Raw genomic sequence first — 230,686 nt, 5'->3', positions numbered from 1 at the left:
TACCCGTTCACCACCCTGATCCCCAACCTGGGCGTGGTCACCGCGGGCGACAACGTGTTCACCGTGGCCGACGTGCCCGGCCTGATCCCCGGCGCGTCCGAGGGCAAGGGGCTCGGCCACGAGTTCCTGCGCCACGTCGAGCGGTGCGACATGCTCGTGCACGTCATCGACTGCGCCACCATGGAGCCGGGCCGCGACCCTGTCACCGACTACGAGGTGATCGAGGCGGAGCTGCACGCCTACGGCAAGCTGGAGGACCGGCCGCGCATGGTCGTGCTCAACAAGGCCGACGTGCCCGACGCCCGTGACCTGGCCGACCTCGTACGGCCCGAGTTCGAGGAGCGCGGGCTGCGGGTGTTCACCGTGTCGGCGGCGGCCCACGAAGGGCTGCGCGAGCTCACGTACGCGATGGGCGAGTGGGTGGCCGCAGCCCGCGCCGCCAAGCCCGTCGAGGAGCCGACCAGGCTCGTCATCAGGCCCAAGCAGCTCGGCGAGGCCGGGTTCAAGGTGCGCAAGGTCAATGACGACCTGTTCCAGGTGACCGGCGAGAAGCCGGAGCGGTGGATCAGGCAGACCGACTTCAGCAACGACGAGGCCGTCGGCTACCTGGCCGACCGGCTGGAGCGGCTCGGCGTCGAGGAGGAGCTCGCCAAGGCCGGCGCCACCGCCGGGGTCGAGGTGGTGATCGGGCCGATGGAGGGCGGTTACATCTTCGACTGGCAGCCGACGCTCAACGCCGAGGCGGTCCGCCAGGGGCCGCGCGGCACCGACAGCCGCCTCGGATAAACCGTTTGGCGGGCTCGGATAGGGTTTGGACGTGCGGGAACAGATCGGTTCAGCGTCGAAGGTCGTCGTCAAGATCGGCTCATCGTCGCTCACGACCCCCCAGGGCATGATCGACGTCGACCGGGTCGACGCCCTCGTCGACGTGCTCGCCGCGCGCCGCCGGGCCGGCACCCAGCTCGTGCTGGTGTCGTCGGGCGCCATCGCGGCGGGCCTGGGCCCGCTCGGGCTGCCCGCGCGACCGCGCGACCTGGCCACGCAGCAGGCGGCGGCGTCCGTCGGGCAGGGCGTGCTGGTCGCCCGCTACACCTCCTCCTTCGCCCGGTACGGGCTGCGCGTCGGCCAGGTGCTGCTGACCGCCGACGACATGATGCGGCGCACCCACCACGTCAACGCCCAGCGCACCCTCGACCGGCTGCTGGAGCTCGACATCGTGCCCATCGTCAACGAGAACGACACCGTCGCCACCGACGAGATCCGCTTCGGCGACAACGACCGGCTGGCCGCGCTGGTCAGCCATCTCATCCGGGCCGACGCGCTGATCCTGCTGTCCGACGTCGACGCGCTCTACGACGGCCCGCCGAGCCGGCCGGGCGCGCGGCGGCTGGCGGAGATCCGCGGGCCCGAGGACCTGGTCGGCGTCCAGCTCGGCAAGGGCGGCGCCGTCGGCACCGGCGGCATGATCACCAAGGTGCAGGCGGCCAGGATCGCCACCGGCGCGGGCGTGCCGGTCGTGCTGACCGCCGCCGCCCACGCCGCGCACGCGCTGGCCGGAGACGACGTCGGCACCTTCTTCCATCCCCAGGGCCGCCATCCGGGCACGCGCCTGCTGTGGCTGGCCCACGCCACCACCGGGCGCGGCCGGCTCCACCTCGACGCCGGCGCGGTCGAGGCCGTCGTCACCCGGCGCAAGTCCCTGCTGCCGGCCGGGGTGACCTCCGTCGAGGGCGAGTTCGCCGCCGGCGACCCGGTCGACCTGTGCGGACCGCGCGGCCGCGTGGTGGCACGCGGCCTGGTCAACTTCGACGCGATGGAGATCCCAGGCCTCCTCGGCCGCTCCACCCGCGACCTGGCCACCGAACTCGGCCCAGAGTACGAACGCGAACTGATCCACCGAGACGACATCGTCATACTGGAACCCCAAAGCTGACCGGAATACTGGAGTCCCAAGGCCGACCGAGACACAAAGTCCCAAGGCTGACTGGATAACAGATTCCCACGGCTGACGCACCAAGGGGCACGTCGTTTTGCGAAGGGCTCGCCTCGCTCTGGACTGAGGAACGCAGGGAGCGAAGCGACCGGAGTGACGAGGGAAGAGCGAGGCTTGAGGAGCCCTTCGCCGCGGAGCGCAGCGGAGCAATCAAACGGAGAGCAATCAAACATGAACACAGAGTTCCTGAAGGTCGCCCACGCGGCACGAGAGGCCGCCGCCGAGCTGGCCCCGCTGCCGCGGGCGCCCAAGGACCGGGCCCTGCGCGCCGTCGCCGACGCCCTGGTGGCGCATGCCGCCGAGATCGTCGAGGCCAACGCCGCGGACGTGGAGCAGGCCAGGGCGCAGGGCACCGCCGAGGCCATGATCGACCGGCTGCGGCTCGACGAGGGCCGGGTGGCCGCCATCGCCGAGGCCGTGCGCCAGGTGGCCGACCTGCCCGACCCGGTGGGCGAGGTGGTGCGCGGCTCCACCCTGCCCAACGGGCTGGAGCTGCGTCAGCTCAGGGTGCCGCTCGGTGTCATCGGCATCATCTACGAGGGCCGCCCCAACGTCACCGTCGACGCCGCCGCGCTCTGCCTCAAGAGCGGCAACGCGGTGCTGCTGCGCGGCTCCTCCAGCGCCTACAGCTCCAACACCGCCCTGGTGAAGGTGATGCAGGAGGCGCTGGCCGCCACCGAGGTGCCGTCCGGGGCCGTACAGCTCGTGCCGGGCCTCACCCGCGACTCGGTCAAGACGCTGATGCGCGCCCGCGGGCTGGTCGACGTGCTCATCCCGCGCGGCGGCGCGTCGCTGATCAACTCGGTCGTGGAGGAGTCCACCGTCCCGGTCATCGAGACCGGCACGGGCAACTGCCACGTGTACGTCGACGCCGGCGCCGACCTCGACCTGGCCGTGGAGATCCTGGTCAACGCCAAGGCGCAGCGGCCGTCGGTGTGCAACGCGGCCGAGACGTTCCTGGTGCACGCCGGCGCGGCCGACGCGTTCGTGCCCCGGGCGCTGGAAGCGCTGAAGGCGGCCGGGGTGACCGTCCACGGCGACGCGCGCGTGGCCCGCTACGGCGACGACGTGGTGCCGGCCACCGAGGACGACTTCACCGCCGAGTACCTCTCGCTCGACATCGCGGCGGCGGTCGTCGACTCGCTGGAGGACGCGGTGGCCCACATCCGGCGTTACGGGTCCGGCCACACCGACGCCATCGTCACCCGGTCCCAGCAGGCGGCCCGGCGGTTCGTGTCGCTGGTCGACTCGGCAGCGGTGGCGGTCAACGCCTCGACCCGGTTCACCGACGGCGGCGAGTTCGGGTTCGGCGCCGAGATCGGCATCTCCACGCAGAAACTGCACGCGCGCGGGCCGATGGGCCTGCCCGAGCTGACCTCCACCAAGTGGGTCTACACCGGCGAGGGCCAGCTGCGCACCGCCGAGGGCACGGTCATCGCCAAGTCAGGACAGTGACGTGATCGGGTCGCGGGCGGCGTGTCGGCGCCCGCGGCCCCGCGCGCGCCTCCTTGACTGGGCGCATGGAGATCGTCATCGCCCTCGCGTCCGCGGCCGCCGTGCTGTTCGGCGCCGACCGGCTGATGCTCTGGCTGGAGAGCCACGGTCACGTCAACTGGCGCAGGAAGGGGCGCAGGGATCTCGGGCGCGAGCCCAGGGCCGAGCTCGACAAGCTGCTGTCGTGATCGGAGTCGGCAGATAGAAGTTTCGGCGTGCCTCAGGCGTCCACACCTTTCACAGCGCTAGGGTTGTGTCCCTTATGGGCGCGCCGAGCGGGGAGGGACGGTGAGCAAGCTCGGCAAGGTCGGGCCGTACACCCTGCTCGAGAGGCTCGGCCGGGGTGGCATGGGCGAGGTCTACCTCGCCAGCGCCCGCCGTGGCGAGCGCGTCGCGGTCAAGGTCCTGCACGACCTGACCGAGAACGACGCCGCACGCATCCGGCTCGAACGCGAGGTCCGGGCACTGCGCCGGGTCGAGAGCCCCTATGTCGCGCGCGTGCTCGACGCCGACCTGTCCTGCGACCGCCCCTACCTGGTGATGGAGCACATCGAGGGTGTCACCCTGCTGGAGCGGGTGCGCCAGGACGGGGCCCTCGACCTGGCGGAGCTGGTACGGCTCGCGCAGGGCATCGCCGCGGCCCTGGCCATCATCCACGCCGCCGGGGTGGTGCACCGCGACCTCAAGCCGGCCAACATCATCATGGGCGCCGGCGGGCCGGTGCTCATCGACTTCGGCATCGCCCAGGTGCACGACGCCACCCGGCTCACCCTGACCGGCACCTTCCTCGGCACCCCCGGCTACACCGCCCCGGAGATCTTCGCCGACGAGCAGGTGGACTCGCCCGCCGACGTGCACGCGTGGGCGGCGACGGTGGCGTTCGCGGCGACCGGGCGGCCCGCGTTCGGGCGGGGGACCGCCGAGGCGCAGATGTACGCGGTGCTCAACGGGCAGGCCGACCTCAAGGGCGTGCCGGTGGAGCTGCTGCCGCTGGTGCGGGCGGCGCTCAACCGCGAGCCGCGCAAGCGGCCCACCGCCGCGTTGCTGGCCGACCGGCTGGCCCGGCTGGTCAAGGCGAGCGGTCTCGACGACCCGGACGCCGGCGCCGGTGAGCCGGGGGACGCCTCGCGCCCCGGGGGCAACGTCCCGTCGCCACGCGGCCGTGGCTCCGAGCCGGCGGCTCGGGGGCGTTCCGGAGAGGTGCCCGCGCCGCGTGGGCGTTCAGGCGACAGCGTGCCGCCTCGGTCCCGCACAGGTGAAGGGGCGGCGTCGCGCGCTGAGGGAGGACGCGGGCGTTCGGGAGACAGCGTGCCGCCGCGGTCCCGTGCGGGTGAGGTGGCCGCGCGTGCGGAGGGGGTGCGCGGGCGTTCGGCTGACAGTGCGCCGTCGCGGTCTCGTACGGGTGAGGCGGCTGCGCGTGCCGACGGGGCGCGGGGGCGTGCCGGAGAGGTGCCCGCGCCGCGCGGGCGCGCCACGGACGAGGGGACGGGCCGGGGCCGGGCCGACGGGACCGCCGGACGTGGGCGGGCTGACGGCGCCGCAGGACGGGGGAAGAGCGACGGGGCCGCCGGGCGCGGGCGGGCCGACGGCGCTGTGGGGCATGGGAAGACCGACGGGGCCACCGGGCGCGGGCGGGCTGACGGGGCCCCGGGGCGCGGCAAGAGCGACGGGACGACCGGGCGCGGGCGGGGTGAGGCTGTCGCCGCGACGGGGGCCGCGGCCGCCGGGACCGGGGGGCGGGGCAGGGCCGGTGACGGCGCCGGGCGGCGGGCCGTGGAGACGGCCGCGGGGCGCGGGCGGAGCGGCGAGGGCGCCGTGCGGGCCAGGGCGCAGACGGCGGCGCGGACCCGCACGAGGACGCAGAGCGTGGCCAAGGGCGTCAAGAGCAGGGCCGAAGGGGCCACCACGCTGCCTGCCGGGAACACGGCGCTGCTGCTGCTCGCCATCCTGGCCGTGCCGTGCGTGGTGGCGTCGGTGATGTGGCCGATCGCCTCCATCGGCATCACGGCCGTGTTCGTGGTGCTGACCAGGGCGCTGTGGATGAGCCACTGGATGGTGCGCAACCACGCCGAAGGGTGGCTGCGGGCCACCATGAGGGCGGTGACGCTCCCGTTCGCGCTGTCCGGAGCGCTGGCCAGCGCCGCCGTCTGGCCGGGGGCGCCCGTGGCCGTCGCGGCCGGCGGAGCGCTGTGGATCACCGGCGGCGGTCACATCGACTCGACCTGGTGGCAGCAGCCCGCTCCGGTCACCGCCGCCGCCGTGGTGTTCGGCATGCTGTGCGGCGGCATCACCGGGCGCGAGATCGAGCGGGTCGGCGCCCGGCTGCCCGAGCTGCGCAGGGAAGGGCTGCGCGCACTGGCCGTGCTGGGCGGGTTCGTCGCCCTGTGCGCGGCTGCCGTGCGCGCGATCGCCCTGCTGCTGTGACGGTCAGCCGTCGCGGCGCGCGAACCGGTTGAAGATCCGCTCGCCGGCGTTGACCGCGCCCTCGGCCACGTCGCGGAGCACGCCGATGAACGGGTCCTGGGACTCCGACCAGGACCTGCGGTAGGACTCGGCGGCGGCCTTCACCTCTTCGCTGACGCGGGCGTTGGGGTCGTCCTCGCGGCGCGGGTAGTCGCCGCCGATGATGCGGTCGTACTCGCCGCTGCGCTGCCACTTGTCGAGCTCGGCCACGCGGACCACGGCGAACGGGTGGGTGGTGCCGAGCAGGTTGAGCACCTTGAGGAAGCCGTCGCGCAGGTCGCCGGCGGTGTCGTACTCGGCGTACTGCTCCAGGAACGCCTCGATGTTCATCTCGTGCGTGTAGTCGCCGCCGGCGAGCTTCATCAGCGCGCGCTTGGCGGCCTCCGGGTCCTGGCCGGTGAGCAGGCCGCCGCGGTCGGAGGACAGCTCCGACTTCCGGTACCACTCCTCCAGGCCGGCCACGATCGCGCGCAGGCCGATGTAGCCGAGCGGGATCCAGGCGACGCGGGCCGCGAGGCGGGTGAGGATGTCGAGCATCGTCCGGTAGACGGCGTGGCCCGACAGGATGTGGGACGTCTCGTGGCCGATGACGAAGCGCTGCTCCTCCTCGTTCATGAGGTTGAGCAGGCCGGTGGTCACGACGATGAACGGGTCGTCGAAGCCGATGGCCTTGGCCTGGACCTGCGGGTCCTGCTGGACGTAGATCTCCGGGATCCGGTGCAGGTCGAGGACGTAGGCGGCGTCGCGGCCCATGTCGTAGAGGGAGCGGAACTGGGTCTCGCTCACCCGCACGGCAGAGGCGAGGTACATGAGGCGAAGGCGCCGCTCGCTGACTAGGCCGGACATCTGCTTGAGAACCGTGTCGAACCCGCTCAACTTGCGCAGAGCGACCAGAGCCGACCGGTCTGCGGGGTGTTCGTAGGCACGGGACGAGATGCCGGGCAGTTGGACGCGGCTGCGGTCCGGGGTGGTCGTCATGCCCGGCATGCTACGTCCGCGACGGGAGGTATGCGCGGCCATCGTGAAGGGGGGTGCCGTGATGTCTTGTGGAGGCTTCCGCGTAAGGTCCGTTTCATGATGAACGCGCCTGGTATGCAGGGGAAGCGACGCGTGGGAGTCATGGGCGGCACGTTCGACCCGATCCACCACGGGCACCTGGTCGCCGCCAGCGAGGCGGCCCATCATTTCGAGCTCGACGAGGTCGTGTTCGTGCCCACCGGCAGGCCGTACCAGAAGTCGGAGCGCGAGGTGTCCGCGCCCGAGGACCGTTACCTGATGACCGTCATCGCGACCGCGTCGAACCCGCGCTTCTCCGTCAGCAGGGTGGACATCGACCGCCCCGGGCCCACGTTCACCATCGACACCCTGCGCGACATCTCGGAGATCTACGGGCCGCAGGTTGAGCTGTTCTTCATCACCGGCGCCGACGCGCTCGGCGCCATCCTCGACTGGCAGAACGCCGACGAGCTCTTCCAGCTGGCCCACTTCGTCGGCTGCACCAGGCCGGGGCACCACCTGCACGACCCCGGGCTGCCCGAGGGCAGGGTGACGCTGCTGGAGATCCCGGCGCTGGCCATCTCGTCGTCGGAGTGCAGGCAGCGCGTGGCCAAAGGGGAGCCGATCTGGTATCTCGTGCCCGACGGGATCGTCCAGTACATCAACAAGCGCGACCTCTACCGCTCGCACGAGTGAAGTAGTGCCGTACGTGGGGCAGGACGGCCGTAACGGGTACCCTCCATATAGGGCATGTTGCCGACTCAGGAGGTCCGACCCGCACCGTGACAGCATCTGACACCGCCGTCCAGCTCGTGCGCATCGCCGCCGAGGCCGCCGCCGACAAGCTGGCCGAAGACATCCTCGCCTACGACGTCAGCGAGCAGCTCGTCATCACCGACGCCTTCCTGCTCTGCTCCGCCACCAACGACCGCCAGGTCCGCGCCATCGTCGACGAGATCGAGGAGAGGCTGCGCACCGAGGCCGACGCCAAACCGGTGCGCCGCGAGGGCGAGCGCGAGGGCCGCTGGGTCCTCCTCGACTACATGGACATCGTCGTGCACGTCCAGCACGAGGAAGACCGCACCTTCTACGCCCTGGAGCGGCTGTGGAAGGACTGCCCGGCCATTTCCCTGCCGGAGAGCGTCATGCAGGCCAACATCCAAAGGGCCCGCACTTGAGCAGACGCATCGTCTGCCTCCGTCATGGGCAGACCCTGTGGAACGTCGAACACCGTTTCCAGGGCCATTCCGACATCCCGCTCGACGAGACCGGCCAGGCCCAGGCGGCCAGGGCGGCGTCCCTGCTCGCCTCGCTGCGGCCGACTCTCATCGTGTCCTCCGACCTCCAGCGGGCCAACGACACCGCCCTCGCCCTCGGCCGCGTCACCGGCATCGAGGTGGCCGTCGACAAGGACTTCCGCGAGCGGGGCGGCGGTGAGTGGGAGGGCCTGACCCGCCAGGAGATCGCCGAACGCTGGCCGCGCGAGTACGTCGCCTGGGAGGCCCCCGGCGGCGAGGCCGTGACCGACGTCGCCGTCCGGGTCGCCGCCGCCATGCGGCGCTGGGCGGCCAAGCTCGACGACGACGGGCTGCTCGTCGTGGCCTCCCACGGCGCGGCGCTGCGGCTCGGCATCTGCGAGCTGCTCAGGCTGCCGCTGGAGCTGTGGTCCGCCATCGGCGGGCTGGGCAACTGCTCGTGGTCCGTGCTCCACGAGGGGCGCAGCGGATGGCGCCTGCTGGAGCACAACGCCGGCACCCTCCCCGAGCCGATCAGCAGCGACGACAGCCCCGACGCCGAGGGGCGCCAACCGGCGTGAGCGGCCGCTCGCGTCACGCGGGCGGCCGTCTCTTTCGCCGTTCCTGGTACGGGCGTGCGATTAGGCGAATCGGCGGGATGGCTATATGCTCTCGGAGGCCCGCTCGCGAGCGGTGATCAGGGGCTATGGCGCAGTTGGTAGCGCGCCTCCATGGCATGGAGGAGGTCTGGGGTTCGAATCCCCATAGCTCCACAGACGATGCCCCGCCCTCACGGCGGGGCATTTTCGTGTCTCCGGCCTCAGTGGGCGAACGCGAATCCCGCCGCCCGGAGCTTGGCCGAGCTCACCGGTACGGTCGGCGTCCTGATCTCGCCGCGGAAGGTCAGCGGCGGCCACCCTCCGGCGGCGCAGATCTCGCCGAACACCTCCGCGTTCGTCCGGGGCGCGACGGCATCGGGGACGGCGTTGTAGATCCCCGTCAGGCCCTCGCCGACGACGAAGCCGAGGGCGGACGCCGCGTCCCTGTAGTCGATCCGGTAGAGCAGCGCCTCGGCGGAGAAGGGGACGCTCCCGCCCAGCATCTCGTGGGCGAGCTTCACCCGCGCCGGGTAGTCCATGTCACGCGGATGCCCGTACACGTCGGGGATGCGGACGACCGCCCCGCCGGCCGTGGCGAGCACGGCGGCCTCGGCGGCGGCGAAGTTGCGCGGGGAGGCGTCGGGGTCGCCGGTCACGGGCGTGTCCTCGTCCACCACGGCTCCCGTGCCGGCGCCGTAGACGGACACGGAGCTGGTGAAGACCACGCGGGGATGCGCCTCGACGGCGGTGCGGGCGCTGGCGGTCAGCGTGTCCGCGTACTCGGCGACCCGCTGGGCGGCGTCGAAGGAACGGGTCAGGCGCGGGCTCACGGTCAGGACGACCGCGTCGGCCTCCTCGACCACCCGCTGGACGGCCGCCCGGTCGCTGCCCCGCAGGACCGCCACGTCCGAGCACACCTCCCGGAGCTCGCCGACGCGGCCGGGCGTGGTGGTGGTGCCGGTCACCCGGTGGCCGGCGGCGGTCCAGCGGCGGGCCAGCTCCATGCCGACGTTGCCGCAACCGATGATCACATAACGCACGTCACGACCTCCTGAGGGAAACGCTGTTTCACTTTGCCTCATGGACCGCCCCGTACGCCAGCGAAACCGCGGCGGGCGGGGGAGTATGAGGGAGGGCTTTCGGCAGGAGGAGACATGGGCGAGCCGGTCGCGGAGGCGCGGTTGCGCCAGGTCGTGGACGGGGTGTTCGCGTGGGTGCAGCCGGACGGGACCTGGTGGGTGAACAACGCGGGCGCCGTCGCCGGTGACGGGGCCGTCCTCGTGGTCGACACGTGCGCCACCGAGCAGCGGACCAGGCGGTTCCTGGGGGCGCTGGACGAGGCCACCGGGGGCGTGCCGGTGCGGATGGCGGTCAACACCCATCAGCACGGCGATCACGCGTACGGCAACAGCCTGCTTCCCGAGGCCGCCGTGCTGTTCGGGCACGAGGCCATGCGGGAGGCGCTGCTGGCGGACTTCGTCATCGACGGGTGCCCGCCGTTCTGGACGCCGGTGCCCGACTGGGGGAACGTCACGCGGCGGGTGCCCGACGTGGCGATCCGCGGCGAGGTGACCGTGTTCGCGGGCGGGCGGCGGGTCGAGTTGCGGCACCCCGGGTACGCGGCGCACACGCCGGGCGACGTGGTGGCGTGGCTGCCCGAGGAGCGGGTGCTGTTCACCGGCGACCTGATCTTCAACGGGCTGACGCCGCTGGTGATGACGGGGTCCGTACGGGGTGCGCTGGAGTCGCTGGAGTGGCTGGCGGCGTTCGGGGCCGAGCACGTGGTGCCGGGGCACGGGCCCCTGGCGGACGCGGCGTCGCTGCCGGGGATCCTGGCGGCGCACGAGCGCTACTACCGGCTCGTGCTCGACGTCGCGCGGAAGGGGCGCGAGCACGGGCTCACTCCCCTGGCGGCGGCGCGGGGGGCCGACCTGGGCGAGTTCGCCGCGTGGGACGACGCCGAGCGGCTGGTGCTCAACCTGCACCGGGCCTACGCGGACGCCGAGGGGGGCGAGGTGGATCTGCTCACCGCCTTCGGCGACGCGATGACCTACCACGGCGGCCCGCTGCCGACCCGGGTCTGACGGCGGCCCGCCTTCTGGCAGCATGGCCGGGTGATCAATCCGACGACCACGGTCCGGGGGTTCGCCGCGGGGGATGAGGGGCCGCTCGTGGCGGCCTGGAACCGCGGGATGCCCGCCGACCCCACGACGTCCGGCTGGCTGCGTGACTGCGTGCTGCTCGATCCCAACTTCGACCCCGTGGGGCTGCGGGTGGCCGTGGTCGGCGGGGAATTCGCCGGGTGCGCGTACGGGGTGCGCAGGCTGGTTCCGCTCGCCCCGTCGACCGATCTGGAGCCGGGCATCGGGTGGATCCCGTTCTTCTTCGTGGCGCCGGAGCATCGGGGGCGCGGGCTGGGGCGGCGGCTGGTGGAGGAGGCGCTGGCGTTCCTGGCGCGGCATGGGCGCACGACGGTGGAGTTCGCCCCGTACACGCCCAACTACGTGCTGCCCGGGGTGGACGCGGCGGTCTATCCGGACGCGTACCGGCTGCTTGAGAGGCTGGGCTTCCGGACGTTGTACACGCCGGTGGCCATGGACCGCACGCTCGTCGGCTACACGATGCCGGACGAGGTGCGGGAGCTGCGGGCGGCGCGGGAGCGGGAGGGGTACGCGTTCCGGGCGCCGGCCGATGGGGAGCTGCCGGAGCTGATCAGGTTCGCGGCCGGGGTGTTCAATCCCGACTGGGGCGAGGCGATCAGGAGGATGGGCGACCGGGGGCGGCTGCTCGTCGCGGTGAGGGAGCGCATCGTGGGGTTCGCGGCGTACGGGGCGTACCGGGAGATCCCCGAGCGGTTCGGGCCGTTCGGTGTGGACCCCGCCGAACGCGGCACCGGGCTCGGCAAGATCCTGCTCCACGCGGCCATGACCGGGATGCGGGCCGAGGGGCTGCACGGGTCGTGGTTCCTGTGGACCGGCGAGACCGGCCCGGCGGGGAACCTCTACACGAGAGCCGGGTACGAGGTCACCCGGCGGTTCCACGTGATGCGGCTGGTTCAGCCGCGGTAGCGGCGGACGATCCGCTCGGCGGTGTCGGCGACCCGCTCGCGCAGCTCCGGAGGGGAGACCACCTCGGCGTCGGCGCCCAGCCTCAGGAACTCGGCCACCGCGTGCCCGACGGACTCGATGGGCAGCGTCACCGTGATCCAGCCCTCCTCGTCCGGCGGCTGGGCCGTCTCCTTCGCCGCCGCGACCACGCCGGGCGTCATCAGGTCGCGCAGCCGCTCCAGGCCGGACGGCGACAGCCGCACCACCGCCTCGCCCCGGCGCAGCCTGGCCTCGAACTCCGCCAGGTAGCCCTGCCAGTGGGCGGCCAGGTCGAAGCCCGCCGGGCGGGTGATCCGGCCCGGCAGCGGGTGGAGCTCCAGGATCTGCGACACGCGGTAGGTGCGCACGCCGTCGCCGCAGCGGGCCACCAGATACCACCGCCCGGCCTTGACTACCAGCCCGTACGGCTCCAGCCGGCGTTCCACCTCCTGGGGCGCCCGCCAGCGGCGGTAGCGGACCCGCAGCGGGTGCTCGTTCCACACGGCCTCGGCCACGGCCGGCAGGTGGGTGACCGGCTCCGGATCCCGATACCAAGCCGGGGCGTCCAGCAGGAAGCGCTCCTGGATGCGGCCGGCCCGGTCGCGCAGCTCCACCGGCAGCGCCGCCATCAGCTTGAGCTGGGCGGCCGCCACGACCGCGCCCAGCCCCAGCTCGGCCGCCGGGCCCGGCAGCCCGGCCAGGAACAGCGACTCGGCCTCGTCGGCGGTCAGCCCGGTCAACCTGGTGCGGTAGCCGTCGAGCAACTGGTAGCCGCCGCTCGGCCCGGCGTCGCCGTAGAGCGGGATGCCGGCGGCGTGCAGCGAGTCCACGTCGCGGTAGATCGTGCGGACCGACACCTCCAGCCGCTCGGCGAGCTCCCTGGCCGTCATCCGGCCCCGCGTCTGCAGGAGCAGCAGGATCGAGACGAGGCGGGAGGCGCGCACATCACTGACACTACATGTCAGCGACCCGCCCTTACCGTCTCCGCATGAACGACTTCGACTTCCTCGCCGGCACCTGGAACGTGGCCAACCGCCGCCTGGTCAAGCGTCTGGCCGGCAGCGACGACTGGGAGGAGTTCCCGGGCGTCTCCACCAGCACCCGCCACTTCGGCGGCGCCGCCAACTTCGACGAGATCCACTTCCCGACCCTCGGCTACAGCGGGCTGACGCTGCGGCTGTACGAGCCGGCCACGCGGCTGTGGTCCATCTACTGGTCCAGCAGCCGCACCGGCACGCTCGACCTGCCGCCCATGGTGGGCGGCTTCGACGGCGACCGCGGCCGGTTCTACGCCGACGAACTGCATGAGGGGACGCCGGTGCGCTCCCGGTTCCTCTGGACCGTGCTCGGGCCGGACGCCTGCCGGTGGGAGCAGGCGCTCTCGGCCGACGGCGAGCGGACCTGGGAGACCAACTGGACGATGGACTTCACCAGGGCCTAGGAGTTCGCCGACAGCAGCACGGCCGCGGCCAGGGCCACCACCAGCAGCAGGACGCCGCCCACCGCGAACAGCCACCACCAGCCCGACCGGGACTTCCTGGTCTCGTAGGCGACGTCGGGCAGCAGGTCCGGCGTGTAGTCGAGCCGCTGCGTCCGGTTGTCCTCCAGAGGCGGCATGCGCGGAGGCTGGGGGAACAGGGGCGCCGCGTTCGCGGGCGGCGGGAGGGGGTGCGGGGGCGTCGCCTGCCGCCGCGGCGGGGGCGGGGCCGGGCCGTCCCAGCGACGCCTGATCGTCATGTCCCCTTCGGGACCGCCGGGCTGCTCTGGATTCATGATGCCCTTCGGAGGCGGGGTGTGCTCCAAGATTGTCACATCTGCCGCCTTCGTCCCATCCGGATCGGTCAGGTCGGGGGCTGCTGCCAGCCCTGCGGGTTCTGGTAGGGCCCGGGGTTCGGGTTCTGGTACGGGCCCGCCTGCGGGTTCTGGTGCGGGCCGGCCGGGGGCTGCTGCTGGGGCGGGCCGGGCTGCTGCCAGCCCTGCTGGGGGCCGGGCTGCGGCTGCTGCCAACCCGGGGCGGCGGGCTGCGGGGTGCGGCGGGCTACCACGGCCCAGATCAGGAGGCCGACGCCCGTCGTCGCCAGCACGAACGAGACCAGCCCCAGCAACGCCAGCACGCCGCCCGCCTCGCGGAGGCCGACGGTCTCCACGATGGTCCGCAGGAAGATCGTCTGGCCGAGCCGGAGCAGGCCCTCCAGCAGCAGCGCGACGCAGCCCAGCAGGCCGATGACCGCCGCGCGTCCGTGGGTCCGCCGGCCCATGGCCGTGACCACGACGCCGATGCCCGGCACCGCGCAGGACAGGATCGCGAGCAGCACGTTGAGGAGGTTCGAAGAGGCCATGCCGGAGATCTCCATCCGTCAGGGGGTCTTTTTCCCGGGGGCGGCGGCGGGGCGTGCCTTCTCCACCGCTTCGATGATCGGTGCGAGGTCCAGCCTGCCTCGGTAGCGTACGCCGTTGATGAACAGGGTCGGGGTGCCTCGTACCCCGCTTTCCCGGCCTGATCGCTCGTCGCGCTCGATCCTGGCGGCGCGGGCGGCGATCGGAGCCGACAGGTCGACCTTCAGCTCGGCCGCGTAACGCGCGAGGTCGGCGTCGGCGAGTGCGCGCTGGGCGGCGTAGAGCTTGTCGTGCATCTCCCAGAACCGGCCGTCGCGGGCGGCCGCCTCGGCCACCAGCGCGGCGGCCAGCGCGCGCGGGTGCATGTCGCGGAGCGGGTAGTGGCGGAACACGAACCGCACGTCGGGGCGGCGGCGCCGCAGCTCCTCCAGGATCGGGTGCAGCCGCCCGCAGTAGGGGCACTCGAAGTCGCCGTACTCGACCACGGTGACGGCGGCGTCCGCCGGGCCGCGCACGTGGTCGTCGGGGCCGACCGGCGTGCTGAGCAGCTCCGGCCGCTCCTCCTCCGGCTCGGCGGCGGCGTCCGGAGGGGCGCACACGCCGCCCCGGTTCCACGCCAGTTTGAAGATGATCCAGCCGAGCAGCGCCGAGGCGATCGACCCGGCGAGGATGCCGATCTTGGCCTCGCTGATCAGCAGCGGGTCCTCGAAGGCCAGCTCCACGATGAACAGCGAGACCGTGAACCCGATGCCGGACACCGCCGCGCCGCCCAGCAGCTGGCCCCACACCAGGTTGCCCGGCAGGATGCCCCAGTTGAGCCGGAGCGGCAGCCAGGTGCCGAGGGTGATGCCGAGGAGCTTGCCGGCGAGCAGGCCCAGCGCCACGCCGATGGAGATCGGCGAGGTCATCGCCGCGCTCAGGGTCTCGCTGTCGAGCCGGATGCCGGCGTTGGCCAGCGCGAAGATCGGCACGATCACGTAGCTGCTCCACGGGTGGAGCAGCAGCTGCAGCCGTTCGTTCACGGAGACCGACATGCGCACCAGCCGCGTCGCCTCCACGGCCGCCCGCGGGTTGGGCGCGTAGGTCAGCTCCTGCACGGCCTCGCCGGCCCTGATCAGCTTCCGGTCGCTGGGCGCGTACACGAAAACCAGCACGCCGAGCGCGATGCCGACCAGCGTCGGGTGCACGCCGCTCTCCAGCGTCGCCACCCACAGCGCGAAGCCGAGCACGATGTACGCGGGCGCGCGCCAGATCCGCAGCCACCGCAGCAGCATGATCGCGGCGAGCAGCAGCACCGCGGTGACGAGCGCGGGGACGGACAGGCTCGCCGTGTAGAAGATGGCGATGATCATGATGGCGAGCACGTCGTCCACGATCGCCAGCGTGAGCAGGAAGGCCCGCAGCGGGTCGGGGCAGCGCGCCCCCACCACGGCGAGCAGGCCCAGCACGAACGCGGTGTCGGTGGCGATCGGCACGCCCCAGCCGACGGCGCCGGGCCCGCCCGCGTTGAGCATCAGGTAGATGCCCGCGGGGACGACCAGCCCGCCGAGCGCGGCGAGGGCCGGCACGGCGACCAGCCGGCGGTCGCGCATCTGCCCGAGGCGCATCTCGTAGGAGATCTCCAGGCCGATGACGAAGAAGAAGATCGCCATCAGCCCGTCGTTCACCCAGTGGCGCAGATCGAGGGAGAACGTGGCGTCGCCGAACGTGAGCCCGACCGGGATGTGCCAGAACGCCTCGTAGGTGTCGCCCCACGGCGAGTTGGCCCAGAGCATGGCCACGATCGTGGCGGCGAGCAGCAGCGTGGTGCTGCCTGCCTCGGTCTTGAATATCGCCCGGAGCATCGGCGGCTCACCCCCTGCGCTCGATCTTAAGGTTCCGCGGGGAGTGCACGGGTGACCCTTTCGACTTAGGTAAGCCTAAGCTAATATGCGGACCACGAATCGGTAAAGCCGGAGGAGTCCCCATGCCCACTGTCCCGCGTAGGGGACTCGTCGCCCTCGCCGTCGCCGCTCTGCTGGGAACCGCTGCGTGCGGCGGGACGGAGGCGCCGCCCGCGTCCGCGCCGTCCGCCTCCGCGCAGGAAGCCTGGAGCTGGACGGACGATCGCGGCAAGAAGATCTCCCTGCCGGCGCGGCCGGAGCGGGTGGTGGCCCAGTCCGCCTCCGCGGCGGCGCTGTGGGACTTCGGCGTGCGCCCGGTCGCCGTGTTCGGCCCGCACCGGCTCAAGGACGGCGGGCGCGACCCCGAGGTGGGCGAGGTCGACATCGCCGCCGTCGAGTCGATCGGCAACACGTGGGGCGAGTTCAACGTCGAGAAGTTCATCTCGGTCCGGCCCGACCTGCTCGTCTCGGGCATGTACCTGAAGGACTCGCTCTGGTACGTGCCCGAGGAGTCGGCGGACGCCATCGAGCAGGTCGCCCCGACGCTCGGCGTCCTGCTCGGCGGCAAGAAGCTCACCGAGGTCATCGAGCGCTACGCCGGCCTGGCCGCCGCGCTGGGCGCCGACCTGAACGCCGCGCCGGTCGCCGAGGCCAAGTCCCGCTTCGAGGCCGCGAGTGCCCAGCTCAGGGAGTCCGCCGCCGCGAGGCCGGGGCTGAAGGTCATGGTCGTCACGGCCACCCCCGACAACCTGTACGTCGCGTACCTGCCCGACCACCCCGACCTGGCCTACTTCAAGGAGCTGGGCCTCGACGTCGTCTCCCCGGCCAGTCCGACGGAGAGCGAGGGCGGTTTCTGGGAGGTGCTGAGCTGGGAGAACGCCGACAAGTACGAGGCCGACGTGATCCTGGTGGACGCCCGGGCCCAGTCCATGAAGGCCGGCGAGATGGCGAAGAAGCCGACCTGGAGCGAGCTGCCCGCGGTCAAGGCCGGTCAGGTCTACCCGTGGCGTGCGGCCGAACGGTACAGCTACCTGGGGTACGCCAAGGTGCTGGAGGAGCTGAAGACCAACGTGGATTCAGCCAAGGACGACGTAGTGGGCTGAAAATCGCATATCTGGGTCTTTTCAGGGTGCCTTGCTCTGGTTAACGTTCCAGCGCGACTTGAATCGGGGGAGACAGTCCCAACCAGATTCCTTGCGGAGGAGCCGAATGCGCTTCCACCTCCCCAAGGGCGTGGCCCGAGCCGGCACCCTGGCAGTGGCCCTCGCCCTTCCTCTCGCCTTCGTCACCCCGGCACAGGCGGATCCCGATCCGACGGCCTTGGCCAGATCGGTCAAGGCCAAGCCTGTCGTCCGGCACCTGGAGGCGTTCCAGCGGATCGCCGACGCCAACGGGGGCACCCGCGCCTCGGGCACGCCCGGCTACGACGCCTCGCGCGACTACGTGGCGGGCAAGCTGCGCCAGGCGGGTTACAAGGTCACGATCCAGCCGTTCGAGTTCCCGTTCTTCATGCAGAACTCCACGGCCACCATGCAACGGATCTCGCCCGATCCGCGCACGTACACCCCGACCCCGCCGGACGGCAGCGTGGTCGGCGAGTTCGCGACCATGACGTACTCCGGCGCCGGGGACGTGACCGCGACCGTGCAGAACGTGGACCTGCAGATCCCCCCGCCCGCCCAGCCGGGCTCGACCTCCGGCTGCGAGCCGGCGGACTTCGCCGGCTTCACGCCCGGCAACATCGCCCTGATCCAGCGCGGCAGCTGCGACTTCCGCGTCAAGGCGGAGAACGCCCAGGCCGCGGGCGCCGCCGGTGTGATCATCTTCAACGAGGGCCAGGAAGGCCGCACCGCGACCCTGCAGGGCACCCTCGGCGTGCCCACGGTCACGATCCCCGTGGTCGGCACCGGCTTCGAGATCGGCGCCGAACTGGCCGCCACGACCAGCGTGGTGCGCCTGGCCACCGACACCGAGAGCGAGACCCGCACCACCTACAACGTGATCGCCGACTCCCGGAGCGGCAACCCGGGCAACGTCGTCATGTTCGGCGCGCACCTCGACAGCGTCACCGCCGGCCCCGGCATCAACGACAACGGCACCGGCAGCGCGGGCATCCTGGAGACCGCCCTGCTCATGGCCAAGCTGCCGACGGTCAACAAGCTGCGCTTCGCCTGGTGGGGCGCGGAAGAGCTGAACCTGATCGGCTCCGAGTACTACGTGGCGAACCTGCCGGCCGCGGAGCGCGCGAAGATCAAGCTGTACCTGAACTTCGACATGATCGGCTCGCCGAACTACGCGTACAAGATCTACGACGGCGACGACTCCGACGCGACCGGCGCGCCCGCGGGCCCGCCCGGCTCCGACGAGATCGAGGCGACGTTCGAGCGGTTCTTCGACGCGCTGCGCCTGCCGCACGGCGGCACCGACTTCGACGGCCGCTCCGACTACGGGCCGTTCATCGAGGCCGGCATCCCGTCCGGCGGCCTGTTCACCGGCGCCGAGGGCGTGAAGACCGAGGAGGAGGCCGCGAAGTACGGCGGCACGGCGGGAGTCGCCTACGACCCGTGCTACCACCGGGCCTGCGACACGATCGACAACGTCAGCACCGAGGCGCTGCTGGTCAACACGGGAGCCATCGTGCACTCCGCGGTGACCTACGCCTACGACCGCAGCCTGCCGGGCGGCACGACCGCCCGCACGGACGCCGGTGCGCCGCTCCAGATGCGCGACGTGCCGTACCACGGGCACAACCACCAGGTCAGCCGGTAACCGTCACCGGCCGACACCCCGGCGGGGGAGCGGCGCACCACGCCGCTCCCCCTCTCACCCCCCACGGAGGACCCCGTGAAGTTACTCCCGGCGCTCTGCGCCGCCGTGCTCGCCGTCCCACTGGCCCTGACCGCGCCCGCCGCGGCGGCGGCCGCCGCTCCCGACATCCCCCTGTCGAACGTGAAGGCCCACCTGAGCCAGTTGCAGTCCATCGCCACCGCCAACGGCGGCAACCGGGCGCACGGCAGGCCCGGCTACCTGGCCTCCGCCAACTACGTCAGGAACCTGCTCAACGCCGCCGGCTACGCCACCACCCTCCAGTCGTTCACCTACAACGGCGCCACCGGCTACAACGTCATCGCCGACTGGCCCGGCGGCGACATGGACGACGTGCTCATGGTCGGCGCCCACCTCGACAGCGTGACCGCCGGCCCCGGCATCAACGACAACGGCTCGGGCTCGGCCGCCATCCTCGAAGTCGCGCTGGAGGTGGCCCGCCAGGGGCTGCAGCCGAACCGGCACCTGCGCTTCGCCTGGTGGGGCGCCGAGGAGCTGGGGCTGCGCGGCTCCCGCTACTACGTGAACAACCTGCCCGCCGCCGAGCGCGCCAGGATCGGCGGCTACCTGAACTTCGACATGGTCGGCTCGCCCAACGCCGGCTACTTCATCTACGACGGCGACGACTCCGACGGCACCGGGGCGGGGCCTGGACCCGCCGGGTCGGCCGAGCTGGAGCAGGTCCTGCAGAGCTACTTCGCGGGCATCGGCGTGCCCACCCGGGGCACCGACTTCGACGGCCGCTCCGACTACGGGCCGTTCATCAGCGCCGGGATCCCGGCGGGGGGCACGTTCACCGGCGCCGAGGGCATCAAGTCCAGCGCCCAGGCGCAGCTGTGGGGCGGCACCGCCGGGCAGGCGTTCGACCCCTGCTACCACCGCTCCTGCGACACCACCGCGAACATCAGCGACACCGCGCTCGACCGCAACACGGACGCCGTCGCGCACGCCGTCTGGACCCTCGCGACCGCCGAGCAGCCGCAGCCCGTCTGGTCCGACACCTTCGAGACCGCCACCGGCTGGACGGTGAACCCCGGCGGCACCGACACCGCCACCACCGGCGTGTGGGAGCGCGGTGACCCGCAGGCCACCGACTCCAGCGGCCCCAAGCAGCTCGGGACCACCACGAGCGGCGTCAACGCCCTGGTCACCGGCCCGCTCGCGGGTTCGAGCGCCGGCGCGTACGACATCGACGGCGGCGTGACCACCGTCAGGTCGCCGGCGATCACGCTCCCGACAAGCGGCCAGCTCCGGCTGTCGCTGTCGTGGTACCTGGCCCACGGCAGCAACGCCACCAGCGCCGACTTCTTCCGGGTACGGGTCGTCGGCACGACCACGGCGACCGTGGTGGAGCGGCTCGGCGCGGCCGTCGACCGCGACGCGGCCTGGGCCACCGCCACCGCCGACGTCTCCGCCTTCGCCGGGCAGACCGTGCGCGTCGTCGTCGAGGCGGCCGACGCGGGCACCGCGAGCCTCGTCGAGGCGGCGGTGGACGACGTGGTGATCACCCGGCAGTGAACCGGAGGGCCGGGCGGGACGCACTCCGCCCGGCCCGTCACCCAGGACGCGGAGAGGAGGAGCCCGCCTCGCCGGAGGACTCCAGGGCGTCCAGGCAGGCCGCCGCCTCCTCGACGTGGTCCTCGCCGAACACCCGGATGCCGTGGCGCTCCAGCAGGGCCGTGGTCACGCCCCGGCCCGCGGCGCGACGGCCGGTGAACGTCCCGTCGTACACGGCCAGCGTGCCGCACGACGGGCTGCCCTCCTTCAGCACCGCCAGCCGGGCCCCGGCGTCGCGGGCGGCGGCCAGCGCGGCCCGCGCCCCCGCCAGGAACTCGGCCGTCACGTCGGACCCGTCGGCGGCCAGCACGCGGGCCCGCCCGTCCAGCACCGCCGCCCCGCCCGCGCCGCCCTCGATCTCGGCGGCCGGCCGCGGCACGGGCAGCCCGCCCTGCACCTCAGGGCAGAACGCCACCAGCCGCCCCTCGCGCCGCCAAGCCGCCAGCCGCTCGTCGGAGCTGGTCTTGGCGCCGCCGTCGTAGCGGACCCGGCGGCCCATCAGGCACGCGCTGACGAGGATCCTCTCCATACCTCCGATCCTAGGCAGCGGCCCGAGGGCGCCGGACGGGATCGGGAACCGGCCCGGGCGGGCGATAACCTGTGCTGCGATGAACACCACCGTTGCCACGATCGTCATCGTCGGCGCGCTGCTGCTGGCGCTGGCGAGCCTGATCACCGCCATCCGCGACCGGCCCATGGGCGTGGTCCTGCTGGCCGGGTTCGTCCTGCTCGAAGTGGCGGTCCTGGTGCAGGCGGGGTTCGTGATCGCCGCGCTGGCCGGCGGCGAGGGGCCGTCGGGCGAGGCGGTCACGATCTACGGCTACCTGATCGCCGAGGCGCTCATCCCGCCCGCCGGGGTGTTCCTCGGGCTCGCCGAGCGCAGCCGCTGGGGCCCGGCCATCCTGGTCGTGGCCGGGTTCGCGATCGCGGTGATGACCGGGCGGCTGCTGCAGATCTGGCAGGGCGTGGCGTGACCACCACCGGCATCGGCTCCGGCCCCGGCCGGGCGCTGCTCGCCCTCTACGGGCTGTTCGCGCTGGCCGCCGGCGCCCGCGCCGCCGTGCAGATCGCCACCAGGTTCGGCGAGGCGCCGGTGGCCTACTCGCTGTCGGCCTTCGCCGCGCTGGTCTACCTGCTGCTCACCGTCGCGCTCGCACGCGGCGCGAGACGGCTCGCGCTGGCGGCGCTCCTCATCGAGCTGGCCGGGGTGCTCGTCATCGGCACCGTGAGTCTGCTCGACCCGGCCGCCTTCCCCGACGAGACCGTCTGGTCGGGCTACGGCAGGGGCTACCTGTACATTCCGCTCGTACTGCCGCTCGTGGGCCTCTACTGGCTGTGGCGCCGACGTTAGGCGCGCGCGTGCCCGGGCAGCAACGAGTCCCATGAGTACGATCGAGCACGCCGTAGAGGTCAACGTTCCGATCAGGGTCGCGTACAACCAGTGGACCCAGTTCGAGAGCTTCCCCGAGTTCATGGAGGGCGTGGAGTCCATCAAGCAGGTCACGGACACGCGTACCCACTGGATCACCGAGATCGCCGGCGTCAAGCGGGAGTTCGACGCCGAGATCACCGAGCAGCACCCCGACGAGCGCGTCGCCTGGCGGTCGGTCGAGAGGCCGCACCAGGCCGGCGTCGTCACCTTCCACCGGCTCGGCCCGGAGACCGCGAGGGTCCAGCTCCAGATGGAGTACGACCCCGAGGGGTTCGTGGAGAAGGCCGGCGACTGGCTCAACATCGTCCAGGCGCGCGTCAAGGGCGACATGCAGCGCTTCAAGGAGTACATCGAGGGGCGCGGCGGCGAGACCGGCGCGTGGCGGGGCGACGTCCCCGGACCGCACCAGCACGGCTCCGCGCTCGGCGGCGGCGATCGCCCGGTCCCGCCCGGCACGGTCGGCGGCGACACCGGCTTCCCCCAGGACCCCGGCACGCTCCCGCCTCCCGGCCCCGTCCCGCCGCGCAACGAGCCGCCCCAGGGCCCCCGGCCGGTTCTGTAACGTCCCCGTTCCCCCGCAAGCCCCCGATGTTTCGGGGGCTTTGCCATGCCCGTGGAATAGATGTCTCATTTGTAACTGTTATCCTGTCGATTCATCCCATGACTTGATGAGTGGAGGATTCCGTCCGGCATGAGCGTGCTCACTCAGGAGGCCCGGCCCAGAACCGGCCCTCTCGCCTGGCTCCTCGTGCTGGGGATCGTCCTGGCCGCGCTGAACCTGCGCACCGCCGTCACCAGCGTCGGCCCGCTGCTCGACCAGCTCGCCGCCGCGCTCGGCATGTCCAGCGTCGGCACCGGCCTGCTCACCACGCTGCCGGTGCTGGCCTTCGCCACCGTCGGCGCGGTCACGCCCACGCTGGCCCGCCGCGTCGGCGAGCACAGGCTGCTCCTGCTCGCCCTGGTCACGCTGGGCACGGGCATGCTGGTGCGGGTCCTGGTCGACTCCGCGCCGGTGTTCCTGGCCAGCAGCGCCGTCGCCCTGTCGGGCGGGGCCGTCGGCAACGTGCTCATCCCGACGCTGATCAAGCGACACTTCCCGGCCCGTACCGGGGTCATGACCACCGTCTACACCACCTCGCTGGCCGTCGGCACCATGCTCGCCGCCGCGGCCACCGTGCCGATCGAGCAGGCCTCGGGCGACTGGCACGTGGCGCTGGGGGTGTGGGCGGCGCTGGCCGCGGTCTCCGCCATCCCGTGGCTCGCGCTCCTGCGCAGTGAGCCGGAGCGGGGCGACGGCCGTCCGGGTGGCGGCCTGCGCCGGATGGCGCGGAGCAGGCTGGCGTGGGCGATCGCCGTCTACTTCGGCACCCAGTCGATGATCGCGTACATCATGTTCGGCTGGCTCGCCACCATCCTCACCGACGGCGGTTACACGGTGAGCCAGGCGGGCGTGATCCTCGGCGTCTTCACCGCGCTGAACATCCCCGTCTCGCTCCTCGTCCCTCTCGTCGCCGCCCGCTTCCGCGACCAGCGGCCGGTGGTGGTCGGCCTGGTGGTCGCGTACACGGCCGGGTTCCTCGGGCTGTGGCTGGCGCCCGCCTCCACCGCGCCGGTGTGGGTGGTGCTGGTGGCGGCCGGCATGGGCTCGTTCCCGCTGGCGCTCACCATGCTCGCCGTGCGCACCCGCACGCCGGAGACCACGTCGTCGCTGTCGGCGTTCGGGCAGAGCGCCGGCTACCTCATCGCCGGCGCCGGCCCGCTGCTCGTCGGCGTGCTGCGCGAGGTGGGCGGCGGGTGGACGCTCCCGTACCTGCTGATCTTCGCCGTGCTGGTCGCGCAGCTGTTCACGGGCCTGTACGCGGGCCGTGACCGGTATGTGGAGGACGAGCGGCGGGTGTCTCTGCCAGGATGACGTCCGTGAATTCGACAGTCGTCACCTTTCCCTACGGTCATGTCAGTGGCCGTTCCACGATCGTCGAGGCCGTGCCGGTGGGGGAGCGGCACGGCCTCGTCGTCACCGAGACCCCGTTCCACCCCCTCGACCACACCTGGCCGGACCAGCCCGCCGACCGGGGCACCATCGGCGGGCTGCCGGTGCTCGACTGCGTGACCGGCGCCCGCCCGGCCGGGGGCGACATCGTCCTGGGCGGCGACATCCCGGTACGGCGCGGCGCCGACGGCTGGGACTGGCTGGTCGTGCACGTCACCGAGACCCCGCTGGACGTGGGCGCCGAGGTCGGCCTGGAGGTCGACGCGGCGCACCGGGCCGCGCTCTCGGCCGGGCACACCGCCTGCCATCTCGCCGCGCTCGCCCTCAACGCCGCCCTGGCCGGCCGCTGGCGCAAGGAGCCCGCGCGCGACCGGCTCGGCAACCCCGACTTCGACCAGAGCGCCATCACCACCTCGCGGATCTCCCCGTACGGGAGCGTCGACGAGTACCGGCTGGGCAAGTCGCTGCGCAAGAAGGGGTTCACCGCCGAAGGGCTGGACCCCGAGGAGACGGCGCGCGAGGTCGCCGCCCGGCTGAAGGCGTGGGTGGCGGCCGACGCGCCGGTCCGGATCGACGTGCCGGGCCCCGGGCTCACCGCCCGCCGCACCTGGCACTGCGCCCTGCCCGGCGGCGAGGCGTCGATCCCGTGCGGCGGCACCCACGTGCGGAGCACGGGAGAGCTGGGCGAGGTCACGGTCACGCTGGAGACCGGCGAGCAGTCGCTCACCATGCGCACCACCGTCACCTCGCCCTGACACATGACACGGGCGGCCCCGGATTCGGATACACTTGGCGACGCATCCGCAAGGGGCTATGGCGCAGTTGGTAGCGCGCTTCCATGGCATGGAAGAGGTCTGGGGTTCGAATCCCCATAGCTCCACCCCTGTCGGGCAGCCGATCCCCCCGGAGGCCGTCCTCGTGGAGCTCATTCCCGTCGATTTCGAGGCGTTCGACAAGCGCATCGCGGCTGTCCGCGGCGACAGAAACCTCGAACGCCTCCACCGTGGGACCCGCTGGGCGGAAGGGCCGGTCTACTTCCCGGCGGGCCGCTTCCTGGTGTGGAGCGACATCCCCAACGACCGGATGCTCCGCTGGGACGAGCAGACCGGCGCGATCGGGCCGTTCCGTCAGCCGTCCGGCTACGTCAACGGCAACACCCTCGACCGTGAGGGCCGGCTCATCTCCTGCGAGCACGGCGCGCGCCGGGTGACCAGGACCGAGCACGACGGCTCGGTCACCACCCTGGCCGACAGCTGGCGGGGCAGGCGGCTCAACAGCCCCAACGACGTCGTGGTCCGCTCCGACGGGTCGATCTGGTTCACCGACCCGCCGTACGGCATCCTGGGCGACTACGAGGGACACCGGGCCGAGCAGGAGATCGACGGCTGCCACGTCTACCGCATCGACCCCGGCACCGGCGCGACCGAGATGGTCGCCGGCGACTTCGCCAGGCCCAACGGCCTCGCCTTCGACCTCGACGAGAGCAGGCTCTTCGTCGCCGACACCCAGGAGCGCCACCTGCGGGTCTTCGACGTGCGCGACGACGGCACGCTCACCGGCGGCCGGGTGTTCGCCGCGCACGACGGCAAGGAGGGCTTCGACGGCCTGCGCCTGGACGACGGCGGCCGCGTGTGGGCCGCCGTCGGATCCTCGGTGCACTGCTACGACCCGGACGGCACGCTCCTCGGCAGGCTCAACCTGCCGGAGAGCGTCTCCAACCTGGTCTTCGGCGGGCCCAAGCGCAACCGGGTCTTCATCACCGCGACCACGTCGCTGTACTCGGTCATGCTCAACATCCGCGGCGCCCGCCCGGTCTGGGCCTGACCCGTCACTTGAACGCCCAGGCGAAGAGGTGCAGCTCGCCGTCCTCCGCCGGGGCGAAGGTCAGGCTGGCCACCTTCTTGGCCGGGTCCAGCGCGATCGGCTGAGCCGCGAACACGTGCGCGCCGATGGGCTGGAACGCCCATGAGCCCCAGAAGAGCCTGAGCGGCGTGCTGGCTACGGGCTCGTTGCCGAACGCCGGCGGCTCGCCGCCGAAGTCCAGGATCCACTCGCTGAGGCCGAGCTTGCCGGTGCTCGTCGAGCCGTCGGTGTAGGTGACCGTCACCTTCGACTCGGGCCAGCCGTTCACGCCCGACCCGAGGAACGCCAGCTCGCTCGCCCCGTCGGGCGCCGCCACCTCGATCGGCGCGGTGCCCGGCCGCAGGTTGTCCCACTCGCCGGGCTTGCGGTCGGGCCAGGTGAAGTCGAAGCCCTTCCAGGAGACGGTGCCGCCCGGCTCGATGCCCTCGTCGGCCAGGGCCTGCGCCGAGTAGCTGAACCCGGGCCCGTCGATGTTGGCCTCGTCAGGGACCGTGGCGTCGCCGATGCCGGCGTTGTTGTGGTGCCACGCCAGCGTGCCGCGCTCGGCCACGTTCAGCCGCACGCCGCCGGTCGCCTCGCCCGCGACGATCGGCACGGTGTGGAAGCCGAGCGCCACGCCGGGGTCCACGGTGATGCTGATCTTGCGGGTGGTGGCGCGCCCGGCTGGCACGAGCAGGCGTCCGCTCGACGGCGTCACCGTGATCCCCGGCGGCGGCGTGGCCTGCCACGCGACCGTGGCCGTCCGCTCCATGGACCGGATCGTGAGGTCGGCCTCGAAGGTCCCGCCGGGCGCCACCGGCCCGCTTCCCGGGTTGAGCCCCAGCAGGTACGGCTCGGTGCCCTCGCCGAACGACGGCGGCGCGTCCGCCGGACGGGCCCCGAAGGCGAGGTTCGGAGAACTGCTCACCGTGAAGTCCAGCCGCCCGCCCCGCGTGGCGAACGTCTCCGGCAGCCACGCCTGCGAGACGGGGACGCCGTTCACGCGCAGCGCCCGGATGTAGCCGCCCGCGGCGCCGGGCGCGTTGACCTGGATGTCGCCGCCGGGCCTGTCGATCGTGATCCGGTCGAACAGCGGCGTGTTCACCAGCAGCTCGGCCCGGCCGGGGATGGCCGGGAACAGGCCCATGGCCGACCACACGTACCAGGCGCCCATCGTGCCCAGGTCGTCGTTGCCGACGAGCCCGTCGGGGCCGGGGCGGAACAGCTCCTTCTGCGTTTTCCGGACGACCTCCTGCGTCCTGTACGGCCGGCCCGCCCACGCGTACAGCCACGGCGACTGCAGCGCGACCTCGTTGCCGAGGTAGGCGTACGGCCGGTGCGGGCCGGCGTTCAGCTCCTTGAAGTAGTCGTCCAGCCTGGTCACCGCTTCCTGGGCGCCGCCCATCGCGGTGATCAGCCCCTGCGGGTTGTGCGGCACCATCCAGTGGTACTGCGCCCCGTTGCCCTCCATGTAGACGTCAGCGGCGGCCGGGTCGAACGGCGACTTGAACGCGCCGTCCCCCATCTTGGGCTGGACCCAGCCATTGGCCGGGTTGAACAGGTGCTGCCACGCCTGCGCGCGCTTCATGAACTCCGCCCGCGTGGCCTGGTCGCCGAGCCGGGAGGCCAGCTGGGCGATGCCGAAGTCGGCCACGCCGTACTCCAGCGTCGCGGACGGGTCCGACGGCACGTACCCCTTGTCCATGTACGCGGCGTTGCCCGGCCGCTCGTCGTAGTCCAGCAGCGGGTGACCGATGTCCATCGGGCCGCTGCGCCGGGCGGCCTCGGCCATCGCCTTCAGGGCTGCGGCGGCCTCGAAGTCGCGCGCACCGAAGGCGTGCACCGTGGAGAGGATCACGTGGAACGGGTCGCCCACCATGACGCCGGTGACCGCGTTCTGGTGCGACCAGCGGTCCCACACGTTGCCGAGCGCCTGGGCGTTGACGTACATCGACTGCGCGATGTCGCTCGCCACGTCCGGCGCGAGCAGGGCCAGCAACTGGACCTGGCTGCGGTAGACGTCCCAGCCGGAGAAGGTCGCGTAGTGGTGGTGGCCCGGCTTCACCCGGTGGATCTCGTAGTCGGAGCCGACGTAGGTGCCGTCGGCGTCGTCGAACACGTACGGCTGGAGCAGCGCGTGGTAGAGGCTGCTGTAGAAGGTGCGCCGCTGGGCGTCGGTGCCGCCCTCGATCCGCACCTGGCCGAGACGGGCGTTCCAGACGGCCTCCGCCTCGCTCGCCACCTGCTCCAGGTTCTTGGCGCCGATCTCCGTCCGCAGGTTGTTCCTGGCGCCCTCGACGCTCACGTACGACAGGCCCACCCGCATCTGCACCGGCGTGGCGGGGTCGAATTCCAGGTACGCGCCGGACCCCGGCCCGTTCACCACCACGTCGTCGGAGGTGACGACATGACCCTTCACCTTGCCTTCGGAGGCGTTGGCGACGACCCGCGCGCCGGGCAGCACCTGGTCGTCCTTCCAGGTGCCGAAGCCGGTGACCGGCCGGTCGAAGGTGGCGTGGAAGTAGACCTTGTAGCGCGTCGGAGGGCCGCAGAACCCGCCGGTCAGCACCCAGCCCTCGACGGTGTTCCCGCTGATCCGGGTCTCGCCGTCGTCCACGCCGTTGATCGAGCCGCTGGTGTTCAGCAGCAGCGTGGCCGGCTTGCCCTCAGGGAAGGTGAAGCGGCCGACGCCCGCCCGCGTGCTGACCGACAGCTCGGTCTTGACGCCGGTGTCCAGGGTGACGCCGTAGAAGCCGGGCGAGGCCTTCTCGGCGGTGTGCTTGAAGGTCTGGACGTAGTCCATCCCGTGCGTCGCGGGGGAGCGGCCGATCCGGCCGGAGAAGGGCATCACCGGGAAGTCCTGGGCGCCGGTGCAGCCCGGCCCGGAGATGTGGGTCATGGAGAAGCCGCGCAGGCGGTCGTCCTCCCAGCGGTAACCGCCGCCGGCGTCCTCCACCGTGTCGGGGCTCCACTGCATCATCCCGAACGGCAGCACGGCGCCGGGGAAGGTCATCCCCCCGCCGCCGCCGTGCCCGAAGTCGGCCGCCGCCTCCTTCGTACCGTGGAAGACGTTGACCAGCGAGGCCGGGTCGCGCACGGCGGCGGATCCCGGATCGGGGGTCGTGACGGCCCCGGCGGGGAACACCGCCGTGGCCAGCAACGTGGTGACAATCGGTAACGACCACAAGGACATGTCGCACGCCTTTCGAGGGTGAGATCGAATCATCGAAACCCGCCCCCACACCCCGGTCAACGAGCGAAAACGGCGCGCACAAGTTGCCATCCGCGCAGGCGTGAATAGGGGTTGGCCGGCACCCCGGCCGTTGACACATTCGATGGGTGCCACGGGTCCACGGACCCGTGAGAGACCGTCGAGCACAGGGGATCAGGGATGACCGTCTTGCCCACGCTGCCGGACGAGCTGCCGGACGAGCTGCCGGTGAGCCGCGCGCCGGCCGAGCGCGGGGCGGAGCCCGCCGCCGACCCGCGCGCCCCTTCGGTCAGGCTGGCCCGGCTGCTGGACCCGGGCACGCCCGTCGCGCTGCACGCGGACGACGACAGCGGCGTGAGCGCGGTGCGGGGCCGGGTGGACGGGCGGCCCGTCATCGCCTTCTGCACCGACGCCAGGAAGATGGGCGGCGCGCTCGGCGCGGCCGGGGCCCGGCACATCGTGGCCGCCACCGACGCCGCCGTGGCCGAGGGCTGCCCGGTGATCGGCCTGTGGCACTCCGGAGGCGCCAGGCTCGCCGACGGCGTCGAGTCCATGGACGGCGTGGGCCGCATGTTCGCCGCGATGACCAGGGCCTCCGGCGTGGTGCCGCAGATCTCGGTCGTCCTCGGCCCGGCCGCGGGGGCCGCCGCCTACGGTCCTGCCCTGACCGACGTCATTGTCATGACCGGCTCCGGGCGTGTCTTCGTGACCGGCCCCGACATCGTGCGGAGCGTCACCGGCGAGAAGATCGACATGGCGGCGCTCGGCGGCCCCGACGCGCACGGCCCGAGGTCGGGGGTGGTGCACGTGCAGGCCGCCGACGAGGACGACGCCTGCTTCCGCGCCCGCCGCCTCGCCGGGCTGCTCCGCGGCGGGCAGGGCCGGTTCGAGCTGGCCCCGCTGCGCGAGCCGAGGGACCTGCGCGCGCTGCTGCCCGAGTCGCCGCGGCGCGCCTACGACGTGCGGCCGCTGGTGCGCGCCCTCGTGGACGGTGACGCGCGCGGGCCGGTCTTCGAGGAGCTGCAGCCCCGCTGGGCGGCCAACGTCCTGGTCGGCCTCGGCCGGCTCGGCGGCCGTCCGATCGGCGTCCTGGCCAACAACCCGATCCGCAAGGGCGGCTGCCTGGACTCGCTGTCGGCGGAGAAGAGCGCGCGGTTCGTGCGCATGTGCGACTCCCTGGGAGTTCCCCTGGTCGTGCTGGTCGACGTCCCCGGCTTCCTGCCCGGGGTGGACCAGGAATGGGGCGGCGTCGTCCGGCGGGGCGCCAAGCTCCTGCACGCCTTCGCCGAGTCCGTGGTGCCGCGCGTCACGCTGATCACCCGCAAGGCCTACGGCGGGGCCTACATCGCGATGAACTCCCGCTCGCTCGGCGCCACCGCGACCTTCGCCTGGCCGGACGCCGAGGTGGCGGTCATGGGCGCGGAGAGCGCCGTACGCGTCCTGCACCGCAAGACCCTGGCCGCCGCCCCCGACGACGAGCGCGACGAGCTGAGCGCCCGGCTGGCAGAGGAGCAGCGCCGGACCGCCGGCGGGGTGGCCCGCGCGATCGCGCTCGGCGTGGTCGACGAGGTGATCGCGCCGGAGACGACCCGGCTCAGGCTGGCCCAGGCGCTGGACCGGGCGCCCCGGGCGCGCGGACGCCACTCCAGCATCCCGCTGTGAACACCTCTCACCAAGAGGAGGCACCATGAAGGAGATCAGAGCCGTCCTGGTCGGCGGACCGGAGGCGGTTCCGGCCGAGCGGCGGGTGCAGCGCGTGAGCCCCGGCACCGAGGTGTTCAAGCTCCCGCACGGCGCCGGGTACGAGCACTTCAGGCGCGGCGGCGAGAGCGCCACCGTCGACGGCGAGCGCGCCGTCGTCTTCGAGTGGGTCATGCGCACGGCCGTCGCCGAGTGAGATCGCTACAGTGACCTGCCGGCCAGACCGGCCGGCAGGTCACGGCGGCGCGAGACGTTGAGCTTGCGGTAGATCCGCGTCAGGTGCTGCTCCACGGTGCTCACGGTGATGAAGAGCTTGCCGGAGATCTCCCGGTTGGAGTACCCGTCCGCGGCCAGCGCCGCCACGCGCTGCTCGGCCTCGCTGAGCGCCGCTTCCGGGCTCTGCCCGCCGGCGTGCCCGTTGAGCCGGCCGTTCACCTGACCGTTGACCTGTCCGTTCACCTGTCCGTTCGCCTGGCCGTTCCTGCGGGCGCGGGCCGGATCGCGGATCAGCGCGCCGGCGTGGCATTCCTGGGCCAGCGCGCCGGCCCGGCCGCTCAGCATCCCGGCCCTGCGGTGCTCGCCGATCGCGTGGTACGCCTCGGTGAGGTCGAACAGCGCCCTGGCGTGCTCGTACCGGTCTCCGCCCGCCCGCAGCAGGTCGGCGGCGCGGCGCAGGAGCATGACGCGGTGCCGCACCTCGCTCGCCGCGGCGAGCAGGCGCAACGCCATCCCGTGCACCCGCTTCGACCGCTTGCCGCAGCCGGCGAGCTGGGTCTCGATCAGCCCGCGCGCCTCGTCCACCTCGCCGAGGCGGATCAGCGCCTCGGCCGCGTCCAGCCGCCACGGGACGAACTCCGGCACGTCCAGCCCCCACGCGCACGTCAGCTCACCGCACAGGCGCAGGTCGCGCAGCGCCTGCCTGGGCTGGCCCGACATCAGCGCGAAGCGGCCCTTGCCGTAGAGGTACTGGGCGGCGAACCGGGTCTCCAGCATGGCCTCAGGCACCGGCTGGGCGGCCTGGCGCAGGTAGTCCAGATGGCGGCCCATGCCGGCCCCGGCCATCAGCAGGATGCCCAGCGGCGCGCCGACGGCGACCCCCCAGCTCTCCGGCGAGACGAGTTCCAGGGCCCGCTGGGAGTCGCGCGCCGCCGCGGCCAGGTCGCCCCGGCGCAGCGAGATCTCCGCCCGGATCGCCGACAGCCTCGCCTGGCGGCTGGGCGCGTGCCGGTCGGCCGCCTCGGACACGAAGACGTCGCACCAGGGCGCGGCCCGGTCGGCCCGGTCGCTGTAGATCAGGGTCAGCAGCGCGCACTCCACCGCGTCCATGGACATCTCGTCCAGGCGGGAGCCGCGCAGGATGCGCTCGGCCACGGTCACGAGCTCCTCCTGCGGGCCCTCGCTCAGCGTGGAGGCCAGCGCGTCGGCCGACACCAGCCGGCGGTCGGCGCCGAGCGAGCGGGCCGCGCCGCCCGCCTGCTCGGCGGGCGGCTCAGGAAGATGCGGCAGGAAGGCGGGCCAGCTGCTGCGGAGCCAGGCACGGGTCGCGCCCAGCTCCGCCACCGCCTCGCGGTCCAGCTCCCCGCCGTCGCCCAGGCAGCCCAGCACGTCCTTGGCGTCGGCGACGTGGCCGTGCCACAGCAGCGCCCTGGCCAGCACGATGGCGTCGCCGCCGCCCAGATGGCCCTGGTGCAGCGCCTCGGTCAGCTCGGCCAGCTGGCCGGTCTGCGTCCCCGGGTCGATCCGCCACCTGGCCCGCACCAGCGTGGTGGTGATCCGCGCCCTGCGCCGCTCGTCGTCGCACGCCTGCCAGGCCAGCTTGAGGTACTCGATGGCCGACTCGACCCCGTCGTCGCGCAGCGCCTGCTTGGCGGCCTCCTCCAGCACCGACAGCGCCCACGGGTCTCCCGCGTGGGTGGCCCGCAGGAGGTGGCCGGCCACGACGGCGGCGGGCGCGCCCTCCTGGTAGGTCAGCTCCGCCGCCCGGCGGTGGAGGTCGATCAGCTCCGAGGTGTCCAGCCCGGCCAGCACGGCGGACGCGGCGGCCTCGTGCCGGAACCGGCCGCCGGTGAGCAGCCCGGCCCCGGCCAGTGCCTGGACCGCCCTGGCCGTGGCCGCCTCGCCCCGGCCGAGCAGCCGTCCGGCGGCGCCGGGCTCGCCCATCACGGCCAGCGCGCGGGCCACGGGGAGCAGGTCGGGATCGGCGCGCTGCAGGCAGGCCAGCACCGCGTCGGCGTACCTCTCGCCGGGCTCGCCGGTGGCCCGCAGGTCCTCCAGCGCCGCGTCCGCCAGCAGCCGGTTGCCGCCGCTCAGCTCGTGGCACCGGGCGGCGAAGCGGTCGGCCGCCTGCGCCCCCTCCCGCTGCCGCACCCGCTCGGCCACGCCCTCCTCCGCCAGGTGCGCCAGCCGCACCGGGCGGCAGTGCGGCTGGCGCTCCACCTCGGTGCGCAGGAGCGGGTGCGGGTGGGCGTGGTGGTCAGGGCCGCTGAGTACGAGCACGACCCGGGCGTACCTCACCCGGCGCGCGAGGTAGGACAGGCACAGCTGCGAGGCGCGATCGGCGTGCTGCACGTCGTCCACGACGATCGCCAGAGGGCGGCGCTCCGACAGTTTCAGCAGCACTGTGCACAGGGCGTCCACGATCTGCGCGTCCACGTGCGCGAAGGACTCCGCGCCCGGCGCGCGTGACAGGTGCGCGCGGGCGCCCTCGCGCAGCAGGTCCAGCGTGGCCGCGCGGTGCTCGTCGGCCGGTGTGTTCCGCACGAGCTGCGAGAGCACGCCGAGTGGCAGGTCGCGCTCGGCGAGGGAGCCTGTCGCGGACAGCGGGAGCGCGCCGTGCCGGAGCGCCTGCTCGGCGAAGTCGTGCAGCAGCTCGCTCTTGCCGGTGGCGACGGCGCCCGTCACCATCGCGATCCGGCCCCTGCCGGCCTTCGCCTCCTCCAGCAGCTCCATCAGGAGAGCCGCGTCCTGCCGCCGATCGTCCGGTGCCATGATCCTCCTCTTGCGCGGGTTCAGTAGGGCAGCTTGCGTCCGGAGGGCGTCCGCAGGTCGAGCGCGTCCTGGCCGGATCGCCTGGGCCTGGGGCGTCTGGTCCTGATCCGTGACATGACGGGCTACTCTCCGGCGGCCATCAGGTGGGGGCGGTCGGCGGCCGGGCGCGCGCGGTCCTGCGCCTGGGCCGGCCGGTCGGCCCTGCGGGCCAGCCTGCGGCCCGCCGCCCGCACGGCCGACAGCGCCGCGGCCGTCACGTCCGCGCCGATGCCGGCACCCCACGCCACGCCCGTGCCCGCGCCGGTGCCCGTGCCGCACTCGGCGTAGACCACGACGTCATCGGGGGAGTGGCCGGCGAGCGCGGGCTGCTCCGGGGTCAGGTCCGCGTCCAGTGGCGGTGCGGTGCGGTGCACGGCGCGGAGCCGGACGCCCCACGGGGCGAGCGCGGCGCCGAGCGCGCGGACCGCGTCGGCGCGCGGCCCGCTCATCTCCATGCGGCCGTCGACGTGCAGCGTGACCACGAGCGGTGTCCTGCCGATCGCCAGCGGCGCGGCGGGGTCGCCCCGGTACAGGTACTCCTCGCGGAACACCGCCCCGATCCCGCTCGGCGACAGCTCGCCCTCCAGCGTCTCGGCCCGCTCCTGGACCCGGGCGGCCAGCTCGGCCTGGAGCCCGCGCGGCAGGTTGAGCCCGTGCCAGGCGCTCATCACGTACGCGACGCCGCCCTTGCCCGACTGGCTGTTGACCCGTACCACCGCCTCGTAGGTGCGGCCCACGTCCTTGGGGTCCACCGGCAGGTACGGCATGCGCCACGGCAGGCGGGACGGGTCCGCGCCGGTGGCCGCGGCCTCACGCTCCCGCTCGTCGAAGCCCTTCTTGATGGCGTCCTGGTGGGACCCGGAGAAGGCGGTGTAGACCAGGTCGCCGCCGTAGGGGTGCCGGGGGTGCACCGGCAGCTGGTTGCACAGCTCGACGGTGCGGCGCACGGCGTTGATGTCGGAGAAGTCGATGCCGGGGTCGATGCCGTGGGAGAACAGGTTCATGCCCAGGGTGACCAGGCAGACGTTGCCGGCGCGCTCGCCGTTGCCGAACAGGCAGCCCTCGATCCGCTCGGCGCCCGCCAGCAGCGCCAGCTCCGCGGAGGCCACGCCGGTGCCGCGGTCGTTGTGAGGGTGGACGGACAGGCACACGTGCTCGCGGTGCGGCAGGTTGCGGTCCAGCCACTCGATCTGGTCGGCGAAGACGTTGGGCAGCGAGCGCTCGACGGTGGTCGGGAAGTTCAGGATGATGCCCCGGCCCGCCTCCGGCTGCCAGACGTCCATGACGGCCGAGCAGACTTCGAGGGAGAAGTCGGGCTCGGTCTCGTTGAACAGCTCGGGGGAGTACTGGTAGCCCAGGTCGCAGTCGCCCAGCACGCGCTCGGCGTGGTCCATCATCACCTGCGTGCCGCGGACCGCGAGCTGCCTGCAGCCGGCGCGGTCGAGGTCGAAGACCAGCCGGCGGAACAGCGGGGACGTGGCGTTGTAGATGTGGACCATGGCCCGGTCCGCGCCCTTGAGCGAGTCCAGGGTGGCCCTGATCAGCTCCTCGCGCGCCTGGGTCAGCACGGTGATCCGCACGTCGTCGGGGATCAGGTCCCGCTCGATGAGCAGCCGTACGAAGTCGTGGTCGTCGCGGCTGGCGACCGGGAAGCCGACCTCGATCTCCTTGTAGCCCATGGAGACCAGGAGGTCGAACATCATGAGCTTGCGCTCGGGGGTCATCGGGCGCGCCAGGGACTGGTTGCCGTCACGCAGGTCGGTCGAGAGCCAGCGCGGGGCCGAGCGCAGGCGCCTGCTGGGCCAGGTCCGGTCGGGGAGGTCGAGGGGGGTGAAACCGGTATAGCGTTCGGCGCCCTGCATGGTCTGATTTCCTTCCTGATGACGTCCTGTTCTGGGATATGCGGCGGATGGGAACCGGCCGTGGCGGAGGCGGATTCCGGCAGCGTGCCGGGGTTCTCGAATATCGCGGGATTCATCACGGAAATCGTCCCCGGAGCCTTCTCCGGAGGGCGACTTTGCGCGCCGGTCTCGAAAGTCGACGGATCTCTGGGTACGAGGGCGAAACTATAGGGGTCGCCAAGGCGGGACAAGCGGGTGCACCATGAGTTCGGGACCGGTATCCAAGGAGGCAACCTGGGGTATCGAAAGGCGTAGACCCACTACAACTTCCGTGCGCCCCTCTTATCAGGCGGGTCACCCCTGGTCACAATCCCGAATATGTCAGCCAATTGGACACTGTTGGCCCCTTTCCCCGCCCGCGTCATCACGCTGTGCCTCGCCGAATCCCGCCCGTCCGTGCTGGCCGTCTCGTCGCTCCGCTACCTGACCGGGGTCGCCCTGGCCCTGCCGATCACCTCGCTCGCCGATCCCCTCATGGTCTTCCAGGGAGGCGTCGCCTGGGTGGCCTCGATCTTCGCGATCTACCTCTACAACGGCGTCACCGACATCGCCGAGGACCGGATCAACGGCTCCGGCCGGCCGATCGCCAGGGGCGAGCTGCGCCCCCGCACCGCCGCGGCCGTGGCGGCGGTGGCCGCCGTGCTGTCGCTCGTCGCCACGGTGGGCCTGCCCGGCCCGATGACCTGGATCATCGCGGTCAACCTCGCACTCGGCTATCTCTACTCGGGACCGCCCGCTCCGCTGAAGGCCAGTTCGAGCGGCACGGTGATCGTGCTCATGCTGTCGGGGCTGCTCTCCTACCTCGCCGGGTTCACCGTCGCGACGGCCGGGACCGGCGAGGTCGCGCCGACCGGGCTGATCGTGTTCGCCGCCGCCGCGGTCTGCTGGATGGTGCTGGTCGGCGTGCCGGCGAAGGACCTGTCCGACATCCCGGGTGACGCGGCGGCGGGCCGGCGCACGCTCGGCGTCCTGATCGGCGAGAGCGCCGCGCGCCGGATGATGATCGTGGCGGCGCCCGGACTGCTCGCCGCCTTCTGCGTGGCGGTCGTCGTGTGGGACGTGCCGCTGGTCGGCGTGCTGGCGGTGATGGCGGCCGGCGTCGTGGCCGTGGTCGTCGCGGGGACGCGCGCCGTCGGCCGGGAGCAGGGCCGCGCCGCGCGGCGCAGGCCTTACGAGACGTTTATGGCGACGCAACAGCTCGTTCATGTTACGGCTGTCCTGTCGAACATATGACGATAAATGTTGCGCACATCACTCGGATGATCGATAGTGGAAGGCGTGCTTGTACTCGGCCCACGGGCGGAGGGGACGTCAGTGGAGGGGGAATACAAGGCGGCCGATGATCCGGCGAGATGCGTGGAGGCCTGTCGGGACGAAATCCTGGCCGAATTCGAGTCGGCCCTGCTGACCGCCGGAAACGCGGCCTTCACTGCCTCTCAGGCCCGGCATCAGGCCCTATTGACCGCGCAGTACATCCTGGAGGACGTGGCCGCTACGCTACGCGCCGGAAAGGTTCAGGTAAGTAACCTCTACAAACATCACGCGCGGGAAGTCGGGAACGCGCGCGCGGCGGGAGGGGTTCATCCCGCCGCTTCTCTTGAGGCTGGCTCACTTTTCTTCGGCACCGCGGTCGCTCATCTCGCCCGGCGAATAGCCGCCGACTTCGATTCGCCCGCCGAGGTGCTGGCGCTGGCGGTCACCGGCATGGAGGAGAGCCTGTCGCGGCGCGTCCGCGAGGCCTCGGAGAGCTACCACGGCTTCCTGCTCAACCAGGTGCACCAGGCCCAGGAGGACGAGCGCCGGCGCATAGCGCGCGAGCTGCACGACCGGATCGGGCACGGCATCAGCGTCGCCCACCAGCAGCTGGCCCTGTCGGAGGTCTACCACGCCACCGACCCGGCGCGGGCCCTGGCCAAGATCGCGATCGTGCAGCAGGCCGTACAGGAGATCATGGAGAACCTGCGGCAGATCACCTCCGAGCTGCACCCCGCCGCCTCCGTGGGAAGCCTGGAGAAGTCGCTGCTGGCCTTCCTGGAGACCGTCGACGAAGACCGGATCTGCATCGGGCTCGACGTCAACGGCGACGAGTCGTGGGCCGAGCCGAGGTGCATCGACGAGGCGTTCCTCATCATCCGCGAGGCCGCGCGCAACGCGCTCACCCACGCCGAGGCGGCGGCCCTGTTCATCCGGGTGGACATCGCCCCCCACGCGCTGATCGCCTCGGTGCAGGACGACGGGCGGGGCTTCGACCCGGCGAGCGCCCGCGAGCACGGCGGTGTGGGACTGGCCTCGATGCGGGAGCGGGCCACGCTGCTCGGCGGCCGGGTCGCGATCTCCAGCGAGCCGCGCGGCGGATGCCTGGTCGAGCTGTTCATCCCGCTCAAGAGGCAGAGCGACGGCCCCGATGGTGGCTGACGACCTCATCATCACCATCGCCCTGGTGGACGACCACGCCCTGTTCAGGGAAGGGCTGCGGGAGATCCTGGAGTCCGTCGGCGACATGCGGATCGTCGGCGAGGCGGGCGACTCCATGTCCGCGGTGACCATGATCGCCGACACCTGCCCGGACATCGTGCTGCTGGACGTGGAGATCCCCGGCGACGAGGTCACCGAGACCGTGTCGCGGATCCGTACCCTGTCGCCGGACACCAGGATCATCATCCTCAGCATGTACGACGGACCCCAGCTGCTCAGCCGGCTGCTGGGCGCGGGCATCCGCGGCTACCTGCTCAAGAGCGTGCACCGGCACGAGCTGATCGCGGCGGTGCGCAGCGTGCACGAGGAGCCCACGAGGATCGTGCTCGCCGTCTCGCGCAACAGCGTCGCGCAGGTGGAGGCGACGGCCGCGCCCACGCTGACGGACAAGGAGCTGGAGGTGCTCCAGCTCGCGGCGCACGCGCTGAGCAACAGCCAGATCGCCCGCAAGCTCGGCCTGGCCGAGGCGACGGTGAAGCGCCACATGCGCAACATCTTCGTCAAGCTCAACGCGGTCTCGCGGATCGACGCGGTCAACAAGGCACTCGCCGCCTCCCTGATCGCGCCGCGCACCCGGGGCGACCTCGACTGAGGCGCCCGGCGCGCCTCAGAGCAGGGGAGCGGGCGACCGGCCGCCGGTGTCAGGGGGGAAGCCCTGGGGAGACAGCCCCGTCAGCCACTCGCGGGACTCGGGAGGCAGCTCGACCGCCGAGGCGGCGATGTTCATCTCCAGGTGCACCTGGTCGCGCGTGCTGGGGACCGGCACGATGTGCTCCTCGCGCGACAGCAGCCAGGCCAGCGCCAGCCGTCCCGAGCCCAGGTCGAGCCGCGCCGCCACGGCTTCGAGCCGCTGCAGCGGCCCGGCGTGCGACCGGAGCCGCTCGGGCCGGAACCTGGGGTCGGCGCGCCGCCAGTCGCCCGGGTCCAGGCGGTCGTCGGACCTGATGCGGCCGGTGAGGAAGCCGCGGCCGAGCGGGCGGGCGGCCACGACGGACACGCCCAGCTCGCGCGCCGTGGCGAGCAGCGCGGAGTCGACGCAGGTGCCCCAGAGGGAGTACTCGATGGCGAGCGCCGTGACCGGATGCACGGCGTGCGCCCGCCGGAGCTGGTCGGGAGTGCCGTTGGACAGCCCGATGTAGCGGATCTTGCCGGCCCGCACCAGGGCGGCCAGGCGGGTCATGCTGTGCTCGATCGGGACGCGGGAGTCCTGGCAGTAGAGGTAGTAGATCCCGACGTGGTCGGCGCCGAGGCGCTTGAGCGAGGACTCGCAGGCCTGTTCGAGATAGTCGGGCCTGCCGTCGAACTCCACCGGCTCCTCCGGCCCGCGCACGCGGGCCCCGCCGCGGGTGGCCACCACGACGTCGTCGGACCGCCCGGCGACGGCCCGGCCGATCAGGCGCTCCACCTCGCCGGCGGCGTAGAAGTCGGCCGTGTCGAGGAGGGTCACACCGGCGTCGAGCGCCCGGCGGACCACCCGTTCGGCCTCGGCGGGGTCGACGCTGCCGTAGGCGCCGCTCAGAGCCAGCGAGCCGAGCCCGATGTTCGAGATGAGAGGCCCCATCCGGCCTAGCCTCGTGTAACGCACCGAATTCCCTTCATGCGTCCATTATCGGGAACAGTTCCCGGTGAATCGCCGGTATTTTACGACCACTCGGGTGGAGCAGGTGCCGTGATTTGCCCGAGATGTGTTAAGCCACAGACTCCCCCTGCGGCAGTAGGGGTTTCAAGGGCGGGCCCGGCAGAGACCCCCCTATCAGCCCCCTAATTCTGGTGACAGAGGCGGAGGTCCTTCTTTCGGGGCCGCAGGAAATCGTGGTATTTCGTTACTGTGCGGGGGTTTCCCGCGGCGACGGGCGCGAGGAGGGAGATGCGGGTGATCGAAGCGATTCTGCCCGCGACGATCCACTCCTACGACGCCTTCGGCGACCCGCCCGACGCCGTGCTCCTGCCCGCCGAGGAAGAACTCGTCCGCCAGGTGGCCGACAAACGGCGCCAGGAGTTCACCACGGCCCGCCACTGCGTGCGCAAGGCCATGGAACGACTGAACCTGCCGCCGGTGCCCGTCCTCACCGGCACCTACGGCGAGCCCCGCTGGCCGGCCGGCCTCATCGGCAGCATCACCCACTGCGACGGCTACCGCGCCGCGGCCGTCGGCGCCGTCGGCGGGACCGTCGGCATCGACGCCGAGCCCGACGCCCCGCTGCCGTCCGGCGTGGAGGAGGCGGTGACCCTGCCCAGGGAGCGCGAGATGCTGCGCCGCCTGGCCGCCGAGCACCCGGGCCTCAACTGGGACCGCCTGCTGTTCAGCACCAAGGAGTCGGTCTACAAGGCGTGGTTCCCGCTGGCCAGGCGCTGGCTGGACTTCCAGGACGCGGCGATCGTGCTGGACCCGGAGCGCGGCACGTTCCACGCGCGCCTGATGGTGCCGGGGCCGCGCTGGCAGGGCCGGCCGCTGACCGGTTTCCACGGCCGGTGGACGGCCGGGCGCGGTCTCCTCCTCACCGCCATCGCCATGATCGAGCCCCGGGCCGCCGCCGTGCCCCGGCAGGCCCGCCGCTCCGAAGGAGCCGCCCGATGACCCCTCTGCGGTTCGGCGTCGTCCTGATCACCGAGGACTGCTCGGGGGCCGGATGGGCGGCCAAGTGCCGGCGCGCCGAGGCGCTGGGCTACGACGTCATCGCGGTGCCCGACCACCTGAACCTGCTCTCGCCCTTCCCCAGCGCGACGCTGGCCGCCGAGGCCACCGAACGGGCGGTCATCGGGACGTACGTGCTCAACGCCGCGTTCCACCACCCCGTCCTGCTGGCCAGGGATGTCACCACCACCGACCGGCTCATCGGCGGACGGCTGGAGCTGGGGGTCGGCACCGGCTACGTCAGGTCCGAGTTCGCGGCCCTGGGCCTGCCCGACGACCCGGCCTCGCGCGTCCGCCGCCTGGAAGAGCTGGTCGGCACGCTCGACACGCTGCTGCGGCACAAGGGGCCGCCGCTGATGATCGGCGGCCACGGCGACCGGGTGCTGCGGCTGGCCGCCCGCAGGGCCGAGATCGTCAGCTTCACCGGCGCCCCCTACCGGGCGGAGTACGGCAGGACGGCGCTGGTCGACGCGGAGACGCTGCGGCGGCGGGTCGAGTTCGTCCTGGCCGAGGCGGGGGCGCGCGCCCCGCGGATCGAGCTGAACGTGCTGTCCAAGGCCACGGTGCTGACCCGCGACCGGCGGGCCGGCGCGGAGACCGTCCGCCGCTACGCCCCGGACCTGCCGCCCGAGCGGCTGCTGGAGCTGCCGACGCTGTTCGTGGGGACGCCCGCGCAGATCGCGGAGCAGGTGCGCGAGCACCGGGAGAGGTTCCGCCTGTCCTACTTCACCGTGATGGAGCCGGCCATGGAGGACTTCGGCAAGGTCATCGAGCTGCTGCGGTGAGCCGCTCGTCGCGCGTCAGGCCGTGCAGGCAGGCGACGAGGGTGCGGGCCTCCACGTTGAGGTAGTAGCTGTGCCGCAGCAGCTCGTCCAGCTGGTGCAGGGCCAGCCAGCGGAAGTCCGGGTGGCCGGGCAGCGGGTCCTCGTCGGTCTCCACCACGAGGTAGCGGTTGCGCGCCCGGTAGAAGCGGCCGCCCTCCTCCGACAGCACCGTGTCGAAGCGCACGCTGTCCGGCCGGGCCGCCAGCACCTCCGTCAGCAGCGGCGGCCGGGCGCGCGGCGGCAGGTGGTCGTAGTTGCCGGGGGTGCACTGCACGGTCGGGGCCAGTTCCACCACGTCGGTGTAGCCGGGGTCGGCGCGCGCGTGCGCGAGAGCGTGCAGCACCCCGCCGATCCGCATGACCAGGAACGCGACGACCCCGGTGCCGACGGGCGCGATCATCGGCTGGTCCCAGCCGCCGACCTCGCGCCCGTGCGCCCGCACGCGCACCCCGATGACCTCGAAGAACCTGCCGGTGTCGTGCGCGATGCGGCCGCCGGCCCGCCGCCACCCGCGCAGCCGCCCGAGCGCCAGCGGCCTGGCCTGGATGTCGGTCGTGGAACGCAGGCCGCTCAGCCAGCTCAGGATCTCGCCCATGCCGTGCGCGGCCCGCCGCCCCGGCACGCGGGAGCGCGCCACGAGCGCGCCGAAGCCCTCGTCCCCGTCCCGCGCGCCGCCCTGGGGCGGCAGGCAGGCCAGGACCGTACGGGCGTCCATGTTCACCAGGTCGGGCACGGCCAGCAGCTCGTGCACGTGCCGCAGCGGCATCCAGCGGAAGCCCTCGGCCGCCGGCACGTGCGCGGCGACCTCGACCACCATGTTGCGGTTGCGCTTGCGGTAGAACCACGCGCCCTGTTCGGACTGGCGCACGTCGACGAGCACCCGGCCGCGCGGCTCGCGGAAGAAGCCGAGGTACGGCACCCGCCGCCCCTCGTGCACCCGCGTGTAGTTGCTCCTGGTGGCCTGCACGGTGGGCGAGAGCTGCGGTCCGCCCACGTTCCCCGGCTCGTTCTTGGCCTGCATCAGCAGGTGCGGCACCCCGTCCACGCGCTTGAGCAGGATGCCGAGTATGCCCGCCTCGGGCTGGTTGATGATCGGCTGCGTCCAGGAGGTCACCGGCCCCGCGGGATGCCGGACGTCGAGGCCCTCCACGGTGAAGAACCGCCCGCTCCGGTGGCGGATGTCGCCCGTCTCCGGGTCCTCCCGCCAGCCGGTCAGCTCGTCCAGGGGCACCCGCGTCGCCTGCATGAAGGTGTGACCGGCGATCTCCGCCAGCCAGCCGCGAACGTCGATGATGGCAGCCTCCTCACCCCTGGCCCCCGTCACGGCCGAACCTGTCACGGCGCGGCGACGCCGCTCAACCCCTACCGGCCCGGCCTCGGTCCCCTGTCGGGTCGGCCTCGGGGAAATAGGGGTTATGCGCCGGTGAGACCCTTCATAGCCTTCTAGGGTGGACGCCATGACCGAGCAGCCGGACATGCGAGCAAGCGACCAGGATCGCGAGAGAGTGGCCGAGATGCTCCGCGTCGCGGTCGGCGAGGGACGCATCACCCTCGAAGAGCTCAACGAGCGGGTCGACCGCGCCTACACCGCCATCACCCGTGGACAGCTGGAAGCGCTGGTGGCGGACCTGCCGCAGATCGGCCTGCCGGTCCCGGTCAGTCCCACGATGCCGCTGTCCGTCCCCACCACGGGCGGGCTGGAGTTGCACACCCGCAGCGGCAAGGTCGTGCGCCACGGACGCTGGTCGGTGCCCCCGTACATCAGCGCCAAGGCGGGCCGCTTCGGCACCGTGAAGATCGACTTCACCATGGCCGACTGCCCGCACCGGGAGATCGTGCTCGACGTGGAGATCACCTCCTGGTTCGGCGACGTGGTCGTCATCCTGCCGCGCGGCTGGCTGGTCCGTGAGGAAGGAGTCGTACGGCGCTGGATGGGCGCGGTCTTCAACCGCCCGCCCGTGCCGCTCGCCCACGACGGTGTCCTGATCCGGCTCACCGGATACGTGCAGACCGGGGACGTGTGGGTGCGCTACCGCCATCCCGAGGGCTGAACGATCATGGAGGAGCGCATGGAGTGCCGCGTCTGTTCAGGAAAGCTGCACGGGTTCGCCGACTTCGGGAGGCAGCCGCTCTCCGACCACTTCGTCCTCCCCGGCGACCCGGCGCCCGAGTTCTTCTTCCACCTGGCCGTCGGGGTCTGTGAGGACTGCTCGATGGCCCAGCTCCTCGAAGAGGTGCCGAGGGAACGGATGTTCCACGAGAGCTATCCGTACCTCTCCTCGGGGTCGGCGGTGATGCGCGAGCACTTCGAGGGCGTGGCGAAGCGGCTGCTCGCCACCGAGCTGACCGGTCCTGACCCGTTCGTGGTCGAGCTGGGCTGCAACGACGGGACCATGCTCAAGACCGTCGCCGACGCCGGGGTCCGGCATCTCGGCGTCGAGCCGTCCGGCGGGGTGGCCGACCTGGCGGCGGCCCGGGGCGTGCGCGTGCGCAAGGACTTCTTCGAGGCCGGCGTCGCCGCCGCCGTCCGCGCCGCGGACGGGCCCGCCGACGTGATCTACGCGGCCAACACGCTCTGCCACATCCCGTACGTGGACTCCATTCTGAGCGGGGCCGACGCGCTGCTGCGCCCCGGGGGCGTGCTGGTCTTCGAGGACCCCTACCTCGGCGACATCGTGACGCGCCGCTCCTTCGACCAGATCTACGACGAGCACTTCTACTTCTTCTGCGCCGCCTCCGTCCGCGCCATGGCCCGCCGCCACGGGTTCGAGCTGGTGGACGTGGAACGGCTGCCGGTGCACGGCGGCGAGGTCCGGTACACGCTGGCCAGACGCGGCGCGCGGACCCCCACCCCGGCGGTGGCCGCCCTGCTGGCGGAGGAGGAGGCCCGGGGGCTGACCGAACTCGCGACGCTGCGCGACTTCGCGGCCCGGGTCGCCGCCAACCGCGACGACCTGGTCGCGCTGCTGACGGGCCTGCGCGATCAGGGCGCCCGCGTCTACGGGTACGGCGCGACCGCCAAGAGCGCCACCGTGCTCAACTACTGCGGCATCGGCCCGGACCTGGTGGCGTTCGTCTGCGACACGACGCCCGCGAAGCAGGGCAGGCTCACGCCCGGCTCCCACATCCCGGTGCGCGGGCCCGAGGCGTTCGCCGACCCGTACCCCGACTACGCGCTGCTGCTCGCCTGGAACCACGCGGAGGAGATCATGGCGAAGGAGACCGCCTTCCGGGAGGCGGGCGGCCGCTGGATCCTGTACGTCCCCGAGGTCCACCTCGTGGGGGCCTGACCGTGGGTCCCGGCCGTGCGCGGCGGGCCGGAGGGCGCCCGTGAGGCACCGTGAGCTCGCCGTGACCGGCGCGTACGCGTTCGATCCGGACGTCTTCCGCGACGAGCGGGGCGACTTCGCCTCGCCTTACCAGGAGAGGGCTTTCGTGGCCGCGGTCGGGCGGCCGCTGTTCCCCGTCGCGCAGGCCAGCAGGAACGTCTCCCGGCGCGGCGTGGTGCGCGGCATCCACTACACGCTCACGCCGCCCGGCACCGCCAAGTACGTCTACTGCGCGGGAGGGCGGGTCCTCGACCTGGTGGTGGACCTGCGGGTCGGGTCGCCGACCTTCGCCCGGTGGGACCAGGTGGAACTGACCGCCGGCAACGGCCGCGCCGTCTACTTCCCGCCCGGCGTCGGCCACGCCTTCGTCGCGCTGGAGGACGACACCGTGGTGAGCTACCTGCTCTCGGCGGAGTACCGCGCGGAGAACGAGCTGACGCTCTCGGTGTTCGACGAGGAGATCGGGCTGCGGCTGCCCGCCGGCCCGCCGGCGATCCTCTCGGAACGCGACAGGACCGCGCGCACCCTGGGCGAGGCCGCGGCGGCCGGCCTGCTGCCGGAGTACACCTCCTGAGCTGTCACAGGACGTCGCGGAGCGCGGAGATGACCTTCTCCTGGAGGCCGGGCGGCAGCGACGGGTACATCGGCAGCGAGAAGATCTCCCCGGCCAGCGCCTCGGTGACCGGTAGGCTGCCCGGCGCGTGACCCAGGTGCGCGAAGCCCTTCATGGTGTGGACCGGCCACGGGTAGCTGATGTTGAGGTGGATGTCGTACCCGCGCAGCGCCTCGATGATCTCGTCGCGCCGCGGATGGCGCACCACGTACAGGTAGTAGGCGTGCTCGTTGCCCTCGGCGGTCTCGGGCAGCACCAGGCCGGTGCCGGCCAGGCCGTCGGCGTAGCGGGCGGCCACCGCCCTCCGGCCGGCGACGTAGCGGTCGAGCCGGGTCAGCTTGCGGCGCAGGATCTCCGCCTGCACCTCGTCCAGGCGGGCGTTGTGGCCGGGCGTCTCGACGACGTAGTAGGTCTCCTCCATGCCGTAGTAGCGCAGCCGCCGCAGCGCGCGGTCGATCTCGCCGTCGGAGGTGATCGTCGCGCCGCCGTCGCCGTAGGCGCCCAGCACCTTGGTCGGGTAGAAGGAGAACGCCGCCGCGTGGCCGATCGACCCCGCCGGCCGGCCGTGGTGGCGGGCGCCGTGGGCCTGCGCGCAGTCTTCGAGTATCACCAGGTCGTGGCGGGCCGCCAGCCGCTCCAGCGGCGCCATGTCGACGCACTGGCCGTAGAGGTGGACGGGCAGCAGGCACCGTGTCCGCGGCGTGAGGGCCGCCTCCACCTGGCCGACGTCCATCAGGTACGTCCGAGGGTCGACGTCGACGAAGACCGGGACCGCCCCCACCGCGTCGACGGCGACCACGGTCGGCGCGGCGGTGTTGGCCACGGTGACGACCTCGTCGCCCCTGCCCACGCCCAGCGCCTGCAGGGCCAGCTTGATGGCGTTGGTGCCGTTGTCGACGCTCACGCAGTGGCGCACCCCGTGGTAGGCGGCGAACTCCGCCTCGAAGGAGCGCACGCTCTCGCCCAGAATGAGCTGACCGGAGCGGAACACGGTCTCGACGGCGTCGATGATGTCGGCTCGCTCGGATTCGTATTCCGGTAGATAGTCCCAGACCCGCGTGGGCATCGTCGTCCTCCTCGCAATTGCGGCCAGGGTAAACAGCGCCGCGGGCCGCGCGGAACCCCTAGGAATGGGGGTGGAATCAGGGGGAGGCGAACCGCGGTGAGGGGGAGTTTAGGGGTGCTGCCTTCCGGCGGCCGATCATTAGCTTGAGTGAGCGACCGATACGCTGAACCAGCGGGAGAGTTGACATGACGCGGCACTTTCTTTTCATGTGTCAGCCCGATCACGGTCATGTGATTCCCCACCTTGCCGTGGTCGCCGAATTGGTCCGCCAGGGAAACCGGGTCACTTATTTGACCGCGCGCGCGATGGCGCCTCAGATCGAGAGCGCGGGCGCCACGGTGCTCTGCTACGACTCGGCCTACCAGTCGGTGGATCTGCGCAAGCTGGAGGACGACCCGCTGGGCCTGCTCTCCCTTTTCCTGGACGAGAGCGCGGCGATGCTGCGGGCGGCCGAACGGCTGCGCGACCGGCCCGACCTGATCGTCTACGACATCTCGATCCTGCACGCCGGCCGCGTCCTGGCCAGGAAGTGGAAGCTCCCGGCCACGCAGCTGATCCCGGTGTTCGCGTCCAACGCCCACTTCTCCTACCTCTCGTCCATCTACGGCGGGCAGGAAGCGGAGCGGGAGCTGCCCGGCTGGGTCGACGACATGCTCGGCAGGACGCGGGACCTGGCGCTCGCGCACGGCGTCGAGGCGGACCCGGCCGAGCTGTGGTGGGAGGTCCAGGACTCCAACCTGGTCACCCTGCCGCGCTCGTTCCAGTTCGCCGGCGAGACCTTCGACGAGCGGTTCGCGTTCGTCGGACCGTGCCTCGGAGAGCGCGCCTTCCTGTCCGGATGGGAGCCGCCGGGCGACGGGCTGCCGGTCGCGCTGCTGTCCTTCGGCACCGTCGCCAGCGGGCGCCCCGACCTGGTGCGCACCTGCGTGCGCGCCTTCGCCGAGCTGCCCTGGCACGGCGTGGTGACGCTCGGCGACGGCATGGACCCGGCCGAGCTCGGCCCGCTGCCGCCCACGATCGAGGTGCGCCGGTGGGTCTCCCACCTGCGCGTGCTCGAACACGCCTCGGTGGCGGTCACCCACGGCGGCATGGGCACGGCCATGGAGGCCCTCTACTGGGGCTGCCCGATGGTCGTGGTGCCGGCCACGGCCGTCGACCGGCCGGCCGCGCGGCGGATCGGCGAGCTGGGGCTCGGCCGGGTCGTCGAGCCGGCCGAGCTGACCCCGGAGAGCCTGGTCGACGCGGTCCTCGCGGTGGCGGCTGACCCGGAGTCGCGCCGCAACGCCGAGGCGATGTGCCGCGACATCAGGTCCGCCGGCGGCACCTCACGGGCCGCCGACGTGCTCCGGCGCCGCGCGGCCGGGGCCGCCTGATGGGCGCGCCGCTGTCCGGGCCCGCGCCGGGGCCCGCCTTCGAGTTCCGCGTGCTGGGGCCGCTCAGGGTGTTCAAGGACGGCGACGAGCTGCCGATGAGCGCCAACAGGGAGCTGGCCATCCTCGCCTGCCTGCTCCTCAACGCCAACCGGGTGATCAGCGTGGACCGGCTGGTCGAGGCGGTGTGGGCCGGCTCCGCGCCGCGCAGCGCCTGGCGGCAGGTCGCGATCTGCGTGTCACGGCTGCGCCGCAGGCTCGGCGCGGGCGTGATCGAGACCTCCAGCCCCGGCTATCTCCTGCGGGCGCCCGACGACAGCATCGACTGGCTCAGGTTCACCGCCATGGTGGCGCGGGCGCGCGAACAGGCCGCCCGCGACCAGCAGGGCGCCGTCACGCTGCTGCGCGAGGCGCTCGCGCTGTGGAGCGGCAGCCCGTTCGAGGACCTCAGAGGGCTGCGGTACGACGTCGCGCGGATGGCCGAGTGGCGGCTGGAGGCGCTGGAGACCTGCCTGGAGCTGGAGATCGAGCTGGGCAGGCACCATCAGGTGATCCCCGAGCTGCTCGCCCTGGTCGCCGAGTCGCCGTTCCGCGAGCGGGTGCGCGCCCAGCTGATGCTGGCCCAGTACCGCGCCGGGCGCCGGGCCGAGGCGCTGCGCACGTACCAGGAGACGCGGCGCTTCCTGCTGGAGCAGATCGGCCTGGAGCCGGGGCCCGCGCTGCGGCGGCTGCACGAGCAGATCCTGCGCGACGAGACCGCGCTGATGCGCCCGCCCGCGCAGCGGCCCGCCCCGGTCGTGCCCAGCCAGCTGCCGCCGCAGGTGCTGCCGTTCGTGGGCAGGGACGGGGAGCTGGCCGGGCTCGACGCCGCGCTGCGGCCCGGGCGGGAGGCGCCCGGCGCTCTTGTGGTCACGGGTCCGCCGGGGGTGGGCAAGACCACGCTGGTGCTGCGGTGGGCGCACGCCAGGATCGACTGGTTCCCCGACGGCCAGCTCTTCGCCGACCTCGCGGGCATCGAGGGCCACGCCGTGCTGGACCGGTTCCTGCGGGCGCTCGGCGAGCGTGACCTTCCCGCCGACCATGCCGAGAAGGTGGCCCTGTACCGCAGCCGGACCGCCCGCCGAAGGATGCTGGTGGTGCTGGACAACGCCGGCGACGGCGACGAGGTGGCGTCCCTGTTGCCGGGCGGGGCGGGCTGCCGGGTCGTGGTGACCAGCGCCGATCCGCTGGACGACCTGGTCGCCAGGCAGGGCGCGCACCGCGTGTTCCTCGCGCCGCTGGGGGAGGAGGCGGCGCGTGAGCTGGCGGACATGCTCGTGGGGGCGGCGGGCACGGCGCTCGGCCCCGAGGCGGTGACCGACCTCGTCGCCACCTCCTGCGGCAACCCGCTCTCCCTCCGCCTCGGCGCCGCCCGCCTCCGCACCCGCGTCGCCCGCGTCTGACCCGCGCGGCCGCTCCCTGCACCCGCGTCGCCCGCGTCTGACCCGCGCGGCGCTCCCTGCGTCCGCGTCGCCCGCGTGCGCCGCGCCCATGCTCTGCGCGCCCGCGTTCGGGGCGGCGCTGATCTGCGCGCCCGGGTCCGAGGAGCGCCTGATTTGCGCGCCCGCGTGCGCCGCGCCCGCGTCCGAGGAGCGCCTGATCTGCGCGCCCGCCTGCGCCGCACCCGCGTTCGGGGTGCCTTTGACCTGCGCGCTCGCGGTTGGGGCGGGTGTCAGTTTCGGGCGAGGATGGCCGAGAGCGCTGTGGACAGCTCTTGCGCCGCGTCGTGCGGAGGGGACGTGGTTCGCCAGGCGACGTGGCCGTCCGGGCGGATGAGAACCGCGCCGGTCTCGCCGACGCCGTACTCCTCTGTCCAGGTCGCCGAGTCGTACGCGCCGGTGGGGGAGATTTGGACCGTGGCCAGGTCGGCGCCGGTCTGGGCGGAGGCGCGCGCCCACGCGGGGGCCGCCGTCATCAGGGTGAAGCGGGGGCCGAGCAGGTCCAGGGTCGAGACCTGCCCGCCGGGGCCGGTCAGCCACACGTGGGGGGCGCGGTGGCCGGGCCGGGCCGAGGGGACGTAGGTGCGGTAGGGGTCGGCGGGCGCGGGCGCGGGGGTGCCGTCCGGGACCACGGCCGCGGACTCGTACGCGAAGCCGAGCACCAGCCCTTCGCAGCTGCGCCGGCCCGCCTGCTGGTCGACGGCCTCCCGCATGGACAGCCGCCCCTCCATCATGTTGAAGGTGATCAGGGCGTTGTTCAGGCTCTCGTCCACGGTCCACACGGCCACCGGACGCCGTTCGGCCGTGTAGGTGTCCAGCAGCGCCGGGCCCGCCGCGCCGCGCAGCACGGCGGCCAGCTTCCAGGCCAGGTTGTGGGCGTCCTGGATGCCGCAGTTCATGCCGAACCCGCCCTGGGGCGTCGCCACGTGCGCGGCGTCCCCGGCCAGGAAGACCCGGCCGGACTGGAAGCCGTCGGCGACCTTGGCCTGCTGCAGCCAGGGCATCACGCCGAGGATGGTGACCGGCAGGCCGGGCACCCCGACGGCGGTGCGCACGGCGGCCAGGCAAGCCTCCTCGGTGAAGTCGGCCGGGCTGCCGCCCTCCTCGGGCTCGTACCCGGTCTGCACCATCCACCGCCGCCCGCTGTCGACCGCCTCCACGGCGCACGGCGGGTCGCGCAGGAAGGACAGCGCGGCCCGCCGGTCGCGGGGCAGGAAGCCCAGGTCGGCCTCGAACATGATGCTGATCATGTGGCCGAGCACCGGCGGCCCTTCGGCCTTGATGCCGAGCGAGTCGCGCACCCCGCTGCGGCTGCCGTCGGCGGCGACCACGTACCGGCAGCGCACCAGGGTCTCCTCGCCGCCGCCCGAGACGACCGCCTCGACGCCGCCCGCGACCTCGCGCATCGAGGTCATGGTGGTGCCGAACCTGACCTCCGTCGCCGGCCCCGACTCGGCGGTGCGGCGCAGGATGACCTCCAGCAGGTCCTGGGAGCAGAGGAAGGTGTAGGTGGGGCTGTGCGGGGCGTCGCGCCGCAGCGCCGCCGCCGACCGTACGAAGTCGTCCGCGGTCAGCGAGCTGCCGACGCCCACGGCGAGGAACTCCTCGCGCGGCATTCCCGCGGCTTCCACCTCGTCCTGAATTCCCCACGAACGGAAAATCTCCATCGTGCGGGTGGTGATGAGCCGGGCCTTGGGGAAATGCGACGTCCCCTCGTGTTTTTCGACCAGCAAGGTGGATATTCCGTGGCGGGAAAGCTCGATGGCCGCGGACAATCCGACGGGCCCGCCCCCGACCACCAATACATCGGCCTCGCGCTGATCCATGGCGTCAGCATCGAATATGTCGATTACCTCAGTCAATGCGGGGATATCCGCATGATACAGGCGTGATATCCCCAGTTAGTAGCTTACATGGGGTAGATCCAGACAAGTCATTCTGCGATTGCCGAATTCCTGGAGACGCCGATGCTGTTCACCCAAGGCTCCGTGGCCCTGGTCACAGGGGGGTCGCGCGGGATCGGCCGGGCCGTCGCGCTCGACCTGGCCAGGGAGGGCGCCCACGTCATCGTCAACTACGCCAGGTCGGAACAGGACGCCAAGGAGGTCGTCGCCCTCATCGAGGAGGAAGGCGGCAGCGCGACGAGCGCGCGGGCGGACGTCACCGACGAGGAGTCGGTACGTCGCGTGTTCCGGGAGATCCGGGCCGACCACGGCCGCCTCGACGTGCTGGTGACCAGCGCCGGCATCACCCAGGACCGCTTCCTCATCGCCATGAGCCTGGAGCAGTTCCGCGGCCCGGTGGACACCAACCTCATCGGCACGTTCCTGACCTGCCGGGAGGCGCTGAAGCTGATGCAGCACCAGCGCAGCGGCTCGATCGTGACCCTGTCCTCCTCCAGCGGGCTGGACGGCGGCTTCCCCGGCCAGACGAACTACGTGGCCTCCAAGGGCGCCATCATCGCCTTCACGCACGCGCTGTCCAACGAAGCGGCCCCGCACGGCGTGCGGGCCAACGTCGTCGCGCCCGGGTTCGTCGCCACGGACATGACCCGCAAGGTCCCCGTCGCCATCAGGAAGCAGTACGAGTCGCGCATCCGCCTCGGCCGGATGGGCCGGCCCGAGGAGATCGCCTCGATCGTCAGCTTCCTGGCCTCCGACAAGGCGTCGTACATGTCCGGCTCGGTGGTCGTCGCCCACGGCGGCGGCCTCGGGTGAGCCGGCCCTCCCGACCCAAGGCACTAGGCCGTGTTCTTAGGAGAAATCATGACCATCGACGAACTGCGCGCGAAGGCCGCCGAACGCCAGCAGACCTGCGACCAGATCAAGAAGATGATCGTCTCGCGGCTCGACCTGGAGATCGAGCCGGGCTGGATCACCGACGACCAGCCGCTGTTCGGCCGGGGCCTGGAGCTGGACAGCCTCGACGTGCTCGAACTCTACGTCGCCATCGAGGCGGAGTTCGGGGTCGCGCTCTACGACAGCGAGATGGCCGTCTTCGGCTCGGTGTCGCGGCTGGCCGACGAGATCAACCCGGCGCTGCGGGCCCGGGGATGACGGTTACCGAGGCGAAGCCCGCCGGCCTGCGGCCGGTGAACGGGCTGACCCACGACCAGATCCGCGCGGTGCTGCCGCACCGCTGGCCGATGCTGCTGCTGGACCGGGTCGGCAAGGTGGAGCCGGGGGTCAAGGGCACGGCCACCAAGAACGTCGCCGGCACGGAGCTGTGGTTCCAGGGCCACTTCCCGAACGAGGCGGTGCTGCCCGGGATCGTGATCGTCGAGGCGCTGGCCCAGCTCGCCGGCGTGGTCTTCGCCCTGGCCGGAGCCAGCGAGATCAGCTACCTGGCGGGCGTCAGGTCGATGCGCTTCCGGCGCCCGGTCGTCCCCGGCGACCAGCTCGCCCTGACGGCCGAGCGGACTGGAGGCGGCGGCGGATTCGCGGAGTTCCGCGTGTCGGCCCGGGTAGCGGGCCAGGTGGCCGCCGAAGGAATTCTCACGATCGCCGATCCGGCGGGTCAACGTTCTGTGCGAAAGGTGTGAACCATGACCAACGTCCTCGCGGCCACGCATCCTGAGGGCACCGTCTACGGCGAGATCGGCGACGCGACCGTGCCGCTGCGTTTCTCGGCCTCGCCCGAGGCGCTGTCGGAGGAGTACACGGCGCTGAGGGAACGCGCCGCGGTCATCGACCTCGGCGGGCACCGGCTCATCGAGATCACCGGCCCCGCCGCGGTCGAGTTCGCCCAGCGGGTGCTGGCCCGCGACGTGGAGTACCTCACCTCCGACCGCTGCATGATGAGCCTCGTCCTCGACGAGGACGGGCGGATCGTGGACCAGGTGATCGCCTTCGGCCGGGAGGACGGGATCCTCCTGGAGAGCTCCTGCGGCGCGGGCGCCCGCCTGCTGGAGCACCTGCGGGCGCGGAACGACGAGGGCGCCGAGATCGCCGACCGCTCGGAGGACCTGGCGATCGTCGGGCTGGAGGGCCCGTACGCCTGGGGCGTCGTCGGCCGGTTGATCGACGCCGAGCTGGCCTCGCTGCCGTTCGAGTCCGTGGCGGAGGCCACCTGGGACGGCGTGGACGTCGTCTTCGCCAGGACGGGCTTCACCGGCGAGTACGGATACCAGATGATCGTGCCCCGGGAGTCGGCCCCGGGCCTGTGGAGCCTGTCGGTCGAGCACGCCCGCCCCGCCGGGCAGGAGGCCCTGGAACTGGCGATGCTCGAGGTCCGCCAGCCGATGCCGCGCCACGAGGCCACCCCGGGCGCCTCGGTGATCGAGATCGGCGCCAACTGGCTGGTCGACATCACCAAGGAGTCGTTCGTGGGCCGCGAGGCCGTGCTGGAGGCGTTCGAGTCGGGCGCCGGGCGCTCCACCGTCGGCTTCACCTGCGCGGTCGGCGTGCCCGCACCGGGCACCCGGCTCATGGCGGGCGACCAGGTCATCGGCGAGGTCGTGCACGCCGTGCACAGCGTCGGGCTGAACGCCACCCTCGGCCTGGCCCGCGTGGACCGCGACCTGGCCGCGGCCGGGCTCGAACTGTCGGCCGGCGGCGTCGGCGTCACCACGCTCACCAGTCCCTACATCGTCCCCAAGAGCTGGAGCGTGCCGATCATCTGATCGGCCGGCCCGCTTCTCGTGAAGGAGACATCCATGGCGCTGCGGCCCGTCGTCGTCACCGGCCTGGGCATCATCTGCGCGGCCGGTCGCGACCCCGCGGACTTCTGGCTCCGGCTGACCAGCGGCAGCGGTGGCCTCACCCCCGTGCGGGACGAGGCGTACGCGGTGTTCGAGGCCAGGCACGCGGGTCAGGTGCCCGACGAGTGGATCACGTCGCAGCTGCCGGACGCCGACGCCTCTCTCGACCGTACCGCCCAGCTGGCGCTCGTCGCCGCGCGCCAGGCGATGGCGGGGCTGACGGCCGCCGACCCCGGGCGGTTCGGGATCATCCTCGGCAAGTGCCAGGCGACACCGGACCAGGCGGGGCGCTACCAGCCGATGCACCGCACCGGCGACGTGGTCGCCGAACGGCTGGGCCTGCGCGGGCCCCGCATCCTGGTCTCGACCGCCTGCGCGGCCGGCGGGAACGCGGTCGGCCTCGCCAAGGACAAGATCCTGGCCGGCGAGGCGGACGCCGTCCTGGCCGGCGGCGTGGACCCGCTGCTGTTCGGCACGTACGCGGGCTTCGCCGGGCTGCAGGCGCTCAGCACCGGCCCGTGCCGCCCCTACAGCCGCTCCGACGGGCTCAACCTGGGCGAGGGGGCGGCCTTCCTGCTGCTGGAGCCGCTGGACCTGGCCCTGGCCCGGGGGGCGGTCCCGCTCGCCGAGGTCGCGGGCTACGGCCTGTCGGCCGACGCCTACCACGCGACGGCGCCCGACCCGACCGGCAGGGGAGGGGCCGCGGCCATGCGCCGCGCGCTCGCCGACGCGGGCCTGTCGCCCGGCGACGTGCACTACGTCAGCGGTCACGGCACCGGCACCCCGGCCAACGACGCCATGGAGGCCAAGGTGATGCGCCTGGTGTTCGGCGAGCGCGCCGGGCAGGTGCCCACCAGCAGCATCAAGTCCTTCCTCGGTCACACGCTCGGCGCGGCGGGCGCGGTCGAGGCGGTCGCCGCGGTGCTGGCGCTGCGCCACGGAGTAGCCCCGCCCACCATCGGCTTCGACGGGGAGCCCGCGGCCACCGACCTGGACTTCGTGCCGAACGTGGCCCGGCCCATGGACATCGAGACGGTCGTGTCCAACAACTACGCGTTCGGCGGCAACAACGTCTCCCTCGTGCTGACGCGGCCACGCGGGCCGCGCGCGTACGAGGACCCGCCCCGCAGGGAGGCGGTGATCACCGGGCTGGGGCCGGTCACCGGCGCGGGCACGGGCATCGCCGAGGTGAGCGCCGCCATCTCGGCCGGGCTCCGCGCGGCGGGCCGCCCGCCGTCGCTGGACGGGCGGACGTACGCGCCGCGCTCGCTGTGGCGGCACATGAACCGGCTGTCCCGGATGGCGATCGCGGCCTCGCGCCTGGCGTGGGAGGACGCGGGGCTGAAGCTGCCCAGGAAGGCGCTGGACGACGTCGGGCTCATCTTCGCCACCGGCGCGGGGTCGGCCGAGAGCACCGGCGGCTTCGACGAGAGCATCGCGCTCAACCCGAACAAGCCGGCGGTCCTGAGCTTCTCCAACGTCGTGCTGAACGCCACCGGCGGAGCCGTCTGCCAGACGCTTGGCCTGCGCGGGCCGACCACCACCATCTGCAACGGCGGCGCGTCGGCCTCGATCGCGCTCGACTGCGCCCTTGAGCTGATCAGCGCGGGCAAGGCCGAGGTGGTCCTGGTGGTCGCGGCCGACGAGCGGCCCGGCGAGGCGTTCGGTGACCCCTCCGACCCGCCGACCCCGTACGAGACAGGCGCTGCGGAGCCGGTGCCGGGGTCGGCGGCGGTGGCCTTCGTCGTCGAGTCCGCCGACCACTGCGCGGGCCGCGGCGGCCGGGCCTACGCCCGGGTACTCGCCACCACCCACGCCACCCACGACCCCACGGACGCCCATGTCCCGGCGGGCGCGCGAACCGCTGAATCTCTCAGTTCGCCTACAGAAGCGGTCGGTGCGGGAGGGGCGACGTCCGTGGCCACGGCGGAACTCGCGGTCTCCGCGAAGTCGCCGGACTCCGGGACCTCCCCCATCTCCTCGACCTCCGCAATGGGCGGGGTGGCGCGAGGGCTGGGGTTGCGGGCGGGGGTGGTGGTCGGGGTGGGTGCTGGTTCGTCGCGGGACGGCGAGGAGGCGGCGGCGGTGCTGGGGACGGCGGGCGGGGTGCTGACCTCGTCGGCCGCGCTGATCGGCGACTGCCAGGCGGCGAGCGGGGCGATGAACATCGCCATGGCCGCGCTGGCCGTCCGCGACGGGATCGCGCCCGCGCTCACCGGGCTCGCCCGGCCGGTCGCCGGTGACCTCGGCCGGTATCTGACCGATCCCGTGCTGCCGGGGCCGGTGGAGCAGGCGCTCGCGCTCACCGCCGCCCCCGGGTCGGTGTCGGGCGCCGTTCTGCTGGGGGCGGTATGAGCACACCGCCCTTCGACGTGGCCGAGACCGACCGGCTGCTGACGACGACGCGGTCCGTGCGCCGCCGGCTCGACCTGGACCGGCCGGTGCCGCCCGAGATCGTACGGGAGGCGCTGGAGGTCGCGGTGCAGGCGCCGACGGCCAACAACCACCAGAACTGGCGCTGGCTGGTGATCACCGAACCGGCGGTGAAGGCGAAGCTGGCGGAGATGATCCGCTCGTCCTGGACCTTCCACCGCAACGACATCTGGACCAACGCCGGCCGCCGCCGCAACGACGCCCGCGCCAAGCGCAACTACGCCTCCGCGCTCGCGCTCACCGAGACGCTCGAAGCGGTGCCGGTCCTCGTCATCCCGTGCGTGCTCGGCCGACCGCCGGACATCGCGGCCATCAACGAGGCGTGGCGGGTGCGGATGGCGGACAAGGTCGCGGAGGACCCCGGCCACCTGGTGCGGCACGGCGAGACCAGGGCCAGCATCTTCTACGGCTCCATCTTCCCGGCCATCTGGTCCTTCCAGCTCGCGCTGCGCAGCAGGGGCCTCGGCAGCACCATCACCTGCCTGCACGTCCCCCACGAACGGGAGGTCGGGCGCCTGCTCGGCATCCCGTCGGGGGTCACGCAGGTGTGCATGATCCCGGTCGCCTACACCCTGGGAACCGACTTTCGCCCGGCTGAGCGCTACAGCGCGGAGGAACGCACCTACTGGGAGAGGTGGGGGAGTTGACACACGTGTCCGAGCAGCCCGACGTCGTCATCGTGGGCGGCGGCATCGCCGGAGCGTCCGCGGCCTGCAAGCTGGCGGCGGGCGGCCTGTCCGTGGTGGTGCTGGAGAAGCAGGAGGCCTACAAGGACCTGGTGCGCGGCGAGTGGCTGGCGCCGTGGGGTATCAGGGAGGCCCGCCGCCTGGGAGTGGAGGACTGCTTCTGGGACGGCGGCGGCTGGGAGATCCGCGAGTGGATGACCTGGGACGAGGCGGTCGCCGACGACGAGGTCGAGGCCGTGGACATGACCGGTTTCATCCCCGGCTTCGGCGGCCCGATGGCCTTCCCGCACCACGCCGTGTGCGAGCTGATGTCGGAGCAGGCCGTGGCCGCCGGCGCCCGGCTGGAGATGGCGGCCGCCAAGATCACGGTCACGCCGGGGCCGCGCCCGGTCGTCTCGTACGGCACGCCGCTGGGCCCGCGCGAGCTGCGCCCCCGGATCGTGCTCGGCGCGACCGGCCGGGGCTGCACGGTCGGCCGCCAGGTGGGCATCACGATGCGCAACTCCATGCACCACTGGGGCGGCGGCATGATGGTCGAGGGCATGGACGGCTGGCCGCCCGACGTGCAGGCCATGGGCACCGAGGGCGACGTCATGTTCATGGTCTTCCCGCAGGGTTACGGCCGGGCCCGCCTCTATCTCAACTTCCCCACCGTGAACAAGCACCGCTACCGGGGGCCCGGCGGCGTGGACCGGTTCCTGGCCGCGTACGAGCTCAAGTGCCTGCCCGACCACGGCAAGGCGGTCACCGCGGCCACGCCCGCCGGGCCGCTGTCGGTGTGGCCGTCGGTGTCCAGCGTCCCCGAGGGGCCGCCGCTGACCGAGGGCGTGGTGCTGATCGGCGACGAGGCCGGCAACGCCGACACCGTGCTCGGCACCGGCCTGTCCTGCGCGCTGCGCGACTCCAGGACCGTCTGCGACATCCTGCTCGGCTCGGCCGACTGGTCGCCTGCCGCCTTCGCGCCGTACGTCGAGGAGCGGGAGTTCCGCCTGGAGCGGCTGGACTTCGGCGCCTCCATCATCAGCAGGCTGCACGTCGAGTTCGGGCCCGCCGCCGTCGAGCGCAGGCGCCGGGTGCGCCGGCTGATGGCCAGGAACTTCGCCGCGCAGGTGACGGGACTGCTCAACATGGTCGCCCCCGAAGAGGTGCCCGAGTTCGGCTTCAGCGAGTTCTTCGCTGAGCGGTTGTTCAGGGAGACGGCATGATGGAGAAGAAGACGGTCCACGTCAACGGCGTCGACCTCGCCTACGTCGACGAGGGCGAGGGCCCTCCTGTCGTGCTGCTGCACGGCTTCCCCGATTCCTCCTACCTGTGGCGCAACCAGATCCCCGCGCTGGTCGAAGGCGGCTTCCGGGTCATCGCGCCCGACCTGCGCGGCTTCGGCGACTCCGGCAAGCCGCAGGAGGTCGAGGCGTACGGGATGCAGACCATCGTCAACGACGTCGTGGCGCTGACGATGGAGCTCGGCGTGAGACGGCCGCACCTCGTCGGCCACGACTGGGGCGCGGCCATCGCCTGGATGTACGCCTTCCTCATGCCGCGCAGGATCGACCACCTGGTGGCCCTGTCGGTCGGTCACCCCGGCGTCTTCGCCACGCCGTCGATCGAGCAGCGGGCGGCCTCCTGGTACATGCTCTTCTACCAGTTCCCCGGCGTGAGCGAGGAGCTGCTGCGCCGCAACGGCTGGCGGCTGTTCAAGGAGATCATGGGCAGGGACGGCGACCACGACCGCTACCTGCGCGACCTGGCCAGGCCGGGCGCGCTGACCGCCGGGCTCAACTGGTACCGCGCCAACCGCTCGCCCGCCTCCGAGCTGCGGATCACCCGCCGCTTCCCGCCGGTGCTCGCGCCGGCCCTGGGCATCTGGGGCGCGGGCGACAAGGCGCTGCTGGAGGAGGGCATGGCCGCCTCCGGCAAGTTCGTCAAGGGGCCCTGGCGCTACGAACGGATCGAGGACGCCGGGCACTGGCTGCCCCTCGACGCCCCCGACCAGGTCAACAAGCTGCTGCTCGGCTTCCTCGGTACCGAGCGGCCGGCCCACGAGGAGCGCCGGCCGCGCCGCCGCCTGTGAATGGAGCTCACTTCATGTTCGGCTATCTCTTCCCTGGCCAGGGCACCGTACGGGTCGGCATGGGGGCGTGGCTGCGCCGCAGGCCGGTGGCCCGCGACCGGCTGGACGAGGTCGACGCGCTGCTGTCGCGGCCGATCTCGCCGCTGTGCGCGCGCGGCCCGCTCGACCGGCTGGTGTCGACCGAGCACGCCCAGGTGGCGGTGACCGCCTGCAACCTCGCCGCCCTGGCCGTGCTGACGGAAGAGGGGTACGAGCCCGCGGTCGTGGCCGGGCACAGCGTGGGCGAGCTGACCGCTCTGCACGCGGCGGGCGTGCTCGACCTGGCCGGGACCGTACGCCTGGTGGAGACGCGCGCCCGGCTCATGGCCGGTGCCGGGCGGATCGCGGGCGGTATGCGCGCGGTGATGGGGCTGTCCGCGGAGCGGGTGGAGGAGCTGGCGTCGGCGGCCGCGGCGCCGGGGGAGCCCGTCGTGGTGGGACTGGAGAACGCGCCCGGTCATGTGGTCGTCTCCGGTGCGGTCCCGGCTCTGGACCGGCTGGAGAAGCTCGCCACCGACGCCACCAAGATCGTGCCGCTCAAGGTGGGGGGCGCCTACCACTCCCCGCTCATGGCCGGCGCGGTGCCCGGCTGGGCGGCGGCGGTGGACGCGGCCCCGATGCGGGAGCCCCGCGTCCCCGTCGTGCCGAACGTCACCGGCGAGCCCACCACGGACCTCGGCGCGCTCCGCCGGGCGCTGGTGGCGCAGCTCACCGGCAGGGTCTTGTGGACCCGTACGGTCGGCGCGGTCGACGCGGTCGCGCCCGGGGTGGAGGTCGGCGACAGCAAGGTCCTGGCCGGGCTGTCCCGCCGGGCAGGGGCGCGCTGCCTGAGCATGGCCGATCCCGGCACCCTGCGCCGCCTGGCCAGGGAGGTGGCGGCGTGAAGCGCTGGGGCGGCGCGGCGGTCGGCTACGCCGGGCTCAGGCGGCCGGTGGAGCTGCTCGACGGGATGCGGGTCGAGGACGTCTTCACCTCCGCCGAGCGGGTGCGGTCGTCGGGGCGCACCCTGGACCACTGGGCCGGGCGGCTGGCCGGCAAGCGGGCGGTGCTGCGGCTCCTCGGCCTGCCGCCGACCGCGACCCACCTCGGCCAGGTCGAGATCCTGCCCCTGCCCACCCCGGCCTGCCAGGCCGGCGCGACCTGCCTGGACGGCCACCCCCCGGCCGTCCACCTGCACGCCGACCTTGCCCGGCGGACCGACCCCCGCGGCATCCGCGTCTCCATCAGCCACACCGGCAGCCACGCCCTGGCCGTCGCCCTCTCCTCCCCCCACCTCCCGGAGGACGACCGCCGCGTGGTGCGCGGCTCGACGGAGCGGGGTGGAGCGGAGGAGGACCGCCGGGGTGGGGTGGTGGAGGGCGTCGTGCCTTTCTCCTCCCGCCTTCTGGAGTGGGGAGGGGCGCGTGGGTGACGTGGAGGTGCGGAAGGTCGTGGAGGCGCAGCTGGCGGCCTGGAGCGCGGGGGATCCGGCGGCGGTGGCGGCCACGGTGGCGTCCTATGCCGATCCCGACTCGGGGGGCGTGCTGAGCGGTGACGGGCTGGCCGGGTACGCGGCGCGGGTGCTGGGGCGGTTCGCCGGTCAGCGGTTCCTCGTGGAGCGGATGGTGGGCGGGGAGGACGAGGTCGCCGTCTTCTGGACGTTGCGGGCCGATCATCGCGGGGCGTACCTGGGGATGCCGGCGACGAACGGGACCGTCACGGTGTCCGGCACCGACCTGGTGACGCTCGACCACGACGGCGCGCACGTCCGCAGGAGCTACGACAGGCTCGCGCTCGCCGAGGCGCTCGGTTACGCGGCGCGATTCGTACCGGCCGCTGACGAGACCCGCCAGTACGGCATGAGCGCCAGGGTTCCCACGGGCCGCACCGAGCGCCCCGGCGCGCTGGTGCTGACCTGGCTGGAGATCCGCGACGACGCGGAGGCCGCCGACGTGGACCTGCTCAGCGTGGAGATCGTCAAGTCGCTGCGGGCGTCGCGCGGCTTCCTCGGGGCGGCCACCTTCGACGCCGGCGACCGCAAGTTCACGCTGAGCGCCTTCGACCGGCCGGAGTCGCTGCGCGCGGTGCACGCCCGGCCGCACCAGCGGGCCATGCGCCGCTTCTTCAGGAGCGGCCTGTGCACCCGCGTGCACACCAGCGTCTGGTACCCCGCCTCCGCGCGGGACTACGCCCGCTGCCCAAGCTGCGCCGCCGTCGTCGCGACCCGCGAAGGCGCGGCGTGCGCGTGCGGGTGGACCCCGGAGGACGCCGCCACGCTGTGATGCCCGAGCCCCCTGCGAACCATGTGGAGACGGAAGTGACCGGAGCCTCGATGATGGACTTCACCGCCGAGCACCGGCTCGGCGACAGCCCCAGGCCCGCCGTGGTGTTCATGTCCGCGCTGTTCGCGGGAGGCTGGATCTGGGAGCACCCCTACCGCCACCTGGAGCGGGCCGGCCTGCCGGTGCTGCGTACGAACGAGGCTATCTGCGCGCTCGACCGCCGGGTCGCCGGCTCGATCGAGCGGCTCGGCGACGCACTGCTGCGCGCCTGCGACGAGGCGGGGGCCGGCGAGATCATCCTGTGCGCCAACTCGCTGGGCGGCCTGGTCGCCATCGACCTGGCGGGCCGCCGCCCCGACCGGGTGCTCGGCATCGTGGTCAGCGGCGCGCCCGGCCTCACCGCCGACCCTGACGTCGGCCTCAGCTTCGACCGGCGGGGGAGCGTGCGGCCGTTCGGCGACGAGTTCGGCGAGCGCATGGTGGCCGCGCTGTTCCACGGCGGGCGCAGCCTGTTCTCCGACGACCGCATGGCGGAGGTCGGCGACATGCTGCGGCGGCCCGAGTCCATGGTGAGCATGGCCCGCAGCCTCAAGGCCACCCGCGGGTACCGGGTGCGGGCGGCGCTGGACCGCGTGTCCTGCCCGGCCATGTACCTCTGGGGCAGGCACGACAGGATGACGCCCGTGGATCCGTGGCTGGAGGTGCTGGCCGGCTACCCGGGCAACGAGATCCTGCTCGTGGAGGACTGCGGGCACATCCCGATGGTCGAGCGCGCCGACGAGTACACCGCCGCGCTGATGCCCTTCGCGGACCGCTGTTCCGGGGCGTTGGCGTGAGCGCCGGCGCCGCCCTCATGGGCGTGGACATCGTGGAGGTCGACCGGATCGCCCGCGCGGCCCGCCGGGGCGGGGACGTGTTCGCCCGCCGGCTCACCACCGCCGCCGAGCGCGCGCTGGGGCCCGGACCGGCCGCGTTCTCCGTCAAGGAGAGCCTCATCAAGGCCGTGGGCAGCCGGCCTCCCGGGTTCACCTGGCACGACTTCGAGGCCGAGGCCCGCCCGCCGTCCGGCTGGAGCGCCTCCCTGCTGGAGGAGGCGGCCGGCGAACTGGCCGCCTCGACCGGGCTGCGGCTGACCGGAGGCGCGGCGTACACGGTCCGGGGCGCGAGCGGCCGGGCCGCCCTGGCGCGGCTGCGCCCAGCCCCGGACGGCGCGGGCCGAACCCTCGCCGGGACCGCGGCGGGTGCGGCCCGACGGCGGAGCGGCGACGGCGGGATCGTGGCCGGGGCCGCCCGCTGGGGGAGCGGCGACGGCCTGTTCGTATCGCTGGCGATCGTGTTCGTGGACGGGAGCGTGGGATGACGCGGACGATGACGGTACGGCCCGGGGAGTCGATCCAGCGGGCGCTGGACGAGGCGGGCCCGGGGGCGCGGATCTCGCTGGCGGAGGGCGTCCACCGGCAGCACGTGTGGATCAGGCACCCGGGGGTGACCCTGACCGGGGCCGGGGCCGGCCGGACCGTGCTGGCGCCCGGCGAGGGCGGGCCGGTCGGCGTGCCCAGGTTGCACGACGCGGGCGACGACGTGGTCAGCGGCGTGACCGTGCACGGCGAGGGCGTCGCCGACGTGCGGGTGGAGAAGCTGTCCGTGCGCGGCTTCTCCGGGGCGGGGATCTACGCCCACACCGTCTCCGGCGTGACCGTCCACGAGGTGACCGCCGAGGACAACGCCGTGTGGGGCGTCTACCTGCGCGAGTCGAGCGGCTGCGCGGTGACCGGCTGCCGGGCCTCGGGCAGCCAGTACGGCGGCGTCGCCCTCAGCTTCTGCCCCCGCTCCGGCGCGCTGCTCGACGGCAACGAGACCTTCGCCAACGCCTTCGGCATCTTCGTCGACAACTCCTCCGGCGCGCGGGTGGTGCGCAACTCCTGCCACGGCAACGCGATCGGCGTGCTGCTGCTCAACCAGGTCTACGAGGGCGAGCCGGAGGGAGGCGTGCGCGACTGCCTGGTCGCCGGCAACGACCTGTACGGCAACGACCTGGCCGCCGGCGTGGAGCCGGACGGCCTCGGCGCGGCGGGGCCGCCGATCTCCGGCGTCGGCCTGGCGCTGATCGGCACCCACCGGGTCAGCGTCGTCGACAACCACATCCACGACAACCACCCCAGCGGGGAGTCCGTGATGGGGGCGGGGTTCGTGATGGGCTCCTCCAAGGAGTGGGGCGGCGACGACGCCCTGGACAACCACATGCTGTGGAACCGGATCACCGGCAACAGCCCGCTCGATTTCCAGCTCGGCACCGACCTGGCGCGGCAGGTGTTCGCCGGGAACGTCGCCGACAAGGGCGAGCCGCCCGGGCTGACCGCCGCCGAGGGCTGGGGCCCGCGGTGACGGCCACGCTGGCCTGCGAGGGCCTGCGCAAGAGGTACGGGGACGTGACGGCGGTCGAGGACGTCGGCTTCTCGATAGCGCCGGGCCAGGCCTACGGCCTGCTCGGGCCGAACGGCGCCGGCAAGACCACGACGATCTCCATGCTCGTCGGCCTGCTGCGCCCCGACGCCGGCACCGTCCTGGTCGGCGGCACGGACCTGGCGGCCGACCCGAGGCGCGCCAAGGCGAGGATCGGCTACGTCCCGCAGGAGATCGCCCTGTACCCGGAGTTGACCGGCCGCGAGAACCTGCGCTTCTTCGGCAGGCTGTTCGGCCTGCCCCGGCGCGGGCTCGCCGCCCGGATCGAGGAGGTGCTCGACCTGATCGGGCTGTCCGACCGGGCCGACGGCAGGCTGGACACCTACTCCGGCGGGATGCGGCGGCGGATCAACATCGGCGCCGCCCTCCTGCACCGCCCCGACGTGCTGATCCTGGACGAGCCCACCGTGGGGGTGGACCCGCAGAGCCGCAAGGCGATCCTCGACGGCCTGGAGCTCCTGGTCGGCGACGGCATGTCGCTGCTCTACACCTCCCACTACATGGAGGAGGTCGAGCGGGTCTGCGACCGGGTGGCGATCATCGACCACGGCCGGATCATCGCCGAGGGCACCAGGCGCGAGCTGATCGCCATGGTCGGCAGCGCCGACAAGATCGAGCTGGTGCTCGACGGGGACGTGGAGGCGGCCTACGCCAAGCTCCGCACCGTCGAAGGCGTCATCGAGGCGGCCAGGACCGGCGCCGAGTCCGTACGGCTGATCGCCGAGGGCGGCAGATACCTGCTGCCCGCGCTGATCTCCGCCGTGGAGGGCAGCGCCACCGTCACCGCCACCCAGGTCATCGAGCCCGACCTCGAGGCGACCTTCCTGCACCTCACCGGCACCTCCTTACGGGACTGACCATGTGGCGGGCGATGCTCACGGTGAGCGCACTCGAACTGCGCACCCGGCTGCGCGACGGCACCGCGATCGTCATCGCGGTGATCGTGCCGGTGACGCTGGCCACCCTGTTCGGCCTGGCGCTCGGCGGCGACGATCCGCCGCTGCGCGCCACGGTCGGCTTCGTGGACCTGGACCACGGCGAGTTCCCCGCCTCGGTGCGCCGCGAGGTGCTGGCCTCGGAGGAGCTGGAGGGGGCGGTGACCCTGCGCGACCTGCCCGGCGAGGAGCAGGCGCGGCGGGCGCTGGACGCCGGGGAGATCGGCTCGGCCATCGTGTTCCCCGCCGGGTTCAGCCAGAGCGTGGGGGCCGGGCGCGGTGGCGACGTCGCGGTGCTCACCTCGCCGGAGTCGCCGCTGGCCGGGGTGGTCGCGGGCGCCGTCGTGGACCGGATCTCGGCGGTGGTGGACGCCAGGACCCTCGCCGTGCACGCGGTCCTGCTCGCCGGAGTGCCCGGCGAGCGGGTCAAGGAGCTGGTGGAGCGGAACGGGGCCGCGGGTCCCGCGCTCACCCTGGCCGAGGACCCGCTCTCCGGCGGCAAGGTGGACCTGTCGGTCTACTACGGCTCCGGCATGGCGGCGCTGTTCGCCTTCTTCGTGGTGGGCGCCTCGTTCCGCGGCCTGCTGACCGAGCGCAAGCTCGGCACCCTGGACCGGATACGGGCCGGTCCGGTCGCGGCGTGGGTGCCGGTCGCCGGCAAGGGAGTCGTCGGGTTCGGGCTGGGCGTGGTCAGCGTCTGCGTCTGCTGGGCCTCCTCCACGCTCATCTTCGGCACCACCTGGGGGGATCCGGTCGCGGTGTTCGCGGTGCTGGTCGCGCACGTGCTGGCCACCGCCGCGATCACCATGCTGGTGGCCAGCCGGGTGCGGACCGACGCGCAGGCCGACGGGGTGATCATGGTCGTCTCGTTCGTGGCGGCGTTCTTCGGCGGCAGCCTGGTCCCGCTCTACGACCTTCCCGAGCCGCTGCGCGCGGTGGCGCTGCTCACCCCGAACGGCTGGACCTCCACGGCGCTGACCGAGCTGGCGGGCGCGGGCGCGGCGGGTTCCGTCGGCGCGGTGGCCGGCCCGATCGGCGTGCTGTGCACCATCGCGCTGGCGGCGGGCGGGACGGCCGTCGCCGGCTTCAGGAAGGGACTGCTGCTATGAGCGGACGCCCGCGGCCGGTGGCGGCGCTCGTGGCCGCCAACCTGCGACGCCTCACGCGCGACCGGGTCGGCCTGTTCTTCATGGTGATCATGCCGTTCGTGTCCATCGCGTTCGTCGGGATGGCGCTCGGCGGTGGCACCGCCGGCTCCGACCGGCTGCCCGTCGGCGTCGTCGCCGAGGGCTCGGACCCGGTCACCACCGCCGTGCTGGCCGAGCTGCGCCGCCATCCGGACCTGACGGTGATCCCCATGGACGACGCCGCCGACCTGCGCTCCGGCGTACGGGAGGGATCGCTGGCGGCGGGCCTGGTCGTCCCCTCCGGCTCGACCCGGCTGGAGCTGGTCATGACCGGGACCAACGGCAGCGGGATGGCCGCGCGCGGCGCGGTGGACGTCTCGGTGAGCCGGGTGGCCGCCGTGCTGGAGGCCACCAGGGCGGCGACCGCCGCGGGCGCCACCGAGACCGAGGCCGCCGAGTACGTGCGGCAGGCCCAGGCCGAGGCCGGCCGGGTCTCGGTGAACGACTCCGCCACGACCGGCGGCGACCCGCGCGGCTTCGCCTACACCGCCCCGGCCAACCTGCTGCTGTTCACCTTCATCAACTCCATGGCGGTCGCCGCGGCGCTGGTGGAGAGCCGCAGGCTGGGCATGCTGCAGCGGGCGCTCACCGCCCCCGTGCGGCAGCGGTCGGTGCTGTTCGGCGAGGCGGTGAGCAGGTTCCTGGTGGCCGCCGCCCAGGCCGTGCTGATCATGGTGGTGAGCTCGCTGGCGTTCGGCGTCTCGTGGGGCGACCCGCTCGCCGTGGCCGTCGTCGTGGGCGTGTTCGCGCTGGTCGCCACCGGCGCCGCGATCCTGGTGGGCACGCTGCTGCGCTCGCCCGACCAGGCGCCCGCGATCGGCCCGCCGCTCGGCGTCGTGCTGGGCATGCTGGGCGGCTGCCTGTGGCCGCGCGAGGCCTCGGGCGAGGTCATCAACGCCATCGGCCACGCCTTCCCGCACGCCTGGGGCATGGACGCGCTGCTCACGCTCACCCGGCCGGGCACCGGGCTCGGCGCGGTCCTGACCGAGGTGGCCGTGCTCGCCGGGATGGCCGTCCTGCTGCTGGGCGGCTCCCTGGTCCTGTTCGACCGGCGCACCCGGGTCACCTGAACGCCGGGAGGGGATGGTTCGCATGAAGGGGATACTGCTCGCCGGGGGGCGCGGCACGCGGCTGCTGCCCGCGACGCTGGCGGTCTCCAAGCAGCTCCTGCCCGTCAACGACAAGCCGCTGATCTACTTCCCGCTGTCGGTGCTGATGCTGGCCGGGATCCGCGACATCCTGCTGATCTCCACGCCGCAGGACCTGCCGCAGGTCCGCCGGCTCCTCGGCGACGGCTCCCGGCTCGGCCTCCGCCTCACCTACGCCGAGCAGGCGGAGCCCAACGGGATCGCCGAGGCGCTCGTGCTCGGCGCCGACCACCTGGGCGGCGAGCCGGTCGCGCTCATCCTCGGCGACAACGTCTTCCACGGCTACAACTTCCAGGAGCTGCTGCGCGAGGAGTGCCGCGCCGTCGACGGCTGCGTGCTGTTCGGCTACCCGGTACACGACCCGCACCGGTACGGGATCGCCGAGACCGACGCCGGCGGCCGGCTGCTGTCCATCGAGGAGAAGCCGGAGCGGCCCAGGTCCAACCGGGCGATCGTCGGCCTCTACCTCTATGACGGCGATGTCGTGGACATCGCCAAGAACCTCACCCCGTCGGCGCGCGGCGAGCTGGAGATCACCGACGTCAACCGCGCCTACCTGGAACAGGGGAGGGCGAAGCTGGTCGACCTCGGCCGCGGCTTCGCCTGGCTCGACGCCGGGACCCCCGACTCGCTGCTGCAGGCGGGCCAGTACGTCCAGCTACTGGAACGCCGGCAGGGAGTGCGCATCGCGTGCCTGGAGGAGATCGCTCTCCGTATGGGCTACATCGACGCCGAGGCCTGTCATCGGCTCGGCGTCGAACTCGAGAAGTCCACCTACGGCCAGTACGTCATCTCGGTGGCCGAGCAGTTCATGAACAGGTGAGAGGAAGACCGATCGATGAGTGTGACGACATTGTTCCCGGGCAGATCGCCCGCCTTCGGCGATCTGGTGACCGACGTGTACCGCTACGCCTCCCGCAAGGGCGTGATCGAGGCCGTCGAGGTGGCCGCGGAAGATCTCGGCTTGACCGTCCGCGACGTGCGCGAGGCGGTGGCGAACCTGGTGGAGAGCCGGCTGCTCAGGGTCGACGACAGCGAGGGCGTACGGTTCGTGCCGGTGGACCCCGAGCTGGCCGCCGCCTCCCTGGTTTCCTCGGTGGAGCGGGAGATCTACCAGCGCCGCGAGCTGATCGACCAGATCCGCGAGCGGATGGGGGCGTTGCAGTCGGAGTACGCCGGCGCCGGCCGAGGTTCGGCGGCCGGCGCGGTGGAGTATCTCGTGGGGGCCATGGAGGTGCGCGGCTTCCTGAAGACGGCCGGCGACGCCTGCCGCGACGAGGTGCTGGCGATGCAGGCCGGTGGCGGCGACGTCGAGGACCTGTCACAGATGTATCTGACGCTGCTGGCCAGAGGGGTGACGGTGCGCCTCATCTGCCAGCACCGCAACCGGGCCGACGTGTCCACCCGGATGCTCCTGAAGCGGCTGACGGACGCCGGCGCGGCGGTCTTCACCGTCAGCCACGTCCCCAGGTCGGCGGTCGTCTTCGACCGGGCGCTGGTCGTCATGTTCGGCGTGGAGGACGACGGGGAGGCGAGCGTCGCCCGGGTGCACAACCACGGCATCGCGCAGTTCCTGCTGGACCTCTTCAACCACCTGTGGGAGACCGCCACCCCGCTGGAGGGCGTCGAGGTCGGCTACGCCAACGTGGCCGACGACCTGCAGCAGGCCATCGCGGCGCTGATGGCCAAGGGCTACACCGACGAGGTCGTGGCCAGGAAGCTCGGCATGTCGGTGCGCAGCTGCCGCAGGCACATCGCCTCGCTGATGCGCGACCTGGACGCGACCAGCAGGTTCCAGGCCGGGGTGCAGGCCGCCAGGAGATACCTCGGGGCCGCCGGTTGACGTCCCGTCCGCCGCGTTCCCGGGAACGCGGCGGACGGACGGTCTCTTCCTATCTGCGGGGCCCGTCCAGTGCCACGACCACGTCGGCGAGCGCGCGGGCCCGCTCCAGGACCAGTTCGAGGCCCCGTACGAGGTCCTCGGCGGGCAGCCGGGAATCCAGGCAGATCCGCACGGAGCTGTTGGCGTTTTCCGCGTCCAGGCCGATGGCCGTCAGGACGTGGGACGGCTCCTGGGAGCCGGAGTTGCACGCCGAACCGGTCGACAGCGCCACCGAGCGCAGGCTCGACACCAGGCTCTCGCCGCGCACGCCGGGCAGCACGACGTTCAGCACGTGGGGGACGCCGCCGTCCGGGTCGCCGTTCACGCGGACGCAGGGGAAGCCGGTCATGAGCATCTCCAGCGCCGTCGCGCGCAGCTCGCGCACCCGCCGCGTCCCGGCGGCCATCCCGGCCGACGCCAGCTCGCACGCCTTGCCCATGCCCACCACGAGGTGGGTCGGGATCGTGCCGCTGCGCAGCGCGTACTGCCCGCCGCCGAACAGCACGGGCCGCAGCCGGTGCCGGATCTCCGGGCGCACGTACAGCGCGCCGACGCCCTTGGGACCGCGGATCTTGTGCCCCGACATCGACATGGTGTCGATCCCGGCCTCCCGGACGTCGACCGGGATCCGGCCCGCCGCCTGGGCGCCGTCCACGTGCAGCATGGCGCCGGCCTCGTGGCAGAGCGCGGCCATCGAACGGACGGGCTGGACGGTGCCGATCTCGCTGTTGACCCAGGAGGCGGTGGCCACCCGGGAGAACGGGTCGAGCAGGCCCGCCAGGTGGCCGAGGTCGACCCGGCCGTCCGGGCGCACCCGCATCGTCCTGACGTCCAGGCCGCGCCCGGCCAGCGCGCGGCCGATCGACAGCGAGGACTTGTGGTCGGTGGGGCAGACGGCGGCGTTGACCGGGGCGCGGTCCTCGTGGCCGAACATGCCGAGCAGCGCGAGGTTGTTGCTCTCGGTCGCGCCGGAGGTGAACACGAGGTCCGCGGGGTCCGCGCCGATGAGCCGGGCGACCGACTCGGTGGCGCCGTCCACGGCCCGCCGGGCGCGCTTGCCCAGCAGGTGCGGGGACGACGGGTTGCCGAAGTCCTCCCGCAGGAAGGGCAGCATCGCGTCGACCACCTCGTCGTCGACACGGGTCGTGGCGCAGTTGTCCAGGTAGATGACCTTCATGATGATCAGCTCCTGAAGGTGCTGACCGAGACGAGGTTGCCGTAGATCTCGTCCTCGGACATCTCACCGCTGCCGCCGGGGTCGGCGATGACCACCCGCATGCCGCGCAGGCCGTACAGGCTCAGCGCGATCTCCACGCCGGTCTGCACCGGCATCAGGCACTCACCCGGCGCGAAGATCAGGATCGTGCGGTGGCCGGCCCGGTGCACCTCGGCGATCATCTCGGTGATCTCGCCGGCGCAGCCGGTCACGCCGCAGCTGATCAGCGTGCGGTAGTTGCCGTCGGCGTCGACGAACGCCACCTCGGTGTCCCGGACGCCCTCCTCCGGCTCGTCGGCGCCGAGGAACCGCTTCTCCAGCAGGCCCTGCTTGACGAACTTGTCGGCCGCCTTCTGGAAGCGGTACTTCAGCCAGGTCTCGGGGAAGGCGAGCGGGTGCTTGCGGCTGGGCAGGACGAGGTCCTCGGACAGGCCCGCGGCGGCCAGGTCGTCGCGGTATCCGGCGGGCAGCCCGGTGAACCCCTCGAAGAACTCCGCGCGCAGCTCGGAGGCCGGACGGCCCGTCCTGGGCACGTACTGCCAGTCGTTGATCAGCAGCAGCAGCCGGGCTCCGACGCCGGACTCGACGTAGGGCCTGGCCAGGTCCGCCGCGAGGCGCCAGGTGTAGCCGGGGAAGATCCCCACGCGGCCGGCGACGCGGCGGCGCATGGTCTCGTCGTGCTGCTCCTCGATGACGCCGGGGACGAGGCGGCCGGTGGCGTCGTCCTCGAAGAGCATGAAGTGGCCGCCCATGATGACCGGCTCGCCGAGGTCCTGGCCGGCCAGTTCGTGGCCGATCGCCTCGCGGAGCTCCTGTTCTGATGCCACGAGCCGGTGAGTCTTGGTCACCCGGTCGCTGAGAACGTTACCCATGATCTTTACACTCCGAGTTTCTGGTGGGTCGGGAGTAAGGGCTCGGCGGGGCGTACCGGGGCCAGCAGGCCGGCCAGAGTCGCCAGGGGCGTGGGCTCGGCCAGCGCGCGCGGCGTCAGGCCCGCCCAGCCGTGTTCGCGGAGGCGGGCCAGCACCTCGGGCGCTCGCAGGACTCGGCCCCCGGCGAGGACGTAGCTGTCCGACGGGTCGACGCGGCCGAGCCCGTGCACCTCGGACACCGCCCGCACCAGCTCCGCCACTGCCTCAGGAGAGACCTCGGTGGCCGGCCCGGTCGCGTACGGTGACGCGCTGGGCGGGGTGAAGCCGGCCAGCGCGGCCACCTCGCTGACGCGCAGGTCGGTGGACGGGTCGTCGTGGGCGAGCACCAGGGCCTCGTGGCCGCGCAGGAACGCCTCCACGGCGGCCGCGTCCATGATCGAGGATGCCGCCTGGAGCGCGAGCACGACCGCGTCGCGCCACTCGTCGATCCGCATGTACGTGTCCGCGCCGTAGTGCGACCACGCCTCCGGCGCCCGGTTCCAGGTGAACGTGGTGCGCCTGCCCTTGTAGACCAGGGTGCGCTGGTTGAGGAAGTTGACCTCCGAGCCCAGCCGTACCGGCACGCCGCGCCGGGAGCCCTCGCGGGACACCAGCTCGACGACCTCGTCATAGGGCACGTACGCGTGACGGGCGGCCTGCTCGCTCTCGGCGGCCACCCGCCGCACCAGCTCGCTGAACGGCGGGTCGTCGGAGCAGTCCACCCGCATCAGCATCGGGGAGAACATGCAGGTCAGCACGTCCTGGTAGGCGTGCGACCCGCGGTTGCCCGCGAAGGCGAGCTGCCCGACCGCGCCCTGGCCGGTGTAGGCGGCCAGCAGGGCGGTGTGAGCGGCCAGGTGCACCGCCGACGGCCACACCTTGTGCCGGATGGCGATCCGCCGCCCGGCCTCCAACAGCGACGGCGACGTCAACGTCGCGTGCCGAGCCTCCTGCGGCGCGTGCCGGGCGGCCGAAGGCGAAGTCGGCGTCGCGTAGCGGGCCTCTTCTGGCGGCTCCGGCGTGCGGCGGGTGGCGAACGGGTCGGCGGGGAGCAGCGCTACCTGCTTCTCCCAGTACGCCAGCGCCTCGGCGGCCAGGGCGGCGGCCTCGGCCGACGCCTCCCAGCGGGCCAGGTCCGCGGGCTGGTGCCGCACCGGCGGCAGGGAGGCGGGGCGGCGGGAGGCGATGCCCTGCGCCTGCGCCCACAGCTCCTGCTCGATCCTCTCCAGCGTCCACATGTCGACGGCCAGGTGGTTGAAGACCACGACGACCTGCTTGGGAGCACCCCCGGAGGTGATGACGCAGGCGCGGATCGGCCACTCGGCGGCCAGGTCGAACGGCCTGCCCGTCAGGTCCTCGACCACCTCGGCCGGGCTGGGCGTGCCGTCCCGCTCCACGCTCGCCTGGACGATGGGCCAGGGGCCGGGGGCGTGCACCCGCTGCCGCGGGCCGCCGTCGGCGTGGAAGGTGGTGCGCAGCGCCTCGTGCCGGCGGGTCAGGGAGGTGAGCATCGCCCGGCAGTGGGCCACCGTGAGGCTCGGCGGTATGGAGAAGCGCAGCAGGATGTGCGACTCGGGCTGGTGCCGGGGCGGCAGCTGGTGAATCCTCAGCCACATGTAGCGATGCCCCCAGCAGAGGTTCGCGGACTTGACAGCGGACAATTGGGACCTCCACCGCCGCGCATGTGAGGGACAGGCCGACATGATTGAGAATTCGCCGCCGGGACGCGTATGACAACCCGTCGCCACTGGCCGGAACAGACCGCCACTACCTGCCAGTGGCGGGCCGGCCCGCCGCCTTGACCGGTGCCGCGTGAGACGTCGAGAATCGATACGAGCAGACTTTATTTGTGAGGTCCCGATGGCGATTTTTGAAATACCTCACGATTTCCAGAATATTCTGCGGTCGCATTTGCCCTTCGCCGACTCGGGGGCGCTGTCGGGCTTCGACGACCTGGCCGGCCTCGGTCTCGACTCGATGGGCGTGGTGCGGCTGATCGTGGACATCGAGGACGCCTACGGCGTCCAGGTGCCCGACGAGATCCTGGACGAGAGGACGTTCGCCACCGTGGGCTCGCTGTGGGAGGCCCTGTCGCCGCTGGTGACCCGCGGCCCGTGAGGCCTCCCTTCAGCCGCGCAGGGCGCCCGCCACCGCACGCCGATCCACCTTGCCGTTCGCGTTGAGCGGGAGTTCCCCCAGTACGGTGACCGAGCGCGGCACCATGTACCCGGGCAGCACCGCGGCGACCCCCTTGGCCAGGGCCACCGCGTCCAGCCCGTGACCGGTGCAGGCCGCCTCCAGTTCGAGCTCCCCGTCCGCCCCCGGCAACGCGACGACGACGGCCTCGTGCACGCCCGGCAGGCCGCGCAGCGTCGCCTCGATCTCGCCCAGCTCCACCCGGTGGCCGGAGATCTTCACCTGCTGGTCCAGCCGGCCGAGGTGCACCAGCAGGCCGTCCCGCCAGGCGACCCGGTCGCCGGTCCGGTACCAGGACTCCCCGGTCACCGGCTCGCCGTCGCGGGCGCGTACCCCGTCGAACGAGGTGAACCGGCCGGCGTCGTCGGCCGGGTCGGCGTAGCCGGGGAAGCGCTGCACCCCGCGCAGGCACAGCTCGCCCTCCGCCGCGGGCCGCCCGTCGCCGTCGAGCAGCACGTGCTCGACCCCCGGGTACGGCAGGCCGATGGGCACGGTGCCGTTGGCCGTGCGCGGCCAGCCGGCCGGGTCGGCGGGCAGCCGGTACTGGGTGCAGCTGATGGTCAGCTCGGTCGGGCCGTACAGGTTCTCCAGCACGCTCTCCGGCGCCGCCGCCTGCCACGCGGCGGCCTGCCGCAGCGACAGCGGCTCCCCGCAGAACAGGCTCCAGCGCAGCGACGGCATGGCGGCCGGCGTCAGGCGGCGCAGCCGCATGGCCAGCGACACCACCGAGGGCACCGAGAACCAGTGGGTCAGCCGTTCCCTGTTCACGAACGCGACCGGCTTGAGCAGGTCGTACCTGCCGGGGACGACCAGCGTCGCGCCGCCGCCCCAGGTGGCGAACATGTCGAAGACGGACAGGTCGAAGGTCAGGTCGAAGGTCTGGGAGACCCGGCAACCGGGACCCAGCCCGTACCGCGGGACGACGTGCGAGAGATAGGCGTCGACGCTCCGGTGCCGCACCGGCACGCCTTTGGGCGTGCCGGTCGAGCCCGAGGTGAACAGCACGTACGCGAGACCGTCCGGATCGGCCGCACCCGCGGCCGTCAGGGGAGCGGCCAGGCCGTCGGTGTCCAGCGACAGCACGGGGGCGGGCAGCTCCGGCGGCGGGTGCGCCGTCGCGTCGGCCAGCACCACGTCGAGCCCGGCGGTGGCGGCCACGGTGCGGTTGCGCGCGCCGGGCACGGCCGGGTTCAGCGGCACCGTGGTGGCGCCGAGCCGCTGGATCGCCAGGTAGCCGGCGAAGGCGAGCGGGGTGCGCGCCGCGTACAGGCCGGCCCTGGCAGGAGGGCCGTCGCAGGCGCGGACCAGCTCCGCCGCCAGGCGCGCGGACAGCGCGTCCAGCTCGGCGTAGGTGAGACGGACGCCGCCGGTCTCCAGCGCGATCCGGTCGCCGTACCGCGCCGCGGAACCGGCGAACCACTGGTACAGGGTGCGTGCCACGGGTGTCTCCGATCGTCGGTCAGCTCGCGCGCGCCGCCCGCTCGGGCAGCTCGCGGGGGAACAGCGCCTCCGGGAGGTCCCAGCCGTGCCCGCTCCACAGGTCCTTCAGCACCCGGGCGGGGTCGGTCACCGCGAGCTGCAGGCCGAGCGCCAGCGTCCGCATGATGTCGACCATCGCCTCCGGGGGCAGGACGTCGGGGTCGGCCAGCATCAGCACGCGGGTCTCGCCGTCGTCCACCTCGACGCGGACCCGGAACGCCTGCCCGTAGCTCTGGGCCAGCGGCGTCCACCGCAGCGTCGCGGGCGTCTGGTCGGCGGGGTCGGCGGGGCGCCGGTCCACCTGGACGTAGTTGAACCAGGCACGGAACAGGTGGTTGACCCAGCAGTCGTGACCGGGGTCCTCCCCGGCCCGCGCGGCCATCGCCGTGACCTGGTCGAAGTCGTAGCAGGAGTGGCGGTAGGCCTTGGCGCCGGCCCAGTGCAGGCGCTTGATGTGCTCGGCGAGCGTGGCGCCGCGGTCCACGGCGGTGACGAAGGGGATGAGCTGGTTCATCGTGCCGATGTTGTGCTGGTCCTCCTGGGCGAACCGGTTGGACGACATCAGGCTCATCGTGACCCGGTCGGTGTCGAGATGGCGGGCCAGGCCCGCGGCCACGAAGGCCATGATCACGGCCGGCGGGGTGACGCCGTGCGTCCTGCCCGCCTGCGCGGCCAGCCCGCCCAGGCGGCGGGAGGTCAGCGTCAGCTCCAGCCGCTCCTTCTCGGTACGCGCCGGCAGCGTCGGCAGCCGGTCCGTGAGGCCGCCGGCCAGCACGTCGCGCCAGTAGCGCTCGGAGGCGGCCTGCCTGGGCCGCCACGACTCCTCCCGCTGCCTGCGCGCCAGCTCGCGCGGGGTGAAGCCGGTCTCGACGGCGGCGCCGGAGCCCGCCACCAGGGCCTTGAACTGGTCCTGAAGGTGATGGATCGACCACACGTCGACGATCAGGTGCGAGAAGGTCAGGCTGAGGTACATCGGCGCGCCCCGGTAGGTGACCATCAGCGCGCGCCAGTTCAGGTCGCCGGTCATCGGGAACGGGATCGCCAGCCGCTCCAGCTTGACCCGCTCGTGCTCGGTGGGGTCGGCGACCTGGCGGTCCACCCGCTCGACGGGCAGCCGCACCTCCTCGTGGACGCGCTGCACCGGCAGGCCGTCGCGCAGGTGGTAGGTGGTGCGCAGCGTCTCGTGCCGCCGGACGAGGCGTTCGAGTGCCCGGTCCACCAGCGCGGGGGACAGGCCGCGCAGGTCCCACGTCGACGGCAGGTTCGCCTCGTGACCCCAGCCCGGCGGGTAGCGCTCGATCTCGCGCCAGCTGAAGAGCTGGCCGTGACTCAGGGGTGCCTCGACCGACATGTGCTCTCCTCGAACCGGCTTTCTCCGCTCGTTATTCATCGCGGACGGGAAGCGCCCCGGTCAAGGCCTCGCGCGATGGCAAGTAATGGCGGCAACAATGTGCCAGCAGCGGGCCATGGGCCGGACGAGAAGTCGCCCCGTAAAGTCGCAATAACTAAGCGAAAGCCCGCGACCGGATCAATTGACGGGCGGTTCCGCACAGTCGTTCCTGATAAAGCGGCGGCGTCGAGAAGCCAGAGGCTTGGGGTGGCGAATTGATGGGTGACGAGTCGATTCGGCCGGTGGTCACCGGCGGTCCGGACGCGATCGCCGTCGTCGGCATGGCCTGCCGCCTGCCCGGAGCCGCCGATCCCGGGGCGTTCTGGAAGCTGCTCCGCGAAGGCGTGGACGCGGTCACCGAGGCGCCGGAGGACCGGTGGCCGGAGGCGACGGAGTACCGCCGCGGCGGCTTCCTCCAGGACGTCCACGGCTTCGACGCGGCGTTCTTCGGCATCTCCCCGAACGAGGCCGCGGCGATGGACCCGCACCAGCGGCTGGTGCTCGAACTCGCCTGGGAGTCCCTGGAAAGCTCCCGCACCGCCCCCGGCGGGCTGCGCGGCAGCGCGGCCGGGGTGTTCCTGGGCGCCATCTCGAACGACCACGCCGCGTTGCTGGCGCGGGCCGGCGCCCAGCCGGGCAGGCATGCCTACACCGGGGCGAACCGCGCCATGATCGCCAACCGGGTCTCCTACTTCCTCGGCCTGCGCGGCCCCAGCCTCACCCTCGACGCGGGGCAGTCGTCCTCGCTGGTCGCGGTGCACCTGGCGTGCGAGAGCCTGCGCCGCGGCGAGACCGCGCTCGCCCTGGCCGGCGGCGTCAACCTCAACCTGAGCGGCGAGACCACCGACGCCATCGGCAGCTTCGGCGCGCTGTCGCCGGACGGCCGCTGCCACGTCTTCGACAGCCGCGCCAACGGGTACGTGCGCGGCGAGGGCGGGGCCGTGGTCGTGCTGAAGCGGCTGGCCGACGCGCTGGCCGAAGGCGACACCGTACACGCCGTGATCCTCGGCGGGGCCGTCAACAACGACGGCGGCGGCGAGGGGCTGACCGTGCCCAGCCGGCGGGCGCAGGAGGAGGCCATCAGGCTGGCCTGCGCGCACGCCGGCGTGGCGCCGGGCGACGTGGGCTACGTCGAGCTGCACGGCACCGGCACCAGGGTGGGCGACCCGGTGGAGGCCGCGGCTCTCGGGGCGGCGTACGGGTCGGCCCGGCAGGACGGCGACCCGCTGCCCGTCGGCTCGGTCAAGACCAACATCGGCCACCTGGAGGGCGCGGCGGGCATCGCCGGGCTGCTCAAGGTGGTGCTCGCCATCAAGCACCGCGAGCTGCCCGCCAGCCTGCACTTCGCGTCGCCGCCGCCGGAGATCCCGCTGACGGATCTGCGCCTGCGCGTGGTACGCGAGACCGTCCCCTGGGCCGCGGGCGGGCGGCTGGTGGCGGGCGTCAGCTCCTTCGGCATGGGCGGCACCAACTGCCACCTCCTGCTCGCCGAACCACCCCCGGGCTCCCCCGAACCGGAGGACCTCGCCCGGACCAGCCCCGAAGATCTTGACCTGCGGCGGTCCGGGGACTCCCATGCCCCCGGAGCCCGCGCGGGCGGGGACGCCGGGTGGCCGTGGGTGGTCTCCGCGCGGTCACCGGAGGCGTTGCGTGCGGCGGCGGGCCGGCTCGCGGAGGTCGCGGCGGAGCCCGGCGCCGAGCCGGACGGGATCGCGGCCGGCCTGCTGAGGAGCCGCACGGCCTTCGAGCACCGCGCGGTGGTGCTGGGCGCGGACCGGGAGGCCAGGCTGTCCGGGCTGCGGGCGCTGGCCGGCGGCCTGCCGCACGACGACGTCGTGCTCGGCGCGGCGACGGGCGGGCGGCGCGTCTTCGTCTTCCCCGGCCAGGGGTCGCAGTGGCCTGGCATGGCCCGCGAACTGCTGGCCGCGTCGCCGGTGTTCGCCGCCCGCGTCGCCGAGTGCGCGGACGCGCTGGCGCCGCACACGGACTTCTCCCTGGTCGACGTGCTCGGCGAGCGGCCCGGCGCCCCCGGACTCGACCGGGTGGACGTGGTCCAGCCCGCGCTGTGGGCCGTCATGGTCGCGCTCGCCGAGGTGTGGCGCTCCCACGGCGTCGAGCCGGACCTGGTCGTCGGCCACTCCCAGGGCGAGATCGCCGCCGCCACCGTCATCGGCGCGCTCAGCCTGCCCGACGCGGCGCGGGTCGTGGCGCTGCGCAGCCGCGCCATCGCCGGCATCGCGGGCCGGGGCGGCATGCTGTCGGTCGCGGCGCCCCTCGACGTGGTCGAGCGGGCGATCGGCCCGCTGGCCGTATCCGTGGCGGCGGTCAACGGGCCGCGCGCGGTGGTCGTCGCCGGGCCGCGCGAGCTGCTCGACGAGCTGGCCGGGCGGCTCACCGACCACCGCACCAAGGCCATCCCGGTCGACTACGCCTCCCACACCGCCGAGGTGGAGCAGGTACGCGACGAGGTGCTGGCCGCGCTGGCCCCGATCCGCCCGGTGAGCGCCGCGACGGCGTTCGTCTCCACGCTCACCGGCGAGCCGATGGACACCTCGGGGCTCGACGCCGGCTACTGGTACCGCAGCCTGCGCAACCCGGTCCGGTTCGCCCAGGCCGTGCGGGTGGCGATCGGGGAACGCTGCGACCTCTTCGTGGAGTGCAGCCCGCACCCGGTCCTCGCCACGGCGGTGGAGGAGACGGCGGAGGATGCCGGGGGCGAGGCCGTGGTGATCGGCACGCTGCGCCGCGGCGAGGGCGGGGCCGGCCGCGTGCTGCGCTCGCTCGCCCGGGCGTACGCTGCGGGCGCCCCGGTCGAGTGGCCCGCCGTGCGCGAGACGCCGCGCTCCTGCCTCGCGGACCTTCCCACGTACCCCTTCCAGCGCCGGTCGTACGGGCCCGCCACCCCGGACGCTCACCGACCGTCACACCTCCCCGGCGATCGCGTGCCCGGCCGAGAGCCGGACGTGGTGCGCGATGGCGACGGCGGGACGCCGGACGCGGTGTCGCGCGAGGAGCGGGAGGTGCGGTCCGCGCGGAGTTCGGCTGAGGTGCGGGAGCTGGTTCTGGAGACCGCTGCCCGGCTGCTCGGCCATGATGACGCGGCCGCGCTGGAGCCTGCCCGGACGTTCAAGGACCTGGGCTTCGAGTCGGCGACCTCGCTCGAACTGCGCGACCGGCTGCGCGCCGCGACCGGGTTGAAGCTCCCGACCGGGCTGCTGTTCGACCATCCGACGCCCGCCCGCCTCGCCGACCACCTGTACGCCCTGCTCACCGCCTCGGCGCCGGACACGCCCGTCGTACGGCCGCGGCCGAGGCAGGCGGAAGCCGACGACCCGATCGCGGTGATCGGGATGGGCTGCCGCTACCCCGGCGGGGTGGCCTCGCCGGAGGACCTGTGGCGGCTCGCCGGCACCGGCCAGGACGCGATCGGCGAGTTCCCCGCCAACCGTGGCTGGGACCTGGACGCGCTCTTCGCCACCGGCCCCGACCGCTCGGGCACCAGCGACACCAGGTACGGCGGATTCCTGTACGACGCCGACCGGTTCGACGCGTCCTTCTTCGGCATCAGCCCGCGCGAGGCGGCGGCCATGGACCCACAGCAGCGGCTGCTGCTGGAGATCTGCTGGGAGAGCATCGAGCGGGCCGGGATCGACCCCGCCGACCTCCGCGGCTCGGCCACCGCCGTGTTCATGGGCGCGATGGCCCCCGAGTACGGCCCCCGCCTGCACCGGACCGCCGGCCTCGCCGACGGCCACCTGCTGACCGGCACCGCGCTCAGCGTCGTCTCCGGCCGCATCGCCTACACCTTCGGCCTGGAGGGCCCGGCCCTCACCACCGACACCGCCTGCTCGTCCTCGCTGGTCTCGGTCGTCCTGGCCGTGCAGGCGCTGCGGCGGGGTGAGTGCGCGATGGCGCTGGCGGGCGGCGCGACCGTGATGTCCAGCCCCGGGATGTTCGTGGAGTTCAGCAGGCAGGGCGGGCTGGCCGCCGACGGGCGCTGCAAGGCGTTCTCGGCCGCGGCCGACGGCACCGGATGGGCCGAGGGCGCGGGCGTGCTCCTGCTGGAGCGCCTCTCCGACGCGCGCCGCCTGGGCCACCCGGTCCGCGCCCTGATCCGCGGCGGCGCCGTGAACCAGGACGGCGCCTCCAACGGGTTGACCGCGCCGAGTGGCCCGGCCCAGGAACGGGTGATCCGTCAGGCGCTGGCCGACGCGATGCTCGACGCCCGCGATGTCGATGTGGTGGAGGCGCACGGCACCGGCACGACGTTGGGCGACCCGATCGAGGCGCAGGCGTTGCTGGCCACGTACGGGCGTGGACGTCCGGCCGAGCGGCCGGTGTGGCTGGGCTCGCTGAAGTCGAACATCGGTCACACCCAGGCTGCCGCCGGGGTGGCCGGTGTGATCAAGATGGTGAAAGCGCTGGAGCACCGTACGCTCCCGCCGACCTTGCACGCTGACGAGCCGACACCGCACGTGGACTGGGAGTCCGGCGGCGTGCGGCTGCTGACCGAAGCGGTGGAGGTGCCGGGCGAGCGTCCGTTGCGGGCCGGGGTCTCCTCGTTCGGTGTCAGCGGTACGAACGCGCACGTGATCCTGGAGGGCGCGCCGGCTCCGTCATCTGGCGGTCCGCTGGTACGGGTGCCGGAAGTCGGTGACGGTCCGCCGGAGCCCGTGTCGGCGGCCGGTGACGGTCCGCTGGCGCAGGCGTTCGCGGCCGGTGACGGTCCGCTGGTGTGGCCGGTGTCGGCGAGGTCGGCGGAGTCGTTGCGGGCGCAGGCTGCGCGGTTGCTCGCGTACGGGGAAGGCGTCGCTGATCGGGACCTGGCCGGTGCGGGGCGGGCGCTGGCCCGGCGCGCGAGCTTCGAGCACCGAGCCGTGATCGTGGCGGGGGACCGGCGGGAGTTGCTGGCGGGGCTGGCCGCGCTGGCGGAAGGCGGGTCCGACGCCGCGGTGGTGAGCGGGGTGGCGGCGCCCGGGGTCCGGCCGGTGTTCGTGTTCCCTGGTCAGGGCTCGCAGTGGGCGGGCATGGCCGTGGACCTCCTGGATGACGACGAGACGTTCCGGGCCGCCCTGCTCCGCTGCGAGGAGGCGCTGCGCCCGCACATCGGCTGGTCGGTCGAGGACGTGCTGCGTGGTTCTCCCGGCGCGCCCGCGCTGGAGGGATCGGACGTGATCCAGCCGGTGCTGTTCGCGGTCATGGTCTCCCTGGCGGAGGTCTGGCGCTCGCTCGGCGTGCGGCCGTCCGCGGTGCTCGGCCACTCCCAGGGTGAGATCACCGCCGCGTGCGTGGCGGGCGCGCTCTCGCTGGAGGACGCCGCCAAGATCGTGGCCCTGCGCAGCCGGGCGCTGACGAGGCTGGGCGATCGTGGCGGCATGCTCGCCGTACCCGTCGACGCGGAGCGGGCCGCCCGGATGCTGGAGCCGTGGACCGGCAGGCTCTGGCTCGCCATCCACAGCGGACCGGACAGTTCGGTGGTGGCGGGCGACGCCGACGCGCTGGAGGAGTTCACCGCCGCCCACGGCGACACCGTACGGATCCGCCGGGTCGCGATCGGCTACGCCGCCCACACCCCGCACATCGACGCCTTGCGCGACGAACTGCTGGAGACGCTCGGCGGCGTCCATCCACGCCCGGCCGAGGTCGCGTTCTGCTCGTCGCTGGAAGGCGGCACGATCGACACGGACAGGCTGACCGCCGACTACTGGTTCACCAGCCTGCGGCGACCGGTGCTGTTCCGCCAGGCGGTGGAGTCGCTCGCCGGCTCGGGCACCCCCGTGTTCGTGGAGTGCAGCCCGCACCCGGTGCTCACCGGGCACGTCGAGGACACGCTCGCGGACGCGTCCGGCGGCGCCACAGGAACGCTGAGGCGCGGCGACGGTGGCGCGGCCCGCCTGTTCAAGTCCGCCGCCCAGGCCTGGGTGCTCGGCGTGGACGTGGACTGGCCCGCGGCGCTCGGCCCGGCGACGAGCCACGACGACGGGCTCCCGACCTACCCCTTCGAGGCCGCGAGGCACTGGCTGGACGCGGAGCCGGTCGCCGCCGGCGGCGGGCTGGCCCCGTCCCGGCACCCGCTGCTCGGAGCCGGTGTCCCGCTCGCCGCCGAGGACGGGTTCCTGCTGGCCGGGCAGCTGTCCCTGGCCACCGCGCCGTGGCTCGGCGACCACGCCGTGGAGGGTGCGGTGCTGCTGCCCGGCACCGCCTTCGTCGAGCTCGCACTGGAGGCCGCGGCCAAGGTCGGATGCGACGAGGTCGAGGACCTGACGCTGGAGGCCCCGCTGTTCCTGCCGGAGACGGGAGCCGTACAACTGCAGCTCGCGGTCGGCGGGCCGGACGAGCAGGGCCGCCGCACCGTCACCGTCCACGGCCGCACGGGCGGCGACGCCGAGGAGGGCTGGATCCGGCACGCGACCGGCCTGCTCGGCGCGGGCACCGCCCCGGCCGCCGGTCCTCTGGGCGGCACCGCCGAGGCCGCCGGTCCGCTCGCCGGCACGGCCCAGGCTGCCGGTCCGCTCGCCGGCACGGCCCAGGCTGCCGGTCGGCTCTCCGGCACCGCCCCGGCCGCGCCGATCTCGTGGCCGCCGCGGGCCGAGCCCGTGGACCTGGACGACCTGTACGGCAGGCTCGCCGAGCGCGGTTACGAGTACGGCCCCGCGTTCCAGGGGCTGCGGGCCGCCTGGCGCGCGGGCGATCACGCCTATGCCGAGGTGACCCTGCCCGAGCCGGTGAGCGGCGAGGCCGGGCGCTTCACGCTGCACCCCGCGCTGCTGGACGCCGCGCTGCACCTGGTGGTGCTGGAGTCGGCGGACGATTCCGGCCTGTTGCTGCCGTTCTCCTGGAACGGGGTCCGGGTGGTCGCGACCGGCGCGCGGACGCTGCGGGTGCGGATCGACGGGTCGGGCGACGACCGCGTCTCGCTGACGATCTTCGACGGCGCCGGGCAGTGGATCGGCGGCGTGGACACGCTGGTCCTGCGCCGGATGCCCAGGAACGCCGCCCCCGTCAGCTCCACCGGCTCCGCGGCGCACGTCGTCGAGTGGGTCGAGCCGGTCGTCGCCGGGGTGTCCGAGCTGCGCTGGGCGCTGGCCGGTTCCGACGAGCTGACCGACGAGATCGGCGCCGAGCTGGCGGCGGCCGGGATCGAGCCGCCCCGCTACTACGACCTCGCGTCACTGGCCGAGATGAGCGCGGCCGGCGTCCCCGACCTGGTCCTGGCCCCCTGCCAGGCCGACCCCGGCGACCTGCCGTACTCCGCGCACGACGCGGTGGGCCAGGCACTCGACCTCGTCCAGGGCTGGCTCGGCGACGAGCGGTTCGCCGGGTCGCGGCTGGTCTGCCTCACCCGGGGTGATGACCCGGCGAGCGCGGCGGTGCGAGGGCTGGTGCGGGCGGCCCAGAGCGAGCAGCCGGGCCGGTTCGTGCTGGCCGACGTGCCCGAGAAGTTCTCCGCCTGGGGGCTGCTGGCCGCCGCCGTGGCCGCGGGCGAGACCGAGATCGCTGGCCGCGACGACACCGTCCTCGTCCCCCGCCTGGTGCGCCGCCCGGCAGCCACCGCTCCCGCCGTCTCCGAGCCCGCTGAGGTGGCTGGTGCGGTGCTGGTGACCGGGGGGACCGGAGGGCTTGGTGCTCTGGTGGCGCGTCGGCTGGTGGCGCGGCACGGGGTGCGGGACCTGGTTCTCCTGTCGCGGCGTGGGCTTGAGGCTTCGGGCGCGGCCGGGCTGGTGGCGGAGCTGGAGGAGGCCGGCGCCCGGGTGCGGGTGGCCGCCTGTGACGTGTCCGATCACGCGCAGCTGGCGGACGTGGTGACGTCGGCTGGTCCGCTGGCCGGTGTGGTGCATGTCGCCGGGGTGCTGGACGACGGCCTGGTGGAGGGGTTGACTCCGGAGCGGGTGGCCGGGGTGCTGGGGCCGAAGGCGGACGCCGCCTGGTTCCTGCACGAACTGACCGGGTCCTCCGAGCCGGGCTTCTTCGTGCTGTTCTCGTCGCTGGCCGGGGTGGTCGGCAACGCGGGCCAGGGCAATTACGCGGCGGCGAACGCGTTCCTGGACGGGCTGGCGGTCGCCAGGCGTGCGGCGGGGCTGCCGGCGGTGTCGGTGGCGTGGGGGCTCTGGGATGTCGAGTCCGGCATGAGCGGCGCCATGGGCGAGGCCGATCGGGCGCGGCTGGCCCGCGCGGGGATCGCCCCGCTGCCGGTGGAGGAAGGGCTGGCGTTGTTCGACGCGGTCCTGGCCGGTGACGTCGATCCGGTGGTGGTGGCGGCCCGCTGGGACATGGCGGGACTGAGGGCACGCGCGGAGAGCGAGGAGCTGCCGAGTGTGCTGCGCGGCCTGGTCCGCATGCCCCGACGGGCGGCGGCCGGGGCCGAGGCCCAGCCCTCGGCGGGACCGGCCGAGCTGACCGAGCGTCTCGCCGCGCTGGGTGAGGCCGGCGCGCTGACCCACCTCACCGAGCTGGTCCGCTCGCACGTCGCCGCCGTCCTCGCGTACGGCGGCGCGGACTCGATCGACGTGGACCGGGCCTTCAACGAGCTCGGCTTCGACTCCCTGACCGCCGTCGAACTCCGCAACCGCCTCACCACGGGCACCGGGCTGCGGCTGCCGTCCACGCTGGTCTTCGACCACCCCACGGTCCGCTCGCTCGCCGAGTACCTGTTCCGCACGCTGGCCCCCGAGACGCCCTCCGCCGAGGACGCCCTGCGGACGGCGGTGGACCAGGCCGAATCCGTGATGCTCGCCGCCAACGGCGAGGCGGACGCCGTACGCGACCGGCTCGTCGCCATTCTGCAGAGCGCTCTCACCAGGATCGGCGCGACCCCGGCGGACACGCTGGCCGCCGCGCCCACCAGGTCCAACGGCGCCGCGGAGGAGATCGTGTCCGCCTCCGACGAGGAGATCTTCGCCTTGATCGACAACCGAACGATGACATCTCCTCTGAGATCGCCACAGGAAGGGCTGGACCATGGCGAATGAGGACAAGCTTCGCGCCTATCTGAAGAAGGTCACCGTCGAGCTGGCGGAGACGCGTCAGCGGCTGGCTGAGGATCAGGGGCGCAGGCATGAGCCGGTGGCGATCGTGGGGATGGCGTGTCGTTTTCCGGGTGGGGTGGGTGGTCCGGAGGAGTTGTGGGATCTGGTGGCGTCTGGGGGGGATGCGATCGGGGAGTTTCCGGTGGATCGGGGGTGGGATCTGGAGGGGTTGTTCGATCCGGATCCGGAGGTGGTGGGGAAGTCGTATACGCGTCATGGGGGGTTCGTGTATGACGCGGGTGAGTTCGATGCGGCGTTCTTCGGGATGAGTCCGCGTAGTGCGTTGGCGACGGATCCGCAGCATCGGTTGTTCCTGGAGTCGTGCTGGGAGGCGTTGGAGCGGGCGGGGATCGATCCGGTGACGCTGCGGGGCAGCCGTACCGGCGTCTACGCCGGCAACATGTTCAACGACTACTCCTCCCGCTACGTGCACGGCGCGGTTCCTCCGGCACTGGAGGGGGTGCTGCTGTCGGCGAGCACGCCCAGCGTGCTGTCCGGGCGGGTCTCCTACACCCTCGGGCTCGAAGGCCCCTCGCTCACCGTCGACACCGCCTGCTCCTCCTCCCTGGTCACCCTGCACCTGGCCGTGCGGGCCCTGCGGGCGGAGGAGTGCACGCTGGCCCTCGCGGGCGGCGTCACCCTGCTGGCCTCACCTGACGCCTTCGTGGAGTTCTCGCGCCAGCGCGCGCTGGCTCCCGACGGCCGCTGCAAGCCGTTCTCCTCCACTGCCGATGGTGCGGCGTGGGCGGAGGGTGTCGGGGTGCTGGTGCTGGAGCGGTTGTCGGAGGCGCGGCGCAACGGCCGGCGGATCCTGGCGGTGGTGCGGGGTTCGGCGGTGAACCAGGACGGCGCCTCCAACGGGATGACGGCGCCGAGCGGCCCGGCCCAGGAGCGGGTGATCCGTCAGGCGCTGGCCGACGCGTTGCTGGACACGCGGGACATCGACGTCGTGGAGGCGCACGGCACCGGCACGACGTTGGGCGACCCGATCGAGGCTCAGGCGTTGCTGGCCACGTACGGGCGTGGTCGTCCGGCTGAGCGGCCGGTGTGGCTGGGCTCGCTGAAGTCGAACATCGGTCACACCCAGGCGGCTGCCGGGGTGGCCGGTGTGATCAAGATGGTGCAGGCCATGCGGCACGGGACGCTGCCCCGTACCCTCCACGTCGAGGAGCCGACGCCGCACGCCGACTGGTCCGCGGGCGGCGTACGGCTGCTCACCGAGGCCCGCGAGTGGCCGCGCGGCGAGCACCCCCGCCGGGCGGGCGTCTCCTCCTTCGGCATCAGCGGCACCAACGCGCACGCCATCATCGAGGAGTACGTCCCCGAGGCCGCGCCCCTGCCCGAAGCCCGCCCCGAGCGCGTCTTCACCGGCCCGCTAGCCTGGGCCGTCAGCGGCCACACCGCCCAGGGCGTGCGCGCGCAGGCCGAGCGGCTGCACCGCCACGTCACGGCGCAGGACCGCCCCGACCCCGCCGACGTGGCACACTCCCTGGTCACCACCCGGACCGCGCACCCGCACCGCGCGGTCGTGCTCGGCCGCGACCACGAGACCCTGGTCGCCCATCTCGGCGACCACTTGCACGGGCGGCCCGTGGCCGAGGTGGTCACCGGCGTGGCGGCCGAGCACACCCGCACGGCCTTCCTGTTCACCGGGCAGGGCGGGCAGCGGCCCGGCATGGGCCGGGAGCTGGCCGCCGCCTCGCCGGTGTTCGCCGCGGCCCTGGACGAGGCGTGCGCCGCCCTCGACCCCCACCTGGACCGGCCGCTGCGCGAGGTCATGTGGGCCGGGCCAGGCACCCCGGAAGCCGCCCTGCTCGACGAGACCCTCTACACCCAGCCGGCCCTGTTCGCCTTCGAGGTCGCCGCCTTCCGGCTGCTGGAGTCACTCGGGCTCGCCCCCGCGTACGTCGCCGGGCACTCCGTCGGCGAGTTCGCCGCCGCCCACGTCGCCGGGATCTGGTCGCTGCCGGACGCCGCCCGCCTGATCGCCGCCCGCGCCCGGCTGATGCACGGGCTGCGCGAGCCCGGCGCCATGATCGCGATCGCCGCCACGCCGGACGAGGTCCGGCTCACCCTGGCCGGGCTCGACGACAAGGCCGGCATCGCCGCCGTCAACGGGCCGGACAGCGTGGTGATCTCCGGCGACGAGGAGACGTGTCTCGCGGTCGCCGCCCACTGGCGCGAGCGCGGCCGGCGCATCCGGCGGCTGACCGTCAGCCACGCCTTCCACTCCCCGCTGATGGAACCGATGGTCGGCGGGTTCGCCGCCGAGCTGGACACGGTGACGTTCGGCAAGCCCCGGATCGCGTCCGTGACCGGCCTCCTCGACACCCCGTGGACCAGCCCCGAATACTGGCTGAGCCAGATCAGGCAGCCCGTCATGTTCCACCCGATGATCGCCCGGCTGGAGGAGCAGGGGGTCAACCTCTTCCTGGAGGTCGGGCCGCAGGCCGTGCTCGCCGGCATGGCGCACGACTGCGTCACCGGCGAGGACGCCTCGATCCTCGCCCTGCACCGCCGCGACCGCGCCGAGCCCGACGCGCTGGCCGCGTGTCTGGCCGGCGCCTGGGCCGCCGGAGCGTCCGTCGACTGGCCCGCGCTGCTCCCCGGCGGGAACCGGGTCGACCTGCCGACCTACGCCTTCGAGCGCGAGCGTTACTGGCTCGGCCCGCCCGCCCGCGCCGCGAACCTGTCCGCCGTCGGCCTGCGCGAGGTCGCCCACCCCCTGCTGGGAGCCGAGCTCGACCTCGCCGGGGACGGGCCGGTCGTGCTCACCGGCAGCCTGTCGATCAACGGCGCGCCCTGGCTCGCCGACCACGCGGTGGCGGGCGCCGTGGTGCTGCCCGGCACCGCGCTGGCCGACCTGGTCCTGGAAGCCGCCACGAGGACCGGGTCCGATCTGGTCGAGGAGCTGATGTTCGAGGCTCCGCTGGTGCTGCCGCGGCACGGCCCGATCACGGTCCAGGTCGTCGTGGACCCTCCTGACTCCTCGGGCGCCCGGCCGGTGCGCGTCCACTCGCGGCCGGTCGACGACCCCGAGACCGGCTGGACCCGGCACGCGTCCGGCTCGCTGGCCGAGGGTGCCGTGGGTTCGGGTGTGGGCGAGTGGGCCGGGGTGTGGCCGCCGGTGGACGCGGTGGTGGTGGAGGTCGAGGGGGGTTATGAGCGGCTGGGGGAGCGGGGTTACGAGTACGGTGCGGCGTTCCAGGGGTTGCGGGCGTTGTGGCGTCGTGGTGAGGAGTTGTTCGCGGAGGTGGTGGCGCCGGAGGGCGTGGACGTGACCGGCTTCGGCATCCACCCCGCCCTGTTCGACGCCGTGTTCCACCCGCTGCTCGTCGCCGACCCCGCCGACGAGCTGCGCCTGCCCTTCGAGCTGCGCGGCCTGCGGCTGTACGAGGCGGGGGCGGGCACGCTGCGGGTCCGCCTGACCAGGACCGGTCCTGACGGGTGCGCCATCGAGGCGGCCGGTCCCTCGGGGCGTCCGGTGTTCTCGCTGGACTCTCTGCGAGCCCGCCCGGTGCCGGCCGAGTCGCTCGCCACGGCCGGTCTGCCGCTGTACGGGGTGGAGTGGGCCGAGGTGGCTCCCGCCGCGCCGGGCTCGGTGGAGCCGGAGGTGGTGTGGTGTGTGAGCGGGTCGGCGGACGTTCCGGTGGCGGTGCGTGAGCTGACCTCGCGTGTGCTTGCGGCGGTGAAGCAGGCCGGGGCGTCGCCGGTCGTGTTCGCGACGCGGCCGGGGGATGTGGCCGGTGCGGCGGTGTGGGGGCTGGTGCGGTCGGCGCAGAGTGAGCAGCCGGGCCGGTTCGTGCTGGCGGAGGTGCCGGAAGGGTTCTCCGGCTGGGACGCGGTGCTGGCTTCGGGCGAGCCCCAGGTACGGGTGATCGACGGGCAGATCCTGGCCCCTCGCCTGACCCGCCGCCCCACGACCACTCCTTCCGCCACCTCCAGGTCTGGTGCGGTGCTGGTGACCGGTGGGACCGGGGGACTTGGTGCTCTGGTGGCGCTGCGGCTGGTGGAGCTGCACGGGGTGCGGGATCTGGTGCTGGTGTCTCGGCGTGGACCTCGGGCCGAGGGCGCGGCGGAACTGGTGGCCAAGCTGGAAGAAGCCGGTGCCCGGGTGCGGGTGATGGCCTGCGACGTGTCCGACCGCGCGCAACTCATGGACGTGGTGACGTCGGCCGGTTCGCTGGCTGGCGTGGTGCATGTCGCCGGGGTGCTGGACGACGGGCTGGTGGAGGGGCTGACCCCCGAGCGGATCAGCGGGGTGCTGGGGCCGAAGGCGGACGCCGCCTGGTTCCTGCACGAGCTGACCCGGGATCTGGGGTTCTTCGTGCTGTTCTCCTCGCTGGCCGGAGTGCTGGGCAACGCGGGCCAGGGCAATTACGCGGCGGCGAACGCGTTCCTGGACGGGCTGGCGGTTGCCCGGCGTGCGGCCGGGCTGCCGGCGGTCTCCGTGGCCTGGGGGCTCTGGGACGTGGAGTCCGGGATGACGGGTGTTCTGGCGGAGGCGGACAAGGCGCGGCTGGCCCGCGCGGGGATCGCGCCGCTCGCGGTGGAGGAAGGGCTGGCGTTGTTCGACGCGGCCCTGGCCGGCGATGTCGATCCGGTGGTGGTGGCGGCCCGCTGGGACATGGCGGGGCTGCGGGCACGGGCGGAGAACGACACGCTGCCGGGAATGCTGCGCGGCCTCGTCCGCGTGCCACGCCGCGCCGCCGGACGGGCCGAGGGCGCGGGGTCGCTGGTGTCCCGGCTGTCGGAGCTGAACCGGGACGAGGCGCTGCGCCTGCTCACCGACACCGTACGCGACCACGTCGCGGCCGTGCTCGCCCACGGCAGCGCGGACAAGGTCGGCATCGACCGGGCCTTCAACCAGCTCGGCTTCGACTCACTGACCGCCGTCGAACTCCGCAACCGGCTCAACACCGACACCGGGCTGCGGCTGCCCGCGACCCTCGTCTTCGACCACCCGACCGTGCGGGTGCTGGCGCAGCACCTGTTCGACGCGCTGGCTCCCACGCAGCCGTCGCCCGAGGACATGCTGCGCGGCGCCCTGGAGCACGTGGGGTCGATGCTCACCACCGCCAAGGACGACAGCGAGATCATCCGCGGCAAGCTCGTCGCCGTGCTGAAGAGCGGCCTGGCCCGCTTCGGCACCGAACCGGACGGCGGCCGCCCCGACACGGTGGTGGACAAGATCGACGACGCCTCTGATGAGGAGATCTTCGCCCTCATCGACAACGACCTGTGACTGGAAGGGCCGGAGCGATGGAGAACGAGCAGAAGCTTCGCGATTACCTGAGGCGCGCGACCGTCGAGCTGGCGGAGACGCGTCAGCGGCTGGCTGAGGATCAGGGGCGCAGGCATGAGCCGGTGGCGATCGTGGGGATGGCGTGTCGTTTTCCGGGTGGGGTGGGTGGTCCGGAGGAGTTGTGGGATCTGGTGGCGTCCGGGGGGGATGCGATCGGGGAGTTTCCGGTGGATCGGGGGTGGGATCTGGAGGGGTTGTTCGATCCGGATCCGGAGGTGGTGGGGAAGTCGTATACGCGTCATGGGGGGTTCGTGTATGACGCGGGTGAGTTCGATGCGGCGTTCTTCGGGATGAGTCCGCGTAGTGCGTTGGCGACGGATCCGCAGCATCGGTTGTTCTTGGAGTCGTGCTGGGAGGCGTTGGAGCGGGCGGGGATCGATCCGGTGACGCTGCGGGGCAGCCGTACCGGCGTCTACGCCGGCAGTATGTACGAGCACTACTCCACCCGATTCCTGCACAAGGCGCCGGAGTCGGTCGAAGGCACTCTGTTCACCTCCAGCGCGTCCAGCGTCCTGGCGGGCCGCGTCTCCTACACTCTCGGCCTGGAGGGCCCGGCCCTCACCACCGACACCGCCTGCTCCTCCTCTCTGGTCGCGCTGCACCTGGCGGTGCAGGCCCTGCGACGCGGCGAGTGCTCGATGGCCCTGGCGGGCGGCGTGTCGGTGATGGCGACCCCCGCGCCGTTCGTGGAGTTCTCGCGCCAGCGCGCGCTGGCCCCCGACGGCCGCTGCAAGTCCTTCTCCTCGACCGCCGATGGTGCGGCGTGGGCGGAGGGTGTCGGGGTGCTGGTGCTGGAGCGGTTGTCGGAGGCGCGGCGCAACGGCCGGCGGATCCTGGCGGTGGTGCGGGGTTCGGCGGTGAACCAGGACGGCGCCTCCAACGGGATGACGGCGCCGAGCGGTCCGGCCCAGGAGCGGGTGATCCGTCAGGCGCTGGCCGACGCGTTGCTGGATACGCGGGACGTCGACGTCGTGGAGGCGCACGGCACCGGCACGACGTTGGGCGACCCGATCGAGGCGCAGGCGTTGCTGGCCACGTACGGGCGTGGACGTCCGGCCGAGCGGCCGGTGTGGCTGGGCTCGTTGAAGTCGAACATCGGTCACACCCAGGCAGCAGCAGGGGTGGCCGGTGTGATCAAGATGGTGAAAGCGCTGGAGCACCGGACGATGCCGCCGACGCTGCACGTCAAGGAGCCGACCCCGCACGTGGACTGGGAGTCCGGTGGGGTGCGGCTGCTGACCCAGGCGGTGGAGGTGCCGGGCGAGCGTCCGTTGCGGGCCGGGGTCTCCTCGTTCGGGGTCAGCGGTACGAACGCGCACGTGATCCTGGAGGGCGCGCCGGCCGAGCCGGAGGTGCCGGCCGGCGATGGTCCGCTCGTGTGGCCGGTGTCCGCCAGGTCGGCGGAGTCACTGCGGGCACAGGCCGCGCGGCTGGTCGCGTACGCGGAAAGCGCTTCTGACCGGGACCTGCCAGGCGCGGGCCGGGCGCTGGCCCGGCGCGCGAGCTTCGAGCACCGAGCCGTGATCGTGGCCGGGGACCGGCGGGAGTTGCTGGCGGGGCTGGCCGCGCTGGCGGAAGGCGGGTCCGACGCCGCGGTGGTGAGCGGGGTCGCGGCGCCCAACGTCCAGCCGGTGTTCGTGTTCCCCGGTCAGGGCTCGCAGTGGGCGGGCATGGCCGTGGACCTGCTGGACGAGGACGAGACGTTCCGGGCCGCCCTCCGCCGCTGCGAGGAGGCGCTGCGCCCGCACACCGGCTGGTCGGTCGAGGACGTGCTGCGCGGCGCGCCCGGCGCGCGGTCCCTGGACGGCACCGACGTGATCCAGCCCGTCCTGTTCGCGGTCATGGTCGCGCTGGCCGAGCTGTGGCGCTCCCTCGGCGTGCGGCCGTCCGCGGTGCTCGGCCACTCCCAGGGCGAGATCGCCGCCGCGTACGTCGCGGGCGCGCTCTCGCTGGAGGACGCCGCCAAGGTCGTGGCCCTGCGCAGCCAGGTGCTGACCCGGCTCGGCGGCACCGGCGGCATGCTCGCCGTGGCGCTGCCCGCGGCCAGGGCCCAGGAGCGGATCGAACCGTGGGCGGACCGGCTGTGGGTGGCCGTGCACAGCAGCCCCACCGGCTCGGTGGTGGCAGGAGAGGTCGCCGCCCTGGAGGAGTTCGCCGCCACGTGCGAGAACACCGTGCGGGTGCGCCGCATCGCGGTCGACTACGCCTCCCACACCCCGCACGTCGAGGCGCTGCGCGACGAGCTGATGGCCGCGCTGCGCGACGTGCGGCCGCGCGCCGCCGACGTCCGCTTCTGCTCCGCCCTCGCCGGCGCGTTCATCGACCCGGCCGAGCTGACCACCCGCTACTGGTACGACAACCTGCGCAACCCGGTACGGTTCGAGCAGGCCGTCAGTGCCGTCGCCGGAGCGGGCACCCCGCTGTTCGTCGAGGTCAGCCCGCATCCGGTGCTGGGCCCCGACACCGAGGCCATCTGCGAGGCCGCCGGCGTGCCCGCGGGCGTCTGCCACACGCTGCGGCGCGACACGGGCGACCGTCGCCGCTTCCTCACGGCGCTGGCCCACGCCTGGGTGCTCGGCGCCAAGGTCTCCTGGAGCGACGCGCTGCCCTCCGCGCCGCGTCCCCGCCACGAGCCGCCGACCTACGCCTTCGCCCGGCGCAGGTTCTGGCTCACCGGCGACCAGACCGGCCCCGTGTCCGGCGCGGGCATCGACGGCTCCCGCCACCCGCTGCTCGACGCCGTCGTGCCGGTGGCCGGGGACGGCTACGTGCTCACCGGCCGGATCTCCCTGCGCGGCGCTCCCTGGCTGGCGGGCCACGCGGTCGCGGGCCGCGTACTGCTTCCCGGCGCCGCCTTCGCCGACCTGGCCCTGGAAGCCGGCGCCCAGGCGGGCTGCGCCCGGCTCGACGAACTGGTCATCGAGGCTCCGCTGTTCCTTCCCGAGCAGGGCGCGGTCACCGTACAGATCACCGTCGACCCCCCGGACGCGGGACGGCGCCAGATCGCCGTCTACTCCCGCACCGGCGACGAGGACGACGCCTGGACCCGCCACGCCTCCGGTGTGCTCGCCGGGGACGTCCCGGGCCGTGGTGCGTGCGAGTGGGCCGGGGTGTGGCCACCCGTCGACGCGGTGGTGGTGGAGGTCGAGGGGGGTTACGAGCGGCTGGGGGAGCGGGGTTACGAGTACGGTGCGGCGTTCCAGGGGTTGCGGGCGTTGTGGCGTCGTGGTGAGGAGCTGTTCGCGGAGGTGGTGGCGCCGGAGGGCGTGGACGTGACCGGCTTCGGCGTCCATCCCGCCCTGCTGGACGCGTCCTTCCACCCCCTCGTGCTGGCCGTGGAGGACGACGAGTTGCGGCTGCCGTTCGCGTTCGGTGACGTCCGCCTGCACGCCTCCGAGTCCGCCGCGCTGCGCGTACGCCTCACGACCACCGGCGAGGACGCCGTCGTCGAGGTGGCCGACACCGACGGCGCGCCGGTCCTGTCCATCGGCGCACTGCGCGCACGACCCGCCGACGTCCGCCCGTCCGCCTCGACCGGTCTGCCGCTGTACGGGGTGGAGTGGGCCGAGGCGGCTCCCGCCGCGCCTGGCTCGGTGGAGCCGGAGGTGGTGTGGTGTGTGAGCGGGTCGGCGGACGTTCCGGTGGCGGTTCGGGAGCTGACCTCGCGCGTGCTTGCGGCGGTGAAGGGTGCCGGGGCGTCGCCGGTCGTGTTCGCGACGCAGCCGGGGGATGTGGCCGGTGCGGCGGTGTGGGGGCTGGTGCGGTCGGCGCAGAGTGAGCAGCCGGGCCGGTTCGTGCTGGCGGAGGTGCCGGAGGGGTTCTCCGGCTGGGACGCGGTCCTGGCTTCTGGCGAGCCCCAGGTACGGGTGGTCGACGGACAGATCCTGGCCCCTCGCCTGACCCGCCGCCCGACACCCACCACTTCCGCCACTCCCGATCAGACCTCCGCCCCAGCTTCCGACCAGACCCCTGTTCCAGCCTCCGACCAGGCCTCTGCGACGGCCTCCGGCCGGACGCCTGCGTCGGCCTCCGACCGGCTGCTCGCTGCGGCGTCCGCTGGGGTTTCTTCCGTGATGGCTGGTGCGGCGTCCGGCGGGGCTTCTTCCGTCAGGTCGGGTGCGGTGCTGGTGACCGGTGGCACCGGTGGGCTGGGGGCGCTGGTGGCGCTGCGGCTGGTCGAACTGCACGGGGTGCGGGATCTGGTGCTGGTGTCGCGGCGTGGTCCTCGGGCCGAGGGCGCGACGGAGCTGGTGGCGAAGCTGGAAGGGGCCGGTGCCCGGGTGCGGGTGGTGGCCTGTGACGTGTCCGATCGTGCGCAGCTCGCTGACGTGGTGGCCTCGGCCGGGCCGCTGGCTGGTGTGGTGCACGCCGCCGGGGTGCTGGACGACGGCTTGGTCGAAGGGCTGACTCCCGAGCGAATCAGCGGGGTGCTGGGGCCGAAGGCGGACGCGGCCTGGTTCCTGCACGAGCTGACCCGTGATCTGGGGTTCTTCGTGCTGTTCTCCTCGCTCGCCGGGGTGCTGGGCAACGCAGGCCAGGGCAGCTACGCGGCGGCGAACGCCTTCCTGGACGGCTTGGCCGCCGCCAGGCGTGCGGCAGGGCTGCCGGCGGTCTCCGTGGCCTGGGGGCTCTGGGACGTGGAGTCCGGCATGACCGGCGCCATGGGCGCGGCGGACAAGGCGCGGCTGGCCCGCGCGGGGGTCGCCCCGCTCGCGGTGGAGGAAGGGCTGGCGCTGTTCGACGCCGCCCTCGCGGACGCGGAATCCGGAGTGGTGGCCGCCCGCTGGGATCCCGCCGGTCTGCGGGCGCGGGCGGAGAACGGTGACCTGCCCGGAATGCTGCGCGGCCTCGTACGCGTGCCGCGCCGTGCGGCGGGAGCCGGGGCCGGGAACGCGGGCCCGCTGGCGGCCCGGCTGCCGGCGCTGGGCAGGGACGAGGCGCTGCGACTGCTCACCGACACCGTACGAGACCACGTCGCGGCCGTGCTCGCCCACGGCGACCCCGCCCAGGTGGACGTGGACCAGGCGTTCAACCAGCTCGGCTTCGACTCACTGACGGCCGTCGAACTCCGCAACCGGCTCAACACCGACACCGGGCTGCGGCTGCCCGCGACCCTGGTCTTCGACCAGCCCACGGTCCGCTCGCTCTCGGCGTACCTGGCCGGAGTGCTCGTCCCGGCGCCGCCCTCGGCCGAGGACACCCTGCGCACCGCCCTGGAACGGGTCGACGACCTGCTGGCCGCGGCCAACGGCGAGGCGGAGAGCATGCGCGACCGGCTCGCCACCATCCTCCAGGGCGCGCTCACCAAGCTCGGCGGCGGCGGACAGCACGATGTCGGCGGCGTCATGGAGAAGATCGACTCCGCTTCCGACGAGGAGATCTTCGCCCTGATCGACAACGACCTGTGACCCATGACCACCTCGACCGGAAAGGCACGAAAGATGGGGACAGAGGACAAGCTCCGCGCCTACCTCAAGCGCGCCACGGTCGAGCTGGCCCAGGCGCGCGGCCGGCTCGCCGAGGCGGAGGAGCGCGCCCACGAGCCCATCGCGATCGTCGGCATGGCCTGCCGCTATCCCGGCGGCGGCGACACGGCCGAGGGCCTCTGGGAACTGCTCAGCGAGGGCCGCAGCGCGGTGCGCGAGGTGCCGGCGAGCCGCTGGGACATCGACGACTACTACCACCCCGACCCGCGCACCCCCGGCGGCGTCTACACCAGGTACGGCACCTTCCTGGACGACATCACCGGCTGGGACGCCGAGTTCTTCGGCCTCTCGCCGCGCGAGGCGCTGCGCATGGACCCCCACCAGCGCCTGCTGCTGGAGCTGGTGTGGGAGGGCCTGGAGAACGCGGGCCTGTCGCCCGCGCGGCTGGCCGGCAGCCGCACCGGCGTGATGATCGGGCTCATGGACACCCTGCAGTACGGCCGGCTGCAGATCGAGAGGCAGGGCGGCGCCGCGCTCGCCGACCCCTACCTGGGCCAGGGCTCGGTGCCCAGCGTCGCGGCCGGGCGCATCGCGTACCAGCTCGACCTGAACGGCCCCACCCTCACGGTCGACACGGCCTGCTCCTCGTCGCTCATCGCGGTCCACCTGGCCTCCGAGAGCCTGCGCAGGGGCGAGTGCGACCTGGCCGTCGCCGCGGGCGCCTCGCTGACCATGCACCCGTCCCTCTACATCCAGGCGTGCGCCGGTCTGATGATGTGCTCCGACGGCCGGTGCAAGACCTTCGACGAGAGCGCCGACGGCTACGTCATGGGCGAGGGCGGCGGCCTGGTCGTGCTGGAGCGGCTGTCCAGCGCCGTCGCCGCGGGCCGCCGCATCCACGCCGTGCTGCGCGGCTCGGCGGTCAACCAGGACGGGCGCAGCAACGGGCTCACCGCCCCGAGCCGGCGCGCGCAGGCCGACGTGATCGGCCGCGCGCTCGCCGCCGCCCGCGTCTCACCGGACGACGTCGCCTACGTGGAGGCGCACGGCTCCGGCACCCGACTCGGGGACGCCATCGAGCTGTCCGCGCTGCACGACGTCTTCGGCCGCCGCTCGCCCGACCGGCCGCTGCGCGTCGGCGCGATCAAGACCAACATCGGGCACACCCAGGCCGCGGCGGGGGTCGCCGGACTCATCAAGTCAGTGCTGATCCTGAAAAATGGGCAGATTCCGCCCAGCCTGCACCTGACCAACCCGGCCGCCGCCTTCCCCGAGAACGGCGCCATCCGCCCGGTCACCGGCCTGGAGCCGTTGCCCCAGGGGGACGGGCCCGCCCTGGCCGGAGTCAGCTCGTTCGGGCTGTCCGGCACGAACGCCCACCTGATCGTGGAGAAGGCGCCCCCGCCCGCCCCGCCCGAGACGCCGGCGCGCGACACCGTCCACCTCCTGCCGCTGTCGGCCGGCAGCGCCGCCGCGCTGCGCGAGCAGGCCACCCGGCTGGCGGACTGGGTGAGCGCCCACCCCGGTGCGACCGTGCCCGACCTCGCCCACACGCTGCAGACCGGCCGGGCCGAGCTGGACCACCGCCGCGCCCTGGTCTGCGCCGATCTGGACGACGCCGTACGCGGGCTGCGCGCCGCCGCCGACAGCGGCGGGGGCCACCGGGTGAAGGGCCGGCCCCGCGTCGCGTTCCTGCTCCCCGGGGTCGGCGACCAGTACGCGGGACTCGGCCGGGAGCTGTACGCCAAGGAGCCGGTGTACGCCGAGGCGGTGGACAGCTGCGTCGAGCTGGTCCAGCGCCGCTCGGGCACGGACCTGCGGCCCCTGTTCCTCGCTGAGACCTCGGCCGCCCCCGGCGATCTCGCCGCCCTGCTCGGCCGCACCGGCGAGGCGCCCGAGGCTCCCGGCCCCCTGGACCACGCCGAGGTGGCCCACCCCTTCCTCTTCACCGCCGAGTACGCGCTGGCGCGGCTGCTCGGGCACTGGGGCGTCACCCCGGACCTGCTCATCGGCTACAGCCTCGGCGAGTACGTGGCCGCGTGCCTGGCCGGGGTCTTCACCCTGGAGGACGCGCTGCACGTCGTGCTCGAACGGGCGCACCTGATCAACGCCGTGCCCGCCGGGCGGATGATCGCCGTCGCCGCGCCCGAGGAGCGCATCGTCCCCGTGCTCGTGAGCGGCGGGATCGACGTGGACGTCGCCGCGGGCAACGGGCCGTCGATGACCGTGCTGAGCGGGAGCCCCGCCGAGATCGAGGCGGCGTCGGCCGCCCTGGCCGGGGAGGGCATCGCCTGCCGGGCGCTGCGCTCCGCCCACGCCTTCCACTCCAGGCTGCTGCAGCCGGCCAGGGAGAAGCTCGCCGCGGTGCTCGACACCGTGCCGAGGCGGGCGCCGGCCGTCCCCGTCGTCTCCAACCTCACCGGCCTGCCGCTCACCGCCGAGCAGGCCACCGGCACCTCCTACTGGGCCGACCAGCTCGTCAGCACGGTCCGCTTCGCCGACGGCGTGCGTCACTGCGTGGACCAGGACGTGGACGCGTTCGTCGAACTCGGCCCCGGCCAGACGCTCGGCGGGCTGGTCAGGCAGAACCTGGCCGGCGGCTCCGGCGTCGCCGTGCTCGGCACCCTGCCGCCCCGCTGGACCGGCGGCGCTCCCCGCGACCCCCACGAGGAGCTGCTCCGGACCTGCGCCCGGCTCTGGGAGCTCGGCGCCGAGGTCACCTGGGAACGCACCCGCGCCGGCGCGGGCCGCGTGCTCAGCCTGCCCACGTACCCCTTCCAGCGCACCCGCTTCTGGCCGGAGCAGATCACCCCAGTCGCCACCAGCCGCAACGGCGTCCCGCCCGCCGGGCCGGACGCCGCTCACGGGGCTCCCGCTGAGTTGGATGCCGCCCGAGGTCCCGCCACTGGCTCGGACGCCGATCGGTACGCCGGGTCCGCTGGGCCGGACGTCGACCTGGACACCGCGTCCGGTGGGGCGGACGACCGGCGCGACGGGGCCGAGCCCGCGGACTACATCTTCGTCCCCTCCTGGCGGCAGGATCCGGTCCGGGAAGCGCCCGCGGCCGGTCTGGACCTGACCGGTCCGCTCGTCGTGTTCGCCGACTCCGGCGGTGTGGGCGCGGCGCTCGCCGACCTGGCCGGCGCCTCCGTGGTCGAGGTGGTCGCGGGAGACGGGCCGCCGCGCCGCGAAGGCCGCCGCCTGACCTTCGACCCCGCCGTCCCCGCCCACTACGGGGCCGTCTTCGCCGACCTGCCGTCCGACGGACCCGTGCACGTCGCGTACCTGTGGAGCCTGGACGCCGGGACCGGCGGCCTCCCCGGCGACGAGGAGCTGCGGACAGCCGTCGCCCGCGGCTTCGACAGCCTCATGCTGGCCATCCAGGCACTCGGCGACCTGCCCGCCGAGCGGGAAGTGCGGCTGCTGACAGTGACCGGCGGCGCAGCCGAGATCCTCGGCGGCGACATCCCGGCTCCCCACCAAGCCCTGGCCCACGGTCTCGGCCGCGCGGCCAGGCACGAGTACCCCGCCCTGACCTGGCGAGGCCTCGACCTCGACCCCGAAACCGTCGGCACACCCGCCCACGGACCGACCCCGGAAGCCGGCACGGCGGCGGGGCAGGTCGCTCGTGAGCTGCTTCGCGAGTGGGACTCCGGCGCGGCGGACGACGATCCGGTGGCCGGGTGGCGGCGCGGGCGGCGCTGGGTGCGGGCGTGGGCCGAGGTCACCGCAGAGCCGCCGGCGTCCCCGGTGTGGCGGGCCGACGGCTCGTACCTGATCACGGGCGGGACGCGCGGGCTGGGCATGGCGCTCGCCAAGCATCTCGTCCGCGCGGGCGTACGGCGGCTCGCCCTGGTCGGCCGCACCCCGCTGGACCGCGAAGCGGGCGGCGAGCGGGCGGAGAGCGTCGAGCGGACCCTGCGTGACGTCGCCGAACTGGAGGCCAGCGGGGCGGAGGTGCTGCTGCTCACCGCCGACGCCGGGGTGCCCGAGCAGCTCAGGGAGGCGCTGCGGCGCGGCAGGGAGCGGTTCGGCTCACTGACCGGCGTGATCCACGCCGCCGGGCTGCCCGCCGCCGGCCTGCTGAGCCGGCACACCGTCGCCGACGCCGGCCGGGTGCTCGCGCCCAAGGTGCTGGCCATGGGGCCGCTGGCCGAGCTGGTCGGCCCCGCGACCCCGGCCGCCGAACGCCCGGAACTGCTCGTGCTGTACTCCTCCGCGGTCACCGCGTTCGGCGGCATCGGCGAGGGCGACTACTGCGCCGCCAACACCGTCCTGGACGCGTACGGTGACGCGCTGGCCGCCACAGCCCCGTCGACCAGGGTCGTGTCGGTCGCCTGGGGCCCCTGGCAGCACGACGTGTGGCAGTCGGAGAACCTCAAGTCGGCGGGCGGGCTGGCCGACCGGGTGGCCGCCTACCGCGCCCGGTACGGCTTCGCCGAGGACGCCGGCTGCGCCCTGCTGGACCGGATCGTGGCAGGCGGCCACGGCAACGTGATGGCGGTGCGACAGCCGCTGCGCGAGGTGCTGGCCGCCTGGACGGGCATGCTCGACCTGGACGACCTGGTCGGCGCCGCCTCCGCCGTACCCGAAGGGGAGCGGTTCCCGCGCCCGCAGCTGCGCACCGACTTCGCCGCGCCGCGCACCGCCGCGGAGGCCGAGATGGCCGAGCTGTGGGGCGCCTACCTGGGCATCGACGGCGTCGGCGTGCACGACCCGTTCTTCGACCTCGGCGGAAACTCGCTGGTCGGCATGGCCATGGTGCTCGCGATCGAGCAGCGGCTGGGGCGCCCGGTGCCGCCCGCGCTGCTGTTCGAGCACCCGACCATCGCGGAGTTCGCCGCCGCGCTCGACGGCGGCGGGGGCCGCCAGGAATCGCTCACCACGAGTTCGGCACGGGGGCAGCGGCGGCGCCGGGCCCGTTCCAGTAACCGGAAATGAGGCCGGAAATGAGGTCCGCAGACGTGATCGACGACATCGAGGCCGAGAGCTCCGGTACCGACATCGCCATCGTCGGCATGTCGGGCCGCTTCCCGGGGGCGTCCGACGTCGCCGAGCTGTGGTCCGCCATCCGGGCCGGCGTGTCCGGGATCACCCGCTTCACCGACGACGAGCTGCGCGCCGCCGGCGTCCCCGACGACCTGCTGGCCGACCCCGCGTACGTGAAGGCCGCGCCGGTGATCGAGGACGTCGAGCTGTTCGACGCGGCCTTCTTCGGGTTCAGCCCGAAGGAGGCGCAGATCCTCGACCCGCAGCACCGGCTGTTCCTGGAGCACAGCCACGCGGCCCTGGAGGACGCGGGCTGCGACCCCCGGCGCTTCGACGGCTCGATCGGGGTCTTCGGCGGCTGCGCGCACAGCTCGTACATGCAGAACAACCTGCTGCCCAGCGGCATCGGCGCGGTCATGGGCGACCTCGCGCTCGGGCTCGCCAACGACAAGGACTCGCTGACCACCCGCGTGGCGCACACGCTGGGGCTGTCCGGCCCGACCTACGGCGTGCAGAGCTACTGCTCGACGTCGCTGGTCGCGGTCTGCGCCGCCGCCACCAGCCTGGCCGGCTTCGAGTGCGACCTCGCCCTGGCCGGAGGCGTCGCGGTCAGCGTGCCGCAGCGCGTCGGCTACCTCTACCAGCAGGGCGGCATCTCCCCGCCGGACGGCGAGTGCCGCGCCTTCGACGCGACCGGACTCGGCGCCCCGCTCGGCAGCGGCGTCGGCGTGGTCGCGCTGCGCAGGCTGGAGGACGCGCTCGCCGACGGCGACCAGATCTACGCCGTCATGCGCGGCTGGGCGGTCAACAACGACGCCGGTCGCAAGGCCGGGTTCACCGCGCCCGGCGTGCAGGGCCAGGCCGCGGTGATGGCCGAGGCGCTGGCGAGCGCCGACCTGACGGCCGCCGACATCGACTACGTCGAGGCGCACGGCACCGGCACGGCGCTCGGCGACGCCGCCGAGCTGGCCGCGCTCCAGCAGGTCTTCCACGGGCAGTCGCTGCTGATCGGCTCGGTCAAGACCAATCTCGGCCACCTCGACCGGGCCGCCGGGGTCACCAACCTGATCAAGGCGGCGCTCGCGCTGCGCAACGACGAGATTCCGCCGACGCTCAACCTCACCGAGCCCAACCAGCAGCTCGGCGCCGGTGACGCCCGGCTTGAGGTGGTCACCCGGCGGCGCGCCTGGCCGCGCGAGTCGGGACACATCCGCCGGGCCGGGGTGAGCGCGTTCGGCATCGGCGGCACCAACGCGCACGTCGTGCTGGAGGAGGCGCCGCTGGTCCCGAGGACGGAGGAGGAGCCGCGCCCCGAACCGCTGGTGTGGTCGGCCCGCACGGCCGCCGCCGCCGACGAGATGACCGAACGCCTCGCCGCGCACCTCGCCGGGCCGCTCGGCGGGACGCGCCTCGCCGACGTGGCCCACACGCTGCAGAGCGGGCGGCAGGTCTTCGGCCACCGCAGGATGCTGGTGGCCTCGTCCACCGCCGAGGCCGCCGAAGGCCTCCGCGACGGGGCGGTGCTGGGCCGCGCGGAGAGCCGCGCCGACCGGCCCGTCGCCTTCCTCATCGCCGGGACCGGCGAGCAGTACCCGGGCATGGCCGCCGAGCTGTACCGCACCGAGCCCGTCTTCCGTAAGGCGCTCGACGAGTGCCGCACCGTCCTGCGGGGCCTGATGGGCGGGACCGACCCGCTCGCCGAGATGCTGGCCCCGCGCGCCGAGGCCGGCGGTCTGGGCGCGCTGCTCGGCCGCGGCCCGGCCGCCGCGGCGACCCCGACCGCCGTGCTCCAGCCCGCGCTGTTCGCGGTCGAGTACGCGCTCGCCACCCTCGTGCAGTCGTGGGGCGTCCGGCCCGCCATCCTGGCCGGCTACAGCCTCGGGGAGTACGTCGCCGCGTGCCTGGCCGGGGTGCTGTCGCCGGAGTCGGCGCTCGCCCTGGTGGCGCACCGCGCGCGGCTCATCGGCGCGCTGCCCGAAGGCTCGATGAGCGCCGTCCCGCTGTCGGCCGCCGAGGCCCGCGAGCGCCTGGCGCGGGCCGGGATCGCCGGCGTGGACGTCGCCGCCGTGAGCGGTCCCGAGCTGACCGTGCTGGCGGGCGAACCGCACGCCATGGCGGCCGTGCGGGCCCTGCTGGAGGCCGACGCGGTGCCGTGCCGGCCGCTGGCCACCACGCACGCCTTCCACTCGGCCATGATGGAGCCTCTCCGCGAGCCGCTCACGGCGTGGATCGCGGAGAACGTGACGCTGCGCGCGCCTCGCGTGCCGTACGTGTCCAACGTGACCGGCACCCTGGCCACCGCCGAGCAGGTCACCGACCCCGCCTACTGGGCCGAGCACATGTGCGCGCCGGTCCAGTTCGACGCCGTCCTGGCCACCCTGCTGCGGGAGGAGGACGAGGCGGCGCTGCTGGAGATCGGGCCCGGCCAGTCGCTCGGCGCGATGGCCCGGGGGCACCGCGACTGCGCCCGCGAGCGCTGGCCGCTGGTCGTCGGCACGCTGCCGGGCGCCCAGGACCCGCGCCCGGCCACCGCCGTGCTGGCCGAGGCCGTGGGGCGGCTCTGGCTGGCGGGCGTGCCGGTCGACTGGGCCGGCTACCGCCAGGACCGGCCGGTCGCCAAGGTCGGCCTCCCCACCTACCCCTTCCAGCGCCTGCGCTACTGGGTCGACCCACCCGCTGCCGACCGCCCCGCCACCCCGCACGCCGCCGTCCCTGGTGCCGCCACACGCACCGCCGCCGATCCCGCCTCGGGCGTCCTGGGTGTTTCCTCCGGTACCGCCTCGGGCGCTGCCGCCGGTACCGCGTCGGGTGCCGCCTCCGGTCCCGCCTCGGGCGTCGCCTCCGGTGCCGCTTCAGGCGCCGTCCGAGGGGCTGTCTCCGGCGATGGGTCCGAGCCGCATGTGCGGTTGATGGCCGCGCGGTGGACGGCCGCGCCGGAGTCGCCGCCCCCGGCCGTGCAGGTTGCCCGCTGCGTGCTGCTGGCGGGCCGCGCCGAGGTGGCCGGGGTTCTGGCCCGTACGCTCGACGCCGACGGGCTCGACGTGGTGACCGTCACCTCGTCGGACGCCTTCGCCGAGACGCCGGACGGTTACGCCATCGACCCCGGGTCGGCGGCCTGCCATGCCGAGCTGGCGGGACGGCTGGCCGATGGCGCCCCCACGGTCCTGGTGGACCTGCGACTCCTCGACAGGGAAGATCCCTCCGCCGACGGCCGCGACGAGCTGCCGCCCCTGGCCCGCCTGCTCGACGCCTGGGGCGACTCCGGCGGCGGGGCCCGGATCATCCTGGCCACCTCGGGCGGCCAGGCCGTCACGGACGGCGAGGTGCCCCACCCCGCCCAGGCCGCCGCCGCCGCCCTGCCGATGGTCGGCAACCAGGAGTACCTGAACCTCGACTGCGCCGCCGTGGACCTCGACCCGGCCGCGACCCCCGCCGAGCTCGCCGCCGCCCTCGCCGCCGAGATCCGCCGCCCCTCCGGCGAGGTCTTCACCGCCTACCGCGACGGCCACCGCCTGATCCGCACCTTCACCCCCGAGATCCCCGCGCAGGGTCCCGAAGAGCCCGGCCAGGCTTACGGAGAGCCCGGGCCGGCGGCCGCGCGGTCGACCGGGCCCGCTACGGCGCCCTCGCGCGCAGCCGCGGAGGTCGGCGCGGGGTTCGCGTCGGAGCCCAGTCAGACCGGGTTCACGGTTCGCCGGGGTGGGACGTATCTGATCACCGGTGGGCTCGGGGACGTCGGGTTGCTCGTGGCCGAGCACCTGGTCCGGGCCGGTGCGGGCCGGCTGATTCTGACGAGCCGGGGCGGGGTGCCCGAGGAGGACGGCGACCCCCGCAGGGAGGGGGTGCGCCGGTTGCGGGAGCTGGGCGCCGAGGTGCTCACCCCGGTGGTCGACGTGACGGACGCCGCCGCCATGCGCGCGATACTCGACGGCGACGTGCGGGTGGACGGCGTGGTGCACGCCGCCGCCGACACCGGCCAGGACACCTTCCGCCCGCTGCGCGACCTGGACGCCGAAGCCGTCGAGCGGCACTTCGCCGCCAAGGTGGGCGGCGCGCTGGTCCTGGAGCGGGTGCTGGACGAGCTGCCCGCCGACCGGGTGCCCGGCTTCTGCCTGCTGTTCTCGTCCACCTCCGCCGTGCTGGGCGGCATCGCCTTCGCGAGCTACGCGGCCGCCAACGCCGCGCTGACCGCGATCGGCCGCCGCAACCACTCCCGCCGCACCCGATGGCTGAGCGCCGCCTGGGACACCTGGTCGGTCACCCTCGGCCGGGTGGAAGGCGGCCTCGGCGCGGCGATGGCCGCCCACTCCATGACCGCCGAGCAGGCCCTCGCCGCCTTCGACGAGTTGCTGGCCGCCGCCCGGCCCAGCCTCGTGGTGGCCGCGGGCGGTCTGGACGACCGGCTGCCGCACGCCATGCCCGCCGACTTCACCGGCCCCGAAACGGGTGCGGGGAGCGGCGACCGGTTTCCCCGCCCGGAACTGCCCCAGCCCTACACCCCGCCGCTGTCCGCGGTGGAACGCGACCTGGCCGGCCTGTGGTCGGAGGTGCTCGGCGTCGAGCCGGTGGGCACCCGGGACAACTTCTTCGACCTGGGCGGCAATTCGCTGGTCGCGCTCCAGATGCTCGCGCTGGTGAAGAAGCGGTTCGGCGTCGCGGTGCCGACCGTCTCGCTGTTCGAGGCGCCGACCGTGGCCACCCTGGCGGCGATCCTCGACGAGCGCGGCGCGAACAAGCCGGCCGCCGCCCGGCCCGCGCTCCGCGTCGCCGAGGCGCCTCCCCGCGACGCGGGCGAGCCCGCCGACGACCGGCGGATAGCGATCGTCGGCATGGCCGGCCGCTTCCCGGGCGCGTCCGACGTCGGCCAGTTCTGGCGCAACCTGCGCGAAGGCGTCGAGTCCATCACGTTCTTCTCCGAGGAGGAACTGCTCGCCGCCGGGGCCGACCCGGAGCAGATCAAGGACCCCGCGTACGTGCCCGCCCGGCCGGTGCTGGACGACATCAGCGGCTTCGACGCGTCCTTCTTCGGCATGAGCCCTCGGATGGCTGCGATCAACGATCCGCAGCAGCGCGCCTTCCTGGAGGTGTGCTGGGAGGCGCTGGAGCAGGCCGGGTACGCCGCGCCCGAGCACCGGGGCCGCGTCGGCGTGTTCGGCGGCGCCAACATCAGCACCTACCTGCTGCGGATGACCGACCACCTGCTCGGCGGCGGCCAGCAGGAGGTCAGCGACTTCGAGGTCATCATGGGCAACGACAAGGACGCCCTGACCACGACCGTCTCGTACCTGCTCGACCTGTACGGCCCGAGCGTGGCCGTACAGACCTTCTGCTCCACCTCGCTGGTCGCCGCCCACCTGGCGGTGCGGAGCCTGCGCGACGGCGAGTGCGAGCTGGCGCTGGCGGGCGGCGTCTCGATCCGGGTGCCCGACCGGGTGGGCCACCTGTTCGGTCCCGGCGGGCAGGAGTCGCCGGACGGGCACGTGCGCGCCTTCGACGCCCGCGCCAGGGGCAGCATGTTCGGCGACGGCGCGGCGGCCGTGCTGCTGAAGCGGCTGCCCGACGCGGTACGCGACGGCGACCACATCTGGGCGGTGATCCGCGGCTCCGCCATGAACAACGACGGCGCGCTCAAGGTCGGCTACACCGCGCCCAGCGTCGTCGGCCAGGCCAGGGTGATCGCCGACGCGATGGCCGACGCGGGCGTCACCGGCGAGGACATCAGCTACGTCGAGGCGCACGGCACGGCCACCGAGCTGGGCGACCCGATCGAGGTGGCCGCGCTGACCCGCGCCTTCGGCCCCACCAGGGACAAGGGGTACTGCCCCATCGGGTCGGTGAAGACCAACGTCGGGCACCTGGACCGGGCGGCCGGCGCGAGCGGCCTGATCAAGACGTCGCTCGCGGCCCGCGAGGGCGTGATCCCGCCCAGCCTGCACTACACCAGCCCCAACCCCGACATCGACTTCGACGACAGCCCGTTCTACGTCAACGCCGAGCTGTCCCCGTGGCGCACCCGCGACGGACGCCCGCGCATCGCGGGCCTCAACTCCCTGGGCATGGGAGGCACCAACGTGCACATGGTCATCGAGGAGCCGCCCCGCCGGCCCGATCCGGGGCCGTCGGCCCGCCGCTACCAGGTGCTGCCCGTCTCGGCCCGCAACGCCCCCACGGCCGACGCCGCGGTGCGGCGGCTCGGCGAGCACCTGGCCGCCGAGCCGGGCGCGCGGCTGGCCGACGTGGCCTACACGCTCCAGGCCGGGCGCAAGACGTTCGAGCACCGGCGGGCGCTGGTCGCCGCCGACGGCGCCGCCGCCGCGGCCGTCCTCACCGGGTCGCGCCGGGAAGGACTGCTGGGCCGGGTGGAGACCGTGCAGGGCCGCCGGACGGGCTTCCTGCTTGCGGGCGTCGGCGAGCAGTACCCCGGCCTGGCCGGCGACCTCTACCGGCACGAACCCGCCTTCCGCGCCGCGCTGGACGAGTGCCTGGCGCTGCTGGAGAACGACCTCGGCGACGCCGGCCTCGCCGACCTGCTGACCGGCGACCGCGAGGCGGGCGCCGACCTGGCCACCTTGCTCGGCCGTGCGCCCACCGGCGGGGCAAGCTCGAACGGCGCGCTCACGAACCGGTCGCCGGTCGGCGGGGAGGGCTCGAACGGCGCGCTACCGGGCCGGGCGTCCGCTGGTGGGGAGGGGCGGAACGCGGCGCTGCAGCGTACTGAAGTGGTGCAGCCCGCGCTGTTCGCCGTCGAGTACGCGCTGGCGCGGACTCTGATGTCCTGGGGTCTGCAGCCCGCGATCATGCTGGGTTACAGCCTCGGCGAGTACGTCGCCGCGTGCCTCGCGGGAGTCCTGTCGCTGCCCGACGCCATCGCCCTGGTGACGCACCGGGCGCGGCTGATCTCGGGGCTGCCGCCGGGCGCCATGCTGGCGGTGTCGCTCCCGGCGGACGCCGCGCGCCGACGTTTCCGGCTGGAGGAGCGCGGGCTCGACGTCGCCGCCGTGAACGGCCCAGGGACGGTCGTCGTCGCCGGGCCGGTGGACGCGGTCGAGTCGCTGGCCGCGGACCTGCGGGGGGCCGGGATCGCGTGCCGCCCGCTGGAGACCACCCACGCGTTCCACTCCCGCATGCTGGAGCCGCTGGGCGACGAGCTGACCCAGTGGATCAAGGCCGAGGTCACGCTCAACCCGCCGGCGCTCCCGTACGTCTCGAACGTGACCGGCGCCCTGGCCGACGCCGAGCTGGTGTGCGACCCCGGTTACTGGGCTAGGCACATGTGCGCGACCGTACGGTTCCAGGACGGGATCGAGACGCTGCTGGCCGAGCCGGAGCTCGCCCTGGTCGAGATCGGCCCCGGACAGTCGCTGGGCGCGCTGGTGCGCGCGGGGGGCTGCCCGGCGGAGCGCTGGCCCCTGATCACCCACACGCAGCCCGCCGCGAGCGACACCAGGCCGGGCGACGAGGCGCTGGCGGACTGCCTCGCCCGGCTCTGGCTCGGCGGCGTCACCGTCGACTGGGACGCCTATCACGGGCGCGTCGAGGGCGCCGACCTCGCGGGGCTGCCCGGGCGGATCCCGCTGCCCACCTATCCGTTCCAGCGGCAGCGCTACTGGATCGACCCGCCCGCCCGGCGTGAGATCGACCGGGGGGCGGCCGAGCCTGAGGACCTGTTCGAGGCCATCACCAGCCTGCCCAAGCTGCCCGAGGACGAGTGGCTCTACCTGCCCGTGTGGCGGCAGACGGCGCCGCCCGCCCCGGCGGACCGTACGCCGGGCTCGTGGCTGGTCTTCACCCGCGACGGGCTCGCCGACGAGGTGCTGGCGGCCCTGCGCGGGACCGGCGCCGCCGTCACGACGGTCCGCCCCGGCGAGGCGTACGCGGCCACCGCCGACGGCCACACGGTCAGGCCGGGCCACGTCGCCGACATGCTCGCCGTACTGCGCGACCTGCGCACGGCAGGACGGCCCCTGGAGCGTGTCCTGCACCTGTGGAACCTGGAGCCTGCGGCGCACGAGCCCGGCGTCCAGGACACGGGCGTCCGCGACACCGACATCGCGTACGGTCTGCACACGCTTGTCGCGCTTGCCCGGGCGGCCGGTGAGTCCGGTATCGGTGAATGGTCGCTCGACGTGGCCGTAGCCGGGACCCAGCAGGTGCTGGGCGAGGAGGTGGCCCACCCCGCCGGCGCCACGCTGCTCGGGCCGTCTCTGGTGATCCCGCTGGAGTACCCCGGAGTGACCACCCGACTGATCGACCTCCCGGCGGGACCGTCCGCGCGCGACCTCAGCGGTCTGGCCGCCGAGCTCGCCCGCCCGCAGGAGGACCGCACGGTGGCGCTGCGCCACGGCCGCCGTTACGTCCCCGACTACGCCCGCATGCCCGCCCCGCCGCTCCCCGCCGGCCCGGCCGCCGACGCCACCGGGCTGCGCCGGGGAGGCGTCTACCTGATCACCGGCGGGCTGGGCGGCATCGCGCTCGGCCTGGCCGGGCACCTGGCCCGCGACTACGGGGCCAAGCTCGTACTGCTGGCCAGGCGCGGCCTGCCACCGCGAGCCGACTGGCCCGCCGTCCTGTCCGGCGAACGCCCCGCGGACGAGGTCACGCGCGACAGGGTGCGGCAGGTGACCGAGCTGGTCGCGCTGGGAGCGGAGGTCGAGGTCGTCACCGGCGACGCCGCGAGCGCCCGGGACGTGCGCCGGGCCGTCGAGGCGGCGACCGAGCGCTTCGGCGCGCTGCACGGCGTGCTGCACGCCGCAGGCGTCCCGGCCATGGGACTGATGCAGTTCAAACGGCCCGAAGAGCTGGACGAGGTGCTCGCCCCCAAGATCGCCGGCACGCTGGCGCTGGCCGAGGCGCTGCGCGTCGGCCGGCCGGACGAGGTCGAGCTGGACCTGCTGGTGCTGTTCTCCTCCATCACCTCCGCCACCGGCGGCGGCCCCGGCCAGGTGGACTACTGCGCCGCCAACGCCTTCCTGGACGGCTACGCCTGCCGTCTCGCCGCGACCGGGCGCCGGGTGGTGTCCGTCGGCTGGGGCGAGTGGACGTGGAACGCCTGGGAGGCCGGGCTCGACGGGTACGAGGAGGCGCTGCGCGACTTCTTCAGGAAGAACCGGGCCCGCGTCGGGATCGGGTTCGCCGACGGCTGGCGTTCGCTGCTGCGGGCGCTGTCGACCGGCGATCCGCGGGTCGTCGTGTCCACGCAGGACTTCCCCACGCTGGTGTCCGGCAGCTCCCGCTTCACCCTGGAGGCGGTCACCTCTCCCGCCATCGGCGGCGGCGGCGAGCGCCATCCCCGGCCCGAGCTGGTCACGTCCTACCAGGAGCCCGACGGGGCCACCGAGGAGGCCATCGCCGCGATCTGGGGCGAGTCGCTCCGGCTCGACCAGGTCGGCGTGCTGGACAACTACTTCGAACTGGGCGGCAACTCGCTGCTCGGCGTCGCCATCGTGGCCGCGGTCCGGCGCGCGTTCGAGCTGCCGGAGCTGCCGCCGCACATCCTCTACGAGGCGCCGACCGTGGCCGCGCTGAGCCGCACCGTCGACGCGCTCGTCTCGGGCGCGGCCACGGCCGCCTCCGACGGCGGCAGCCAGGTGCGGGCCCAGCTGCGGCGTTCGGGCCTGGAGGCCTCGGCCGCCCGCAGACGCCGCTGACCACCGGACCCAAGGAGCGAAACGATGAGCAGAACGGAGATGACATGACTGTGACCGGGGTGATCGGCGCCGGCGTCATGGGAGTCGGCGTCGCCCAGAACCTCGCCGCGACGGGGCACGACGTCGTGCTCGTCGACAAGGACGAGGAGACGCTCGCCGCCGCGCTGGCGGCCATCACGCGCAACACCCGGATGAGCCGCCTCATGGGCGGTCCCGCCCTGGACCCCGACGAGGTGCTGTCCAGGATCACCACCGCCGTCGGGGCCGCCGGCGCGGCCAAGGCGGAGATCGTCATCGAGAACGTGACGGAGAACTGGGACGTCAAGCGGGAGGTGTACGAGACGCTCGACGCCGAGTGCGGCCCCGGCACCGTCTTCGTGGTCAACACCTCCGCCATCCCGATCACCAAGGTCGCCGCCGTCACCGGCCGCCCCGACAGGGTGATCGGCGTGCACTTCATGAACCCGGTGCCGGCCAAGCCGGTCGTGGAGCTGATCCCCGGCTTCCACACCTCGCCGGAGACGATCGAGCGCACCGAGAACCTGCTGCGTGCCATGGGCAAGAAGGCCGTGCGCGTCAAGGACTCGTCCGGCTTCGTCTCCAACCGGGTGCTCATGCTCACCGTGAACGAGGCGGCCTACCTCGTGCACGAGGGCGTGGCGGACGCCGCGTCGGTGGACGAGGTGTTCCGCGGCTGCTTCGGCCACCCCATGGGACCGCTGGAGACCGCCGACCTGATCGGCGTCGACACGATCCTCTACAGCGTCGAGGTGCTCTACGAGCACTACGCCGACAGCAAGTACCGCCCCTGCCCGCTGCTGAAGCAGATGACGGACGCGGGGCTGCACGGCCGCAAGTCCGGCAGGGGTTTCTACACGTACGCGTCAACGAACTGAAAGGGAGCCATATCCATGTCTGCTACCGCGAAGGACCAGATCCTCGCCTTCGTCCGCGAGCGTTACCCGCAGGCGGAGATCGACGCATCGCAGGACATCTTCGCCCTCGGCTTCGTCAACTCGCTGTTCGCGATGGAGCTGGTGATGTTCGTGGAGAAGACCTTCGAGCTCACCATCCCCAACGAGGAGCTGCGGATCGACAACTTCCGCACCGCCGAGTCGATGGCGAGCCTGGTGGCCAAGCTCTCGGCCGACCTGGCCGCCGCGTGACGCTCACCGACCCGGCGCCGGCCCTCGGGACGGGCGCCGGGCAGGTCACCGACCGCCGTTCGGCCCGCGCGTTCGTCGACACGCACGTCGTCCCGTACGCCGACGCGTACGACAGGGTGGGCCGCGTCCCGGAGGAGCTCATCGAACGGGTCGCCGAGGCGGGCCTGTGGGCGCCCTTCCTGCCGCCCGGCTCGGGCGGCGCCGGGATGGACATGGTCACGCTGGGGGAGGTGCACGAGGAGGTGGGGCGCGGCTGCTCCTCCCTGCGCAGCCTCCTCACCGTCCACACCATGGTGGCGTGGACGGTGCAGCGGTGGGGCACCGCCGCCCAGCGCGAACGGTGGACGCCCGCACTCGGCAGCGGCGACGTGCTCGGCGCGTTCTGCCTGTCGGAACCCGGCGCCGGCAGCGACACCTCGGCGATCACCACGACCGCCGTCGAGTCCGGCGGCGGCTGGGTGCTCAACGGGGTCAAGAAGTGGACCACGGGCGGCCAGCGGGCGGACCTGTTCCTGGTGTTCGCCCGCACGGCCGCCAGCATCGGCGCCTTCCTGGTGAGCAGGGACGCGCCGGGGGTCCGGGTCAAGCCCATCGACGACATGCTCGGCACCCGCGCCTCGATGCTGGCGGAGATCTCCTTCGACGACGTCGTGCTCGGGCCGGACGCGCTGCTCGGCCCGAGCGGCTTCACCGCCGGCATGGTGCTCACGGGCACCCTCGACCTGGGCCGCTACAGCGTGGCCGCGGGGTCGCTGGGCATCCTCCAGGCGTGCCTGGAGGCGTCCTCCGCGTACGCCGCGCACCGCAGGGTGGGCGGCTCGGCGCTGCGGGAGCTGCCGCTGATCCAGGCCAAGCTGTCCGACATGGTGACCGACGCGCGGGCGGCCAGGCTGCTGCTCGCCGAGGCCGGCCGCCTGAAGGACGCCGGCGACTCGGCGACGCTCATGGCCACCTGGATCGCGAAGTACTTCGCCTCCACGGCCGCCGTGCGGCACGCGGCCGAGGCCGTGCAGATCCACGGCGCCAACGGGTGCAGCCCGGACTTCCCGGTGGCGCGCCTGTACCGCGACGCCAAGGTGATGGAGATCATCGAGGGCAGCAACGAGATCCAGCGGATCACCATCGCCGGCCAGGCGGAAAGGGAGAAGACGACATGTCCGTGACAACCGCGGCCACCGCCGCGGCCCCGCTCCCGGAGAAGCCGAAACAGGGCCGCATCAAGTGCATCGTGTGGGACCTCGACAACACCCTGTGGAACGGGGTGCTCCTGGAGGACGGCGACGTCACCGTACGGCCCGCCGTCGTCGAGCGGATCCACGAGCTGGACCGCATGGGCATCCTGCACTCCGTCGCCAGCAAGAACGACAGGGACGCGGCCATGGAGAAGCTGCGCGCCCTCGGGCTGGAGGAGATGTTCCTCTATCCGCAGATCAACTGGAACCCCAAGTCCGACTCCATCCGGCACATCGCCAAGGCGCTCAACCTCGGCCTGGACGCCTTCGCGTTCGTCGACGACCAGGAGTTCGAGCGCGCCGAGGTGGCCCACGGGGTCCCCGAGGTGACCTGCGTGGACATCCTGGAGCTCGACGAGGCGCTGGCGCGGCCGGAGTTCCGGCCGCGCTTCGTCACCGACGAGTCGGCGTTGCGGCGCGGGATGTACCGCAGCCAGATCGCCAGGGACGAGCTCGAAGGCGATTTCGTCGGCACGAACGAGGAGTTCCTGGCCGGCCTGGAGATGTCCTTCACCATCGCGCCCGCCAGAAGGGAGGACCTGCAGCGGGCCGAGGAGCTGACGGTGCGCACCAACCAGCTGAACTCCACCGGGCGCACCTACTCCTACGAGGAGCTGGACGCGCTGCGGGAGTCGCCGGACCACCTGCTCCTGGTGGCCTCGCTCACCGACAGGTTCGGCGGCTACGGCAAGATCGGCCTGGCCCTGGTGGAGAAGGGCGAGGACGCCTGGTGGCTGCGCATGATGCTGATGTCGTGCCGGGTGATGTCGCGCGGGGTCGGCATGGTGCTGCTCAACCACATCCTCCGGCTGGCGGTGGACGCGGGCGTGGCCGTACGGGCCGACTTCGTGGAGACCGGCCGCAACCGCATGATGCAGATCACGTACGCGTTCGCCGGGTTCGGCGAGGTCAGCAGGGACGGCGCGCACGTCGTGCTGGAGGCCGACCTGACCGCGGTGCAGCCGCCGCCCGCGTACGTGAGAGTCGAGATCGTCGAGTGAGGGACCGAGATGACCGTCTATGACGAGACGACCGACGGCCTGCTGACCAGTTGGCTGCCGTTCCGCGCCCTGACCGGCGCGGAGCCCGGCGCGCTGCCGCTCTACTGCCTGCCGCACGCGGGCGGCTCGGCGTCGGCGTTCCGGCTGTGGCAGCGCGAGCTGCCGGGGATCGCGGTCCAGCCGGTGCAGCCGCCCGGACGGGAGAGCCGGCACAAGGAGCCGCCCTACCTGCGGATGGAGCCGCTGGTCTCCGACCTGGCCGACGCGGTGCTCGCCGACGTCGACCTGTCGGCGGCGGGCCACAGGTACGCCCTGTACGGGCACAGCCTGGGCGCCATCGTGGCCTTCGAACTGGTCAGGGAGATCAGGCGGCGCGGCGGTCCGCAGCCCGTGCACCTGTTCGTCTCCGGCTCCGACGCCCCGCACGTCACCTACGAGGGCGGGCCGCCGGTGCGCGAGATGACCAGGGCGCAGGTGGTCGCGCTGCTGCGCAAGCTGGGCGGCACGCCGGAGTGGCTGCTGGCCGACCCGGGGGCGCTGGAGATGATCCTGCCCGCCGTGCAGGCCGACTTCACCGTCAAGGAGACCTACCGCTACACGGACGAACCGCCGCTGGCCGTGCCCATCACGGCGATGCCGAGCGGCGCCGACCCGCGGGTCGCGCCGGCGAAGGTGGCGGCCTGGCGGGACCAGACCGCGGACGAGTTCGCCCTGCACCCCTTCGACGGCGGCCACTTCGCGGTCTTCGAACAGGCGGCCCGCACCCGCGGCATCGTGGCGGAGGCACTGCGACCGTGGGTGTGAAGGCGCACCGGGTCGGTCCGGATGGAGGCGCTGCGGCCGTGGGTGCCACGGCTTGGCAGGCCGGTTCGGACGGAGGCGTCGCGGCGGTGGGTGCCACGGCTTGGCGGGCCGGTCCGGACGGAGGCGGCGCGGCCGCGGGCGCGCGGGTCCGGCGGGTCGGTTCGGATGGAGGCGCTGCGGCCGTGGGTTCCACGGCTTGGCAGGCCAGTCTGGACGGAGGCGCTGCGGCCGTGGGTGCCACGGCTTGGCAGGTCGGCCCGGACGGAGGTGTCGCGGCCGGTGGTGCTCGGGTCTGGCAGGCCGGTTCGGGCGGAGATGGCGCGGTGGGCGCGCGGGTCTGGCGGGTCAACGTGGACCGTCCGGAGCGGCCGGGATGGTGGCACTGCCTGTCCGCCGCCGAGCGTGAGAAGGCCGCGGCGCTGGCCGAGCCGCTCGCGCGGCGGCGGTACGTGGCCGCGCACGCGGCCCTGCGCGCGGTCCTCGGCGAGCTGTGCGGCGTGCCCGCCGCACAGCTCGCCTTCGGCACCGACGCGTCGGGCCGCCCGTGCCTGCGGAGCTCGGGGGGAGGGTCCGACTTCAACCTGGAGGGGTGGGGGGAAGGGTCCGACTTCAACCTGTCCCACTCCGGGGAAGTGCCGGACTTCAATCTGTCCCACTCCGGGGAGTGGGCGCTGATCGCGGTGGCGGCGCCGGGCGGCAGGGTGGGGGTCGACGTGGAGCGCGTCCGGGACGACTTCGACCATCTGGAGATGGCGCGGCGGATGTACCAGCCCGAGGAGGCCGCCCAGGTGTGCGCGGCCGGGCCCGGCGCGAGCCTGGCGGAGTACTTCCGGCTGTGGACGGCCAAGGAGGCGTACGTCAAGGCGAGCGGGGCCGGGCTGGCCGGGCTGCGCGACGTCCTCGTGCGCCCGGAAGCCGGCACGTGCGCCGAGAGCCGGGGAGGGAGCGCGCTCTCGCGTTCCCTCCCCGGCTCCCAGGTTCCCGTCCGCTGGCTGGACGTCGCTCCCGGCTACGCCGCGGCGCTGGTCACGACCGCTTCGACACCGGCACCACGTACCGGCTGAAGACCAGGTCGCGCAGCACGTCGTCGCCGCCCTCCACGATCGAGACGTACCTCATGTCGCGCAGCAGTTTGCCGATCACCGCTTCGTGGGTGTAGCCGAGGCCGCCGAACATCTCCGACGCCGCCGAGGCGATCTGCCAGCCGGTCTGGCCGCAGAACATCTTCGTGGTGAGCGCCGACTTCAGCGTGCCCACCCGCATGAGCTCCTCGCCGGCGTCGGGCCGGGCCGCGATGGCGTCGTAGGCGCGGGCCGCGGCCAGGCACTGGTTGGTCATGACCTCGATCTGCATCTCGAACTGGCCGAGCCGGCCGGCGAACACCGCGTTCGCCGTCAGCGGGGCGCCCTTCACCGACTTGGACTTGCCGTACTCCATGCACACGTCGCGGATGCGGCGGGCGATGCCCAGCGCGGTCGTGGCGATCAGGATGCGGCTGGCGTTCAGGCCGATCTCCAGCAGGCGCAGCCCATTCCCGCGCAGGACGTTGCCCGCCGGGACCCGGACGCCGGACAGCGACACCTGGTAGGTCGCCGAGGAGCGCAGCCCGATCACGTCCCAGCGCTTCTCCACGGTCACGCCGGGCGCGTCGCCCGGCACCAGCACCGCCAGGTAACCGGACGGGTCGTCGGCGGCGCGGGCGATCACCACGAGGAACCGCGCGAAGGCGGTGTTGGTGGAGAACGCCTTCTGGCCGTCCAGCACCACGGTGTCGCCCTCGCGCCGCGCGGTCGTGCCGATCCTGGCCAGCTCGCTGCCGGCCGCGTGCTCGCTGCCCAGCGTGGCGGCGAAGCCGCCGCCGGCCAGCCCGCCGAGGTGTTCCTTGCGCAGCTCCTCGCTGCCGTACCACTGCACCATGCTCGTCGTGAGCACCGGGATGAACAGGGTGAACGCCACCCCGGCGTCGGCGTAGGCCAGCTCGGAGGTGATCCTGACGCTCTCCTCCAGGCCGAGGCCGAGCCCGCCGTACTCCTCGGGCAGCCACCAGCCGGCCAGCCCGGTGCCGCCGAACCGCTCGTACAGCGGCAGCGGCGCCTCGGCCAGCGAGTCGAGGTAGGCGTCCTTGCCGGTCAGCTCCCGCCGTACGAAGCCCTGCAGGGCCCGGAGGTGGTCGGGACGGTTCATCGCCTGGTCACTCCTCTTCGTCGCGGGCGTCGAGCAGCTCGGCCAGCTGCCGCACGGTCGGGCACTCCAGGAGCCCGGTCACCGGCACCGACGCGTTGAGCGTCTTGCGGATGCGGGTCGTCAGCTCGATCGCCAGCAGGGAGTGCCCGCCCAGCTCGAAGAAGTTGTCCAGGGCCCCGATCGGCTCGATGGCGAGCACCCGCGACCAGATCTCGGCGAGTGTGGCCTCGGTGCCCTCCTGCGGCTCGACGTAGGGGTTGTTCAGCTCGGGGCGCGGGTGGCGCTCCTGGTCGTCGAGGTCCTCGCCGGCCTCGTGGATGTCGCCGGTGACCCACTGCGCGATCCTGCTGTCCAGCGAGCCGGTGGAGATGACCAGGTGCCCGACGCGGTCGGCGGCCGACAGCGCCCGTTCGAAGACGTCCACGCCCTCGGCGGGGGCCATCGCGAAGTCGATGACCGCGCCGCTGTGCCCCTCGACCCGGTCGGGGTCGATGTTCCAGGTGTCCCAGTCGACCGTGACCCACCGCGCCCCGCCCGCGGTGCGGGTGGCGCGGACGTACGCGTCCAGCGCGGCGTTGGCGGCCGCGTACGGCGCGAGCGTCATCCCGCCGAGCACCGCCGCGATCGACGACAGCGTGATCCGGCGGTCCTGGCAGTGGTCGCCGAGCACCTTCTGCAGCACGTGGAACCCGTTCACCTTGGCGGCCAGGTGGGCGTCGCACTGCCGCCGGTCCATGAGGTGGGCGAAGTTGAAGTACGCCCCGTCCTGCACGCCCGCGCCGTGCACCACCACGTCGATGCCGCCGAAACGCTCGACGGCCCGCTCGACGACGGCCCGCATCGCGTCCTCGTCGGCCACGTCGGCCGAGACGGCGAGCACGGTGGCGCCGCGTTCCTCCAGGTCCCTGATGTTGCGGATGTGCCGGGCCGTCCGGTCGCCCGGTGGCGCCGAGGCCAGGTGGTCGTCCCAACCCTCCCTGGGCGGCAGTTCGCTGCGGGCGGTGAGGACCAGGCGGCAGCCGTACGCGCTCGCCAGGTGCCGGGACAGGACCAGGCCGACGTCGCCGAGGCCGCCGGTGATGAGCACCGTGTCGCCGTCGCGGAACGGCCGCCGGTCCGGCTCGGGCGCCTCGATCGGGTACTGCTCGTAGTGCCGCACCCAGGTGTCGTCGCCGCGGATCGCGACCGGTCCCTCGTACGGGCAGACCGCCGCGGCCAGGATGCGGACCGCGGCCGCCGCGGGGTCGAGGCCGCCGCCCACGTCCACGGCGCGGCAGCGCAGCCGGGGGTTCTCCTGGGCGAGGCTGGGCGCGAGCGCCCCCAGCGTGGCGTGCTCGGGGTGGCGCAGGTCGGCCCCGGCCACGCTCACCGCCTCGGGGGTCAGCAGGACCAGCTCGGCGCGGGGGGCCGAGCCGGTGTTGTCGATCAGCTCCCTGGCCAGCGCCAGCGCCGAGGAGAAGCCGCGCCGCTGCTCGGCGGCGAAGTGCGCCACCGGGTCGTCGTCCGGTCCCGCCTCCTCGGCGGCCAGGCTGAACCCGTGCACGATCGCGCGCGGGGCGGCCACCAGCGAGTACATCAGCTCGGCGATGTCGTCGGCGGTGCCGATCCTGACCGCGAAGTCGCCGGCGTCGTCCTGCTCGAACCGGTCGCCAGGACGCACCGTCGTCACCTCGGCCCCGGCCTCGACCAGCCGTCCGACCAGCGCCTCGCCGTGCGGGTCGGCCGCGAACACCAGCCACGGGCCCGCCTCGCGCAGCCTCTCGTCCAGGCCCGCGACGGACAGCGGCCGCTGCCGCCAGCCGGGCAGGTACGTCCACCGCGCCCTGTCGAATGTCTTCCCGGTGCCCACCTGGGCCTGCGCCTGGTCCTTCGGCGGGTTCACCCAGTACCGGCGGCGCTGGAACGGATAGGTCGGCAGCTCGACCCGCCGCCCGGCCCCGCCGTGCAGCTTGACCCAGTCGACGGCGGCACCGGCCTGCCAGAGCCGCGCCACGGCGCCGAGCACCCACCCGGCCGCGCCGGCCCCGTCACCGGCCCTGTAGCCCGCCCCGTCACCGTCCGCCCGGTCGCCGGGCGCGACGGTGACCGTCTCGGTGGCGTCCTCGTCGTCGGTCACGTTCACGCCGATCCCGCGCAGCCCTTCGGCCAGCGCGGCCAGCGCCGCCTCGCGTCCCGGCTCGCGCGGCCCGCCCTGGGGGGAGCCGGGGCGCAGCACCGCGCCGGCCGCCGCGTGCAGCTCGGCCCACCACTCCTCCGGTACGCCGGAGTCCGGCGCGACCAGCCGCACCCGGGGGTTGCGCCGCTGGGTCTTGCCGTCGATCCAGCGCTCCGGGTCGCCGAGCGCGGCGACGGCGTCCTCACGATCCCGGCACACCACGGCGCGCCGCCGCGCGAAGCCGCCGCGCGAGACCTGGAGCGTGAACGCCACGTCCGCGAGGTCCTCGCCGTCACCGGAGCCGAGGTGGTCGCGGAGCCGCTCGGTGAGCGCGGTCAGCGCGCCGTCGTCGGCGGCGGAGAACACCAGCAGGTGAGGGCCCGGCCGGGGAGGCCGCGCCGGCCGGAGCGGCGCCTGCTCCAGCACCACGTGCGCGTTGGTGCCGCCGAGCCCGAACGAGCTGACCCCGGCGCGGCGCGGGTGCGGGCCCGCGGGCCAGGGCCGGTGCTCCTTCAGTACGGTGAAGCGGTCGTGCGCGGTGGCCAGCGCCGGGTTCGGCGTCTCGTAGCCGGGGGTGCCGGGCAGCAGCTCGTGCTTGAGACTGAGCGCCGCCCGCATCAGCCCGGTGACGCCGGAGGCGCGGTCCAGGTGACCCAGGCTCGGCTTGACCGACCCCAGCACGCACGGCGTCTCGCCGGCCTGGGTGAACACCCGGTTCATCGCCGCCAGCTCGATGGAGTCGCCCAGCATGGTGCCCGTCGCGTGGCACTCGACGTAGCCGACGGTCTCGGGCTTGACCCCGGCCACGCCCAGCGCCGACTCGATCACCTCGGCCTGCCCGTCCACGCCGGGCGCCGTGTAGCCGGCCCGCAGCCGGCCGTCGTTGTTGGACGCCGAGCCGAGGATCACCGCGTGGATGACGTCGCCGTCCGCGAGCGCGTCGGACATGCGCTTGAGCGCGACCGCGCCCGCGCCGCTGCCCATCACGGTGCCGCTCGCCTCGGCGTCGAAGCTGCGCACCCGCCCGTCGGGCGACATGATGCCGCCCTGCTCGTACAGATAGCCGGACGGCTGGGGGAGCGGCGTGAACGCGCCGCCCGCCACCGCGACGTCGCACTCGTACGTCAGCAGGCTCTGGCAGGCCAGGTGCACCGAGACCAGCGAGGTGGAGCAGAACGTCTGCACCGACACGGCCGGCCCGCGCAGGCCCAGCTTGTAGGAGACCAGCGAGGCCAGCGAGTCGCGCTCGTTGCCGATCGCCGCCAGCAGCGCCCCGCCCGGCTGGGCGGACAGGTGGCGGATGTTCTGCACGATGTAGTCGGGGAAGCCGCAGCCGCCGAACACCGCGACCTGTCCGGGCACGTCGGTGGGGCAGTAGCCCGCGCTCTCCAGGGCCTCCCACGAGCACTCCAGGAACAACCGGTGCTGCGGGTCCATCATCTCGGCCTCGCGCGGGTTCACCCCGAAGACGGTGGCGTCGAAGGTGTCCAGGCCCTCCAGCGGGCCGCCGACGCGGACGTAGCGCGGGTCGGCCAGCATCCCCGGCTCGACCCCGGCGTCCCGCAGCTCCTCGTCGGTGATCGTACGCAGGCCCTTGACTCCGGCGAGCAGGTTGCGCCACAGGCCGGCGACGTCCGCGGCGCCGGGGAAGCGGCCGGACATGCCGATCAGCGCGACCGCGGAGTCGTAGTCGGTTTCAGTCATGAGGTCCTTCCGCTCCTGAGCATGTTGCGTCGCTGGGCGATGCGGGATCGCTGCTGTTCACGCTCCTCCGCCGGCGGTTCTCCGGACTCCTGGCCCGCGCGGGCCGCCTCGGCGAGCGAGGCGATGGTGGGCGCCTGGTAGAGGATGTGCGGAGGCAGGTACGACAGCTCCAGCGCCCGCCTGACCTCGGCGATGATCTCCATCCCGAGCAGCGAGTTGCCGCCCAGCTCGAAGAAGTTGTCGTGCACGCCGACCTGCTCCAGGCCGAGCGCCTCGGACCAGACACCGGCGATGGTCTCCTCGGTGGGCGACTGCGGCTCCACGTACGCCGTCGACAGGTCGGGTCTGGGGTGCCGCCCGAAGGCGTCCCTGATCTTCTTGACCGTCGCCTGGTGGCTCTCGATGGACGACTTGCGGCTCATCGCCACCATGGGGGCGAAGTCCTGCGTGGAGGCCACCACGTGCCGTTCGCCGCTGGCCAGCACCCGCAGCAGCGTCTGCCAGCCCTGGTCGAAGGTGAGGCCGAAGTTCTCGCGGTACCACTCGAAGTACTGCTTGGAGCCCTCGTCGTAGTTGTCCAGGCCGTCGGTCCAGCCGTTCCAGGTCCACTCGCACCAGTCGATCGAGGTGACCGCCACGCCGGGCAGGGTCCCGGCCAGGGCGAAGGAGTCCAGGAAGGCGTTGGCCGCGCAGTAGTCCACCTGGCCGGCGCCGCCGCCGGTGGCCGAGGTGGTGGAGGAGAACAGCGCCAGGAAGTCCACCGGCACCTCGCGCAGCACCCGCGCCAGGGCGAGGGTGCCGCCGACCTTGGGTGCCAGCACCCGCTCCATGTCGGCGACGGTCTTGAACTGCATCAGCCCGACCGCCGGCACCCCGGCGCAGTGCAGCACGCCGTTCAGCTCGCCGAACCGCTCGATCGCGGCGCCGACCGCGCGGCGCACGTCCTCGACCTTGGACACGTCGCCGGCGGCGGTGAGCACCTCGACGCCGGACGCCTCCAGCCGGCGCAGGCCCTCCAGCCGCCTGCGGACCTCGCCCGCGGTGCTCTCCGCGCTCAGGATGGCGTCCCACTGCTCGCGTGGCGGCACCGGCGTGCGGCCGAGCAGCACCAGCCGCGCCTGGTACTGCTCGGCCAGCCGTTCGGCCATCGCCAGCCCGATGCCGCCGAGACCGCCGGTCACCAGGTAGACGCCGCCGCGCCGGACGCTCGCCGCCGGGGCGGCCGCCTCGATCACCGAGGCGTCCAGCGCCTCGTAGTCGGGGATCCAGCGGTGGCCGCCGCGCAGCGCGACGACCTGGTCCTCGGGCTCGGCCCGCAGTTCGGCCAGCAGAGCGGCGCCGCCGCCGGCGTCGAGGTCGATCAGCCGGGTCCGCACCCTCGGGTACTCCACCGGGATCAGCCGGGTCGGGCCGAGCAGGGTGCCGCGCTCGGCGTGCACCGCCTCGCCCGCGTGCACCCGGTGGCTGCCCGCCGTGACGATGTCCAGCGACCATCCGGGCAGGCCGAGGTCACCGGCCGCGCGGGCCAGCGCCACCAGCGTGTACAGGCCGCGCCGCAGGCACTCCTCGGTCGGCGGGTCCTCGGGGCGCGGCGCGGCGTCGTCCGCCGTCCACAGGTGCACGACCCGCTCGGGGAACCAGTCGCGGCCCGCCAGCTCGCGCAGCGCCGTCAGGGTGTCGTCCGGTGAGCCGGGGCGCAGCCGGAAGCCGTCGGGGCCGCTCTCGTAGCGCTCGCCCGGCCGCACCAGCACGACCTCGCGGCCCTGCGCCGCCAGGTGGGCCAGCAGCGGCGCGGCCAGCGTGTCGGCGAACCCCGCGTCGGTGTAGACCAGCCAGCGGGCGGCCTCCTCGGCGCGGGCCGGCCGCGTCGTGGTCTGCCGCCAGGTGGGCAGGTGGATCCAGCGGGTGTCGGGCAGCCTCGGGTACGCCTTGGCGATGCTCGTCGGATCGCTCTCGTCGAACGCGGGAGTCCCGCTCGCCAGCGCGCTCTCGTCGATGTCGAGCCAGTACTCCTGGTGCTCGAACGGGTAGGTCGGCAGCGGCACCCGGCCGGGCGACCAGCCCGCGTCGTCGTGCAGCGCGGCCCAGTCGACGGGCACGCCGGTCAGCCAGAGCTTGCCGACGGCGGTGGCCAGCGCCGCGCCGGCGTCCTGCGGGTCGTTGGCGGCCGGCAGGGTGGTCACGATCAGCGGCCACTGGGCGCGGTCGCAGCCGGGGTGGCCGCGCGTCAGCGCGCCCAGCGACTGCCCGGGGCCGATCTCGGCGAGCGCCAGGTCGGCGCCGAGCACGTGGCCGAGCCCCTGGCCGAACTCGACCGTCTCGCACATGTGCCTGGCCCAGTAGCCGGGGTCGCCCACCAGCTCCGCGGTGGCGAGCTCGCCGGTGACGTTGCTGACGTAGGGCAGCTCGGGCGCGCGCAGCGTCACGTTCTCCTTGATCCAGGCGGTCAGCTCCTCGGCGAGCGGAGCCAGCATCCGGGAGTGGTACGCGTGCGTGGTCTCCAGCCTGCGGTGGCCGATCCGCGCCTCCAGCAGCAGCGCGGCCGCCGCCTCCACGGTCTCGGCCGGGCCCGCGAGCACCACCTGCGAGCCGGTGCGCACCGCCACGTCCAGGTCGCGCATGATCGGCTCGCCCAGCACGACGCGCAGCCGGCGCTCGTCCGCGGAGATCGCGAGCATCGCGCCCTCGGGCTGCGAGGCGATCAGCCTGGCCCGGTGGGCGACCAGCCGCACCGCGTCGGGCAGGGACATGACACCCGCCAGGCAGGCGGCGACGTACTCGCCGAGGCTGTAGCCGATCATGATCTCCGGCGTCAGCCCCCAGCGGATCAGCTGCCGCGCCAGCGCGTACTCCGCGACGAAGATGGCCGGCTGGACCAGATGGGCGTCCGTCGTGGACGCCGGCGCGGGAGCGGCCCTGCCCAGCAGCCCGGCCAGGTCGCCGGCCGCCCGGTCGCGCTCCGCGGGCACGAACACGTCGGACAGTTGCGCGGCCTCGGTGAACCCGAGCACGGCCAGGCACTCGTCCACGTCGGCGCGGAAGGCGGGCTCCTCGGCGTACAGGGAGGCCACCATGCCGGGGTACTGCTCGCCCACCCCGGCGATCAGGAAGCCCACCTTCCTGCCCGTCGTCGCGTCGTTGCGTCCCAGCGGCCCGGCCGGGTCGGCGAGCCGCCCGGCGGCCTCGCCGGTGGAGCCGGCGACCACGAACCGGCGGTGGTTGAAGACCTTGCGGCCGACCTGCAGCGTGTACGCGACGTCGCCGAGGTCGTCCGGCGCGTCCGCCAGCCGCCCGGCGAGCCTGGCGCACGCCTGCTCGGCGGCGGCGGCGGACCGCGCCGACAGCGGCAGGATCTGCCAGCGGCGCGACCGGGTGGTGCGCTCGGCGGGCAGGGGCGCCTCGGTGACGATGGCGTGCGCGTTGGTGCCGCCCATGCCGAGCGAGCTGATGCCGGCGATGCGCGGCCGGTCGGGGGTGCGCCGCCAGGGCGTGGTGCCGGCGGTGACCCGGAACGGGCTGTCGCCGAAGTCGATCTCGGGGTTCGGGGAGCGGTAGTGCAGGGTGCCGGGGATCAGCTCGTTCCGCAGCGACTGGACGACCTTGATCAGGCCGGTCACGCCGGACGCCCTGTCGAGGTGGCCGACGTTGGGCTTGATCGAGCCGAGCACGCAGTACTGCTTCTCCTTCGTCGGCCCGAAGGCCCTGGTCAGCGCCGCGACCTCCATGGGGTCGCCGACCTCGGTCGCGGTGCCGTGCGCCTCGACGTAGGAGATGTCGGACGGGTCCACGCCCGCCTTGGCGAGGGCGGCGGAGACGCAGCGGCGCTGGCCGTCGATGCTGGGCGCCAGGTAGCTGAACTTCATGGCGCCGTCGTTGTTGATGGCCGAGGCGCGGATCACGGCGAGCACGGTGTCGCGGTCGGCCACCGCGTCCGACAGCCGCTTCAGCGCCACGACCGCCGCTCCGTCGCCGAACATGCTGCCCCGGCCCTCGGCGTCGAAGGTCCGCACGTGCCCGTCGGGCGACTCCTGCCCGCCTTCCTCCCACAGGTAGCCGGTGCGGTCGGGGATGCGCACGGACACGCCCCCGGCCAGCGCCATGTCGCACTCGCCGCGGCGCAGGCTCTCGCTCGCCAGGTGCACCGCCACCAGGGACGTGGAGCAGAACGTCTGCACGGTGACGCTCGGCCCGCCGAGGTCCAGCCGGAAGGAGACGTTCGTGGCCAGCGAGTCCTTGTCGTTGCCGATCATCAGGGCGGAGGTGTCGATGCCCATCGCGAAGGCCCGCAGGCGGGTGAGCAGGTAGCCGCTGATGTTCATGCCGGCGAAGACGCCCACGGTGCCGCGGCCCTCGGGGGCGGCGTAGCCCGCCGACTCCAGCGCCTCCCACACGCATTCCAGGAAGATGCGCTGCTGCGGGTCGGCCAGGGTCGCCTCGCGCGGGTTGTAGCCGAAGAACCCGGCGTCGAAGCCACGCACGTCGTCGAGGACGGGCCGTAGCCGGACGTAGTTGGGTTGCTGGTAGACCGCGGCGTCGACCCCGGCGGCGGAGAGCTCCTCGTCGGTGAACCGGGTGAAGGACTCCACACCTGTGCTGATGTTGCGCCAGAACGTCTCGACGTCGGACGCGCCGGGGAAGCGGCCGGCCATGCCGACGATCGCCACGTCTCCCGCGCCCGGTGGTCGGTGCTCATCCATTCGACGTGCCCCTCTTCACTGAAGTCGCCATTGCTTACTCGCCTCAGATCAGCCCGCCGCGGCCCCAGCCGCGGGCCAGCCGCCGGGCCGCGAACGCGCCCGCCGCCAGGCCGATCGCCAGCAGGATCGCGGCGGACGGCAGCATGCCCGCCAGGTCGCCGCGCACCGCGGCCTGCATCAGGGTCAGCGCCCAGTAGCCGGGCGAGGCGGGCGCCACGAGCTGCGCCCACTCGGGCATCAGGCTCAGCGGCACCAGGGCGCCGCCCAGGGAGCTGAGCGTCAGCGCGCCCACGTCGCAGATCACGCTGAGCTCGCCGTGGCTGCGCACGATCGCGGCGAGCAGCGCGCCGAGCGCGAGCAGCGCGAAGGCCCAGATCAGGATCGCCGCCAGCACGTAGTGCGGCGCGCTGGGCACGGGCAGCCCGATGACCAGGCACCCGTACGTCAGCAGCAGCACCTGCTGCACCACCATGATCGCGAAGATCGGCAGGATCTTGCCCACCAGCAGCTCGGCGGCCGCGGCCCGGCTCACGCGCAGCCTGTCCCAGGTGCGCCAGGTGCGCTCGGACAGGATCGCGTTGCCGGCCAGCGAGATCGCGAACACCGAGAACATCACCATGAGTCCGGTGGACACCTGGGTGGCGCCCCCGTCGACCGCCCGCACGTACAGGGGCTTGAGCACCAGCATGAGGACCATCGGCATGACCACGTAGCTGATCGCCTGGCCCGGGTCGCGCAGCCGGATGATCGTGTTGTGCCTGGCCATCGCGGAGATCCGGTAGAGCGCGTCGAACGCGCCCGCCGGGCGCGGCACGCTGTCAACAAGCATCGTGGACCGCCAGGGATCTGTAGAGGTCGTCGAGGGACGGGTGGCGCACGTCGACCGAGCTGATCGGTCGGTCGAGGCGGCCGAGCAGCTCGATCAGCGTCGCCGTGGGCTCGGTGGTGGAGACGGAGATCTCCTCCTCGTCCTCCAGCGTCACCCGGACCTCGCCCGGCAGGTCCTTGGCCAGGTCCTCGTAAGTGCCCCTGGCGATGACCCGGCCGTTCTGCGCGACCGCGATCGTCGCCTGCAGCTCGGTCAGCTCGGGGAGGTAGTGGGTGGTGTAGACGACCGCCGCGCCCTCGCCCGCGCGCTGCTTGACCACGTCGAGCATCGCCTGCCGCGTCTCCAGGTCGGCGCCCGCGGTCGGCTCGTCGAGCAGCAGCAGGGCCGGCCGGTGCACGAGCGCGGTCGCGGCCTGGGTGCGCCGCTGCTGGCCGCCGGAGAGCTTCCCGGTCCGCCTGTCCATGATCTCCGAGAGCCGCAGGATGCCGGCGAGGTCGTCGATGGCCGCGCTCAGCGCCGCCGGCCTCAGCCCGGCGAGCCTGCCGAACAGCTCCAGGTGCTCGCGCACCGTGACGGAGGGATAGAGGGCGATGTGCTGGGGTGCGACGCCGACCTGGCCGCGCGTGGCGGACGGCGGTTTACCGTCAATGGTCACGTGACCGCTGTCGGGGCGGATCAAATCGGAGACGATTTCCACAAAGGTCGTCTTGCCCGCACCATTGTGCCCGACCAGTCCCACGATTTCACCGGCTGCCACATTCAGTGTGAATCCGTCGAGGGCTTGCACCGTGCCGTACCGCTTGACGAGATCGGTTACCACCAGCAATGTGTCACCTCCTCAGATGCCACACCATTAGGATTTGAATAATCCGATATACGCGATCGCCGGATGTTCCCTCTCACGATAGCCACGAACGCGGGCATGGCCGGTGGCAACAAGTTGCCGCAAAAAGCGGTCAACGGCCGTCGATTCCGGCCCGGCATCCTTACTGACTAATCTGACAAATATGCGTGTGGGCACCCTGATCGCATCCGGGCACGACTGCCTCGTCTTCGAGGCGGGCGCGGGCAAGGTCGTCAAGCGTTCCAGGCACGGACGCAGCCTGGAGCAGGAGGCGTCGATCATGCGCCACGCCCGCAGGAACGGGATCCCGACGCCCGAGGTCTTCGACGCCGACGGGCCCGACCTGCTGATGGAGCGCCTGGAGGGCCCGAGCCTGAGGGAGACGGCGCTGCGGCGCCCCGACCGTCTCGCGTCGTACGGCCGGCTCCTCGCCGAGCTGCTGCGCACGGTGGCGCGGGTGCGCGCGCCCGGCTGGCTCCAGGGCGCCGGGGGCTGCCCCGGCAACCGGCTGCTCCACCTGGACCTGCATCCCGCCAACGTCATCGTCACCGCCGCCGGGCCGCGCATCGTCGACTGGGCCAACGCCGCCAGGGGAGCGCCGGGCGCCGACGTCGCCTGCACCTGGCTCATCCTCGCCACCACCGCCGTGCCCGAGGCGCCGGTGCCGAACTGGCAGGAGATCATGCTCGGCGCGTTCCTGGACGCCGTCGACGTCGCCGCCGCGCGGCCGTACCTGCGCGTGACCGCCGCCCGATGGCGCGCGGACCGCGCCATCGAGCCGGCGGAACAGGCCGAGATCGACGCCTTCCTGTCCGGCGGGAAGCTCTGGGCCGAGGGAGGCAACAGGATGAACGAGCAGCCAGGGGCGCCCGCCCGCTACGAGAAGGTCCGGGGCACGTGATCGTGGAACCGCGCCCGGCCTCACCCGCCGACGGGGAGACTGTGCCCCCCGTGCCCCCCGTGCCCCCCGTGCCCCCCGCATCCCCCGCGCGCCGGAGCGAGCTCGACTCGATCCGGGTGCTGGTGGTCGTCGGGCTGGTGTTCTTCCACGCGGCGCTGGTCTTCGACGCCTCCGACGACTTCTACGTACGCAACGCCGAGACCACCGGGGCGTCCATCGTCGTCTCCGCCCTCGGCGTGGTGTGGGCGATGCCGATCCTCTTCCTCATCGCGGGCTTCGGCGCCTGGCACTCGCTGCGCCGCCGCGGTCCGGCGGGCTTCACCGCCGAGCGGCTGCTGCGGCTGGGCGTGCCGCTGGTCTTCGGCACGCTCACGATCGTGCCGGTGCCGCAGTGGCTGCGGCTGCGCGCCGATCCCGGCTACCACGAGTCCTACCTGGCCTTCCTGCCGCGCTTCTTCGAGGCCCGGTTCGACCTGGCCGAGTTCCCCTTCGTGCTGCAGGGCGAGCACTTCGAGACCGGGCACCTGTGGTTCATGCTGCTGCTGCTGGTGTTCGCCCTCATGCTCGCGGCCGTGGCGCGCTGGTTCCCCGCCGGCCGGGCCCGCGCGATCGGCGACCGGCTCGCCGCCGTCGCCGCCGGGCGTCGCGGCGCGCTGCTGGCGGCGGCGGTGCCGGTGTCGCTGCTCAGCGCGCTGGCCGGGCTGGAGCAGGAGTACGCCGGGTGGAGCCGCTGGGCGTACCTGCTGTTCTTCTGCTACGGCTTCGTGCTCGCGGCCGACGACCGCTTCCGCGCCGCGATCCGCCGCGACGCGCCGCTGGCCGCCGCCGTCGGCCTGGCGCTGCCCGTGGTCGGCCTGCCCATGTTCCTGCTCGCCGGCGGCGACCCCTTCACCGACCTGACCCCCATGGCCGCCGTCGCGCGTGCCATGTACGGCGCGGCGGGCTGGTGCCTGCTGGTCGGCATCCTCGGCCTGCTCGACCGCCGCGCCGCCGCCCGGCCCGCCGCCACGCGCCCGCGGGGCGGGGCCCGCCGCCGCGTCTACGCCTATCTGGCGGCGGGCGTGCTTCCTCTGTACGTGCTGCACCAGCCCATCGTGGTCGCGGTCGCGTACGGGGTGGTCAGGCTGGACGCGCCGATCGCCGTCAAGTATCCGCTGATCGTGGCCGCGTCCCTGGTCCTCACGGTCGCCGCCTACGACCTCCTGGTACGGCGCACCCGGGTCACCCGTTTCCTGTTCGGCATGCGCGACGGACGCTGACCCCGATCACCTTTTGTCGGGTGTTCACCTGACACGCCGGCATTCGCGCAGTCCGTAGGCTCTGCTGCGGTGCGGGGGTTGACGGCGGAGCGTGCCCGCCGGCCGAGAGACCGCCCGAACCGCTCAGCCGCTGAACGATTCGCGAGAGGTCCCGATGTCCACCCCATACCCGCCCTCCTACGGACAGGGCCCCGGTGCGCAGGGTATGCCCGGTGGGCCTCACGGACACCCCGGCGGTTTCCCGCCGGCCGGAGCAGGGGGACCGGGCGGCGGCCCCGGGGGACGGCACGCCGGGCCGGGAGGACCGGGCGGCGCGCCGGGGGGACGGCACGCCGGGCCGGGGGGATGGCACGGGGGACCGGCCGGGCCGGGCGGGGCCGGTGGGGGGTGGCGGCCTCCGCCGCCCAGAGGGGGCGGGAAGGGCCCGCTGATCGCCGTACTCGCCGGGCTGGCTGTGATCATGCTGATCGGCGCGGTGGTCGGCGGCTGGCTGCTCCTCCGTCCAGACGACGGCGGACGGCCACCCGGCGCCTTCGAGCGCGAGGACCGCCTCCCGACCCTGAAGCGCAAGCCGACGCCGTCGGTCGCGCCGGTGAAGCTGCGGGCGATCACCGGCGATCAGCTCTGCGCAGCCGTGCCGGACGCCTTCCGCAAGAGCCTGGTCACCGACGGCAGGTACGGCGGGAAGGACGCGTCCACCGGGGCGGCCACCGAGAGCGAGAAGCGGGCGGCCTGCTCGTGGAGCGACAACAAGATGGACGTCGGCGGCGGCGTCCTCGGCCACCGCAGCCTGAGCATCTCGGTGGAAGCCCGGAGCGGCGAGCGTGAGAACGCCGTCGAGCGGGCCAAGCGCCGGTTCGCCGACGACAAGAAGGCGCACGAGCGGCGGGTCAACGTCCGGGACGGCAAGCGGGTCGACGGCAGGACGTCCGGCTCCGCGTTCGGCGAGCTCACGCAGTTGCAGTACGGCGACGAGTCGTACAGCCAGAGTTCGATCGGCCACAGCGGGCTCAAGGCCGCCGTCCACATCCGGCAGGGTCCCTGGCTGATCAAGGTCGAGTACGGCGGCAGCAACAGGAGCGGCGCCAAGTACCCCACGGGCGACGAGGTGCGGGCCGCGGCGAACAAGGTCGCCGAGCACGTCACCGCCGAGATGGCCAAGGACGCCGGCAAGGTGAGGATCGACGGGCCGTGCGGGATCCTCACGGTCAAGAACGTCGAGTCGGCGTTCTTCCCCGAGGTCTCAGGACCGTCCGTCGGCACCAACGACGGCAGGATCAAGCAGACGGCCTGCACCTGGGACATCCGCGAGCAGGTCAAGCACGAGCCGGGTCAGGAGTTCACCGCCCGTGGCGGCGAGCTGACCGCCCGCGTGGTCGACTGGGGCGGCGGCGACACCGGATCGGCCTTCCAGTTCGACCGCGACGCCAAGAAGTACGACCGCTACCGAGCCCAGGGCGGCATCGGCAACGAGGTGACCCACACGACCTTCGAGGCCCGCGAGGCGATCTCCGGCCTCGGCGAGAAGGCGTTCGCCGTGGAGTCGGCCACCACCAGGCCGAAGGAGCCGGACCGCAAGCCCACGCGGGAGATCCTGGTCAAGGTGCTGTCCGGCGAGAAGACGATCGAGTTCACCTTCAGGGGTACGACGACCGGCGGGGGCGTCGTCGAGGCCCCGGGCTACCAGGAGCCGGTCTTCGACCCGGCCGCCGCGCGCCAGGCCGTGATGGAGGTGGCCAAGCCTTTCGTCGACGGCGTGAAGTGACCGCCGGCGCGGGCCGTGCCGGTTGCGCGCTGGATAGGCGCCGCGATCCGTGGCCCGGTCAGGGCTCCGGCCATGAGGCCGTACCCGCCCGCGGCGGACTGTCGGGCACGCGTCACGGCCAGTAAGGGGCGGAGCGCCGGGCGGCGGAGACGACGGTGGCGCCGTCGAGTTCGGTGAAGGTCAGGCCGATGCCGCCGAGCGGCCATTCGACGGCGAACTCGAAGGGCTCGGCCGGGGGCAGCGGCCACAGCCACAGGGCCATGGAGTTGCCGGCGAGGTCATGCCCGCCGCGCATGGCGCCGCCGACGGGGAGCCAGGAGAGCAGGGGGCCGGCGGGCGGGCCCTGTCCGGGCAGGATGTGCCCGTTCGCCTCGATGGTGGTGGCCTTGGCGCCGCCGGGGTAGCGGACGCCGAACCGCAGCAGCCGGTCGGGCAGCCGGTCGCCCGACGACCTGATGCGGGCGAAGGGGTAGAGGGACATCTGGAGGTCCCAGAAGACCTCGGGGGAGAGGTCGCCCTGCCGCAGCACCACCTCGACGTTCAGCAGGCAGCCGGTGGAGAACGCGCGGATCGTCGAGAGCGCGACGGCGACGTTCGGGCCGCGGGCGAGCACCCGGTCGGCCGTCGTCGCGGCGCCCAGCTCCGTCCCGGGCGGCGCGGACCAGGCGGGGAGTGCCGGGCGCGGCGGGCTTGTCAGCTCCTCCCGCGCCGGTGGCGGCTCGAAGAACATCTCCTGATCGTACGCGCCGGGCCGTGAAAGGCCTAATATGTAAACGCAGTCGTTTGCGTATACATATTGGAGGGTTTCGATGAAGACGCTGGGCAAGATCGCGCTCGCGGTGCTCGGGCTGCTGATGGCCGCCGTGTGGCTGGTCATCCTGCGGCTGAAGGACGTGCCGCCGGTCGCGCTCGTCACGTACGGGGCCGTGCTCGTCGCGTTCCTCGGCGGCGTGCTGTGGCCGGGGCGGCTCGGGCGGCGGCGGGCGTTGCTGTTCCTCGGCGTCCCGGCCGGGCTGGGCACGCTGGCCCTGTACTTCGCGGTCGTGTTCTACGTCACCGACGCGCCGGTGCTGCTCGGAGCCGTGGCCGTGGCGTGCCTGATGGCGGCGCTCGCGGGCGCGGTCCGGCGCGGGCGCGGCGGGGCGGGGCCGTCGAGGCGCGCCCTGCTGACGGGCGGGGCCGGGATCCTGCTGGGCGCGCTGGCCGGGCTGTCCACCGGCCCGGTCGCCCGCCACCGGAGCGAGATCGAGGCCAGGTGGCGGCGCGAGACGCAGGCGGCGCTGCGCGCGCCCGGGGCGCGGCGGCCCGTCGCCGACGGCCGGGTGCGGGTGTTCCCGCTGCACGTCGGCGACACGGTCGTGCCGTACGGCCAGTTCTACGGCGGGCTCGACGGGTGGGAGGGGCTTCCCGGTTACGTCCGCACGCTGGTGGACAAGGCGCAGATCACGGTGCCGGTCCACGCGTACCTGATCGATCACCCGCGACACGGGCTGATGCTGGTCGACACGGGCGTCAACGGGGCGCAGGCCCACGATCATGACGGGTACTATCGGCACAACCTCGCCTCGCGCCTGCTGACCGAGCGGAACGAATACCAGCTGACCCCCGAGCAGGACCTGCGGGTGCGGGTGGCCCGCCTCGGCTACGACCTCAAGGACGTCACCACCGTGTTCCTCACCCACGTGCACGAGGACCACGCCGGCGGTCTCCGTCACCTGGCGCACGCCCGCGTGGTGCTGGACCGGCGCGACTGGGAGCAGGGCACGCTCTACGCGCACACGTTCGAGGAGGTCCGGGACGCCCTGGTGTTCCCCGCGTACGGGTCCGGGCCCTTCCACGCCTTCCCCGAGAGCCACGACCACTTCGGCGACGGCAGCGTCGTCCTGCTGCCCACGCCCGGCCACTCGCCCGGCCACCTGTGCGTGGCGCTGCGCATGGACGGCGGCACCGCGCTGTTCCTGGGCGACACCCTCTACACGCTGCCGCACCTGGCGGTCGGCCAGGTGCGGCAGATGACGGTCGGCGGGCAGGCCACCGCCGACCAGCTGGAGGCCGCCGAGCGGGTGCGGCGCACGCTGGCCGCCGACCCCGCCATGGCGCCGCTGTTCGCGCACGACAACACGGCCTACCAAACCGAGGCGGTCGCCACGGCCTTCCGCGAGGGGCTGCCGGAAGCGGACGGGTTCCGGCGGCTGCGCGACCACCTCGACGGCGTGCTCACCCCTGACTGGCGGCTGCGGCCTGGGCAGGCCCCGGCCTTCGCGCCGGGCGAGGGCGTGGGGCGGGTGGAGTTCCGGTGACGGGCGGCGGGCGTCCCCGCGGCAGGCCGCGCGATCCGGGGGCCGACGACCTGATCATGAAGGCGGCGCTGGAGCTGTTCGCCGAGCGCGGCCTGGAGGGCGCGAACTTCGAGCAGATCGCCAAGCGCGCCGGCGTGGCCAAGGTGACCGTCTACCGGCGCTGGTCGTCCAAGGAGGAGCTGCTCGTCCAGGCGATCGAACGGGCCCGCACGGTCGCGCCCGAGGAGGAGATCTGGGCCGGCGCCGACGTCCCCGAGCAGGACGGGCGGCTGATGGACTCGTGGGCGACCACGTTCGGCGACGCCCGCTTCCGCGCTGTGCTGGCCCAGCTCATCGGGTCGAGCGTGACGCATCCTTCGCTGCTGGAGACGTACCGCGAGACCTACATCGAGCCGCGGCGGCGGCTCGTCCTGGAGACGCTGGAGCGCGCCCGGCGCGACGGGCGGCTGGCCGCCGGCGCCGACGTGGAGGCGGCCGTCGACATGGTGGTGGGCGCGGCCATGTACCGCATGCTCGTCGGCCCCCGCGACGACGACACCCGCCGCTACCTGGAGCGCGTCATCCGCCAGGCCGGTCTGGCGCCCGGGGATCAGTAGCGGCGGCGCCCGCCGAACGTCTTGCCGAGGCGGAAGCCGCCCGGCAGGCGGAGGGTGACGTGACGGCGGCCGTCCGGCGAGGTGGACACCCGGATGCGGCGGTTGCCGACGCTGTGCCCGACGCCGCGCCGCGACAGGTTCACCCGGAAGGGTCCCACCTTGATCGACTTACGGTAGTGCCAGCCCATGTCTCTCCTCCGGCTCCGGATCGTCTATCGGAAGAACGACCGGGGCGCCGGTGAGGGTTCCCGTCAGTCGGCCACCGGGAGCCAGACGCGCATGGTCGCCGGGCCGCGGTTGCCCCAGCGGTGGTACGGGATCAGCCGCAGCGCCGCCGCCGGGCCGCCGTTCCATCCGTGGGGGCGGTCGCGGTACGGCCACGGCCCCGCCGGGGAGGCGCCGAGCACCGCCTCGGTCTCCAGCTCGACCACCTCGCCGCGGGCGTGCTCGGACAGCGGGGCGCCCGGCCGGACGGCCACCTCGGCGAGCGGCGGCTCGTCCCCGACGGACTCGGCGCAGTACACCAGCGGCCCCCGTTCGACGGTGACGCAGCCGCGCAGGGCGTCGATCCGCCGGTCGGGGTAGGTCCAGCGGGGTTCCATCGGCAGCTCCAGCACGAGCGCGTCACCGGCCCGCCACTCCCTCTCCACGTCCGCGTACCCGGGCGCGACCGCACGGGTCTCCCGGGCGTCCGGGGAGGAGGCGGCGGCCTCCTGGTACGCGAGCGTCGCCGAGGAAGCCCAGGCCGGGACGCGCAGCGAGATCCGGCCCGCCCCGCCCTCCAGCACCCGTACGGTCACCGTGCCGTCCCACGGATAGCCGGTCTCCACCCGCAGCCGCAGGTCACCGTGGCTGATCTCGCCCGGCGTGTACTGGTGGATCCGCACCCCGTCCGCGCCGGACGTCGCCAGGTAGGCGGGCAGCGAGGCCAGCGTGCGGGCGACGTTGTTGGGACAGCAGGACACGTCGAACCAGGGAGAGCGCAGCCCGCCCTCGGCGGCGTGGTTGACGCCGTCGTGCGGCACCGCGGGCACCCGCACCTGCAGGGGGTTGGCGTAGAAGAACGACCGGCCGTCCAGCGCGACGCCGGTGGCGAGCATGTTGTACAGCGTCCGCTCGGTCAGGTCGGCGTAGCGGACGTCGCCGGTGGCCAGCAGCAGCCGGTGCGCCAGCATGATCGAGGCGATGCTCGCGCAGGTCTCGTTGTAGGCCCGGTCCGGCGGCAGCTCGTAGTCCTCGCCGAACGACTCGTCCTGGTGCCGCGACCCCATGCCGCCGGTCAGGTGGGTGCGGCGGGCGACCGTACGCTCCCACTGCGCCTCGACGGCCTTCAGCAACTCCTCGTCGCCGGTCTCGACGGCCACGTCCACCACGCCCGAGGCCAGGTAGAGCGCCCGCACGACGTGCCCGCGGAACACCTGCGCCTGCCGGACCGGCACGTCGTCCTGGAAGTAGCCGCGGCCGAACGGGATGTCGGCGAGCGCGGGCAGGCCGCGCCGCTCGACGAAGCGCCGGGCCATCTCCAGGTAGCGTTCGACCCCGGTGACCCGGTAGAGCTCGACGAGCGCCATCTCGATCACGGGGTGCCCGCACGTCTCCGTGCCCTCCATGAACCGGCGGCAGACGTGGTCGGCGGCCCGCGTCGCCACCCGCGTCAGCCGGTCCTCGCCGTGCATGCGCAGCCGGGCGACGCCGGCCTGGATGAGGTGGCCGTAGCAGTAGAGCTCGTGGCCCCACTCCAGATCGGTGTAGCGGCTGCCCGACCAGCGGGTGTTGATGTAGCCGTCGCCTTCCTGGACCCGGGCCACGGTCTCGGCCAGCTCGGGCAGGTCCGGATGGTCCGCCCAGGCCATGGCCTCCAGCAGCTTGTAGATCTCCGAGTCGCTGAACTCCCGCCCCCGCCGCGGGCCTTCGCCGCGGAAGTTGCCGATCCAGCCTTCGCGTTCCTCCCACTCCCTGCAGTGCGCGATGGTGACCTCGCGGTTGAGCGCCACCCGGTCGCCCCAGAAACCGGGCGAGATCCGTACCGCGTCGAGGCCGAGGGGAGACAGCACGCCCGAGGAGGGCAGGACAGGGTTAGCCACGCAGAGCTCCTGACATGAATCCGCGCACGTAGTGGCGCTGCAGCACGATGAACAGGATGAGACAGGGGACGGCCATGACCATGACGCCGGCCTGGAGCATGCCGTAGTCGATCGCGCCCATGGTGCGCGAGGTCATGCTGACCACGGCCACCGGCAGGGTGAACGAGGCGCCGTCGTTGAGCAGGATGAGCGGCGCGAAGAAGTCGTTCCACGAGGCGAGGAACGCGAACAGGCCCACGGTGATCAGCGCCGGCCGCACGGCGTGCAGCAGGATCCTGGTGAACGCCAGGAACGTGCCGCACCCGTCCACCAGCGCCGCCTCCTCCAGCTCGCGCGGGATCGCCTCGAACGCGTTGCGCATCATGAACAGCGCGAACGGGAGCTGGAACATGACGAACACCAGCGAGAGCCCGACCAGCGAGTTCTGCAGCCCGAGATAGCCGAGCAGCACGTACAGCGGGATGAGGATCGTCGCGTACGGCACCATGAGGATGGCAAGCGTGGCCAGGAACAGCAGGTTCTTGCCGGGGAAGTCGAAGCGGGCGAAGGCGTAGCCGCCCAGCGCCGACACGACCAGCGTGCCGCCGACGGTCATGACGGCGACGAGCACGCTGTTGGCGGCGTAGGTGCCGACGCCCTCGCCGTAGGCGGCCATCTCGACGTAGTTGGACGGTTCCTCCAGCGAGGCGTAGCCGCTCCACAGCAGCGGGAACAGGAACAGCACCGCCAGCGCCGACAAGGTCGTGTAGTACCTCATCTGAGCCTCCGCATCATCAGGACGTTCAGCCCGACCAGCGCGACCAGCAGCACCACCGACATGGCCGCGGCGCCGCCGAGGTCGAAGCGGAAGAACGCGGCGCGGTAGATCACCATCACCATCGACACGGTGCTGTTGTCCGGGCCGCCGTTGGTGAAGATGAAGAACTGGTCGAAGGCGAGCAGGGAGCCGGTGATGCTGAGGATCAGCATCAGCGCGAGCGTCGGGCGCAGCAGCGGCAGCGTGATGCGGGTGAAGATCTGCCACCGGTTGGCGCCGTCGCTCCTGGCCGCCTCGTACACCTCGGTCGGGATCGCCTGCAGGCCGGTCAGCAGGATCAGCATGTTGAACCCGGCGAAGCGCCACAGCACCAGCGCGATCGTGGAGAACAGCGCCATGTTCGGGGTGCCGGTCCACTTGACCGGCTCGTCGGTGACGCCCAGCGCGCGCAGCATCGGGTCGATCGGGCCGAAGTCGGCGTTCAGCATGCCGTAGAACAGCAGCGAGGTGGCGGCGAAGCCGACCGCGCCCGGCAGGAAGAACGCGGTGCGGAAGAACCCGACCCCCGGCCTGCTCTCCTGCACGAGCAGCGCCAGGCCGAGCGCGACCGCCGACAGCAGCACCGTGATGATCACGGTGTACTTGAGCGTGAAGAAGACCGAGTCCACGAAGAGCGCGTTGTCGGCGATCTTCGTGTAGTTGTCCGGCGCGTTGAACGTCGCCTGCCCCAGCAGGGGCCAGCGGTTCAGCGACATCCACAGCACCAGCAGCAGCGGCGCGATGAACAGGACGGCCACGATGACGGCGGTGGGCATGGCGTACAGCCAGCCCTGGGCCTTGCGGCCGCGCCACCATGAGACGGGCGGCGCGCCGTGCCCCGCCCGTCCCCTGGGCCTGCGGACGGTCAACGTCATTGCTGCAGGGACTTCGTGACCTCGGCGTTCAGCTCGCCCGCCTTGGCGGCGTCACCGAACACCGCCTCGCGGGCCAGCCGCAGCCACGGCCCCTGCGGGTCGTTGAACGTCTGCCCGAAACGCAGCGCGTACGGCGTCTCGCCCTTGCCGACCAGCGAGTTGATCAGCACCACGCGCGGGTCCTCGGCCGAGTACTTGTTGTCGGCCAGGTCGGTACGCGCGACCACGTCCTTGTTCTTGGCCATGACCTCGACCTGCGCCTCGTCCGAGACGGTCCAGGACAGGAACTCCCAGGCGGCGTCGGCGTTCTGCGAGGTGGAGGAGATGCCGATCGAGTCGCCGCCGACGAAGGTGGACTCGCCGCCGTCGGGGCCGGCGATCGCGGTGACGCCGATCTTCATGTCCGCCGGCATCATGCCGAGCGTGGTCGAGGGCATCGGCATGACGCCGATCTCGCCCTTCGGGAAGAAGCCGGTCCAGGTCGGGCCCTGCTCCTCCTTGGTGGTGGGGCCGGTGGCGCCCTTCTCGTGCAGCTCCCGGTAGATCCTGAAGACGTCGGTCATCGCCGGCTGGTCGTTGAGCGACTCGGTGCCCTCCGCGTTCATCACCTGGGCGCCGGCCGCCCAGACCGAGGGCCAGAAGGTGAACACGTAGCAGCCGCCGCAGTTGCCGCCGAAGAACGTGCCGTGCACCTTGCCGTCCTTGCCGAGCTTCTCCTGGACGGTGGTGGCGTGCTGGGCGAACTCCTTGAGCGTCTTCGGCCCCTGCTCGGGGTCCAGCCCGGCCTTCTCGTACAGGTCCTTGTTCCAGAACCAGACCGACAGGTCGAGCGTGTGCGGCAGCGTGTACTGGCGGCCGTCCTGGGTGCCGAGCTTCATGTGGGACGGGGCCAGGCCGTCCTTGAACGGCAGTGCGGCGATCCGGTCGGTGATGTCCAGGAACAGGCCCTGCGAGGTGTAGTTCGGCACGAAGATGACGTCGGCGGCGAACACGTCGGGCAGTTGCTTGGCGCCCGCGGCGGCGGCGATGCGCGGCTGGTAGTTGTCCGTCGGGATGACCGTCAGCTTCACCTGGTTCTTGTGGCTGCTGTTGTACGCCTTGACCAGCCGCTCGCTCTGCGCCTGGGTGGCGGCTCTGGTCCACATGGTGATCGTCACGGGCTCGTCGGCGGGCTGCTGTCCGCCTCCGCCTCCACCCCCGCCACAGGCGGCGGTGAGCGTTAACAACGCGAGGGTGGCCATTCCGGCCAGCCGTCGTCTCATGGTGACTCCTTCGGTCCCCGCGGACTAAAAGGTTTTCGGAAACGTAGAAGAAACCTCAGGCCATGTCAACGGTGTTAGGGTCTTATCTAGCTGATCGGTGAGAGAAAAGGGTTTCGAGAGATGGCGGTTAGGCGGGCGACCATCAACGACGTGGCCTCGCTGGCGGGGGTGTCGGTCGCCACGGCGTCCAAGGCGCTCAACGGGCGGCAGGACGTGCGGGCCTCCACCCGGCAGCGGGTGCTGGCGGCCGCGGAGGAGCTGGCGTTCCAGCCGAGCCCGCTCGCGCGCGGGCTGTTGTCCGGACAGACCCGCACGGTGGGGCTGCTCACCTCCGACAGCGCCGGCCGGTTCAGCATCCCGGTGCTGCTCGGCGCGGAGGACGCGTTCGGCGCGGGGGAGATGGCGGTGCTGCTGTGCGACGCCCGCGGCGACGCGATCAGGGAGCAGCACCACCTGCGGGCGCTGCTGTCGCGGCGCGTCGACGGGCTGATCGTGGTGGGGGAGAGCACCGACCCGCGGCCCTCGGTGAGCAAGGACCTGCCGGTGCCGGTCGTGTACGCGTACGGGCCGTCGGAGGATCCGTCGGACGTCTCGTTCGTGCCCGACGACGTGGGCGGGGCGATGCTCGCGGTGCGCCACCTGCTCGCGCTCGGGCGGCGCCGGATCGCGCACGTCACCGGGCCGGTCGACTACAAGGCCGCGGGCGACCGCGCCGAAGGGCTGGCCGCGGCGCTCGGCGAGGCCGGGGTGGCGCAGGCCGGGGAGACGCTGTGGGGCACGTGGTCGCAGCGGTGGGGGCGGCACGCCGCCGAGATGCTGCTGACGGCGGGCCCCGAGATCGACGCGGTCTTCTGCGGCAGCGACCAGATCGCGGCCGGGTTCGTGGAGGCGGCCCGCGAGCTGGGGCGGCGGGTGCCCGACGACCTCGCGGTGGTCGGCTACGACAACTGGGAGGTGCTGGCCGCCGAGACCCGGCCGCCGCTGACGACCGTCGACCCCAGCCTGGAGCGGCTGGGGCGCACGGCGGCCCAGCACCTGTTCGCGGCGATCGGCGGCAAGGCGACGCCGGGGGTCCACAAGATGGACTGCAAGCTCGTCATCAGGGATTCCACCGCCCGGATGTGAGAGGGCGGCCCGGGCGTGTGCCCCCGCCCGGGCCGCCCGGTTCACCGGTCCCCGCCCAGCCTGATGAAGGTGACCGAGTGGGCCGGGAAGTCGTAGGCGAACGAGCGGGAGAAGCCCGTCACCCGTTGCTCCACCGGCGCGATCCGGTCCGGGTCGGCGATGGAGTTGACGTCCGAGGGCGAGCCGGTCAGCGAGGTGACCGTGGCCGTGCGCCCGACGCGCGCCCGGCCCAGGTCCACCGTGCCGCGCACGGCGGTGTCCTGCGCGTTGACGGCCTTGATCACCAGGTCGCCCGACTTCGCGTCCTTCGAGACCACCTGGTAGAGCGGCTCCACTACGGCGTGGTCGGTGAACTCGTTCACCTTCTGCCCGTCCAGCCAGAGCGTGATCTTCCGGCCGGACACCTCCACCTTCAGCCGGTAGTCGCGCCCGGTCTCGATCGTGGTGGCGGAGGTCGCGATCGACGCCTTGGCGCCGTTAACCGCCTTCTCCACCGCCGACTGGGTGTTGTTCCAGCCGCCGAGGTTCCACCAGTAGAAGTTTCCGCTGTCGCGGACCCCGAACATCACCAGGAAGCCCTCCGCCCCGCCGATCTTGCGGGCGGTCAGCTCCATCGTGTAGTTCGACCAGTCCGCCGACCCGGCGGTGGACCGGGCGTCCTCCACGAGCGCCGTCTGCGCGTACGCCCCATCTTGGACGGCCCAGGTGCCGGCGCCGGGCCGCCACCGGGCGGAGCCAGCGGCGAAGTCGTCCTCCAGCAGGACGGTCCCGTCGGCCGCCGTGACCTTGACGTCGTCGTACCGGACTGAGGTGTTCCAGGAGCCCAGCCCGACCGCGCCGGAGATGTCCTCGACGGGCCGGTTCGTACCCTCGAACGCGCTCGGCAGCACGGTGTCGCCGACGTTGTGGAGAACAGCTTCTGCACGTGGTAGCTGGGCGACCCGTACGCCTCGTCGTTGTCGAACCAGATGAGGTCCGGCGTCCAGTCCACGTAGTCGACGTTGGCCAGCAGCGGCGCGTACGCTGCCAGCTCCACCACGTCGGCGTTGCGCTCGATGCCGGTCAGGTAGGACGCCTCGGACAGCGCGTTGAAGAACGTGTTGCCGCGCGAGGCGTACTCGCCGACGAACACCTTCGGCCCCTCGCGGTCGTAGGAGTCGTAGCGCCGGTTGTTGGTCAGGAACCAGTCGGGGTTGTTGTAGTAGTGCTCGTCGACGAGGTCGGCCTTCTGGTCGCGGGCGAACTGCCACATCCGGTCGAACCAGGCGCCCTGCGAGGTCTGCCCTGAGTTACTGATGATCTTAATATCCGGATATTTGGCCTTTATCGCGTTCGCGAACTTCGGGTAGTTGTCGAAGAACTCCGGATAGATCTCCTCGTTGCCCAGCCCGATGTAGTCCAGCCCGAACGGCTTGGGATGCCCCAGCTCGGCCCGCTTCTTCCCCCAGGGGGAGGTGACCGGCCCGTTGGCGAACTCGATCAGGTCCAGCGTGTCCTGGACCCAGCGGTCCAGCTTGGCCGGGTCGGTCAGCGGCCGGTTCTCGCCGCAGCCGTTCACGCCCACCGACAGCACCGGCAGCGCCTCGGCCCCGAGGTCCTCGGCGAACTGGAAGTACTCGTAGAAGCCGATCCCGTAGCTCTGGTTGTAGCCCCAGAAGTTGAAGTTCGCCGGCCGCTCCTCGACCGGGCCGATCGTCTCCTTCCACTGGTAGATGCGCCGCCGGTCCTGGTTCTCGCTGTACGGGTCGTACGTGCCGACATTGGTCACGCAGCCGCCCGGGAAGCGCAGGAAGCGCGGCTCCAGGTCGGCGATCAGCCGGGCCAGGTCCTCCCGCATGCCGTTCGGCCGGTTCTTGAACGTCTCACGCGGGAACAGCGAGACCATGTCGAGATCGGTCCTGCCCTCCGGGGCCAGCAGCACGAGCCGGCCGGCGTCGGTGGTGCCGGTCGCCCTGAACGAGGTCTCGTACTTGGTCCAGCCGCCCGCCCGCACCTTGACGGCCGCCTTCCCGTACGCGTCCGAACCGCTCTCGACGGTCACCGTCACCGTGCCGGGGGTGTCGCGGCGGGCCCAGAACGACAGGTCGTAGCGCGCGCCCCGCTTCAGCGGCAGGCCGGTGTTGAAGCCCGCGTTCAGCACCCCGGCCGGGCCGCCGGTCACCTCCAGGCGCAGGTAGTTGCGGTTGGCGGGGTTGAGCGGCCGCTCGCCGGAGACCGCCGCTGCGGCGGTGCCGCCGCGCTCGACCTCGCTCCACGCGGTCAGGCCGTGGTAGCTCGGCTCGTCGACCCGGTCGAACTCGAACGAGCGGTTCTGCACCAGCTCGGCGTAGAGCCCGCCGTCGGCGGCGTGGTTGATGTCCTCGTAGAAGACCCCGTACAGGTCGCGGCCGACCTTCTTGCCCTTTGCCCCGGTGTCGACCGTCAGCTCGCCGGTGGTGTAGCCCTCGACGCGGAACTTGCCGGGGCTGGGACCGGCCACTCCGCCGCCTCGGCCGAGCGCGAGGCCGTTCGCGCCGGGAGCGGCCACGAGTTTGCCTCCGCTGACGGCGAGGTGGCGGTCGCCGGAGGTGATCGTGACCTTGCCGCCGCCCGCGTCGGTGAGCTGGAAGGCCGATCCGGTGGCGCCCAGGCGGACCCGGCTGCCCAAGACCTCCAGGTACTTCCCGGTGTCCGCGTCCTTGAGCTGCCCGCCCGGCTCGGCCGTCAGCGCGAGACTGGTCATCGGAGGTTTCGCCGTCGCCCGCACGGCGCCGGAGGCGTCGGCCGACAGGTACGGGTCCTCGCCCGCGTGCCGGAGCGTGAACGTGCCCTCGGGCGCCACCGGCCGGCCCTGCGCCGCCTTGACCGCGAAGTAGTCGAAGTCGGCCGCCATCGAGGTGCCGTTCTGCGCGGCCAGCGCGAACAGGCCGACCTGCCTGACGTCGATGTCCGCCGTCACCCGTGAGGCCTCCTGCCAGGTGGCGCCGTCCCAGGTGGACGAGACGAACTCGGCGCCGGTCCTGGTCAGCTTGACGATCTCGGCGGAGGAGCCGGGCCGGGCCGAGAAGGCCGCGGTGAAGGCCGCGCCGACCTCGGTGTCGGTCTCGATCACCTGCCCGCCGGCGGAGCCCACGTGGGCCAGCCCGGTCCGCACGTAGTTGTCCCAGTCCTGCCAGGCCAGGATGCCGGCGCTCTGGAAGTCGAGCGCGACCGGCGCGCGGACGCTCGTGACCACCTCGAAGTCGCCGGCGGGGATGTCCATGAGGAAGAGGTTCCTGGCCGTGTTCGTGCCCTGGTAGGTGTCGCCGGGCAGGGCGTGCACGCGCAGCGAGCCGGGCTGCTCGGTGAGCGACCACCGGCTGTCGTCGCGGGAAAGCACGGTCCAGTCGGGGCCGAGCGCGCCGGCGTCGAACTGGTCGACGGCCGCGCCGTCCGGGACCGGTTCCGCCGCCCGCGCGTGCGCCGGCGCGGTGAGCAGCCCCGCCACGAGCATGACGGCCAAGGCGAGTCGGGTCACATGGAGCTCCTCGGGGGGTGAGGTTTGTTAACGCTAACAACCAAGGTTTAGCGTTAACAATGAGCAACAGCGCTTAGTTAAGGGCGCGTCCGGCGGCCCGTCAAGAGTCCGCCGCGTAACGCGACCGTAATCGAAACGATCCTTGACGGACCGGCTTGTTAACGTTCACAGTCGTCCCAAGCCCGAAAGGAGCACGGCCGTGGGAGTTGACCGAGGACGCCGCCCGCCGGTGATGGCGGACGTGGCCAAGGAGGCCGGCGTCTCCCACCAGACGGTCTCGCGCGTCCTCAACGACCATCCCAACGTGCGCACCGAGACCCGGACCCGGGTGCTGGAGGCGATCGACAAGCTGGGCTACCGCCGCAACCTCGTCGCCCGCGCGCTGGTCACCAAGCACTCCAGGACCCTGGGCGTGGTGAGCTTCGACACCACGCTCTACGGGCCGGCCAGCACGGTGTACGGCATCGAGCAGGCGGCCAGGGCGGCCGGTTACTTCATCAGCATCGTCAGCCTCAAGTCCATCGACAAGACCGGCGTCCGCGACGCCCTCGACTACCTGGCCGACCAGGGCGTCGACGGCATCGTGGTGGTCGCGCCGCAGCGGTCGGCCGCCCAGGCGCTGGCCGACCTGCCGCTCGACATCCCGGTGGTCGCGGTCGAGGGCGGCGAGGCCGGCGAGGTGCCGGTCGTCTGCGTGGACCAGGTCGAGGGCGGCAGGCTCGCCACCCAGCACCTGCTGGACCTGGGCCACGAGACCGTCTGGCACGTGCGCGGGCCGGGCGACTGGCTGGAGGCCGAGGGACGGGTCGCCGGCTGGCGGTCCGCGCTCGAACGGGCCGGCCGGGAGGCGCCCGAGCCGCTGGCCGGTGACTGGAGCCCCCGCTCCGGCTACGAGGCCGGGCGCAGCCTGGCCAGCATGGCCGGCGTCACGGCGGTCTTCGTGGCCAACGACCAGATGGCGCTGGGCGTGCTGCGGGCCTTCACGGAGAAGGGGGTGAGAGTGCCCGGCCAGGTGAGCGTCGTCGGCTTCGACGACATCCCCGAGTCGGCGTTCTTCTCGCCCCCGCTCACCACCATCAGGCAGGATTTCGGCGCGGTCGGGCGGCACAGCATCGGGGTGCTGCTGCGGCAGATCGAGGCCGGCGGGCCGCAGGCAAGCGGGCGGCTCGTCGTCCCACCCATGTTCGTCCCCCGCGTCAGCACGGCCGGGCGCTGAGCCCGGCCACTTGCAGGACGGCGCTCGCACGCCCCAGGTGTTAGCGCTCACAACTCAGAAAGGACACCCCCCACGTGTTGAAGAGGATCTCGATGCTGGTCGTCGCCGGGCTCGCCGCGGCGACCCTGGCGGGATGCGGCTCCGAAAGCGGCGGCGGCTCCGAAGCGGGAGGAGGCGGCGGCGACGCGATCGTCATGGGCTTCTCCCAGGTCGGCGCGGAGAGCGGCTGGCGGACCGCGAACACCAAGTCCGTCCAGGACTCGGCCAAGGAAGCCGGCATCACGCTCAAGTTCTCCGACGCCCAGCAGAAGCAGGAGAACCAGATCAAGGCGATCCGCTCCTACATCCAGCAGAAGGTGGACGTCATCGCCTTCTCGCCGGTCGTCGAGTCCGGCTGGGACACCGTGCTCAAGGAGGCCCAGGGCGCCAACATCCCGGTCATCCTGACCGACCGGGCCGTCGACTCGGCGGACACCTCCCTGTACAAGACCTTCCTCGGCTCCGACTTCGTCGAGGAGGGCAAGAAGGCCGGCCAGTGGCTGGTGGAGGAGTACAAGGACGCCTCCGACACCGTCAACATCGTCGAGCTGCAGGGCACGACCGGCTCGGCCCCGGCCAACGACCGCAAGTCGGGCTTCGCCGAGGTCATCGGCGCCGACCCGAAGTTCAAGATCATCGCTTCGCAGACCGGCGACTTCACCAGGGCCAAGGGCAAGGAGGTCATGGAGGCCTTCCTGAAGGCGCATCCGGACATCGACGTGCTCTACGCGCACAATGACGACATGGGCCTGGGTGCGATCGAGGCGATCGAGGGCGCGGGCAAGGTGCCCGGCAAGGACATCAAGATCATCACGGTCGACGCCGTCAAGGACGGGATGCAGGCGCTCGCCGACGGGAAGATCAACTACATCGTGGAGTGCTCGCCGCTGCTCGGCCCGCAGCTGATGGACCTGGCCAAGAAGGTCGTCGCCGGCGAGAGCGTACCCGCCCGCGTGGTGACGGAGGAGACCACCTTCACCCAGGAGCAGGCCAAGGAGGCCCTGCCCAGCCGGCAGTACTGATCGCTGACGACCGGGCCGGCCGCGTGGCCGGCCCGGTCGGGAAGGGAGGGGGCGCCGGATGGACGCACCCGCGCCGATCCTGCGGATGAGCGGGATCGGCAAAGAGTTCCCGGGCGTGCGCGCCCTCGACCGCGTGGACCTGCGGCTGCTGCCCGGCGAGGTGCACGCGCTCATGGGCGAGAACGGCGCGGGCAAGTCCACCCTGATCAAGGTGCTGACCGGCGTGCACACCGCCGACGAGGGCGCCGTCGAGCTGGCCGGGAATCCCGTCGCCTTCGGCAGCCCGCTGGAGGCCAGGCAGGCCGGGATCAGCACCGTCTACCAGGAGGTCAACCTCTGCACGAACCTGTCGGTGGCCGAGAACATCCTCATCGGCCGCGAGCCGCGCCGCTTCGGGCGCATCGACTGGCAGCGGATGCGGGCCCGCGCCCGGGAGTTGCTGGCGCGGATGGACCTGGACCTGGACGTCTCGGCGCCGCTGTCGTCGTACTCGCTGGCCATCCAGCAGATGGTGGCCATCGCCCGCGCGCTCGACGTCGAGGCCCGCGTGCTCATCCTGGACGAGCCCACCTCCAGCCTGGACGCCGACGAGGTGGGCCAGCTCTTCCAGGTGATGCGCAGGCTCAAGGACGAGGGCATCGCCATCCTGTTCGTCACGCACTTCCTGGACCAGGTGTACGAGATCTCCGACCGGATGACGATCCTGCGCAACGGGCGGCTGGTGGGGGAGTACCTCACCCGCGAGCTCAGCCAGGTCGAGCTGGTCGCCAAGATGATCGGCCAGGAGCTGGAGGCGCTCGACAAGCTGCACGGCGAGGCGAGGAGCTTCGCCACGCCGCTGGTCGAGGCCCGCGATCTGGGCCGGCCGGGCGCGATCGAGCCGTTCACGCTGACCATCCACGAGGGCCAGGTGGTCGGGCTCGCCGGGCTGCTCGGCTCCGGCCGCACCGAGGTGGCCCGGCTGCTGTTCGGCGCCGACCACGCCGCCGGGCAGCTCTCGATCGGCGGCGAGCCGGTCACACTGCGCACGCCCAGGGCCGCGATGGGCCACAAGATCGCCTTCTGCTCGGAGAACCGCAAGCGCGACGGCCTCATCGAGGACCTCACCGTCCGCGAGAACATCGTCCTCGCCCTTCAGGCCACCCGCGGCTGGACCAGGCCGGTGCCCCGCGAGCAGCAGGACGAGCTGGTGGACAAGTACGTCAAGGCGCTGCGGATCAGCCCGCCCAACCCGGAGATCCCGGTGCGCAACCTCAGCGGCGGCAACCAGCAGAAGGTGCTGCTGGCCCGCTGGCTGATCCTTGAGCCGCGGCTGCTCATCCTCGACGAGCCCACCCGCGGCATCGACGTGGGCGCCAAGACGGAGATCCAGCGGCTGGTCGCCGAGCTGTCCGGTGGCGGCGTGGCGGTGCTGTTCATCTCCGCCGAGCTGGAGGAGGTGCTGAGGCTCAGCCACAAGGTCGCGGTGCTGCGCGACCGCCGGATGATCGCCGAGCTGCCCAACGACGACGAGCTGACCAAGGACGTGATCATGGAGACCATCGCGAGCGGAGGCAGGACCTGATGCGCCGTCTGCTCTGGCCGATCCTGGTCCTGGCCGCGCTGTTACTGGTCAACCTGATCTTCACGCCGGGCTTCTTCTCCATCCAGCTCCGCGAGGGCCACCTGTACGGGAGCCTCATCGACATCCTGCGGTTCGGCGCGCCGCTGATCCTGGTGTCGCTGGGCATGACGCTGGTCATCGCGACCGGCGGCATCGACCTGTCGGTCGGCTCGATCGTGGCCATCTCGGGGGCGCTCGCCTGCCTGCAGATCAGCCAGGACCAGGGCCTGTTCGCGGCCGTGGCGCTGGCGCTCGGCCTGTGCACGCTGCTCGGCGCCTGGAACGGGTTCCTGGTCGCGGCGGTCGGCATCCAGCCGATCATCGCCACCCTGATCCTCATGGTGGCCGGGCGCGGCCTGGCCCAGCTCATCACCGACGGGCAGATCATCACCGTCAACGACCCCGCCTTCAAGCTCATCGGCGGCGGCTACCTGCTGACGGTGCCGTTCGGCATCCTCATCGTGATCGCCGTGCTGGCGATCACCGCGTTCCTCACCCGGCGGCTGGCCCTCGGCATGCTCATCGAGTCGGTCGGCGGCAACGCGGAGGCGAGCCGGCTGGCCGGCATCCGGGCGCGCGGGATCATCGTCATGGTGTACGCGTTCGCCGCCCTGTGCGCTGGCGTGGCCGGCCTCATGATCAGCTCGAACGTGTCCAGCGCCGACGGCAACAACGCCGGCCTGTGGATCGAGCTGGACGCCATCCTGGCCGTGGTGATCGGCGGCACGTCGCTGGCCGGCGGCCGGTTCTCGCTCGGCGGCACGGTGATCGGCGCGCTGATCATCCAGACGCTGACCACGACGATCTACTCCATCGGCGTGCCGCCGGAGACCACGCTGCTGTTCAAGGCGCTCGTGGTGACCGCGGTCTGCCTGATCCAGTCGCAGGCCTTCCGCGACAAGGTGTTCCACCGGCGCGGCCGGGCCGCTCCACCCCGCCCCGTGACCGAGGAGAAAGTACGGGTGAGCACATGACGACGCTCAGCCTCGGCGGGGGCAGGACGATCCCCGCCAAGTACGTGCCGGTGCTGGTGACGGCCTGCCTGTTCGTCGCCATGTTCGTGGCGGGCGGCATCCGCTACGAGGGGTTCGCCACCGGGCAGATCGTGCTGAACGTCTTCATCGACAACGCCTTCCTGCTGATCGTGGCGGTCGGGATGACGTTCGTGATCCTCACCGGCGGCATCGACCTGTCGGTGGGCTCGGTGGTGGCGCTGTCGACGATGATCGCGGCGAGCCTGATGACCGGGCCGGGCTGGCCGCCGTACGTGGTGGTGCCGCTGGTGCTGCTCGTCGGCTCGGCACTGGGCCTGGTGATGGGCTACCTGATCCACGCCTTCGACATCCAGCCGTTCATCGTCACGCTGGCCGGGATGTTCCTGGCCAGGGGGCTGTGCTACACGATCGGCACCGAGTCCATCCCGATCACCGACCCCACGTTCACCGCGTTCGCGCAGACCAGGATCGACCTGGTCGCCGACATGTGGATCTCGCCGAGTGTGATCATCGCGGCGGTGGTGGTGCTGGTGGCCGCGTACGTGCTGCACTACACGCGGCTGGGCCGGGCGGTCTACGCCACCGGCGGCAGCGAGCAGTCGGCGCTGCTCATGGGCCTGCCCGTGGGCCGCACGAAGGTGGCGGTCTACACGATCTCCGGCTTCTGCTCGGCGCTCGGCGGCGTGGTGCTGTCGTTCTACATGCTCTCCGGGTACGGGCTGCACGCGGTCGGCATGGAGCTGGACGCGATCGCGGCGGTGGTCATCGGCGGCACCCTGCTCACGGGCGGAACCGGCTTCCTGCTGGGCACCGTGCTGGGTGTGCTGGTGCTCGGCCTCATCCAGACCGTCCTCAGTTTCGAGGGCACGCTGAGCTCCTGGTGGACCAAGATCGTCATCGGCATGCTGCTGTTCGCCTTCATCCTGCTGCAGCGGTTGTTCTCGGCCCGAACACGGTCCTGACCTGCGAGGAGCGTGCATGTGAACGTTACCAGGAGGTTACGCTCAGATGTTGACACCATGGTTGTTAGCGATAACAATCCTGGTCAACGGATGCGAGTTTTGTTCTGGTTCATCCCCCCTTGTGGTGAACCGTTTCGTTCATGGGCAGCCTTGGCGACTCGCGCTGCCGTGATCTTTCAAGCGAGGAGACACACACGATGAGGTTGGGACGGATCGGAGGCGTGGTCACCGCGATCGCGCTCGCCGCCACCATGACGGCCTGCGGCTCCAGCCAGAAGACCGTCGACGCCGAGGCGTCCTCCGGCGCGGCCGACGGCAACGCCGGCGCGCTGGTCGGCGTCACCATGCCGACCAAGTCGTCGGAGCGGTGGATCCACGACGGCGACAACGTCAAGAAGCAGCTTGAGGCGCTCGGCTACCAGGTCGACCTGCAGTACGCCGAGAACGACATCCCCACCCAGGCCAACCAGATCGAGAACCAGATCACCAAGGGCGCCAAGCTCCTGATCGTGGCCTCGATCGACGGCACGGCGCTCACCTCCCAGCTCCAGCAGGCGGCGGACAACAGCATCCCGGTCATCGCCTACGACCGGCTGATCCGTAACAGCCCGAACGTCGACTACTACGCCACCTTCGACAACTTCAAGGTCGGCGTCCAGCAGGCCACCTCCCTGCTCCAGGGCCTCGGCGTGGACAAGGGCGAGAAGGGCCCGTTCAACGTCGAGCTGTTCGGCGGCTCGCCCGACGACAACAACGCCACGTTCTTCTGGAACGGCGCCATGTCGATCCTCCAGCCGAAGATCGACGACGGCACTCTCGTGGTGAAGAGCGGCCAGACCGACTTCAAGACCGCCGCGATCCTCCGCTGGGACCCGGCCACCGCGCAGCGGCGCATGGAGGACATCCTCACCAAGACCTACACCGGCGACACCAAGGTCGACGGCGTGCTCTCCCCGTACGACGGCCTGTCCATCGGCATCCTGTCGGCGCTCAAGAGCAGCGGCTACGGCACCAGCGGCCAGCCCTACCCGGTCGTGACCGGCCAGGACGCCGAGCTCGCCTCGGTCAAGTCGATCATCGCCGACGAGCAGTACTCGACGATCTTCAAGGACACCCGCAAGCTCGCCGAGACCACCGTCAAGATGGCCGACGCCGTGCTCAAGGGCCAGAAGCCCGAGGTGAACAACGAGAAGGACTACGACAACGGCAACAAGGTCGTTCCCTCGTACCTGCTCGAGCCGGTGATCGTCGACAAGACCAACTACGAAGAGATCATCATCGGCGGCGACTACTACACCGAGGACCAGCTCAAGTAGGCGCCGGCGCTCCGGGGGACGGCCCGTCCCCCGGAGCCCCTGACCGAGGGGCTTCGACCATGACCGATCACATTCTGCGGATGACCGGGATCACCAAGACGTTTCCCGGCGTCAAGGCGCTCCAGGACGTCAACCTGTCCGTGCGGCGCGGCGAGATCCACGCCATCTGCGGCGAGAACGGCGCCGGCAAGTCGACGCTGATGAAGGTGCTGTCCGGCGTCTACCCGCACGGCACGTACGAGGGAGACATCCACTTCGACGGGGAGCGGTGCGCGTTCGGCGGCATCCGCGACAGCGAGCACGCCGGCATCGTCATCATCCACCAGGAGCTGGCGCTCAGCCCGCAGCTGTCGATCGCCGAGAACGTCTTCCTCGGCAACGAGCGCGCCAAGCGCGGCGTCATCGACTGGAACCGCACCAACTACGAGGCCGGCCTGCTGATGAAGCGGGTGGGCCTGCGGGAGAACCCGACCACCGTCGTCTCCGACATCGGCGTCGGCAAGCAGCAGCTCGTGGAGATCGCCAAGGCGCTGTCGAAGGAGGTGAAGCTGCTCATCCTCGACGAGCCCACCGCGGCGCTCAACGACGACGACTCCGCGCACCTGCTCGACCTGCTGCGCGGGCTGCGCGACGAGGGCATCACCTGCGTGATCATCTCCCACAAGCTGAACGAGGTCACCGCGATCGCCGACTCCGTCACGATCATCCGCGACGGCCGCACCATCGAGACGCTCGACATGGCCGCCGACGAGGTGACCGAGGACCGGATCATCTCCGGGATGGTCGGCCGCGCCCTCGACAACCGCTTCCCCCCGCACGAGCCGAAGATCGGCGAGGAGGCGCTGCGCATCGAGGACTGGACCGTCCACAGCCCCAGCCAGCCCGGCCGCAAGGTCGTCGACGGCGCCTCGCTCACGCTGCGCCGCGGGGAGATCGTCGGACTGGCCGGCCTCATGGGCGCCGGGCGCACCGAGCTGGCGATGAGCGTCTTCGGCCGCACGTACGGGGTCAACATCTCCGGCAAGATCTTCAAGAACGGCCGGCCGGTCGAGATCCGCACCGTGCAGGACGCGATCAGGCACGGCCTGGCCTACGCCACCGAGGACCGCAAGCGGTACGGGCTCAACCTCATCGAGGACATCAAGCGCAACGTCTCCGCCGCCGGCCTGAGCGGGCTGTCCCGGCGCGGCTGGGTGAACGAGCACGAGGAGTACGCGGTCGCCGAGCGCTTCCACAAGAGCATGAATATCAAGGCGCCCAGCGTGTCGAGCGTCGTCGGCAAGCTGAGCGGCGGCAACCAGCAGAAGGTCGTGCTCTCCAAGTGGATCCTCACCGAGCCCGACGTGCTCATCCTCGACGAGCCCACCCGGGGCATCGACGTCGGCGCCAAGTACGAGATCTACACGATCATCAACCGGCTGGCCGACGAGGGCAAGGCGGTGCTGGTGATCTCCTCGGAGCTGCCGGAGCTGCTGGGCCTGTGCGACCGCGTCTACGCGCTCTCCGAGGGGCGCATCACCGGTGAGCTGCCGCGAGGGGAAGCCACGCAGGAACGCCTCATGCAACTGATGACCCAAGCAACGACCACGGGACAGGAGTAGGTCCAGATGAGCAGCACCACGCCCGCCGCCGTGGCGGCCGGCGCCACGGGCGGCGAACCGGAAGAGCCGAAGCGGCCCGGCCGCGTCTCTCTGGGCGGACTCTCGCTCAACCTGCGGTCGAGCGGCATCTACATCGCGTTCGCGCTGATCGTCGCGCTGTTCTCGGTCCTCACCGACGGCGCGCTCCTCACGCCGCAGAACATCTCGAACATCATCGTCCAGAACTCCTACATCCTGATCCTCGCCATCGGGATGATCCTGGTCATCATCGCCGGGCACATCGACCTGTCGGTCGGCTCGGTGGTGGCGGTCACCGGCGCGATCTCGGCCGTGCTCATGGTCAACATGGGCGTGCCATGGCCGCTGGCCCTGCTGATCACGATCGCGGCGGGCGCCCTCATCGGGGCCTGGCAGGGCTACTGGGTGGCCTACTTCGGCATCCCGGCGTTCATCGTGACGCTGGCGGGCATGCTGCTGTTCCGCGCGCTCACCCTGACCGTGCTCGGCAACCAGGGCATCGGCCCGTTCCCCGACCAGGTCCGCACCCTGGCCAACGGGTTCACCAGCGGCTATCTCGGCAACGTCGGGCTCGGCCCGCTGGGCGGCGCCGACCTGTTCAGCCTGCTGGTCGCGCTGGTCGCCATCGCGGGCATGGTCGTCTCGCAGTGGCGCACCCGGACGGCCAGGGCGGGTTACGGGCAGGCCGTGGAGCCGTTCGCGGTGTTCGTGGTCAAGATGGCCGCGGGGGCCGCGCTCATCCTGTTCCTGGTCGTGCAGCTCGCCCGGTTCAAGAACCTGCCCTGGGTGCTGGTGCTGCTCGCGGTGCTGGTGCTGGGCTACTCGCTGCTGGCCAACAAGACCGTGTTCGGCCGGCAGATCTACGCGATCGGCGGCAACCTGCAGGCCGCGGTCATGTCCGGCGTCAAGGTCAAGAAGGTCGTCTTCTGGATCTTCGTCAACATGGGCGTGCTGGCGGCCATCGCCGGCGTCATCTTCGCCGGCCGGCTCAACCAGGCGGGACCCACCGCGGGCAACATGTTCGAGCTCGACGCGATCGCCGCGGCCTTCATCGGCGGCGCGGCCGTCCAGGGCGGCGTCGGCAAGGTGGTCGGGGCCATCACCGGCGGTCTCATCATGGCCGTGATCAACAACGGCATGTCCTTGATCGGCTCGCCGAGTGAGCGGGTCATGCTCGTCAAGGGCCTCGTGCTGCTGGCCGCCGTCGCCTTCGACGTGTGGACCAAGCGCCGCGCGGGCGCCGCCGCCTGATCGTCCGCCCGCTCGTCCGTACCGCTGGAAAGGAGAGACCGTGGTAGCGCCATCCAAGCGCCGCCCTCCGGTGATGGCCGACGTGGCCAGGGAGGCCGGCGTGTCGCACCAGACGGTCTCCCGGGTGCTCAACGACCATCCCAACGTCCGGCCCGACACCAGGGCCCGGGTGGAGGAGGCGATCACCAGGCTCGGCTACCGCCGCAACCTGGCCGCCCGCGCCCTGGTCACCAAGCGGTCGCGGATGCTCGGCGTGGTCAGCTTCGACACCACGCTCTACGGACCGGCCAGCACGATCTACGGCATCGAGCAGGCGGCCAGGACGGCCGGCTACTTCGTGAGCATCGTGAGCCTGAAGACGCTCGACGTCGACAGCGTCCGCGACGCCATCGACTACCTGTCCGAGCAGGGCGTGGACGGGGTCGTGGTGGTGGCGCCGCGGCGCTCGGCGGGCCCGGCGCTGGAGAGCCTGCCGTCGGGCACCCCGGCGGTGGCGGTCGAGGGCACCCTGCGCGGCGACGTCTCGGTGGTCTGCATCGACCAGGCCGAGGGCGCCAGGCTCGCCACCCGGCACCTGCTGGAGCTGGGCCACCGGACCGTCCACCACGTCACCGGCCCGCCCGACTGGCTGGAGACCGAGGGGCGGCTGGAGGGCTGGCGGGCCGCGCTGGAGGAGGCGGGCCGGCCGGTGCCCGAGCCGCTGCCCGGCGACTGGAGCCCGCACGCCGGCTACGCGGCCGGCCGGATCCTGGCCGCGATGGACGGCGTCACCGCCGTCTTCGCGGCCAACGACCAGATGGCGCTGGGCGTGCTGCGCGCGCTCTCCGAGGAAGGAGTGAAGGTACCCGACCAGATCAGCGTCGTGGGCTTCGACGACATCCCCGAGTCGGCGTTCTTCTCGCCCCCGCTCACCACGGTCAGGCAGGACTTCGACCAGGTGGGCAGGCACTGCATCGAGGTGCTGCTCCGGCAGCTCGACGCGGGGGCGGGCACGTGTGAGCGCCTCGTCGTGCCGCCCGGTTTCGTCGTCAGGTCCAGCACGGCTGCCGCCGCGCGGGTGCCGTGATATATGCCGTGTTATATCGCAAGGCCCCGTACGAATCCCCTGGAGATCAGTGTGAACGCTAACAAGTTCGTGGTCGGAGTGGACTTCGGCACGCTGTCCGGGCGTGCCGTCGTCGTCCGCGTGTCCGACGGCGCTGAGCTCGGCAGCGCCGTCCACGAGTACGCGCACGGCGTCATCGAGCGGGAGCTGCCCGGCTCCGGCGTGCGGCTCGGCCCCGACTGGGCGCTGCAGTCGCCGCAGGACTGGATCGACGTGCTCCGCGTGGCCGTGCCCGGCGCCCTCGCCGCGGCGGGCGTCCAGGCCGACGACGTGATCGGCATCGGCACCGACTTCACCGCTTGCACCGTGCTGCCCGCCACCGCCGACGGCACCCCCCTCTGCTTCCACACTCCCGAACGGCCGCACGCCTGGCCCAAGCTGTGGAAGCACCATGCCGCCCAGGCGCACGCAGACCGGATCAACGAGCTGGCGGCCCGGCGCGGGGAGAGCTGGCTGCCCCGGTACGGCGGCAAGATCTCCTCCGAGTGGGAGTTCGCCAAGGCGCTGCAGGTCCTGGAGGAGGACCCGGAGACGTACGCCGCGGCCGACCGGTGGATCGAGGCCGCCGACTGGATCATCTGGCAGCTCACCGGGGTGGAGAGCCGCAACATCTGCACCGCCGGATACAAGGGGATATTTCAGGACGACGGCTACCCGTCCGAGGAGTTCCTCGCCGAGCTGAACCCCGGCTTCTCCGGCTTCGCCGCCAAGCTCGCCACCGGACAGGTCGGCGAGAAGACCGGCGGCGTCACGCTCGCCCCGCTCGGCGGCCTCGCCGGCCCCCTGTCCGCCGAGGCGGCCGCCTGGACCGGCCTGCCCGAGGGCATCGCCGTCGCCGTGGGCAACGTCGACGCGCACGTCACCGCGGCCGCCGCCGACGCCGTCAGGCCCGGCCAGATGGTCGCCATCATGGGCACCTCCACCTGCCACATCATGCCCAGCGACCGGCTCGCCGAGGTGCCCGGCATGTGCGGCGTCGTACGCGACGGCATCGTGCCCGGCCTGTGGGGGTACGAGGCCGGCCAGTCGGCCGTGGGCGACATCTTCGCCTGGTTCGCCGACGCCCACGTCCCCGCCGGGTACGCGGAGGCGGCGGCGGCCCAGGGCATGAACGCGCACGAGTACCTGACCTCGCTGGCCGAGCAGCAGGCCGTCGGACAGCACGGCCTGGTCGCGCTCGACTGGTTCGGCGGCAACCGCTCCGTGCTCGTCGACCACAACCTGTCCGGCGTCATCGTCGGCCAGACCCTCGCCACCCGGCCCGAGGACGTCTACCGGGCGCTCATCGAGTCCACCGCGTTCGGCGCCCGCATGATCGTGGAGACCTTCGAACAGGCCGGAGTCCCGGTCGAGGAGTTCGTCGTGGCCGGCGGCCTGCTGAAGAACCGCTTCCTCATGCAGGTCTACGCCGACGTGCTGCGCCGCCCGCTGTCGGCCATCGGCTCCGACCAGGGCCCGGCGCTCGGCTCGGCCATCCACGCCGCCGTCGCGGCCGGGGTCTACGCCGACATCGAGAAGGCCGCCGCCGCCATGGGCAAGCGCACCGAGGCCGCGTACGTGCCCGACCAGACCAGGGCCGACGCCTACGACCGGCTGTACGCCGAATACCGCAACCTGCACGACCACTTCGGAGACGGACGCATGCTGCACACCCTGCGCGCCATCAGGAACGAGGCCGCCTCATGAGGACCACGGTCGCCTCCCTGCACGCGGAACTGGTCCGCTACGGCCTCGTCGCCTGGACCGCCGGGAACGTCTCCGGCCGCGTTCCCGGCGAGGACCTGTTCGTCATCAAGCCCTCCGGCGTCTCCTACGACGAGCTGACCCCGGAGAGCATGGTCGTCTGCGACCTCGACGGCAACCTCGTCGAGGGCGACCACGCGCCGTCCAGCGACACCGCCGCGCACGCGTACGTCTACCGCCACATGCCGCACGTCGGCGGCGTCGTGCACACCCACTCCACCTACGCCTCGGCGTGGGCGGCCAGGGGCGAGCCGATCCCGTGCGTGCTGACCGCGATGGCCGACGAGTTCGGCGGCGACATCCCGGTGGGACCGTTCGCGCTGATCGGCGACGACTCCATCGGCCAGGGCATCGTGGCCACGCTCGACGGCCACCGCTCGCCCGCCGTGCTCATGCGGAACCACGGCGTCTTCACCATCGGCAAGGACCCCAAGGCGGCGGTGAAGGCGGCGGTGATGTGCGAGGACGTCGCCCGCACCGTCCACGTCGCCAGGCAGCTCGGCGAGCCTCTGCCGATCAAGCCGGAGCACATCGACCGCCTGTACGACCGCTACCAGAACGTCTACGGACAGAGGAGTCCACGTTGAACATCTGGTTTCTGACCGGCAGCCAGGGGCTGTACGGGGAAGACACGCTGCGGCAGGTGGCCGAGCAGTCGCGGCGCATCGCCGAGGCGCTGCCGGTGCCCGTGCAGTGGAAGCCGGTCCTGACCGACGCGGCCGCCATCCGGCGCGTGATGCTGGAGGCGAACGCCGACGACACCTGCGCCGGCGTGATCGCGTGGATGCACACGTTCTCCCCGGCGAAGATGTGGATCGCCGGCCTGGACGCGCTCCGCAAGCCGCTGCTCCACCTGCACACGCAGGCCAACGTGGAGCTGCCGTGGGCGAGCATCGACATGGACTTCATGAACCTCAACCAGGCCGCGCACGGCGACCGCGAGTTCGGGTACGCCCAGACCCGGCTCGGGGTGGCCCGCAAGACCGTGGCCGGGCACGTCAGCGACCCGGCCGTGGCCGAGCGCGTCCTGTCCTGGGTGCGCGCGGCCTCCGGCCTGGCCGAGCTGCGCACGCTCAAGCTGGCCAGGTTCGGCGACAACATGCGCGACGTGGCCGTCACCGAGGGCGACAAGGTGGAGGCCCAGCTCCGCTTCGGCGTCTCGGTCAACACCTACGGGGTGAACGACCTGGTCGAGGCCGTCGACGCGGCCGCCGACGCCGACGTCGACAAGCTGATCAAGGAGTACGAGGAGCTCTACCGGGTGGCGCCCGAGCTGCTCGGCGAACGGCGCGAGTCGCTGCGCTACGCGGCCAGGATCGAGCTGGGCCTGCGCCACTTCCTGGAGAGCGGCGGCTTCAAGGCGTTCACCACCAACTTCGAGGACCTCGGCGGGCTGCGCCAGCTGCCCGGCCTGGCGGTGCAGCGGCTCATGGCCGACGGCTACGGCTTCGGCGGCGAGGGCGACTGGAAGACGTCCGTGCTGCTGCGCACCCTCAAGGCGATGGCGCCCGGCGGCACCTCGTTCATGGAGGACTACACCTACCACCTGACGCCGGGCGAGGAGCTCATCCTCGGCGCCCACATGCTGGAGGTCTGCCCGACGATCGCCTCCGGCACCCCGTCGTGCGAGATCCACCCGCTGGGCATCGGCGGCCGGGAGGACCCGGTCCGGCTCGTGTTCGACGCCACGCCCGGGCCGGGCGTCGTGGTCGGCCTGGCGGACATGGGGGACCGGTTCCGGCTGGTGGCCAACGAGATCGACCTGGTCGCGCCGCCGCAGCCGCTGCCCGCGCTGCCGGTCGCCCGCGCGGTCTGGCAGCCCCGCCCGAACCTGCGCACCTCGGCCGAGGCCTGGCTCACCGCCGGCGCCCCGCACCACACGGTGCTGTCCACGGCCGTCGGGGTCGAGGAGCTGACGGACCTGTCCGAGATGCTCGGCGTCGAGCTCCTCGTCATCGACGCCGACACCACCCCGCGCCAGTTCGCCAAGGAGATCCGCTGGAACCAGGCGTACTACCGCCTGGCCCAGGGGTTCTGACGTCTTTCCTCCGGCCACCGCTTCCCGGGGCGGTGGCCGCGTCAGGCTGATCCCGTCCGCTCCGGGGCCGCCCGTGCCTCGGGGGCCGGGCGGCCGGGGAGCAGGGGGGCCGCCGCCAGGATCACGACGACCATCGCGAGGGCGAACCAGAAGACGCCGCGCAGCCCGCGTTGCGGATCGCCCGCGGTCTGCACGATGAGCGTGACCACCGCGATGCCCAGCGCCGCGCCGAGCTGGTTCAGCATGTACAGCACGGCGCTGCCCTGCGGGATCAGCGGCGCGGGCAGCAGCCGGTAGAGCGAGCCCATCGTCGGAGCGCCGACGAAGCCCAGCCCGAGCCCCATGGCGCAGCCCGCGAGCACCGGCCACGCCCACCCGGTCTCGGGACCGACCCGGGTGAAGGCCAGCCCGCTGAGCGCCGCCACCGCCGCGCCGCCCAGCGCCAGGCCGCGCGCGCCGAGCCGGTCCGACAGCCGTCCGGCCAGCGGCATCGCCACCGCGGCGCCCGCGCCGACCGGCGCCACCAGCAGCCCGGCGGCCAGCGCGCCCACCCCGTGCACCTGCCGGAAGAACAGCGGCAGCGCGAACAGCGTGGCGAACGTGGCCAGCCCGACCAGCCCCATGACCAACACGGCGGCGCTGAAGGAGCGCCGGGCGAACAGCCGCGGGTCGATCAGCGGCTGTCCACGGCGCGCGTGCAGGCCGTACCCCGCCAGCAGGGCCGTGCCGGCCGCGAGCGGGACGAGCACCTGCCACACCCCGAACGCGGCCTGCTCGGCCGCCTGCGACAGCGCCAGCATGAGCGCCGCGAACCCGGGCGCGAGCAGCACCACGCCGGTCACGTCCAGCCGGGTACGCCGCCCCGCCGGCGGGGCGTCGGCCGGGATCACCCGTAGCGCCAGCAGGTAGGCCACCATCCCGACCGGCACGTTCAGCAGGAACATCCACTGCCAGGAGAACGCCTGCAGCAGCGCGCCGCCGGCCAGCGGCCCGAGCACCGGACCCAGCGACAGCACCACGCCCATCAGCCCCATCACCTGCCCAGCCCGCCGCGGCCCCGCCGCGCGGGCGAGCAGCACGAGCACCAGCGGGTCGAGCACTCCCGCGCCCAGCCCCTGGACCGCACGGAAGGCGATGAGAGCGCCGGTGTCCCAGGCCAGCCCCGCGCCGAGCGACCCGGCGAGGAACACCAGCAGCCCGAACAGCCACAGCCGCCGCGCGCCGAACCGCTCGACGGCCCACGAGGTGACCGGGATGGCGGCGGTCACGGCCAGCAGGAACCCGGTCGACACCCAGCCGACCGCGCTGAGCGACGTGCCGAACGCGGCGGCCAGGGTGTCGATCCCGACGGCGACCATCGTGCTGTTGAGAATGCCGAGCATCCCGCCCAGCAGGACGACCGCGACCAATCGCGACAAATTTGAACTCACTGGTTCAATCTAACAGCCTAGTCAGTAACACTGAACCCATGAGTTCAGTACGCACCTAGAATGACGTCATGCCCACCACCCGTGGCCGCATCGACAAGCGGCAGGCCATCCTCGACGCCGCGATCACCGTCTTCGCCCGTCGCGGCTACGACCAGGCCTGCGTCCAGGAGATCGCCGACGAGGCCGGGGTCGCCAAGCCCACCGTCTACAACCACCTCACCGACAAGGCCACCCTGTTCCGCGAGGCGATGACGGCCGCCGCCGGCACCGCCGTCGCCCGCCACCTGGCCACCCTGGACCGCCTCACCGACCCCGGCGACGACCTCCGCCCGGTCCTCCGGGAAGTGGCGCTCGACCTGCTCCGCTGCCACTGCGACGACCGCTCCCGCGCCGTCCGCCGCCTCCTCCACGCCGAGCTGGCACGCTTCCCCGACCTGCTCTCCCTCGTACGAGGCCCCTCCGGCCACCGCGTCACCGAAGCCCTCGCCGACCGCCTCGCCCGCCTGACCCTCGCGGGCCGCCTGCGCCCGGCCGACCCCTCGACGGCGGCCGAGCAGCTCCTCGCCCTCCTCACCGGCCCCGCCGACCTGCACTGGCCCCTGGAAACCCCCTCGGACGACGACCTCGCCCGCATCGCGGACGCGGCCGTCGACACCTTCCTCCGCGCCTTCGCCCCACAGTGATCAGCCATCCGCGGGCATGAGAAAACCCGGCCCACAAGGAGCCAGGTGGCACACACCCTCAGCCCGCGACGAGCTCGCCTTCTGCCGCCGGGCCGGTGGCGTCCGAGCCGATCAGTTCTCCGTCTTGCCGAGGACGGCCAGGATCTGCCTGAGATGAGACTCCATGCTGTCGAAGCGGGTGTCCATGCGATCGAGGCGGGTGTCTATGCGGTCGAGTCGCTCATCTACTCCGTCCAAGCGGGTGTCTATGCGGTCGAGTCGCTCATCTACTCCGTCCAAACGGGTGTCTATGCGGTCGAGGCGGGCATCGACACTGTCGAGGCGGGTATCCATGCGGTCGAGGCGGGCATCGACGCCGTCGAGGCGGGAATCCAGGTCGGAGAAGCGGTGCTCGAACTTCTCGGTCAGCCGCTGCTCCACCCCCTGCAGATCCTTGCGCGTGGGGAGCGTGGCGTGGCCGGCCATGATCTCGCCGAAGACCGGCTCGGTGTAGTCAAGGATCTCCTTACGGATCGTGCTCGGGAGTTGCTTGACGGCGGTCTTGAGTTCGGCGACGTCGGTCCCGGTGGCGAACACGCGCAATTCCAATCTCTTGACGCGGTCGGCGAGGTGCATACGGTGCCGGGGGGATGACATACGGTAACCATAAGGGTCGGCCACACCGCTGAGCAGCGCAATCACCGTCCACACTCAAAGGGCAAGCCCTCGAACCATAGCCTGCGGGAGATCCGCCTGCGATGCGCCCGTCGCGGGGTCGGTCCAAGGCGCCGGAGAAGCAGGTGTATGTGAGCGCCGGGCACGGGGCGATGCGGCTGTGGGCGTGGGTTGCGAGCGCTAACGTGGGGCCGGTCCTTTGTCATGTCATTGAGTCAGGAGGAGCGCATGTCCCCCCGAACCCTCCAAACGAGAGCCGCCTTAGCTGGTTGTGCCTTGATGTCTCTCACTCTGTCCGCCTGTGGTGCCCCGACCGTTTCGTCTTCTGACATCTGCGGTGAGGCGCGTCCGCTGCTCACGCTGGTGGCCAACAGCGGGCCGCAAGGCTACGCGGCGCGGATGGATGAGTGGCACAAGGTCCTCGACATGGCGAAGAACGCGGAAAACCCAGCGCTTGGCGAGTTCGCGCGGCTCGCCGACGAGCGGTCGCGCAACGACTCGAACTATTACTCGCCCCTGAACCAGATCATGCGCGTCTCCTGCGGGGGTGTGGAGCCCGACATGGACAAGGCCTGACGCTCGCCCGCTGGGCTGCTGCGAGAAGTCAGGACTCGCGGGCAGCCGGGCCGGTCCAGCGGCGGTAGGCGTCCGGGTCGACGTTGCCGCCGCACACGATGGTGACCACGTGCCGGCCGGCGAAGCGGTCACGGTCTTCGAGGATCGCCGCGATGCCGAGCGCGGCCGACGGTTCGACGACGAGGCCGGCATGGTCGAGGAGCAGCCGCATGCCGGCGATGATCGACGTCTCCTGGACGAGGACGGCGTCGTCGGCGACCTGGAGGAGGTCGTCCAGGACGGCCGCGATCGGCAGCCGGCCGGCGACGCCGTCGGCGATGGTGTCGGTCGTCTCGGTGGTGACGACGCGCCGCTGCCGCCAGGAGAGGGTCATCGCCGGCGCGCCCGCGGGCTGGACGCAGATCACCTCGACGCCGGGGGCCAGGTCCTTCACCACGTGGCCCACGCCGGTGGCCAGCGCCCCGCCGCCGAGGGCGATGAGCACGGCGTCGAACGACGGCGCGGCGCCGGCCAGCTCCAGGCCGATGGTCGCCGCGCCCTCGCAGGTCTCGATGTCCAGGCTGTCCTCGACCAGCCGGATCCCCTCGTACCGCGCGATGCCGGCCGCCCGCTCACGAGCCAGGTCGAAGTCACCGTCCACCAGCTCCAGCCTGGCGTCCAGCGCGCGGATCCGATCAAGCTTGGCGGCGGGCGCGAAGCGGGACGCCACGACGGTGACGTCCAACCCCCGGCCGCGACCGGACCAGGCGAGGGCCTGGCCGAGGTTGCCCGCGCTGGCGCACACCACGGCTCGCGAGCCGCCGGCGGCGAGCGCGCTCGTCACGAGTTCGGTGCCGCGGGCCTTGAAGCTCCGGACCGGGTTCGCCGTTTCGAGCTTGACGCTCACCGCGCACCCGAGGCCGGGCTCCAGCGCCTCGCAGCGGTAGAGCGGAGTGTCGAGGAAGATCGGGTCGATCATCTCGCGGGCCGCCCGGATCCGGGCGGTGTCGAGGCGCGTCTCAGGCATGGCACAGCAGCGTAGCGCCGCCGGAGAGGATCACTTCCCGGCGATCCCGGCCTGGATGCCGTCGAGAAGCCAGGTCAGGCCGAGGGCGAAGCCGGTGTCCCAGTCGGCCTCCGCGACGTGCGGCCCGTGGGCGGCGAGGGCGGGGTAGCTCTCCTGATGGGCGCGCAGGTGCTCCTGAGCCGCCTGCCGCGCCTCCTGCCCCGCGCCGGTGGGCCAGGTGGCCTGCATCAGCCCGGAGCCGATGACGTAGTTGGACAGCCCGTACGCGGCGGCCGTGAGGTGGGGTTCGACGGCCCCGGCCCTCAGGAGGGTCGCGTACAGGAACTCGCTGCGGGCCAGCACGTTGGGCCCCAGCATCGGACGGCTCAGCAGCGCCGCCGACCAGGGATGCCGCAGCAGGACCGCGCGCCATCCGTCGATCAGTGCGGTGATGTCGGCGCGCCACCCCCGGCTTTCCGCCGGGATCAGGACCTCGGCGAAGATCATGTCGAGGGCGAGGTCGAGGACGTCGTCCTTGGTCTTCACGTGCCAGTAGAGCGTGGTCGAGCCGGTGCCGAGCCGTTCGGCCAGCCGGCGCATGGTCAGCCGGTCGGCGCCTTCGGCGTCCAGGAGCGTCACGGCCTCCTCGACGATCCGATCCCGGCTGAGCGGCGGGGCGTCGCGTCCCTTCCGCGCGGACGGGCGCAGCCACACGTCCCCCGCGGTCCCTGATCGGCGGGCTCCCGAATCTGCCTTGCTGATGTCCACGTACGTGAGTCTAGTATGGCGATCGGGCACCGGATCATTGATCCAGTGACCGGAACAGTGATCCGGTGAAGGAGGGACCGTGGCAGGACACGTCGAGGTGGACGGGCTGACCTACGTGCTGCCGGACGGGCGGCTGCTCCTGCACGAGGTGTCCTTCCGCGTCGGGGACGGCGTCAAGGCCGCCCTGGTGGGACCGAACGGTGCGGGCAAGACCACCCTGCTGAAGCTGATCGCCGGAGATCTGCGACCGGCCGACGGCCGGGTGGTCTCCTCAGGAGGGCTGGGGGTGATGCGGCAGTTCATCGGCGACATCCGAGACGACCGGAGCGTGCGCGACCTGTTGCTGTCGGTGGCGCCGGAGCGGGTCCGCGACGCCGCCGAGGCCCTGGCGCGGGCGGAGGAGGCGATCGCCGCCCGCGACGACGAGGCGTCGCAGCTGGCCTACGCGCAGGCCGTCGCCGACTACGCCGACGTCGGCGGCTACGACATGGAGGTCGTCTGGGACGTCTGCACCACCGAGGCCATGGGCCTGCCCTGCGACGCGGTCAGGGACCGCCCGGTGACCACCCTGTCGGGAGGCGAGCAGAAACGCCTCGCCCTGGAGGCCCTGCTCCGCGGCCCGGACGAGGTCCTGCTGCTGGACGAGCCGGACAACTATCTGGACGTGCCCGCCAAGCAGTGGCTCGAAGGCCGGTTGCGGGCCACGGACAAGACCGTGTTGCTCGTCTCCCACGACCGCCGGCTCCTGGCCGAGGCGGCCGACCGGATCGTGACCGTGGAGGACCGCGGCGTCTGGGTCCACGGCGGTGGCTTCGCCGCCTACGCCGAAGCGCGTGAGCAGCGCATCAACCGGCTGGAAGAGCGGCGCCGCCGCTGGGACGAGGAGCACGCCAAGCTCAGGCGGATGGTGCACACCCTGCGGCAGACCGCGGCCAACAACGACGCGCTGGCCTCGGCCTACCGCGCCGCGCGCACCCGGCTGAGCCGCTTCGAGGAGTCCGGCCCGCCCCAGCGCCCGCCCAGGGCGCAGAACGTGCGGATCCGCCTGCGCGGCGGCCGCACCGGCAAGCGCGCCGTCATCTGCGAGAACCTGGAGCTCGTCGGCCTGATGCGGCCGTTCGACACCGAGATCTGGTACGGCGAGCGGGTCGGGATCCTCGGCTCCAACGGCTCGGGCAAGTCCACGTTCCTGGAGCTGCTGGAGCAGGCCGCCGACGGCGCGGCGCCCGCGGTGCGGCACAGCGGCTCCGCGCGGCTGGGTGCGCGGGTGGTCCCGGGGCGGTTCGTGCAGACCCACGCCCGGCCGGACCTGCACGGCCGCACCCCGGTCGAGCTGGTCACGACCGGTCACGCGTGCACGCTGAACGAGGCGATGGCCGCTCTGGCCCGCTACGAGCTCGCGCCCGCCGCCGGCCAGCTGTTCGAGACCCTCTCGGGCGGCCAGCAGGCCCGGCTGCAGATCCTGCTGCTGGAGCTGTCCGGCGCCACCCTGCTGTTGCTGGACGAGCCCACCGACAATCTCGACCTGGCCAGCGCGGAAGCCCTGCAGCAGGGTCTGGAATCCTTCTCCGGCACCGTGCTGGCCGTCACCCACGACCGCTGGTTCGCCGCCGATCTCGACCGTTTCCTGATCTTCGGCGCTGACGGGACCGTGCACGAGAGCGCCGAGCCGGTCTGGCACGAGCGGCAGGCCCGGAAATGACTACCTGTGTGAGGTGGAGCTATGGGGATTCGAACCCCAGACCTCTTCCATGCCATGGAAGCGCGCTACCAACTGCGCCATAGCCCCTCGCATCGCTGCGTGCCCCAGTGTATCGGACCCTAAGACCTCTCTCGTACCGCTTTATTCACCGGCCAGGCCGCCGAGGATCACCTCGGCGTGCGTCCACAGCAGCGCCCCGCCCACCCCCGCGACGAGGTGCCGCCGCGCCCCGGGGATGCGCCCGGCCAGCGTCGCCCCCTGGTCGGGTGAGTGCCCGTGGTCCAGCTCGCCGTACCAGAGCTCGGCCGGTACGGTGACGCGCCCGAGGTCGAACGGCCACCGTCCCATGGCCAGCAGCGTGTCGCGGGCGTAGCCGCCGGGCCCCTGCTGGAACGCCTCCGCCATGGCCCTGCGGTAGGCCCGTTCGAAGGCCGGGTCCTCGTACACGGCCCGGTCCTCGGGAGGGCTGCCGGGCACGATCATGTCCCACAGCGCGTCGGGGGTGAACCGGGAGAAGAACTCCTCGGCGGCCACGGGGTCGCCCGTCACCGAGTCGACGAGGCCGCGCAGCTCGGGCGGCAGCCCGTCGCGGAACTCGGGCGCGGCCACCTCGTCGGAGCCGGACACGATCGTGACCCGGGAGGCGACGCCGGCCGCGGCGCAGGCCAGCGCGAACGGCGCGCCCTGGGAGAACCCGACGACCGGGATGCCGTCGAGCCCGGAGGCGCGCACGTCGCGGGGCCAGTCCGCGAGGGTGCGGCCCGGGCTGGGGTCGGAGGCGCCGAGCCCGGGACGGTCGAGCGAGACGAGCCGGATGCCGAGCCGGTCGACCGTCCCCGCGCCGAAGCCGAGTGTCCGGCTGGTGCCCGCGCCGGGGCAGAAGAGCACGGGCCGGCCGTCGTGCGGCCCCCACTCGGCCCAGCCGAGCCTGCGGCCGTCGGGGAGGGTGGTCTGCCCGAGCCTGGCGGGTGGTTCGACTTTCACGCTCACCCTCTCAAGATGCCCAGACGGCCACAATCCTCGCAATCGGTTATCGCACCTCGCCCGCCTTGCCGATGAGCCCGGCCAGCTCGGTGACCATCGGGTCCTCGGAGGACCGTGCCAGGCGGGCGGCATGCTCGCCGAGCGCGGGCAGGTCCATGCCGAACGCCTCGCCGTCGCGCATCTGGAGGGCGAAGGCCGCGGCGACCACGTCCACCTGGAGCCGCAGCGGCGCGCCGGACCACAGCTCGCCGGCGAGGGCGCCCACGTCGACGGAGTCGGCGGCCTCGGCGGGCCGGCGGGTGTCGGGGTCCTGCCAGCGCACGGTGGCGGTGGCGAGATGGCCCTCGGCGCCGGGCCTGAGCTTGAGCGCGTACAGGGCGGTGACGGAGTGGCCGGGCCCGACCTCGCCGCCGTCGGCGCTGTCGTCGCGGAACTCCTCCGCCTCCAGCGCCCGGTTCTCGTAGCCGACGAGGTGGTGCTCCTCGACCACGTCCGGGTTGAACGCGACCTGGGCCTTGGCGTCGCGGGCGCGCAGTTCGAGGGTGGCGGGCAGCCGGGAGACGAACGCCCTCTCGGCCTCCTCGGGGCTCGACACGTAGATGGCGGCGCCGTCGCCGTTGTCGGCCAGCTGCTCCATCAGCTCGTCGCCGTACTCGCGGCCGACGCCGACGGTGAGCAGCGTGATCTCCTCGGCGGCGCTCTCCCCGACCCGGTCGAGGATGCCCTGCCAGGCGGTGCTGCCCTGGTTGGCGAGGCCGTCGGAGAGCAGGATGACCCGGTTCGTGGCGGCGGGCCGGAAGGCGCGCGAGGCTTCCTCGTACCCGAGGACGAGCCCGGACTCGAGGTTGGTGCCCCCCTGCACGGTGAGCCGGTCGACGGCGGCGTGCAGATCGGCCCTGGCGGCGAGCGGCGTCATGGCGGCGAGCAGCTGGGCCGTGTCGCTGAAGGCCACGATGGCGACCTGGTCGCCGGGAGTGAGCTGGTCGAGCAGCGTGCGCAGGGCCTGCTGGACGAGGTCGAGCCGGCCGGGCTCGGCCATGGAGCCGGAGACGTCGATGACGAAGGTGAGGTTGGCCGGCCTGCGGGCCTGGGTGGTGGAGCCGCGTGTCTGCAGGCCGACCCGGAGCACGGCCCGGTCGCGGCCGGGGAGCCGGGCGCCGTCGGTGTGCACGGTGAAGCCGTTGTCGGGCGGTTCGGCGTAGTCCTGGCGGAAGGAGTTGACGAACTCCTCGGGCCGGATCTGGCCGGGTTCCGGCCGGCGCCCCTCCCGCAGGGTGCGGCGCGCGTAGGAGTACGAGGCGGTGTCGACGTCCAGCGCGAACGTGGAGATCCTGGCGCTGGTGGTCTCCGACAGCTCCGGGCGCATGGGCGCCGGGTTCTCCTGGGCGGCGGGCGCGTCCCCGGCCGAGCCGCCGCACGCGGTGAGTGTCAGCAGCGCCGCGAGTCCGATCGCCGCCAGCGAACGTTTCTTCATGTGCGTCACCTCCACGCCCTATGACGGGCCTGGAGAGCGGCCGGCCGGGCCGGTGACGCAAGCGAGCGCAAACCGCGACTCTTACGTGATCGATTGTCACGAAGTAGTCGTTTCCTGTAGGCATGGGTGCCGTGCGTATCTATGTGGGTCTGGCCGCCAAGGGCCGTGAGGTTCCGGCCAGGGTCCTGGAGAAGATCCGTTCCGTCGCCGAGACGGCCTTCCCGGTCCCGCCGGAGGTGATCCGCGGCAGCGAATGGCACGGCCGCGGCGTGTCCCTGTTCGGGTGGACGAACGAGCCGGACGACTCGCGGCGGCCGCCGCTGCTGACGGAGTCGGGCGGGCGGGTGCTCGGGCTGAACGGTCATCTGGCCGACCCGGACGACGCCGGCCGGCTGATCGGCGATCCGCTGGGCGAGGGGATCGGCGGCTGTTTCTCCGCCTGGGTGGCGGGCGACGGCGTGCTGTCCGCGGCGACCGCGATCAACCGGGTCTGCCCGGTGTTCTACGCCGAGACGCCCGAGTTGCACGTCGTCGGCGGCCGGGCCCTGCTCGTGCACCTGGCGGCCCAGCAGGGCGACCGGGTGGAGCACGACGTGCTCGCCCTGCAGACGATGGTCCGCCAGGGGTTCTTCCTGTCGGACGAGACCCCGTACCGGGGGGTGACGGCGCTGCGCCCGAGCACGCGGCTGGACGTGCGGGACGGGCGGCGGGTCATCACCGAGACGCCGCTGCCGGCGTCGGCGCCCGCGCCCACGTCGGAGCGCGGCAAGCGGAAGGCGATCGGCGAGCTGGCCGAGGCGCTGCTGGCCACCGTCGCGCCGCTGCGCGGCCTGGGCGAGCCGGTGAACCTGGCGCTGACCGGCGGGCGCGACACCCGCATCCTCGGGGCGCTGCTGTACGCGGCGAAGGTGCCGTTCCGGGTGACCACGAACGGGCTCGACGCGCACCCGGACGTGATCCTGGCCCGCCAGATCGCCGGCCGGCTCGGCGTCGAGCACACGGTGATCGCGCCGCCGCAGACGGCCGGGCAGGACGCGGTGCTGGTGGAGCACCCGCTGGACCGGGTCTGGGAGACGCTGCGCACCTGCGAGGGCATGACGTCCGCGTACGAGTCGATCGTCGGCTACCTGCCCTACTCCGGCAAGCCGACCATGTCCGGGCAGAGCGGCGAGACGCTCCGGGCGGGCAGCCTGAACCTGCTGCAGAACGACCTGAGCGACAAGGCGCTGACGCGCCGCATCACCACCACGTTCGGCAAGGACGACAAGCTGTTCACCGACGAGGCGAACGAGCACGCCCGCGAGCTGGCCCGGCCGTGGCTGGCCAGGAAGGACCGGCTGGAGGCGCTGGACCACATCTACGTCTGGTACAAGGTGGGCCGCTGGCAGGCCAGCGCCCGCGCGGGGTCGCTGCGGCGCGGCGACCCGGTCCGGCCGTTCCTGGACAACCGCGTGGTACGGGCCGCGCTCGGGCTCGATCAGGCCTGGCGGCTGTCCGAAGAGGTGATCTACGCGCTCATCCTGCGGTTCGCGCCCCAACTGCGTGACGTGCCGATCGAGGGCAAGCCGTGGCGGTTCGCCGCGGCGCTGGAGAGCCGGCCGTCGCACTGGTGGCGGCGGGCGCCGCGGCCCCCGGCGCACATGCCGACGCTCCGCACGGGCGGCGGCTGGAGCTGGCGGACCAGCCCCGGCCCGGTGCTGACGGACGTGCTGCGGCAGCAGGTGCTGGGCAGTCTGGACGCGCTGGCGCCGATCGTGCGGCCGGACGAGGTGCGCGCCCTGTTCGCCGACCCGGTGGTCAAGAAGCCGGCCCTGGCCTGGCACCTGTACACGGTGAGCGCGCTGCTGACCGGCGTCTACCCGGGCAAACGGCCGGAGGGGCTGGAGCGGATCCCGGTGTCGAAGCCGTCCTGATCACCAGTGCAGCAGGAGCAGTTCGGCGGAGAAGCCCGGCCCGAGCGCCAGCAGCACGGCCGGCTGGTCCTTGCGCCCGCGCGTCTCCTGCAGCACGTGCAGCACCGACACCGACGACAGGTTGCCGTGCTCGCGCAGCGACCGCCAGGTGACCTCCAGCGCCTCCGGTGACAGCTCCAGCGCCCCGGCCAGCCTTTCGATCACCTTGGGGCCGCCGGGGTGGCAGATCCAGGTGCCGACCTGGCCGGGGGTGAGGCCGTTGTCGGCGAGGAAGGCCACGACGTCCCCGGCCAGCACCTGGTCCACGAACTCGGGCAGCCCGGCGTCGAGCACGATGCGGAAGCCGTGCTCGCCGACCTCCCAGCCCATCAGGTGCTCGGTGCCGGGGTACAGCTTGCTCCGGGTGGCCACCACCTCGCGTCCGTCGCCGTGCCCGGCGGCCACGACGGCCGCGGCGCCGTCGCCGAACAGGCCGCTGGCGATCAGGTTCGCGACCGAGGTGTCGTCACGCTGCACGGTGAGCGAGCACAGCTCCACGCAGACGAGCAGCGCCACCTGGTCCGGCCAGCCGCGCAGGTAGTCGTGCAGCCGCGACAGCCCGGCCGCCCCGGCGGCGCAACCCAGCCCGAACACCGGCACCCGCTTGACGTCCTCGCGCAGCCCCGCGCGCTGGGCGAGCCGGGCGTCGAGCGACGGCGCGGCGAGCCCGGTGGTGGAGCAGAACACCAGGTGGTCGACCTTCCCCGGCGGCAGCCCGGCCTTGTCCAGCGCGCCGGCGATCGCTCGCTCACCCAGGTCGAGCGCGATCTCCACGTAGGCGTCGTTGGCCCGGCCGAACGACTGGAGCTTGGCGTAGTCGTCCAGCGGCAGCGCCAGGTTGCGGCCGGTCACGCCAGTAGCGGTGTGGAAGCGCTTGAGCAGCCCTTCGTCGGCCGCCGTGAGCCGGGCGAACGCCTCGGTGATCTCCTCCTGCTCGTACCGGTGGTCCGGCAGGACGGTCCGTACCCCCCAGATGTGCATGCCTGGTTTCTGCCGCTGAGAGCCGCTGGCTAACATTTCGCCTGGTCACGGCCTCGTGGTGGCCCGCGGTCCCGGCTCCAGCACCTCGTACGCGTCGCGCGCCCACGCGGTGAGCACGGGGCGCGTCTCCGCGGGGTCCACGATGTCCTCGACCAGGAACGCCTCGGCGGTGCGGAACGGCGACCTGACCGCCTCCAGCCGCGCCGCGATCTCCGCCTTCATGGCCTCCGCGTCCGGCCCGGCCTCCGCCAGCAGCCGCTTGAACGCCACCTCCAGCCCGCCCTCGATCGGCAGCGACCCCCAGTCACCCGACGGCCAGGCGACGCGCAGGCCGTAACGGTGGTGCGGCCGGTGCGCGGCCCCCGCCACCCCGAACACCCGCCGCACCAGCACCGACGCCCACGGCACCGTCGACTGGTAGACGGCGGCGAGCGCGCGGGCGCCGTGCCTGATGGTCGCGGCCCGCTCGGCGGCGCCCCCGATCACGAACCCCGGCTGGTCGACCAGGTGCACGACCGGCAGGTGGAAGGTCTCGGCGAAGTCCAGGAACCGGGTCGTCTTGTCCGCGCCCTGGGCGGTCATCCCGCCGCCGTAGAAGCGCGGGTCGCTCGCGAGCACCGCCACCGGCCGCCCCGCGAGCCGGGCCAGCGCGGTGATCGTGGAGCGCGCGTGGCGGCGGCCGAGCTCCAGCACGCTCCCCTCGTCGAACACGGTGTCCATGATCGCGCGCATGTCGTACGGCTTGCGCCGGTCACGCGGGACGGCGGCGCGCAGCTCGGGAGAGAGGCGGCCGGGGTCGTCGGCGCACTCGGCGACCGGCGGGAGCCGCCAGGCGCTGCGCGGCAGGTAGCCGAGCACTCGCCGGGTCAGCGCGAACGCCTCCTGCTCGGAGCCGGCCACCAGGTCGACGGTGCCGGCGGCGGCCACGGTGCGCCAGCCGCCCAGCTCCTCCTTGTCCAGGCTCTCGCCCATCCCCGCCTCGACCACGGCAGGGCCGGCCACGAACACCTGGGACAGCTCCTTGACCATGATCGAGACGTGGGAGGTGACCAGCCGGGCGGCGCCCAGCCCGGCCACCGGGCCGAGGGCCAGCGCGACCACCGGGATCCGCCCCAGGTTGGCGACCACCTGGTCCCAGCCCGGGTTGTACGGGACGTAGGTGCGGCCGTACTCCTCCAGCTGCTTGACGCTGCCGCCGCCGCCCGTGCCGTCGATCAGCCGGACGAGCGGCACCCGCATCTCGCCCGCCATCCGCTCGGCCAGGATCTGCTTCTCGTGGATGGCGGCGTCCGCCGCGCCGCCGCGCACGGTGAAGTCGTCGGCGGACACCACGACGCGGTGACCGTCGACCTCCGCGCGGCCGATGATCACGTTCGACGGGGTGAAGCTCTCCAGCCGGCCTTCCGCGTACTCGGCGCGCCCGGCGAGCGCGCCCACCTCCTGCCAGGAGTCGGTGAGCGCGGCCAGCCGCTCCCGGACGGTCAGCCGGCCGGTGGCGTGCTGACGGGCGACGCGCTCCTCGCCGCCCATGCGCGCGGCCAGGTCCTTGCGGTGCTTCAGCTCGGCGAGCTCCGGGTCCCACACGACGCCCTCCATCCGTACCGGCTGGTCGGTAGGTTAGTGGGCGGGACCCTCCAAGGTGTAGTCGAACACGTAGGAGTGCGCGCCGTCCTCGGTGATCTCGATGTCCATCTCGCCGCGCAGGCCGCGCAGCTCGCCGGTGGCGGAGTCGGGCACGACCGAGATCCGCAACGACTGCGTGCCCCGGTCGCTGGCGGCGTTGTGCTGCACGACGAAGCTGCCCGCCCGGCCGTTGAGCGTGCCCTCGATGCGCTCCACGGCCACGTACGCCTTCGACTCCTCCACCGGGGTCGTCACCACCGTCAGGTGGACGGTGCTGGTGGCGGTGAGGCCGCCGTGGAAGGTCTTGCTCATCGTGACGCGGCCGAGTGAGACGTCGTCGTGCTGCTCGAACGGCTGCTCGGCGTGCCAGTCGGAGGTCTCGAAGGGCCCTTTGACAATCATGCTTCCATCGTGCCGCGCTTACCTGCCAGCTCCCGTCAGGTATCCAGCAGTGTCCGGGTGAAAGTGTTGCCGAACGTGCCGTCCGGGTCGTACCGGCGCACCAGCTCACGGAACCGGTCAGGGACCGCCGGGCGGCGGGTGAACAGCTTGCCCCAGTGCGGCCTGGGGTCGAACGGCGCCAGCACGTCCTCCACCAGCTTGATCACCGGCAGCACCGCCTCCGGGTTCTTCACCCAGGTGAAGTGGAACGCCACGCTGTCGCGCCCGTACGAGGGACTCAGCCACAGGTCGTCGGCCGCGACCGTGCGCACCTCCGAGATCTGCAGCACCGGCCGGATCCGGTCGCCCGCCGCGCGCAGCTCGCGCAGCGCGGCGGCGGCGTGCGAGCGCTCCAGCAGCCACTCCGACTGCAGCTCGTCCCCGGCGCTGCTGGGCGGCGCGTCCGCGCGGAAGTGCGGCAGCCGCTCGTGCCACGGCCCCGGCACGCCGAGCTGTACGGTGCAGCTCTCGGCCGGCATGCCGGGCACGGGATGCCGCGGGCCGTCCGCCGGCCGGGTGCGGTGCCAGTCGTCGCCGGGCGGCTCGCCGCGGGTCTTGATCCAGGCCCGCGTGTCGCGGTAGTCGGTGAACAGGCTGACGCTGTAGCCGTCGGCCATGACCTCGTCGAACGGGGCGTCGTCCGGCACGCCCTCGCGCACGTACTGGCGCAGCTCGAACGCCGGCACCAGGTCCAGGGTGAGCGCGGACACCACGCCGAGCGCGCCGAGCGCGACCACCGCGCCGGGGAAGTCGTCGTGGCCGCGTTCGAGGGTGACCACCGAGCCGTCGGCGGTGACCAGCTCCAGGCCGCGGACGGCGGCCGACAGGCTCGGGTTGCCCACCCCGGAGCCGTGGGTGCCGGTCGCGACCGAGCCCGCCACCGAGATGTGCGGCAGCGACGCCAGGTTGGCCAGCGCGAACCCGCGCGCGTGCAGCTCGGGGGCGAGCCGCGCGTACGTGGTGGCCGCGCCGACCCGCACCCGCGCCGCCGCGCCGTCGATCTCGATCAGGGGCGGCATCCGGTCGAGCCGCACCAGCTCACCGGGGGAGTCGGCGACGTCGTTGAAGGAGTGGCCGCTGCCGAGCGCGCGCACCCGCCGGGCGGCGGCGACCAGGCTCCGGAGCTCGTCGAGTGAGGTGGGGTGGTGGATCCGGGATGCCGTGAAGGCGGTGTTTCCCGCCCAGTTGGTCAGCGTCACCGCCCCACTTTGGCACAACCCCTCATGCATCGGACGGCCGTGGGGATGGTGAGGGACATGGAACTGTTTCCCGCGATCCCGCTGGCCGCATGGCAGGACACCAAGGCCACGCTGCACCGCTTCGCCCAGATCGTCGGCAAGATCCGCCTCGCGGCCGGGATCCGGCGCAACCACTGGTGGCACGTGCCGTTCCACCTGACCGGGCGGGGCATCACCACCCGCCCGACGGGACGGGCCGACGGCGGGCCGATCTTCACCATCGACTTCGACTTCGTCGCCCATCAGCTGGTCGTCGCCACGATCGACGGCCGGGCGGTGACGTTCCCCCTCTACGGCCAGTCCGTGGCGTCGTTCTACGACGAGGTCATGCGGGCACTCGGGGACCTGGACGCGCCGGTCGACGTCGACATTCCGCAGCCGTTCGACCTGCCCGACTCCGGCCGGCCGTTCGCCGAGGACACCGAGCACGCGGCCTACGACCCCGTCCACGCGACGCGTTACTGGCAGGTGCTCAGCCAGGTCAACCTGGTGCTGGAGGAGTTCGCCTCCGGTTACTCGGGCAAGATCAGCCCGGTCCACCACTTCTGGCACACCTTCGACATCGCCTCCACGAGGTTCTCCGACCGGGTGATCGACCAGCCTTCCGGCAACGACCCGGTGACCCGCGAGGCGTACTCCCGCGAGGTGATCAGCTCCGGCTTCTGGTTCGGCGACGACACCTTCCCGCAACCGGCCTTCTACTCCTACACCGCGCCGGAGCCCGCCGGGCTGGCCGGCCAACCGCTGCTCCCCGGGACCGCGGAGTGGGTCGAGCAGCGCGGGAGCCACCTGGCCATTCTGCGCTACGACGACGCCAGGGCCGAGCCCTCCCCGCGCGAGGCCGTCCTGGCCTTCTACCAGAGCGCCTACGAGGCCGGGGCGCGGCTCGCGGGCTGGGACGTCGGAGCCGTCGCCTGCCCCGGCGGGGTCACGGACCCGGTCGCCTCGTCCTGACCGCCGCGGGCGCGCTGTCGCGCGGCGGCGGAGGTCAGCTCAGCTGGATCGTGACGGCGCCGCCCAGGAGCAGGGCCAGGCCGAGCAGGCGGGAGGCGTCCATCGGCCGCCTGGGCATGCGGAACAGGCCGTAGTGGTCGATGACGGCGGAGGTCAGCTGCTGGCCGGTGACCGTCAGGGCGATCGTCACCGCCGCGCCGATGGCGGGCAGGAGCAGGAACGTCCCCGTCACGTACGCGGCCGCGCACGCCCCGCCCAGCCACCCCCACCAGGGCATCGCCCGCAGCCCCGCGAGGCGCGGGCGGGGCGTGCGGCGGGTGGCGGTCAGCACCAGCAGGAGAGCCGCGATGGTGAGCGTGGCGACGGTGAAGCTGACGGCGGCGACGGTGAGCGGCTCGTCCAGGCCGGCCCGGAGCCTGGCGTTGACGGCTCCCTGCACGGGGAGCGCCGCGCCGGCGACGAGCCCGAGGGCGAGCCAGCCGGGCCGCGTCCGGGTCCTGCCGGGGACGCCGCCGCCCAGGCCGCGGACGATGACGGTGATGCCCGCCAGCACCGCGAGGGCGCCCGCGACGATCCCGGCGTCCGGTTCCTCACGCGCCAGCCCGAGGAGTCCGAACGAGTCCAGCCCGAGCGAGGCGAACATCTGGCCGGTGACGAACAGGCCGGCGGTCACCAGGGCGCCGAGCCGGGGGAACAGCAGGATGCCGCTGGTGATGTAGAGCGGGCTGGCCAGGCCGCCGAGCAGGTGCCAGACCGGGACGTCGGCCGTCCGGGCGAGCACGCCGAGGGCGCCGGTGGCCAGCGCGAGGACGGCCAGCAGGCCGGTCGCGACGCCCAGTTGCAGGGTCGAGGCGCCGTAGGGCGTGCCCACGGCCCGGTTGAGCTGCAGGTTCGCCGACGCCTGGACGGCGAGGAGGCAACCGGCCAGCAACGCGGCACCCAGAAGAGCGGTCTCCATGAGACTCCTCCACGAGACAGAAGCGGACGACGTGTCCACTTGACTGGCTCATGCAACTGGACGCCCTGTCCGGTTATTCCCTACTGGCGGCGGAACGTGTGCCGGTAGGCCAGGGGCGCCACGCCGACCACCGCGTGCAGGTGCTGGCGCAGCGAGACGGCGGTGCCGAAGCCGGCGCGCCTGGCCACCTCCTCCACGCCGAGGTCGGTGGTCTCCAGCAGGTGACGGGCGTGCTCGACCCGCTGCCTGGAAAGCCAGCGCGCCGGGCTCATGCCGGTCTCCTCGCGGAAGCGCCTGGTGAACGTGCGCACGCTCATGCTGGCGTGCGCCGCCAGGGCCTCCAGGTCGAGCGGCGCGTCCAGGTGGGCCAGCATCCAGGTGCGGGTGGCGGCGGTGCCGTTGCCGGTGGCGGGCGGCAGCGGGCGCTCGATGTACTGGGCCTGGCCGCCTTCCCGCCAGGGGGGCATCACGCAGCGGCGGGCCGCCCTGTTGGCCACCTCGCTCCCGTGGTCGCGCCTGATCACGTGCAGGCAGAGGTCGAGCCCGGCAGCGACGCCGGCCGAGGTGAGCACGTCGCCGTCGTCGATGAACAGCACGTCCGGGTCCAGCTTCACCCGGGGGAACAGCCTGGCGAAGCGGGCCGCGTTGCGCCAGTGGGTGGTGGCCGGGCGGCCGTCGAGCAGCCCGGCGGCGGCCAGCACGAACGCGCCCGTGCAGATCGACATCACCCGGGGCCGCCCCTGGAGCGCCTCGCGCAACTCGCCGGGGATGACGCCCTCCCGCAGGGCGGGCCCGCCGTGCACGCCGGGCACCAGCACCGTGTCGGCGGTGTCGAGCACGTCCAGGTCGTGGTCGGGGTGCACGCTGTAGCCGGCCGAGCAGCGCGCGGGGGCGCGGCCCGGCGAGCAGGTCACCACCTCGTACAGGGGCTCGCCCGACGCCGACTCGGCCGTGCTGAACACCTGTCCTGGCACTCCCAGGTCGAGCGGCGCGAACTGGTCGAGCACGACGACGGCGATCCGGTGCGGCATGGCCGGATTCTTTCACATATTGGCCTTCGGGCCACTCGTGCCCAGAAACCGCGATAAATCAGGATTGGCGGATGACCCTGACCACCCCCGCCAGGCGCGTCCGCGTGCACCGGGCCTGGTTCGTCGCGGCCGTCGCCTTCGTGGCGATCCTGGGCGCCGCCGGCTTCCGCGCCACCCCCGGCGTGCTGATCAACCCGCTCCGGGAGGAGTTCGGCTGGAGCACGGGCACGATCTCCCTGGCCGTCTCCGTCAACCTCGTGCTCTACGGCCTGATGGCGCCGTTCGCCGCCGCGCTCATGGACCGCTTCGGCATGCGCCGGGTGGTCGCCCTCGCCCTGCTGCTCGTCGCCGCCGGCAGCGGGCTCACCGTGTGGATGACCGCGAGCTGGCACCTGTTGCTGCTGTGGGGGGTGTTCGTCGGGCTCGGCACCGGGTCGATGGCCCTGGTGTTCGCGGCCACGCTGACCGACCGGTGGTTCGTGCGGCACCGCGGCCTGGTCACCGGCCTGCTGACGGCCGCCGGGGCGACCGGGCAGCTCGTCTTCCTGCCCGTGCTGGCCCAGCTCGCCCAGGGGCCGGGCTGGAGAGTGGCCTCGCTGACGGTGGCCGGCTCGGCGCTGGCCGTGGTGCCGTTCGTCTGGTGGCTGCTGCGCGACCGCCCGGAGGAGGTCGGCACGACGGCGCTCGGCGCCGACCCGGACGCGCCCCGTACCCCACCGGCCCCGGCCGCGAACGCGGCGGTGCGCGCGCTGACCGTGCTGCGGTCGGCGGCGCGTACCCGTCCCTTCTGGTATCTCGCGGGCGGGTTCGCCATCTGCGGGGCGAGCACGAACGGGCTGGTCGGCACCCACTTCATCCCGGCCGCGCACGACCACGGGATGGCCGAGCCGACCGCCGCCGGACTGCTCGCGGTGATCGGGGTCTTCGACATCGTGGGGACCGTCTTGTCGGGCTGGCTGAGCGACCGGATCGACCCCCGGGTGCTGCTCGGCGTCTACTACGCGCTGCGCGGGCTGTCGCTGATGGTGCTGCCTGCCCTGTTCGCGGCCACCCCCGAGCCCAGCATGCTGGTGTTCATCGTCTTCTACGGGCTCGACTGGGTGGCGACCGTGCCGCCGACGGTGGCGCTGTGCCGCAGCCTGTACGGCGCGGACGGGCCCGTGGTGTTCGGCTGGGTGTTCGCCTCCCACCAGGTCGGGGCCGCCGTGGCCGCCGTCGGCGCCGGGCTCGCCCGCGACCAGCTGGGCCACTACGACGTGGCCTGGTACGCGGCCGGGGCGCTGTGCCTGCTCGCCGCCGGGATGTCGGTGGCGATCCGGCATGCTGGGAAGCGATGAACGACTCAGAAGAGATGGTCCTGCCCCTGGTGGTGCGGATTGAACGTGCCGGCCCGCCCGAGCGCGCCGACGCCCTTGAGGCCGCCGCCATGGCGGTGCTCTCCCTGCTCGACGACCCGGGGGAGTGGGCCGGAGAGCTGCGCGCCTGGCAGGCGGGCCGGATCCGCAAGGTGGTGCGGCGGGCCAGGGGCGCGGAGTGGCGGCGGGCCGTCGCGCTGCCCGGCCGCACGATCGAGCACCGCACCGCCGAGGTGCGCGTGCACCCGCCCGTCCCGCTCGACGCCTGGCCCAGGGACCTGGCGAGGCTGCAGGTGTCGGGCACCGAGCTGTCCGACACCGGCGAGCCGGGCCCGGCCACTCTGCCGGTCCTGTGGGAGAACCCCGCCCTGCGCATGTCCGCGGGCAAGGCCATGGCGCAGGCGGGGCACGCCGCCCAGCTCGCCTGGTGGGCCAGCGACGCCGCCGGACGCGCCGCCTGGCGGGCGCGGGGTCTCACGGTGTCCGTGCGCACCGCCCGGCCCGCCGTCTTCTCGGCGAAGGTGGACGAGGGGCTGCCGGTGGTGCGCGACGCCGGGTTCACCGAGATCGAGCCCGGCTCGTGCACCTTCGTGGCCGACGCGCCCTGGCTCGGCGGAGACCGGATCGGACCCCGAGTCCCACCTGTTACACCAACCTGAGATGACACTTCGGTAGCAATCGCCCGCAGATGGGTCGGTTTTGTCGTACGCTCCGGTTCGTGCTCAATGGGGTTGATGAGACCAGAGGTTCCCGCGTGAGAACCGAAGACCGCCCGGGAATCCCTGCCTCGCCGCCCAGACGCTCCCGCATCGGAGACATCCGGATGGGGGCGATCTACCGGGGACTCGCCGTGGTCGCGGCGGTGGCGGTCGCCGCCGTCGGGGTGGTCCTGGCGCTTCCCTCGCGGCCGGACGAGACCGGCGCCCGGCCGGTCGCCGCGCCATCGGCCGTACCCGTCTCGTCCGGCCCGCCCACCGCCGAACCCTCCGTCGGCGCCACTGTGGGCGCCACCGCCGAAGCCACCGCGGGCGCCACCGTCGAGGCCACCGCGGGGCCGACCGCGGAGGCCACCGTCGAGCCCGCCTCGGGCGTCTCGGGCGACGATCCGGCGCCGCGCCCCACTCCCACCCCCGGCACGTCGCTCGCGCCCGGCTACACCGCGATGGAGGCCCTGTACGCGGACGAGCGCCTGCCCCGCCTGCCCGCCAAGGTCAAGCGGCTGAAGCTGCCCCGCGCCGGCAAGAGCGTCATCAAGGACAAGCGCACCGGCCTCGCCGTGCCCAACCTGCCCAAGCCCTGGAAGTCGTACGGACCCGCCCCGTTCACCAGCCGGCAGGTGCTGCCCAAGCCGAGCAAGGGCCCGCGCGGCATGCTGGTCAGCTGCCCGGTGCCGATCGAGGCGCAGAAGTCCGACCGCGACACCGCCCTGCTGGCCGCCCGGTGGACGCTCAACCACCACCCCGAGGGCTCCAAGATCCGCTGGCTCGGCTCACAGCGGATCAAGGACGGCTGGACGCTGCTCTACCAGGTCACGTACGGCAAGCGCAGCTCCCGCGCGGCCGTGATGGTCGTGGACGGCGGAATGAGCAAGCCGGGACTGGTGTTCATCACAGTGCCGGACACGCAACGCAACAGGTGGCGCGACATTCCTCACGCGATCGCCGGGGTGCGCGTCCTACGCTGAGATCATGAAGGGCGGCGATTTTGGGGAGTGACGACGCCGTGGAACGCTCTGGGGCGCCGCGATCATCGGAGAACGGCAAGACCAAGCGACCGTGGCGGGCCGAAGGGCTCCCCGGCACCCCCGGAGGCCGCCCCAAGATCAACTGGTGGCGGTTCGTGGCCATCCTGCTGGCCGTCTACGCCGTGTTCTTCCTGGTGTCGTCGTTCTTCGACAGCGGCGAGAGGGAGACGATCTCCTACACCCAGTTCACCCAGCAGGTGACCGCCAAGAACGTCAAGGAGATCTACGCCACCGGCCTGTCGGTGGAGGGCCAGCTCAAGTCGGCGGCCAACGACCCCGACAGCGGCAACCAGTCCTACACCGAGTTCCGCACCGAGATCCCCACCTTCGCCGACACCGACCAGCTCTCCCAGCAGCTGCAGACCGCCGCGGTGGAGATCAGGGCCGAGCCGCTCAGCACGGGCCGGGGCTTCTTCCTCAACCTGCTGCTGGCGTTCTTCCCCGTGCTGCTCCTGGCCGGCCTGTGGATCTGGATCATGCGGCGCGGCGCGGGCATGATGGGCGGCGGAGTCGGCGGCCTCGGCAAGTCGAAGGCCGCCAAGCCGGTCGAGGCGGGCAAGGTGCGCGTCACGTTCGACGACGTGGCCGGCATCGACGAGGTGGAGAACGAACTCGTCGAGATCGTCGACTACCTCAAGGACCCGGCCAAGTACCGCAGGCTCGGCGCCAAGCTGCCCAAGGGCGTGCTGCTCGCCGGCCCGCCGGGCACCGGCAAGACGCTGCTGGCCAGGGCCGTGGCCGGTGAGGCGAACGTGCCGTTCTTCTCGGCCAGCGCCTCCGAGTTCATCGAGATGATCGTCGGCGTCGGCGCCTCCCGCGTACGCGACCTGTTCGAGGAGGCGCGCAAGGTCGCGCCGTCGATCGTGTTCATCGACGAGATCGACGCCATCGGGCGCGCCCGCGGCGGCGCGGGCGGCATCGGCGGCCACGACGAGCGCGAGCAGACGCTCAACCAGATCCTCACCGAGATGGACGGCTTCTCCGGCGTCGAGGGCGTCATCGTCATCGGCGCCACCAACCGGCCCGAGGTCCTCGACCAGGCGCTGCTGCGCCCCGGCCGGTTCGACCGTACGGTGCAGGTCGGGCTGCCCGACGCGGCCGGCCGCGCGGCGATACTCGGCGTGCACACCCGGGGCGTGCCGCTGGAGGCGGACGTAAGCGCCGACCGGATCGCCAAGACCACGCCCGGCATGACCGGCGCCGACCTGGCCAACCTCGTCAACGAGGCGGCGCTGCTCGCCGCCAAGCGCGGCAAGGAGAAGGTCGGCACGGCCGACTTCGCCGACGCGCTGGAGAAGCTGCAGCTCGGCGCCGCCCGCAGCATCGTCATGCCGGAGGAGGAGCGGGTCAGGACCGCCTACCACGAGGCCGGTCACGCCCTGCTCGGCATGCTGCTGCCGGGCGCCGACCCGGTCAGGAAGATCTCCATCATCCCGCGCGGCCGGGCGCTCGGCGTCACCCTCTCCACGCCCGAGACCGACCGCTACGCCTACGACGAGCGCTACCTGCGCGGCCGCATCACGGGCGCGCTCGGCGGCATGGCGGCCGAGGACGTGATCTACGGCGTCATCACCACCGGCGCCGAGAGCGACCTCGAACAGGTCACCATGATCGCCCGTGGCATGGTGGGCCGCTGGGGCATGTCGCAGAAGGTCGGCCCGCTCACGATCCTGTCCAACGACGGCCAGCAGCCGCAGGCTTCGCCCGCCACGCTCGCCATCGTGGACGAGGAGGCGCGGCGGATCGTGGACGAGTGCTACGACGACGCCGTCCGCATCCTGCGCGAGAACCGAGCCAAGCTCGAAGGCATCGTGGCCGCCCTCCTGGAGCACGAGACGCTCGACGAGGACAGCGCCTACACCGCCGCCGGGCTGCGGGAGCCCGTCCTCGACGCCGAGCCGGGGGAGTTGGCCAAAAGTTAGGACGCCCCCGGACTTAACCGGGGGCCGGGCGGGGAAGGTCTCCCGGACGAGGATCAGGGGGACTGCCGTGAGACTGACCGACCGGCTGCTCGCCGAACTCGGCGATCCCGGCCTGGAGCAGATCGGCGGGATGCTGGCGACCGACGCCGGCAGGGCCCGCGACGCGATCGCGGCCGCCTCCGGGATGATCGTCGGTGGCATGGCCCGCGACGCCGAGCACCCTGACGGAGCCGAGGCCCTGCGCGCCGCGCTCGACGAGCACACCGACGCCGACCCGTTCAACGGAGACGTCGCCTCCCTGGCCCGCGACGGCCAGAACATCCTCGCGCACGTGCTCGGCGGCCAGGGCACCGAGACCGTCGCGTACGGGCTGGCCCGGCTGTCCGGCCTCGACCCCGGCGCCGTCATGCGGCTGCTGGCGCTGCTCGCGCCCATGGTGATGTCCCTGCTCGCCATCCGGGCGGGGGAGCTCGACATGACCACCGAGGAGATGGCCGCCGAGCTGGCCCGCGAGCGCGCCACCCTGCCCGACGAACTGGCCGCCCTCCTCGCCGACGCCTTCGGCGACCTGCCCGAGCCGCACACCACCAGGGGCGCGCGGGGCCCGGCCTGGTGACGGGTAAGCTGGTCCGGTGATCGTTCTGGCCTCAGCGTCCGCCGCCCGCCTGGCCCTGCTGCGCAACGCGGGCCTCGACCCCAAAGTGATCGTGAGCGGGGTCGACGAAGACGCGTTCAGCGCTCACACCCCCGCCGCGCTCAGCCTCGTCCTGGCCAAGGCCAAGGCCGAGGCGGTCGCCGCCGGGCTGGGCGACGGCCTGGTCATCGGCTGCGACTCCATCCTGGAGCTCGACGGCCGCCCTTACGGCAAGCCCGCCACCCAGGAGGAGGCGCTCGACCGCTGGCGGATCATGCGCGGCCGCACCGGGCGGCTCGTCACCGGCCACTGCGTGATCGACGTGGCGGCGGGCAGGCAGGTCGCCGAGACCGCGACCACCGTCGTCCACTTCGGCAGCCCCTCCGAGGAGGAGATCGCCGCCTACGTCGGCACCGGCGAGCCGCTCAGCCTCGCCGGCGCGTTCAGCATCGAAGGGCGCGGCGGCTGGTTCGTCGAGGGCATCGAGGGCGACCACGGCACCGTGCTGGGCATCTCGCTGCCGCTGCTGCGCGAGCTTTTCGACGAGCTTGGTTACGCGGTCACCTCGTTCTGGCGCTAGCCTGCCGGACATGCGATCGCTGCGCGACTTCGGCTCCGGTGTCGGCTTTTTCCTGCGAGGCGTGGGCTGGGTGGCGAGGAACGGCCGGTGGTGGCTGTTCGGGCTCATCCCGGCGGTGATCGCGTTCGCCGTCTACGTGGTGGCGCTGATCCTGCTCGGCACCAACGCCCTGAGCCTCGCCGAGTTCATGACCCCGTTCGCCGACTCGTGGTCCTGGGCCCAGGCGTTCCGGGTCACGGTCGCGATCGCGCTGTTCCTCGGCGGGCTGGCGCTGGCGGTGGTGACCTTCGCGGCGATCACCCTCACCATCGGGGAGCCGTTCTACGAGAAGCTCTCCGCCAAGGTCGACGGCGTCGAGGAGGCCGACGGGCAGCCCTGGTGGCGCACCCTGCCGCGGTCCGTCAAGGACAGCCTCGTGACGCTGATGTTCGTGCTGATGTTCACCGTGCCGCTGTTCTTCCTCGGCTTCGTGCCCGTGCTCGGGCAGACCGTGGTGCCGGTGCTCGGGGCGGCCGTCTCGGGCTTCTTCCTGACGGTCGAGCTGAGCACGCTCGGCATGGAGCGGCGCGGGCTGCTCCGCAAGGACCGCTTCCGCCTGCTGCGCGGCAACCTGCCCGTGGCACTCGGCTTCGGCGTGGCCGTGTTCCTGCTCTTCATGGTGCCGCTGGTGGCGGTCGTGGCGATGCCGGCGGCGGTCGCGGGCGCCGCGCTCATGGTACGGGAGCGCCTCGCGCCGTAGTCCACAGGCGGCGCCGCTCGTCCGCAGAACCGGTTGGCGGCGCTTCCCCCTCAGATCCACAGGCGTTCGGCCGCGGTGCTGCTTGTCCACAGAACCTGTTATCGGCGCCTTCCCGGGGCCCGGCGCGCGGCACGCTCTGTGCCCATGACGACCGACATCTCCGCCACCTGCCTCACCCTCACCAGCCCGGCCGACATCCTCGCCGCCGTGCCCTACCTCGTCGGCTTCCACCCGGCCGACAGCCTCATCGTGGTCGGCCTGGCCCAGAGCCGGGCCAAGGTGGCCGCCCGCTGGAACGTCCCCATGCCGCCGGGCACCCTCGCCCCCCTGACCGCGCTGTTCCAACGGGAGGAGGTGTCCCAGGTGGTCGTCGTCGGCTACGGCCCGGGAGAGGCCGTCACCCCGGCCGTCGACGAGGCCACCGCGATCGCCGCCGGGGCGGGCGTCGAGGTGGCGGAAGCGCTACGCGCCCACGACGGCCGCTACTGGTCCTACGTGTGCGACAGCGCCACCTGCTGCCCGCCGGAAGGCACCCCGTACGACCCGCGGAGCAGCCGCGTGGCCGCCGAGGCCACCGTCCGCGGCCTCGTCGCCCTCCCCGACCGCCAGACCCTCCAACGCACCATCGCCCCGGCCACCGGCCCCGTACGTCTCGCGATGCGCCGAGCGACAGCCGACGCGATCCACACCCTGCGCACAGCCCTCACCACGACCTCCGGCGGCGCGGTCTCCGCTGTTCATCCTGTCTCTGATGGCGCGGTCTCCGCTGAGGCTGGCGCTTACGGCGTCGGGGCTGGGGCCGTCTCCGACGTCGCCGACTCGGGGCCGGGCTCCGCTGTGTCCGGCGTATCTGGCGGTGCGGTCTCTGCCGTTCATCCTGTTTCTGGTGGCGCAGTCTCCGCTGAGGCTGGCGCTTACGGCGTCGGGGCTGGGGCCGTCTCCGACGTCGCCGTTCCCGAGTCCGCCTCCGGCGTGCCCCGTGTTTCTGGTGGCGCCGTCTCTGCCTCTGATGAATTCGCCGGGGTGTTCGTGGCCGAAGGGCTCGCACGGGTCCGGGCGGCTCTGGCGCGTGCTGCCGCTGGTGACCGGCTCGATGACGCCGAGGCCGCGAGGCTGGGCCTCGCCCTCGCGGTCATCAGGGTTCGGGACGAAGCCTGGACTCTGATGGACGACTCCCACATCGGCCTGTGGAAGGACCTCACGCGTCGGCTGGAGCCCGCCTTCATTCCTCCGGTGGCGTCCCTTCTGGCCATGGCAGGGTGGCGGGCCGGTGACAGCATTCTGGCCACGATCGCTTTGGAGCGGGCCCTGGCGATCGATCCTCATTACTCGATGGCCAACCTGCTCATGCACGCCCTGCAACACCTGCTGCCGCCGGCGGTCCTCGATGGCCGGATGCCCGCCCCTGACGAACTCGACGCCGCGATGGGGGAACCCAGGGCGTCCTGGCTCCAGCCCCTCCTCGCCCTGATCGAGCACCATCCCGAGCCAGACGCGCTCCACGCGGACGATCTCGGCCCGTCCGCCTTCCCTAGTGACACGTGGCCCAGTACTGGTACTCCGGACCTCGCGGATGAGAAGACCACATGACGGTGCCGCAGGGTTGCGTCCTCGCCGAGTGAAATGACGCAGGGTGGTGCTCTCGCCGGTCGAGGTCATTGGGGGGTGTCTCAGCGAGTCCCGGGTAGTCCGGCGATGTCTACGCGTCGTGCGGGGTGTGCCTGTTCGCGTAGTTCGCGGGATGGTTCATCAGCCTGTCCGCGTGGTTCGGGATGTCTACCCCAGCAGCGTCGTGCGGGTGTGCCTGCCTGAGTGGTTCGCGAGGTGGTGTCTCAGCCTCTCCCAGGTGGTTCGGGCGATGTCTACGCCCTTCAGGATCGTGCCGGGAGATGTCTACACCTGTCAGGATCGTGCCGGGCAATGTATACGCCTGTCAGGATCGTGCCGGGTGATGCCTCAGCCTGTCTGGGTGCCCCGCCGAGTGGGATCAACGATCTCATCGTGCGTGACCTACCTGGGCGAACAGGGCTGTGCGGGTGAAGGATCGCACCGCCCTAGTGGACGCTACCAGCCAGAGTGGGTCTTAAAGGACGGTGGGGGTTGGGTCTTCTAGGACGGTGGGGCGAGTGTTTTCGCTGAGGCGGCCAGGGTGGTGGCTCAGACGGCGGGGTGCCAGTTCGGGTGGGCGACCGAGGTGGGGTGTCTTCGTCCGGCTGGGTGGCGGCGGGCCGGCAGGTCGGGGTGCCATGCTCTCGTCGCGGCGGGCGGCGCTAATGCTGCTCACCCCTTCGCGCGAGCAGAACTGCTCCCCCTTCGTGCGGGTAGTGCTGCTCGCACCCTTCGCGTGGACGGCGCTGGTTGCTCTCTTCGCGCGGACGGCGCTGCTCGCTGCCTTTCGCGTTGGGCGGCGCTAGTGCTGCTCGCTCCCTCCGCGTGGACGGCGCTGGTTGCTCTCTTCGCGCCGGGTGGTGCTGCTTGCTCCCTCAGCGCCGGGTGGCGCTAGAGTTGCTCGCCTCCTTCGCGCTTGCGGCGCTCGTTGTAGCTGCGCATGCGCTGTGGATAGCCGGTCAGCTGCACGTCATACACCGGCAGCGCCAGGTCACGGGCCACCTTGTGGATCACCGCGGGTGATCCGACCCTGCGCCGGGTCCACTCGCCGTCGTCGGCTACTGCGACCGCGGTGGTGTCCGTCGCGAAGGTCTCGGGCTCGACGTAGAACTCGACGCCGCGCCGCGACTTGGCGAAGGCGATGAGCGCTTCGATGTCGGCGTCGGTGGCCTCGCGATCGAACTTCGCGATCTTTTTGCCACGCAGCCGCCGGAGGCCGTAGCGATCTCGCCATCTCATGAGTCCTTTTTATACCGTCAAACGCTTCGGCGCGTCGGGGAAGATCTCGGGGATACATCCGGGATTCTCCCGATGCCCACGACCACCCCCGGTCGAGCAGTATGGGAAGAGACCGTTCGTATCCCGTAGGGAGAGGCATGGCTGTGATGACTGGGGTACCCACACCCTCGAGGCCGGGACAGGTGCCGCAGACTGAGCTGCGCGTCACCGACCAGGATCGGGAGCACGTCGTGGAGCACGTCAAGGCCGCCTACGCCGAAGGCCGCTTCGACAAGATCGAGTTCGACGACCGGCTGGAGCGCGCCATGACGGCGCGTACGCACGGCGACCTCATGCCGATCATGAGGGAGCTCTACGGCCCCAACGGCGTGCCCCGTTTCGCCGCGCCGCAGGCGCCCGCGCCCCGCTTCACGGCCGAGCCCGAGAGCAACGAGCGACTCGGCGCCTCGGCGGCCCACCTGCTGACCCTGGTCGGGTTCCCGATCATCGGGCCGCTCATCCTGATGCTGACGGCCGGCAAGACCTCGCCGTACATCCGGCGTCACGCGGTCGAGGCGCTCAACTTCCAGCTCACGATCACGGGGGCGTCCATCCTGCTCCCTATCACGATCATCGGTCTGGTGCTGGTGCCGGTCATCTGGGTGGTCGGCGTCGTCCTGTCCATCGTGGCGGGCGTCTCGGCCCTGTCGGGCGGCGACTACCGCTACCCGATGACGATCCGCCTGGTGAAGTGACCACCGTCGAAACGCCCGGCGAACGACCACGGACCCGCCTTCACGCGAAGGCGGGTTTTCCCTTTCCCGGCCGAGGCGCGCGGACGCGGTGTCACCGGACACCGACAGGCTGGAGGCCCCGTCCTTCAGGGCGGGGAGGAAAGCCGGAACGGCCGGACACTGCGGTCTCCCGGTTTTGTCGGTGGCGGTCGGTAGTTTGATCGGCGTATCCCGCTACCGGCTCCAGCCTTCGCCCGCCCAGGAGCAGGCACTGCTGGAGCACTGCGGGCACGCCGGGTATGTGTGGAATCTCGCGGTTGAGCAGCACGCTTGCTGGAAGCCGGGACGTAAGTCCGCGCCGGGGTTCGCCGAGCAGTGCCGCCAGTTGACCGAGGCGCGGGCAGCGTTCGCGTGGTTGCGCACCGGGTCGATCATCGTTCAGCAGCAGGCTCTGAAGGACTTCGCGCAGGTCATGGCGAACTACTTCGGCGGCACCCATCGGCGTCCGGCATGGCGCAGGCGTGGGCGGGGTGAGGGGTTCCGGATCGTCGCCGTCAAAGCGGGTGATGTGCGCCGCCTGTCCCGGCACGTGGGCGAGGTGAGGGTTCCGAAGGTGGGCTGGATCCGTTTCCGCTGGTCGCGCGCCGTCCCTGACGGGGTGAAGTCGTACCGCGTCACCCGCGACCGCGCCGGGCGGTGGCATGTGGCGTTCGCCGCCATCCCCGATCCCGTCCCGGCGCCGGGTACGGGCGAGGTCGTCGGCGTGGACCGGGGGGTGGCCGTGTCGGCCGCTTTGTCCACCGGAGAGATGCTGAACGCTCCCGGGCTGCGCGATACGGAGAAGGCGCGCCTTCGGCGGCTGCTGCGCAAGCTCGCCAGGGCCAGGCGCGGATCGAACCGGCGTGCCGAGGTCAAGGCCGCCATCGCCCGGGTGAAGGCGCGCGAGAGCGACCGGCGCGAGGACTGGGTGGAGAAGGTCAGTACGGGCCTCGCCCGGCGGTTCGGCGTGATCGCCGTCGAGGATCTGAAGATCGGTGCCATGGCCCGGTCGGCGCGCGGCACCGTGGACGCGCCGGGCCGCAATGTCCGGGCCAAGGCTGGGCTGAACCGGTCGATCATGGCCGCCGGATGGGGCGGTCTCGTCCGACGCCTGCAGGACAAGGCGCCCGGGCGGGTGGTGAAGGTCAATCCCGCGTACACGAGTCAGCGGTGCTCGGCGTGCGGGATCGTGGACCGGATAGCGCGTGAGAGCCAAGCGCGTTACCGGTGCCGGTCGTGTGGATACGTCTGCAACGCTGATGTGAACGCGGCCAGGAACATCGCATACGCGGCAGGGCATGCCGTGTCCGCGCGGGAAGGGCCACGGGTTGCCGGGCCGGTGCACCGCGAACCTCAACGCGACCTCCTCCTCGTGGGGTAGTTGCGGTTGGAATCCCCGTGCTTCAGCACGGGGAGGATGTCAAACGGTGAGCAGGAAGTCTCCGAGGATCCTGTTGAAGGCGTCCGGGCGTTCCATGTTGGGGTAGTGGGCGGCCCCGTCGATCGAGGTCGCGCGGCCGTCGGCCACCGCGCCGGCGAGGCGTTCCGCCATGCCGATGTGGTCGGGGGAGTCGGCGGCGCCGTTGACGGCCAGCACGGGGACGCCGATGGTGGGGACGCGTTCCCAGGTGTCGCGGACCGGGACGAGGTGGTCGGGCTCGCCGGCGCCGTGCTTGGACATGGTCTCCACGGCCATGCGGCGCAGGCGGCTCACGACCTGGGCATCGAGCTCGCCGAGCGAGCGGTGCGGCCCGGCGGCGAAGAGCATGAACCCCTCGACCGAGGCGTCCAGATCCCCGGCGGCCATCCCGGCGTGCCACGTGGCCATGGCCCTGGTGGTCCACGGGTCGGTGAAGTAGGGCTCGCTGGTCCCCGCCCCGCTGACGACCACGGCGCTGACCAGGTCGGGGTGCTCCAGCGCGGTGTCTACGGCGAGGGCGCCTCCCATGGAGACCCCCACGAGGATCGCGGGGCCGGTGTCCAGGTGGCGCAGCAGGGCGGCGAGGTCGTCGGTGAGCCGGTACGGCCCGGTGGCGTTGGCGGACCGGCCGTGGCCGCGGGCGTCGGGCGCGATGACGCGGTACTCCTCCGCGAACACCGGGATCTGGTCCTCCCACATGCGGTGGTCCAGGAAGCCGCCGTGCAGGAGGACGAGCGGGCGGCCGGTGCCGGTGTCGATCCAGAACAAGTCATCCATGACAACCAAGGTGTCATTCTGTGGCGAGAATGGCAACCCAGGTGTCATCATGGTGGAGTGAGTGAGACAGCGGTTCCCGGAGAGCTGCCCGACCGGCTCATCGAGGTGTTCGACCTCGTGGGGCCGCTCTACCGGCGTGCCCACCGCAAGGTGGAGCAGGACGCGCCCGTCGAAGGGCTGTCGGTCGGGGTCCGGGCCGTGCTCAACATGCTGCGCGAGCACGGGCCCATGACCGTCCCCCAGATGGGCCGGGCCCAGGCGCTGAGCCGCCAGTTCGTGCAGCGCATGAGCAACGACGCGGCCGTGCTGGGGCTGGTGGAGTTCGTCGCCAACCCAGCGCACAAGCGGTCCTCGCTCGTACGGATGACCGAGGCGGGCCGCGCCGCCATCACCGCCCTGATCGACCGCGAGCGCGCGATGCTGGCCCCGGTCGGCGAGCACGTGACCGGGGCCGAGGTCGACGCCTGCGTCCGCGTGCTCTCCAGCCTGCTCCGGCTCCTCGACGACGTGGAGGTCGACTGAGGCGTCGGTGTCCGGCGGGCTGGCCGCCCGCCGGACCCCGAGGGCGGGTCAAGGCTGGACGTGGACCAGGTCCGCGCCCAGGAGGTCGGCCGTGGCGCGCAGGTCCGCGGCCCGGTGACCGGTGCCCAGCGCCCAGTGGTGGGAGATGCCGGTGGCGCTCCACTCGTCGGTCCACTCGCCGGGGTCGCAGCCGAAGTCCACCCGGGAGGTGGTGTTGCCGATCCGCAGCAGCGGCCCGTCCACGACCTCGCCCTCCGAGACGACGAACCCGTAGCCGCCGTCACGCGCCTGGCGCAGCCCGAACACGGTGACCGGCCCGTGCTTGACGTCGAACTCGACCGACACGCCCCAGCCGCGCTTGCCGTGGTAGACGCCGAGCCCGCGCAGCAGCGGCTTGCGGGCGCTGATCGCCAGGTGGGCCGGGCCGTCGTGACCCATCTCGACGTGGCCGCGGTGGAAGTCGAGCGCCTGCAGCTCGGTGAACGAGCCGCCGGCGCCGAGCCGGTCCATGATGAGCATCGCCAGGCTGGTGCGCAGCTCGTACTCCCCGGCGGCCGGGATGCCGCGGGCGGTGAGCAGCGACGAGCCGAGGATCATGCCCGCGCCGAGCCGTTCGTGGATCTCGCCGTCGAGGCCGCGGTGGTAGTAGGCGAGGCTGTCCAGCTCGAAGTCCTCGACCAGCCGGTCCAGGCCGACGGACACCCGGGCCGCCCAGGCCAGGTCGTCGTCGTCGACGGAGGCGTCCAGCTCGAACACCTCGCGGGCGAGCTTGACGCGCTCGTCCGCGTCGCCGTCGGTCACCTTCTCCACGCGGACGCGCAGGTCGTCGAACTCCAGCACCTCCACGTGCCCGCCGAGGTTCGCGGTGACCAGGGTGAGGTCGGTCGCGACGTCCAGCATGCCGGGGTAGAGGTGGCCCATGAGGCCGTGCCGTCCCCGGCGCAGCGCGGCGCGCACACCGGCCGCCCGCACCCAGCGGCCGATCTTCTGCCACGCCCGCTCGTCCTCCAGGTAGCCCGACACCGAGCGGAACGGGATGCCGAGCCGGGTGAACGCGTTGGCCATCTCCGGCAGCGGGCACGCCCCGCAGTAGGCCAGCCACTGGCCGGTGTCGAAGGTGGCGTGGTCCATCGACTCGGTCGGCTGCAGGTTGATCAGCAGCATGGGGGCGCCGCTGCGCTGCGCGATCGGCGCCAGCATGGTGGCCGTCATGTACGTCGTGAGGAACCCGACGATGAGGTCGCAGCCGGCGGCCCTGAGCTTCTCGGCCGCGGCCGCGCCCTCCTGGGCGTCGGAGATGAAGCCGACGTCGACGATCTCGGCGTCGAACTCCCCCATCCGCTCCGACACGCGCGCGGCCGAGCGCTGGAGCTGGGGGAGGAGGTCGGGGAACTGCGGCCAGTACGCTCCCAGCCCTCCGGCCACCAGCCCCACCTTGACGCGGGGCGGGGTGATGCGGGTGAACGTGCTCATCGGAGCCTCCTTCGTCAACGGACCTCGACTTCGACGATCCGGGTGTAGTCGTTGGCGCCGTTCGAGGCGAGCGCCACGATGCGGACGGCGTCCGCGGTGACGGCCGCGAAACCGGACTGCACGGCGCCCGCGATGTTGCCGCGTACCTGGGCGACGGTCTGCCACTGGCCGGCCACCCGCGCCTGGACGTCCCAGTCGCGCAACCCGTAGCGCGCGGCCGGGTAGCGCTCGGAGTCGAGCGTGTACAGGTCCACGCGGGAGATCTGCCGGGCGCCGCCCAGCTCGACCGCGACGGTGTCGGGCCAGGAGCGGGAGGTGGCGTCGTTCCAGCCGTTGCCTCCGGCCCAGCCGCTGGAGGAGCGGTCGCCGTCCACGATGCTGCAGGCCGGGTAGTTGGCGTTGGCATGCTGGGAGGAGGCGGTGACCGGGCGGCGCAGCGCGTGGTTGCCGCCGTTGTCGAGGCTGTCCACGGAGACGACCTCGACCGGCACCTTCACGGTCTGCGACGGGGTCCGCAGACGCAGTTCGTACGAGCCTTCCGCGGTGCCGGGAGGCGGGGTGACGAGCAGTTTCGTGCGGACCTCGTAGCCCGGCGGCAGGTAGCTGGTCAGCATCGTGCGGGAGGCGGTGAGCGGCCGGTCGATCTCCATGTCCATGGTGGCGTACCGGGCCTTCTTGGCGTCGCTGCGCAGGCCGATGTCCACCCGGGCGGGGCAGGAGGGGTCGGCGCCGAGGAGGGCGACGATCCGGTCGGCGCCCGCGACGGGGGTGAGCTTGCCGGAGCCCTTGGCGGATCCCGGCTTGACCTTCATCAGCACCGCGGGCGGCGGCTCGGGGGTGGGAGCGGGGGCGGGGTCCCAGGCGGCGGCGGTGGTGAGCGTGAGGGCGGCGGCGGCCAGCGCGGCGGTGAGGTGACGCATGATCGGTCCTTCCTAGAGCGCGTTGAGGCCGGGGGCGCCGTCGAGGGTGACCAGGCTGGCCCTGGTGGACACGGGGGCGCCGGGCCGGTCCACGTACGGGATGACCTTGTAGTCGGCCCGCCACTGGTCGCGGGTGACCTCGCAGGAGACGTAGCCGCGCTGGTAGCTGGAGAACCTCAGGTGCGGGTTGACGGGGTCGCTGCCGCCGGGCGGCAGTCCGGTGTCCGGGTTGCCGTTGCCGCCGCTGGTGATCGAGGTGCAGACGAACTCCACGCCGACGGTGCGGGAGGACGGGTCGTCGAAGTTCTGCTTCAGCTCCCCGGCGAGGTTGTAGTGGATGTCGCCGGTCAGCACGACGGGGTTGCTCACCTGGCGGTCGACCATGCCGTTGACGACGCGGTCCTTGGCGGCCTTGTAGCCGTCCCAGAGGTCCATGCTGAGCTGCTGGGCGGGGCCGGGGTCGAAGTCGAGCTGGATCATGGCGATCTGCTGGGCGAGCACGTTCCACTTGGCGGGGGAGGCGGCCAGGCCGTCGAGCAGCCACGTCTCCTGCTCGGCGCCGAGCATCTGCCGCGCGGGGTCGAGACGCTCCTCGCAGCCGATCCGCTGGCCGTCGCCGCAGACCTGGTCGTCGCGGTACTGCCGGGTGTCGAGCACGTTGAACTCGGCCAGGTCGCCGAAGGTGAACCTGCGGTAGATCCGGGCGTCGGGGCCCTCCACGGGAGGCACCCTGACGGGCATGTTCTCCCAGAAGGCGCGGAAGGCGTTGGCGCGGATCACCAGGTAGTCCTGCTCGGTCACGTCGCCGCCGGGACCGTGCCGGCCGGCCCAGTTGTCGAGCACCTCGTGGTCGTCCCAGGTGACGATCCACGGCGCCCGGTGGTGGGCGGCCTGCAGGTCTGGGTCGCTCTTGTAGAGGCCGTACTGGATCCGGTAGCGGTCGAGGGTGTCGCACTGCACCCGGTACTGCTCGGGTACGGGGATGTCGCGGTTCCCGCCCGTCGGCCGGATGCCGTACTCGTAGAGGTAGTCGCCGAGGTGGAAGACCACGTCGGGGTTCTCGTCGGCGAGATGGCGGTAGGCGGTGTAGTAGCCGTCGGGCCAGGAGGCGCACGAGGCGAAGGCCAGCCGCAGGGAGTCCGGGCTGCTGCCGGGGGCCGGCGCGGTCTTGGTGCGGCCGGTGGGGCTGATCTCGCCGCCGGAGCGGAAGCGGTAGAAGTACTCGCGGCCCGGCTCCAGGCCCTTGGCGTCGATGTGGACGGAGTGGCCGTACTCGGGGCGGGCCCAGGCGGAGCCGTGGCGGGCTCGCCGGGTGAACCCCTCGTCCTCGGCGATCTCCCATTCGACCTTGAGCTTGGCGAACGGCAGCCCGCCGAGTGGCTGTAACGGTTCGGCCGCCAGGCGCGTCCAGAGGATGACCCGGTCGGGCAGCGGGTCCCCGGAGGCGACGCCCAGCCGGAAGGGGTAGTCACCCTTCACGGCGGCCTGCGCGGTCCAGGGGTCGGCCAGGTCGGTGGTGAAGGCGAGGGCGAGTGCGGAGCCGCCGAGCCCAAGGAAAGATCGTCGCGAGGGACGGTGCATGTTGCTTCCTAAGGTGGGGGGCGAAAGCCCTCACTTTGTAGCAAGATGCAATCGTTTTAACAAGCCTCAAGTTACAAATAACAGCTTCGGCGTTACAACTGCGCCACCTCGACGTGCGCGTGGTGGTCGCGGAGCCGTTGGAGCAGGTCGGCGGGGGCGTTGGCGTCGACCACCACGACGTGGAAGTCGTCCAGCGGAGCCACCCGGTGCAGCGCCACCCGGGCCAGCTTGGAGCCGTCGACGGCGAGGATGCGCCGAGTGCCCGAGCCCAGCATCGCCCGCTTGACCAGCACGATCTCCTGCTCCTGGTGGAAGGCGTACTTCTCGGAGATGGCCGAGGTCGAGACCACCACCACGTCGGTGCTCACCGCCTCGACCGCGTCGACGCAGCCGAGACCGAGAAAAGAGTCATGCGTGGCGTGATATTCGCCGCCGAGCGCGATGAGCCGGATGTCGGGATGGCCGGCCAGGAGCCTGATGGCCTCCAGGAAGTTGGTCACCACGGTCAGCGGGGCGAGCTCCTGCAGCTGGCGGGCCACGGCCAGCGCGGTGGTGGAGTCGTCGAGCATGACCGAGCTGCCCGGCTCGATCATGCCCGCCACCACGCGCGCGATGGCGTCCTTCTCCGCCGTGTGGGCCTTGAGCCGGTAGGCGATGTTGCTCTCCCACACGTTGCTGGCCTGCGCGGTGGCCCCGCCGCGGACCTTGCGCACCATCCCCTGGCGCTCCAGCTCGTCGAGGTCGCGGTGGACGGTCATCACGCTGACCCCGAAGCTCTCGGCGAGCTCGGTCACGGAGACGGAGCCCTGGCGCACGATGTGCTCGGCCATGCCCTGCCATCGCGCTGACCTGCTGGAGGTGTGGGGCCGCGACTTCACCTGAGTCTCCACCTGCTCGGAGGGCTGCGAATTCTACTCTTGACACCCAACTTGGGCGACTCGTAGTCTCCCGGCATCTCTCAGATTTAACAAGTTTGATTGGTAAGTTAACAAACTCGCGGCCCGCCCGTTCTTCGCGCAGCCGTCGTTAAAACGTTCGCATCGGCTACCACCTCCCGGGGATCACAACCCTCCGCACGACCGAGGAGAGACAATGACCGACCTGCTGCGTGAGGCCCGGCTGAGCCGGGGGAACTTCCTGCGCATGATGGGCGGCCTGGCCGCCGCCACCCTCGTCACCGCCTGCTCCACCCGCCCCGAGACCACGACCACGACCACCGGCGGGCAGAGCACGACCGAGTTGAAGTTCATCGGCGTGTCCGACCAGAAGGCGCCGATGGACAAGCTGGCGGCCGCCTACCAGCAGGCTCGGCCGTCGGTGCGGATCGCCGCCTCGTACGCCCCCACCGACCAGGTGCAGACGTCGGTGCGCACCCAGCTCGGCGCCGGGAACGCTCCCGACCTGTACGTCGTGTACCCCGGCAACGGCAGCGCGATGTCGATGACCCAGATCGCCCAGGCCGGGCTGCTGGCCGACCTGTCGGCCCAGGCGTGGACGAAGACCATCCCCGAGGGCTTCAAGCCCGCCTTCCAGCTCGACGGCAAGACCTACATCCACTCGGCGGGCTCGTCGGTCATCGGCGCCGTCTACAACAAGAAGGTGTTCCAGAAGGCCGGCGTCGAGGAGCCGCCGGCCACCTGGAGCGAGTTCCTGTCGGTCTGCGACAAGCTGAAGAAGGCCGGCGTGGTGCCCATCGCGCTGGGCGCGCAGACCCCGTGGGTCACCCAGCTCATCACCTACGCGCTGGTGCCCTCCACCGTCTACGCCAAGGACCCGGCCTTCGACGACAGGCAGCTCGCCGGGCAGGCCACCTTCGCCGACTCCGGCTGGCGCCAGGCCATGGAGATGTACCTGGAGCTGCAGAAGCGCGGCTTCTTCAACGACAACGTCAACGGCACCACGTTCGAGCAGCAGACCTCCATGGTCGCCTCGGGCAAGGCCGCCATGGCCGTGCAGGTGTCGGCCGTGCTGCCCGACTTCCGCAAGGCCGCCTCCGCGCCGGACGACCTGTCGATGTTCCCGCTGCCCGGAGCCGACCAGGCGTCCGAGGTGTGGATCCCGGCGGGCGTCGTGGTCGGGCTCGGCGCGAACGCCAAGGGCGAGCGCGTCGAGGAGGCCAAGGCGTTCGTCGACTTCCTCGGCAAGCAGGAGAACATCAACGCCTGGGCCGAGGCCATCGCCGCCATCCCGCTCACCCAGGACGCCTCCTCCAAGGTCGACCCGGCGGTGGAATCGTTCCTGCCGTTCACCAAGGACCGGGCGGTGCCGTTCATGGACCAGCGCTGGCCCAACGCCGAGGTGCAGCCGGTGCACTTCGCGGTGGTCCAGGAGCTGCTCGCCGGCAAGTCCACGATCGACGAGGCTCTGAAGAAGATGGACGAGGCGTACCGGAAGTGACCCCCCTGACTGCCTTCCGCGCCCGCGCCGCCCGCGTCGCGGGGCGGCGGCGGGTCAGCGCGGATGCTCCGCCCTGGCTGTTCGCCGCGCCCGCGCTGCTGGTCTACGCGCTGGTGGTGCTCTATCCCGCGGCGAGCGGCGTGGTGTACGCGTTCACCGACTGGAGCGGGATCGGCCAGGACATGTCGTTCGTGGGCCTGGCCAACTTCCGCACGCTGCTCGGCGACGAGCAGGCCCTGGGCTCCATCGGCAACACGCTGCTGCTCACCGTGGCGGTCGTGTTCGTGCAGAACGCCGTCGGCCTGCTGCTGGCGCTCGGCGTGCACGCGAAGCTGAAGAGCCGGGCGCTGCTCCGGGTGATCTTCTTCGCCCCTGTCGTGGTCAGCCCGGTGATGGTGGCGTTCCTGTGGAAGTACATCTACAACCCCGACCCCACCGCGGGGCTGAACGGCCTGCTCGGGCTGCGCGTGGACTGGCTGGGCGACCCGTCGGTGGCGCTGTGGTCGATCGCCGGCATGGTCGTGTGGCAGTACGCCGGATATTCCATGGTCATCTTCCTGGCCGGGCTGGAGGGCGTGCCCAAGGAGCTGCACGAGGCCGCCATGATCGACGGCGCGGGCACGTGGCAGCGCTTCCGGTACGTCACCTGGCCCCTGCTGGCCCCCGCCGTGACGATCAACCTGATGCTGTCCACGATCGGCGGGCTCAAGTTGTTCGACCAGGTCTTCGCGGCCACGAACGGCGGCCCCGGCTACGCCACCGAGACGCTGTCGACGGTGCTCTACAAGCAGGCGTTCGTGTTCGGCAAGTTCGGCTACAGCACGGCGATCGCGCTGGTGCTCGCCCTGTTCGTGGCGGCCGTCTCCCTCGTCCAGGTCTACTACCTGCGCAACCGCGAGGTGACCGTATGAGAAGGACCTTCCTGCTCGAGATCGTGATGATCGCGGCAGCGGTGGCGTTCATGTTCCCCGTCTACACGCTGGTGTCGCTGTCGCTGAAGGACCCCGCGCAGATCTCGCAGTCGCCGCTGGCCCTGCCGGACCCGCCCACGGCCGACAACTTCGCCAGCGCGTGGACGGCCGCGGCCCTGGGCCCCTCGCTGGTGAACAGCACGGTCATCACGGTGGTCAGCCTGGTGGCGCTCATCGCGCTCGGCTCGTTCGCGTCGTACTTCCTGGCCCGGGTGAAGACCCGCCTCGGGTACGGGCTCTACATCCTGTTCCTGCTGGGCATCGTGCTGCCGTTCCAGCTCGGCATGATCCCGCTCTACCAGCTGGTGACCGAGCTCGGGCTGATCGGCACGCACGCCGGGATGATCCTCTTCTACACCGGCATCCAGCTGCCCTTCACCGTATTCCTCTACACGGGCTTCATCCGGGCGCTGCCCCGCGACTACGCCAGCGCCGCCCAGATCGACGGCGCCTCGCACCTCGTGGCGTTCACCCGGGTCGTCTTCCCGCTGCTGCGGCCCATCACCGGCACGGTGCTGATCCTCAACGCCGTCTTCATCTGGAACGACTTCTTCACGCCGCTGATCTACCTCGGCGGCTCCGGCTACGAGACGGTCCCGGTCAGCGTCTTCGCCTACGTGGGCCAGTACGTCTCCCAGCACGGCCTGGTCTTCGCCGGCCTGGTGCTCGGCGCGCTGCCGATCGTGCTGGTGTTCCTGGCGCTGCAGCGCTACGTCATCAAGGGCTTCGCGAGCGGACTCAAGGGATGAACGTCCACGACCTGCTGCGGGAGCCGCCCCCGGAGTTCTCCCCGGCCGCCATCTGGTGGTGGAGCGGGGAACCGCTGCGCCGCGACCGGCTGCGCTGGCAGATGGAGCGCCTGGTCGCGGGCGGGGTGCGGAACCTGGTGATCCTCAACCTGGCGCCCTCGGGGCCGACGTTCGGCGCCGACGCCGACGACCCGCCCTTCATGTCGGACGCGTGGTGGGAGCTGCTCGACGGGGTCTGCGCCGACGCCGCCGAGCTGGGCGCCCGCCTGTGGTTCTACGACCAGCTCGGCTTCTCCGGCGCCGATCTGCAGGCGCGGCTGGTGGCGGAGCGCCCGGAGTTCGCCGGCCAGTGGCTGGCCCCCGACGGCTCCCTGACCTCGCGCGGTTTCGACTACCTGTCGCCCGAGGCGTGCGCGGTGCTGCTCGACAAGGTGCACGGCGAGTTCGAGCGGCGGGTGGGACACTGGTTCGGCCGGGTGATCGCCGGGTCCTTCCAGGACGAGCTGCCCACCCTGCCCACCTGGTCGGCCCGCTTCGCCGAGGAGCACCTGGCCCGCCGCGGCGAGCCGTTCACGATCGAGGACCCCGACTGGCTGGCCTACCAGCGCACCCGCGCCGAGCTCGCCGAGGAGGCGTTCTTCCGGCCGCTGGCGCGCTGGCACGAACGGCACGGCCTGCTGAACGGCTGCGACCAGCAGGACCCGGCCCGCGCCGGACACCCGGTGGCAGGCGTGCAGCTGTACGCCGACTACGCCGGCACCCACCGCTGGTTCGGCGCGCCCGGCTCCGACCACCACGGCGACGCCCGCCTGCACGCCTCGCTCGCCCACCTGTACGGCAGACCGCGCACCTGGATCGAGGCCTTCCACTCCAGCGGGTGGGGCGGCACGCTGGAGGAGACCCTCGACTGGCTGCTGCCCTGGCTGCGGGCCGGCGCCACCCTCTACAACCCGCACGCCGTCTACTACACGACCCGGCGCGGCTGGTGGGAGTGGGCGCCGCCGTCCACCGACTGGCGTCAGCCCTACTGGCGTCACCACCGCGTCTTCGCCGACGCGGTCACCCGTCTGTGCGCGGCCCTGTCGCAGGGCCGCCACGCCTGCGACGTCGCCGTGCTGCTGCCCACCGCCACCGCCCAGGCGGGCACCGGGACGGGCCACGTGGACGCGGCCGCCGCCCGCGCCGACGAGGTCTACCGGGAGATCGTCGGCGACATGGCGTGGTTCGCCATCCGCCCCGGCGTCCTCGACCGGCTCGGCCTCGACGCCGACGTCATCGACGAGGACTCGGTACGGCGGGCGACCGTCGCGGACGGTCGCCTCACGGTGTCCACCGAGGCCTACCGCGCGATCATCCTGCCCGCCGTCACGGAGCTGGACCAGGACGTCGCCACCAGGCTCGCCGACTTCGCCGCGGCCGGCGGCCTCCTCATCACCGTAGGCGACCCCCCGCAGTCTCTCCTCGACGCCCACCCGGCCCGCCCCGCGGCGGCCTCGGCCGGATCTCGGGACCTCTCTTCGGGTACGGGCGCCGCTCCTGCGGCGACCCCGGCCGGGTTCAAGGACGTCTCCTCCGGTACGGGCGCCGCTCCTGCGGCGGCCTCGGCCGGATCTCAGGATGTTTCTTCCGGTACGGGCACGGCGGCTCCTGCGGCGACCCCGGCCGGGTTCAAGGACGTCTCCTCCGGTACGGGCGCCGCTCCTGCGGCGGCCTCGGCCGGATCTCAGGATGTTTCTTCCGGTACGGGCACGGCGGCTCCTGCGGCGACCCCGGCCGGGTTCAAGGACGTCTCCTCCGGTACGGGCGCCGCTCCTGCGGCGGCCTCGGCCGGATCTCAGGGCGTCTCCTCCGGTACGGGCGCGGACGGTTCCGCGCGGTCCTGGGGGCTCTTCTCCGGCGTGGGCGGGGTTCGTCGTGTGGCGACTCCTGCCGGGCTGGGGGAGGCGCTGGCGGAGTTGCAGCGTCGGGTCGAGGCGCCGGTTCCGGCGCTGGTGCGTGAGACCGGCGATGCCACGCTGGTGTTCCTGACGGCCGCACACCCCATGGCCAGCAGGATCAGCGTGGGCCGGCCCGACGAGCGCGGTGTGGACCTCGGCTGGCTGGACGCCGCCATCGACTTCGACCCAGCCAGGTACGCCCGCGACATGCGGATCACCGTCAGGGGCGTCTCGGGCACGCCGCTGCTGGCCCGCCTCTTCGACGGCGGCGAACCCCGCCCGCTCCCGCACACCCGCCACGGGGACGCCGTGGAGGTCGTGGTGCCGTTCGACGACGGCCCCGCCGCGCTGCTCGTGTTCGACGGCACCCCGGCCGAGCCCGTGCCGGCCGCGCCCCCGTACCCGGTCGAAACCGATCTCGGTGAGGAGTGGGAGGCCGAACTGGTCCCCACCCTGGACGACACCTGGCACGACTTCGGCGGCGGCGCGACGGTCGAGCGCTGGACGTTGCGGACGCCGGAGGGGGAGGCGGTGCACGTCACGTTCGGGCCCCGGGGGGAGCAGCGGGTCGGCGACGGCCCCTGGACCCCGTCGGTGTGGTCGCTCTCCCGGGGGCTGCGCAAGGATCCCGTGCACCGGGACACGCTCGGCCCCAAGGGCCGGGTGCCGGCCGAGTTCCTCGCCTTCGGCAGGGTCACGGCGGGCGCCGAGGCCCGCTTCCGTACCCTGCTCACCGTGCCGCAGGGACGGCCCGCCTGGCTCGCGGTAGGGGCCGGGGCGGAGAAGGCTCTGTGGCTCGACGGCGAGCGGATCCCGCTGGACGACCGCGGCTACGCCGCCGTGACGGCGGCGCCCGTCACAGCCGGCGAGCACCTGCTGGAGCTGCGGCTGACGCCTGAGGAGGAGCTCGACCTGCGCGCCTACGTCTGCCTGGTCGCCGATCCCGCCGACGCCGCCGTCCCGGAGTGGATCGCCGGGACGCCGCTGGAGACCACCGTCAACCTCGGGGACGGGCCGTACGAGCTGCTCCAGGTCGCCTCGACCGCGTACTGCCGGGTCCTGGTCAACGGGCGGGAGGCGGGCAGGCAGGGCGGCTTCGACCCGTACGCGGAAGCGGACATCCCCAGGGTGCGCCGTTACGACGTCGCGCACCTGCTGCACCCTGGCGCCAACACGGTCCGCGTGGAGTCCGGCGGCTGGGTGCTGGTGGACGGGCTGGCGGTGTCCGGCCCCGGATGGTCAGGGGACGTCCGGGTCCGGCGCCGCCAGCACGGCGACCCTCCCGCCCTCCACCTCTGGCCCCGCCCCCACCCGCTGCCGGAGGCCGGCTGGCTCGACGGTCGCCCGGTCGCGCTGCCCGCCGGATTCGCCGTGCCGGGCGCGCGCCCTCGTACGGAGGTCTTCCTCGTGGACGCGCCGCCCGGCGCGAGCGGCGTCGAGGCCGGCGGGGCCCGGGCGCGCTGGACGGAGGACGGCGCGGTCGAGCTGCACGCCGTCACGGCTCCGGGAGCCCAGGGCGGAGCCGTCTTCACCGGCCCGGTGCGGTTCACCTGCGGACCGGGCCGGATGCGGCTGGGCGACTGGGAGGAACGCGGCCTCGCCGGATACAGCGGCGGTGTCCGCTACCGCACCACCGTCACTGCGCGTTCCGGGCCGGGCGTGCTCGACCTCGGCAGGGTCAGGGGCACGGCGGAGGTGACGGTGAACGGGCGTCCGTGCGGGATCAGGGTGTGCTCGCCGTACGCCTTCGACGTCGACCTGGACGACGGCGACAACGTGGTGGAGATCCTCGTCCTCGGCACGCTCGGGCCCTATCTCGACGAGGTCAGCCCCACCCACTTCGTCTTCGCCGGCCAGCGCGTCAGCGGCCTCTTCGGGCCCGTACGGCTGCGTACTAGATCATGAGGGCGCGGACCGTCTCGACCGTGTCGGCGTCCTCGGCGCGCTTGTCGGGGCGGTAGCGCAGGACCCTGGCGAAGCGGAGGGCCATGCCGCCCGGATAGCGGGGCGACCGCTGCACGCCGTCGAAGGCGACCTCCACCACCAGCTCGGGGCGGACGTGGACCGTCCACTCCGTGGTGGGGCCGTCGGCGAGCGCCAGGAAACGCTCCGTCTGCCAGGCGAGCAGCTCGTCGGTCAGGCCCTTGAAGGTCTTGCCGAGCATGACGAACCCGCCCGTCTCCGGGTCGCGGGCGCCGAGATGGAGGTTGGACAGCTTGCCCTCGCGGCGGCCGTGGCCCCACTCGGCGGCCAGGACCACCAGGTCGAGCGTGTGGCGGGGCTTGACCTTGATCCAGCCCGCGCCGCGCCGGCCGGCCACGTAGGGGGACGACAGCGCCTTGACCACCAGCCCTTCGTGGCCGGCCTTCACCACCTCGGCGAAGAACCGCTCCGCCTCCGCCACGTCGGCGGTGACGAGGCGCGGGGTGAGCAACGGCGGGGGAACGGTGGCCGCGAGCCTCTCCTGGCGGGCCGCGTACGGGAGATCGAGCAGGTCGGCGCCCTCGACCCGGAGCGCGTCGAAGAAGAAGACGCTCAGCGGCGTCTCCGCGCGCAGGCGATCGATATCGATCTTGCTGCCGGTGCGGGCGGCCGTCACCTGGAAGGGGTGCGGGCGGCCGTCGGGGCGGAGCGCGATCACCTCGCCGTCGAGCACCGCGTCTTCCACGGGGAGCGCCAGCACGGCCTCCACCAGCTCGGGGACCCGCGAGGTGAGGTCGTCGAGGGTACGGGTGAAGACCCTGACCTCCGAGCCCGAGCGGTGGGCCTGGACGCGGATGCCGTCGAGCTTCCACTCCAGCGCGGCGGGGGCGCCCGCCTTCGCCAGGGCGGCGGCGACGCCGGGGGCGCTGCCGGCGAGCATGGGCGAGACCGGGCGGCCCACCTCCAGCCGGAACTCCTTCAGGCGCGGCACGCCGCCCGCCAGCGCCGCCGCCCCGACCGCGGGCAACCAGCCGCGGAGCGTGAGCGCCCGGCGCACGTCGGCCGAGGGCGCCCCGGACGCCTTGGCGACCGCCTCGATCATCACGCCGTCGAGCGCGCCCTGCCGCAGCTCGCCGCCGAGCAGCTTGAGCATGAAGGTCTGCTCCTGGCTGGTCAGGCCGGCGAACAGCTCGTGCACCAGCGCCTTGCGGGCGGCCTGTGAGCCCTGGCCGGACACCGATTTGATCTTGGTGAGCAGGGCGTCGACGTCGGTCAGCGTGGCGGTCGCGGCCAGCTTCGGGCCGGGCAGGTCCTGGAGGGAGCGCCAGCCCACGCCGATCTGGCGCTGCGGCAGCTCACCCGACAGGTAGGCGATGGCGATCTCCGCCTCACCCGGGCCGACCCGGCCGAGCAGCTCGGCCAGATGGCCGATCTTCCCCAGCCGCGCGGGCGTGCGCGCCACCGCCTCGGACACCCGGACCACGTCGATCAGTAGCACACCGCTATCGTGCCTCACCACCACGACATTTCCGCAATCCCCCTTCGATTCGGCCCCCCGGAAGGGCGCGCGAATCCCGTACGAGAAAGAAAAGAAGCACCTCACCGACCCCGGGAAGAACCCCGGCGAACGTACCCGGAGTCGGGATCTCGGGCGGATGTGGCGGACCCGGGGGAGAAGGCTCCGAGGTGGCGAGTGGCATCACCGGACGCGGGAAGCCGGGGATGTGGGGGATCCTGGCGGTCTGCTCGGAGTCGGGACACCGGGGGATAGGGCACTGAGGAGGCGTCACCGGACGCGGAGGACGGGGACGTGCGCGGTGGCCGGAGGACCGCAGCGGTCGTGCCCGGACGCTGGGGCCGGGGACGTGCGCGGTGGCGGGAGGACCGCGGCGGTCGTGCCCGGGACGTGGTGAATAGCCCGGCGGGTGATGTCGTGAAGCTTCGGGTGGAGGACGTAGGCTCCCGGCGGGTGGGCCGGGAGCCGGGGGGTCGGCGGGTCAGCTGACGCCGAGGAGGTCCACGACGAAGATGAGGGTCTCGCCGGGCTTGATGCGGGCGCCCGCACCGGCGTTCCCGTAGCCGAGGTGCGGCGGGATGACGAGCTTGCGGCGGCCGCCCACCTTCATGCCGGCGACGCCCTGGTCCCAGCCCGCGATCACACGCCCGCCGCCCAGCGGGAACTGGAACGCCTGGCCGCGGTTCCAGGACGCGTCGAACTCCTCGCCGGTGGAGAAGGCGACGCCGACGTAGTGGACGCTGACCTGATGGCCGGGCTTGGCCTCGGGACCGTCCCCGACGACGATGTCCTCGATCTCCAGGTCGGCGGGCGGGTTGCCGCCCGGGAAGTCGATCTCCGGCTTCGAGAGTGCCACGAAGTGCTCCTGTTGACGATGGCAATGAACCCGACGACTCTACGCGGTCGGGATATGGTCGGCTTCCATGACCGCCCCGACACCCGACGCGATCCTGCTCGACGGGCGCGTGGCGGTGGTCGCGGGGGCGGCGCGCGGGGCGGGACGGGCGATCGCCGAGGCGCTGGCGGTGTTCGGGGCGCGGGTGGCGGCGTGCGACCGTGACCGGCCGCGGGGTGATCTGGCGATGACGGTGAGGCCCGGCGACGCGATGGCGGCGGAGGTGTTCGCGCGGGCGGTGGCCGACCGGTGGGGCCGGGTGGATGTGCTGGTGACGAGCGCCGGCGGCTTCGACGAGCCGGCCGCGAGCGACGAGCGGGCGGTGTTCGAGGAGCACTTCGGCCAGGTCACGGAGCTGATCCGGCGGATGCTGCCGCTCATGCGCGCGGGCGGCGCGATCATCAACGTGAGCTCGGGCGAGGCCCGGCGGGCGGCGGTGTACGGGGCGATGAGGGCGGCCCTGGAGAGCCTCACCGCGACGCTGGCCGTGGAGCTGGCGCCGCGCGGGATCCGGGTCAACGCGATCGCGCTCGGCGGGCCGCCTCCCGGGGGGAAGCGGCCCGCGGAGGAGGCGGCCGGCGCGGCCGTCTTCCTGGCCGGCGACCTCGCCAGATCAGTCACCGGCACGACCGTACGGGTGACGACGACCGGCTGATGGCCGGACCGGCGGGTCGTCCGCACGACCGCGTGGGTGACCACGATCGGCTGATCACCGTACGACCGCGCGGGTACCACGAGGGTCACCAGCTGATGTGGACCGGCATGCCCTCCGAGTAGCCCGAGGAGCTCTGGACGCCGACGACGGCGCGCTCGTGGAACTCCTCCAGCGTGGTCGCCCCCGCGTACGTGCACGCGGAGCGCAGCCCGGCCACGATCGCGTCGATCTGGTCCTCCACGCTGGGCCGGCGCGGGTCCAGGTACATGCGCGAGGTGGAGATCCCCTCCTCGAACAGCGCCTTCCTGGCCCGGTCGAACGGGCTGTCGTCGGCGGTGCGCAGCCGGACGGCGCGCGCGGACGCCATCCCGTAGTTCTCCTTGTACTTACGCCCGTCGGCGTCGGTGTGGGCGTCGCCCGGCGACTCGTACGTGCCGGCGAACCACGAGCCGACCATCACGTTGGCCGCCCCCGCCGCCAGGGCCAGCGCCACGTCGCGGGGGTGGCGGACGCCGCCGTCGGCCCACACGTGGCGGCCGAGCCTGCGCGCCTCGGCGGCGCACTCCAGCACGGCGGAGAACTGCGGCCGGCCCACCCCGGTCATCATCCTGGTGGTGCACATGGCGCCCGGCCCGACGCCGACCTTGACGATGTCGGCGCCCGCGTCGACCAGGTCGCGCACGCCGGCGGCGGTGACCACGTTGCCGGCCGCGACGGGCACGTGCGGCCCCAGCGCGCGCACCGCACGCAGCGCGGTGGCCATCTTGTCCTGGTGCCCGTGGGCCGTGTCGACGACCAGGCAGTCGACGCCGGCTTCGAGCAGTTCCTTGGCCTTGGCCGCCACGTCGCCGTTGACCCCGACGGCGGCGGCGACGCGCAGCCTGCCGCGGGAGTCCACGGCCGGCTGGTAGAGGGTGGCGCGCAGCGCGCCGGTACGGGTGAGGATGCCGACCAGGCGGCCCGACTCGTCGACGATGGGGGCCAGCCGGTGGCGCCCGTCGTGCAGCCGGTCGAACGCCTCGCGCGGGGCGAGCCCGGCGGGCAGCGTGAGCAGCTCGCTGGACATCACCTGGGCGAGCTGGGTGTACATGTCGACGCCCTGGCAGTCGGCCTCGGTCACCACGCCGACGGGGCGGTTCTCCCAGTCGACGACGATGACGGCGCCGTGCGCGCGCTTGGGCAGCAGTTGCAGCGCCTCGCCGACGGTGTCGTGCGGGGTGAGCACGAGCGGGGTGTCGTGGACGAGGTCGCGCTTCTTCACCCAGTCGACCACGTCCGCGACGACGTCGAACGGGATGTCCTGGGGGATCACCACGATGCCGCCGCGGCGGGCGACGGTCTCGGCCATGCGCCGTCCGGCGACCGCGGTCATGTTGGCCACGACGAGCGGGATCGTGGTGCCGGTGCCGTCGTGCGTGGACAGGTCGACTTCGAGCCGGGACCCGACGGAGGAGCGGGACGGCGTCATGAAGACGTCGCTGTAGGTCAGGTCGTACGGCGGCGCCATGCCGTTGAGAAATTTCACGTTCATCCATCTTATGAGGTGACTGCTTCTACCAAACATTTCCCCCTTTCTCGGGGGCTTATGATCGGCCGGGATGCTCAATGGGGGAGGGAGGGCGTGTGGACGTCACCGAGCGGGACGAGATGATCGTCGTCGGATTCGCAGTACGCACCACGAACGCCGACGAAATGGACCAGGCGCGGGCGAAACTGCCGGTCCTGTGGCAGCGGGCCGGTGCTCCGGGGGCCTTCGCCCACGTGCCCAACCGCGTGGGGGAGAACCTCTACGCGGTGCTCACCGACTACGAGAGCGATCATCACGGCGCCTACACGCAGATCGTCGGCACGGCCGTGCGCACGGTGCCGCGGCTGCCTGAGGGCATGGTGGCGGTGCGGGTGCCGGCCGCCAGAACGATCAAGGTGGAGGCGCGCGGCCCGATGCCGCAGGCGCTGGTCGAGGCCTGGCAGCAGGTGTGGAAGCACACCGAGTCGGGCGGCACGCCGGCCAGGGCGTTCACCACCGACGTGGAGGTGCACCACCCGGGGGGCGTCGACCTCTACGTCGCGGTCTAGAAACCGAGCGCGGCGGCCGCGACCTCGACCGCCGTCGGCTTGACCTCCTCGACGGGCAGGTGGGCGTACTCGACCGAGCAGTCGGCGAGGCCGCCCAGCGCGATCGTGGCCCGGATGCGCTGGGTGGTGGTGAGGTCGTCGCCGAGCAGCAGGGCGACGAGCCGCTGCCGCCATTCGATCATGCGCTTGCCCAGGTCGAGGTAGGACAGCACGGACAGTTCGCGCACCACCATGACGATCACCTCGCGGTGCCGCCAGATCATGTCGAAGTAGTCGTCGAGCAGCTCGCGCGGATCCCCGCCGGGCTGCCGGCCGGCCACGAACCGCTCCATGTCGTCGACGAGCGGCTGGACGATGCTGCGCACCAGATCGTCGCGTGAGGAGAAGTGGTAGTAGAGGGCCGGTTTGGTGATGCCGAGCCGGTCGGAGATCTGGCGCAGGCTGGTGTTCTGCACGCCCTGGCGCACGAACAGCTCGCGCGCCACCGCCTGGATGCGCGCCCTGGTGTCACTCGGCCTGGCCATGGATCAACCCTAATCCTTACCTATCGTTAAGTAAGCCCTTGTGGCGGCCGTCGCCGGTGTTTTACCATCCGGTAAGTAAGGAGGGATGTCCATGCACGTCCTCATCTCCGGCGCCAGCGTCGCCGGCCCCGTCCTCGCCTACTGGCTCACCCGCTACGGGTTCACCGTCACGGTCGTCGAACGCGCCCCCGCGCTGCGCAAGACCGGCGGCCACGCGGTCGACCTGTTCCGGCCCGCCGTCGACATCGCCGCCAAGATGGGCGTGCTCGACCGGATCAGGGCCAGGAAGACCGGCACCGAGCTGCTGACCTTCCACGTACCCGGCCGGTCCCGCCCGGTGCGGATGAGCACCGGGAAGCTCATCGCCGCGTTCTCGGAGCGGCACGTGGAGATCATGCGCGACGACCTGGGCGAGATCTTCTACGACGCCGGCCGCGACGACGTCGAGTACGTCTTCGACGACTCCATCACGGCCATCGGCGAGGACGGCGAGGTGGCGTTCGAGCGCGGGCCGTCGCGCCGGTTCGACCTGGTGGTCGGCGCGGACGGGCTGCACTCCAACGTGCGCCGCCTGGTGTTCGGCCCCGAGGAGCGCTTCGCCACCTGGATCGGCGCCTACCTGGCGGTGGCGTCCGTGCCGAACTACCTGGGCCTCGAAGGGCGCATGGAAGGCGTCTCGGCCGTCGACCGGATCATCGGCCTGTACTCGGCGGCCCACCTGCCGGACGCGCGGGCCGTCTTCCTCTTCCGCACCCGCGAGCCCCTCGGCTACCACTACAGGGACGTGCCCAGGCAGAAGGAGCTGCTGCGCGAGCACTTCGCCGGCCTCGGCTGGGAGGTGCCCCGGCTGCTGGCCGAGCTGGACACCACGCCCGCGTTCTACTTCGACAGCATCACGCAGCTGCGCATGGACACCTGGTCGCGCGGACGCGTCACGCTCGTCGGCGACGCCGGCTACTGCCCGGGGCCCGCCGTCGGCGGCAGCACCAGCCTGGCCGTGGTGGGCGCGTACGTGCTGGCGGGCGAGCTCGCCGCGGCGGGCGGCGACCCCGCGCGGGCGTTCCCCGCGTACGAGGCCGAACTCGGCGCGTACGTGCGCGGCAGCCGCGACCTGGCGCTCGGCATGGCGAAGCGGCTCGTCCCCGGCGGCCGGTTCGACCTGTGGGCGCTCGTCCAGGCGGCCCGCGTGCTCGACCACATCCCGGACGCGGTCATCAGGGCGGCCGGCCGGCTCGGCGGCAGGAGCGCGCGCCTGCACGACGCCGTCACTCTCAAGGACTACTCACCGTACGAGACGGCACGCGGCACGGCCCGCGCCTGACCAAGCGCGACCCGGGGAGCGGTGCCGCGCCCACGCCGCTTCGACGACCGGCTCGCGCGCGGCCCGCGCTCAGCCGAGCACGCCCTGGGCGCGCAGCTTCTCCGCCGCCTCCGCCGGGATGCCCCAGGCGGACAGGTCGTCCAGCCGGGTGGCCGGGGCCAGATCGGGGTCCGGCGCGCCGAGCAGCCGGGGCGCGGGCATCGGCTGGCTCAGCCCGCCGACCTCGACGAAGCTGCGCCGGGCCGCGTTGTGCGGGTGCGCGGGGGCCTCGTCCATCGACAGCACCGGCGACACGCACGCGTCGGAGCCCTCGAACACCGCCTCCCACTCGGCCCTGGTCCGCTTGCGGAACTCCTCCGCCAGCCGCGCCCGCAGCGCCGGCCACTGCGCCTGGTCGTTGCGGTCCGGCAGGTCCGACAGGCCCATGAGGGACACCATCGCCTCCCAGAACTGCGGCTCCAGCGATCCCACCGCCAGGTAGCCGCCGTCGGCCGTCTCGTACGTGTCGTACATGGGGGCGCCGGTGTCGAGCAGGTTGGTGCCGCGCGGCCCCCACATGCCGCTGCTCACGCCCTGGTAGAACATCGCGAACAGGATCGCCGCCCCGTCGACCATGGCGGCGTCGATCACCCGTCCCAGGCCGGTGCGCTCCCGCTCGAACAGCGCCAGCAGCACCCCGTACGCGAGCATGAGGCCGCCGCCGGCGAAGTCGCCCAGGATGTTGATCGGCGGGGTCGGCTTGCCGCCCTCGCGGCCCAGCATCGACAGCACGCCGGAGACCGCGATGTAGTCGATGTCGTGCCCCGCCGTGGGCGCCAGCGGGCCGTCCTGGCCCCACCCGGTCATCCGGCCGTAGACCAGCCGCTCGTTGACCGCGTGCAGGTCGTCGGGCCCGATGCCGAGCCGTTCGGCCACGCCCGGCCGGAACACCTCGATCACCACGTCGGCGTGCCGGGCCAGTTCCTTGAACGCGGCCACGCCCTCGGGGGACTTCAGATCCAGCCCGACCGAGCGCTTGCCGCGGTCCATCACGTCGGTGCGCGGCCGGTCGGAGACCGCCTTCACCCGGTCGACCCGCAGCACCTCGGCGCCGTGGTCGGCGAGCATCATCCCGGCGAAAGGACCTGGTGCCAGCCCCGCCAGCTCCAGCACCCGAACCCCGGACAGCGGACCCTGACGAGCGTTCGACATCGGCGTCTCCTTCTCATGACCGGCAGGCGAACAGTCACCCAAGTAGAACAATATTCGGTGTGCTCTGGCAAGACGCCTTCCTGACCACCCCTCAGAGGCAGGTGAGGTATGGGAAACTTGCCCACTATTCGGGTGGTCAACAGGGGTAGGACATGGATGCGGATAGCGGCCGGCTGATCGCCAAGCGCTACGAGTTAGTACGCGCGCTTGGCCGCGGTGGGATGGGCGTGGTCTGGGAAGGCCACGACACGCTGCTCGACCGGCAGTGCGCGGTCAAAGAAGTGGTGCTGCCCGCGGGCCTGCCCGACGCCGACCAGGAGCGTCAGCTCGTCCGCACCGCGCGGGAGGCCCGCACCGCCGCCCAGTTCAACCACCCGTCCGTGGTCGCGGTGTACGACGTGGTGGAGGAGGACGGGCGGCCCTGGATCATCATGGAGCTGGTGCGCGCCCCGTCCGTCGAGGAGGTCGTGGCGACCATGGGCGCGCTGCCGGTGCGGCAGGCCGCCGACGTCGGGCGCCAGGTGCTGTCCGCGCTCGTCGCCGCGCACGGGCAGGGCATCCTGCACCGCGACGTGAAGCCGAGCAACGTGCTGCTCACCGACGACGGCCGGGCGGTGCTCACCGACTTCGGCATCGCCACAGCCGAGGGCGAGTCCTCGCTCACCAAGACCGGCATGGTGACCGGCTCGCCCGGATTCCTGGCCCCCGAGCGGGTGCGCGGCACCGAGGCGGGCCCGGCCTCCGACCTGTGGTCGCTGGGCGCCACCCTCTACGCCACGCTGGTCGGCCGCTCGCCGTTCGAACGCGGCGAGCCCATGGACACGCTCAAGGCCATCCTCGACGAGGAGCCCGACTACCGGCGCATCCCGCCGATCATGCACCCGGTGCTCCAGGGGCTGCTGCGCAAGGACCCGGCCGAGCGGGTGACCGCCCAGGAGGCGGACGAGCTGCTCGACGCCGTCCTCCAGGCCAGGCCGGCCGCCGCCGACCGGGACGCGCCCGGCCCCCGCGTGTCGCGCGGGCTCGGCCGCGCCGTCGTGGCGGCCGCCGCGGCCGCCGTCGTGGTCGTGGCGGCGGGCGCCGTCGCGTACTTCAGGTCCGCCGGCCCGGCCGAGGGCACCGCGCAGCTCGCCCAGCGGGCCGCGGCGACCAGCCCGATGCCGAGCGCCCCGCCGTCCGCCACGCCGACGCCGACGGCCAGCTCCACGCTCGCGCCGACGCCCGCCCCGACCAGGACGAGGCCCGTGGTGCGGGCCTGGACCTCGCCCGCCGGCTGGTCGATCGAGCGGCCGGCCGGCTGGAAGGGCGCGCGCGGCGAGCACCACGCCGAGTGGACGCACCCGCACCGGATGGGTCACCTGGCCGTCGAGGCCGTCTACGCCAGCCTCGACCCGCACCAGCTCCTGCGCGACGAGGAGGAGGCGTTCAAGTCCGCCGGGGGCGCCGGCGTCCTGCGCGACGCCGGACTCAGGAAGGTCAGCCACAACGGCGCCAAGGCCGTGGAGTGGGAGTTCACCTGGGTGGCCGAGGCGGGCGGCGGCACGCCGTGGGCCGCGCCCGGCATGAAGTACCACGAGGTGCGCCGGGCCGTGACGATCGGCGAGACCGCCTACATCCTGTCCTGGACCTTCACCGAGGCGCAGTGGCAGCGCAACACCGGCCTGATGCGCCAGGTGATGGAGAGCTTTACGGTGGGCGCATGACGCCCTGGAACCTGCTGGCGCTCCCGCCGCTCCCCGTGGACCTGATCCGCCGGCTGCTGGCCCCGCTCGGCGACCGGGTGAGCGTGCGCGCGCCCGCCACGCGCGACCGCGCGGCGCTGCTGGCCGCGCTGCCCGAGGCGGAGATCGTGCTGGGCGACTGGACGGGCGAGCTCACGCTGGACGCCGCGGCCGTGGCCGCCGCGCCCCGGCTGGCGTTCCTGCAGCAGCCCTCGGTCGGCGTCGACGGCCACGACCTGGCCGCGCTGGCCGCCGCCGGCGTGCCGGTCGCCAACACGGCGGGCGTCAGCGCGGGCGCGGTGGCCGAGTGGTGCGTGGCCGCCGCCCTGGCGGTGACCCGCAAGCTGGCCGCGGCCGACGCGGCCGTGCGCGCGGGGGAGTGGCCGCAGCAGGCGCTCCAGCCACGGGAGCTGGGGGCCGCCCGGGTGGGCGTGGTCGGCTACGGGCCGATCGGGGAGGCGTGCGCCCGTCTGTTCGGGGCGTTCGGCGGCCGAGTCTCCTACTGGACGCGCACGCCCCGGGAGGACCCCCGCTACACCGCGCTGGAGGACCTGCTGGAGACCAGTGACGTGGTGGTCGTGGTGATCGCGCTGTCGGAGGAGACCCGCGGCCTGATCGACCCGCGCCGGCTCAAGCGGGGCGCCGTGCTGGTCAACGCCGCCAGGGGCGGGGTCGTGGACCAGGACGGGCTGGTGGCGGCGCTGCGTTCGGGGCATCTCGGGGGCGCGGCGCTGGACGTGTTCGACGCCGAGCCGCTGCCTCCCGGCGACCCGCTGCGCGAGCTGCCCGGAGTGCTGCTGTCGCCGCACGTCGCCGGCGTGACCCAGGAGGCCACCGGCCGCCTGATGACCGTCACGCTGGACAACCTGGCCGCGGCCGTGGAGGGCCGCGAAGTCGTCAACGTGGTGAATGGCGTTTGTCAGCCAATTACGCGGAAATACTCGGAATCACCGGCTTCTTAGGCTTGTAGCTGGCACGATGAACAGTTTTCGTGTCTTTAACGCCCCCGGTCTGTTCCATGTTGTCCCGGAGAGATAACGTTCTGTCGACGATCTCTGCCGGCTCCAGGGGGTGCTTGCGTGAAGACGACGATGTCGACACACCGACGGGCAGTGGAGCACATCCGGCGCTCCTACGCCGAGATTCCCGGCGACGCCGCGCCGCGCCTGGCCAAGGCCACGTCCAACCTGTTCAGGTTCCGCGACTCCGGCAAGACGGCCGGGCTTTCCGCCAGGGATCTCGACGAGGTCATCAGCGTCGACCCCGAGACGATGACCGCCGAGGTCCAGGGCATGACCACCTACGAGCACCTCGTGGACGCCACGCTCCGCCACGGGTTGATGCCGTACGTCGTCCCCCAGCTCAAGACCATCACCCTGGGCGGGGCCGTGACCGGGCTCGGCATCGAGTCGACCAGCTTCCGCGACGGCCTGCCCCACGAGTCGGTCGAGGAGCTGGAGATCCTCACCGGCGACGGCCGCGTCATCGTCGCCCGTGACGACAACGAGCACCACGACCTCTTCCGGGCCTTCCCCAACTCCTACGGCACCCTCGGCTACGCGCTGCGCCTGCGCATCAAGCTGCGCAAGGTCCATCCGTACGTGCGGCTCACCCACGTCAGGTTCACCGACGCCGACAAGTGCATGCTGGCCATGCAGGAGATCTGCGAGAGCATGGAGCACGACGGCGAGCCGGTCGACTTCGTCGACGGGGTCTTCTTCGGCCCGCAGGAGCTCTACCTCACCGTCGGCCGCTTCGCCGACCGGGCGCCCTACACCTCCGACTACACCGGCATGCGCATCTACTACCAGTCGATCCGGCAGCGCGGCCGCGACTGGCTGACCGTGCGCGACTACCTGTGGCGCTGGGACACCGACTGGTTCTGGTGCTCGCGCGCGTTCGGCGTGCAGCAGCCGATGGTCCGCACGTTCATGCCGCGCCGCTGGATGCGCTCCGACGTCTACCGCAGGCTCGTGGCCCTCGACCGCAAGCACGGCGTCACCGCCCGCATCGACCGCTGGCGCGGCCGGCCGGTGCAGGAGTCGGTCATCCAGGACGTCGAGGTGCCGGTCGAGCGCGGCGCGGAGTTCCTGGAGTTCTTCCACGGCGAGGTCGGCATGACGCCGGTCTGGATGTGCCCGCTGCGGGCGAGCTCCCGCTGGCCGCTCTACCCCCTGGAGCCCGGGAAGCTGTACGTGAACTTCGGTTTCTGGGGCATGGTGCCGCTGCCGCGGGGGCGGTTCGACGGCCACCACAACCGGCTCATCGAGAACGCGGTGCACGAGCTCGACGGGCACAAGTCGCTCTACTCGACGTCCTTCTACGGCCGCGACGAGTTCTGGCGGCTGTACAACGGCGACACCTACTGGCCGGTCAAGCGGGAATACGATCCGAGCGGCCGCCTGCTTGATCTGTACGACAAGTGTGTGCGGGGAAGGTGATGTGATGGCTCTCGCGTCCATCTTCGAGAAGATCGTCGGTACGGACGCCGGCATCGCGTTCATGGCGTATGACGGCAGCAAGGCGGGTCCCGACGGCGCCGACGTCACCCTTGAGGTGAAGTCGCCCATCGCGGTGGCCTACCTGGCGCAGGCCCCCGGCGAGCTGGGGCTGGCCCGGGCGTACGTGTCGGGCCACATCGACGTGCACGGCGACCTCTACACCCTGCTCGACCGGATGTGGAACATCACGACCAACGACCTGACCCCGGCCGAGAAGGTCGCCGCGGTCCGCTCGCTGGGGCTCAAGCCGCTGCTCATGCGCGTCCCTGTGCCGCCGCAGGAGGTGCGCACCAGCGCGCTGGCCAGGCTGGGCTCGCGCCACGCCAAGCAGCGCGACGCCGAGGCCATCCACCACCACTACGACGTGTCCAACCGGTTCTACTCGTGGGTGCTCGGCCCCTCCATGGCCTACACCTGCGCCACCTTCCCCTCCGAGGACGCCACGCTGGAGGAGGCCCAGTTCGCCAAGTTCGACCTGGTGGCCCGCAAGCTCGGGCTCCGGGAGGGCATGCGGCTGCTCGACGTCGGCTGCGGCTGGGGCGGCATGGTCATCCACGCCGCCCAGCACTACGGCGTCAAGGCGCTCGGCGTGACGCTCAGCCGCCAGCAGGCCGAGTACGCGCAGAAGGCCATCGCCGAGGCCGGGCTGCAGGACCTCGCCGAGGTTCGCCACATGGACTACCGCGACGTCACCGAGAGCGACTTCGACGCCGTCAGCTCCATCGGCCTGACCGAGCACATCGGCAAGGACAACCTGCCCGCCTACTTCGGTTTCCTCAACGGCAAGCTCAAGCCCGGCGGCCGGCTGCTCAACCACTGCATCACCCGGCCCACCGGCAAGGAGAAGACGTTCAACAAGGGCGGCTTCATCAACCGCTACGTCTTCCCCGACGGCGAGCTGGAGTCGGTCGGCTACCTGGTCAGGCAGATGGAGGACAACGGCTTCGAGATCCGCCACGAGGAGAACCTGCGCGAGCACTACGCCAAGACGCTGAGCCACTGGTGCGACAACCTGGACGCCAACTGGGAGGACGCGGTCCAGGAGGTCGGCATGGGCACCGCCCGCGTCTGGGCCCTCTACATGGCGGGCTGCATCGTCGGCTTCGAGCGCAACAAGATCCAGCTCCACCAGGTGCTCGGCGTCAAGCTGGATGACCAGGGGCGCTCCGGCATGCCGCTGCGCCCGTCCCGCGACTGGCCCTGATCAGCTCTCCAGCACCTCGTACAACGTCTTGGCGAACTCGGCCGGGTGCGTGAGGAAACCCACGTGCCCGCCGGGGAAGCCGGCGATGTCCAGCCCGAGCTCCTCGGCGAGGGCGAGGGCGGTGCGGTGGCCGACGGTGGACCCCGTCTCGCCGCCGGTGGCCAGCGTGAACTTGCCGCCCCGCAACGCCTCCAGGTCGGGCACGTAACGGACGAACGACCGCAGCTCGTACGCCACGCAGAAGGACATGTTGGCCTGGACCCGCGCCAGCATGTCGGCGACCGGAGGCGGCAGCCCGGCCGACGCCTCCGGCGGCGCGGCGACGCCGAGCAGGGCGCTCAGCGCCCGGACCGCCGCCGGCGCGCCCTCCCGCTCGTACGTCTCGTACACCTCCTGGAAGGCGGCGTGCCAGCGGTCGGCGTCGGGCAGCAGCTCGATGAGGAGCGGCTCGTGCGCGACCGCCGCGCGCACCTGCTCGGGACGGGCGGCCAGCAGGTCCATCACGACCATGCCGCCGTAGCTCGTGCCGAAGAGGTAGGCGGGCTCCCGGCAGAGCGCGCGCAGCAGCAGGTGCGCGTCGCGGGCGTGCTGGGGGATGCGCTGCTCGCCGATCGGGGAGGTCAGCCGGCTCCGCGAGTTGCCGCGCGGATCGTAGGTGATCACGGTGTAGTGGTCGGCGAGCAGCGCGGCCAGCGGCGCGAACGCGCCCGCGTCCCCCTCGCCGCCGTTCACCAGCAGCAGGACCGGCCCGGACCCGCGCAGCTCGTAGTACAGCTCGGCGCCGGGAACGGCGAGCGTGCCAGCTTCCATGCGATCCTCCGATGTTCGTGAGCCGTACACGAACAGATCGCGGACGCGGGGGAAAGCGTTTCGCTCGCGGGCCCCCTCCCTCCGGAAGGGGGCCCGCGGGGCTCAGCGCAGCTCGCGCTTGAGGATCTTGCCGGTGGCCGTCATCGGCAGCGCGTCGCGGAACTCCACGATCCTCGGGTACTTGTAGGCCGCCATGTTGTCCCTGGCCCAGGCGACGAGCTCGTCCTCGGTGAGGCTCGCGCCCGCGTCGAGGATGACGTACGCCTTGACCTCCTCGCCGTGGGAGTCGTGCGGCACGCCCACCACCGCCGCGAGCGAGACCGCCTCGTGCGTCATGAGGATCTCTTCCACCTCGCGCGGGTAGACGTTGAACCCGCCGCGGATGATCATGTCCTTGGCCCTGTCGATGATCGAGTAGTAGCCGTCGGCGTCGCGGGTGGCGATGTCGCCGGTGCGGAACCAGCCGTCGCGCATCACCTCGGCGCTCGCCTCGGGCCGGCCGTAGTAGCCCTTCATGATGTTGTGGCCGCGGATCGCGATCTCGCCGGGGCCCTCGCCCTCGACCGTCTTCCAGTCGTTGTCGATCAGCTTCATCTCCACGCCCCAGATCGGGGTGCCGATCGTGCCGGGCTTGGCCGGGCGGCCCGGCTGGTTGAAGCTGGCCACCGGGGCGGTCTCGGACAGGCCGTAGCCCTCCAGGATGCCGATGCCGAAGGTCTGCTCGAAGTCCTTGAGCACCTCGACGGGGGAGGCGGAGCCGCCCGCCACCGCGACCTGCAGCGTGGCCGGGGGCTCCGCGCCCTCGGCGTGGATCTTGGTGAGCATGGCCCAGTACATGGTCGGCACGCCCGCGAAGAACGTCGCCTCCTCGCGGCGCATCAGCTCCAGCGCCTCGCCCGGCTCGAAGCGCGGCATGAGCACCAGCTTGGCGCCGCGCATGAACCCGGTGTTCATGACCACCGTCTGCCCGAAGGAGTGGAACAGCGGCAGCACGCCCATGTAGGTGTCGCCGTTCTCCGAGCGCGGGAACATCTTGTCGTTGACCATGACGTTCATCAGCATGTTCTGGTGGCTCAGCTCGGCGCCCTTGGGCTGGCCGGTGGTGCCCGAGGTGTAGAGGATGACGGCGGTGTCGTCGGCCGAGGTCTGCACGGTCTCGAACTCGCCGGACATGCCGTTCAGCGCCGCCCAGACCGACTCCCCGTACTCCGACTCGGTCGCCAGCGGCGTGGCCGGCAGCACGAAGAAGTGGTCGCAGCCCTCGGCCCCCTCGAACCCCGCCCGGCCGCGCTCGCCCAGCGGCAGCTCGGGCGTGCCCTCGAAGCAGAACAGCGCCTTGGCGTCGCTGTCGTCCAGGTGATAGCTGATCTCCCTGGACTGCAGCAGCACATTGAGCGGCACCACGGTCGCCCCGGCCTTGAGGATGCCGAAGTAGACGAACGGGAAGTACGGCAGGTTGGGACAGGCGATCGCGACCTTGTCGCCCTTGCCGATGCCCCGCGAGACCAGCAGGTTCGCGACCTGGTTGGCCACGGTGTCGATCATGGAGTACGGCAGCCGCATGTCGCCGAAGACGACGGCCGTGTTCTCCGGAGTGTTCCTGGCACTGTCTTCCAGGACGATCGACAGGTTGAGCATGACGCCTTCCCTCCTTGTTGGGCCTTCGGCCACATCTTCGCAGCGGGGGCATACCAACCGGTAGGTAACTCAGGTTACAGATGCGTATGGACGCGATGCCGCCGCTGGAGTAAGCAAGTAACAAGTTACTCGCCCCTGGGAGGGGTCCATGGAGTACGACTACGTGATCGTCGGAGCCGGTTCGGCGGGGTGCGTGCTGGCGGCGAGGCTCTCGGCCGACCCCGCGGTGTCCGTGGCGCTCGTCGAGGCCGGCGGCCAGGACGACAAGCTCGAGATCCGCATGCCCCTCGGGTTCCCCAAACTCTTCAAGACCCCGTACGACTGGGACTTCACCACCGCGAAGCAGGGCGAGATGGCCGGGCGCGAGCTCTACTGGCCGCGCGGGCGGGTCCTCGGCGGCTCCTCCTCGCTCAACGCCCAGATGTGGGTGCGCGGCTGCGCCCTGGACTACGACCAGTGGCGGATCCCCGGCTGGGGGTACGAGGACGTGCTGCCGTACTTCCACCGGGCCGAGCGCCGCGTCGGCAGCAACCACGGCGGCGTCTACGGGACCACCGGCCCGCTGCTCATCTCCGAGCTGCGCAGCCCCAACGTCACCACCGCCGCGTTCCTCAAAGCCTGCGAGGAGCTCGGGTTACGCCGCCTGGACGAGCTCAACGGCCCGTCCAACGAGGGCTACAGCCCCACCCCCGTCACCCAGGACCGGGGCCGCCGCTGGAGCGCCGCGGACGCGTACCTGCGCCCCGCGCTGCCCCGGCCGAACCTCACCGTGATCACCGAGGCCCCCGTGGACCGGATCACGATCGAGGACGGGCGCGCCACCGGCATCGAGCACAGCGGCGGCGCCCAGATCAGGGCCAGGCGCGAGGTCATCCTGTCGGCGGGCGCCATCGGCTCCCCCTACCTGCTCATGCGCTCCGGCGTCGGGGCCGGCGACGAACTGCGCGACGCCGGCGTGCCGGTCGTGCGCGACCTCCCCGAGGTCGGCAAGAACCTCCAGGACCACCTGTCCACCGGCGCCTTCGTCTCCTGCACCAAGCCCGTCACGCTCACCAGGGCGGAGTCCGTCGCCAACCTGCTGCGCTACCTGGTGTTCCGCTCCGGCATGCTCACCTCGAACGTGGGTGAGGCGGTCGCCTTCATCAGGACCTCCCCGGAGGAGCCGGCCCCCGACATCGAGCTGGTCTACGCCCCGGTGCCGTTCAAGGACCACGGCCTCACCCCGCCCACCGGCCACGGGCTGACCGTCGGCGTCGTGCTGCTGCAGCCCGAGAGCCGGGGCAGGATCGGCCTGAACGGCCGCGAGGTGGTGGTCGACCCCGCCTACCTGAGCGCCGGCGTCGACGTCGAACGGCTGACGGCCGGGCTCAAGACGGCCAAGCAGGTGTTCGCCACCAACGCGATGAAGCCGTACGCGGGCGGGCCGATGCCCCCGTACACCATGCCGGAGAGCGATGAGGAGATCGCCCAGTGGATCAGGGAACGCGGCGAGACTCTCTACCACCCCGTCGGCACCTGCCGGATGGGCGTGGACGAGGCGTCGGTCGTGGACCCGTCGCTGCGCGTGCGCGGCGTGGCGGGGCTGCGGGTGGCGGACGCCTCCGTCATGCCGACGCTCAACCGGGGCCACACCCACGCCCCGGCGGTGATGATCGGTGAGAAGGCGGCCGACCTGATCGCCGAAAGCTGATCGGCCCCGGACGCCCCCGCGCGGGCGTCCGGAATGTTAGGTTGCGCAGTCATGGAGATCAGAACCGTCCACGCCAACGGGGTGGAGTTCTCGTATCTGACCGTGGGGGACGGGCCGCTGGCGCTGTGCCTGCACGGCTTCCCCGACACCGCGCACACCTGGCGTCACCTGCTGCCCGAGCTCGCCGGGCGCGGCTACCGCGCGGTCGCGCCCTTCACCCGCGGCTACGCGCCGACCGAGATCCCCGCCGACGCCGCCTACGAGGGCGCCGCGCTCGCCGCCGACGTGCTCGCCCTGCACGAGGAGCTCGGCGGCGACGAGCGCGCGGTGCTCGTCGGGCACGACTGGGGGGCGTTCCCCGCCTACGCGGTCGCCGACCGGTTCCGGGCGGCCGTGACCATGGCGGTCCCGCCGCCCGCCGCGCTGCTCGCCGGGCTGATGGACTACGACCAGCTCAAGCGGTCGTTCTACGTGTTCCTCTTCCAGACGCCGCTGGCCGAGTCGGCCGCCGCGACCCCGGGGTTCCTGGACCGGCTCTGGCAGGACTGGTCGCCTGGCTACGACGCCTCCGACGACCTCGCCTTCGTGCGCCGCAGCATCGGGGAGCCGGCCAACCTGGCGGCGGCCATCGGCTACTACCGGGCCATGATGGGCACCACCCCGCCCTCCGGGCGCTACCCGGATCCGGGCAGGGCGGAGTCGACGCCCATCCTCTACCTGCACGGCGACCGCGACGGCTGCCTCACGCCCGACGTGGTCAAGCAGGCACTGCCGCACCTGCCGCCGGGCTCCCGCGCCGAGCTGGTGCCCGGCGCGGGCCACTTCCTGCACCTGGAGCGGCCGGACGTGGTCAACCGGCTCGTCCTCGACTGGCTCGCCGCCGTTCCCTGAGCCGCAGCACTGCCAGTACGGGATGCCGCCCCGACAGGCTGACCTCCACCCGCTCCACGGTCTCGAACCCCGGCGGATCCCCGCCTTCGTCGTACGACAACGCCACCACCAGCCCGTCGCGGGCCAGCACGCGGCGGATCTCCCGCCACAGCCGGTCCGGCTCCCGGGCGAGCTCCCCGGCGGGCGGCACCTGACGCCCCCACGGCGGATTCACCAGCACCCGATCGACACTGCCCCCGGCCACCGGCACCCGCCCGGCGTCAGCCACCCCCCACCGGAACCTCGTGCCCCTGCCCGTGCAGTTCGCGCCGGCCAGGCCGGGGAGGTCAGCCGTGCGGCCGAAGACCTCCGCACTCCCCGCCACCCTCGCACCGTCCGCGAGGAGTGCGCCGTCCGCGCCGTCCTCGGCGTGGCGGGCGTTCTCGCGGGCGGCGGCGATGGCGGCCTGGTCGTGGTCGAGGCCCAGGAGGACGGCCTGCGGCGCGAGCGCGGCGGCCTCGATGAGGGTGGTGCCCGCGCCGCAGCACGGGTCCAGGACCGTGCGCGCCCCGGCGAGCCGGGCCAGACCGGCCATGGCGGCGGCCAGCGGCGGGTGCAGGGTGCCCCGGATCGAGGCCGTCTTGTAAGGCCTGCGGTGCAGCGGCCGGCCCGCGATCCGTACCGCGATCACCGCCCGGTCGCCCTCGATCGTGACCCGCCACGCGACGCACCCGCCGGGCGGCGCCGCGCCGCCCGAGCGCGAGTGGTACGGCGACCCCAGCCGCCGCGCCAGCTCCGCCCCGACGGCGTCCTCGATCTCGAACCGCGTGTAGTTGCGCCGCCCCACGAACGACGCGGAAACCTCGATCCCCGGCTGCGCGGGGACGCCGGGGTACGTGATCGTACGGGCGGCGGCGGCCAGGCGGCGCAGGGCCGCGCGGGCGGGCCCGACACCGTCCACGACGGCCGCCACCAGCAGCACGTCGTCGGCCGTCCGCAGCCCTGTCAGCCCGGCCCAGGAGCCCGAGGGCTCGAACCACACCTCACGATGGCGCAGCCCGCTCACCCGGCCCAGCCGTGAATTCCGGATCTCCGCGGCGACCAGCGGTTCGATGCCACGAACCGACCGTGCCACGGCAAGAGTGTGCGCGGAAGAACGCGCCCGGCGTCCCTCCGCAGGTTGCGAATCTCGCACCTGTCTTCTCCCACGTCGCGACCCGGGACGGCGGCAGGCCGTCCCGCATCGCCGGCGGTGGGTCGTCCGCGACCCGCCGGCGGGTCGCTAACGCAGGTAGAAGAACGTCACGCGGCCACCTTAGCGATCACCCGCCGGCGACCACCACGGGTTTTCCGCCAGGCCCGCGTCAACGCAGGGACACCGTCGTGAGCCCCGGATACGCCCTGATCTCGGCCTCGGTGAACCGCCCGGTCACCCACCGGCCGCGCGAGAACAGCTCGGTCTGGTCGGCGTGGTGCGGCGAGGTCGAGTCGGCCGACAGCGAGTACGTCAGCACGGTGCGGGCGCGCGGCCCGGACGGCGTCAGCTCCACGGCCATCAGGAAGCTGGAGCCGGTGTCGACGTCCTCATAGCGGCCTTCCTCGCCGAGCGCGCCGCGGGCGCGGATCCGGTCGAAGCACCCCTCCGCCTCGGTGCAGCCCGGCACCGGGACGGCGCCGTACCACTGGGCCTGCCCCGGCGTCAGCGTCAGCGGGAGGTCGTTGGCCCTGAAGAACCGCACGGCGTCGGCCAGCGCGGCCGGCACCACCGGGTTGGCGAGGTCGAGCCCGCGCGGTGTGGTGAGCGGGTGCTCGGGGTCGAACGGCACCTTCCACCAGCTCCTCGGCGGGATGACCCCGCCGTCGGGCCGTCTCCGCGGGCGGTGCAGGCCCAGGAAGAACTCGCGCCACAGGATCGCGCCACGGCTGTCCAGGCGGGCCCGCCCGTCCCAGGCCGTCAGCGTGGCGCAGGCCCGGCGGACGTCGACCTTCTCGCCGTCGCTCGCCGTCATCACGGGCTTGGCCCGGCACAGCGCGCGCAGATCCGGGCGGAGCAGCTCGGCACTCAGGTTGCGCTTGCCCGTCGCCGTCCGCTGGAGAGTGTCCAGCGTGAAGCCGGGGGCGCCGAGCCCGTCGTCGCCCGACAGCCGCTGGGCGATCATGTCGAGGCCGACCCGGGTGCGCAGGTCCCGTTGCGTGCGGGTGTCGCCGAAGATGCGCGGATAGTCGGTGAGCGGGGCCTCCGGGTTGGTCAGCCAGGGATCGGCGTTGGCGTTGGTCACGTAGTCGGCGCGGGCCAGCCGGGGCTGGGCGGCGGGGCCGAAGACGCCCGGCTCGATCGCGTCCGCGTCCTCGCCCCACAGACAGGCCGACGTGGACCCGTCCAAAATGAGCGTCTCGGGGTCGTCCCCGGCGCGGCAGCGATCCGCCTGCTCGTCGGTGACGTGCGGGACCACCGAGGCGTCGGCGAAGTACGTCTCGCCGCCGGCGTCCGCGGCGAGCGTGTAGACGAAGGGCATCCCCTGGTAGGTGTCCTGCGCGCGGCGCAGCCCGGCCAGGTCGCGGGCGGCGCCGATGGCCAGCCACTCGTCGGCGAAGCGCAGATTGGCGGCGTTGACGTCGGCCAGGGCGATCGCCGTCCCCTCCGTCCAGCCGGTGGCCAGCACCGGGCCGTACCGGGAGGTGTACAGGGTGGTGGTGACTGTGTTGGTCGCGCCCCAGGCGTCCCGGACGGTGACCGACACCTCCTGCCGGCCCATCGGCTCGGGCCGGCCGTCCACCAGGTACGTGGTGCGCCGGCCCGGCACCAGCTTGAGCCGGTACAGGGTGAAGCGCTGGGCGTGGGAGACGGTGTGCGTCCAGGCCACGCTCGCGTTGTGGCCGATCTGGACCATGGGGGTGCCGTACAGGCTGCCGCCCGACACGTCGAGCACGCCCGGGATGGTCAGGTGGACCTGGTAGAAGCGGCGGCTGCCGTTCCACGGGAAGTGGGGGTCGGCCAGCAGCATGCCGTGGCCGCCGCGGGTGGCCTCGCGCCCGAGGGCGTAGGCGTTGCTGCCGGGGGCGCTCACCTTCTTCTTCCTGTCCGGCTGCTTCGTCTCCTCTTCCTCCTGCCCGGAGGCGGCGATGGCCTCCTTGAACGAGGAGCTTCCGGCCAGGCGGCCGAGGTCGAGCAGGTTCATCCAGACGTCCGTGGCGGTGATGGGGCCGACCCAGTCCTTGCCCCGGCAGGCCGGGTCGGGCAACCCGGCCACGCCCGTCTCGCTCAGGTAGCGGTTGAACCCGGCCACGTAGCCGTCCACGAGCGCCCGCACCTCGGCACCGGGGCCGTGGGGCGCCGGGCGGGCGAGCACCCGGCGCAGCACGCCCGACGCGTGGACGCTCTTGTGGTACACGTCGCTGGCCAGGTTGGAGACCGGGTCGACGGCGTCGTCCGACATCGCCTCCGCGCCGAAGTGGCGCGACCGCTCGCCGCGCAGGGTGAGCGCCCACGAGGCCATGACGCACAGGTTGTCCTCCGCGAAGGCGTAACCGTAGCCGTAGCCGAGGCCGCCGTGGTCCTTCGCGGAGATGTGCGGGATGCCGTACTCGGTGCGCCTGATGTCGGCGGCGTAGCGGCCTTCGGCGGCCCGCGCCGGCGCGGGCGCCGCCACGAGGAGGGAGGCGGTCAGTGCGGCCGCGAGCGGCGCGGCCAGCCGCCGGACACATGTGCTGATCATCGGCGGTCCTATTCGAAGCGGGCGTTGTCGGGGGTGGTCACGCGCTTGAGCAGCGGCAGACCGGCGAGGGCGATCAGCAGGGCGGCCAGCAGCCCGCCGCCGACGGTCAGGAAGTAGGCGGGGCCAGGCATCGTCGCCGGGGCGCTCTTGATCGCCAGCTGGTCGATCACCGGCCCGGCCACGCCGAAGCCCGCGCCCGCCGCCACCAGGGCGGCCAGCACCACCGGGACGGCCGTCTCCAGCAGCATCACCCTGGTAAGCGTCCGTGCCGGCGTGCCGCACAGCCGCAGCAGCGTGAAGGGCTGCCTGCGCTCCACCACGCCGCCGGCGACCGCCACCAGCAGGCCGCAGCCCGCCACCAGCAGGGTCAGCGCGACGATGGCCAGCGCGACGCGTTCCACCTGGTCCAGCAGCACCGCGCGGGCCTGGGCGACCTCGGCGAACGTCTGCGGTGTCTCGGCGCTGCCGGAGAGGGCGACGTACGGGTTGAGCAGCGTGCGGATCCGCTCACGGACGACCGGGTCGGCCGCGTGGATCAGCACCGCGGCCAGGGGCCGGTCGGCTGTGGCCGTGTCGCCCTTGTTGCCCGCGTCCACGACCGGCAGGTTGCGGTCGACGGAGAGCATGTTGTCGCTGGTCAGCAGCCGGTTGAAGTCGGCCGTCACCGCGTGGACGCCCGGGGCGCACCGGCCGAGCGCCGGGAAGGCGGCCAGGGCGTCGCATTCGACCACGTGCCCGAGCAGGAAGTCGAGCCTGCAGCCGGGGCCCGGGTCGCACGGCGGAGGGCCGTCGGGTAGGGCAGGCGTATCGGCCCTGCGGTAGATCGGCAGCACGGTGACGCCGGGATGGGCGCGTAACTTGGCGAGCAGCTCGGCCGCCGTGGCGGGCGGCAGAGGCTGACCCTCGGTGGCGTCGGCGTACCCGAACGGCGCCCGCATGACCTCGTTCAGCGTGCCGCCGCCCGCCGCCTCCTGGCCCGAGACGACGGCGGGGACGATCCCGGCGACGGCCGTGCCGATGAAGACCGCCAGCACGATCCCGTTCACCGACCGGAAGGCCCCCTTCGGATCGGCCGCCAGCCGCCGCGCGGCCAGCAACGTCGCCGCGCCGCGCGTGACGCGGGCGGCCAGCCGCGCGGCCAGCATCGTCAGCCACGGCCCGGCCACCACGAGACCGACCATGATCAGCGCCAGACCGGCGTCGACGAGCACCGCGTCCGGGTCCTCGCCGCCCGCGAACACCGGGCCCGCGAACAGCCCCAGCCCCGCCAGCAGCGGGAGCACCCGCCACCATCCCGGGGCGGCGGCCCGCACCTTCCGCGCCGCGCCGAGCGGTGTGATCCGCACCCGGCGCAGCGACCACAGCGCGGCGCCGGCGGCGGCGAGCGGCACGCCCGCGACCACGGCGCCGTACTGGAGAGCGGTCGGCACGACCACGTCGGGGAAGAAGCGGGAGCCGGTGACGGCGACGCCGGCCAGGGCGGGCCGCACCGCCTGGAAGACCGCGACGCCGGCGAGCGCGCCCAGCAGCGCGCCGAGCGCCGCGTCCACCGAGGCGATCACGTTGATCTGCCGCGCGGTGGCGCCCGCCAGCCTGATCGCCGCGAAGCGCGCCTCGCGGCGGGCGGAGGCCAGCCGCGTGGCCGTGCCGACGAGGACGAGCAGCGGGAAGATCAGGCCGATGGCGGCGATGCCGAAGCCGTGCTCGTAGAGGGCCGCGGTGTCGTCCGCGCGCGGGGTGGTGGCGACGGCGTCGACGGCCACGGTGCCGGCCATGGCGGCCAGCTCGCCGGGGGTCCGGCCGACGACGACGACCAGGTCGTCAGGGCCGGACAGCGCCGCCCGCCCGATCAGCCCGGCGCGGTCGCCGGGGAAGCGGCCGGCGAGCTGTTCGCGCGGCACGGCGTCCATCAGCTCGGCGAGCGCGGGCGAGACGTAGTGGCGCCCCGCGCCGGGCAGCTCGGGGACGCCGGGCACGGCCGCTGTGGGCGTTCCGTCGAGGACGGCGACGTCGAGCCGCTTGATCGGGCGGCCCGCGTAGGAGTCCTGGCGGTGGTTCCACAGCACGGCGCCCGGGGTGGCGCCCAGCGCCCAGCCGCCCGGCGCGGAGCCGGTCGTGCACTCCCAGCACGGGCGGTCAGCGGTCACCTGGAAGGCGTTGAACAGCGCCACCGTGGACAGCAGCACCGTCACCCCCATCGCGACGGAGGCGGTGACGAGCGCCAGCCGGACGGCCGCCTCCCGGCCGCCGCGCAGCGACAGCCGCAGGCCCAGCCGGAGCGTCATCGGACGGCCCCGCCGGCGTAGGGGTCGGTGACCTTGCCGTCACGCACCATGACCTCCCGGTCGGCGCAGGCGGCGACGCGGGCGTCGTGGGTCACCACGATCACGGTCACGCCCTCCTGGCGGGCCAGGCCGACGAGCAGTTCCATGACCTTCTCGCCGGCGAGCGAGTCGAGCGCGCCGGTGGGCTCGTCGGCGAAGATCACCTGGGGCCGCGTCACCAGCGCCCTGGCGATCGCCACCCGCTGCGCCTGCCCTCCGGACAGCTCGCCGGTGCGCCGCTCGCCCAGGTCGTCCAGCTCCAGCCGCCGCAGCCAGCCGCGCGCCCGATGGTAGGCCTGCTTGCGCCCGGCCCTGCCGAGCAGCAGCGGCAGGGCGACGTTGTCGGCCACCGTGAGCTCCGGTACCAGCTGGCCGAACTGGAAGACGAAGCCGAACGCGGTGCGGCGCAGCTCGGACCGCCTGGCGTCGCTCAGGGTGTCCAGCCGCCGCCCGCCGAACCAGACCTCGCCCGCGTCGGGGGTGAAGACGCCGGCCAGGCAGTGGAGCAGCGTGGACTTGCCGGAGCCGCTCGGGCCCATGATCGCCAGGATCTCCCCCGCGGTCACGGAGAGGTTCGCCTCGCGCAGCGCCCGCGTACGGCCGTGGGAGCGGTCGACGGAGCGGGCCTCCAGCAACGGTCCGGGCACAGGAAGGCCGTCGACGGTCATGACTGCCGCACCGTCTCCGCCAGCGCGCCCAGGCGGGCCGTGGTCACGTCGATCCAGCGCAGGTCGGCCTCCAGGTGGAACAGGGCGTGGTCGGCGAGCAGGGCGTCGACCAGGGCGCCGGAGCGTTTGATCTCCGACAGCTCACGCATGCGCCGCATGTGGGTGGCGCGCTGCGCGTCGAGATAGCCGTGCGCGTCGTGGCCCAGCATCAGCGCCAGCACGACCTTCGTGAACAGGACCGTCTGCAGCAGCGGCTCCGCGGCCACCGGCTCGGCCAGCCACGCCTCCACCTCCTGCCTGCCGACCGGGGTGATGGCGTAGCGCTTGCGGTCGGGGCCCTCGCCGGGCTCGCTCTGACCGGCCGTGACCTTGCCGTCCCTGGCCAGGCGGCCGAGCGTGGAGTAGACCTGCCCGAAGGGGAGCGGCTTGCCCCGGCCGAAGTAGGTGTCGTAGGCGCGCTTCAGGTCGTATCCGTAGCTGGGCTCGCGATCCAGCAGGCCCAGGAGGGCCAGGGGGACTGTCATGGCGGACGACTATACACCTGAGGTATATACCCGGTGTATACGTGACTTCGGATGAAAGGTACGTACGGTGTACGTGCAAAGTGTTGACGCGGAACCGCCCATGCTCGAATGATGGGCACCATGAGCGTCCTCGACTTCGACCTGTCGGACACCCACTTCTGGGCCAGGCCCATGTCGGAGCGGAGGCAGGCCTTCGACCTGCTGCGCCGGCGTGCGGCGCCGGCCTTCTTCGCGGAGCCGGAGATCTCCTTCGCGCCCAGGGGGCCCGGCTACCACGCCCTGGTCAAGCATGCCGACATCCTCGAAGCCAGCCGCAACCCGGAGGTCTTCTGCTCCGGCGACGGCGGCGCGACGAACATCCCCGACATGCCGGCGGAGTTCACCGAGTACTTCGGCTCCATGATCAACATGGACGACCCGCGCCACGCCCGCCTGCGCCGCATCGTCTCCCGGGCCTTCACGCCCAAGATGATCAAGCAGTTCGAGTCGGACGTCGACACCGCCGCCGCGAAGATCGTCGACGACCTCCTCGCCAACGGCCCCGGCTGCGACTTCGTCACCGAGGTCGCCGCCCGCCTGCCCCTGAAGATCATCTGCGACATGATGGGCATCCCGGAGCGCGACTACCAGTTCGTCTTCGAGCGCTCCAACATGATCCTCGGCGGCTTCGACCCCGAGTACGTCGGCACCGACGTCGAGGGCATCGCCGAGCGCCTGCTCACCGCCGGCATGGAGCTCCAGCAGCTCGTCCAGGACCTGGCCGCCCACCGCGCCGACAACCCGACGAGCGACCTCACCTCCTCGCTGGTCAACGCCAACATCGACGGCGAGCGGCTGACCATGCAGGAGCTCGGCTCGTTCTTCATCCTGCTCGTCGTGGCGGGCAACGAGACCACCCGCAACGCCATCTCGTACGGACTGCGCCTGCTCACCAAGAACCCCGAGCAGCGCGAGCTCTGGAGCCAGGACTTCGACAAGCACGCGCCGACCGCGGTCGAGGAGATCGTCCGCCTCGCGTCACCGGTCAACTTCATGCGCCGCAAGGTCACCCGCGACCACGTCATGAACGGCAACCCGTACCGCGCGGGCGAGAAGGTCGTGCTCTACTACTGGGCCGCCAACCGCGACCCCGAGGTGTTCGACGACCCCGAGCGCTTCGACATCACCCGCCACCCCAACCCGCACGTCGGCTTCGGCGGGCCTGGGCCGCACTTCTGCCTCGGCGCCCACCTGGCGCGCCGCGAGATCACCGTGATGTTCCGCGAGCTGCTGCGGCGCGTCCCCGGCATCGAGGGTCACAACCCGGACCGGCTGCACTCCAGCTTCATCAACGGGATCAAGCACATGGAGTGCAGGTTCTGACGGTCAGCCCTGGGAGATCAGGCGCAGCCGCTTGACGACGGTGTTGACGTCCGGCAGCAGCGCCTTGCCCTCCGCGGGCACCGACATGAAGACGATCGCCGGCACGTCGCCGCCCGTGTTGATCGCGGCGGCGACGACCGTGGCCTTCTCGGTGGGCGAGGTGAGCGAGTAGGCGATCAGCCTGCCCGTGCTGTCGCCCACCTTCAGCGACTGCTGGGCGATCTTGCGCACCTTGTTGCCGTCCGCGTAGAGCCGCTTGCGCGCGTCGACCACGACCGCCTTGATCACCGGCTCCAGGTCGTCCGGAGAGGTGTACCTGCCCGCCAGCTTGGCGGGCAGCGGGCCGGTCAGCACCTGGGCGGCCAGGTCGTCGCCGACCATGGCGTACTGGCGCGTGTCGTACCCGTAGGTGCCCTTGACCGTCGGCCGCTCGTCGAGCCGCCAGGTGCCGCCGAGCCGGGGGACCTGGATGCCCGCCTGCGGGTCCTGGACCGTGCCGGTCACCGGTGACGCGTTGCCCTTGTACGCGGGCAGCCTGCCGATCGTGACGGACGTCTTCCTCGGGGTGGCGGGGGCCGACTGGGACGGGGTGGCCTGCGCCGCGGACTTGCCCGGGTCCTCGCTCGCCAGCGGGCCGGCGATGAACGCCCACAGCAGCGCGATCACCAGGGCTACGGCCGCCGAGCTGGCCAGGGCGTAGATCCACAGCGGCTTGCCGGGCTCGTCCAGCGACTCCGGCTCGCCCATCGCCTGGTAGTTGTCGCCGAAGACGGTGTTCCAGAGCTCCTGCTGGCGCTCGGGGGGAGGGGTGCGGGAGCCGCTGATCTGACCGGCCGTCACGAACGGGCGGTCAGGGTCGGAGGGGTCCCGGCTGAGGTTCGCCCCGGGCCTGCCCTGCTCGGTCCCGGGCCCACCATGACCATGCCCTGCAGGCCCGCCAGGTCCGTAGGAGCCGTCGGCTCCGCCGGGCCCGCCGTACGGACCGTCGGCTCCGCCTTGACCCCCAGGTCCGTAGGGACCGTCAGTTCCACCGGGCCCGCCAGGCCCGTACGGGCCGCCAGGTCGTA

176 protein-coding genes and 3 tRNA genes (1 of these 179 running past the window's edge) are annotated in these 230,686 nt (G+C 72.7%); 114 read left to right on the top strand and 65 right to left on the bottom strand.

Going from position 1 to position 230,686, the window contains the following annotated elements; genetic code table 11:
* The 5 genes from obgE to ACIBF7_RS20145 all read left to right on the top strand — a co-directional run.
* Positions 1 to 786 carry the 3' portion of a GTPase ObgE gene (obgE, locus tag ACIBF7_RS20165; protein ID WP_148029978.1) on the top strand. 567 nt of this gene lie to the left of the window's left edge, so 786 of the gene's 1,353 nt are visible here — the last part of the coding sequence; the start codon falls outside the window, past its left edge; it ends in the stop codon at positions 784 to 786.
* Positions 787 to 817: 31 nt separating this feature from the next.
* Entirely contained in the window at positions 818 to 1,933 is a 1,116-nt protein-coding gene (proB, locus tag ACIBF7_RS20160) for a glutamate 5-kinase (RefSeq protein ID WP_396989217.1), read from the top strand.
* A 231-nt stretch (positions 1,934 to 2,164) separates the two neighbouring features.
* The gene (locus tag ACIBF7_RS20155) at positions 2,165 to 3,448 is read left to right on the top strand and encodes a glutamate-5-semialdehyde dehydrogenase (RefSeq protein ID WP_397197794.1); all 1,284 of its coding nucleotides are present in this window, start codon (positions 2,165 to 2,167) and stop codon (positions 3,446 to 3,448) included.
* Positions 3,449 to 3,513: 65 nt separating this feature from the next.
* Positions 3,514 to 3,675, top strand: a complete 162-nt coding sequence (locus ACIBF7_RS20150) for a hypothetical protein (RefSeq protein WP_397197793.1) — start codon at positions 3,514 to 3,516, stop codon at positions 3,673 to 3,675.
* 100 nt (positions 3,676 to 3,775) lie between these two features.
* Positions 3,776 to 5,911 carry a protein kinase gene (locus ACIBF7_RS20145; protein ID WP_397197792.1) on the top strand — a complete coding sequence of 712 codons (2,136 nt, stop codon included), beginning with the start codon at positions 3,776 to 3,778 and terminating at the stop codon, positions 5,909 to 5,911.
* Positions 5,912 to 5,914: 3 nt separating this feature from the next.
* Here the strand turns inward: ACIBF7_RS20145 and ACIBF7_RS20140 are convergent, their stop codons facing one another.
* Positions 5,915 to 6,928 carry a M48 family metallopeptidase gene (locus ACIBF7_RS20140; RefSeq protein WP_148029982.1) on the bottom strand — a complete coding sequence of 338 codons (1,014 nt, stop codon included), beginning with the start codon at positions 6,926 to 6,928 and terminating at the stop codon, positions 5,915 to 5,917.
* A gap of 96 nt (positions 6,929 to 7,024) precedes the next feature.
* On the opposite strand from ACIBF7_RS20140, the gene nadD reads away from it, so the two are divergent.
* The 4 genes from nadD (at position 7,025) to ACIBF7_RS20120 (ending at position 8,954) form a co-directional block, all read left to right on the top strand.
* Positions 7,025 to 7,642, top strand: a complete 618-nt coding sequence (nadD, locus tag ACIBF7_RS20135) for a nicotinate-nucleotide adenylyltransferase (RefSeq protein ID WP_148029983.1) — start codon at positions 7,025 to 7,027, stop codon at positions 7,640 to 7,642.
* A gap of 86 nt (positions 7,643 to 7,728) precedes the next feature.
* Positions 7,729 to 8,124 carry a ribosome silencing factor gene (rsfS, locus tag ACIBF7_RS20130; RefSeq protein WP_148029984.1) on the top strand — a complete coding sequence of 132 codons (396 nt, stop codon included), beginning with the start codon at positions 7,729 to 7,731 and terminating at the stop codon, positions 8,122 to 8,124.
* Positions 8,121 to 8,762 carry a histidine phosphatase family protein gene (locus ACIBF7_RS20125; RefSeq protein ID WP_148029985.1) on the top strand — a complete coding sequence of 214 codons (642 nt, stop codon included), beginning with the start codon at positions 8,121 to 8,123 and terminating at the stop codon, positions 8,760 to 8,762. The genes rsfS and ACIBF7_RS20125 overlap by 4 nt, the downstream gene beginning before the upstream one ends.
* Positions 8,763 to 8,881: 119 nt before the next feature.
* Positions 8,882 to 8,954: transfer RNA gene (locus ACIBF7_RS20120), tRNA-Ala, on the top strand.
* Positions 8,955 to 9,001: 47 nt separating this feature from the next.
* On the opposite strand, the gene ACIBF7_RS20115 is transcribed toward ACIBF7_RS20120, so the two are convergent.
* Entirely contained in the window at positions 9,002 to 9,820 is an 819-nt protein-coding gene (locus tag ACIBF7_RS20115) for an NAD(P)-binding domain-containing protein (RefSeq protein WP_271278521.1), read from the bottom strand.
* A 114-nt stretch (positions 9,821 to 9,934) separates the two neighbouring features.
* Between ACIBF7_RS20115 and ACIBF7_RS20110 the strand changes: the two genes are divergently transcribed.
* Together ACIBF7_RS20110 and ACIBF7_RS20105 are read left to right on the top strand one after the other, a co-directional pair.
* On the top strand, positions 9,935 to 10,864 hold the full coding sequence (locus ACIBF7_RS20110) for an MBL fold metallo-hydrolase (RefSeq protein ID WP_397197791.1): 930 nt from the start codon (positions 9,935 to 9,937) through the stop codon (positions 10,862 to 10,864).
* 30 nt (positions 10,865 to 10,894) lie between these two features.
* Positions 10,895 to 11,848, top strand: a complete 954-nt coding sequence (locus ACIBF7_RS20105) for a GNAT family N-acetyltransferase (protein WP_397197789.1) — start codon at positions 10,895 to 10,897, stop codon at positions 11,846 to 11,848.
* On the opposite strand, the gene ACIBF7_RS20100 is transcribed toward ACIBF7_RS20105, so the two are convergent.
* The gene (locus ACIBF7_RS20100) at positions 11,836 to 12,810 is read right to left on the bottom strand and encodes a YafY family protein (protein WP_364236580.1); all 975 of its coding nucleotides are present in this window, start codon (positions 12,808 to 12,810) and stop codon (positions 11,836 to 11,838) included. The genes ACIBF7_RS20105 and ACIBF7_RS20100 overlap by 13 nt on opposite strands.
* A 44-nt stretch (positions 12,811 to 12,854) precedes the next feature.
* Between ACIBF7_RS20100 and ACIBF7_RS20095 the strand changes: the two genes are divergently transcribed.
* On the top strand, positions 12,855 to 13,307 hold the full coding sequence (locus ACIBF7_RS20095; RefSeq protein ID WP_148029989.1) for a hypothetical protein: 453 nt from the start codon (positions 12,855 to 12,857) through the stop codon (positions 13,305 to 13,307).
* On the opposite strand, the gene ACIBF7_RS20090 is transcribed toward ACIBF7_RS20095, so the two are convergent.
* From ACIBF7_RS20090 to nhaA, 3 genes are all read right to left on the bottom strand, one after another.
* Positions 13,304 to 13,603 (bottom strand): hypothetical protein, encoded by a 300-nt coding sequence (locus ACIBF7_RS20090; protein WP_271278525.1) that lies wholly within the window; start codon positions 13,601 to 13,603, stop codon positions 13,304 to 13,306. The genes ACIBF7_RS20095 and ACIBF7_RS20090 overlap by 4 nt on opposite strands.
* Before the next feature lie 104 nt (positions 13,604 to 13,707).
* Entirely contained in the window at positions 13,708 to 14,205 is a 498-nt protein-coding gene (locus ACIBF7_RS20085) for a hypothetical protein (protein ID WP_271278526.1), read from the bottom strand.
* Between the two features lie 18 nt (positions 14,206 to 14,223).
* Positions 14,224 to 16,047 (bottom strand): Na+/H+ antiporter NhaA, encoded by a 1,824-nt coding sequence (gene nhaA / locus ACIBF7_RS20080; protein ID WP_364236584.1) that lies wholly within the window; start codon positions 16,045 to 16,047, stop codon positions 14,224 to 14,226.
* A gap of 122 nt (positions 16,048 to 16,169) precedes the next feature.
* On the opposite strand from nhaA, the gene ACIBF7_RS20075 reads away from it, so the two are divergent.
* From ACIBF7_RS20075 to ACIBF7_RS20065, 3 genes are all read left to right on the top strand, one after another.
* Entirely contained in the window at positions 16,170 to 17,189 is a 1,020-nt protein-coding gene (locus tag ACIBF7_RS20075) for an ABC transporter substrate-binding protein (RefSeq protein ID WP_271278528.1), read from the top strand.
* Between the two features lie 106 nt (positions 17,190 to 17,295).
* Positions 17,296 to 18,855, top strand: a complete 1,560-nt coding sequence (locus ACIBF7_RS20070; RefSeq protein WP_397197788.1) for a M28 family metallopeptidase — start codon at positions 17,296 to 17,298, stop codon at positions 18,853 to 18,855.
* A 75-nt stretch (positions 18,856 to 18,930) separates the two neighbouring features.
* The gene (locus ACIBF7_RS20065; protein WP_397197787.1) at positions 18,931 to 20,430 is read left to right on the top strand and encodes a M28 family metallopeptidase; all 1,500 of its coding nucleotides are present in this window, start codon (positions 18,931 to 18,933) and stop codon (positions 20,428 to 20,430) included.
* Positions 20,431 to 20,467: 37 nt separating this feature from the next.
* Here the strand turns inward: ACIBF7_RS20065 and ACIBF7_RS20060 are convergent, their stop codons facing one another.
* Complete coding sequence (locus ACIBF7_RS20060; RefSeq protein ID WP_397197786.1) at positions 20,468 to 20,998, bottom strand: DUF523 domain-containing protein; 531 nt, start codon at positions 20,996 to 20,998, stop codon at positions 20,468 to 20,470.
* Between the two features lie 79 nt (positions 20,999 to 21,077).
* Here ACIBF7_RS20060 and ACIBF7_RS20055 point away from each other — a divergent pair, with 79 nt between their 5' ends.
* The 7 genes from ACIBF7_RS20055 to ACIBF7_RS20025 all read left to right on the top strand — a co-directional run bounded on the left by ACIBF7_RS20055 (position 21,078) and on the right by ACIBF7_RS20025 (position 25,715).
* The gene (locus ACIBF7_RS20055; RefSeq protein ID WP_397197785.1) at positions 21,078 to 21,443 is read left to right on the top strand and encodes a hypothetical protein; all 366 of its coding nucleotides are present in this window, start codon (positions 21,078 to 21,080) and stop codon (positions 21,441 to 21,443) included.
* Positions 21,440 to 21,820 carry a hypothetical protein gene (locus ACIBF7_RS20050; RefSeq protein ID WP_397197784.1) on the top strand — a complete coding sequence of 127 codons (381 nt, stop codon included), beginning with the start codon at positions 21,440 to 21,442 and terminating at the stop codon, positions 21,818 to 21,820. Before ACIBF7_RS20055 ends, ACIBF7_RS20050 begins: the two co-directional genes overlap by 4 nt.
* 31 nt (positions 21,821 to 21,851) lie before the next feature.
* Positions 21,852 to 22,463: an SRPBCC family protein gene (locus tag ACIBF7_RS20045; RefSeq protein ID WP_219548627.1), complete on the top strand. Its 612-nt coding sequence runs from the start codon at positions 21,852 to 21,854 to the stop codon at positions 22,461 to 22,463.
* Between the two features lie 129 nt (positions 22,464 to 22,592).
* Entirely contained in the window at positions 22,593 to 23,813 is a 1,221-nt protein-coding gene (locus ACIBF7_RS20040) for a CynX/NimT family MFS transporter (protein WP_397197783.1), read from the top strand.
* A 5-nt stretch (positions 23,814 to 23,818) separates the two neighbouring features.
* Positions 23,819 to 24,646 (top strand): metal-dependent hydrolase, encoded by an 828-nt coding sequence (locus ACIBF7_RS20035; protein WP_222708850.1) that lies wholly within the window; start codon positions 23,819 to 23,821, stop codon positions 24,644 to 24,646.
* Positions 24,647 to 24,698: 52 nt separating this feature from the next.
* Positions 24,699 to 24,771: transfer RNA gene (locus ACIBF7_RS20030), tRNA-Ala, on the top strand.
* A 38-nt stretch (positions 24,772 to 24,809) separates the two neighbouring features.
* Positions 24,810 to 25,715: an SMP-30/gluconolactonase/LRE family protein gene (locus ACIBF7_RS20025; RefSeq protein WP_397197782.1), complete on the top strand. Its 906-nt coding sequence runs from the start codon at positions 24,810 to 24,812 to the stop codon at positions 25,713 to 25,715.
* A 4-nt stretch (positions 25,716 to 25,719) separates the two neighbouring features.
* Here ACIBF7_RS20025 and ACIBF7_RS20020 read toward each other — a convergent pair whose 3' ends face one another.
* Positions 25,720 to 28,926, bottom strand: coding sequence for a GH92 family glycosyl hydrolase (locus ACIBF7_RS20020; RefSeq protein ID WP_397197781.1), 3,207 nt, complete (start codon positions 28,924 to 28,926; stop codon positions 25,720 to 25,722).
* A gap of 198 nt (positions 28,927 to 29,124) precedes the next feature.
* On the opposite strand from ACIBF7_RS20020, the gene ACIBF7_RS20015 reads away from it, so the two are divergent.
* Both ACIBF7_RS20015 and ACIBF7_RS20010 read left to right on the top strand, forming a co-directional pair.
* Positions 29,125 to 30,606: an acyl-CoA carboxylase subunit beta gene (locus tag ACIBF7_RS20015; protein WP_397197780.1), complete on the top strand. Its 1,482-nt coding sequence runs from the start codon at positions 29,125 to 29,127 to the stop codon at positions 30,604 to 30,606.
* A gap of 25 nt (positions 30,607 to 30,631) precedes the next feature.
* Positions 30,632 to 30,841 carry a DUF5988 family protein gene (locus ACIBF7_RS20010; RefSeq protein WP_148030005.1) on the top strand — a complete coding sequence of 70 codons (210 nt, stop codon included), beginning with the start codon at positions 30,632 to 30,634 and terminating at the stop codon, positions 30,839 to 30,841.
* A gap of 5 nt (positions 30,842 to 30,846) precedes the next feature.
* Here ACIBF7_RS20010 and ACIBF7_RS20005 read toward each other — a convergent pair whose 3' ends face one another.
* Together ACIBF7_RS20005 and ACIBF7_RS20000 are read right to left on the bottom strand one after the other, a co-directional pair.
* Complete coding sequence (locus tag ACIBF7_RS20005; protein ID WP_397197779.1) at positions 30,847 to 33,633, bottom strand: AAA family ATPase; 2,787 nt, start codon at positions 33,631 to 33,633, stop codon at positions 30,847 to 30,849.
* A 122-nt stretch (positions 33,634 to 33,755) separates the two neighbouring features.
* A complete protein-coding gene (locus ACIBF7_RS20000; protein ID WP_397197778.1) occupies positions 33,756 to 35,534 on the bottom strand; it encodes a 2-isopropylmalate synthase in 1,779 nt (592 codons plus the stop codon).
* A gap of 357 nt (positions 35,535 to 35,891) precedes the next feature.
* On the opposite strand from ACIBF7_RS20000, the gene ACIBF7_RS19995 reads away from it, so the two are divergent.
* The 3 genes from ACIBF7_RS19995 to ACIBF7_RS19985 all read left to right on the top strand — a co-directional run bounded on the left by ACIBF7_RS19995 (position 35,892) and on the right by ACIBF7_RS19985 (position 38,640).
* The gene (locus ACIBF7_RS19995; protein WP_219548611.1) at positions 35,892 to 36,806 is read left to right on the top strand and encodes a UbiA family prenyltransferase; all 915 of its coding nucleotides are present in this window, start codon (positions 35,892 to 35,894) and stop codon (positions 36,804 to 36,806) included.
* A 447-nt stretch (positions 36,807 to 37,253) separates the two neighbouring features.
* The gene (locus ACIBF7_RS19990; protein ID WP_148030009.1) at positions 37,254 to 37,988 is read left to right on the top strand and encodes a sensor histidine kinase; all 735 of its coding nucleotides are present in this window, start codon (positions 37,254 to 37,256) and stop codon (positions 37,986 to 37,988) included.
* Positions 37,978 to 38,640 (top strand): response regulator transcription factor, encoded by a 663-nt coding sequence (locus tag ACIBF7_RS19985; RefSeq protein ID WP_148030010.1) that lies wholly within the window; start codon positions 37,978 to 37,980, stop codon positions 38,638 to 38,640. The genes ACIBF7_RS19990 and ACIBF7_RS19985 overlap by 11 nt, the downstream gene beginning before the upstream one ends.
* Before the next feature lie 15 nt (positions 38,641 to 38,655).
* Here ACIBF7_RS19985 and ACIBF7_RS19980 read toward each other — a convergent pair whose 3' ends face one another.
* Positions 38,656 to 39,609, bottom strand: coding sequence for an aldo/keto reductase (locus ACIBF7_RS19980; protein WP_148030011.1), 954 nt, complete (start codon positions 39,607 to 39,609; stop codon positions 38,656 to 38,658).
* Positions 39,610 to 39,921: 312 nt separating this feature from the next.
* On the opposite strand from ACIBF7_RS19980, the gene ACIBF7_RS19975 reads away from it, so the two are divergent.
* On the top strand, positions 39,922 to 40,626 hold the full coding sequence (locus ACIBF7_RS19975) for a 4'-phosphopantetheinyl transferase (RefSeq protein WP_148030012.1): 705 nt from the start codon (positions 39,922 to 39,924) through the stop codon (positions 40,624 to 40,626).
* Complete coding sequence (locus ACIBF7_RS19970) at positions 40,623 to 41,468, top strand: TIGR03621 family F420-dependent LLM class oxidoreductase (RefSeq protein WP_397197777.1); 846 nt, start codon at positions 40,623 to 40,625, stop codon at positions 41,466 to 41,468. The genes ACIBF7_RS19975 and ACIBF7_RS19970 overlap by 4 nt, the downstream gene beginning before the upstream one ends.
* On the opposite strand, the gene ACIBF7_RS19965 is transcribed toward ACIBF7_RS19970, so the two are convergent.
* Positions 41,449 to 42,831, bottom strand: a complete 1,383-nt coding sequence (locus ACIBF7_RS19965; protein ID WP_397197776.1) for an NDP-hexose 2,3-dehydratase family protein — start codon at positions 42,829 to 42,831, stop codon at positions 41,449 to 41,451. The two genes, ACIBF7_RS19970 and ACIBF7_RS19965, sit on opposite strands and share 20 nt — an antisense overlap.
* Positions 42,832 to 42,964: 133 nt before the next feature.
* On the opposite strand from ACIBF7_RS19965, the gene ACIBF7_RS19960 reads away from it, so the two are divergent.
* The 3 genes from ACIBF7_RS19960 to ACIBF7_RS19950 are packed head-to-tail and all read left to right on the top strand — an operon-like array spanning position 42,965 to position 45,410.
* Positions 42,965 to 43,558: a DUF1707 domain-containing protein gene (locus ACIBF7_RS19960; protein ID WP_148030015.1), complete on the top strand. Its 594-nt coding sequence runs from the start codon at positions 42,965 to 42,967 to the stop codon at positions 43,556 to 43,558.
* 18 nt (positions 43,559 to 43,576) lie between these two features.
* A complete protein-coding gene (locus tag ACIBF7_RS19955) occupies positions 43,577 to 44,797 on the top strand; it encodes a methyltransferase domain-containing protein (protein WP_397197775.1) in 1,221 nt (406 codons plus the stop codon).
* A gap of 40 nt (positions 44,798 to 44,837) precedes the next feature.
* Positions 44,838 to 45,410 (top strand): dTDP-4-dehydrorhamnose 3,5-epimerase family protein, encoded by a 573-nt coding sequence (locus tag ACIBF7_RS19950; protein ID WP_397197774.1) that lies wholly within the window; start codon positions 44,838 to 44,840, stop codon positions 45,408 to 45,410.
* 4 nt (positions 45,411 to 45,414) lie between these two features.
* Here ACIBF7_RS19950 and ACIBF7_RS19945 read toward each other — a convergent pair whose 3' ends face one another.
* Positions 45,415 to 46,515 (bottom strand): DegT/DnrJ/EryC1/StrS family aminotransferase, encoded by a 1,101-nt coding sequence (locus ACIBF7_RS19945; RefSeq protein WP_397197773.1) that lies wholly within the window; start codon positions 46,513 to 46,515, stop codon positions 45,415 to 45,417.
* A 185-nt stretch (positions 46,516 to 46,700) separates the two neighbouring features.
* Between ACIBF7_RS19945 and ACIBF7_RS19940 the strand changes: the two genes are divergently transcribed.
* Both ACIBF7_RS19940 and ACIBF7_RS19935 read left to right on the top strand, forming a co-directional pair.
* A complete protein-coding gene (locus tag ACIBF7_RS19940; RefSeq protein ID WP_397197772.1) occupies positions 46,701 to 47,888 on the top strand; it encodes a macrolide family glycosyltransferase in 1,188 nt (395 codons plus the stop codon).
* On the top strand, positions 47,888 to 49,327 hold the full coding sequence (locus tag ACIBF7_RS19935) for a BTAD domain-containing putative transcriptional regulator (RefSeq protein ID WP_148030020.1): 1,440 nt from the start codon (positions 47,888 to 47,890) through the stop codon (positions 49,325 to 49,327). The genes ACIBF7_RS19940 and ACIBF7_RS19935 overlap by 1 nt, the downstream gene beginning before the upstream one ends.
* A 269-nt stretch (positions 49,328 to 49,596) precedes the next feature.
* Here ACIBF7_RS19935 and ACIBF7_RS19930 read toward each other — a convergent pair whose 3' ends face one another.
* A complete protein-coding gene (locus tag ACIBF7_RS19930; protein WP_397197810.1) occupies positions 49,597 to 51,162 on the bottom strand; it encodes an FAD-dependent monooxygenase in 1,566 nt (521 codons plus the stop codon).
* Here ACIBF7_RS19930 and ACIBF7_RS19925 point away from each other — a divergent pair.
* The 20 genes from ACIBF7_RS19925 to ACIBF7_RS19830 all read left to right on the top strand — a co-directional run bounded on the left by ACIBF7_RS19925 (position 51,109) and on the right by ACIBF7_RS19830 (position 69,128).
* Entirely contained in the window at positions 51,109 to 51,255 is a 147-nt protein-coding gene (locus ACIBF7_RS19925; protein WP_261808894.1) for a hypothetical protein, read from the top strand. The genes ACIBF7_RS19930 and ACIBF7_RS19925 overlap by 54 nt on opposite strands.
* 75 nt (positions 51,256 to 51,330) lie before the next feature.
* Positions 51,331 to 52,080, top strand: coding sequence for a 3-oxoacyl-ACP reductase FabG (gene fabG, locus ACIBF7_RS19920; RefSeq protein WP_187281015.1), 750 nt, complete (start codon positions 51,331 to 51,333; stop codon positions 52,078 to 52,080).
* A 48-nt stretch (positions 52,081 to 52,128) separates the two neighbouring features.
* On the top strand, positions 52,129 to 52,419 hold the full coding sequence (locus tag ACIBF7_RS19915; protein ID WP_148030022.1) for an acyl carrier protein: 291 nt from the start codon (positions 52,129 to 52,131) through the stop codon (positions 52,417 to 52,419).
* Positions 52,416 to 52,904: a 3-hydroxyacyl-ACP dehydratase FabZ gene (fabZ, locus tag ACIBF7_RS19910; protein ID WP_148030023.1), complete on the top strand. Its 489-nt coding sequence runs from the start codon at positions 52,416 to 52,418 to the stop codon at positions 52,902 to 52,904. The genes ACIBF7_RS19915 and fabZ overlap by 4 nt, the downstream gene beginning before the upstream one ends.
* Before the next feature lie 3 nt (positions 52,905 to 52,907).
* The gene (locus ACIBF7_RS19905; RefSeq protein ID WP_271279724.1) at positions 52,908 to 53,984 is read left to right on the top strand and encodes an aminomethyltransferase family protein; all 1,077 of its coding nucleotides are present in this window, start codon (positions 52,908 to 52,910) and stop codon (positions 53,982 to 53,984) included.
* Positions 53,985 to 54,017: 33 nt separating this feature from the next.
* Positions 54,018 to 56,417, top strand: coding sequence for a beta-ketoacyl synthase N-terminal-like domain-containing protein (locus ACIBF7_RS19900; protein WP_397197771.1), 2,400 nt, complete (start codon positions 54,018 to 54,020; stop codon positions 56,415 to 56,417).
* Positions 56,414 to 57,142: a nitroreductase family protein gene (locus tag ACIBF7_RS19895; protein ID WP_219548594.1), complete on the top strand. Its 729-nt coding sequence runs from the start codon at positions 56,414 to 56,416 to the stop codon at positions 57,140 to 57,142. Before ACIBF7_RS19900 ends, ACIBF7_RS19895 begins: the two co-directional genes overlap by 4 nt.
* Before the next feature lie 5 nt (positions 57,143 to 57,147).
* Positions 57,148 to 58,386 carry an NAD(P)/FAD-dependent oxidoreductase gene (locus tag ACIBF7_RS19890; protein ID WP_148030027.1) on the top strand — a complete coding sequence of 413 codons (1,239 nt, stop codon included), beginning with the start codon at positions 57,148 to 57,150 and terminating at the stop codon, positions 58,384 to 58,386.
* Positions 58,383 to 59,252, top strand: a complete 870-nt coding sequence (locus ACIBF7_RS19885) for an alpha/beta fold hydrolase (RefSeq protein ID WP_148030028.1) — start codon at positions 58,383 to 58,385, stop codon at positions 59,250 to 59,252. Before ACIBF7_RS19890 ends, ACIBF7_RS19885 begins: the two co-directional genes overlap by 4 nt.
* Before the next feature lie 14 nt (positions 59,253 to 59,266).
* Positions 59,267 to 60,175 carry an ACP S-malonyltransferase gene (locus tag ACIBF7_RS19880; protein ID WP_148030029.1) on the top strand — a complete coding sequence of 303 codons (909 nt, stop codon included), beginning with the start codon at positions 59,267 to 59,269 and terminating at the stop codon, positions 60,173 to 60,175.
* A complete protein-coding gene (locus ACIBF7_RS19875) occupies positions 60,172 to 60,702 on the top strand; it encodes a phosphopantetheinyl transferase (RefSeq protein ID WP_271279721.1) in 531 nt (176 codons plus the stop codon). The genes ACIBF7_RS19880 and ACIBF7_RS19875 overlap by 4 nt, the downstream gene beginning before the upstream one ends.
* On the top strand, positions 60,695 to 61,552 hold the full coding sequence (locus ACIBF7_RS19870; RefSeq protein ID WP_271279720.1) for an ester cyclase: 858 nt from the start codon (positions 60,695 to 60,697) through the stop codon (positions 61,550 to 61,552). Before ACIBF7_RS19875 ends, ACIBF7_RS19870 begins: the two co-directional genes overlap by 8 nt.
* A gap of 35 nt (positions 61,553 to 61,587) precedes the next feature.
* Positions 61,588 to 62,388 (top strand): alpha/beta fold hydrolase, encoded by an 801-nt coding sequence (locus tag ACIBF7_RS19865; RefSeq protein WP_261808376.1) that lies wholly within the window; start codon positions 61,588 to 61,590, stop codon positions 62,386 to 62,388.
* Positions 62,385 to 62,912 carry a 4'-phosphopantetheinyl transferase superfamily protein gene (locus ACIBF7_RS19860; RefSeq protein ID WP_345483254.1) on the top strand — a complete coding sequence of 176 codons (528 nt, stop codon included), beginning with the start codon at positions 62,385 to 62,387 and terminating at the stop codon, positions 62,910 to 62,912. Before ACIBF7_RS19865 ends, ACIBF7_RS19860 begins: the two co-directional genes overlap by 4 nt.
* Positions 62,909 to 63,937: a nitrous oxide reductase family maturation protein NosD gene (locus ACIBF7_RS19855; protein ID WP_397197770.1), complete on the top strand. Its 1,029-nt coding sequence runs from the start codon at positions 62,909 to 62,911 to the stop codon at positions 63,935 to 63,937. Before ACIBF7_RS19860 ends, ACIBF7_RS19855 begins: the two co-directional genes overlap by 4 nt.
* Positions 63,934 to 64,872 (top strand): ABC transporter ATP-binding protein, encoded by a 939-nt coding sequence (locus ACIBF7_RS19850; RefSeq protein ID WP_397197769.1) that lies wholly within the window; start codon positions 63,934 to 63,936, stop codon positions 64,870 to 64,872. The genes ACIBF7_RS19855 and ACIBF7_RS19850 overlap by 4 nt, the downstream gene beginning before the upstream one ends.
* A gap of 23 nt (positions 64,873 to 64,895) precedes the next feature.
* Positions 64,896 to 66,059, top strand: coding sequence for an ABC transporter permease (locus ACIBF7_RS19845; RefSeq protein WP_397197768.1), 1,164 nt, complete (start codon positions 64,896 to 64,898; stop codon positions 66,057 to 66,059).
* The gene (locus ACIBF7_RS19840; protein ID WP_364236617.1) at positions 66,056 to 67,207 is read left to right on the top strand and encodes an ABC transporter permease; all 1,152 of its coding nucleotides are present in this window, start codon (positions 66,056 to 66,058) and stop codon (positions 67,205 to 67,207) included. Before ACIBF7_RS19845 ends, ACIBF7_RS19840 begins: the two co-directional genes overlap by 4 nt.
* A 22-nt stretch (positions 67,208 to 67,229) precedes the next feature.
* A complete protein-coding gene (gene rfbA, locus ACIBF7_RS19835; protein ID WP_364236620.1) occupies positions 67,230 to 68,108 on the top strand; it encodes a glucose-1-phosphate thymidylyltransferase RfbA in 879 nt (292 codons plus the stop codon).
* A gap of 15 nt (positions 68,109 to 68,123) precedes the next feature.
* Positions 68,124 to 69,128 carry a hypothetical protein gene (locus ACIBF7_RS19830; protein ID WP_148030036.1) on the top strand — a complete coding sequence of 335 codons (1,005 nt, stop codon included), beginning with the start codon at positions 68,124 to 68,126 and terminating at the stop codon, positions 69,126 to 69,128.
* Positions 69,129 to 69,177: 49 nt separating this feature from the next.
* Here the strand turns inward: ACIBF7_RS19830 and ACIBF7_RS19825 are convergent, their stop codons facing one another.
* From ACIBF7_RS19825 to ACIBF7_RS19815, 3 genes are read right to left on the bottom strand one after another with little or no spacing between them, the layout of a single operon-like run.
* The gene (locus ACIBF7_RS19825) at positions 69,178 to 70,344 is read right to left on the bottom strand and encodes a cysteine desulfurase family protein (protein ID WP_397197767.1); all 1,167 of its coding nucleotides are present in this window, start codon (positions 70,342 to 70,344) and stop codon (positions 69,178 to 69,180) included.
* A gap of 5 nt (positions 70,345 to 70,349) precedes the next feature.
* Positions 70,350 to 71,255 (bottom strand): LPD16 domain-containing protein, encoded by a 906-nt coding sequence (locus ACIBF7_RS19820; protein ID WP_271279646.1) that lies wholly within the window; start codon positions 71,253 to 71,255, stop codon positions 70,350 to 70,352.
* A 5-nt stretch (positions 71,256 to 71,260) separates the two neighbouring features.
* Positions 71,261 to 72,910 (bottom strand): condensation domain-containing protein, encoded by a 1,650-nt coding sequence (locus ACIBF7_RS19815; RefSeq protein WP_397197766.1) that lies wholly within the window; start codon positions 72,908 to 72,910, stop codon positions 71,261 to 71,263.
* Between the two features lie 295 nt (positions 72,911 to 73,205).
* On the opposite strand from ACIBF7_RS19815, the gene ACIBF7_RS19810 reads away from it, so the two are divergent.
* Positions 73,206 to 73,412: a phosphopantetheine-binding protein gene (locus tag ACIBF7_RS19810; RefSeq protein WP_222708855.1), complete on the top strand. Its 207-nt coding sequence runs from the start codon at positions 73,206 to 73,208 to the stop codon at positions 73,410 to 73,412.
* A gap of 9 nt (positions 73,413 to 73,421) precedes the next feature.
* Here the strand turns inward: ACIBF7_RS19810 and ACIBF7_RS19805 are convergent, their stop codons facing one another.
* Together ACIBF7_RS19805 and ACIBF7_RS19800 are read right to left on the bottom strand one after the other, a co-directional pair.
* Positions 73,422 to 74,930, bottom strand: coding sequence for an amino acid adenylation domain-containing protein (locus tag ACIBF7_RS19805; RefSeq protein ID WP_271279648.1), 1,509 nt, complete (start codon positions 74,928 to 74,930; stop codon positions 73,422 to 73,424).
* 19 nt (positions 74,931 to 74,949) lie between these two features.
* Positions 74,950 to 76,320: a condensation domain-containing protein gene (locus ACIBF7_RS19800; protein WP_271279649.1), complete on the bottom strand. Its 1,371-nt coding sequence runs from the start codon at positions 76,318 to 76,320 to the stop codon at positions 74,950 to 74,952.
* A gap of 257 nt (positions 76,321 to 76,577) precedes the next feature.
* Here ACIBF7_RS19800 and ACIBF7_RS19795 point away from each other — a divergent pair, with 257 nt between their 5' ends.
* The 11 genes from ACIBF7_RS19795 to ACIBF7_RS19745 all read left to right on the top strand — a co-directional run bounded on the left by ACIBF7_RS19795 (position 76,578) and on the right by ACIBF7_RS19745 (position 116,019).
* Positions 76,578 to 85,328: a type I polyketide synthase gene (locus ACIBF7_RS19795; RefSeq protein ID WP_397197765.1), complete on the top strand. Its 8,751-nt coding sequence runs from the start codon at positions 76,578 to 76,580 to the stop codon at positions 85,326 to 85,328.
* The gene (locus ACIBF7_RS19790; RefSeq protein ID WP_397197764.1) at positions 85,318 to 90,630 is read left to right on the top strand and encodes an SDR family NAD(P)-dependent oxidoreductase; all 5,313 of its coding nucleotides are present in this window, start codon (positions 85,318 to 85,320) and stop codon (positions 90,628 to 90,630) included. Before ACIBF7_RS19795 ends, ACIBF7_RS19790 begins: the two co-directional genes overlap by 11 nt.
* 17 nt (positions 90,631 to 90,647) lie before the next feature.
* Positions 90,648 to 96,098 carry a type I polyketide synthase gene (locus ACIBF7_RS19785; protein WP_397197763.1) on the top strand — a complete coding sequence of 1,817 codons (5,451 nt, stop codon included), beginning with the start codon at positions 90,648 to 90,650 and terminating at the stop codon, positions 96,096 to 96,098.
* 33 nt (positions 96,099 to 96,131) lie between these two features.
* Entirely contained in the window at positions 96,132 to 101,057 is a 4,926-nt protein-coding gene (locus tag ACIBF7_RS19780; RefSeq protein ID WP_397197762.1) for an SDR family NAD(P)-dependent oxidoreductase, read from the top strand.
* Positions 101,058 to 101,065: 8 nt separating this feature from the next.
* Positions 101,066 to 110,752, top strand: coding sequence for an SDR family NAD(P)-dependent oxidoreductase (locus tag ACIBF7_RS19775; RefSeq protein WP_397197761.1), 9,687 nt, complete (start codon positions 101,066 to 101,068; stop codon positions 110,750 to 110,752).
* Between the two features lie 44 nt (positions 110,753 to 110,796).
* Positions 110,797 to 111,648, top strand: coding sequence for a 3-hydroxyacyl-CoA dehydrogenase family protein (locus ACIBF7_RS19770; protein WP_148030048.1), 852 nt, complete (start codon positions 110,797 to 110,799; stop codon positions 111,646 to 111,648).
* 15 nt (positions 111,649 to 111,663) lie between these two features.
* The gene (locus ACIBF7_RS19765) at positions 111,664 to 111,918 is read left to right on the top strand and encodes an acyl carrier protein (RefSeq protein ID WP_148030049.1); all 255 of its coding nucleotides are present in this window, start codon (positions 111,664 to 111,666) and stop codon (positions 111,916 to 111,918) included.
* On the top strand, positions 111,915 to 113,081 hold the full coding sequence (locus ACIBF7_RS19760) for an acyl-CoA dehydrogenase family protein (protein WP_148030050.1): 1,167 nt from the start codon (positions 111,915 to 111,917) through the stop codon (positions 113,079 to 113,081). The genes ACIBF7_RS19765 and ACIBF7_RS19760 overlap by 4 nt, the downstream gene beginning before the upstream one ends.
* Positions 113,072 to 114,151 (top strand): HAD family hydrolase, encoded by a 1,080-nt coding sequence (locus ACIBF7_RS19755; protein WP_148030051.1) that lies wholly within the window; start codon positions 113,072 to 113,074, stop codon positions 114,149 to 114,151. The genes ACIBF7_RS19760 and ACIBF7_RS19755 overlap by 10 nt, the downstream gene beginning before the upstream one ends.
* Positions 114,152 to 114,160: 9 nt before the next feature.
* Positions 114,161 to 114,955, top strand: coding sequence for a thioesterase II family protein (locus ACIBF7_RS19750; RefSeq protein WP_219547797.1), 795 nt, complete (start codon positions 114,161 to 114,163; stop codon positions 114,953 to 114,955).
* A gap of 230 nt (positions 114,956 to 115,185) precedes the next feature.
* Positions 115,186 to 116,019, top strand: a complete 834-nt coding sequence (locus tag ACIBF7_RS19745) for a 4'-phosphopantetheinyl transferase family protein (protein ID WP_397197760.1) — start codon at positions 115,186 to 115,188, stop codon at positions 116,017 to 116,019.
* Here ACIBF7_RS19745 and ACIBF7_RS19740 read toward each other — a convergent pair.
* Genes ACIBF7_RS19740 through ACIBF7_RS19720 form a run of 5 tightly spaced genes read right to left on the bottom strand, consistent with a single transcriptional unit; the run spans position 115,982 to position 127,311 of the window.
* Positions 115,982 to 117,139 carry an acyl-CoA dehydrogenase family protein gene (locus ACIBF7_RS19740; RefSeq protein WP_397197759.1) on the bottom strand — a complete coding sequence of 386 codons (1,158 nt, stop codon included), beginning with the start codon at positions 117,137 to 117,139 and terminating at the stop codon, positions 115,982 to 115,984. The genes ACIBF7_RS19745 and ACIBF7_RS19740 overlap by 38 nt on opposite strands.
* Positions 117,140 to 117,146: 7 nt before the next feature.
* Complete coding sequence (locus ACIBF7_RS19735; RefSeq protein ID WP_397197758.1) at positions 117,147 to 120,998, bottom strand: SDR family NAD(P)-dependent oxidoreductase; 3,852 nt, start codon at positions 120,996 to 120,998, stop codon at positions 117,147 to 117,149.
* Entirely contained in the window at positions 120,995 to 125,695 is a 4,701-nt protein-coding gene (locus tag ACIBF7_RS19730) for an SDR family NAD(P)-dependent oxidoreductase (protein WP_397197757.1), read from the bottom strand. Before ACIBF7_RS19730 ends, ACIBF7_RS19735 begins: the two co-directional genes overlap by 4 nt.
* A gap of 43 nt (positions 125,696 to 125,738) precedes the next feature.
* Positions 125,739 to 126,524: an ABC transporter permease gene (locus ACIBF7_RS19725; protein WP_219547802.1), complete on the bottom strand. Its 786-nt coding sequence runs from the start codon at positions 126,522 to 126,524 to the stop codon at positions 125,739 to 125,741.
* Positions 126,514 to 127,311 (bottom strand): ABC transporter ATP-binding protein, encoded by a 798-nt coding sequence (locus tag ACIBF7_RS19720; RefSeq protein ID WP_261808843.1) that lies wholly within the window; start codon positions 127,309 to 127,311, stop codon positions 126,514 to 126,516. The genes ACIBF7_RS19725 and ACIBF7_RS19720 overlap by 11 nt, the downstream gene beginning before the upstream one ends.
* Before the next feature lie 220 nt (positions 127,312 to 127,531).
* On the opposite strand from ACIBF7_RS19720, the gene ACIBF7_RS19715 reads away from it, so the two are divergent.
* The 3 genes from ACIBF7_RS19715 (at position 127,532) to ACIBF7_RS19705 (ending at position 131,293) form a co-directional block, all read left to right on the top strand.
* Positions 127,532 to 128,269 (top strand): phosphotransferase, encoded by a 738-nt coding sequence (locus ACIBF7_RS19715; RefSeq protein ID WP_148030059.1) that lies wholly within the window; start codon positions 127,532 to 127,534, stop codon positions 128,267 to 128,269.
* A 68-nt stretch (positions 128,270 to 128,337) separates the two neighbouring features.
* Positions 128,338 to 129,528 (top strand): acyltransferase family protein, encoded by a 1,191-nt coding sequence (locus tag ACIBF7_RS19710; RefSeq protein WP_397197756.1) that lies wholly within the window; start codon positions 128,338 to 128,340, stop codon positions 129,526 to 129,528.
* Positions 129,529 to 129,988: 460 nt separating this feature from the next.
* Positions 129,989 to 131,293 (top strand): hypothetical protein, encoded by a 1,305-nt coding sequence (locus tag ACIBF7_RS19705; RefSeq protein ID WP_397197755.1) that lies wholly within the window; start codon positions 129,989 to 129,991, stop codon positions 131,291 to 131,293.
* A 112-nt stretch (positions 131,294 to 131,405) separates the two neighbouring features.
* Here the strand turns inward: ACIBF7_RS19705 and ACIBF7_RS19700 are convergent, their stop codons facing one another.
* Positions 131,406 to 132,023: a hypothetical protein gene (locus tag ACIBF7_RS19700; protein ID WP_397197754.1), complete on the bottom strand. Its 618-nt coding sequence runs from the start codon at positions 132,021 to 132,023 to the stop codon at positions 131,406 to 131,408.
* 79 nt (positions 132,024 to 132,102) lie between these two features.
* Between ACIBF7_RS19700 and ACIBF7_RS19695 the strand changes: the two genes are divergently transcribed.
* On the top strand, positions 132,103 to 133,593 hold the full coding sequence (locus tag ACIBF7_RS19695) for an MBL fold metallo-hydrolase (RefSeq protein ID WP_397197753.1): 1,491 nt from the start codon (positions 132,103 to 132,105) through the stop codon (positions 133,591 to 133,593).
* Positions 133,590 to 134,189 (top strand): TetR/AcrR family transcriptional regulator, encoded by a 600-nt coding sequence (locus tag ACIBF7_RS19690; protein WP_261808377.1) that lies wholly within the window; start codon positions 133,590 to 133,592, stop codon positions 134,187 to 134,189. The genes ACIBF7_RS19695 and ACIBF7_RS19690 overlap by 4 nt, the downstream gene beginning before the upstream one ends.
* Here the strand turns inward: ACIBF7_RS19690 and ACIBF7_RS19685 are convergent.
* From ACIBF7_RS19685 to ACIBF7_RS19665, 5 genes are all read right to left on the bottom strand, one after another.
* On the bottom strand, positions 134,183 to 134,377 hold the full coding sequence (locus ACIBF7_RS19685; protein WP_148030064.1) for a DUF4236 domain-containing protein: 195 nt from the start codon (positions 134,375 to 134,377) through the stop codon (positions 134,183 to 134,185). The two genes, ACIBF7_RS19690 and ACIBF7_RS19685, sit on opposite strands and share 7 nt — an antisense overlap.
* Positions 134,378 to 134,440: 63 nt before the next feature.
* Complete coding sequence (locus ACIBF7_RS19680) at positions 134,441 to 136,273, bottom strand: glycoside hydrolase family 127 protein (protein WP_397197752.1); 1,833 nt, start codon at positions 136,271 to 136,273, stop codon at positions 134,441 to 134,443.
* Positions 136,266 to 137,030, bottom strand: a complete 765-nt coding sequence (locus ACIBF7_RS19675) for a carbohydrate ABC transporter permease (protein WP_148030066.1) — start codon at positions 137,028 to 137,030, stop codon at positions 136,266 to 136,268. The genes ACIBF7_RS19680 and ACIBF7_RS19675 overlap by 8 nt, the downstream gene beginning before the upstream one ends.
* Entirely contained in the window at positions 137,027 to 137,944 is a 918-nt protein-coding gene (locus ACIBF7_RS19670; protein ID WP_148030067.1) for a carbohydrate ABC transporter permease, read from the bottom strand. Before ACIBF7_RS19670 ends, ACIBF7_RS19675 begins: the two co-directional genes overlap by 4 nt.
* Positions 137,941 to 139,206, bottom strand: a complete 1,266-nt coding sequence (locus ACIBF7_RS19665; protein WP_397197751.1) for an ABC transporter substrate-binding protein — start codon at positions 139,204 to 139,206, stop codon at positions 137,941 to 137,943. The genes ACIBF7_RS19670 and ACIBF7_RS19665 overlap by 4 nt, the downstream gene beginning before the upstream one ends.
* A gap of 120 nt (positions 139,207 to 139,326) precedes the next feature.
* On the opposite strand from ACIBF7_RS19665, the gene ACIBF7_RS19660 reads away from it, so the two are divergent.
* Complete coding sequence (locus ACIBF7_RS19660; protein WP_148030069.1) at positions 139,327 to 140,331, top strand: LacI family DNA-binding transcriptional regulator; 1,005 nt, start codon at positions 139,327 to 139,329, stop codon at positions 140,329 to 140,331.
* 41 nt (positions 140,332 to 140,372) lie between these two features.
* Here the strand turns inward: ACIBF7_RS19660 and ACIBF7_RS19655 are convergent, their stop codons facing one another.
* Together ACIBF7_RS19655 and ACIBF7_RS19650 are read right to left on the bottom strand one after the other, a co-directional pair.
* Positions 140,373 to 140,996, bottom strand: a complete 624-nt coding sequence (locus ACIBF7_RS19655; protein ID WP_397197750.1) for an alpha-L-arabinofuranosidase C-terminal domain-containing protein — start codon at positions 140,994 to 140,996, stop codon at positions 140,373 to 140,375.
* Complete coding sequence (locus ACIBF7_RS19650; protein WP_397197749.1) at positions 140,936 to 143,827, bottom strand: alpha-L-arabinofuranosidase C-terminal domain-containing protein; 2,892 nt, start codon at positions 143,825 to 143,827, stop codon at positions 140,936 to 140,938. Before ACIBF7_RS19650 ends, ACIBF7_RS19655 begins: the two co-directional genes overlap by 61 nt.
* Positions 143,828 to 144,059: 232 nt before the next feature.
* Here ACIBF7_RS19650 and ACIBF7_RS19645 point away from each other — a divergent pair, with 232 nt between their 5' ends.
* From ACIBF7_RS19645 to araA, 12 genes are all read left to right on the top strand, one after another.
* Positions 144,060 to 145,043 carry a LacI family DNA-binding transcriptional regulator gene (locus ACIBF7_RS19645; protein WP_148034373.1) on the top strand — a complete coding sequence of 328 codons (984 nt, stop codon included), beginning with the start codon at positions 144,060 to 144,062 and terminating at the stop codon, positions 145,041 to 145,043.
* Positions 145,044 to 145,117: 74 nt separating this feature from the next.
* Positions 145,118 to 146,104 (top strand): ABC transporter substrate-binding protein, encoded by a 987-nt coding sequence (locus ACIBF7_RS19640; protein WP_271277125.1) that lies wholly within the window; start codon positions 145,118 to 145,120, stop codon positions 146,102 to 146,104.
* A gap of 58 nt (positions 146,105 to 146,162) precedes the next feature.
* The gene (locus ACIBF7_RS19635; protein WP_271277124.1) at positions 146,163 to 147,668 is read left to right on the top strand and encodes a sugar ABC transporter ATP-binding protein; all 1,506 of its coding nucleotides are present in this window, start codon (positions 146,163 to 146,165) and stop codon (positions 147,666 to 147,668) included.
* Positions 147,668 to 148,681: an ABC transporter permease gene (locus ACIBF7_RS19630; RefSeq protein ID WP_148030073.1), complete on the top strand. Its 1,014-nt coding sequence runs from the start codon at positions 147,668 to 147,670 to the stop codon at positions 148,679 to 148,681. Before ACIBF7_RS19635 ends, ACIBF7_RS19630 begins: the two co-directional genes overlap by 1 nt.
* Positions 148,678 to 149,664 (top strand): galactofuranose ABC transporter, permease protein YjfF, encoded by a 987-nt coding sequence (gene yjfF / locus ACIBF7_RS19625; protein ID WP_148030074.1) that lies wholly within the window; start codon positions 148,678 to 148,680, stop codon positions 149,662 to 149,664. The genes ACIBF7_RS19630 and yjfF overlap by 4 nt, the downstream gene beginning before the upstream one ends.
* A 197-nt stretch (positions 149,665 to 149,861) precedes the next feature.
* Entirely contained in the window at positions 149,862 to 150,980 is a 1,119-nt protein-coding gene (gene chvE / locus ACIBF7_RS19620) for a multiple monosaccharide ABC transporter substrate-binding protein (protein ID WP_271277123.1), read from the top strand.
* A 59-nt stretch (positions 150,981 to 151,039) separates the two neighbouring features.
* Positions 151,040 to 152,581: a multiple monosaccharide ABC transporter ATP-binding protein gene (mmsA, locus tag ACIBF7_RS19615; protein WP_271277122.1), complete on the top strand. Its 1,542-nt coding sequence runs from the start codon at positions 151,040 to 151,042 to the stop codon at positions 152,579 to 152,581.
* Between the two features lie 6 nt (positions 152,582 to 152,587).
* Complete coding sequence (mmsB, locus tag ACIBF7_RS19610) at positions 152,588 to 153,850, top strand: multiple monosaccharide ABC transporter permease (RefSeq protein WP_222708857.1); 1,263 nt, start codon at positions 152,588 to 152,590, stop codon at positions 153,848 to 153,850.
* Between the two features lie 73 nt (positions 153,851 to 153,923).
* Positions 153,924 to 154,916, top strand: coding sequence for a LacI family DNA-binding transcriptional regulator (locus ACIBF7_RS19605; protein WP_271277128.1), 993 nt, complete (start codon positions 153,924 to 153,926; stop codon positions 154,914 to 154,916).
* A gap of 69 nt (positions 154,917 to 154,985) precedes the next feature.
* Complete coding sequence (gene araB, locus ACIBF7_RS19600) at positions 154,986 to 156,641, top strand: ribulokinase (protein ID WP_271277127.1); 1,656 nt, start codon at positions 154,986 to 154,988, stop codon at positions 156,639 to 156,641.
* The gene (locus ACIBF7_RS19595; RefSeq protein WP_148030078.1) at positions 156,638 to 157,285 is read left to right on the top strand and encodes an L-ribulose-5-phosphate 4-epimerase; all 648 of its coding nucleotides are present in this window, start codon (positions 156,638 to 156,640) and stop codon (positions 157,283 to 157,285) included. The genes araB and ACIBF7_RS19595 overlap by 4 nt, the downstream gene beginning before the upstream one ends.
* Positions 157,282 to 158,736, top strand: a complete 1,455-nt coding sequence (gene araA / locus ACIBF7_RS19590; protein ID WP_148030079.1) for an L-arabinose isomerase — start codon at positions 157,282 to 157,284, stop codon at positions 158,734 to 158,736. Before ACIBF7_RS19595 ends, araA begins: the two co-directional genes overlap by 4 nt.
* A 41-nt stretch (positions 158,737 to 158,777) precedes the next feature.
* Here araA and ACIBF7_RS19585 read toward each other — a convergent pair whose 3' ends face one another.
* On the bottom strand, positions 158,778 to 160,154 hold the full coding sequence (locus tag ACIBF7_RS19585) for a DHA2 family efflux MFS transporter permease subunit (RefSeq protein WP_271277121.1): 1,377 nt from the start codon (positions 160,152 to 160,154) through the stop codon (positions 158,778 to 158,780).
* 80 nt (positions 160,155 to 160,234) lie between these two features.
* Between ACIBF7_RS19585 and ACIBF7_RS19580 the strand changes: the two genes are divergently transcribed.
* Positions 160,235 to 160,849: a TetR/AcrR family transcriptional regulator gene (locus ACIBF7_RS19580; protein ID WP_271277120.1), complete on the top strand. Its 615-nt coding sequence runs from the start codon at positions 160,235 to 160,237 to the stop codon at positions 160,847 to 160,849.
* Between the two features lie 111 nt (positions 160,850 to 160,960).
* Here ACIBF7_RS19580 and ACIBF7_RS19575 read toward each other — a convergent pair whose 3' ends face one another.
* Positions 160,961 to 161,530 (bottom strand): hypothetical protein, encoded by a 570-nt coding sequence (locus ACIBF7_RS19575; RefSeq protein WP_397197748.1) that lies wholly within the window; start codon positions 161,528 to 161,530, stop codon positions 160,961 to 160,963.
* 252 nt (positions 161,531 to 161,782) lie between these two features.
* Here ACIBF7_RS19575 and ACIBF7_RS19570 point away from each other — a divergent pair, with 252 nt between their 5' ends.
* Positions 161,783 to 162,079: a hypothetical protein gene (locus ACIBF7_RS19570; RefSeq protein WP_271277118.1), complete on the top strand. Its 297-nt coding sequence runs from the start codon at positions 161,783 to 161,785 to the stop codon at positions 162,077 to 162,079.
* A gap of 28 nt (positions 162,080 to 162,107) precedes the next feature.
* On the opposite strand, the gene ACIBF7_RS19565 is transcribed toward ACIBF7_RS19570, so the two are convergent.
* Both ACIBF7_RS19565 and ACIBF7_RS19560 read right to left on the bottom strand, forming a co-directional pair.
* Entirely contained in the window at positions 162,108 to 163,085 is a 978-nt protein-coding gene (locus ACIBF7_RS19565) for a threonine/serine dehydratase (RefSeq protein ID WP_271277117.1), read from the bottom strand.
* Positions 163,086 to 163,115: 30 nt separating this feature from the next.
* The gene (locus ACIBF7_RS19560) at positions 163,116 to 163,832 is read right to left on the bottom strand and encodes a TetR/AcrR family transcriptional regulator (protein WP_271277116.1); all 717 of its coding nucleotides are present in this window, start codon (positions 163,830 to 163,832) and stop codon (positions 163,116 to 163,118) included.
* 79 nt (positions 163,833 to 163,911) lie between these two features.
* On the opposite strand from ACIBF7_RS19560, the gene ACIBF7_RS19555 reads away from it, so the two are divergent.
* Positions 163,912 to 165,534 (top strand): ABC-F family ATP-binding cassette domain-containing protein, encoded by a 1,623-nt coding sequence (locus tag ACIBF7_RS19555; RefSeq protein WP_271277115.1) that lies wholly within the window; start codon positions 163,912 to 163,914, stop codon positions 165,532 to 165,534.
* A 14-nt stretch (positions 165,535 to 165,548) separates the two neighbouring features.
* On the opposite strand, the gene ACIBF7_RS19550 is transcribed toward ACIBF7_RS19555, so the two are convergent.
* From ACIBF7_RS19550 to ACIBF7_RS19540, 3 genes are all read right to left on the bottom strand, one after another.
* Positions 165,549 to 165,621, bottom strand: a tRNA-Ala gene (locus ACIBF7_RS19550).
* Between the two features lie 54 nt (positions 165,622 to 165,675).
* Positions 165,676 to 166,524, bottom strand: a complete 849-nt coding sequence (locus ACIBF7_RS19545) for an alpha/beta fold hydrolase (protein WP_219547848.1) — start codon at positions 166,522 to 166,524, stop codon at positions 165,676 to 165,678.
* A 40-nt stretch (positions 166,525 to 166,564) separates the two neighbouring features.
* The gene (locus tag ACIBF7_RS19540) at positions 166,565 to 167,992 is read right to left on the bottom strand and encodes a von Willebrand factor type A domain-containing protein (RefSeq protein ID WP_397197747.1); all 1,428 of its coding nucleotides are present in this window, start codon (positions 167,990 to 167,992) and stop codon (positions 166,565 to 166,567) included.
* A gap of 122 nt (positions 167,993 to 168,114) precedes the next feature.
* Between ACIBF7_RS19540 and ACIBF7_RS19535 the strand changes: the two genes are divergently transcribed.
* A complete protein-coding gene (locus ACIBF7_RS19535) occupies positions 168,115 to 169,905 on the top strand; it encodes a hypothetical protein (RefSeq protein ID WP_397197746.1) in 1,791 nt (596 codons plus the stop codon).
* On the opposite strand, the gene ACIBF7_RS19530 is transcribed toward ACIBF7_RS19535, so the two are convergent.
* From ACIBF7_RS19530 to ACIBF7_RS19515, 4 genes are read right to left on the bottom strand one after another with little or no spacing between them, the layout of a single operon-like run.
* Entirely contained in the window at positions 169,906 to 170,961 is a 1,056-nt protein-coding gene (locus ACIBF7_RS19530; protein ID WP_219547854.1) for a type III polyketide synthase, read from the bottom strand.
* Positions 170,962 to 170,970: 9 nt separating this feature from the next.
* Positions 170,971 to 172,509 carry an acyl-CoA carboxylase subunit beta gene (locus tag ACIBF7_RS19525; RefSeq protein ID WP_397197745.1) on the bottom strand — a complete coding sequence of 513 codons (1,539 nt, stop codon included), beginning with the start codon at positions 172,507 to 172,509 and terminating at the stop codon, positions 170,971 to 170,973.
* A 33-nt stretch (positions 172,510 to 172,542) separates the two neighbouring features.
* Positions 172,543 to 172,950 (bottom strand): DUF3224 domain-containing protein, encoded by a 408-nt coding sequence (locus ACIBF7_RS19520; RefSeq protein ID WP_397197744.1) that lies wholly within the window; start codon positions 172,948 to 172,950, stop codon positions 172,543 to 172,545.
* 35 nt (positions 172,951 to 172,985) lie between these two features.
* Positions 172,986 to 174,218: an FAD-binding protein gene (locus ACIBF7_RS19515; RefSeq protein WP_397197743.1), complete on the bottom strand. Its 1,233-nt coding sequence runs from the start codon at positions 174,216 to 174,218 to the stop codon at positions 172,986 to 172,988.
* A 27-nt stretch (positions 174,219 to 174,245) separates the two neighbouring features.
* Between ACIBF7_RS19515 and ACIBF7_RS19510 the strand changes: the two genes are divergently transcribed.
* Positions 174,246 to 175,181, top strand: a complete 936-nt coding sequence (locus tag ACIBF7_RS19510; protein WP_271277111.1) for a DUF5996 family protein — start codon at positions 174,246 to 174,248, stop codon at positions 175,179 to 175,181.
* Positions 175,182 to 175,215: 34 nt separating this feature from the next.
* Here ACIBF7_RS19510 and ACIBF7_RS19505 read toward each other — a convergent pair whose 3' ends face one another.
* Together ACIBF7_RS19505 and ACIBF7_RS19500 are read right to left on the bottom strand one after the other, a co-directional pair.
* Positions 175,216 to 176,139 (bottom strand): DMT family transporter, encoded by a 924-nt coding sequence (locus tag ACIBF7_RS19505; protein WP_271277110.1) that lies wholly within the window; start codon positions 176,137 to 176,139, stop codon positions 175,216 to 175,218.
* An 80-nt stretch (positions 176,140 to 176,219) separates the two neighbouring features.
* On the bottom strand, positions 176,220 to 177,170 hold the full coding sequence (locus ACIBF7_RS19500) for a GlxA family transcriptional regulator (RefSeq protein WP_148030092.1): 951 nt from the start codon (positions 177,168 to 177,170) through the stop codon (positions 176,220 to 176,222).
* Positions 177,171 to 177,241: 71 nt separating this feature from the next.
* Here ACIBF7_RS19500 and ACIBF7_RS19495 point away from each other — a divergent pair, with 71 nt between their 5' ends.
* The 8 genes from ACIBF7_RS19495 to ACIBF7_RS19460 all read left to right on the top strand — a co-directional run bounded on the left by ACIBF7_RS19495 (position 177,242) and on the right by ACIBF7_RS19460 (position 185,734).
* Positions 177,242 to 178,507, top strand: coding sequence for an MFS transporter (locus ACIBF7_RS19495; protein ID WP_148030093.1), 1,266 nt, complete (start codon positions 177,242 to 177,244; stop codon positions 178,505 to 178,507).
* Positions 178,504 to 179,184 carry a peptidyl-tRNA hydrolase gene (locus ACIBF7_RS19490; protein WP_271277109.1) on the top strand — a complete coding sequence of 227 codons (681 nt, stop codon included), beginning with the start codon at positions 178,504 to 178,506 and terminating at the stop codon, positions 179,182 to 179,184. Before ACIBF7_RS19495 ends, ACIBF7_RS19490 begins: the two co-directional genes overlap by 4 nt.
* 164 nt (positions 179,185 to 179,348) lie before the next feature.
* Positions 179,349 to 180,209: a hypothetical protein gene (locus ACIBF7_RS19485; protein ID WP_271277108.1), complete on the top strand. Its 861-nt coding sequence runs from the start codon at positions 179,349 to 179,351 to the stop codon at positions 180,207 to 180,209.
* 38 nt (positions 180,210 to 180,247) lie between these two features.
* Positions 180,248 to 182,191: an ATP-dependent zinc metalloprotease FtsH gene (ftsH, locus tag ACIBF7_RS19480; protein ID WP_397197742.1), complete on the top strand. Its 1,944-nt coding sequence runs from the start codon at positions 180,248 to 180,250 to the stop codon at positions 182,189 to 182,191.
* Between the two features lie 67 nt (positions 182,192 to 182,258).
* Complete coding sequence (locus tag ACIBF7_RS19475; RefSeq protein WP_187281024.1) at positions 182,259 to 182,807, top strand: DUF937 domain-containing protein; 549 nt, start codon at positions 182,259 to 182,261, stop codon at positions 182,805 to 182,807.
* Positions 182,808 to 182,823: 16 nt separating this feature from the next.
* Positions 182,824 to 183,405 (top strand): nucleoside triphosphate pyrophosphatase, encoded by a 582-nt coding sequence (locus ACIBF7_RS19470; protein ID WP_271277107.1) that lies wholly within the window; start codon positions 182,824 to 182,826, stop codon positions 183,403 to 183,405.
* 10 nt (positions 183,406 to 183,415) lie between these two features.
* Positions 183,416 to 184,144, top strand: coding sequence for an EI24 domain-containing protein (locus ACIBF7_RS19465; protein ID WP_187281025.1), 729 nt, complete (start codon positions 183,416 to 183,418; stop codon positions 184,142 to 184,144).
* 144 nt (positions 184,145 to 184,288) lie between these two features.
* A complete protein-coding gene (locus tag ACIBF7_RS19460; protein ID WP_271277106.1) occupies positions 184,289 to 185,734 on the top strand; it encodes a DUF4192 domain-containing protein in 1,446 nt (481 codons plus the stop codon).
* 909 nt (positions 185,735 to 186,643) lie between these two features.
* On the opposite strand, the gene ACIBF7_RS19455 is transcribed toward ACIBF7_RS19460, so the two are convergent.
* On the bottom strand, positions 186,644 to 186,991 hold the full coding sequence (locus ACIBF7_RS19455; RefSeq protein WP_148030100.1) for a hypothetical protein: 348 nt from the start codon (positions 186,989 to 186,991) through the stop codon (positions 186,644 to 186,646).
* Between the two features lie 182 nt (positions 186,992 to 187,173).
* Here ACIBF7_RS19455 and ACIBF7_RS19450 point away from each other — a divergent pair, with 182 nt between their 5' ends.
* Together ACIBF7_RS19450 and ACIBF7_RS19445 are read left to right on the top strand one after the other, a co-directional pair.
* Positions 187,174 to 187,725 carry a DUF1707 and DUF4870 domain-containing protein gene (locus ACIBF7_RS19450; protein ID WP_261808380.1) on the top strand — a complete coding sequence of 184 codons (552 nt, stop codon included), beginning with the start codon at positions 187,174 to 187,176 and terminating at the stop codon, positions 187,723 to 187,725.
* A 196-nt stretch (positions 187,726 to 187,921) separates the two neighbouring features.
* Positions 187,922 to 189,124, top strand: coding sequence for an RNA-guided endonuclease InsQ/TnpB family protein (locus tag ACIBF7_RS19445; RefSeq protein WP_397197741.1), 1,203 nt, complete (start codon positions 187,922 to 187,924; stop codon positions 189,122 to 189,124).
* A 39-nt stretch (positions 189,125 to 189,163) separates the two neighbouring features.
* Here the strand turns inward: ACIBF7_RS19445 and ACIBF7_RS19440 are convergent, their stop codons facing one another.
* Positions 189,164 to 189,940: an alpha/beta fold hydrolase gene (locus tag ACIBF7_RS19440; protein ID WP_397197740.1), complete on the bottom strand. Its 777-nt coding sequence runs from the start codon at positions 189,938 to 189,940 to the stop codon at positions 189,164 to 189,166.
* Positions 189,941 to 189,997: 57 nt separating this feature from the next.
* Here ACIBF7_RS19440 and ACIBF7_RS19435 point away from each other — a divergent pair, with 57 nt between their 5' ends.
* Entirely contained in the window at positions 189,998 to 190,462 is a 465-nt protein-coding gene (locus ACIBF7_RS19435) for a MarR family winged helix-turn-helix transcriptional regulator (RefSeq protein ID WP_397197739.1), read from the top strand.
* Between the two features lie 48 nt (positions 190,463 to 190,510).
* Here the strand turns inward: ACIBF7_RS19435 and ACIBF7_RS19430 are convergent, their stop codons facing one another.
* From ACIBF7_RS19430 to ACIBF7_RS19415, 4 genes are all read right to left on the bottom strand, one after another.
* A complete protein-coding gene (locus ACIBF7_RS19430; protein WP_397197738.1) occupies positions 190,511 to 191,935 on the bottom strand; it encodes an arabinose isomerase in 1,425 nt (474 codons plus the stop codon).
* Positions 191,936 to 191,949: 14 nt separating this feature from the next.
* Positions 191,950 to 192,855 carry a discoidin domain-containing protein gene (locus ACIBF7_RS19425; RefSeq protein WP_271279189.1) on the bottom strand — a complete coding sequence of 302 codons (906 nt, stop codon included), beginning with the start codon at positions 192,853 to 192,855 and terminating at the stop codon, positions 191,950 to 191,952.
* A 12-nt stretch (positions 192,856 to 192,867) separates the two neighbouring features.
* The gene (locus ACIBF7_RS19420) at positions 192,868 to 194,436 is read right to left on the bottom strand and encodes an alkaline phosphatase (protein ID WP_271279190.1); all 1,569 of its coding nucleotides are present in this window, start codon (positions 194,434 to 194,436) and stop codon (positions 192,868 to 192,870) included.
* A gap of 92 nt (positions 194,437 to 194,528) precedes the next feature.
* Entirely contained in the window at positions 194,529 to 195,314 is a 786-nt protein-coding gene (locus ACIBF7_RS19415; protein WP_271279191.1) for a DeoR/GlpR family DNA-binding transcription regulator, read from the bottom strand.
* 214 nt (positions 195,315 to 195,528) lie between these two features.
* Between ACIBF7_RS19415 and ACIBF7_RS19410 the strand changes: the two genes are divergently transcribed.
* From ACIBF7_RS19410 to ACIBF7_RS19395, 4 genes are read left to right on the top strand one after another with little or no spacing between them, the layout of a single operon-like run.
* Positions 195,529 to 196,833, top strand: a complete 1,305-nt coding sequence (locus tag ACIBF7_RS19410; protein WP_271279192.1) for an extracellular solute-binding protein — start codon at positions 195,529 to 195,531, stop codon at positions 196,831 to 196,833.
* Positions 196,830 to 197,744, top strand: coding sequence for a carbohydrate ABC transporter permease (locus ACIBF7_RS19405; protein WP_271279193.1), 915 nt, complete (start codon positions 196,830 to 196,832; stop codon positions 197,742 to 197,744). The genes ACIBF7_RS19410 and ACIBF7_RS19405 overlap by 4 nt, the downstream gene beginning before the upstream one ends.
* The gene (locus tag ACIBF7_RS19400; RefSeq protein WP_148030109.1) at positions 197,741 to 198,553 is read left to right on the top strand and encodes a carbohydrate ABC transporter permease; all 813 of its coding nucleotides are present in this window, start codon (positions 197,741 to 197,743) and stop codon (positions 198,551 to 198,553) included. Before ACIBF7_RS19405 ends, ACIBF7_RS19400 begins: the two co-directional genes overlap by 4 nt.
* A complete protein-coding gene (locus ACIBF7_RS19395) occupies positions 198,550 to 202,395 on the top strand; it encodes a hypothetical protein (RefSeq protein ID WP_397197737.1) in 3,846 nt (1,281 codons plus the stop codon). The genes ACIBF7_RS19400 and ACIBF7_RS19395 overlap by 4 nt, the downstream gene beginning before the upstream one ends.
* Here the strand turns inward: ACIBF7_RS19395 and ACIBF7_RS19390 are convergent.
* Together ACIBF7_RS19390 and ACIBF7_RS19385 are read right to left on the bottom strand one after the other, a co-directional pair.
* Positions 202,385 to 203,911: an ATP-dependent DNA ligase gene (locus tag ACIBF7_RS19390; protein ID WP_397197736.1), complete on the bottom strand. Its 1,527-nt coding sequence runs from the start codon at positions 203,909 to 203,911 to the stop codon at positions 202,385 to 202,387. The genes ACIBF7_RS19395 and ACIBF7_RS19390 overlap by 11 nt on opposite strands.
* Positions 203,912 to 204,410: 499 nt before the next feature.
* Positions 204,411 to 204,785, bottom strand: a complete 375-nt coding sequence (locus ACIBF7_RS19385; protein ID WP_148030111.1) for an FKBP-type peptidyl-prolyl cis-trans isomerase — start codon at positions 204,783 to 204,785, stop codon at positions 204,411 to 204,413.
* Positions 204,786 to 204,852: 67 nt separating this feature from the next.
* Here ACIBF7_RS19385 and ACIBF7_RS19380 point away from each other — a divergent pair, with 67 nt between their 5' ends.
* Entirely contained in the window at positions 204,853 to 205,479 is a 627-nt protein-coding gene (locus tag ACIBF7_RS19380) for an SDR family oxidoreductase (RefSeq protein WP_271279196.1), read from the top strand.
* An 85-nt stretch (positions 205,480 to 205,564) separates the two neighbouring features.
* Here the strand turns inward: ACIBF7_RS19380 and ACIBF7_RS19375 are convergent, their stop codons facing one another.
* On the bottom strand, positions 205,565 to 207,004 hold the full coding sequence (locus ACIBF7_RS19375; RefSeq protein ID WP_219550663.1) for a GuaB1 family IMP dehydrogenase-related protein: 1,440 nt from the start codon (positions 207,002 to 207,004) through the stop codon (positions 205,565 to 205,567).
* 98 nt (positions 207,005 to 207,102) lie between these two features.
* On the opposite strand from ACIBF7_RS19375, the gene ACIBF7_RS19370 reads away from it, so the two are divergent.
* Complete coding sequence (locus ACIBF7_RS19370; protein WP_148030114.1) at positions 207,103 to 207,555, top strand: GyrI-like domain-containing protein; 453 nt, start codon at positions 207,103 to 207,105, stop codon at positions 207,553 to 207,555.
* Here the strand turns inward: ACIBF7_RS19370 and ACIBF7_RS19365 are convergent.
* Positions 207,552 to 208,079: a TetR/AcrR family transcriptional regulator gene (locus ACIBF7_RS19365; protein ID WP_148030115.1), complete on the bottom strand. Its 528-nt coding sequence runs from the start codon at positions 208,077 to 208,079 to the stop codon at positions 207,552 to 207,554. The genes ACIBF7_RS19370 and ACIBF7_RS19365 overlap by 4 nt on opposite strands.
* Before the next feature lie 91 nt (positions 208,080 to 208,170).
* On the opposite strand from ACIBF7_RS19365, the gene ACIBF7_RS19360 reads away from it, so the two are divergent.
* Positions 208,171 to 209,400: an FAD-dependent monooxygenase gene (locus tag ACIBF7_RS19360; protein WP_271279197.1), complete on the top strand. Its 1,230-nt coding sequence runs from the start codon at positions 208,171 to 208,173 to the stop codon at positions 209,398 to 209,400.
* 69 nt (positions 209,401 to 209,469) lie between these two features.
* On the opposite strand, the gene ACIBF7_RS19355 is transcribed toward ACIBF7_RS19360, so the two are convergent.
* Positions 209,470 to 210,591 carry a CaiB/BaiF CoA-transferase family protein gene (locus ACIBF7_RS19355; RefSeq protein WP_271279198.1) on the bottom strand — a complete coding sequence of 374 codons (1,122 nt, stop codon included), beginning with the start codon at positions 210,589 to 210,591 and terminating at the stop codon, positions 209,470 to 209,472.
* A 152-nt stretch (positions 210,592 to 210,743) separates the two neighbouring features.
* Here ACIBF7_RS19355 and ACIBF7_RS19350 point away from each other — a divergent pair, with 152 nt between their 5' ends.
* The 4 genes from ACIBF7_RS19350 to ACIBF7_RS19335 all read left to right on the top strand — a co-directional run bounded on the left by ACIBF7_RS19350 (position 210,744) and on the right by ACIBF7_RS19335 (position 216,017).
* Positions 210,744 to 212,294, top strand: coding sequence for a serine/threonine-protein kinase (locus ACIBF7_RS19350; RefSeq protein ID WP_378525325.1), 1,551 nt, complete (start codon positions 210,744 to 210,746; stop codon positions 212,292 to 212,294).
* Positions 212,291 to 213,274: an NAD(P)-dependent oxidoreductase gene (locus ACIBF7_RS19345; protein WP_345483203.1), complete on the top strand. Its 984-nt coding sequence runs from the start codon at positions 212,291 to 212,293 to the stop codon at positions 213,272 to 213,274. The genes ACIBF7_RS19350 and ACIBF7_RS19345 overlap by 4 nt, the downstream gene beginning before the upstream one ends.
* A 129-nt stretch (positions 213,275 to 213,403) precedes the next feature.
* Positions 213,404 to 214,753 (top strand): FAD-binding oxidoreductase, encoded by a 1,350-nt coding sequence (locus tag ACIBF7_RS19340; RefSeq protein WP_271279376.1) that lies wholly within the window; start codon positions 213,404 to 213,406, stop codon positions 214,751 to 214,753.
* Between the two features lie 4 nt (positions 214,754 to 214,757).
* A complete protein-coding gene (locus tag ACIBF7_RS19335; protein WP_271279375.1) occupies positions 214,758 to 216,017 on the top strand; it encodes a cyclopropane-fatty-acyl-phospholipid synthase family protein in 1,260 nt (419 codons plus the stop codon).
* Here ACIBF7_RS19335 and ACIBF7_RS19330 read toward each other — a convergent pair whose 3' ends face one another.
* On the bottom strand, positions 216,018 to 216,827 hold the full coding sequence (locus ACIBF7_RS19330) for an alpha/beta fold hydrolase (RefSeq protein ID WP_148030122.1): 810 nt from the start codon (positions 216,825 to 216,827) through the stop codon (positions 216,018 to 216,020). It abuts the gene before it with no gap.
* A gap of 102 nt (positions 216,828 to 216,929) precedes the next feature.
* Positions 216,930 to 218,465: a long-chain fatty acid--CoA ligase gene (locus ACIBF7_RS19325; protein ID WP_271279374.1), complete on the bottom strand. Its 1,536-nt coding sequence runs from the start codon at positions 218,463 to 218,465 to the stop codon at positions 216,930 to 216,932.
* Between the two features lie 148 nt (positions 218,466 to 218,613).
* Between ACIBF7_RS19325 and ACIBF7_RS19320 the strand changes: the two genes are divergently transcribed.
* A complete protein-coding gene (locus ACIBF7_RS19320) occupies positions 218,614 to 220,155 on the top strand; it encodes a GMC family oxidoreductase (RefSeq protein WP_271279373.1) in 1,542 nt (513 codons plus the stop codon).
* A gap of 51 nt (positions 220,156 to 220,206) precedes the next feature.
* Positions 220,207 to 221,046, top strand: a complete 840-nt coding sequence (locus ACIBF7_RS19315) for an alpha/beta fold hydrolase (protein WP_219550675.1) — start codon at positions 220,207 to 220,209, stop codon at positions 221,044 to 221,046.
* Here ACIBF7_RS19315 and ACIBF7_RS19310 read toward each other — a convergent pair.
* From ACIBF7_RS19310 to ACIBF7_RS19290, 5 genes are all read right to left on the bottom strand, one after another.
* Positions 221,006 to 222,160, bottom strand: a complete 1,155-nt coding sequence (locus tag ACIBF7_RS19310) for a methyltransferase domain-containing protein (RefSeq protein ID WP_271279372.1) — start codon at positions 222,158 to 222,160, stop codon at positions 221,006 to 221,008. The genes ACIBF7_RS19315 and ACIBF7_RS19310 overlap by 41 nt on opposite strands.
* Positions 222,161 to 222,389: 229 nt before the next feature.
* On the bottom strand, positions 222,390 to 224,741 hold the full coding sequence (locus ACIBF7_RS19305) for a penicillin acylase family protein (RefSeq protein ID WP_271279371.1): 2,352 nt from the start codon (positions 224,739 to 224,741) through the stop codon (positions 222,390 to 222,392).
* Positions 224,742 to 224,749: 8 nt separating this feature from the next.
* Positions 224,750 to 227,026 (bottom strand): FtsX-like permease family protein, encoded by a 2,277-nt coding sequence (locus ACIBF7_RS19300; RefSeq protein ID WP_271279370.1) that lies wholly within the window; start codon positions 227,024 to 227,026, stop codon positions 224,750 to 224,752.
* Positions 227,023 to 227,733, bottom strand: coding sequence for an ABC transporter ATP-binding protein (locus ACIBF7_RS19295; RefSeq protein WP_148030129.1), 711 nt, complete (start codon positions 227,731 to 227,733; stop codon positions 227,023 to 227,025). Before ACIBF7_RS19295 ends, ACIBF7_RS19300 begins: the two co-directional genes overlap by 4 nt.
* Positions 227,730 to 228,257: a PadR family transcriptional regulator gene (locus tag ACIBF7_RS19290; protein ID WP_148030130.1), complete on the bottom strand. Its 528-nt coding sequence runs from the start codon at positions 228,255 to 228,257 to the stop codon at positions 227,730 to 227,732. The genes ACIBF7_RS19295 and ACIBF7_RS19290 overlap by 4 nt, the downstream gene beginning before the upstream one ends.
* 120 nt (positions 228,258 to 228,377) lie before the next feature.
* On the opposite strand from ACIBF7_RS19290, the gene ACIBF7_RS19285 reads away from it, so the two are divergent.
* The gene (locus ACIBF7_RS19285; protein WP_148030131.1) at positions 228,378 to 229,619 is read left to right on the top strand and encodes a cytochrome P450; all 1,242 of its coding nucleotides are present in this window, start codon (positions 228,378 to 228,380) and stop codon (positions 229,617 to 229,619) included.
* Between the two features lie 3 nt (positions 229,620 to 229,622).
* On the opposite strand, the gene ACIBF7_RS19280 is transcribed toward ACIBF7_RS19285, so the two are convergent.
* Positions 229,623 to 230,459, bottom strand: coding sequence for a hypothetical protein (locus ACIBF7_RS19280; RefSeq protein ID WP_397197735.1), 837 nt, complete (start codon positions 230,457 to 230,459; stop codon positions 229,623 to 229,625).
* A partial coding sequence (locus ACIBF7_RS19275; protein WP_397197734.1) for a hypothetical protein occupies positions 230,456 to 230,686 on the bottom strand: 231 nt, incomplete at its 5' end. The genes ACIBF7_RS19280 and ACIBF7_RS19275, both read right to left, overlap by 4 nt.

It is taken from the genome of Nonomuraea sp. NPDC050478 (assembly GCF_044458265.1).
GTDB lineage: Bacteria > Actinomycetota > Actinomycetes > Streptosporangiales > Streptosporangiaceae > Nonomuraea > Nonomuraea ferruginea.
The sequence above is the reverse complement of the archived record's forward strand: the minus strand, read 5'-3'. Positions and strand labels throughout refer to the sequence as shown.

Bases quoted from the DNA above. Each gene is read 5' to 3' on its own strand.
- ACIBF7_RS19315 (WP_219550675.1), top strand. From the start codon at position 220,207: ATGGAGATCAGAACCGTCCACGCCAACGGGGTGGAGTTCTCGTATCTG.
- ACIBF7_RS19345 (WP_345483203.1), top strand. From the start codon at position 212,291: ATGACGCCCTGGAACCTGCTGGCGCTCCCGCCGCTCCCCGTGGACCTG.
- ACIBF7_RS19465 (WP_187281025.1), top strand. From the start codon at position 183,416: ATGCGATCGCTGCGCGACTTCGGCTCCGGTGTCGGCTTTTTCCTGCGA.
- ACIBF7_RS19505 (WP_271277110.1), bottom strand. From the start codon at position 176,139: ATGGAGACCGCTCTTCTGGGTGCCGCGTTGCTGGCCGGTTGCCTCCTC.
- ACIBF7_RS19290 (WP_148030130.1), bottom strand. From the start codon at position 228,257: ATGACAGTCCCCCTGGCCCTCCTGGGCCTGCTGGATCGCGAGCCCAGC.
- ACIBF7_RS19365 (WP_148030115.1), bottom strand. From the start codon at position 208,079: ATGGCCAGGCCGAGTGACACCAGGGCGCGCATCCAGGCGGTGGCGCGC.
- ACIBF7_RS19305 (WP_271279371.1), bottom strand. From the start codon at position 224,741: ATGATCAGCACATGTGTCCGGCGGCTGGCCGCGCCGCTCGCGGCCGCA.
- ACIBF7_RS19915 (WP_148030022.1), top strand. From the start codon at position 52,129: ATGACCATCGACGAACTGCGCGCGAAGGCCGCCGAACGCCAGCAGACC.
- ACIBF7_RS19685 (WP_148030064.1), bottom strand. From the start codon at position 134,377: ATGGGCTGGCACTACCGTAAGTCGATCAAGGTGGGACCCTTCCGGGTG.
- ACIBF7_RS20085 (WP_271278526.1), bottom strand. From the start codon at position 14,205: ATGGCCTCTTCGAACCTCCTCAACGTGCTGCTCGCGATCCTGTCCTGC.
- ACIBF7_RS19825 (WP_397197767.1), bottom strand. From the start codon at position 70,344: ATGAAGGTCATCTACCTGGACAACTGCGCCACGACCCGTGTCGACGAC.
- ACIBF7_RS19515 (WP_397197743.1), bottom strand. From the start codon at position 174,218: ATGCATGAGGGGTTGTGCCAAAGTGGGGCGGTGACGCTGACCAACTGG.
- ACIBF7_RS19360 (WP_271279197.1), top strand. From the start codon at position 208,171: ATGCACGTCCTCATCTCCGGCGCCAGCGTCGCCGGCCCCGTCCTCGCC.
- ACIBF7_RS19440 (WP_397197740.1), bottom strand. From the start codon at position 189,940: ATGGATGACTTGTTCTGGATCGACACCGGCACCGGCCGCCCGCTCGTC.
- ACIBF7_RS19580 (WP_271277120.1), top strand. From the start codon at position 160,235: ATGCCCACCACCCGTGGCCGCATCGACAAGCGGCAGGCCATCCTCGAC.
- ACIBF7_RS19775 (WP_397197761.1), top strand. From the start codon at position 101,066: ATGAGGTCCGCAGACGTGATCGACGACATCGAGGCCGAGAGCTCCGGT.
- ACIBF7_RS19700 (WP_397197754.1), bottom strand. From the start codon at position 132,023: ATGTTCTTCGAGCCGCCACCGGCGCGGGAGGAGCTGACAAGCCCGCCG.
- ACIBF7_RS19780 (WP_397197762.1), top strand. From the start codon at position 96,132: ATGGGGACAGAGGACAAGCTCCGCGCCTACCTCAAGCGCGCCACGGTC.
- ACIBF7_RS19985 (WP_148030010.1), top strand. From the start codon at position 37,978: ATGGTGGCTGACGACCTCATCATCACCATCGCCCTGGTGGACGACCAC.
- ACIBF7_RS19380 (WP_271279196.1), top strand. From the start codon at position 204,853: ATGACCGCCCCGACACCCGACGCGATCCTGCTCGACGGGCGCGTGGCG.
- ACIBF7_RS19520 (WP_397197744.1), bottom strand. From the start codon at position 172,950: ATGATTGTCAAAGGGCCCTTCGAGACCTCCGACTGGCACGCCGAGCAG.
- ACIBF7_RS19410 (WP_271279192.1), top strand. From the start codon at position 195,529: ATGACCGACCTGCTGCGTGAGGCCCGGCTGAGCCGGGGGAACTTCCTG.
- rfbA (WP_364236620.1), top strand. From the start codon at position 67,230: ATGAAGGGGATACTGCTCGCCGGGGGGCGCGGCACGCGGCTGCTGCCC.
- ACIBF7_RS19960 (WP_148030015.1), top strand. From the start codon at position 42,965: ATGACCGAGCAGCCGGACATGCGAGCAAGCGACCAGGATCGCGAGAGA.
- nadD (WP_148029983.1), top strand. From the start codon at position 7,025: ATGATGAACGCGCCTGGTATGCAGGGGAAGCGACGCGTGGGAGTCATG.
- ACIBF7_RS20155 (WP_397197794.1), top strand. From the start codon at position 2,165: ATGAACACAGAGTTCCTGAAGGTCGCCCACGCGGCACGAGAGGCCGCC.
- ACIBF7_RS20020 (WP_397197781.1), bottom strand. From the start codon at position 28,926: ATGTCCTTGTGGTCGTTACCGATTGTCACCACGTTGCTGGCCACGGCG.
- ACIBF7_RS19400 (WP_148030109.1), top strand. From the start codon at position 197,741: ATGAGAAGGACCTTCCTGCTCGAGATCGTGATGATCGCGGCAGCGGTG.
- chvE (WP_271277123.1), top strand. From the start codon at position 149,862: ATGAGGTTGGGACGGATCGGAGGCGTGGTCACCGCGATCGCGCTCGCC.
- ACIBF7_RS20110 (WP_397197791.1), top strand. From the start codon at position 9,935: ATGGGCGAGCCGGTCGCGGAGGCGCGGTTGCGCCAGGTCGTGGACGGG.
- ACIBF7_RS19540 (WP_397197747.1), bottom strand. From the start codon at position 167,992: ATGAAGAAACGTTCGCTGGCGGCGATCGGACTCGCGGCGCTGCTGACA.
- ACIBF7_RS19670 (WP_148030067.1), bottom strand. From the start codon at position 137,944: ATGACGTTGACCGTCCGCAGGCCCAGGGGACGGGCGGGGCACGGCGCG.
- ACIBF7_RS19595 (WP_148030078.1), top strand. From the start codon at position 156,638: ATGAGGACCACGGTCGCCTCCCTGCACGCGGAACTGGTCCGCTACGGC.
- ACIBF7_RS19905 (WP_271279724.1), top strand. From the start codon at position 52,908: ATGACCAACGTCCTCGCGGCCACGCATCCTGAGGGCACCGTCTACGGC.
- ACIBF7_RS19530 (WP_219547854.1), bottom strand. From the start codon at position 170,961: ATGTTAGCCAGCGGCTCTCAGCGGCAGAAACCAGGCATGCACATCTGG.
- ACIBF7_RS19630 (WP_148030073.1), top strand. From the start codon at position 147,668: ATGCGCCGTCTGCTCTGGCCGATCCTGGTCCTGGCCGCGCTGTTACTG.
- ACIBF7_RS19420 (WP_271279190.1), bottom strand. From the start codon at position 194,436: ATGCACCGTCCCTCGCGACGATCTTTCCTTGGGCTCGGCGGCTCCGCA.
- ACIBF7_RS19740 (WP_397197759.1), bottom strand. From the start codon at position 117,139: ATGAACCGTCCCGACCACCTCCGGGCCCTGCAGGGCTTCGTACGGCGG.
- ACIBF7_RS19770 (WP_148030048.1), top strand. From the start codon at position 110,797: ATGACTGTGACCGGGGTGATCGGCGCCGGCGTCATGGGAGTCGGCGTC.
- ACIBF7_RS20090 (WP_271278525.1), bottom strand. From the start codon at position 13,603: ATGACGATCAGGCGTCGCTGGGACGGCCCGGCCCCGCCCCCGCCGCGG.
- ACIBF7_RS19295 (WP_148030129.1), bottom strand. From the start codon at position 227,733: ATGACCGTCGACGGCCTTCCTGTGCCCGGACCGTTGCTGGAGGCCCGC.
- ACIBF7_RS20010 (WP_148030005.1), top strand. From the start codon at position 30,632: ATGAAGGAGATCAGAGCCGTCCTGGTCGGCGGACCGGAGGCGGTTCCG.
- ACIBF7_RS20150 (WP_397197793.1), top strand. From the start codon at position 3,514: ATGGAGATCGTCATCGCCCTCGCGTCCGCGGCCGCCGTGCTGTTCGGC.
- ACIBF7_RS19460 (WP_271277106.1), top strand. From the start codon at position 184,289: ATGACGACCGACATCTCCGCCACCTGCCTCACCCTCACCAGCCCGGCC.
- ACIBF7_RS19895 (WP_219548594.1), top strand. From the start codon at position 56,414: ATGAGCACACCGCCCTTCGACGTGGCCGAGACCGACCGGCTGCTGACG.
- ACIBF7_RS19490 (WP_271277109.1), top strand. From the start codon at position 178,504: ATGAACGACTCAGAAGAGATGGTCCTGCCCCTGGTGGTGCGGATTGAA.
- ACIBF7_RS20045 (WP_219548627.1), top strand. From the start codon at position 21,852: ATGAGTACGATCGAGCACGCCGTAGAGGTCAACGTTCCGATCAGGGTC.
- ACIBF7_RS19535 (WP_397197746.1), top strand. From the start codon at position 168,115: ATGGGTGCCGTGCGTATCTATGTGGGTCTGGCCGCCAAGGGCCGTGAG.
- ACIBF7_RS20060 (WP_397197786.1), bottom strand. From the start codon at position 20,998: ATGGAGAGGATCCTCGTCAGCGCGTGCCTGATGGGCCGCCGGGTCCGC.
- yjfF (WP_148030074.1), top strand. From the start codon at position 148,678: ATGACGACGCTCAGCCTCGGCGGGGGCAGGACGATCCCCGCCAAGTAC.
- ACIBF7_RS19565 (WP_271277117.1), bottom strand. From the start codon at position 163,085: ATGCCTGAGACGCGCCTCGACACCGCCCGGATCCGGGCGGCCCGCGAG.
- ACIBF7_RS19940 (WP_397197772.1), top strand. From the start codon at position 46,701: ATGACGCGGCACTTTCTTTTCATGTGTCAGCCCGATCACGGTCATGTG.
- ACIBF7_RS19665 (WP_397197751.1), bottom strand. From the start codon at position 139,206: ATGAGACGACGGCTGGCCGGAATGGCCACCCTCGCGTTGTTAACGCTC.
- ACIBF7_RS19355 (WP_271279198.1), bottom strand. From the start codon at position 210,591: ATGTCGAACGCTCGTCAGGGTCCGCTGTCCGGGGTTCGGGTGCTGGAG.
- ACIBF7_RS19885 (WP_148030028.1), top strand. From the start codon at position 58,383: ATGATGGAGAAGAAGACGGTCCACGTCAACGGCGTCGACCTCGCCTAC.
- ACIBF7_RS20095 (WP_148029989.1), top strand. From the start codon at position 12,855: ATGAACGACTTCGACTTCCTCGCCGGCACCTGGAACGTGGCCAACCGC.
- ACIBF7_RS19285 (WP_148030131.1), top strand. From the start codon at position 228,378: ATGAGCGTCCTCGACTTCGACCTGTCGGACACCCACTTCTGGGCCAGG.
- ACIBF7_RS19970 (WP_397197777.1), top strand. From the start codon at position 40,623: ATGACCCCTCTGCGGTTCGGCGTCGTCCTGATCACCGAGGACTGCTCG.
- ACIBF7_RS20015 (WP_397197780.1), top strand. From the start codon at position 29,125: ATGACCGTCTTGCCCACGCTGCCGGACGAGCTGCCGGACGAGCTGCCG.
- ACIBF7_RS19330 (WP_148030122.1), bottom strand. From the start codon at position 216,827: ATGGAAGCTGGCACGCTCGCCGTTCCCGGCGCCGAGCTGTACTACGAG.
- ACIBF7_RS19830 (WP_148030036.1), top strand. From the start codon at position 68,124: ATGAGTGTGACGACATTGTTCCCGGGCAGATCGCCCGCCTTCGGCGAT.
- ACIBF7_RS19340 (WP_271279376.1), top strand. From the start codon at position 213,404: ATGTCGACACACCGACGGGCAGTGGAGCACATCCGGCGCTCCTACGCC.
- ACIBF7_RS19955 (WP_397197775.1), top strand. From the start codon at position 43,577: ATGGAGTGCCGCGTCTGTTCAGGAAAGCTGCACGGGTTCGCCGACTTC.
- ACIBF7_RS19350 (WP_378525325.1), top strand. From the start codon at position 210,744: ATGGATGCGGATAGCGGCCGGCTGATCGCCAAGCGCTACGAGTTAGTA.
- ACIBF7_RS19795 (WP_397197765.1), top strand. From the start codon at position 76,578: ATGGGTGACGAGTCGATTCGGCCGGTGGTCACCGGCGGTCCGGACGCG.
- ACIBF7_RS19500 (WP_148030092.1), bottom strand. From the start codon at position 177,170: ATGCCGCACCGGATCGCCGTCGTCGTGCTCGACCAGTTCGCGCCGCTC.
- ACIBF7_RS19765 (WP_148030049.1), top strand. From the start codon at position 111,664: ATGTCTGCTACCGCGAAGGACCAGATCCTCGCCTTCGTCCGCGAGCGT.
- ACIBF7_RS19750 (WP_219547797.1), top strand. From the start codon at position 114,161: ATGACCGTCTATGACGAGACGACCGACGGCCTGCTGACCAGTTGGCTG.
- ACIBF7_RS19790 (WP_397197764.1), top strand. From the start codon at position 85,318: ATGGCGAATGAGGACAAGCTTCGCGCCTATCTGAAGAAGGTCACCGTC.
- ACIBF7_RS19335 (WP_271279375.1), top strand. From the start codon at position 214,758: ATGGCTCTCGCGTCCATCTTCGAGAAGATCGTCGGTACGGACGCCGGC.
- ACIBF7_RS19455 (WP_148030100.1), bottom strand. From the start codon at position 186,991: ATGAGATGGCGAGATCGCTACGGCCTCCGGCGGCTGCGTGGCAAAAAG.
- ACIBF7_RS19900 (WP_397197771.1), top strand. From the start codon at position 54,018: ATGGCGCTGCGGCCCGTCGTCGTCACCGGCCTGGGCATCATCTGCGCG.
- ACIBF7_RS19945 (WP_397197773.1), bottom strand. From the start codon at position 46,515: ATGCCCACGCGGGTCTGGGACTATCTACCGGAATACGAATCCGAGCGA.
- ACIBF7_RS19495 (WP_148030093.1), top strand. From the start codon at position 177,242: ATGACCCTGACCACCCCCGCCAGGCGCGTCCGCGTGCACCGGGCCTGG.
- ACIBF7_RS19715 (WP_148030059.1), top strand. From the start codon at position 127,532: ATGCGTGTGGGCACCCTGATCGCATCCGGGCACGACTGCCTCGTCTTC.
- ACIBF7_RS19485 (WP_271277108.1), top strand. From the start codon at position 179,349: ATGGGGGCGATCTACCGGGGACTCGCCGTGGTCGCGGCGGTGGCGGTC.
- ACIBF7_RS19785 (WP_397197763.1), top strand. From the start codon at position 90,648: ATGGAGAACGAGCAGAAGCTTCGCGATTACCTGAGGCGCGCGACCGTC.
- ACIBF7_RS19510 (WP_271277111.1), top strand. From the start codon at position 174,246: ATGGAACTGTTTCCCGCGATCCCGCTGGCCGCATGGCAGGACACCAAG.
- ACIBF7_RS20140 (WP_148029982.1), bottom strand. From the start codon at position 6,928: ATGACGACCACCCCGGACCGCAGCCGCGTCCAACTGCCCGGCATCTCG.
- ACIBF7_RS19995 (WP_219548611.1), top strand. From the start codon at position 35,892: ATGTCAGCCAATTGGACACTGTTGGCCCCTTTCCCCGCCCGCGTCATC.
- ACIBF7_RS19645 (WP_148034373.1), top strand. From the start codon at position 144,060: ATGGCGGACGTGGCCAAGGAGGCCGGCGTCTCCCACCAGACGGTCTCG.
- ACIBF7_RS19695 (WP_397197753.1), top strand. From the start codon at position 132,103: ATGAAGACGCTGGGCAAGATCGCGCTCGCGGTGCTCGGGCTGCTGATG.
- mmsA (WP_271277122.1), top strand. From the start codon at position 151,040: ATGACCGATCACATTCTGCGGATGACCGGGATCACCAAGACGTTTCCC.
- ACIBF7_RS19635 (WP_271277124.1), top strand. From the start codon at position 146,163: ATGGACGCACCCGCGCCGATCCTGCGGATGAGCGGGATCGGCAAAGAG.
- ACIBF7_RS19570 (WP_271277118.1), top strand. From the start codon at position 161,783: ATGTCTCTCACTCTGTCCGCCTGTGGTGCCCCGACCGTTTCGTCTTCT.
- ACIBF7_RS19815 (WP_397197766.1), bottom strand. From the start codon at position 72,910: ATGTGGCTGAGGATTCACCAGCTGCCGCCCCGGCACCAGCCCGAGTCG.
- fabG (WP_187281015.1), top strand. From the start codon at position 51,331: ATGCTGTTCACCCAAGGCTCCGTGGCCCTGGTCACAGGGGGGTCGCGC.
- ACIBF7_RS20070 (WP_397197788.1), top strand. From the start codon at position 17,296: ATGCGCTTCCACCTCCCCAAGGGCGTGGCCCGAGCCGGCACCCTGGCA.
- ACIBF7_RS19660 (WP_148030069.1), top strand. From the start codon at position 139,327: ATGGCGGTTAGGCGGGCGACCATCAACGACGTGGCCTCGCTGGCGGGG.
- ACIBF7_RS19735 (WP_397197758.1), bottom strand. From the start codon at position 120,998: ATGACTGAAACCGACTACGACTCCGCGGTCGCGCTGATCGGCATGTCC.
- ACIBF7_RS19840 (WP_364236617.1), top strand. From the start codon at position 66,056: ATGAGCGGACGCCCGCGGCCGGTGGCGGCGCTCGTGGCCGCCAACCTG.
- ACIBF7_RS20000 (WP_397197778.1), bottom strand. From the start codon at position 35,534: ATGCAGGGCGCCGAACGCTATACCGGTTTCACCCCCCTCGACCTCCCC.
- ACIBF7_RS20005 (WP_397197779.1), bottom strand. From the start codon at position 33,633: ATGGCACCGGACGATCGGCGGCAGGACGCGGCTCTCCTGATGGAGCTG.
- ACIBF7_RS19730 (WP_397197757.1), bottom strand. From the start codon at position 125,695: ATGGATGAGCACCGACCACCGGGCGCGGGAGACGTGGCGATCGTCGGC.
- ACIBF7_RS20040 (WP_397197783.1), top strand. From the start codon at position 22,593: ATGAGCGTGCTCACTCAGGAGGCCCGGCCCAGAACCGGCCCTCTCGCC.
- ACIBF7_RS19820 (WP_271279646.1), bottom strand. From the start codon at position 71,255: ATGGGTAACGTTCTCAGCGACCGGGTGACCAAGACTCACCGGCTCGTG.
- ACIBF7_RS19675 (WP_148030066.1), bottom strand. From the start codon at position 137,030: ATGAGGTACTACACGACCTTGTCGGCGCTGGCGGTGCTGTTCCTGTTC.
- ACIBF7_RS19880 (WP_148030029.1), top strand. From the start codon at position 59,267: ATGTTCGGCTATCTCTTCCCTGGCCAGGGCACCGTACGGGTCGGCATG.
- ACIBF7_RS19430 (WP_397197738.1), bottom strand. From the start codon at position 191,935: ATGAGCACGTTCACCCGCATCACCCCGCCCCGCGTCAAGGTGGGGCTG.
- nhaA (WP_364236584.1), bottom strand. From the start codon at position 16,047: ATGCTCCGGGCGATATTCAAGACCGAGGCAGGCAGCACCACGCTGCTG.
- ACIBF7_RS19980 (WP_148030011.1), bottom strand. From the start codon at position 39,609: ATGGGGCCTCTCATCTCGAACATCGGGCTCGGCTCGCTGGCTCTGAGC.
- ACIBF7_RS20075 (WP_271278528.1), top strand. From the start codon at position 16,170: ATGCCCACTGTCCCGCGTAGGGGACTCGTCGCCCTCGCCGTCGCCGCT.
- mmsB (WP_222708857.1), top strand. From the start codon at position 152,588: ATGAGCAGCACCACGCCCGCCGCCGTGGCGGCCGGCGCCACGGGCGGC.
- ACIBF7_RS19855 (WP_397197770.1), top strand. From the start codon at position 62,909: ATGACGCGGACGATGACGGTACGGCCCGGGGAGTCGATCCAGCGGGCG.
- ACIBF7_RS19425 (WP_271279189.1), bottom strand. From the start codon at position 192,855: ATGCGTCACCTCACCGCCGCGCTGGCCGCCGCCGCCCTCACGCTCACC.
- ACIBF7_RS19725 (WP_219547802.1), bottom strand. From the start codon at position 126,524: ATGCTTGTTGACAGCGTGCCGCGCCCGGCGGGCGCGTTCGACGCGCTC.
- fabZ (WP_148030023.1), top strand. From the start codon at position 52,416: ATGACGGTTACCGAGGCGAAGCCCGCCGGCCTGCGGCCGGTGAACGGG.
- ACIBF7_RS19325 (WP_271279374.1), bottom strand. From the start codon at position 218,465: ATGCTCAACCTGTCGATCGTCCTGGAAGACAGTGCCAGGAACACTCCG.
- ACIBF7_RS19800 (WP_271279649.1), bottom strand. From the start codon at position 76,320: ATGTCGGTCGAGGCACCCCTGAGTCACGGCCAGCTCTTCAGCTGGCGC.
- ACIBF7_RS19935 (WP_148030020.1), top strand. From the start codon at position 47,888: ATGGGCGCGCCGCTGTCCGGGCCCGCGCCGGGGCCCGCCTTCGAGTTC.
- ACIBF7_RS19300 (WP_271279370.1), bottom strand. From the start codon at position 227,026: ATGACGCTCCGGCTGGGCCTGCGGCTGTCGCTGCGCGGCGGCCGGGAG.
- ACIBF7_RS20055 (WP_397197785.1), top strand. From the start codon at position 21,078: ATGAACACCACCGTTGCCACGATCGTCATCGTCGGCGCGCTGCTGCTG.
- ACIBF7_RS19755 (WP_148030051.1), top strand. From the start codon at position 113,072: ATGTCCGTGACAACCGCGGCCACCGCCGCGGCCCCGCTCCCGGAGAAG.
- ACIBF7_RS19605 (WP_271277128.1), top strand. From the start codon at position 153,924: ATGGCCGACGTGGCCAGGGAGGCCGGCGTGTCGCACCAGACGGTCTCC.
- ACIBF7_RS19320 (WP_271279373.1), top strand. From the start codon at position 218,614: ATGGAGTACGACTACGTGATCGTCGGAGCCGGTTCGGCGGGGTGCGTG.
- ACIBF7_RS19395 (WP_397197737.1), top strand. From the start codon at position 198,550: ATGAACGTCCACGACCTGCTGCGGGAGCCGCCCCCGGAGTTCTCCCCG.
- ACIBF7_RS19705 (WP_397197755.1), top strand. From the start codon at position 129,989: ATGCTGATCGGCGCGGTGGTCGGCGGCTGGCTGCTCCTCCGTCCAGAC.